Source organism: Escherichia sp. KTE114 (assembly GCF_000407765.1).
GTDB lineage: Bacteria > Pseudomonadota > Gammaproteobacteria > Enterobacterales > Enterobacteriaceae > Escherichia > Escherichia ruysiae.
Map to the genome: position 1 here is coordinate 1,077,750 of NZ_KE136626.1, position 167,032 is coordinate 1,244,781.

The 167,032-nt window shown below is 49.8% G+C and carries 159 protein-coding genes, 1 tRNA gene, 1 rRNA gene, 4 pseudogenes and 1 other annotated feature; of the genes and pseudogenes, 80 read left to right on the forward strand and 85 right to left on the reverse strand.

Going from position 1 to position 167,032, the window contains the following annotated elements:
* The 5 genes from WC5_RS15595 to trmL form a co-directional block, all read left to right on the forward strand.
* On the forward strand, positions 1 to 2,787 hold a 2,787-nt coding region (locus tag WC5_RS15595), incomplete at its 5' end, for a YadA family autotransporter adhesin (RefSeq protein WP_016231509.1).
* A 656-nt stretch (positions 2,788 to 3,443) separates the two neighbouring features.
* Complete coding sequence (gene lldP / locus WC5_RS15590; RefSeq protein WP_001055314.1) at positions 3,444 to 5,099, forward strand: L-lactate permease; 1,656 nt, start codon at positions 3,444 to 3,446, stop codon at positions 5,097 to 5,099.
* The gene (gene lldR, locus WC5_RS15585) at positions 5,099 to 5,875 is read left to right on the forward strand and encodes a transcriptional regulator LldR (RefSeq protein WP_010349909.1); all 777 of its coding nucleotides are present in this window, start codon (positions 5,099 to 5,101) and stop codon (positions 5,873 to 5,875) included. The genes lldP and lldR overlap by 1 nt, the downstream gene beginning before the upstream one ends.
* Positions 5,872 to 7,062 carry a quinone-dependent L-lactate dehydrogenase gene (lldD, locus tag WC5_RS15580; RefSeq protein ID WP_000586962.1) on the forward strand — a complete coding sequence of 397 codons (1,191 nt, stop codon included), beginning with the start codon at positions 5,872 to 5,874 and terminating at the stop codon, positions 7,060 to 7,062. Before lldR ends, lldD begins: the two co-directional genes overlap by 4 nt.
* Positions 7,063 to 7,109: 47 nt before the next feature.
* A complete protein-coding gene (gene trmL, locus WC5_RS15575) occupies positions 7,110 to 7,583 on the forward strand; it encodes a tRNA (uridine(34)/cytosine(34)/5-carboxymethylaminomethyluridine(34)-2'-O)-methyltransferase TrmL (protein ID WP_000932359.1) in 474 nt (157 codons plus the stop codon).
* Positions 7,584 to 7,638: 55 nt separating this feature from the next.
* Here the strand turns inward: trmL and cysE are convergent, their stop codons facing one another.
* The 5 genes from cysE to WC5_RS15550 form a co-directional block, all read right to left on the reverse strand.
* On the reverse strand, positions 7,639 to 8,460 hold the full coding sequence (gene cysE / locus WC5_RS15570; protein WP_001277564.1) for a serine O-acetyltransferase: 822 nt from the start codon (positions 8,458 to 8,460) through the stop codon (positions 7,639 to 7,641).
* Between the two features lie 79 nt (positions 8,461 to 8,539).
* Complete coding sequence (gpsA, locus tag WC5_RS15565; protein WP_001076199.1) at positions 8,540 to 9,559, reverse strand: NAD(P)H-dependent glycerol-3-phosphate dehydrogenase; 1,020 nt, start codon at positions 9,557 to 9,559, stop codon at positions 8,540 to 8,542.
* Entirely contained in the window at positions 9,559 to 10,026 is a 468-nt protein-coding gene (secB, locus tag WC5_RS15560; RefSeq protein WP_000003377.1) for a protein-export chaperone SecB, read from the reverse strand. The genes gpsA and secB overlap by 1 nt, the downstream gene beginning before the upstream one ends.
* Before the next feature lie 62 nt (positions 10,027 to 10,088).
* On the reverse strand, positions 10,089 to 10,340 hold the full coding sequence (gene grxC, locus WC5_RS15555) for a glutaredoxin 3 (RefSeq protein WP_000024392.1): 252 nt from the start codon (positions 10,338 to 10,340) through the stop codon (positions 10,089 to 10,091).
* A gap of 140 nt (positions 10,341 to 10,480) precedes the next feature.
* Entirely contained in the window at positions 10,481 to 10,912 is a 432-nt protein-coding gene (locus WC5_RS15550) for a rhodanese-like domain-containing protein (RefSeq protein ID WP_001156181.1), read from the reverse strand.
* Between the two features lie 242 nt (positions 10,913 to 11,154).
* On the opposite strand from WC5_RS15550, the gene gpmM reads away from it, so the two are divergent.
* From gpmM to WC5_RS15535, 3 genes are read left to right on the forward strand one after another with little or no spacing between them, the layout of a single operon-like run.
* On the forward strand, positions 11,155 to 12,699 hold the full coding sequence (gene gpmM / locus WC5_RS15545; RefSeq protein WP_010349900.1) for a 2,3-bisphosphoglycerate-independent phosphoglycerate mutase: 1,545 nt from the start codon (positions 11,155 to 11,157) through the stop codon (positions 12,697 to 12,699).
* Between the two features lie 33 nt (positions 12,700 to 12,732).
* Entirely contained in the window at positions 12,733 to 13,992 is a 1,260-nt protein-coding gene (gene envC, locus WC5_RS15540; RefSeq protein ID WP_016159958.1) for a murein hydrolase activator EnvC, read from the forward strand.
* A gap of 3 nt (positions 13,993 to 13,995) precedes the next feature.
* Positions 13,996 to 14,955 (forward strand): divergent polysaccharide deacetylase family protein, encoded by a 960-nt coding sequence (locus WC5_RS15535; RefSeq protein ID WP_000483821.1) that lies wholly within the window; start codon positions 13,996 to 13,998, stop codon positions 14,953 to 14,955.
* On the opposite strand, the gene waaH is transcribed toward WC5_RS15535, so the two are convergent.
* The 3 genes from waaH to kbl form a co-directional block, all read right to left on the reverse strand.
* Positions 14,942 to 15,976: a UDP-glucuronate:LPS(HepIII) glycosyltransferase gene (waaH, locus tag WC5_RS15530; RefSeq protein WP_000982120.1), complete on the reverse strand. Its 1,035-nt coding sequence runs from the start codon at positions 15,974 to 15,976 to the stop codon at positions 14,942 to 14,944. The two genes, WC5_RS15535 and waaH, sit on opposite strands and share 14 nt — an antisense overlap.
* A gap of 237 nt (positions 15,977 to 16,213) precedes the next feature.
* Complete coding sequence (gene tdh / locus WC5_RS15525) at positions 16,214 to 17,239, reverse strand: L-threonine 3-dehydrogenase (protein WP_000645983.1); 1,026 nt, start codon at positions 17,237 to 17,239, stop codon at positions 16,214 to 16,216.
* Between the two features lie 13 nt (positions 17,240 to 17,252).
* Positions 17,253 to 18,449 carry a glycine C-acetyltransferase gene (kbl, locus tag WC5_RS15520; RefSeq protein WP_001213853.1) on the reverse strand — a complete coding sequence of 399 codons (1,197 nt, stop codon included), beginning with the start codon at positions 18,447 to 18,449 and terminating at the stop codon, positions 17,253 to 17,255.
* A gap of 213 nt (positions 18,450 to 18,662) precedes the next feature.
* On the opposite strand from kbl, the gene rfaD reads away from it, so the two are divergent.
* The 4 genes and pseudogenes from rfaD to WC5_RS26110 form a co-directional block, all read left to right on the forward strand.
* Positions 18,663 to 19,595, forward strand: coding sequence for an ADP-glyceromanno-heptose 6-epimerase (rfaD, locus tag WC5_RS15515; RefSeq protein WP_000587764.1), 933 nt, complete (start codon positions 18,663 to 18,665; stop codon positions 19,593 to 19,595).
* Between the two features lie 2 nt (positions 19,596 to 19,597).
* Complete coding sequence (gene rfaF / locus WC5_RS15510; protein WP_000699257.1) at positions 19,598 to 20,644, forward strand: ADP-heptose--LPS heptosyltransferase RfaF; 1,047 nt, start codon at positions 19,598 to 19,600, stop codon at positions 20,642 to 20,644.
* A gap of 3 nt (positions 20,645 to 20,647) precedes the next feature.
* The gene (rfaC, locus tag WC5_RS15505) at positions 20,648 to 21,607 is read left to right on the forward strand and encodes a lipopolysaccharide heptosyltransferase RfaC (protein ID WP_001264600.1); all 960 of its coding nucleotides are present in this window, start codon (positions 20,648 to 20,650) and stop codon (positions 21,605 to 21,607) included.
* Positions 21,608 to 22,144: 537 nt separating this feature from the next.
* A pseudogene (locus WC5_RS26110) lies at positions 22,145 to 22,669 on the forward strand (O-antigen ligase family protein); the annotation flags it as partial.
* Between the two features lie 44 nt (positions 22,670 to 22,713).
* Here WC5_RS26110 and WC5_RS26115 read toward each other — a convergent pair.
* From WC5_RS26115 to rfaQ, 11 genes are all read right to left on the reverse strand, one after another.
* Positions 22,714 to 22,869, reverse strand: a complete 156-nt coding sequence (locus tag WC5_RS26115; RefSeq protein ID WP_434059435.1) for a hypothetical protein — start codon at positions 22,867 to 22,869, stop codon at positions 22,714 to 22,716.
* 39 nt (positions 22,870 to 22,908) lie between these two features.
* Positions 22,909 to 23,976: a glycosyltransferase family 9 protein gene (locus WC5_RS15495; RefSeq protein ID WP_016231511.1), complete on the reverse strand. Its 1,068-nt coding sequence runs from the start codon at positions 23,974 to 23,976 to the stop codon at positions 22,909 to 22,911.
* 32 nt (positions 23,977 to 24,008) lie between these two features.
* Positions 24,009 to 24,860, reverse strand: coding sequence for a 3-deoxy-D-manno-oct-2-ulosonate III transferase WaaZ (waaZ, locus tag WC5_RS15490; protein ID WP_016231512.1), 852 nt, complete (start codon positions 24,858 to 24,860; stop codon positions 24,009 to 24,011).
* A 73-nt stretch (positions 24,861 to 24,933) separates the two neighbouring features.
* Entirely contained in the window at positions 24,934 to 25,632 is a 699-nt protein-coding gene (gene rfaY / locus WC5_RS15485) for a lipopolysaccharide core heptose(II) kinase RfaY (RefSeq protein WP_000615156.1), read from the reverse strand.
* A gap of 17 nt (positions 25,633 to 25,649) precedes the next feature.
* Positions 25,650 to 26,666 (reverse strand): lipopolysaccharide 1,2-glucosyltransferase RfaJ, encoded by a 1,017-nt coding sequence (rfaJ, locus tag WC5_RS15480; RefSeq protein WP_000376849.1) that lies wholly within the window; start codon positions 26,664 to 26,666, stop codon positions 25,650 to 25,652.
* 38 nt (positions 26,667 to 26,704) lie between these two features.
* Positions 26,705 to 27,724 carry a lipopolysaccharide 3-alpha-galactosyltransferase gene (gene waaO, locus WC5_RS15475; protein WP_001188022.1) on the reverse strand — a complete coding sequence of 340 codons (1,020 nt, stop codon included), beginning with the start codon at positions 27,722 to 27,724 and terminating at the stop codon, positions 26,705 to 26,707.
* Positions 27,724 to 28,803, reverse strand: a complete 1,080-nt coding sequence (gene waaB / locus WC5_RS15470) for a lipopolysaccharide 1,6-galactosyltransferase (RefSeq protein ID WP_000683971.1) — start codon at positions 28,801 to 28,803, stop codon at positions 27,724 to 27,726. The genes waaO and waaB overlap by 1 nt, the downstream gene beginning before the upstream one ends.
* A 42-nt stretch (positions 28,804 to 28,845) precedes the next feature.
* Positions 28,846 to 29,781 (reverse strand): LPS core biosynthesis protein WaaS, encoded by a 936-nt coding sequence (gene waaS, locus WC5_RS15465; RefSeq protein ID WP_016231513.1) that lies wholly within the window; start codon positions 29,779 to 29,781, stop codon positions 28,846 to 28,848.
* A gap of 36 nt (positions 29,782 to 29,817) precedes the next feature.
* Positions 29,818 to 30,615: a lipopolysaccharide core heptose(I) kinase RfaP gene (rfaP, locus tag WC5_RS15460; protein WP_000229844.1), complete on the reverse strand. Its 798-nt coding sequence runs from the start codon at positions 30,613 to 30,615 to the stop codon at positions 29,818 to 29,820.
* Positions 30,608 to 31,732: a lipopolysaccharide glucosyltransferase I gene (gene rfaG, locus WC5_RS15455; protein ID WP_000634279.1), complete on the reverse strand. Its 1,125-nt coding sequence runs from the start codon at positions 31,730 to 31,732 to the stop codon at positions 30,608 to 30,610. The genes rfaP and rfaG overlap by 8 nt, the downstream gene beginning before the upstream one ends.
* Positions 31,733 to 31,734: 2 nt before the next feature.
* A complete protein-coding gene (rfaQ, locus tag WC5_RS15450; RefSeq protein ID WP_010351059.1) occupies positions 31,735 to 32,799 on the reverse strand; it encodes a lipopolysaccharide core heptosyltransferase RfaQ in 1,065 nt (354 codons plus the stop codon).
* A 412-nt stretch (positions 32,800 to 33,211) separates the two neighbouring features.
* Here rfaQ and waaA point away from each other — a divergent pair, with 412 nt between their 5' ends.
* Together waaA and coaD are read left to right on the forward strand one after the other, a co-directional pair.
* Positions 33,212 to 34,489 (forward strand): lipid IV(A) 3-deoxy-D-manno-octulosonic acid transferase, encoded by a 1,278-nt coding sequence (waaA, locus tag WC5_RS15445; protein WP_000891556.1) that lies wholly within the window; start codon positions 33,212 to 33,214, stop codon positions 34,487 to 34,489.
* A gap of 7 nt (positions 34,490 to 34,496) precedes the next feature.
* Entirely contained in the window at positions 34,497 to 34,976 is a 480-nt protein-coding gene (gene coaD, locus WC5_RS15440; RefSeq protein WP_001171866.1) for a pantetheine-phosphate adenylyltransferase, read from the forward strand.
* A gap of 38 nt (positions 34,977 to 35,014) precedes the next feature.
* On the opposite strand, the gene mutM is transcribed toward coaD, so the two are convergent.
* The 4 genes from mutM to radC all read right to left on the reverse strand — a co-directional run bounded on the left by mutM (position 35,015) and on the right by radC (position 37,231).
* A complete protein-coding gene (gene mutM, locus WC5_RS15435) occupies positions 35,015 to 35,824 on the reverse strand; it encodes a bifunctional DNA-formamidopyrimidine glycosylase/DNA-(apurinic or apyrimidinic site) lyase (RefSeq protein ID WP_001114526.1) in 810 nt (269 codons plus the stop codon).
* Between the two features lie 97 nt (positions 35,825 to 35,921).
* A complete protein-coding gene (gene rpmG / locus WC5_RS15430; protein WP_001051798.1) occupies positions 35,922 to 36,089 on the reverse strand; it encodes a 50S ribosomal protein L33 in 168 nt (55 codons plus the stop codon).
* 20 nt (positions 36,090 to 36,109) lie between these two features.
* A complete protein-coding gene (rpmB, locus tag WC5_RS15425) occupies positions 36,110 to 36,346 on the reverse strand; it encodes a 50S ribosomal protein L28 (RefSeq protein ID WP_000091955.1) in 237 nt (78 codons plus the stop codon).
* Positions 36,347 to 36,562: 216 nt separating this feature from the next.
* On the reverse strand, positions 36,563 to 37,231 hold the full coding sequence (radC, locus tag WC5_RS15420) for a RadC family protein (protein WP_010351060.1): 669 nt from the start codon (positions 37,229 to 37,231) through the stop codon (positions 36,563 to 36,565).
* 171 nt (positions 37,232 to 37,402) lie between these two features.
* On the opposite strand from radC, the gene coaBC reads away from it, so the two are divergent.
* The 3 genes from coaBC to slmA all read left to right on the forward strand — a co-directional run bounded on the left by coaBC (position 37,403) and on the right by slmA (position 39,762).
* Entirely contained in the window at positions 37,403 to 38,623 is a 1,221-nt protein-coding gene (gene coaBC, locus WC5_RS15415) for a bifunctional phosphopantothenoylcysteine decarboxylase/phosphopantothenate--cysteine ligase CoaBC (protein WP_000050164.1), read from the forward strand.
* The gene (dut, locus tag WC5_RS15410) at positions 38,601 to 39,059 is read left to right on the forward strand and encodes a dUTP diphosphatase (RefSeq protein WP_000976068.1); all 459 of its coding nucleotides are present in this window, start codon (positions 38,601 to 38,603) and stop codon (positions 39,057 to 39,059) included. Before coaBC ends, dut begins: the two co-directional genes overlap by 23 nt.
* A 106-nt stretch (positions 39,060 to 39,165) precedes the next feature.
* Positions 39,166 to 39,762, forward strand: a complete 597-nt coding sequence (slmA, locus tag WC5_RS15405) for a nucleoid occlusion factor SlmA (RefSeq protein ID WP_000818603.1) — start codon at positions 39,166 to 39,168, stop codon at positions 39,760 to 39,762.
* A 36-nt stretch (positions 39,763 to 39,798) separates the two neighbouring features.
* Here the strand turns inward: slmA and pyrE are convergent, their stop codons facing one another.
* Both pyrE and rph read right to left on the reverse strand, forming a co-directional pair.
* Positions 39,799 to 40,440, reverse strand: a complete 642-nt coding sequence (gene pyrE / locus WC5_RS15400) for an orotate phosphoribosyltransferase (RefSeq protein WP_000806175.1) — start codon at positions 40,438 to 40,440, stop codon at positions 39,799 to 39,801.
* A gap of 65 nt (positions 40,441 to 40,505) precedes the next feature.
* Positions 40,506 to 41,222, reverse strand: coding sequence for a ribonuclease PH (gene rph, locus WC5_RS15395; RefSeq protein ID WP_001247086.1), 717 nt, complete (start codon positions 41,220 to 41,222; stop codon positions 40,506 to 40,508).
* A 126-nt stretch (positions 41,223 to 41,348) separates the two neighbouring features.
* Here rph and WC5_RS15390 point away from each other — a divergent pair, with 126 nt between their 5' ends.
* The 21 genes from WC5_RS15390 (at position 41,349) to WC5_RS15290 (ending at position 58,930) form a co-directional block, all read left to right on the forward strand.
* Positions 41,349 to 42,212, forward strand: coding sequence for a YicC/YloC family endoribonuclease (locus WC5_RS15390; protein ID WP_000621334.1), 864 nt, complete (start codon positions 41,349 to 41,351; stop codon positions 42,210 to 42,212).
* A gap of 188 nt (positions 42,213 to 42,400) precedes the next feature.
* Complete coding sequence (locus WC5_RS15385) at positions 42,401 to 43,660, forward strand: tyrosine-type recombinase/integrase (RefSeq protein ID WP_010351062.1); 1,260 nt, start codon at positions 42,401 to 42,403, stop codon at positions 43,658 to 43,660.
* Positions 43,661 to 43,755: 95 nt separating this feature from the next.
* Complete coding sequence (locus tag WC5_RS15380) at positions 43,756 to 44,601, forward strand: hypothetical protein (protein ID WP_000735991.1); 846 nt, start codon at positions 43,756 to 43,758, stop codon at positions 44,599 to 44,601.
* A gap of 112 nt (positions 44,602 to 44,713) precedes the next feature.
* On the forward strand, positions 44,714 to 44,917 hold the full coding sequence (locus WC5_RS15375; RefSeq protein ID WP_001090781.1) for a helix-turn-helix transcriptional regulator: 204 nt from the start codon (positions 44,714 to 44,716) through the stop codon (positions 44,915 to 44,917).
* On the forward strand, positions 44,917 to 45,348 hold the full coding sequence (locus WC5_RS15370; protein WP_000412542.1) for a PM1773 family protein: 432 nt from the start codon (positions 44,917 to 44,919) through the stop codon (positions 45,346 to 45,348). The genes WC5_RS15375 and WC5_RS15370 overlap by 1 nt, the downstream gene beginning before the upstream one ends.
* Positions 45,349 to 45,360: 12 nt before the next feature.
* Complete coding sequence (locus WC5_RS15365) at positions 45,361 to 46,194, forward strand: antA/AntB antirepressor family protein (protein ID WP_001019367.1); 834 nt, start codon at positions 45,361 to 45,363, stop codon at positions 46,192 to 46,194.
* Positions 46,187 to 46,369, forward strand: a complete 183-nt coding sequence (locus WC5_RS15360) for a DUF4222 domain-containing protein (RefSeq protein ID WP_000476150.1) — start codon at positions 46,187 to 46,189, stop codon at positions 46,367 to 46,369. Before WC5_RS15365 ends, WC5_RS15360 begins: the two co-directional genes overlap by 8 nt.
* On the forward strand, positions 46,363 to 47,430 hold the full coding sequence (locus WC5_RS26120) for an ash family protein (RefSeq protein WP_000954401.1): 1,068 nt from the start codon (positions 46,363 to 46,365) through the stop codon (positions 47,428 to 47,430). The genes WC5_RS15360 and WC5_RS26120 overlap by 7 nt, the downstream gene beginning before the upstream one ends.
* Positions 47,423 to 47,617: a hypothetical protein gene (locus WC5_RS15355; RefSeq protein ID WP_001065660.1), complete on the forward strand. Its 195-nt coding sequence runs from the start codon at positions 47,423 to 47,425 to the stop codon at positions 47,615 to 47,617. Before WC5_RS26120 ends, WC5_RS15355 begins: the two co-directional genes overlap by 8 nt.
* Entirely contained in the window at positions 47,614 to 47,877 is a 264-nt protein-coding gene (locus tag WC5_RS15350) for a hypothetical protein (RefSeq protein ID WP_001024679.1), read from the forward strand. Before WC5_RS15355 ends, WC5_RS15350 begins: the two co-directional genes overlap by 4 nt.
* Positions 47,874 to 48,095, forward strand: coding sequence for a hypothetical protein (locus WC5_RS15345; protein ID WP_000181940.1), 222 nt, complete (start codon positions 47,874 to 47,876; stop codon positions 48,093 to 48,095). Before WC5_RS15350 ends, WC5_RS15345 begins: the two co-directional genes overlap by 4 nt.
* Entirely contained in the window at positions 48,088 to 48,690 is a 603-nt protein-coding gene (locus tag WC5_RS15340; RefSeq protein WP_001058743.1) for a hypothetical protein, read from the forward strand. Before WC5_RS15345 ends, WC5_RS15340 begins: the two co-directional genes overlap by 8 nt.
* 10 nt (positions 48,691 to 48,700) lie before the next feature.
* The gene (locus WC5_RS15335) at positions 48,701 to 49,042 is read left to right on the forward strand and encodes a hypothetical protein (protein ID WP_000628963.1); all 342 of its coding nucleotides are present in this window, start codon (positions 48,701 to 48,703) and stop codon (positions 49,040 to 49,042) included.
* Complete coding sequence (locus WC5_RS15330) at positions 49,035 to 49,406, forward strand: hypothetical protein (protein ID WP_001208879.1); 372 nt, start codon at positions 49,035 to 49,037, stop codon at positions 49,404 to 49,406. The genes WC5_RS15335 and WC5_RS15330 overlap by 8 nt, the downstream gene beginning before the upstream one ends.
* Complete coding sequence (locus WC5_RS15325) at positions 49,393 to 52,149, forward strand: TOPRIM and DUF927 domain-containing protein (protein ID WP_001244113.1); 2,757 nt, start codon at positions 49,393 to 49,395, stop codon at positions 52,147 to 52,149. The genes WC5_RS15330 and WC5_RS15325 overlap by 14 nt, the downstream gene beginning before the upstream one ends.
* A 585-nt stretch (positions 52,150 to 52,734) precedes the next feature.
* Complete coding sequence (locus tag WC5_RS25530) at positions 52,735 to 52,896, forward strand: hypothetical protein (protein WP_001018524.1); 162 nt, start codon at positions 52,735 to 52,737, stop codon at positions 52,894 to 52,896.
* A gap of 16 nt (positions 52,897 to 52,912) precedes the next feature.
* On the forward strand, positions 52,913 to 53,374 hold the full coding sequence (locus tag WC5_RS15310; RefSeq protein WP_000420673.1) for a DUF2824 family protein: 462 nt from the start codon (positions 52,913 to 52,915) through the stop codon (positions 53,372 to 53,374).
* On the forward strand, positions 53,368 to 54,045 hold the full coding sequence (locus WC5_RS15305) for a P22-gp17 family phage DNA ejection protein (protein ID WP_000909177.1): 678 nt from the start codon (positions 53,368 to 53,370) through the stop codon (positions 54,043 to 54,045). The genes WC5_RS15310 and WC5_RS15305 overlap by 7 nt, the downstream gene beginning before the upstream one ends.
* Entirely contained in the window at positions 54,045 to 55,364 is a 1,320-nt protein-coding gene (locus WC5_RS15300) for a phage DNA ejection protein (RefSeq protein WP_000246957.1), read from the forward strand. The genes WC5_RS15305 and WC5_RS15300 overlap by 1 nt, the downstream gene beginning before the upstream one ends.
* Entirely contained in the window at positions 55,361 to 58,081 is a 2,721-nt protein-coding gene (locus WC5_RS15295) for a lytic transglycosylase domain-containing protein (protein WP_000968282.1), read from the forward strand. The genes WC5_RS15300 and WC5_RS15295 overlap by 4 nt, the downstream gene beginning before the upstream one ends.
* A gap of 150 nt (positions 58,082 to 58,231) precedes the next feature.
* On the forward strand, positions 58,232 to 58,930 hold the full coding sequence (locus WC5_RS15290; RefSeq protein ID WP_000594596.1) for a hypothetical protein: 699 nt from the start codon (positions 58,232 to 58,234) through the stop codon (positions 58,928 to 58,930).
* A gap of 1,070 nt (positions 58,931 to 60,000) precedes the next feature.
* Here the strand turns inward: WC5_RS15290 and WC5_RS15285 are convergent.
* On the reverse strand, positions 60,001 to 60,186 hold the full coding sequence (locus WC5_RS15285) for a helix-turn-helix transcriptional regulator (RefSeq protein ID WP_001236873.1): 186 nt from the start codon (positions 60,184 to 60,186) through the stop codon (positions 60,001 to 60,003).
* A 162-nt stretch (positions 60,187 to 60,348) separates the two neighbouring features.
* Positions 60,349 to 60,486: a hypothetical protein gene (locus WC5_RS25535; RefSeq protein ID WP_168246606.1), complete on the reverse strand. Its 138-nt coding sequence runs from the start codon at positions 60,484 to 60,486 to the stop codon at positions 60,349 to 60,351.
* Between the two features lie 349 nt (positions 60,487 to 60,835).
* Here WC5_RS25535 and WC5_RS15275 point away from each other — a divergent pair, with 349 nt between their 5' ends.
* Positions 60,836 to 61,123, forward strand: coding sequence for a PerC family transcriptional regulator (locus WC5_RS15275; RefSeq protein ID WP_016231514.1), 288 nt, complete (start codon positions 60,836 to 60,838; stop codon positions 61,121 to 61,123).
* Positions 61,124 to 61,855: 732 nt separating this feature from the next.
* Positions 61,856 to 62,473 carry a trimeric intracellular cation channel family protein gene (locus tag WC5_RS15270; protein WP_000924289.1) on the forward strand — a complete coding sequence of 206 codons (618 nt, stop codon included), beginning with the start codon at positions 61,856 to 61,858 and terminating at the stop codon, positions 62,471 to 62,473.
* Here the strand turns inward: WC5_RS15270 and ligB are convergent.
* Positions 62,470 to 64,155: an NAD-dependent DNA ligase LigB gene (gene ligB / locus WC5_RS15265; RefSeq protein ID WP_010352589.1), complete on the reverse strand. Its 1,686-nt coding sequence runs from the start codon at positions 64,153 to 64,155 to the stop codon at positions 62,470 to 62,472. The two genes, WC5_RS15270 and ligB, sit on opposite strands and share 4 nt — an antisense overlap.
* A gap of 257 nt (positions 64,156 to 64,412) precedes the next feature.
* Here ligB and gmk point away from each other — a divergent pair, with 257 nt between their 5' ends.
* From gmk to recG, 5 genes are read left to right on the forward strand one after another with little or no spacing between them, the layout of a single operon-like run.
* A complete protein-coding gene (gene gmk, locus WC5_RS15260; RefSeq protein ID WP_010352591.1) occupies positions 64,413 to 65,036 on the forward strand; it encodes a guanylate kinase in 624 nt (207 codons plus the stop codon).
* A 54-nt stretch (positions 65,037 to 65,090) separates the two neighbouring features.
* Complete coding sequence (gene rpoZ / locus WC5_RS15255) at positions 65,091 to 65,366, forward strand: DNA-directed RNA polymerase subunit omega (protein WP_000135057.1); 276 nt, start codon at positions 65,091 to 65,093, stop codon at positions 65,364 to 65,366.
* Between the two features lie 18 nt (positions 65,367 to 65,384).
* Complete coding sequence (spoT, locus tag WC5_RS15250; protein WP_000280472.1) at positions 65,385 to 67,493, forward strand: bifunctional GTP diphosphokinase/guanosine-3',5'-bis pyrophosphate 3'-pyrophosphohydrolase; 2,109 nt, start codon at positions 65,385 to 65,387, stop codon at positions 67,491 to 67,493.
* 6 nt (positions 67,494 to 67,499) lie between these two features.
* Positions 67,500 to 68,189 (forward strand): tRNA (guanosine(18)-2'-O)-methyltransferase TrmH, encoded by a 690-nt coding sequence (gene trmH / locus WC5_RS15245; RefSeq protein WP_001070180.1) that lies wholly within the window; start codon positions 67,500 to 67,502, stop codon positions 68,187 to 68,189.
* Positions 68,190 to 68,194: 5 nt separating this feature from the next.
* On the forward strand, positions 68,195 to 70,276 hold the full coding sequence (gene recG, locus WC5_RS15240; protein WP_000678473.1) for an ATP-dependent DNA helicase RecG: 2,082 nt from the start codon (positions 68,195 to 68,197) through the stop codon (positions 70,274 to 70,276).
* A 188-nt stretch (positions 70,277 to 70,464) separates the two neighbouring features.
* On the opposite strand, the gene gltS is transcribed toward recG, so the two are convergent.
* Positions 70,465 to 71,670, reverse strand: a complete 1,206-nt coding sequence (gltS, locus tag WC5_RS15235; RefSeq protein WP_000468835.1) for a sodium/glutamate symporter — start codon at positions 71,668 to 71,670, stop codon at positions 70,465 to 70,467.
* A gap of 279 nt (positions 71,671 to 71,949) precedes the next feature.
* Between gltS and xanP the strand changes: the two genes are divergently transcribed.
* Together xanP and WC5_RS15225 are read left to right on the forward strand one after the other, a co-directional pair.
* A complete protein-coding gene (xanP, locus tag WC5_RS15230) occupies positions 71,950 to 73,341 on the forward strand; it encodes a xanthine/proton symporter XanP (protein WP_010352595.1) in 1,392 nt (463 codons plus the stop codon).
* Between the two features lie 120 nt (positions 73,342 to 73,461).
* A complete protein-coding gene (locus tag WC5_RS15225) occupies positions 73,462 to 75,171 on the forward strand; it encodes an AsmA family protein (RefSeq protein WP_016231518.1) in 1,710 nt (569 codons plus the stop codon).
* A gap of 52 nt (positions 75,172 to 75,223) precedes the next feature.
* Here WC5_RS15225 and yicI read toward each other — a convergent pair whose 3' ends face one another.
* The gene (yicI, locus tag WC5_RS15220) at positions 75,224 to 77,542 is read right to left on the reverse strand and encodes an alpha-xylosidase (protein WP_000702870.1); all 2,319 of its coding nucleotides are present in this window, start codon (positions 77,540 to 77,542) and stop codon (positions 75,224 to 75,226) included.
* Between the two features lie 305 nt (positions 77,543 to 77,847).
* Between yicI and WC5_RS15215 the strand changes: the two genes are divergently transcribed.
* A tRNA-Sec gene (locus WC5_RS15215) sits at positions 77,848 to 77,942 on the forward strand.
* A 162-nt stretch (positions 77,943 to 78,104) separates the two neighbouring features.
* On the opposite strand, the gene fliB is transcribed toward WC5_RS15215, so the two are convergent.
* Entirely contained in the window at positions 78,105 to 79,322 is a 1,218-nt protein-coding gene (gene fliB / locus WC5_RS15210; RefSeq protein ID WP_001165571.1) for a flagellin lysine-N-methylase, read from the reverse strand.
* Positions 79,323 to 79,805: 483 nt separating this feature from the next.
* Here fliB and WC5_RS15205 point away from each other — a divergent pair.
* Positions 79,806 to 80,730: pseudogene (locus tag WC5_RS15205) on the forward strand (carboxylate/amino acid/amine transporter).
* Positions 80,731 to 80,733: 3 nt separating this feature from the next.
* On the opposite strand, the gene nlpA reads toward WC5_RS15205, so the two are convergent.
* The gene (gene nlpA / locus WC5_RS15200) at positions 80,734 to 81,552 is read right to left on the reverse strand and encodes a lipoprotein NlpA (protein WP_000779442.1); all 819 of its coding nucleotides are present in this window, start codon (positions 81,550 to 81,552) and stop codon (positions 80,734 to 80,736) included.
* 219 nt (positions 81,553 to 81,771) lie between these two features.
* Between nlpA and yicS the strand changes: the two genes are divergently transcribed.
* Entirely contained in the window at positions 81,772 to 82,065 is a 294-nt protein-coding gene (gene yicS / locus WC5_RS15195; RefSeq protein ID WP_010350505.1) for a protein YicS, read from the forward strand.
* 41 nt (positions 82,066 to 82,106) lie between these two features.
* Here the strand turns inward: yicS and nepI are convergent, their stop codons facing one another.
* From nepI to adeQ, 3 genes are all read right to left on the reverse strand, one after another.
* The gene (gene nepI / locus WC5_RS15190) at positions 82,107 to 83,297 is read right to left on the reverse strand and encodes a purine ribonucleoside efflux pump NepI (RefSeq protein ID WP_001289203.1); all 1,191 of its coding nucleotides are present in this window, start codon (positions 83,295 to 83,297) and stop codon (positions 82,107 to 82,109) included.
* A 210-nt stretch (positions 83,298 to 83,507) separates the two neighbouring features.
* The gene (locus tag WC5_RS15185) at positions 83,508 to 83,960 is read right to left on the reverse strand and encodes a DUF1198 domain-containing protein (RefSeq protein WP_010350501.1); all 453 of its coding nucleotides are present in this window, start codon (positions 83,958 to 83,960) and stop codon (positions 83,508 to 83,510) included.
* Positions 83,961 to 84,012: 52 nt separating this feature from the next.
* On the reverse strand, positions 84,013 to 85,347 hold the full coding sequence (gene adeQ, locus WC5_RS15180; RefSeq protein WP_016231519.1) for an adenine permease AdeQ: 1,335 nt from the start codon (positions 85,345 to 85,347) through the stop codon (positions 84,013 to 84,015).
* Between the two features lie 174 nt (positions 85,348 to 85,521).
* On the opposite strand from adeQ, the gene adeD reads away from it, so the two are divergent.
* Positions 85,522 to 87,288, forward strand: coding sequence for an adenine deaminase (gene adeD / locus WC5_RS15175; protein ID WP_001065764.1), 1,767 nt, complete (start codon positions 85,522 to 85,524; stop codon positions 87,286 to 87,288).
* A gap of 43 nt (positions 87,289 to 87,331) precedes the next feature.
* Here the strand turns inward: adeD and uhpT are convergent, their stop codons facing one another.
* The 7 genes from uhpT to ivbL all read right to left on the reverse strand — a co-directional run bounded on the left by uhpT (position 87,332) and on the right by ivbL (position 94,612).
* Positions 87,332 to 88,723, reverse strand: a complete 1,392-nt coding sequence (gene uhpT, locus WC5_RS15170; RefSeq protein ID WP_000879190.1) for a hexose-6-phosphate:phosphate antiporter UhpT — start codon at positions 88,721 to 88,723, stop codon at positions 87,332 to 87,334.
* A 202-nt stretch (positions 88,724 to 88,925) separates the two neighbouring features.
* Positions 88,926 to 90,245, reverse strand: coding sequence for an MFS transporter family glucose-6-phosphate receptor UhpC (gene uhpC, locus WC5_RS15165; RefSeq protein ID WP_010350496.1), 1,320 nt, complete (start codon positions 90,243 to 90,245; stop codon positions 88,926 to 88,928).
* A gap of 9 nt (positions 90,246 to 90,254) precedes the next feature.
* Positions 90,255 to 91,763, reverse strand: coding sequence for a signal transduction histidine-protein kinase/phosphatase UhpB (gene uhpB / locus WC5_RS15160; protein ID WP_016231520.1), 1,509 nt, complete (start codon positions 91,761 to 91,763; stop codon positions 90,255 to 90,257).
* The gene (gene uhpA, locus WC5_RS15155; RefSeq protein WP_000633666.1) at positions 91,763 to 92,353 is read right to left on the reverse strand and encodes a response regulator transcription factor UhpA; all 591 of its coding nucleotides are present in this window, start codon (positions 92,351 to 92,353) and stop codon (positions 91,763 to 91,765) included. The genes uhpB and uhpA overlap by 1 nt, the downstream gene beginning before the upstream one ends.
* Before the next feature lie 73 nt (positions 92,354 to 92,426).
* Positions 92,427 to 92,717, reverse strand: a complete 291-nt coding sequence (ilvN, locus tag WC5_RS15150) for an acetolactate synthase small subunit (RefSeq protein ID WP_001181709.1) — start codon at positions 92,715 to 92,717, stop codon at positions 92,427 to 92,429.
* 3 nt (positions 92,718 to 92,720) lie between these two features.
* Positions 92,721 to 94,409: an acetolactate synthase large subunit gene (gene ilvB, locus WC5_RS15145; RefSeq protein WP_000168416.1), complete on the reverse strand. Its 1,689-nt coding sequence runs from the start codon at positions 94,407 to 94,409 to the stop codon at positions 92,721 to 92,723.
* 104 nt (positions 94,410 to 94,513) lie between these two features.
* Positions 94,514 to 94,612: an ilvB operon leader peptide IvbL gene (ivbL, locus tag WC5_RS15140; protein WP_016159932.1), complete on the reverse strand. Its 99-nt coding sequence runs from the start codon at positions 94,610 to 94,612 to the stop codon at positions 94,514 to 94,516.
* A gap of 563 nt (positions 94,613 to 95,175) precedes the next feature.
* Here ivbL and tisB point away from each other — a divergent pair.
* Both tisB and emrD read left to right on the forward strand, forming a co-directional pair.
* Positions 95,176 to 95,265: a type I toxin-antitoxin system toxin TisB gene (tisB, locus tag WC5_RS15135; RefSeq protein WP_000060506.1), complete on the forward strand. Its 90-nt coding sequence runs from the start codon at positions 95,176 to 95,178 to the stop codon at positions 95,263 to 95,265.
* A 282-nt stretch (positions 95,266 to 95,547) separates the two neighbouring features.
* Positions 95,548 to 96,732, forward strand: a complete 1,185-nt coding sequence (emrD, locus tag WC5_RS15130; RefSeq protein WP_016231521.1) for a multidrug efflux MFS transporter EmrD — start codon at positions 95,548 to 95,550, stop codon at positions 96,730 to 96,732.
* 6 nt (positions 96,733 to 96,738) lie between these two features.
* Here the strand turns inward: emrD and WC5_RS15125 are convergent, their stop codons facing one another.
* From WC5_RS15125 to WC5_RS15115, 3 genes are read right to left on the reverse strand one after another with little or no spacing between them, the layout of a single operon-like run.
* The gene (locus tag WC5_RS15125; protein WP_000148081.1) at positions 96,739 to 97,236 is read right to left on the reverse strand and encodes a radical SAM protein; all 498 of its coding nucleotides are present in this window, start codon (positions 97,234 to 97,236) and stop codon (positions 96,739 to 96,741) included.
* Positions 97,233 to 97,595, reverse strand: a complete 363-nt coding sequence (locus WC5_RS15120) for a DUF202 domain-containing protein (RefSeq protein WP_001113439.1) — start codon at positions 97,593 to 97,595, stop codon at positions 97,233 to 97,235. Before WC5_RS15120 ends, WC5_RS15125 begins: the two co-directional genes overlap by 4 nt.
* Positions 97,585 to 97,932, reverse strand: coding sequence for a YidH family protein (locus tag WC5_RS15115; protein ID WP_000703955.1), 348 nt, complete (start codon positions 97,930 to 97,932; stop codon positions 97,585 to 97,587). The genes WC5_RS15120 and WC5_RS15115 overlap by 11 nt, the downstream gene beginning before the upstream one ends.
* 107 nt (positions 97,933 to 98,039) lie before the next feature.
* Here WC5_RS15115 and yidI point away from each other — a divergent pair, with 107 nt between their 5' ends.
* Positions 98,040 to 98,489 (forward strand): inner membrane protein YidI, encoded by a 450-nt coding sequence (yidI, locus tag WC5_RS15110; protein ID WP_000352014.1) that lies wholly within the window; start codon positions 98,040 to 98,042, stop codon positions 98,487 to 98,489.
* Between the two features lie 66 nt (positions 98,490 to 98,555).
* On the opposite strand, the gene WC5_RS15105 is transcribed toward yidI, so the two are convergent.
* From WC5_RS15105 to ibpA, 3 genes are all read right to left on the reverse strand, one after another.
* Positions 98,556 to 100,217, reverse strand: coding sequence for a putative transporter (locus WC5_RS15105; RefSeq protein ID WP_016231522.1), 1,662 nt, complete (start codon positions 100,215 to 100,217; stop codon positions 98,556 to 98,558).
* A gap of 195 nt (positions 100,218 to 100,412) precedes the next feature.
* On the reverse strand, positions 100,413 to 100,841 hold the full coding sequence (ibpB, locus tag WC5_RS15100) for a small heat shock chaperone IbpB (RefSeq protein ID WP_001243431.1): 429 nt from the start codon (positions 100,839 to 100,841) through the stop codon (positions 100,413 to 100,415).
* A gap of 111 nt (positions 100,842 to 100,952) precedes the next feature.
* Complete coding sequence (ibpA, locus tag WC5_RS15095; RefSeq protein WP_001243437.1) at positions 100,953 to 101,366, reverse strand: small heat shock chaperone IbpA; 414 nt, start codon at positions 101,364 to 101,366, stop codon at positions 100,953 to 100,955.
* Positions 101,360 to 101,432 (reverse strand) — a sequence feature (ROSE (Repression Of Heat Shock gene Expression) occurs in the 5'-region of heat shock genes and acts as an RNA thermometer to modulate expression.). Its footprint overlaps the gene before it by 7 nt.
* 238 nt (positions 101,433 to 101,670) lie before the next feature.
* On the opposite strand from ibpA, the gene WC5_RS15090 reads away from it, so the two are divergent.
* Complete coding sequence (locus WC5_RS15090; protein ID WP_064732606.1) at positions 101,671 to 102,003, forward strand: YceK/YidQ family lipoprotein; 333 nt, start codon at positions 101,671 to 101,673, stop codon at positions 102,001 to 102,003.
* Here the strand turns inward: WC5_RS15090 and WC5_RS15085 are convergent, their stop codons facing one another.
* Complete coding sequence (locus tag WC5_RS15085; protein ID WP_010350484.1) at positions 102,004 to 103,218, reverse strand: YidR family protein; 1,215 nt, start codon at positions 103,216 to 103,218, stop codon at positions 102,004 to 102,006. It lies immediately after the preceding gene.
* A 100-nt stretch (positions 103,219 to 103,318) separates the two neighbouring features.
* On the opposite strand from WC5_RS15085, the gene cbrA reads away from it, so the two are divergent.
* Together cbrA and WC5_RS15075 are read left to right on the forward strand one after the other, a co-directional pair.
* Complete coding sequence (cbrA, locus tag WC5_RS15080; RefSeq protein WP_016231523.1) at positions 103,319 to 104,422, forward strand: colicin M resistance lipid reductase CbrA; 1,104 nt, start codon at positions 103,319 to 103,321, stop codon at positions 104,420 to 104,422.
* Between the two features lie 53 nt (positions 104,423 to 104,475).
* Positions 104,476 to 105,132, forward strand: a complete 657-nt coding sequence (locus WC5_RS15075; protein ID WP_000055723.1) for a YidX family protein — start codon at positions 104,476 to 104,478, stop codon at positions 105,130 to 105,132.
* A gap of 43 nt (positions 105,133 to 105,175) precedes the next feature.
* Here WC5_RS15075 and yidA read toward each other — a convergent pair whose 3' ends face one another.
* The 6 genes from yidA to dnaA all read right to left on the reverse strand — a co-directional run bounded on the left by yidA (position 105,176) and on the right by dnaA (position 112,762).
* Positions 105,176 to 105,988 (reverse strand): sugar-phosphatase, encoded by an 813-nt coding sequence (gene yidA, locus WC5_RS15070; RefSeq protein WP_000985554.1) that lies wholly within the window; start codon positions 105,986 to 105,988, stop codon positions 105,176 to 105,178.
* A 114-nt stretch (positions 105,989 to 106,102) separates the two neighbouring features.
* Complete coding sequence (locus WC5_RS15065) at positions 106,103 to 106,501, reverse strand: YidB family protein (protein WP_000522201.1); 399 nt, start codon at positions 106,499 to 106,501, stop codon at positions 106,103 to 106,105.
* Positions 106,502 to 106,740: 239 nt separating this feature from the next.
* Complete coding sequence (gyrB, locus tag WC5_RS15060) at positions 106,741 to 109,155, reverse strand: DNA topoisomerase (ATP-hydrolyzing) subunit B (RefSeq protein WP_000072052.1); 2,415 nt, start codon at positions 109,153 to 109,155, stop codon at positions 106,741 to 106,743.
* 28 nt (positions 109,156 to 109,183) lie between these two features.
* Entirely contained in the window at positions 109,184 to 110,257 is a 1,074-nt protein-coding gene (recF, locus tag WC5_RS15055) for a DNA replication/repair protein RecF (protein ID WP_000060089.1), read from the reverse strand.
* Positions 110,257 to 111,357: a DNA polymerase III subunit beta gene (dnaN, locus tag WC5_RS15050; protein WP_000673456.1), complete on the reverse strand. Its 1,101-nt coding sequence runs from the start codon at positions 111,355 to 111,357 to the stop codon at positions 110,257 to 110,259. Before dnaN ends, recF begins: the two co-directional genes overlap by 1 nt.
* Before the next feature lie 4 nt (positions 111,358 to 111,361).
* Positions 111,362 to 112,762 (reverse strand): chromosomal replication initiator protein DnaA, encoded by a 1,401-nt coding sequence (gene dnaA, locus WC5_RS15045; RefSeq protein ID WP_000059098.1) that lies wholly within the window; start codon positions 112,760 to 112,762, stop codon positions 111,362 to 111,364.
* 296 nt (positions 112,763 to 113,058) lie between these two features.
* Between dnaA and WC5_RS26125 the strand changes: the two genes are divergently transcribed.
* The 13 genes from WC5_RS26125 (at position 113,059) to yieF (ending at position 124,219) form a co-directional block, all read left to right on the forward strand.
* Positions 113,059 to 113,130 (forward strand): hypothetical protein, encoded by a 72-nt coding sequence (locus WC5_RS26125; protein ID WP_123056761.1) that lies wholly within the window; start codon positions 113,059 to 113,061, stop codon positions 113,128 to 113,130.
* A 238-nt stretch (positions 113,131 to 113,368) separates the two neighbouring features.
* Positions 113,369 to 113,509 carry a 50S ribosomal protein L34 gene (gene rpmH / locus WC5_RS15040; protein WP_000831330.1) on the forward strand — a complete coding sequence of 47 codons (141 nt, stop codon included), beginning with the start codon at positions 113,369 to 113,371 and terminating at the stop codon, positions 113,507 to 113,509.
* Between the two features lie 16 nt (positions 113,510 to 113,525).
* The gene (gene rnpA / locus WC5_RS15035) at positions 113,526 to 113,885 is read left to right on the forward strand and encodes a ribonuclease P protein component (protein ID WP_000239730.1); all 360 of its coding nucleotides are present in this window, start codon (positions 113,526 to 113,528) and stop codon (positions 113,883 to 113,885) included.
* Complete coding sequence (yidD, locus tag WC5_RS0122040; RefSeq protein ID WP_001307474.1) at positions 113,849 to 114,106, forward strand: membrane protein insertion efficiency factor YidD; 258 nt, start codon at positions 113,849 to 113,851, stop codon at positions 114,104 to 114,106. Before rnpA ends, yidD begins: the two co-directional genes overlap by 37 nt.
* Positions 114,107 to 114,108: 2 nt before the next feature.
* Positions 114,109 to 115,755 carry a membrane protein insertase YidC gene (yidC, locus tag WC5_RS15030; protein WP_000378258.1) on the forward strand — a complete coding sequence of 549 codons (1,647 nt, stop codon included), beginning with the start codon at positions 114,109 to 114,111 and terminating at the stop codon, positions 115,753 to 115,755.
* Between the two features lie 71 nt (positions 115,756 to 115,826).
* Complete coding sequence (mnmE, locus tag WC5_RS15025; RefSeq protein ID WP_000019085.1) at positions 115,827 to 117,191, forward strand: tRNA uridine-5-carboxymethylaminomethyl(34) synthesis GTPase MnmE; 1,365 nt, start codon at positions 115,827 to 115,829, stop codon at positions 117,189 to 117,191.
* A 241-nt stretch (positions 117,192 to 117,432) separates the two neighbouring features.
* A complete protein-coding gene (gene tnaC / locus WC5_RS0122045) occupies positions 117,433 to 117,507 on the forward strand; it encodes a tryptophanase leader peptide (RefSeq protein ID WP_032147965.1) in 75 nt (24 codons plus the stop codon).
* Between the two features lie 220 nt (positions 117,508 to 117,727).
* Positions 117,728 to 119,143, forward strand: a complete 1,416-nt coding sequence (gene tnaA, locus WC5_RS15020) for a tryptophanase (RefSeq protein WP_010347274.1) — start codon at positions 117,728 to 117,730, stop codon at positions 119,141 to 119,143.
* 90 nt (positions 119,144 to 119,233) lie between these two features.
* On the forward strand, positions 119,234 to 120,481 hold the full coding sequence (tnaB, locus tag WC5_RS15015; RefSeq protein WP_000138821.1) for a low affinity tryptophan permease TnaB: 1,248 nt from the start codon (positions 119,234 to 119,236) through the stop codon (positions 120,479 to 120,481).
* A 134-nt stretch (positions 120,482 to 120,615) separates the two neighbouring features.
* The gene (gene mdtL / locus WC5_RS15010; RefSeq protein WP_000085976.1) at positions 120,616 to 121,791 is read left to right on the forward strand and encodes a multidrug efflux MFS transporter MdtL; all 1,176 of its coding nucleotides are present in this window, start codon (positions 120,616 to 120,618) and stop codon (positions 121,789 to 121,791) included.
* Positions 121,766 to 122,725, forward strand: coding sequence for an HTH-type transcriptional regulator YidZ (yidZ, locus tag WC5_RS15005; RefSeq protein ID WP_000748494.1), 960 nt, complete (start codon positions 121,766 to 121,768; stop codon positions 122,723 to 122,725). The genes mdtL and yidZ overlap by 26 nt, the downstream gene beginning before the upstream one ends.
* A gap of 156 nt (positions 122,726 to 122,881) precedes the next feature.
* Positions 122,882 to 123,631 (forward strand): 4'-phosphopantetheinyl transferase family protein, encoded by a 750-nt coding sequence (locus WC5_RS15000; RefSeq protein WP_010347267.1) that lies wholly within the window; start codon positions 122,882 to 122,884, stop codon positions 123,629 to 123,631.
* A 21-nt stretch (positions 123,632 to 123,652) separates the two neighbouring features.
* Positions 123,653 to 124,219: a class I chromate reductase YieF gene (gene yieF / locus WC5_RS14995; protein ID WP_001291116.1), complete on the forward strand. Its 567-nt coding sequence runs from the start codon at positions 123,653 to 123,655 to the stop codon at positions 124,217 to 124,219.
* Positions 124,220 to 124,275: 56 nt separating this feature from the next.
* Here yieF and adeP read toward each other — a convergent pair whose 3' ends face one another.
* Positions 124,276 to 125,613 carry an adenine permease AdeP gene (adeP, locus tag WC5_RS14990; protein WP_010354153.1) on the reverse strand — a complete coding sequence of 446 codons (1,338 nt, stop codon included), beginning with the start codon at positions 125,611 to 125,613 and terminating at the stop codon, positions 124,276 to 124,278.
* Positions 125,614 to 125,779: 166 nt separating this feature from the next.
* Between adeP and yieH the strand changes: the two genes are divergently transcribed.
* Entirely contained in the window at positions 125,780 to 126,445 is a 666-nt protein-coding gene (yieH, locus tag WC5_RS14985) for a 6-phosphogluconate phosphatase (RefSeq protein ID WP_000078046.1), read from the forward strand.
* A gap of 69 nt (positions 126,446 to 126,514) precedes the next feature.
* Here the strand turns inward: yieH and phoU are convergent, their stop codons facing one another.
* From phoU to asnC, 24 genes are all read right to left on the reverse strand, one after another.
* A complete protein-coding gene (gene phoU / locus WC5_RS14980; RefSeq protein ID WP_000377802.1) occupies positions 126,515 to 127,246 on the reverse strand; it encodes a phosphate signaling complex protein PhoU in 732 nt (243 codons plus the stop codon).
* 14 nt (positions 127,247 to 127,260) lie between these two features.
* A complete protein-coding gene (gene pstB, locus WC5_RS14975) occupies positions 127,261 to 128,034 on the reverse strand; it encodes a phosphate ABC transporter ATP-binding protein PstB (RefSeq protein ID WP_000063120.1) in 774 nt (257 codons plus the stop codon).
* 90 nt (positions 128,035 to 128,124) lie between these two features.
* The gene (gene pstA / locus WC5_RS14970; RefSeq protein ID WP_001251991.1) at positions 128,125 to 129,015 is read right to left on the reverse strand and encodes a phosphate ABC transporter permease PstA; all 891 of its coding nucleotides are present in this window, start codon (positions 129,013 to 129,015) and stop codon (positions 128,125 to 128,127) included.
* A complete protein-coding gene (pstC, locus tag WC5_RS14965) occupies positions 129,015 to 129,974 on the reverse strand; it encodes a phosphate ABC transporter permease PstC (protein ID WP_000741617.1) in 960 nt (319 codons plus the stop codon). The genes pstA and pstC overlap by 1 nt, the downstream gene beginning before the upstream one ends.
* An 85-nt stretch (positions 129,975 to 130,059) precedes the next feature.
* Positions 130,060 to 131,100 (reverse strand): phosphate ABC transporter substrate-binding protein PstS, encoded by a 1,041-nt coding sequence (pstS, locus tag WC5_RS14960; RefSeq protein WP_000867164.1) that lies wholly within the window; start codon positions 131,098 to 131,100, stop codon positions 130,060 to 130,062.
* Positions 131,101 to 131,346: 246 nt separating this feature from the next.
* Positions 131,347 to 132,414 carry a fimbrial protein gene (locus tag WC5_RS14955; RefSeq protein ID WP_016231524.1) on the reverse strand — a complete coding sequence of 356 codons (1,068 nt, stop codon included), beginning with the start codon at positions 132,412 to 132,414 and terminating at the stop codon, positions 131,347 to 131,349.
* Between the two features lie 10 nt (positions 132,415 to 132,424).
* Positions 132,425 to 134,947 (reverse strand): long polar fimbrial usher protein LpfC-O113, encoded by a 2,523-nt coding sequence (gene lpfC-O113 / locus WC5_RS14950; RefSeq protein ID WP_016231525.1) that lies wholly within the window; start codon positions 134,945 to 134,947, stop codon positions 132,425 to 132,427.
* A 24-nt stretch (positions 134,948 to 134,971) separates the two neighbouring features.
* The gene (lpfB-O113, locus tag WC5_RS14945; RefSeq protein ID WP_000088107.1) at positions 134,972 to 135,703 is read right to left on the reverse strand and encodes a long polar fimbrial chaperone LpfB-O113; all 732 of its coding nucleotides are present in this window, start codon (positions 135,701 to 135,703) and stop codon (positions 134,972 to 134,974) included.
* A gap of 46 nt (positions 135,704 to 135,749) precedes the next feature.
* Positions 135,750 to 136,322 (reverse strand): long polar fimbria major subunit LpfA-O113, encoded by a 573-nt coding sequence (gene lpfA-O113, locus WC5_RS14940; protein WP_000827799.1) that lies wholly within the window; start codon positions 136,320 to 136,322, stop codon positions 135,750 to 135,752.
* A 305-nt stretch (positions 136,323 to 136,627) separates the two neighbouring features.
* Positions 136,628 to 138,457: a glutamine--fructose-6-phosphate transaminase (isomerizing) gene (gene glmS, locus WC5_RS14935; protein WP_000334113.1), complete on the reverse strand. Its 1,830-nt coding sequence runs from the start codon at positions 138,455 to 138,457 to the stop codon at positions 136,628 to 136,630.
* A 161-nt stretch (positions 138,458 to 138,618) separates the two neighbouring features.
* Positions 138,619 to 139,989: a bifunctional UDP-N-acetylglucosamine diphosphorylase/glucosamine-1-phosphate N-acetyltransferase GlmU gene (gene glmU / locus WC5_RS14930; protein ID WP_000933710.1), complete on the reverse strand. Its 1,371-nt coding sequence runs from the start codon at positions 139,987 to 139,989 to the stop codon at positions 138,619 to 138,621.
* 405 nt (positions 139,990 to 140,394) lie between these two features.
* Positions 140,395 to 140,814, reverse strand: coding sequence for a F0F1 ATP synthase subunit epsilon (locus WC5_RS14925; RefSeq protein ID WP_001251965.1), 420 nt, complete (start codon positions 140,812 to 140,814; stop codon positions 140,395 to 140,397).
* 20 nt (positions 140,815 to 140,834) lie between these two features.
* On the reverse strand, positions 140,835 to 142,217 hold the full coding sequence (gene atpD / locus WC5_RS14920) for a F0F1 ATP synthase subunit beta (RefSeq protein ID WP_000190506.1): 1,383 nt from the start codon (positions 142,215 to 142,217) through the stop codon (positions 140,835 to 140,837).
* A 26-nt stretch (positions 142,218 to 142,243) separates the two neighbouring features.
* Positions 142,244 to 143,107: a F0F1 ATP synthase subunit gamma gene (atpG, locus tag WC5_RS14915; RefSeq protein WP_000896498.1), complete on the reverse strand. Its 864-nt coding sequence runs from the start codon at positions 143,105 to 143,107 to the stop codon at positions 142,244 to 142,246.
* 50 nt (positions 143,108 to 143,157) lie between these two features.
* Positions 143,158 to 144,699, reverse strand: coding sequence for a F0F1 ATP synthase subunit alpha (atpA, locus tag WC5_RS14910; protein WP_001176745.1), 1,542 nt, complete (start codon positions 144,697 to 144,699; stop codon positions 143,158 to 143,160).
* Between the two features lie 12 nt (positions 144,700 to 144,711).
* Positions 144,712 to 145,245 (reverse strand): F0F1 ATP synthase subunit delta, encoded by a 534-nt coding sequence (gene atpH, locus WC5_RS14905; protein ID WP_001288587.1) that lies wholly within the window; start codon positions 145,243 to 145,245, stop codon positions 144,712 to 144,714.
* Between the two features lie 14 nt (positions 145,246 to 145,259).
* Complete coding sequence (atpF, locus tag WC5_RS14900; RefSeq protein ID WP_001052219.1) at positions 145,260 to 145,730, reverse strand: F0F1 ATP synthase subunit B; 471 nt, start codon at positions 145,728 to 145,730, stop codon at positions 145,260 to 145,262.
* Positions 145,731 to 145,791: 61 nt separating this feature from the next.
* Positions 145,792 to 146,031, reverse strand: coding sequence for a F0F1 ATP synthase subunit C (atpE, locus tag WC5_RS14895; RefSeq protein WP_000429386.1), 240 nt, complete (start codon positions 146,029 to 146,031; stop codon positions 145,792 to 145,794).
* A 46-nt stretch (positions 146,032 to 146,077) separates the two neighbouring features.
* A complete protein-coding gene (gene atpB / locus WC5_RS14890; RefSeq protein WP_000135622.1) occupies positions 146,078 to 146,893 on the reverse strand; it encodes a F0F1 ATP synthase subunit A in 816 nt (271 codons plus the stop codon).
* 8 nt (positions 146,894 to 146,901) lie between these two features.
* Positions 146,902 to 147,282, reverse strand: a complete 381-nt coding sequence (atpI, locus tag WC5_RS14885; RefSeq protein WP_000116663.1) for a F0F1 ATP synthase subunit I — start codon at positions 147,280 to 147,282, stop codon at positions 146,902 to 146,904.
* Positions 147,283 to 147,898: 616 nt separating this feature from the next.
* Positions 147,899 to 148,522: a 16S rRNA (guanine(527)-N(7))-methyltransferase RsmG gene (gene rsmG, locus WC5_RS14880; protein WP_000932852.1), complete on the reverse strand. Its 624-nt coding sequence runs from the start codon at positions 148,520 to 148,522 to the stop codon at positions 147,899 to 147,901.
* A 63-nt stretch (positions 148,523 to 148,585) separates the two neighbouring features.
* A complete protein-coding gene (mnmG, locus tag WC5_RS14875) occupies positions 148,586 to 150,475 on the reverse strand; it encodes a tRNA uridine-5-carboxymethylaminomethyl(34) synthesis enzyme MnmG (RefSeq protein WP_000499782.1) in 1,890 nt (629 codons plus the stop codon).
* 378 nt (positions 150,476 to 150,853) lie between these two features.
* Positions 150,854 to 151,297, reverse strand: a complete 444-nt coding sequence (gene mioC, locus WC5_RS14870; protein WP_000763740.1) for an FMN-binding protein MioC — start codon at positions 151,295 to 151,297, stop codon at positions 150,854 to 150,856.
* An 89-nt stretch (positions 151,298 to 151,386) separates the two neighbouring features.
* Positions 151,387 to 151,845 (reverse strand): transcriptional regulator AsnC, encoded by a 459-nt coding sequence (gene asnC / locus WC5_RS14865; RefSeq protein WP_000432970.1) that lies wholly within the window; start codon positions 151,843 to 151,845, stop codon positions 151,387 to 151,389.
* Between the two features lie 151 nt (positions 151,846 to 151,996).
* On the opposite strand from asnC, the gene asnA reads away from it, so the two are divergent.
* The gene (asnA, locus tag WC5_RS14860; RefSeq protein ID WP_000845136.1) at positions 151,997 to 152,989 is read left to right on the forward strand and encodes an aspartate--ammonia ligase; all 993 of its coding nucleotides are present in this window, start codon (positions 151,997 to 151,999) and stop codon (positions 152,987 to 152,989) included.
* 4 nt (positions 152,990 to 152,993) lie between these two features.
* On the opposite strand, the gene viaA is transcribed toward asnA, so the two are convergent.
* Both viaA and ravA read right to left on the reverse strand, forming a co-directional pair.
* On the reverse strand, positions 152,994 to 154,445 hold the full coding sequence (viaA, locus tag WC5_RS14855; protein WP_000956601.1) for an ATPase RavA stimulator ViaA: 1,452 nt from the start codon (positions 154,443 to 154,445) through the stop codon (positions 152,994 to 152,996).
* A complete protein-coding gene (gene ravA / locus WC5_RS14850; RefSeq protein WP_016231526.1) occupies positions 154,439 to 155,935 on the reverse strand; it encodes an ATPase RavA in 1,497 nt (498 codons plus the stop codon). The genes viaA and ravA overlap by 7 nt, the downstream gene beginning before the upstream one ends.
* A 222-nt stretch (positions 155,936 to 156,157) precedes the next feature.
* Between ravA and kup the strand changes: the two genes are divergently transcribed.
* The 7 genes from kup to rbsR all read left to right on the forward strand — a co-directional run bounded on the left by kup (position 156,158) and on the right by rbsR (position 164,061).
* On the forward strand, positions 156,158 to 158,026 hold the full coding sequence (gene kup / locus WC5_RS14845; RefSeq protein ID WP_000102310.1) for a low affinity potassium transporter Kup: 1,869 nt from the start codon (positions 156,158 to 156,160) through the stop codon (positions 158,024 to 158,026).
* 166 nt (positions 158,027 to 158,192) lie between these two features.
* Positions 158,193 to 158,612: a D-ribose pyranase gene (rbsD, locus tag WC5_RS14840; protein ID WP_010350993.1), complete on the forward strand. Its 420-nt coding sequence runs from the start codon at positions 158,193 to 158,195 to the stop codon at positions 158,610 to 158,612.
* Positions 158,613 to 158,619: 7 nt separating this feature from the next.
* Positions 158,620 to 160,125: a ribose ABC transporter ATP-binding protein RbsA gene (gene rbsA / locus WC5_RS14835; RefSeq protein WP_000387777.1), complete on the forward strand. Its 1,506-nt coding sequence runs from the start codon at positions 158,620 to 158,622 to the stop codon at positions 160,123 to 160,125.
* A gap of 4 nt (positions 160,126 to 160,129) precedes the next feature.
* Complete coding sequence (gene rbsC / locus WC5_RS14830; RefSeq protein WP_000211858.1) at positions 160,130 to 161,095, forward strand: ribose ABC transporter permease; 966 nt, start codon at positions 160,130 to 160,132, stop codon at positions 161,093 to 161,095.
* A 24-nt stretch (positions 161,096 to 161,119) separates the two neighbouring features.
* Positions 161,120 to 162,010, forward strand: coding sequence for a ribose ABC transporter substrate-binding protein RbsB (gene rbsB, locus WC5_RS14825; protein ID WP_001056273.1), 891 nt, complete (start codon positions 161,120 to 161,122; stop codon positions 162,008 to 162,010).
* 125 nt (positions 162,011 to 162,135) lie between these two features.
* On the forward strand, positions 162,136 to 163,065 hold the full coding sequence (gene rbsK, locus WC5_RS14820; RefSeq protein WP_016231527.1) for a ribokinase: 930 nt from the start codon (positions 162,136 to 162,138) through the stop codon (positions 163,063 to 163,065).
* A gap of 3 nt (positions 163,066 to 163,068) precedes the next feature.
* Positions 163,069 to 164,061, forward strand: coding sequence for a ribose operon transcriptional repressor RbsR (rbsR, locus tag WC5_RS14815; protein ID WP_000224459.1), 993 nt, complete (start codon positions 163,069 to 163,071; stop codon positions 164,059 to 164,061).
* Here the strand turns inward: rbsR and WC5_RS25860 are convergent.
* The 3 genes and pseudogenes from WC5_RS25860 to WC5_RS14810 form a co-directional block, all read right to left on the reverse strand.
* A pseudogene (locus tag WC5_RS25860) lies at positions 164,027 to 164,146 on the reverse strand (hypothetical protein); the annotation flags it as partial. The gene rbsR and the pseudogene WC5_RS25860 overlap by 35 nt on opposite strands.
* 4 nt (positions 164,147 to 164,150) lie before the next feature.
* Positions 164,151 to 164,279: pseudogene (locus tag WC5_RS25865) on the reverse strand (hypothetical protein); the annotation flags it as partial.
* 27 nt (positions 164,280 to 164,306) lie between these two features.
* Positions 164,307 to 164,999: a FadR/GntR family transcriptional regulator gene (locus WC5_RS14810; RefSeq protein ID WP_001131157.1), complete on the reverse strand. Its 693-nt coding sequence runs from the start codon at positions 164,997 to 164,999 to the stop codon at positions 164,307 to 164,309.
* Positions 165,000 to 165,476: 477 nt separating this feature from the next.
* On the opposite strand from WC5_RS14810, the gene WC5_RS14805 reads away from it, so the two are divergent.
* Positions 165,477 to 167,018, forward strand: a 16S ribosomal RNA gene (locus WC5_RS14805).
* Positions 167,019 to 167,032: the final 14 nt, after the last annotated feature.

Genomic DNA, 167,032 nt, shown 5'->3' on the forward strand with positions numbered 1-167,032 from the left:
ACTAATATCAGCAACCTGACCGGCGATGTTGCTAACAACACCACTAACATCACTAATCTGACGAATGATGTTGCCGCCAATACCACCAGTATCACTAACCTGGCGGATACGGTAACTAACCTTGGCGCGGATGCGCTGGCATGGGATGACGCCTCAGGTGCATTCACCGCCAAACACGGCACCGATGACACCAACAAAATTACCAACGTTAAAGACGGTGATTTGACTGTTGACAGTAAAGATGCCGTTAACGGCTCTCAGTTGAAAACCACTAACGACAACGTGGCAACCAACACCACTAACATCGCTACTAACACCACCAACATCAACAACCTGACTGATACGGTGAACAACCTCGGTGAAGATGCGCTGAAATGGGATGACACCACAGGCGCATTTACTGCCGCACACGGCACCGAAGCCACCAGCAAAATCACTAATGTCACCGCTGGAACAATATCGTCTACCAGTACTGACGCCGTTAACGGTGGGCAACTGTTTAGCCTAAGTGATTCACTGGCAGACTATTTTGGCGGTAACGCCTCGGTTGATGAAAACGGTGTATTTACTGGCCCGTCGTACACTATCGGTAGTAACAGCTACGATAACGTAGGTGATGCGCTGGCGGCGATTAACACCTCATTTAGCACTTCATTGGGCGACGCTCTGCTGTGGGATGAAACTGCAAGTGCATTCAGCGCCGGTCACGGTGGCAATGCCAGCAAAATTACCAATGTCGCAAGCGGTGCCGTTTCTGAAACCAGCACCGATGCCATCAATGGTGGACAACTCTACGGTGTGAGCAACTCTGTTGTTGATGCTCTGGGCGGTGGTGCCGCAGTAAATGCTGACGGTAGCATCAGTGCGCCGACGTACTCCATTGCTGATACCGATTACAATAACGTCGGTGATGCTCTGGACGCGATCGACTCAACCCTGGATGATGCGCTGCTCTGGGACGCAACCGCCGGTGAAAATGGTGCGTTCAGCGCCAGCCGCGATGGCAAAGCCAGCGTAATCACTAATGTTGCTAATGGTGATATTTCTGAAACCAGTACTGATGCAATTAATGGTTCACAGTTGTTCGCCACCAACACGTTGATCAATCAGCAAAATGAGATCATCAACCAGATTGCCGGTAATACCAGCATAGACTACATCGAAGAGAACGGTGCGGGTCTGAACTATGCGCGTACCAATGACGCTGGCTTAACCTTTATTGATGCGAGCGCATCAGGTACTGGCGCTACAGCGGTGGGCTATAACGCTGTCGCTTCCGGCGAAAGCAGTGTCGCAATTGGTCAGAATAGCCTCAGCGAGGTTGACACCGGTATCGCACTGGGTAGCAACTCCGTCTCCAAACGTGGCATTGCCCAAGGTTCTCTTAATACCAGCGTAACCGAAGAAGGCGTTGTGATTGGTTACGACACCACTGACGGCGAACTGCTTGGCGCATTGTCGATTGGTGATGATGGCAAATACCGTCAAATCATCAACGTCGCCGATGGTTCCGAAGCGCATGACGCCGTGACCGTTCGCCAGTTGCAAAATGCCATTGGTGCGGTCGCCACCACGCCGACCAAGTACTACCATGCCAACTCAACGGAAGAAGATTCACTGGCGGTAGGTACTGACTCGCTGGCGATGGGTGCGAAAACGACCGTTAATGCTGACGCGGGTATTGGTATCGGCCTGAACACTCTGGTTCTGTCAGATGCCATCAACGGTATTGCTATCGGTTCTAACGCACGCGCCAACCATGCAAACAGTATTGCAATGGGTAATGGTTCTCAGACTACCCGTGGCGCTCAGACTGGCTACACCGCCTACAACATGGACGCACCGCAGAACTCTGTGGGTGAGTTCTCTGTCGGCAGTGACGATGGTCAACGTCAGATCACCAACGTCGCAGCGGGTTCAGCGGATACCGATGCGGTTAACGTGGGTCAGTTGAAAGTGACAGACGCGCAGGTTTCCCAGAACACCCAGAGCATTACTAACCTGAACAATCAGGTAACTAATCTCGATTCGCGTGTGACTACCCTTGAAAATGGCGTTGCCGATATCGTAACTACCGGTAGCACCAAGTACTTCAAGACCAACACCGATGGCGTAGATGCTAACGCGCAGGGTAAAGATAGTGTCGCGATTGGCTCTGGCTCTATTGCTGCCGCTGATAACAGCGTCGCGCTGGGCACTGGCTCTGTGGCAAACGAAGAAAATACGATCTCCGTAGGTTCTTCCACTAACCAACGCCGTATCACCAACGTTGCCGCTGGTAAAAATGCTACCGACGCAGTTAACGTTGCGCAGTTGAAGTCTTCTGAAGCAGGCGGTGTGCGCTATAACACCAACGCTGACGGTTCTGTAGACTACAGCAACATCACTCTCGGTGGTGGCAAGGGCGGTACAACTCGCATCAGCAACGTTTCCGCTGGCGTGGAAAACAACGACGCGGTGAACTACGCGCAGTTGAAGCAAAGCGTGCAGGAAACGAAGCAATACACCGATCAGCGCATGGTTGAGATGGATAACAAACTGTCTAAAACCGAAAGTAAGTTGAGCGGTGGTATCGCTTCTGCAATGGCAATGACCGGTCTGCCGCAGGCTTACACGCCGGGTGCCAGCATGGCCTCCATTGGTGGCGGTACTTACAACGGTGAATCGGCAGTTGCTTTAGGTGTGTCGATGGTGAGCGCCAACGGTCGTTGGGTCTACAAATTACAAGGTAGTACCAATAGCCAGGGTGAATACTCCGCCGCACTCGGTGCCGGTATTCAGTGGTAATGACCCATTAAGTTAGTGTGACGAAGGGCAATTCTCTGAGGAGGGTTGCCCTTTTTTTGTTTGAAAATTGCACAAATTGTGACTTCGGCTTTTTGACATTAGCTTGAGGCTACATGCGCGCTGCCCCCCTCACCCCAACCCTCTCCCCAAAGGGGCGAGGGGGAAAACGTGCTGCATCTGATACCGTGCATAATGGTTTTCTTGCATCGCCGGGCTGGTGTGGGGCATCGTGCGCGCTGATCCCCTCACCCCGACCCTCTCCCCAAAGGGGCGAGGGGGAAAAACGTGCTGCATCTGATACCGTGCATAATGGTTTTCTTGCATTGCTGAAGGACGCGCTCCATCTAACACCGAGCACAATCAGTCCCCTCGCCCCTCTGGGGAGAGGGTTAGGGTGAGGGGCACAAGCCAGCTCCGCAGCAAATTTTTCTCCCCCACAATAATTGGCCCTACCAATTCTTCGCTTATCTGACCTCTGGTTCACAGTTCCCCAATTAAAACTCACATCAATGTTGCCAATGCATAACATTTAGTTAACCATTCATTGTCATTATCCCTACACAACAAAATTGGCAGTGCCACTTTTACACAACGTGTGACAAGCAGATGAGCAACAGACTCATCACACGATGTGCGTGGCCTCCAGGAGACCTGCAATGAATCTCTGGCAACAAAACTACGATCCCGCCGGGAATATCTGGCTTTCCAGCCTGATAGCATCGCTTCCCATCCTGTTTTTTTTCTTTGCGCTTATTAAGCTCAAACTAAAAGGCTATGTCGCCGCCACATGGACAGTCGTTATCGCTCTGACCGTCGCGCTATTGTTCTACAAAATGCCGGTCGCCAATGCGCTGGCCTCAGTGGTTTATGGCTTCTTCTACGGTTTGTGGCCCATCGCGTGGATCATTATTGCAGCGGTGTTCGTCTATAAGATCTCGGTGAAAACCGGACAGTTTGACATCATCCGCTCGTCTATTCTTTCAATAACCCCTGACCAGCGCCTGCAAATGCTGATCGTCGGTTTCTGTTTCGGCGCATTTCTCGAAGGTGCCGCAGGCTTTGGCGCACCGGTGGCAATTACCGCCGCATTGCTGGTCGGGCTGGGCTTTAAACCGCTGTACGCCGCCGGGCTGTGCCTGATTGTTAACACCGCGCCGGTGGCATTTGGCGCGATGGGCATTCCGATTCTGGTTGCCGGACAGGTGACAGGCATCGACAGCTTTGAGATTGGCCAGATGGTGGGTCGTCAGCTACCGTTTATGACCATTATCGTCCTGTTCTGGATCATGGCGATTATGGATGGCTGGCGCGGTATCAAAGAGACGTGGCCTGCGGTCGTGGTTGCGGGTGGCTCGTTTGCCATCGCACAGTACCTTAGCTCTAACTTTATTGGGCCAGAACTGCCGGACATTATCTCTTCGCTGGTATCGCTGCTCTGCCTGACACTGTTCCTGAAACGTTGGCAGCCGGTGCGCGTTTTCCGCTTCGGCGATCTGGGTGCATCGCAAGTTGATATGACGCTGGCTCATACCGGTTATACGGCGGGTCAGGTGTTGCGTGCCTGGACACCGTTCCTGTTCCTGACCGCCACCGTAACGCTGTGGAGTATTCCGCCGTTTAAAGCCCTGTTCGCTTCGGGTGGCGCGCTGTATGAGTGGGTCATCAACATTCCGGTGCCGTATCTCGACAAACTGGTTGCCCGTATGCCGCCGGTGGTCAGCGAAGCCACTGCCTACGCCGCCGTATTTAAGTTTGACTGGTTCTCTGCCACCGGTACTGCCATTCTGTTTGCTGCGCTGCTCTCTATCGTCTGGCTGAAGATGAAACCCTCTGACGCCATCAGCACCTTCGGCAGCACACTGAAAGAACTGGCGCTCCCCATCTACTCCATCGGCATGGTGCTGGCGTTCGCCTTTATCTCAAACTATTCCGGGCTGTCGTCAACGCTGGCGCTGGCACTGGCGCATACCGGTCATGCATTCACCTTCTTCTCGCCGTTCCTCGGCTGGCTGGGGGTATTCCTGACCGGATCGGATACGTCATCTAACGCCCTGTTTGCCGCGCTGCAAGCCACCGCAGCACAACAAATTGGCGTCTCTGATCTGTTGCTGGTTGCTGCCAACACCACCGGCGGCGTCACCGGCAAGATGATCTCTCCGCAGTCCATCGCCATTGCCTGTGCGGCGGTAGGCCTGGTGGGTAAAGAGTCAGATCTGTTCCGCTTTACCGTCAAACACAGCCTGATATTCACCTGTATGGTGGGCGTGATGACCACGCTTCAGGCCTACGTCTTAACGTGGATGATTCCGTAATGATGGTTATACCCAGACGCCTGTCAGACGAGGTTGCTTCCCGTGTGCGGGCGCTGATTGATGAACAAAATCTGGAACCGGGCATGAAGTTGCCCGCTGAACGCCAACTGGCGATGCAGCTCGGCGTGTCGCGTAATTCACTGCGCGAGGCGCTGGCGAAACTGGTGAGTGAAGGTGTGCTTCTTAGTCGTCGCGGTGGCGGGACGTTTATCCGCTGGCGCCATGACGCGTGGTCGGAGCAAAACATCGTCCAGCCGCTGAAAACGCTGATGGCTGATGATCCGGATTACAGCTTCGATATTCTGGAAGCCCGCTACGCCATTGAGGCCAGCACCGCCTGGCACGCAGCAATGCGCGCCACACAAGCCGATAAGGAAAAGATACAGCTCTGCTTTGAAGCGACGCTGAGTGAAGACCCGGATCTCGCCTCGCAAGCGGACGTTCGTTTTCATCTGGCAATTGCCGAAGCCTCACATAACATCGTGCTGCTGCAAACCATGCGCGGATTCTTTGATGTCCTGCAATCTTCAGTGATGCAAAGTCGTCAGCGGATGTATCTGGTGCCGCCCGTTTTTTCGCAACTGACTGAACAGCATCAGGCAGTCATTAACGCCATTTTTGCCGGTGATGCCGACGGTGCGCGTAAAGCAATGATGGCGCACCTCAGCTTTGTCCACACCACCATGAAACGATTCGATGAAGATCAGGCTCGCCGTGCACGCATTACCCGCCTGCCCGGTGAGCATAATGAGCATTCGAGGGAGAAAAACGCATGATTATTTCCGCAGCCAGCGATTATCGCGCCGCAGCGCAACGCATTCTGCCGCCGTTCCTGTTCCACTATATGGATGGTGGTGCATATTCTGAATACACGCTGCGCCGCAACGTGGAGGATTTGTCAGAAGTGGCGCTGCGCCAACGCATTCTGAAAAACATGTCCGACTTAAGCCTGGAAACGACGCTGTTTAATGAAAAGCTGTCGATGCCGGTGGCGCTGGCTCCGGTGGGTTTGTGCGGCATGTATGCGCGTCGCGGTGAAGTTCAGGCTGCCAAAGCGGCTGATGCTCACGGCATTCCGTTTACTCTCTCAACGGTTTCAGTTTGCCCGATTGAAGAAGTCGCTCCAGCTATCAAACGTCCGATGTGGTTCCAGCTTTATGTGCTGCGCGATCGCGGCTTTATGCGTAACGCGCTGGAACGGGCAAAAGCGGCGGGTTGCTCGACACTGGTTTTCACCGTGGATATGCCGACGCCGGGCGCACGTTATCGTGACGCACACTCTGGTATGAGCGGCCCGAATGCCGCAATGCGCCGCTACTTGCAGGCGGTGACGCATCCGCAATGGGCGTGGGATGTCGGCCTGAACGGTCGTCCACATGATTTAGGTAATATTTCGGCTTACCTCGGCAAACCGACCGGACTGGAAGATTACATCGGCTGGCTGGGGAATAACTTCGATCCGTCCATCTCATGGAAAGACCTTGAGTGGATCCGCGATTTCTGGGATGGCCCGATGGTGATCAAAGGGATCCTCGACCCGGAAGATGCGCGTGATGCAGTACGTTTTGGTGCTGACGGGATTGTGGTTTCTAACCACGGCGGCCGCCAGTTAGATGGCGTACTCTCTTCTGCCCGTGCGCTGCCTGCTATTGCGGATGCGGTGAAAGGCGATATCGCCATTCTGGCAGATAGCGGCATTCGTAACGGGCTTGATGTTGTGCGTATGATCGCGCTCGGTGCCGATACCGTACTGCTGGGTCGTGCTTTCCTGTATGCGCTGGCAACAGCGGGCCAGGCGGGCGTGGCGAACTTGCTGAACCTGATCGAGAAAGAGATGAAAGTGGCAATGACACTGACTGGCGCGAAATCGATCAGTGAAATTACGCAAGATTCGCTGGTGCAGGGGTTGGGCAAAGAGTTGCCGGCGGCGCTGGCTCCGATGGCGAAAGGGAATGCAGCTTAAGGGTTAGATGAATATCTGCTATCCTGCCCCCGCACTAAGGGGGCAGTATGCTAAACATCGTACTTTACGAACCAGAAATTCCGCCAAACACTGGCAACATCATCCGTCTTTGCGCCAACACCGGCTTTCGTCTGCATATCATTGAACCGATGGGATTTGCCTGGGACGATAAGCGCCTGCGCCGCGCGGGGCTGGACTATCACGAGTTTACTGCCGTTACGCGTCATCATGACTATAGCGCGTTCCTTAGAGCAGAAAATCCCCAGCGTCTGTTTGCCCTCACCACTAAAGGCACACCCGCCCATAGCGCCGTAAGCTATCAGGATGGCGACTATCTGATGTTCGGCCCGGAAACACGCGGCCTGCCAGCGAGCATTCTTGATGCTCTGCCCGCTGAACAAAAAATTCGTATTCCAATGGTGCCGGACAGCCGCAGCATGAACCTGTCCAATGCAGTGTCGGTCGTGGTGTATGAAGCCTGGCGGCAGTTGGGGTATCCGGGAGCTGTATTAAGAGATTAGTTTCGCCAGGCCGGATAAGATGCGTTAGCATCGCATCCGGCACGAGCACAGGACGTCAGATCCCATCACCATACTCAAACGTATGGTGAATGCCGTTAAAATGCTGATCCATATCCATTGACGGTTTATCGCTGTCTGGTTTACCGACGATACGCGCCGGAACGCCAGCAGCGGTGGTATGCGGCGGCACTGGTTGCAGCACTACAGAACCCGCGCCAATCTTCGCACCGCGCCCGACTTCAATATTGCCAAGGATTTTCGCGCCCGCGCCAATCATCACGCCTTCACGAATTTTTGGGTGACGGTCGCCGCTGGTTTTGCCCGTACCGCCAAGAGTGACGGATTGCAGAATCGACACGTCGTTTTCAATCACCGCTGTTTCACCAACGACGATGCCTGTCGCGTGGTCGAGCATGATACCGCGACCAATTTTTGCCGCTGGGTGAATATCGACCTGAAAAGTCACAGACACCTGGTTTTGCAGAAAGATTGCCAGTGCGCGGCGCCCCTGATTCCACAACCAGTGACCGATGCGATACGCCTGCAAGGCATGAAAACCTTTCAGGTATAACAAGGGGGTTGAGTATTTATCGACTGCCGGGTCGCGGGTGCGCACCGCCTGAATATCGCAGGCCGCAGAAGCGATCATTTCAGGGTCGGCGGCGTAGGCTTCTTCCACCACTTCACGGATAGCAATAGCAGGCATAATCGGCGATGACAGCTTGTTCGCCAGCATGTAGCTCAATGCACTGCCAAGGTTTTCATGCTTGAGTAGCGTTGCGTGGTAAAAACTGGCCAGCATTGGCTCACAGTCCGCCAGCGTTCTGGCTTCCGCTTTAATATTGTTCCAGACAATTTCCAGTTCTTCACACGACATTGCTTACTCCACACGATGAGATAATGACCGGCTCGTTCTGCGCGAGCCGGGTCATAGCGGTAACAAAGGTTCCCTGGGTTTAGTGGCTACTGCGCTCGTCCTTGCGTGCACGACCTAATAAAGTCAATGCTGCCTCGCGCGCGTTTTTTCCGCAATATAATACTTGATAAATTTCCTCGGTTATTGGCATTTCAACGCCGAAGCGATGTGCCAACTCGCGGACTTCTTTCGTATTGCGGTAGCCTTCAACCACCTGACCAATCTTCTCCTGCGCGCTTTGTACATCCATGCCCTGACCAAGCATCATGCCAAAACGGCGGTTACGCGACTGGTTGTCGGTACAGGTAAGCACCAGATCGCCCAGACCTGCCATGCCCATAAAGGTGGCAGGATCGGCGCCCAGCGCCGTGCCCAGACGCGACATTTCAGCCAGACCACGGGTGATCAGCGCCGTTCGCGCATTCGCCCCGAAGCCGATACCGTCGGACATGCCGGCACCAATCGCAATGACGTTTTTCACCGCGCCGCCAAGCTGGACACCAATGAAATCCGGGTTGCTGTAAACACGGAAACTTTTGCCACAGTGCAACAGTTGCTGGAGGTCATCAGCAAAGGTTTGATCGGTAGAAGCCAGCGAAATGGCCGTCGGTAAACCTGCCGCCAGTTCTTTCGCAAAAGTTGGGCCAGAGATAACCGCCAGTGGAATTTGATCGCCTAACGCCTCGCGCGCTACGTCCTGTAACAGACGTCCGGTTTCCGCTTCCAGTCCTTTTGTCGCCCACACCAGGCGCGCATCAGGACGCATCAGCGGTTTAATCTGGCGCAGCACTTCACCAAAGACATGGCTGGGTACGACGACGAGAATATTACGGCTGGCTGCCAGTGCGGTGGCGAGATCGCTTTCAAGATGGAGCGTATCGGGAAAAGGCACATCGGGGAGAAACGCGGCGTTACAGCGGTCGCGTTCAAGCGTTGCGATATGTTCAGGGTCATGGCCCCAGAGGACAACCTCGTGGCCATTTCTTGCCAGGGTAATGGCAAGAGCGGTGCCGTACGAGCCGGCACCGATCACAGTCATTGAAGCATTACGTTGGTTCATCAGGCATCCTGATGTTCTTCAGTACCTTCGCCAGCCTGCTGCTGTAAATAGTTCATGAACAGCGCATCGAAGTTAACCGGCGCAAGGTTCAGTTGCGGGAACGTACCGCGAGATACCATGCTGGTGATGCACTCACGAGCATACGGGAACAGAATGTTCGGGCAGTATGCGCCCAGGCAATGTGCCATCTGGGTGCCTTCGATACCCGCGATGGAGAAAATACCGCCCTGCTGAACTTCGCACAGGAACGCGGTTTCTTCACCCAGGGATGCCGTTACGGTAACACGCAGTACCACTTCGTAAACGTCATCTGCCAGTTGAGAAGATGCCGTATCCAGATCAAGTTTAACTTCTGGCTGCCAATCTTTCTGGAAAACGTGCGGCGCGTTCGGCGCTTCGAAAGAAATATCCTTGGTATAAATACGCTGGATCTGGAAGGTCATTTCGGTGTTGTTTTGTTCTGACATGTGTAGAAAACCCTTAAGTGTTGTCCTTAAATACTGCGCAGTGTAATGCCAACGTTAATACGTTATTTCAGCAGGGGATCCAGTCCACCACGTGCATCCAATGCATACAAGTCGTCACAGCCGCCAATGTGCTGTGCGTCAATAAAAATCTGCGGAACCGTGGTGCGACCACTGCGTTTGATCATCTCTTCACGCTTAGCGGCGTTGCCATCAATCGGTAGCTCCTGAAAACTCACGCCCTTGCTGCTCAGCAGTGCTTTCGCACGATGGCAATACGGGCAGGTTTCTTTGGTATAGATTTCAACATTGGCCATAACTTAGCTCCTGTTTTTTTACCTGTAGTTTTATGTTGCAGGGTAGCGACAAAATAGAGTGTCCCCAGAAGCTTATATCAATAAGTCGCTGGGGGTCTAATTACAGCTAACTGCCTGCGACATGAAAGATGACAGGTAAATTATTTGCCGCGCACCAGAGGCAAGTTTTCACCAGCCCAACCAGCGACGCCCTCTTTCAGCACGAATACTTGCGCAAACCCTGCTTTCGTCAGCGCGTTTGCAGGCTCCTGGCACTGCATACCAGAACCGTCTACCACGATAACCGGTTTGTCTTTGTGCTTCTCAAGTTCACCAACATTGTTGGCTTTGATTTCGCTCGGCAACAGATTGATAGAACCTGCGATATGGCCTTTACGGAAGTCATCACGCTGACGTAAATCCACAACCACTGCGTCTTCTTTGTTGATCAGACGCGTAGCTTCACCACGAGTAATTACCTTCACTTTCGAGGTCAGGCTCTTAAACGTAGTAACAAGAACCGCCACCAGTAACGCGATCCAGGCGATACTCAGTATGGGATGACGGCCAACAAATTGCATAATTTCTTGCATGGGGGGTAATAACTCCCGACGTAGTGATTAAAAACCAGGGAAGGAGTATACCTGCGCGTTGCGGCAAATACAGCCAGCGCGTGCACTGGAATGCAATTTTGCGGCACGCTACGAAAAAAAATCGCAAATCTGGCATCAGCTTGCCGCGAGCGGTCGTATATTTTGATCTTCAGAGGCTATTTTATCGATTCAGCTGTAGTAAAATTACGCAAATTTTGACTCTTGAGTATGAGGTTGTCGCAATGTCGGTTTCTAAAAAACCTATGGTACTGGTGATTCTGGATGGCTATGGCTATCGCGAAGAACAGCAGGATAACGCCATTTTTAGTGCTAAAACCCCGGTAATGGATGCACTGTGGGCCAATCGTCCGCATACCCTGATCGACGCTTCCGGTCTGGAAGTCGGTCTGCCTGACCGTCAGATGGGTAACTCCGAAGTCGGTCACGTTAACCTGGGTGCCGGCCGCATCGTGTATCAGGACCTGACTCGTCTGGACGTTGAAATCAAAGATCGCGCTTTCTTCGCCAACCCGACGCTGACTGGCGCGGTAGATAAAGCGAAGAACGCGGGCAAAGCGGTACACATCATGGGTCTGCTCTCCGCAGGCGGTGTACACAGCCACGAAGATCACATCATGGCAATGGTAGAGCTGGCAGCTGAACGTGGCGCAGAGAAAATCTACCTGCACGCATTCCTTGACGGTCGTGACACCCCACCGCGCAGTGCTGAATCCTCGCTGAAAAAATTCGAAGAGAAATTTGCCGCGCTGGGTAAAGGCCGTGTAGCGTCCATCATTGGTCGTTACTACGCGATGGATCGCGATAACCGTTGGGATCGCGTTGAAAAAGCTTATGACCTGCTGACTCTGGCGCAGGGTGAGTTTCAGGCTGATACCGCCGTTGCTGGTTTGCAGGCCGCTTATGCTCGCGACGAAAACGACGAGTTCGTGAAAGCGACCGTTATTCGTGCTGAAGGCCAGCCAGATGCAGCGATGGAAGACGGCGATGCGCTGATTTTCATGAACTTCCGCGCTGACCGCGCGCGTGAAATCACTCGTGCATTTGTAAACGCTGATTTCGACGGCTTCGCGCGTAAGAAAGTGGTTAACATCGATTTCGTGATGCTGACCGAATACGCCGCCGACATCAAAACCGCCGTTGCTTACCCACCAGCCTCTCTGGTTAACACCTTCGGCGAGTGGATGGCGAAAAACGACAAAACTCAGCTGCGTATTTCCGAAACCGAAAAATATGCCCACGTCACTTTCTTCTTCAACGGTGGCGTAGAAGAGTCGTTCAAAGGCGAAGATCGCATTCTGATCAACTCACCGAAAGTGGCTACTTACGATTTGCAGCCGGAAATGAGCTCCGCAGAGCTGACCGAAAAACTGGTTGCGGCAATTAAGAGCGGCAAATACGACACCATCATCTGTAACTATCCGAACGGCGACATGGTAGGTCACACCGGGGTGATGGAAGCTGCGGTTAAAGCGGTTGAAGCACTGGATCACTGCGTGGAAGAAGTGACCAAAGCTGTTGAGTCCGTGGGTGGACAACTGCTGATCACCGCTGACCACGGTAACGCTGAACAGATGCGCGATCCGGCTACTGGTCAGGCTCACACGGCGCATACCAACCTGCCTGTTCCGCTGATTTACGTTGGCGATAAGAACGTGAAAGCAGTTGAAGGTGGCAAACTTTCTGACATCGCGCCGACCATGCTCTCTTTAATGGGTATGGAAATCCCGCAAGAGATGACTGGTAAGCCGCTGTTCATCGTGGAATAATCCCTCCCCATGAGGGGAAAGGCGATTAATACCATGACACGGGCCACGAAACCGCGCAGGTTTGCAGTCAGGCCCATCATTTACGCCAGCGTTCTTTGCGCTGGCGTATTGTTGTGCACTTTTTCTGCCCACGCGGATGACCGTGACCAACTCAAGTCTATTCAGGCTGATATCGCTGCCAAAGAGCGTGCGGTACGCCAACAACAGCAACAACGCTCAAGCCTGCTGGCACAATTGAAAAAGCAGGAAGAGGCGATCTCCGAAGCCACTCGTAAGCTGCGCGAAACGCAAAATACGCTCAATCAACTGAATAAACAGATTGATGAGATGAACGCCTCGATTGCCAAACTGGAACAGCAAAAAGCGGCTCAGGAACGCAGTCTCGCTGCGCAACTGGACGCCGCATTTCGCCAGGGTGAGCATACGGGTATACAGCTCATTCTCAGCGGTGAAGAAAGCCAGCGCGGTCAGCGTTTACAGGCTTATTTCGGCTATCTCAACCAGGCGCGACAAGAAACCATCGCCGAACTGAAGCAAACACGCGCAGAAGTCGCCATGCAGCGCGCCGAGCTGGAAGAGAAACAGAGCGAGCAACAAACGCTGTTATACGAACAACGCGCTCAGCAGGCGAAGCTGACCCAGGCGCTGAACGAGCGTAAGAAGACGCTGGCAGGGCTGGAGTCTTCCATTCAACAAGGTCAGCAGCAGCTAAGTGAACTGCGCGCCAACGAATCTCGTCTGCGCAATAGCATTGCTCGTGCAGAAGCGGCAGCGAAAGCGCGTGCTGAACGAGAAGCGCGTGAGGCTCAGGCTGTTCGCGACAGGCAAAAAGAAGCGACGCGCAAAGGCACCACCTACAAACCGACTGAAAGCGAAAAATCACTGATGTCCCGAACCGGTGGTCTGGGTGCGCCGCGTGGTCAGGCATTCTGGCCTGTTCGCGGGCCGACGCTGCACCGCTATGGCGAACAGCTACAGGGTGAGCTGCGCTGGAAAGGGATGGTGATTGGTGCCTCTGAAGGTACTGAAGTTAAAGCGATTGCCGACGGTCGGGTGATTCTGGCTGACTGGCTGCAAGGCTACGGCCTGGTGGTGGTGGTTGAGCACGGTAAAGGCGATATGAGCCTTTATGGCTATAATCAGAGCGCACTGGTGAGCGTTGGTTCGCAGGTTCGCGCGGGTCAGCCAATTGCACTGGTGGGCAGCAGTGGCGGTCAGGGTCGGCCTTCACTCTATTTCGAAATTCGCCGCCAGGGTCAGGCGGTCAATCCACAGCCGTGGTTGGGAAGATAAGTTTTGTTTCCATTTCGTCGTAACGTTCTTGCATTTGCCGCTCTGTTGGCTCTCTCCTCCCCTGTATTTGCTGGCAAACTTGCCATCGTCATTGATGATTTTGGTTATCGCCCGCACAACGAAAACCAGGTGCTGGCGATGCCCTCCGCTATCTCTGTCGCCGTGTTACCCGACTCGCCACACGCCAGAGAGATGGCGACTAAAGCGCATAACAGCGGTCACGAAGTATTGATTCATCTACCGATGGCACCGCTGAGTAAGCAGCCGCTGGAGAAAAATACGCTGCGCCCGGAGATGAGCAGCGACGAGATTGAGCGCATTATTCGCAGCGCGGTCAATAACGTGCCCTATGCCGTGGGGATCAACAACCACATGGGCAGCAAGATGACCTCTAACCTTTTTGGTATGCAGAAAGTGATGCAGGCGCTGGAGCGTTACAATCTTTACTTCCTCGACAGTGTGACTATCGGTAATACCCAGGCGATGCGCGCCGCACAAGGTACTGGCGTAAAAGTCATCAAACGGAAAGTGTTTCTCGATGATTCCCAGAACGAAGCGGACATCCGTATGCAGTTCAATCGCGCAATTGACCTGGCGCGTCGCAACGGTTCAACCATCGCCATTGGTCATCCTCACCCTTCAACAGTTCGCGTATTGCAACAGATGGTTTATAACCTGCCGCCAGACATTACGCTGGTGAAAGCCAGCAGCTTGCTGAATGAACCGCAGGTCGATACGTCTACACCGCCGAAGAACACTGTGCCCGACGCACCGCGTAATCCGTTCCGTGGCGTGAAGCTGTGCAAACCGAAGAAACCGATAGAACCTGTTTATGCTAATCGCTTCTTTGAAGTATTAAGCGAAAGCATCAGCCAGAGCACGCTGATCGTTTACTTCCAGCATCAGTGGCAGGGCTGGGGCAAACAGCCCGAAGCGGCGAAGTTTAACGCTAGCGCAAATTAAAGGCGCTGCGCGTAATGCGATGGTGCGACCGTGTTTTGTCGCGCCATTGCCATAAGCGGAAAGACCACAGTAATGCCTGATAACCTACCTTTACGCTGCGGACATTAGTAATCAGACGTTTATACATGCCGGAAGTAAATATCTCGGCAATCATCCGCTGGCGGGTAATAATATCCGGCTCTTTGCGCACTGCATGGCAAACGCGCAATGCTTCGTAAGTTATTTGCTGATGAAATTCCGGATAAATCGTAATTTTGTCGGCATAATTTCTATTTAATTTCTCCAGCAGGCGGGTAATTTTAATATAGTGCCGTTGATAATTAAGATTTTTATTCCCTTGTCGATTCAACCGACTCACTGACGTATTATGCAGATAATATTTATATAACGATTGTTCGGTATATCGCGCACGCAGCGCGTTAAACATAAATTCTGTTGTCCATACAATATCCTGATGATGTAATCCAACAATAAATTTAATGTTATTTTTTACAATAACGTCGCGGCGATAAATACCCATCCAGACAACGTGAGTCCAGCGGCGAGAAGAAAGTCCCATCCGCAGCCAGTCCGGGCCGGTTAATACGCCGGTTGAGCGAAGGCGATCGATGGGGATAGATTGCCAGGTTTCTCCCGTTTCACGAAAACACCAGTCAGCATTGCACTGCGCCACATCGAGATCGTCCTCTAACGCCATTGTCATCAGCGTTTCGTACATGGTGGGATAGACTTCATCATCAGCATCGACAAAAGCAACATATTTGCCCGTCGCTGCCTCGATCCCGCGATTACGCGCCACCGATGCGCCAGCATTCGCCTGATGCAACAAACGAACGTGCGGATAGTTTTCTGCGTAATACTTTGCTATTTCAACAGAATTATCCGTTGAACCATCGTTAATAATAATGATTTCCAGAGCAGTCCAGGTTTGCGCGATTAAAGATTCCATACAAGTGCGGAAATCACCGCCCGCATTATATAACGGAATAATAACACTAAGTTTATTGGTGCTGTTCATCATAAATTACCGACGACCTCTGAAGTTACCCTAACGTTGTACAGGCTTTGTATTAAGAAACTATTAAGCCTGTGAGATATTATTTTTACAGGTGAGAGAGTCACTTCAGGCTAGAGAGTTGATGAGAGCAGCAATATAAGATAACAGCGCAATTACCTATTCTTTATGGTACTGACAAGGTTTTACATATTTAACGGATTATTCTCAGGAAAAGGGCTGGAATACCAGCCCTTATTCGTGTTAATCCCAGCTCAGGATAACTTTCCCGGACTGACCTGAACGCATAGCGTCGAAGCCCTTCTGGAAATCATCGATGGAGAAACGATGGGTAATGATTGGTGCTAGATCCAGACCAGACTGAATCAACGCCGCCATCTTGTACCAGGTTTCGAACATCTCACGACCGTAAATGCCTTTAATGAACAAGCCTTTAAAGATCACTTTTGTCCAGTCGATCGACATGTCAGAAGGTGGAATACCCAGCATCGCAATACGGCCACCGTGGTTCATGGTGTCGAGCATGGTACGAAACGCTGGCGGCGCACCGGACATTTCCAGACCGACATCAAAGCCTTCGGTCATGCCTAGCTCCGCCATCACGTCATTGAGATTTTCTTTCGCGACGTTAACCGCGCGCGTGATACCCATTTTGCGCGCCAGTTCGAGACGATATTCATTAACGTCGGTGATAACCACATTACGCGCGCCAACATGTTTCGCCACCGCCGCCGCCATAATACCAATCGGGCCTGCACCAGAAACCAGAACATCTTCGCCCACTAAATCAAACGACAGCGCGGTATGCACGGCGTTACCGAAGGGATCAAAAATGGAAGCCAGGTCGTCGGAGATATTGTCCGGGATTTTGAAGGCGTTGAAGGCTGGAATCACCAGATATTCGGCGAAGCAGCCCGGACGGTTAACGCCGACTCCGATCGTGTTGCGGCACAGATGGGTACGACCGCCACGGCAGTTTCGACAGTGACCACAAGTGATATGACCTTCGCCAGACACGCGATCGCCAATCTGGAAGCCTTTCACTTCCTGACCAATACCTACCACTTCACCGACATATTCATGGCCTACGACCATCGGCACCGGGATGGTTTTTTGCGACCACTCATCCCAGTTATAGATGTGAACGTCAGTCCCGCAAATGGCTGTTTTACGGATTTTAATCAGCAGATCGTTATGCCCGAGTTCCGGTTCAGGAACGTCGGTCATCCAGATGCCCTCTTCCGCTTTCAGTTTGGATAACGCTTTCATCTCACATCCTCACTCAGGCGATTACGCCCAGTTGTTTACCAATACGCGTGAACGCTTCTACCGCACGCGTAATTTGCTCAGGGGTATGCGCCGCAGACATCTGGGTTCGAATACGCGCCTGACCTTTCGGTACGACCGGATAGAAGAAACCGGTGACGTAAATGCCCTCTTTTTGCAGCTCGCGGGCAAATTTTTGCGCCACTACCGCATCGCCAAGCATGACCGGAATAATGGCGTGATCGGCTCCCGCCAGGGTAAAGCCCGCCGCCGACATTTGCTCACGGAACTGACGCGCGTTAGCCCACAGGCGGTCACGCAGTTCGCTGCCCGCTTCGACCATCTCCAGCACTTTAATGGAAGCGGCGACAATGGCTGGTGCCAGTGAGTTGGAGAACAGGTACGGACGAGAACGCTGGCGCAGCCACTCAACCACTTCTTTGCGCGCCGCAGTGTAACCGCCGGAAGCACCACCTAAGGCTTTACCCAGCGTGCCGGTGATAATATCGACACGACCCATCACATCGCAGTATTCATGGGAACCACGACCGTTTTCACCGACAAAACCAACCGCGTGGGAGTCATCCACCATCACCAGCGCATCGTAAATATCTGCCAAATCGCAAACGCCTTTCAGGTTGGCAATCACGCCGTCCATCGAGAACACGCCGTCGGTGGCGATCAGCACATGACGCGCCCCGGCTTCACGCGCTTCTTTTAAACGCGCTTCCAGCTCCTGCATATTGTTGTTGGCATAGCGATAACGTTTGGCTTTGCACAGACGCACACCATCAATAATAGACGCGTGGTTCAGTGCGTCGGAGATAATGGCGTCTTCCGCGCCCAGCAGCGTTTCAAACAGGCCGCCGTTGGCATCAAAACAGGAAGAGTAGAGAATCGCATCTTCCATACCCAGGAATGCCGCCAGTTTCTGCTCAAGCTCTTTATGGCTATCCTGAGTGCCGCAGATAAAACGTACTGAAGCCATGCCGAAACCATGAGAATCCATTCCCGCTTTTGCCGCCGCAATCAGCTCTGGGTGGTTCGCCAACCCAAGATAGTTATTGGCACAAAAGTTGATGACGTGGCTTCCATCAGCCACAGTGATGTCTGCTTGCTGCGCAGACGTGATAATGCGCTCTTCTTTAAACAACCCTTCCGCCCGTGCGGTTTCCAGGTCGTTGGTTAACTGCTGATAAAATTCTCCACGCATTGCGATTCTCCAGACAGGGCAAATTCCAGCACATATTACCCAAACTTATAGGTCGCGACGAGATGACGCGTTAACACTTCTGTAAAATTTAGAATAAATAACGCCCATCACTCTCACTTTCGGCGAATGGCTGAAGCCAACGTCGTGTAGTGATATGATAGAAGTATTCGTGTCTGAGATTGTCTCTGACTCCATAATTCGAAGGTTACAGTTATGATCATCGTTACCGGCGGCGCGGGCTTTATCGGCAGCAACATCGTTAAGGCCCTGAATGATAAAGGCATCACCGATATTCTGGTGGTGGACAACCTGAAAGACGGCACCAAGTTTGTGAACCTGGTGGATCTGAATATCGCGGACTATATGGATAAGGAAGACTTCCTGATCCAGATTATGGCTGGCGAAGAGTTCGGCGATGTCGAAGCGATTTTCCACGAAGGCGCGTGCTCATCCACCACCGAGTGGGATGGCAAGTATATGATGGATAACAACTATCAATACTCCAAAGAGCTGCTGCACTACTGTCTGGAGCGCGAAATTCCGTTCCTGTATGCATCTTCCGCAGCAACCTATGGCGGACGCACCTCCGACTTTATTGAATCCCGCGAATACGAAAAACCACTGAACGTCTACGGTTACTCAAAATTCCTGTTTGATGAATATGTTCGTCAAATTCTGCCAGAAGCGAACTCGCAGATTGTTGGCTTCCGTTATTTCAACGTTTATGGGCCGCGTGAAGGTCATAAAGGCAGCATGGCGAGCGTCGCTTTCCATCTCAACACCCAGCTTAACAACGGTGAATCACCGAAACTGTTCGAAGGTAGCGAGAACTTTAAACGCGACTTCGTCTACGTGGGCGACGTGGCAGATGTGAATCTGTGGTTCCTGGAAAATGGCGTTTCCGGCATCTTCAACCTCGGTACTGGTCGTGCAGAATCCTTCCAGGCCGTAGCAGATGCTACGCTTGCTTATCACAAGAAAGGTCAGATCGAATACATTCCGTTCCCGGATAAACTGAAAGGCCGCTATCAGGCGTTTACTCAGGCGGATCTGACTAATCTGCGCGCGGCGGGTTACGACAAACCGTTCAAAACCGTTGCTGAAGGTGTAACGGAATATATGGCCTGGCTGAATCGCGACGCGTAACTATGAAGATTTTGGTGATAGGCCCGTCTTGGGTTGGCGACATGATGATGTCGCAAAGTCTCTATCGCACGCTCCAGGCGCGCTATCCCCAGGCAATAATCGACGTGATGGCACCGGCGTGGTGCCGTCCGTTATTGTCGCGGATGCCGGAAGTTAACGAAGCTATCCCTATGCCCCTCGGTCACGGGGCGCTGGAGATCAGCGAACGCCGTAAGCTGGGACATAGCCTGCGCGAAAAACGTTACGACCGCGCCTACGTTTTACCCAACTCCTTTAAATCCGCATTAGTGCCTTTCTTCGCAGGGATTCCACATCGCACCGGCTGGCGCGGTGAAATGCGCTACGGTTTACTCAACGACGTGCGCGTGCTTGATAAAGAAGACTGGCCGCTAATGGTGGAACGCTATGTCGCGCTGGCCTATGACAAAGGCGTAATGCGTACCGCACAAGATCTACCAAAACCGTTGTTATGGCCGCAATTGCAGGTGAGCGAAGGTGAAAAATCGTATACCTGTAACCAATTTTCCCTCTCATCAGAACGTCCGATGATTGGCTTTTGCCCGGGCGCGGAGTTTGGCCCGGCAAAACGCTGGCCGCACTACCATTACGCAGAACTGGCAAAACAGCTAATTGATGAAGGTTATCAGGTGGTTCTGTTTGGTTCGGCGAAAGATCATGAGGCGGGCAATGAGATACTCGCTGCACTGAATACCGAGCAGCAGGCATGGTGTCGTAATCTGGCGGGAGAAACACAGCTTGATCAAGCCGTTATTCTGATTGCGGCCTGTAAAGCCATTGTCACCAACGATTCCGGCCTGATGCACGTCGCAGCAGCACTGAATCGTCCGCTGGTCGCACTGTATGGGCCAAGCAGCCCGGACTTTACGCCGCCGCTTTCTCATAAAGCGCGAGTAATTCGTCTGATTACTGGCTACCACAAAGTGCGTAAAGGCGATGCCGCAGAAGGGTATCACCAGAGTCTGATCGACATTACGCCACAGCGCGTGCTGGAAGAACTCAACGCACTGTTGTTACAAGAGGAAGCCTGACGGATGCGGGTTCTTATCGTCAAAACATCGTCGATGGGCGATGTCCTCCATACGCTGCCCGCGCTAACCGATGCACAGCAGGCAATCCCTGGAATAAAGTTTGATTGGGTGGTGGAAGAAGGCTTTGCACAGATCCCTTCCTGGCACGCCGCCGTTGAACGGGTTATTCCGGTAGCGATACGTCGCTGGCGTAAAGCGTGGTTTTCCGCCCCTATTAAAGCGGAGCGGAAAGCGTTTCGTGAAACGCTACAGGCAGAAAACTATGACGCGATTATTGATGCGCAAGGGCTGGTAAAAAGTGCCGCGCTGGTGACACGTCTGGCGCATGGCATTAAGCATGGAATGGACTGGCAAACCGCTCGCGAACCACTGGCAAGCCTGTTTTACAATCGCAAGCATCATATTGCAAAACAGCAGCACGCCGTAGAGCGCACCCGTGAGCTGTTCGCCAAAAGCCTGGGTTACAGCAAACCACAGACTCAGGGCGACTATGCCATTGCGCAGCATTTCCTGGCTAACCTGCCGACGGATGCTGGCGAATATGCCGTATTTCTTCATGCGACGACCCGTGATGATAAACACTGGCCGGAAGAACACTGGCGAGAATTAATTGGTTTACTGGCAGGTTCAGGGATTCGCATTAAACTTCCCTGGGGCGCGCCACATGAAGAAGCGCGGGCGAAAAGGCTGGCAGAAGGATTTGATTATGTCGACGTATTGCCGAAGATGAGTCTGGAAGGTGTTGCCAGCGTGCTGGCCGGGGCGAAATTCGTGGTCTCGGTGGATACGGGATTAAGCCATTTAACTGCGGCTCTGGATAAACCCAATATTACTGTATATGGACCGACCGATCCGGGATTAATTGGCGGATATGGGAAGAATCAGGTGGTTTGTAGGGCGCCGGGGAAAAATTTAATTAATCTCAACGGTCAAGCAGTTTTGGAAAAATTATCATCATTATAAAGGTAAAACATGCCAACCTTCATTAAACTCCAATCATGGAAACCTTACGCTCTAAAATCATCTATAATTTTAGAGATTATGACTTATGTTTTATGTTTTGTCTTATTAATTATCGCCCTCGTCAATAACACTCTTAGTATAAAATTATTTAACGTTGCGGCTGTGGTAGGTTTATTGGCCCTAATTCTTAGAGGTAAGCAACTAAGTATTGACCGAAACACCCTTATTCTCCCATCATCTATATTCATCATAGGATTAGTTGATTTAGTTTGGTATTCACTATTTAAAGTTGATAATTCACCTTTTCGAGCAACTTATCATAATTATTTAAACACAGCAAAAATATTTCTATTTGGTACGATTTTTGTTTTCTTATCCTTGAATACCAGAATAAAATTGAAAAAAGATAGCATATTCTATATGCTTTATACTTTATCATTTATTATAGCAAGTTATGCAGCTTATATAAAGATGAAAACAAACTGGGAGAGAATATATTTTGAGATCGGGACTCCTACAGGTGCATCGTATTCTATAATGTTTATTGGAATACTAAGTTCAGTATCGGTATTATATACAAGAAATAAACATCCTTATTTATTCATATTAAATAGCTTGGCTATTTTCTATGCCCTTTTGTTAACACAGACAAGAGTAACGTTAATAGTTTATCCACTTATTTGTGTAATAATATTTGTTTTGTTTTATATTAAATATCCAAAAAAGATATTAACATCTGCTATAGTATTCATTGTACTTCTAACAGGCCTTATATATTCATTTTCTCAAACATTACAAAATAGATACGAAGAAGGAGTGAATGATTTAGTACATTATTCTAATAATAGTAATTCATCACTCGGTGCCAGAATAGCAATGTATGAAATGGGTATAGACATTTTCAAAGAATCTGCATTTACATTGAGATCAGCAGAAGCGCGTGCGCAAAAGATGCATTTATTTGTCTCTGAGCAAAGTCGCTTAGCTGGAGCATTAGAATTTACTAATATACATTTACACAATGAAATAATCGAAGCCGCGTCGTTAAAAGGGATCTTAGGAATAATATCTGTATTATTCTTTTATATTGCATTGTGCTTCACCGCTTATACTGAGAGAAATATAGGTCTTTTCGCATTAACTTTAGGTATTATTGGTATCGGTGTTAGTGATGTAATCATTTGGGCTAGAAGTATCCCAATTATAATAATTTCAGCACTGACGCTATTAATTATGATTAGAAAAGTAAAAGCCAACCGCATTAGATAATAGAATAAATAAAAAGTGGGAATCCCCACTTTTTATTTATCGGTGATTAACTTATTCAAGGATGAGAATAATATCTTTGAATCGATATCTTGTACCGTAAAAGTTGGAGAAATTATTTGTATCGCATTAGGATTATTTGGTCCCCAAATTAAGTGTGAGGGATAACTTTGACGACGCGCATTTGGATAAAGAGCAAGTGTAGGACGTTTATACGCTGATGCTATATGTACAAGAGCAGTATCAACAGATATAACATAATTACTAAACTTAGTAAGCGCCACTGTATAAATAAAATCTTTATATGGCAAAATTTCAATATCAGGTATAGATATTGTTTTTAGATCTTGATGTAAACCGGTAAATATAACTCTATAGTTCGGTAATTTACTTTTGATCAGTTGATATATAAAACATATCTGCTCTGATGTTAATCTACATATTTTCTTTGCCCCCAATGGATTTATAATTACGATTTTAGAGTCGCCAATAATATTTTTTATTTTATTTTCAACATCTACAGGTAAATGCAAGTCGTAGTCGGTGGAAAATTCACCCTCACCATAAATATGCTTCAGTATTTCTATTGCTCGTGTACTCATGTGTTCTTTTAAACATTCATCGTGGGGATGATAAAATGAATAGTAACGCTTATACCATTGATCGAAACCCAGAATGTAAGAATCTTTAAAACTTGATAATATTAAACTATGCTTAAATGAAGGCATAGTCTCAAAGGGGTCTAATACAATATCGAACTGTAAATTCCGCAGATGCTTACATAGACTAAGCATTTTAAAGGAACCCATTGATTCTTTAATACAGAACTCAAATATATTTTTATTATTAGAGAGAAACTCCCCACCCTTTCTATTTGTAAGAATGGTTATTTTAACCCCTTTACTGTAAAGTTCACGATAAATCGAACTTAATACAATTAAATCACCGAGTTTATTATTATCATGAATGATAAGGCATGATTTAACTTGCGCTGGTTCTGTAACTTGATGATTGATTTTCTTACGAAATAAAAAAGCAAGAAAATTAATCTTGATTTTGTTTATATAAAACCTTTTCTTTTTATGAAAAGTACCTAAACGCATTTTTATACCATATTATTTTAGTTTCAGGATGATTAATTAGCATAAGAATCAGTTGAAGCTTTATATTGTATTTTTTTTCTTGTCCTATCCTTTGATTCTTCTGTACTGATATCTTGAAGTTTAATAAATGGAATTACATCGTAAGAAATAGCCGTATCATCAGACAAATTATAAATATTAATATCTTTTACATTATCATGCATAAAACGGAAAAATGGCAAGATTTTAAATAAATCCCTACTCAATTCCGAGGGCATAGGATTCTTATTTTCATCATAGAAACGCGAACAGCTACCCGTCAAATCCAGACCTGAACAAATAATCCGCGCATACTTTAGTGAATATGCTATCTGGATTGCAGCAAAGGCAATAGTATGGCATGAACAATAACCAAGACTAATGTCCTTGCAAAATCCAACCAGACGACCTTTTTTAGACAACGGTACAGAGATCAGCAGTTCTTTGTGAATTTGGCTCAAAATATTAAATTTAATCTTCTTTATAAAACCACCTTTTTCCCGGCGATAAAAAGACCGTAATATAAGACAGTTCTGGAGGATATAAAGTTTATCTTCTTCGGAGGCGTGTTCATAAACGTCAACGTTTACGATAGTATAACGGCTTCTTTGGCTAAAATTGTAAAAATCATCACGACGTTGATGTAAAAAGCGAACATCTGTAAGTACATAAATAAAGGGAATAATATTATGACTTAACAGATATTGTGCTGAACCATTGACAGCAATAATATCCTTTGCCCGTAATACCGACAAAGGTGTCTTTTGCGATGTGGGGCCAGATAGAAAAATAATAACATCATTAGATGTTTTATTTTCAATCAGGTTTTCAACATCTTTTTTGTCAATGTATCGAATATTCTTCATGATAAACCTGTGAAATAAATAACTCCGTATAAAAATGCCTAACGAAGACGCGTAATTGTGGGATATTTCTGCTTTAGCGTGCTGGTTTTCCTTTCAAACGCCGCATAATATTGCGCATTTTTTTACGATAAACTAAAAGATAATAACCAAGATCCTTAATCTCATTTTTAATACCGTAATGACGCTCTAAATCAAGACGGTCTTTCGCTTTCCGCTGCGCTGAAGCACGTTTCCCGGAGAGATCAATAATTCGAACTTCACCATTTTTTATAATGAAGTTACCACGATGAGGATCACCAGAAACCATGCCATGTTGATGCAAGGCATTAATTGATTGCTGAATTTTATTTTTTAGCACATCATCAATATCGGGCATATCACACAACTCTATGCCATCAATATACTCGATAAGCATGATATATGTATGGACAAATCGTAAGGTTTTTCGCTCTGCTAATAAATAAAAATCGTTGAGAGTATGTAAGCCTTCATTTCGCACTTTTTGGGTTTGTTCAAAAAGGCGTTCGTAATAATCACCTTTTAATAGAGATTTAAAAAACCGCTCGTTGCGTTTAATTTTTGGAGAAAATACCTTAAGCACAAACTTACCGTAATCGGTGTCAATAAGCATGACTTTTGTATCATCAATAGAACGAAACACTTTGATGATCTTAATATTATAAGATAAAAAGTCATTTAATACATTGAGGTACTTTGAATTGTTGTCATCAGTAAAAACAACAAAATCTTTAATCTTATTTTTCTGAATCATGATAAGCCAATTAAAGGTTATTTACTGTAATATTTTCGGTAAAGATAACGGACCCCTGCTATAACACCGGTTACGTAATGATGCTGGACTAACAAATGCTTATATCTTTTCTTAAATTCGATAACTGATTTTGCATCTCTGGGAGAATCATTTTTCCATGGCGAATTATCTAACGCTATTTTAAAATATTTTACCGATGGATAAATTGCCCATTTATGCCACGGTTTAGTTGCTCCTGTATAATGGATGAGAAGCGTGTTTTCTGTAATCAACTTTTTATAGTTTTGATGTGTTTTATCTTTTAATTCGCTTTTAATGGTATAAATAGTATTGAATTCACGAGGCAAAAATATTGTCATCCCTTTCAATAGAACATTCATAACATCTTGATCAGGATATTTATAAACATTATCTTTACTCATAAGAATAGATAATGCTTTCTCTGTTAGTTTTGCATTAGCCCATTTCTTTAAGTCTAAATAAACTACTCCTGAATTAAAGTAGTGTCCCCGTAGTTCAGGATCAGACAACCTGGATACCGCTTTTTCCTGCATTGGCTCAACATCTTTAACAACAGCAGCCACCGCTCCGTTTAAATCCAGATGCAGTAGTTGGCTAATATCACCCTTACAAACAACATCCGCATCAAGATAAAGTAAACGATCAAGCGTCAGGCCCAATAATTGAAACGCAAACAAACGAAAGTACATTGCTCTTGACCAGACCTGTGTACAAGGTAAGCACTGAAGCTTATCAGTATTAATTCTATAAAGCGTGATTCTTAATTGGTACTGCCTTGCAAGTTTTTCGACCTTTTGAAAAAAATCATCATTATAAACATCAGCAACAATATAAAAATCAAGATTAATATGTCGATTATTTAGGACAATTGATGTGATAGAAACACCTACACCATCAAGATAATTAGCATCGACACCATAGGCAACATTTAAACATTCAGAAGTATTTTTATTAGTTAGCCTAAAATCCCAGGCTTTAACTTTATCTATCTCTATGGCAGGAAATGAGTCCACAAGGCTACCCTTATATCATTACTTTATAGATTCCCAGTTTAATGCTTTATCTTTTTAATAAAATACAAAAGATAATTGCTAAATCCTTTTAGATATCTATGCTTTTTCAGCATATGTTTTGCGCTATACCTTAATTGATTGCTATTGTTTGGTTTCAGCAACGCCGTATTCTTCCATGGCGAAGCATTTTTTGCCTCCATAAAGGCTTGTGATACAGGATAATCCCAGGCCCAATCATGCCAGGGCTTGGTCGGACCAATATAATGGATAAAAATAGTATCGCTGGTTACTGGATTTTTAAAACTTTCTTTGAGCTGATAATTTAAGCTAAACTGTGTATTGTATTTTATATCAGCAAAAATAAGTTTATCTGCCAGTAGCATATTTAATACATCCTGATCAGGATGTGTTATTTTTTTTACTATTTCCGGATCATTTAACATTGCAATGGCTCGTGCAGAAACCTGCTCAACTGCCCATTGGTTAGTATTGATCAATAAAAAACCAGAGTTAAAATAACCTTTAGCAATCCCCACAACACTTAACGAATGTGCACGTTTTTCCCACCAGTCATTTTTTCCTTCGGTAACAACCATTGCGACTGTATGATCAGGAAACGTGAAATTAATAAGTGGTTCTATAGTTCCCTGACAAACGATATCTGCATCCAGATATAGAACTTTAGGTGTTTTATTGATAAAGTAATCTGCAATAACAAAACGAAAATAAATTGCATGAGTCCAGTTCTTGGTACTTGGCAATGAACGGAGCCGATCGCCATTAATTAAATATACCTTAATCCTGGTTTTATATTGCTGAGCCAGAGCATCAAAATATTTTCGTTCATCTTCACAAAAATGATCAGTGAAAATATGGAAACATAAGCGATTTCCTTCATTATATTTTAATATTGAAGCAATCGAAATTCCGCAACCAAAAAGAAAATTTTTGTCAGTTCCATAAGCAATATCCAGACAAAGATTTTCTGTTTCCACTTTATAATTGTAATCAATAACTGAATTGAGAAATTCAGTCTCCTGGAAAAAAACCTGCTGCATCATTTCCTCCGGGAAATAACAGAAATAATTATCTTTTGTAATCTATCGTAATATTTCTGCTGGTAAAACTTATCAATCGATGCCGGAATTTTTTCATGTGCGATGTGAATTTCGCCGGCTATGTATTTATTGAGAAGAGCGACAAAACCGGTTATATCCCCCGGTTGATACAAATGACCATTAATATCAGGCTGGATGATGTCAGCAGGCCCGGAGATACAATCTGCACTGATACAAGGAATCCCCCACGATAAGGCTTCAAGTAGAGTCATAGGGAAACCTTCAAAAGATGACGTGAGTAATAACGCACTCACTTTTTTAATATCTTGCTGAACTAATTCCCAGGGATGTTGTTGCCAACCATACCAGACAATTCGATCATCAATATTTAATTCCCTACCATAAGCCTGGCATTTTTCGAAATCGGAACCATCTCCCAATACATGAAGTTTCCAGTCACCTTGCACTTGTGATAAGCCATCAAGCAGATCTTTTACGCGCTTTTGACCTTCGAATTTCATGCGCCCAACATAAATAAATGTTGCCGTTTCACCTTCCTCGGGTACGGGAATGACGGAATCTTTCGCTTCGACAGGGTTAAAAATAACGTTTATCGTCGATTCTGGTACACCCCGGTTAATCATTTGTTGTTTAATACCGGAGCTGATTGCTAAATGATAGTCGGCACAGGTGATATATTCAGCATGTTTTTTATGATCTAAAGAAAAATGCGGCCATGAAAATACAGGTACATCAACTCCAGATTTTTTACGAGCTTTTGCCGCATACAAACATGAGATGACATCAATACAAATAACAACATCTGGCTGATAATCCTGAAGCCATTTGCTTAAAGCATGAATATGCTTCGCCCGACGTAAAAAACCTAAGCGAATGTTGGAAAATGAACACGAGTACTTAATACCTTCCAGCCATCCCTTATCCATTTTGTCGTTACGGCAAAAGAAAAACATTTCACTTTGGATATTTTGTTGTCTGAAGGTGGTAATAACATTTCGAATGACTGTTTCCATACCGCCAAATCCTGAAACAGCTTCGCCGATAAACGCTATTTTCATAGAAATTCTCATTAATTGAGTAAAACTCACTGTTTTAATGTTTTATTTGTCTATAAAATCAGAAACAATTATTGACATCATTTTATCAGGACTGAATTTATATAAACTATCATAATCCATTGGTTTAACAGATGAGTTAATAAAATACTCTAACGTATCCCAATCATCATGACCTATTATAAAGAAGCGAGACTCACTATAGATTTCTGAACCAAGTATATTTATATTATTAGTAATTAATTTTTTATTGAAAAATAATGCTTCGAGTATCCGAAGAGTCCAGCCAGATTGGTTTTCTTTAGTTATATCAACAATTATATTAGAACTTAATGTTCTTCTAATATTTTCTTCATAGGGTATTTGTTTTTCAATCAAATACTTTGAAGTCGGAGAGGATGTCTTATCTTTCACAACATTAAAATCAAGCTTACATCCTAGCTTTATTAATCTATCGGCTAATTCATTAATTATTTGAAGGCGCCCTTTATCACGGCCAAGGAAAAAACATATTGGCTGGTTGTTATTTTTGTCAGATAAACTATATCTTGTAATTTCCTCCATCCCTATAGGAAAAAATTGTTCTATTGCTTTGGTCTTTTCATTTCCTATAAATCTATGCTCAAAATCATAGATAATATCGAAATAATTAGAATTATCAAGAATAAAATCTTCGCTAACAGTATTTCTTAGCAGCAAAACCTTATGGCAATTAATATTTTTTAATATTTGTTTGTTAATGCCTTTATCAATCACGCTGTCATTAAAAATAATTATATCATCCTTTTTTACAGCATTAAGGTTATGTTTGATAAATAATCGCCCCAACCATGCATTATCCATCCCTAACTTCGAAATTTTCTTATTAAGCCAGTTGTATTTTTTTGGAGTTGTTATGTTTTTTATCTTATACTTTCTTTTCAAGTACTGGATCATTTTTAATTCATAATCTGCAACCCAGTTTATAAAATAAATAGTCATAATGAAGTTAGTTCCAGTACATACTGATAAATATTTTTATAAACCTTTGCGTTGAGTTCGCTCTTTAATGCGCTCGGCCTTAACACTTGCCATGTTCAATAAATTACATTCAAGAGATAATATTTTGCGTAAAGGCATCCCAAAATAAACCTTCATAAATCGCCATATATCTCTTTGCGTCAGGCCAATATTCATCGATGAAAAATATAGACCAATCAAATCCTTATCCCGCCAACGACGTGGTACTTTTTCCCGTATCTGCGCACGATGCAGGTCTATTACCGAAATTTTTAATTCTTCTTCCCGGCCAGTGAACGGTAAATGAAGCAAAAAGTGGCAGATATAACAATCACGGTGATTTATTCCTGCTGCGTGCATTTTACGCACCATGGTTGCCACTCGTGTAATCAGCATACGCTTAACACGTATATCAGGAGGATTAATTGCCCAATCTGCACAATAATCTTCAAGGCTAATCGTAGGAGTGAGATCTTCGGTAATAATAAATGATGTGCGGGTTAATGGATTTAACCCTTTTTCACCAAACCCTATGCCGTGCATCGTATCAACACCGACATCATGCAGTCGATGAATAGCGTGCCACTCTCTGTCTGCGCCTAAAACTGGCATACGCAATGAGAGCAGGTTTTTTATAATTTCTTTTAAGGTCGTACCTTTGTGCCATTTAAGGAAATAGCTTTTCCCAGCCAGTTCAAAACGTAATGTTCGACGTGTCTCGAGTTCGCGAAAGACTTCGCCATTCAGTTTTTTAACTTCTGTAAAAGCATCTTTACCACGCCAAAGTGTGGCAAGCGGCTCTTTTAATTCAACCATCTAAACCACCTGTAATAATATCTGCGGCTTTCTCTGGCAGGCTGTACAAATCCTGAGTATCGGCATAATGGCGAGCATTCTCCGCCCAGGCCATTCGTAGCGAATACTGTGTTAACGCTTTGCGTAAGATCGCATTTAATTCTTCCTGACGGAATGGTTCCGCGATAACTGCTCCACAATTAGCATCTGCAATATAATGCGCGTATCCACATACTGCGGTTGTCAAAACAGGTAATCCAGCGGTGATCGCTTCAAGGAGAACAATACCTGCAGCTTCCTGGTAAGCGGGATGTAGTAAGAGATCTGCCGCTGCCATTAATTCAGACACGTCATTCCTCCCGGAAAAGAAATGCACGTTGCTACGTACCCCAAGTTTTTCTGCCAGCACTTCAAATTTGCGTGGTTTATCCTGACCAACGACAAACAAAAGCGTATTGTGGCGTAATGATTCCGGTAACGATGCCAAAGCCTTAATTGAGCGATCCACACCTTTACGACCGAAATCTGACCCAACCTGTAGCAATAAGTTTTGTTGTTCGGTTATGCCATTTTTCTGACGATATATTTCACGACTGTTTGGGATTTGCTCGCTGTATTTCCTGTCCGGATAGATGCCCGGCGGAAGAATTTGAAAACGTTCTGGTTCAGTCTGGTAATGCTTCTGGAAATCAGCGATTTGCTTATCGGTCAGCATCATGAGTTTCGTCGATTTACCATGTTCGAAAGTCGCTCGCTCAAATGCAGCATAATGGCGATAACGTGATGTTAAACGATATAAAAATCCCTTTTCTTGCGCCACTTTCTCGGCATAACAGACATCGGCGGCAAAATAGACATCCAGCCCAGGCATCTTATTAAACCCAACGACACGATCAGCAGGATGCGCTTTGAGATGATTTTGTACCCAGGCATAATATTCTGCATTACGTCCATGGTTAGTATGGGATTTAACCGGTACGCGAATAAGCTCAAATGCTTCCGGGCAATCGCCTTCCCACGACTGTGTATATACCCGAACATGGTGGCCCCGTGCGGCAACTGTTGACGCAATACGCATAAAGTCACGCTGTAGACCACCAAATGGAAAATATTTATATAAACAAAACGCCACGATCATAATTATGCATTCCTGTTAGCTGAAGGAGCATCTTCTGGCAACAGCTTTTCCGTAGCGGCAATGACATCTTCCGCTGGAATAACAGAAAGATATTTTTTGTTGCGGTCAAGTTCGTGCCGGGTAGGCATTTGTTGATAATTACCCGCCCAGAATTGAATAATATTATCGGTCCATGGACGCCAGAATACATGATCAGTGGCTCCAAACAGGCTAATAACTGGCGTCTTCACCGCCGCCGCAATATGCCCTGGCGCAGAATCCACACCAATAAAGAGTACGGCATGATCAATTAACGCACCCAGTTCAGGAAACCGTGTTTTACCTGCAAGGCCAGTGATAGGTTTTGTTTGGCAGCCTTGCGCTATTTCATCTACACAGGCGAGATCATCTGCCGAAGGCCCACAGGTCAGCACAACCTGATAACCGCGCCGTTGCAAAGCATCGATAACCATAGAAAACTTATCGTTATCCCAGCACTTAAATATCTGACGAGCTGTCGGTTGGATGACGACATAATGATCTTTCACGCCCAGAGCATCTAATTCCTGCCGCATTTTCTTCCAGCAATCCTCGGCGTAACTCATTGTTGTGTCGGTGTAGAAATCGGTAATACCTAATGGCTCAAGGACCGATAAATTACGCTCAACAATATGTGTACCGTGTATTGGCGCTAAGTGTGTAAAGCTTTTTTTCCAAATACTATGCTGCCGATGACCATAAAGTTGCGATATTTTCATACGTGCAGGTAAACAACGTACCAGCAGTGCTACCATCCATTGATCCGTAAGATTAATGACCAGGTCATAATTATTCGCACGCAGAGTTTTTATCAACGAAAGCACATTTTTAATTTTATCGAATGTTCCCGCACCTTTATTGCTTATACCGTAGAGTGCATTAATTTCTGGGTTTTCAGATAAAATCGGAATTGTATCCTGGTAAAGCAGCATATCGATTTTTGCAGCGGGATAATTCTGCTTGAGTGTACTGATTACAGGAGTAGTTAATAACATATCTCCGTGATATCGCATCTTTATGACCAGGATATTTCGAAATGGCTTTTCCACTAGCGACTCTTTTGTATGATTGTCTGGTTAAGTTAAGCAGAAAAAAAGCACGCTACCGCCCCAGGCTCAACAGCTACCTGAATACTGATAACGCACTTACTTTGGCGTGCTAGTGTATCATTTCTTTCGCAGCAATCCGACCCGAATGTTTTTTATACACAAAATAGTTTTTAATCATAAAAATCATACAGATAAAAAACAATATACAGATAATTCTGGTACGAACGATGCCTATATAGAGTTGCAAATTGGGTCGGGTTTCAATGAATCGCATAAAAATACAAAAAAACTGAAGATGTCGCGGCAGATCAGACCAAACAGAAGCTATTTAAGTCAAAAACGGGAAAAGTAATGGTAAAGCCCCAGCTAAATACATAGAATCCCCAGCACATCCATAAGTCAGCTATTTATTATGCTCGAATTGCTTTACACCGCCCTTCTCTACCTTATTCAGCCGTTGATCTGGATACGGCTCTGGGTGCGCGGACGTAAGGCTCCGGCCTATCGAAAACGCTGGGGTGAACGTTACGGTTTTTACCGCCATCCACTGAAACCAGGCGGCATTATGCTGCACTCCGTCTCCGTCGGTGAAACCCTGGCGGCGATCCCGTTGGTGCGCGCGCTGCGTCATCGCTACCCTGATTTGCCGATTACTGTTACAACCATGACGCCAACCGGTTCGGAGCGCGTACAATCGGCGTTTGGGAAGGATGTTCAACACGTTTATCTGCCTTACGATCTGCCCGATGCGCTTAACCGTTTCCTTAATAAAGTCGACCCTAAACTGGTGTTGATTATGGAAACCGAGCTATGGCCTAACCTGATTGCGGCGCTACATAAACGTAAAATTCCGCTGGTTATCGCCAACGCGCGACTTTCTGCGCGCTCTGCGGCAGGTTACGCAAAACTAGGCAAATTCGTTCGTCGCTTACTGCGTCGTATTACGCTGATTGCCGCCCAAAATGAAGAAGATGGCGCGCGTTTTGTGGCGCTGGGCGCAAAAAACAATCAGGTTACCGTTACCGGTAGCCTGAAATTCGATATCTCTGTAACGCCACAACTGGCTGCTAAAGCAGTAACGCTGCGCCGCCAGTGGGCACCGCATCGCCCGGTATGGATTGCCACCAGTACTCATGATGGTGAAGAAAGCGTGGTGATTGCCGCGCATCAGGCGCTGTTAAAGCAGTTCCCGAATTTATTGCTCATTCTTGTTCCACGCCATCCGGAACGCTTCCCGGATGCGATTAACCTGGTCCGCCAGGCTGGACTAAGCTATATCACACGCTCTTCCGGAGAAATCCCTTCCGCCAGTACACAAGTGGTAGTTGGCGATACGATGGGCGAGTTGATGTTGCTGTATGGCATTGCCGATCTCGCTTTTGTTGGCGGTTCATTGGTCGAACGCGGTGGGCATAATCCGCTGGAAGCCGCTGCACACGCCATTCCGGTACTGATGGGGCCGCATACCTTTAACTTTAAAGACATTTGCGCACGGCTGGAGCAGGCAAGCGGGCTGATTACCGTCACTGATGCCGCTACGCTTGCAAAAGAGATTTCCTCTTTACTCACCGACGCCGATTACCGTAGTTTTTATGGCCGTCATGCCGTTGAAGTGCTGTATCAAAACCAGGGCGCGCTGCAGCGTCTGCTTCAACTGCTGGAACCTTACCTGCCACCGAAAACGCATTGAGGTTGTTATGCAAAAACGGGCGATTTATCCGGGTACTTTCGATCCCATTACTAATGGTCATATCGATATCGTGACGCGCGCCACGCAGATGTTCGATCACGTTATTCTGGCGATTGCCGCCAGCCCCAGTAAAAAACCGATGTTTACCCTGGAAGAGCGCGTGGCGCTGGCACAGCAGGCAACCGCGCATTTGGGAAACGTTGAAGTGGTCGGGTTTAGTGATTTGATGGCCAACTTCGCGCGTAATCAACACGCTACGGTGCTAATTCGTGGCCTGCGCGCAGTTGCAGATTTTGAATATGAAATGCAGCTGGCGCATATGAATCGCCACTTAATGCCAGAACTAGAAAGTGTCTTTTTGATGCCTTCAAAAGAGTGGTCGTTTATCTCTTCATCGCTGGTTAAAGAGGTGGCGCGCCATCAGGGCGATGTCACCCATTTCCTGCCGGAGAATGTCCATCAGGCATTGATGGCAAAATTAGCGTAACTTTTATGCCGGATGGTATACCATCCGGCTCGCATGAATTACTTCTGGCACTGCCGGCAATAAAACGTCGCCCGCTGCGCATGTTTAGTCGCCACAATCGGCGTACCACACACCCGACACGCCTCGCCTTTACGCCCGTAAACCTGCAATTCCTGAGCGAAATAACCCGGTTTACCGTCACTTTGTAGAAAATCTTTCAGAGTTGTACCACCCTGCTCAATCGAACGCAGCAACACCGCTTTAATCACCCGAGCTAACAATTCGCACTCCGCCAACGACAGTGATGACGCCAGCCGATCCGGATGGATCCCCGCCGCAAACAGTGATTCGCTGGCATAGATATTCCCCACGCCCACCACCAGCTTGTTATCCATCAGCCAGGGCTTAATCGCCGTTTTTTTCTTCGCGCACTTCTGATGCAGGTACTCACCGTTGAAATCGTCGCTAAGCGGCTCAGGCCCAAGATGAACCAGCACATTGTGCCCCTCCAGCTCTTTGGTCCACAGCCAGGCACCAAAGCGGCGCGGATCGGTATAGCGCAGCACTTTGCCGTTGCTCATCACCAAATCCACATGGTCATGCTTTTCAGGGGGAAGTTCTTCTGGAAGGATTCGCAGGCTGCCAGACATACCCAGATGAATGATAATCCAGCCCTCTGGCAGCTCCAGCAGCAGATATTTAGCCCGGCGCTTCACGCTAAGCACTGGTTGGTCGCTTAAACGGTAGATTTCTTCCGAAACCGGCCAGCGCAAGCGTCCGTTGCGCACCACCGCATGAAGAATAGTCGCACCAACGAGATGCGGTTCTATTCCGCGACGGCTGGTTTCAACTTCTGGTAATTCAGGCATAGCATCTCCGGGAATGAACAGATGCAGTCAATATGGGGGCAAACAGATAACAAAAAACCCCGCCGAAGCGAGGTTTTTCGTTACATTAAAGCGAGAATTATTTAATTTTCGCTTCTTTGTAGATCACGTGCTGGCGAACAACTGGATCGAATTTCTTCAGTTCCAGTTTTTCCGGCTTAGTACGTTTGTTCTTCGTAGTGGTATAGAAGTGACCAGTACCAGCAGAAGAAACCAGCTTGATTTTCTCACGAATACCTTTAGCCATGATTTATTTCCTCTAAGTACTTAGTACTTTTCGCCACGGGCACGCAGTTCAGCCAGAACTGTATCGATGCCTTTTTTATCGATTACACGCATACCTTTAGCAGATACGCGCAGGGTGACAAAACGCTTCTCGCTCTCAACCCAGAAACGGTGAGAGTGCAGGTTCGGCAGGAAACGGCGTTTAGTCGCGTTCAGTGCGTGGGAACGGTTGTTACCGGTCACCGGACGCTTGCCAGTAACTTGGCAGACTCGGGACATGTCTATTCTCCAAAAATCAAATTAGCTCGAGCTTCGTATGGGGTATTGGCGCCTCGTCAGGCTTTACAGCCCGGTCATCGCAGTTCTATGTGAACTCTCGATTGCCAGGCCCAAATGCCAAACCCGAGATTCTCAAAGGTGGCGTAGTATACGCTGACTCGGCGATGTGCTCAAGTCCCGAACAGACAAAGATCCCGAAGGATCGCGCATAGCGGGTTAAATCCAGCCGCGTTCGGCAAAAGAAACATATTCTCCACGCCCAATCACGATATGGTCGAGCACGCGTAATTCCATGAACTGACAACTTTTTATTATCCGTTCGGTGATGAGTTTATCCGCTTTACTGGGTTCAGCACAACCCGAAGGGTGATTATGGGCAAGGATCAGTGCCGACGCGTTTATTTTTATCGCTTCGCGAACAATCTCACGCGGATGGACTTCTACATGGTTTAGTGTGCCGGAGAACAATCTGCTGTGGGTAAGTACCCTGTGTTGTGAGTCGAGAAAGATCACCATAAAGATCTCACGCTCCTCGCCCGTAAGCTGGCTTTGTAAAAATTCCCTCGTCATCTCTGGGCTGAGTAACGAGCTTTCTTCGCGCATCCTCACGTTGTAGTAACGTCGCGCCAGTTCGGCAATTCCCTTTAACTGGGCGAATTTCGCCACACCGATTCCATGAACGCCACTAAATTGTTCGTATTCGGAGGATAACAATCCGTAAAGAGAACCGAAATTCTCCAGCATCTCTTTCGCCAGGGTTAACACATCTTTACCGCGCGTTCCTGTACGCAGAAATAGCGCCAGCAGTTCAACATCCGTTAACGAGCCAATGCCCAACTTCAGCATTTTTTCGCGTGGCATCAACAATTCTGCATTGCTTTTCACCTTCACCTCCTTTGTGGAGAGCGCATCCTGTCATGGTCGACCGGTTAAATCGACGGTCAGTTTTCAGTACTGGAAAGCGCCTCGCAAAGTGATTCTCAGGTGAAAGCACGACAACAAAAGTATTGTGATAAAATCGCCAACTTCTGGTGTCACCCAACAGGAAAAATCATCATGAGTCTGGCCGGTAAAAAAATCGTTCTCGGCGTCAGCGGCGGTATTGCTGCCTATAAAACCCCTGAACTGGTGCGTCGTTTGCGCGATCGCGGGGCCGACGTCCGTGTGGTAATGACCGAAGCGGCAAAAGCCTTTATCACTCCACTTAGTTTGCAGGCGGTTTCTGGGTATCCCGTTTCCGACAGTCTGTTGGATCCGGCAGCCGAAGCGGCAATGGGCCACATTGAGTTGGGTAAATGGGCTGATTTAGTGATTCTTGCCCCAGCCACGGCAGATTTGATTGCCCGTGTTGCTGCTGGTATGGCGAATGATTTGGTATCGACGATTTGCCTTGCGACTCCTGCGCCTGTTGCCGTGCTGCCAGCGATGAACCAGCAGATGTATCGTGCTGCTGCCACCCAGCATAATTTAGAGGTGCTTGCCTCGCGCGGTTTGCTGATCTGGGGGCCAGATAGCGGCAGCCAGGCCTGTGGTGATGTAGGCCCAGGGCGAATGCTCGATCCGTTAACCATTGTTGATATGGCGGTCGCCCATTTTTCACCCATCAACGACCTGAAACATCTGAACATTATGATTACCGCAGGTCCGACGCGTGAACCGCTCGATCCGGTGCGTTACATCTCCAATCACAGCTCCGGCAAGATGGGGTTCGCCATTGCCGCAGCCGCTGCACGTCGTGGAGCAAACGTCACGCTGATTTCTGGCCCAGTTTCGCTACCGACTCCACCGTTTGTTAAACGTGTTGATGTGGTAACCGCACTGGAGATGGAAGCCGCAGTAAAGGCATCCGTGCAACAGCAAAATATATTTATCGGTTGTGCTGCCGTCGCAGATTACCGCACAGCCACCGTTGCCAGCGAAAAAATCAAAAAGCAGGCTACGCCGGGTGATGAATTAACAATAAAAATGGTTAAAAACCCCGATATTGTCGCCGGTGTTGCCGCATTAAAAGACCATAGGCCTTATGTTGTTGGATTTGCCGCCGAAACAAATAATGTGGAAGAATACGCCCGGCAAAAACGTATCCGCAAAAACCTTGATCTGATCTGCGCTAACGATGTTTCCAGAAAAAATCAGGGATTTAATAGCGACAAAAACGCATTACACCTTTTCTGGCAGGATGGCGATAAAATCTTACCGCTTGAGCGAAAAGAGCTCCTTGGCCAATTATTACTCGACGAGATTGTGACCCGTTATGATGAAGAAAATCGACGTTAAGATTCTGGACCCGCGCGTTGGGAAGGAATTTCCACTCCCGACTTATGCCACTTCTGGTTCTGCCGGACTTGACCTGCGCGCCTGTCTCGACGACGCCGTAGAACTGGCACCGGGCGACACTACACTAGTGCCGACCGGACTGGCGATTCATATTGCCGACCCTTCACTGGCGGCGATGATGCTGCCGCGCTCCGGGCTGGGCCATAAGCACGGTATCGTGCTCGGTAACCTGGTGGGATTGATCGATTCCGACTATCAGGGTCAGCTGATGATCTCCGTGTGGAACCGTGGTCAGGACAGTTTCACCATTCAACCTGGCGAACGTATCGCGCAGATGATTTTTGTTCCGGTGGTACAGGCCGATTTTAATCTGGTGGAAGATTTTGACGCCACCGACCGGGGTGAAGGCGGTTTTGGTCACTCTGGTCGTCAGTAACGCATACGCATCCAAATAACGTCATAACATCGCCGCAAACATTTCGTTTGCGGTCATAGCGTGGGTGCCGCCTGGCAAGTGCTTATTTTCAGGGGTATTTTGTAACATGGCAGAAAAACAAACTGCGAAAAGGAACCGTCGCGAAGAAATACTTCAGTCTCTGGCGTTGATGTTAGAATCCAGCGATGGAAGCCAGCGTATCACGACGGCGAAACTGGCCGCCTCTGTCGGCGTTTCCGAAGCGGCTCTGTATCGCCACTTCCCCAGTAAAACCCGCATGTTCGATAGCCTGATTGAGTTTATCGAAGATAGCCTGATTACTCGTATTAACCTGATTCTCAAAGATGAAAAGGACACTACCGCGCGCCTGCGCCTGATTGTGTTGCTGCTTCTCGGTTTCGGCGAACGTAATCCAGGCCTGACCCGTATCCTCACTGGCCATGCGCTAATGTTCGAACAGGATCGTCTGCAAGGACGCATCAACCAACTGTTCGAGCGTATTGAAGCACAGCTGCGTCAGGTATTGCGTGAAAAGAGAATGCGTGAGGGTGAAGGTTACACCACCGATGAAACGTTGCTGGCAAGCCAACTTCTGGCGTTCTGCGAAGGTATGCTGTCTCGTTTTGTCCGCAGCGAGTTTAAATACCGCCCGACGGATGACTTTGACGCCCGCTGGCCGCTGATTGCCGCGCAGTTGCAGTAATATGACGCCGGATGACCTACCATCCGGCGTTTCTTATCAAACCCCGTACTCTTCGCGATAAGCCTTAACCGCCGCCAGATGTTCCGCCATTTCCGCCTTCTCTTCGAGGTAAGCAATAAGATCTTTCAGAGTGATGATAGAAATCACTTTGCAGTTGTAATCACGCTCAACTTCCTGAATCGCGGAAATCTCACCGCGACCACGTTCCTGACGATCGAGTGAAATCAACACGCCAGCAAGCGTCGCGCCATTGGCCTGAATAATTTCCATCGACTCACGAATCGCCGTCCCGGCGGTGATCACATCATCTACCAGCATTACGCGTCCTTGTAACGCGCTACCGACCAGATTGCCGCCCTCGCCGTGGTCTTTTGCTTCTTTGCGGTTAAAGCAGTATGGCAGGTCAAGGTCATGATGCTCCGCCAGCGCCACAGCGGTAGTGGTGGCAATCGGAATCCCTTTGTAAGCAGGGCCAAACAGCAGATCGAACTCAATGCCAGAATCCACCAACGCTTCAGCGTAAAAACGGCCTAACAGTGCCAGGTCGCGCCCGGTATTAAACAGCCCGGCGTTGAAGAAATAGGGGCTTTTGCGCCCGGATTTCAGCGTAAACTCGCCAAACTTTAATACCTGCTTGCTAAGCGCAAATTCAATAAACTGGCGCTGATATGGTTTCATGCCTTCGCTCCTCATCTTACTTTTCTACAGACAAAAAAAAGGCGACTCATCAGTCGCCTTAAAAATCAGTTTGCCAGCGCCGCCTTCTGCGTCGCTACAATGGATTCGATTCCCCCTCGGGCCAGCGCCAACAAAGTGAGGAGTTCTTCGTGAGTGAACGGCTCGCCTTCCGCCGTGCCCTGAACCTCAATGATGCGCCCATCTTCGGTCATCACCACGTTCATATCCGTTTCTGCGGCAGAGTCTTCGACGTATTCCAGATCGCAAATCGCTTCGCCGTTAACGATACCCACCGAAACCGCTGCCACCATGCCTTTCATCGGGTTGGTTTTCAGTTTGCCATTCTCAACCAGCTTATTCAGTGCATCTGCCAGCGCCACGCAGGCACCAGTGATTGAAGCAGTGCGCGTGCCGCCATCGGCCTGAAGTACGTCGCAATCCAGCGTAATGGTGAACTCACCCAACGCTTTCAAATCAACCGCCGCACGCAATGCACGGGCAATCAGGCGCTGGATTTCCATCGTGCGTCCGCCCTGCTTACCTTTCGCCGCTTCACGGGCGTTACGAGTGTGGGTAGAGCGCGGCAGCATACCGTATTCTGCGGTGATCCAGCCTTGCCCCTGTCCTTTCAGGAAGCGCGGCACACCTTCTTCAATAGAGGCGGTACACAACACTTTGGTATCGCCAAATTCGACCAGCACCGAGCCTTCTGCATGTTTTGTATAGTTACGAGTCAGGGTAACGGGACGCACCTGATTATTGCTACGGCCTGCTGGACGCATATTGAAATCTCCGGCTTGAAACAAATGTGGCTGCGCATTATACGGACTTCCGGCGGTTATTCCTATCCTGACAAGGCATCGATGGCTATAATCCTTCCACCTCTCCTTTTATAAACAGGAACGTCTATGATCCGCAGCATGACCGCCTACGCCCGGCGTGAAATCAAGGGTGAATGGGGGAGCGCAACCTGGGAAATGCGCTCGGTAAACCAGCGTTATCTGGAAACTTACTTTCGTCTGCCGGAGCAGTTCCGTAGCCTGGAACCTGTCGTTCGCGAGCGTATTCGTTCTCGCCTGACGCGCGGTAAAGTGGAATGTACCCTGCGCTATGAGCCAGATGTCAGCGCGCAAGGTGAGCTGATCCTCAACGAAAAACTGGCTAAACAGCTGGTAACTGCTGCGAATTGGGTAAAGATGCAGAGCGACGAAGGGGAAATCAACCCCGTTGATATCCTGCGCTGGCCGGGCGTAATGGCAGCCCAGGAACAGGATCTCGACGCTATTGCCGCTGAAATTCTTGCTGCTCTTGATGGTACGCTGGACGACTTTATCGTCGCGCGCGAAACCGAAGGTCAGGCGCTGAAAGCGTTGATCGAGCAGCGTCTGGAAGGCGTCACCGCCGAAGTGGCTAAAGTGCGCGCCCATATGCCGGAAATCCTGCAATGGCAGCGTGAACGTCTGGTCGCGAAGCTGGAAGATGCTCAGGTTCAGCTGGAGAACAATCGTCTGGAGCAAGAGCTGGTGCTGCTGGCGCAACGAATTGATGTTGCTGAAGAGCTGGATCGCCTCGAAGCGCATGTCAAAGAGACCTACAACATTCTCAAGAAAAAAGAAGCCGTTGGTCGTCGTCTGGACTTTATGATGCAAGAGTTCAACCGAGAATCGAACACTCTTGCTTCGAAATCTATCAATGCCGAAGTGACGAACTCCGCGATTGAGTTGAAGGTGTTGATTGAGCAGATGCGCGAACAGATTCAGAATATCGAATAAGCTATTAGTAAAAATCACCAAGCAGCAAAAAACCACAAAGCCCGCTAAATGTCGGGCTTTTTTGTTATCATGAGCTATCATAACGACGCAACAAAGCGCACAATATGCGTGTACATAGAGGTGTACATAATGACTTTCATGTACATTGCTTTATGTACACCCCCATATTCGATATTCAGGTATTCGCAATGCCAAAACTCACAGATATGCAGATCCGCGCATGGATAAAGGCGGGAGACAGATTTGATGGCAAGGCAGACGGCAACGGCCTTTATATTTGCTACCCCAAAAACTACACAGTCCCGTTCTGGCGATTCCGCTATAAGCTCGCAGGAAAGCAGCGGGCTATGGTTATAGGCTCTTACTCCGAACTGTCACTATCAAAAGCCAGAGAAACAGCAAAAGAGCTGTCAGCCAGAGTTGCTCTTGGCTATGACGTAGCAGCAGAGAAACAGGTACGAAAAGCTGAAGCACTGGCAAAAATGGAGGCTGAGAAAAACGCTATACGCGTTTCAGATCTGGCCGCCGAATACTTCGAGCGCCAGATACTTCCGAGATGGAAACATCCCGATATCCTTCGCCGGAGAATTGATAAGGATATTAACCCCTGCATTGGGCATATGAAGGTAGAGGACGTTAAGCCACGCCACATTGACGACATGTTGAAAGGTATCGTTGACCGAGGAGCACCAACGATAGCAACAGATGTATTACGCTGGACACGCCGTATCTTTGACTATGGAATAAAACGCCACGCTCTGGAGATAAACCCTTGTTCAGCGTTTGAAGTATCTGATGCTGGTGGTAAAGAGGTTTCCCGCGACCGTTGGCTAACTCGCGATGAGCTTATCAGGCTATTCGAGGCTATGCGCACCGCAAAAGGATTCAGCCGCCAGAACGAACTGACATTTAAGCTATTGCTGGCACTATGCGTTCGTAAGATGGAGTTATGTGCCGCACGATGGGAAGAGTTTGATTTAGATGGTGCGGTATGGCATTTGCCGGAAGAACGCAGCAAAAACGGAGACCCTATTGATATACCTCTACCTTCCCCAGCCGTTGAATGGTTGAGAGAGCTACACACCTTTTCATGTAATAGCGCATGGGTGCTTCCGGCCAGGAAGATGCAAAACAGAATGATCCCACATATTCAGGAAAGCACTTTACCCGTAGCACTGGCTAAGGTTCGCGCCGAAATGCCGGATGTGCCTAATTTCACGATTCACGACTTCCGACGCACCGCACGTACTCATTTAGCAGCGTTGGGTGTTGATCCTGTTGTGGCGGAACGATGCCTCAATCATCGCATTAAGGGCGTAGAGGGGATTTATAACCGCCATCAGTATTTTGATGAGCGTAAAGCAGCACTGGCACAGTGGGCTGATCTGCTTGTGGCACTGGAAAGCGGAAAAGACTACAACGTAACGCCTCTCAGAAGGGCGAACTAACTGAATAGATTGAGCCTAGCTCGACGGGGCGAAAAGCGGGAAGCCTTACCGCCTGGCTCAATCACAAAATAAGGCGCAGCGTAAAAGGTGACGCAATGAAAAAACTACCACCAAATCTTTTTTTCCGACTTAATAGAGCAGCAAATTTATTAGAAATAGAAGTCGATGATCTTCTACTTATGGGAGTATCAGGCTCTATATTTTTGAGCACAATAATTCACCAGTATGAAGGCGTACTCTATCAAGCGGGAAACTTGCCACCAGACCACGGCAGCAAAGACATAGAAAACTTATTATTTGGTTCTATTATTTCTACTAGAGAAGATACCGAAAGATATCTAAATGAAGGTGTTTTCGATGGTATGAAGTGCTTAGCAAGTGGATTATGGCACGTTCCTAGTGATTTCATTGCTTCCCTTGCAGGGGTTAAGAGAGCCCCTGACATTCCACTCATATTCTCACCAGCATATATAAAAAAAGAACTAGACATCACATCAGGACGTTACTTTTTCTACGATTTTCGCGAACATGATACCACCGTATCGTCTGTGGAAGATTTGTATATATCAAGACCGTGGGTTGAATATATAGCTGAAAGCATGGATAAAAATCAGCCAATACCCAGCATACTCCATTTGGGTTCACACGATCTTTATGAAAAGGAATTTAAAAACATAGAGCATGGAAATAGAGCACGACATAGCCTAAACCGTGAGAATAGCATTATGGCGTTGATTTATGTGAAACGGCACTATCCTGAAGAGTGCAAAGGGAAAAACGGGAAAGAAACCAACGAAGCGTGGGCAAACGCTACGATAGACCACTGGCCACATGTGGGTGGCGATTATGATGAACCATCTACAGATTATTTAAAGAAGATCATATCTGACATGGACAGATTGCCGGAAAAACGTACCACGGCAGGAAAGAAGAAATCATGATAATAAAATTTAGTATCGTGACAATAAAATTTACTGTAATTCACTTTTGAGCATGCACACCATTAAATACCCGTAACGAAGCAACAACTATCGCTAAGAGGTTACGGGAAGCATGAACACCGACACGATTCCTACAAAAGGCTATATCAGACGCTTTCGCCTGGCTGAATTGCTGGGCGTTAGTGTATCCACCATCGACCGTAAAGTAAGAAACGGTTCACTACCACGTCCGGTAAAGCTGGGAGAAAAAATAACTGCGTTTGATGCGGTTGAGATTCACAACTGGCTGGCAGAACGCCGCGGGAAGGTGGCCTGATGGAAAAGAAAAACCGCCCATTACAGGCGGCTAATTCAGATATTCGCGTATCTGATGTTACGCCCCTTACAAAATCCCTTCAAGAACCAAAGCGCACACCGAAAAAGCATCGTGCCAGAGTCTATATGCTGCGTACTGGTATAGAGGGATGGACAGAAAATGACATTCTTCGCTACTGCCGTCTGTCTTCTGGTCGTAACTATGCAACAGAGTTAGAACGCCAGCTTGGAATCACTCTGGAGCGTATCGACGAAAAGAATCCTGATGGTATCGGAACACACCTTCGCTACCGTTTCTCCTGCCGTGGTGATGTTCTGAAAGTGATCACTCATATTAACCATCTTGCGAACATAAATGATCACAACGGACTTTCTCAGCAGGAAATTGCCGACATTCTGAAACTCTACCCGGACGCGTTTAACGCCGCCTAACGGAGACTGAAAATGAACATCGAAAAAAGCAGATTAATTTCTGAGGCCGCCCCTCATCTGAACGCCTCTCTGGGCACAATTAACGGTAATGAATTTGCCGCAATTGTCCCGGTTATTCCTGGTCATATCGGTGGGCGTGAAACCAATATTGTTAGCGCAAAAGCGTTACACAAAGCGTTGGGCGTGGGAAAAGACTTCTCTACATGGATCACTGATCGCATCTCTGAATATGACTTCACCATTGGGCACGATTACTCAGTCCATAAAACAATTTCCCCAAATTTGGGGAAAAGCCCGAATGGCGCGGCTTACAGCAAGATTAAGCAGTCTGGCAGACCCGGCAAAGACTATCTGTTAAGTGTCGGAATGGCGAAAGAACTGGCAATGATCGAACGCAATGATCAGGGTCGCGCTATCCGTCGTTATTTCATCCAGTGCGAGGAAGAATTACAGCGTAGCGTGCCTGAAATCGCCGCCCGCTATCGTCGCCAGCTAAAAGCCCGTATCAGTGCCGCAAACAACTTTAAGCCAATGTGCGATGCGCTGAATATGGCCCGTGCCGAGATGGGTAAAACGACGCAGCAACACCACTACACAAACGAGAGCAATATGATTTCTCGTATCGTTTTTGGTGGGCTAACTGCTAAGCAGTGGGCGCGGATAAATGGCTATTCTGGCGAACCTCGCGACCATATGAACGCAGAACAGCTTGAGCACCTCTCATATCTCGAAAGCACCAATATCACGTTAATTGATATGGGCATGGAATATGAGCAGCGCAAAGGAGAACTCACCCGCCTGTCGCAACGCTGGCTCGCCAAGCGTCTGGAGGCGGTCCATGTTTAAGCCGACAGGAACACCCCAACCTCAAAAACGCTACAAAGATGCCCACGGAGCACTCGTTACTGTCGAAAGCGTGTCTCACAACCGAGTGACGTTTTATCGCGACGGGTATCAATCGCCATGCGTACAACCGCTGGCACGTTTCATGAAGGAGTTTGCGGAGGTTAACAAATGCTAACCGCCCAGAAGAAGATATTTTCACTGGCTGGTATGTCGCCAAAATCCAGCAATATGACAGCAAAGTCTGGCATTAATACAGCAGACACAAGCAAAGTTTATCATTTTCTGGTGGTAGGAGCGGATGCCTTAACTATGTCAGAAATTACGGTCGATGGTGTTAGCGTTGAGAAGGTCAGCGGCTGCGCCAGAGAATTTCTGGTCGTAGATGGCTTTCTCTGCTCGCGTAGTGACTCCACAAAAACCTTCGTCCACACGCGCGACGTTAACGAAATGAGCGCGATGTATTGTGCATCTGGTGCTTCCAATTCTGAGTTTTCGGAGTCCATAAAAAAGAGCTTGCCGTTATGCGGCAACACGGTTTATGGTTATAAGGCACCTCATAAAACGGGTGCCGGGATTGGCGTCCTGGTAAATCGAATGGCGACATATGACGCGCCGAGCGTCTTTTTTTATGTCGTAGGTCTGACTCACCCATTTTTTGGGCGTTGGTGTATAATCCAGCGCCTTTGTCAATCAATGGTGGCTCAGGCAGGGGCTTCTTCGGAAGCGCCGGTATCCATTCGAGCCGGTTACGCCAACCCTGTCTGGGCTACCACCAGCGAAATTGGCGTTTCCGGTGGTAGCGTTACATGCTATCGAATGGAGGCTGCCACATGCTGGCTACTACCCCTACCCAAAAACCGCAATTTATCTGGATTATCGCCGCAGTTCGCCGCGATTGCCCGACAATTACCGCCAAAATTCATCATATTGCTGCCGAGTCTGAACGCGATGCTCGCCGTTCTCTGGTGCGCGATCACGTCTGCTTTTTTGCTGGTCGTATCCGCATGGAGGTGGCACATGATTAAAACCTACGATGTGCATATGGATCCCCTCGAACGCACAAGCCAGATCATCACACTGACAGAAGTGATTAACGACATTCTGGTGAGCAACTCTCCCTCACGAGACGAAAGACTGAAGGCGTTACTCGCGATATTGGATCTCGCCGTTCGTGACGTTCATTTCCTGCTGGAAGGTGGCGAAATGCCAGGAAAAACGGGGGCAACCAATGAATAACTCAATTAATGCCCATCGACTTACGTCCGCACTTCAATTAATCGAGCAAGCAGCGGCTGTCCTGGTTGCTGTCAGTCTTTCGGCTGAAGAAATGGACGCTGTTGATGTCGTGGATGCGATTAAAGCGTGCTCATCTTTGGTTAACGATGCCCGTGCAGAGCTGGTAATTCTTGGGGGTGAAAAATGAATATCAACTTAATTTATCGTCATCCGTGTGAGCTGGAAATTGAATCATTGCTGAGCCGTGAAGAGCCATATCCAGACACATTCACTCTTGCAGATCGCACGACTGAACGGCTTACCAGAGCGCGCACAGGTCTGGTTCATGTGATGAATGAGATTCTTCCATCGGTGGGAGGGGAACAGGCGACAGTAATCACTAGCTGGCTACAAAAAGTTACCTCTCTGATAGATATCAGTTTAATCGATGCGGAGAGTGCGAAATGACTAACATCCAGCTCATTGAAGCGCAATGTCGCATCGAACAGGTTCAGACTGTTTTAGGGTTCTGGCTTGAAGGGGCCAGCCCCAGCAACAGAGACAAGTTAATGATTGGCGCGGTTATGTCACTGCTCAATGGCGTACCAGAAGCTATTCAGGAAGCGGACGAATTGTTGGGCAAATATGAGTTACAGAATCATTCAGGCGAGGCGAAACATGAATAATTTCTTAACGTTCCATGCAGAAGCAACGCCTGACGGCGTAAACATCATGTACCGCAGCAACGATGGCATGACAGAACGCGTTGAGGCCGTCTCATATATTGATGCCGTAAATCGTCTGGATGCCGGGGATTATGACGATAAACCAGATGAAGGTATGTCAATACATCTCGCTATTGCCGATGGCGGCAACCAGGGATATTTCGATTACACATCACAGCATAACGTCATTATGTGGAGATGGCTGATCGCAACAGTATTCATGCTGGAAATGAGAGAGGAAAACGGCACTGTCAGCATCATTGATGATACTGGCAATCCTTCCGAAGTGGCTGTTTATTCCAACGGCATCGTCGCCATGCCGCTGTATCCAGTAGCAGAGCGTCTCGCTATGGCAAACAACATTGAGGGCGCGATGATAGAACGTTTTGGCATCGAGTCTGGCACAGAACGCGCCATCATTTTCTACAGAGCCATGATGGATGTGGAACAAGGAGCACTGACTCCATTTGGTCGTGAAACGCTTGCTGAACTTCACAACAGCTTTATAGCTGAACTGAATGAAAACGGCATGCCAGCGGAACCAGTGACGCACTGAGGATGGAGCCATGATTACTAAAAATTTCCGACTGAATGCGCTGGCAAATAAGTATGCGTCGGCACTGTATAACCACATTACCTCCACCAGCGACGGGGACTATTTCATGGTTGATGCGGACGGCGAGGCCGTACGTGTGGAAATCGTCAATGGAGTAAAAGGCGTTCGCAGCCTGATCGATAGCTACACACTGGCAGCCATGAAAGTGTTCTACCCGCAGTGGGAAACCGTGGGGATCGAGCTTCTTGAGCGTTGCGTCAATAAGGACGGATTGACTGACGTCGGGCGTGAGATATGGCAAAGCATGGTTAATGACATGGGCGCAACTGTAGCGGGAGGTTCTCATGCGTGAAAATGCAGAAATGGCGCTTAGCTCCGCAATCGGAGAGCAGGTGGCAAAGATTGCTGGTGCTGTGTGGATTCATAACCTTCATTCTACTGGTGAAGAGAAAATGGCAATTCAGACGCCAGAGGGACGCACCATTACTACATCTCTGAAGCCGTCAGATGTTTGTGATCTGATTTGCGCATTCATGTACCCAGCAATGAGGACTGTCCACGGCGATCAGTGGAAACTTGCGACAACCGCTGAATTTGATATGTGGCTAAACAATGATGGCATGCTGACTGATTACGGAATAACCAAGTGGCAGATGCTGGTTAGCCATATCGCAAACGCTATAGACCACGTGGGGTACGGTGATGCGAAACATTGATCTTATCCGTCAGGTTATCAGTGCGTCTGAAAACAACTGGCCTCATGTGCTGGGCTGCCTGAACATAAATGTCCCTGACTCTCCGCGCCGTCATGCTCCCTGCCCTGCATGTGGGGGCAAAGATCGATTCCGGTTCGATGACAACGGGCGCGGTAGCTTCATCTGTAATCAGTGCGGCGCTGGTGATGGGCTGGATTTAATTAAACGCGTAAATAACTGCGACACAACAGAGGCGGCGCTTCTTGCCGCTGATGTTCTGGGTATTGATTACCGGACAACGGAAACACCAGAAGCCACCAGCCAGAAACGGGAACAACTGGAAACCAAGCGCCAGCGACGCGAACAGGAGCGCCTGAAAAGGGCAGAGAAGGACGAACAACAAAGACGGGATACGTTTTCCCGTCAGTTTGATGACATGCGCAGAAAGGCTGTAAACGGCAAATCTGATTATCTGGTTGCGAAAGGGGTAGGTGATTTTACATTCCCCGTGTTGCCCGATGGATCTCTGTTGCTGGCGCTGGTGGATAAATCCGGCGCAGTCACAGCAGCACAGACTATTACCTCACATGGTGAAAAAAGACTCCTGACAGGTTCAGCAAAGCGGGGGGCATATCACGCCATAAACGCACCAGAAACAACACAGAGCATCTTAATCGCAGAAGGGCTGGCAACGGCATTATCTGCCCATTTAATTCGCCCAGAGGCGCTTACAGTGGCGGCGATTGATGCCGGGAACCTGTTATATGTCGCCCAGGTACTGCGGGATAAATTTCCTTCAGCACAAATCATCATTGCTGCGGATAACGACCACAGCGAAGGAAGACAAAACACGGGGAGAAGAGCAGCAGAAAAAGCAGCTTTATCTGTTTCTGGATGGGTGGCATTACCCCCGACAGATCACAAAGCAGACTGGAATGATTACCACCAAAAACACGGCATTAAATGCGCCACAGAAGCGTTCAATAAGTCAATGTACCAACCACAGGGTAATGGCGTGAAACAGGAGCCACAGACCATTGAGGGAAGCGATTTTAAGGTTATGGATACCGACCCACTGAAACCAAGAATAGAAAGCCGCGAGGATGGTATTTATTGGGTATCTCCGAGAGCTGACAGCCAGAGTGGAGAAATCATCAATAACGAAAGCTGGTTATGTTCTCCGTTAAGCGTTATCGGTACTGGCAGAGACGATAAAGACCAGTATCTCATTCTTCGCTGGCTGTCGTTTGGTTCTGAAACGCCGACAACCGCTGCCATTCCACTGGCTGATATTGGTGAACGTGAAGGATGGCGCACACTTAAAGCTGGTGGGGTAACTGTCACGACCAAAAGCAGCCTCAGAGCAATACTGGCAGACTGGCTACAACGCAGTGGCTCTCGTGAATTGTGGCGTGTTGCTCATGCCACTGGCTGGCAATGCGGAGCGTACATCATGCCTGATGGGGAAATCATCGGAACACCTGAAAATCCTGTGCTGTTCAGCGGGAGAAGCTCAGCCGCAGCCGGATATACCGTCTCAGGGAGCGCGAAAAGCTGGCGTGATAACGTGGCGCGTCTGGCCTTTGGTAACTATTCAATGATGACCGGGATCGGCGCAGCACTGGCAGCGCCATTGATTGGGCTGGTGGGCGCTGACGGGTTCGGCATTCATTTCTATGAGCAGTCGAGCGCAGGTAAGACCACCACGGCAAACGTGGCGAGCAGCTTATACGGCAACCCTGATTTACTGCGGCTGACGTGGTACGGAACCGCGCTGGGGCTGGCAAATGAAGCTGCCGCCCACAATGACGGACTAATGCCGCTTGATGAAGTTGGTCAGGGCGCTGATCCTGTCAGTGTTTCACAGTCTGCCTATGCGTTATTTAACGGTGTAGGGAAACTGCAAGGCGCTAAAGATGGTGGAAACCGGGATCTAAAACGCTGGCGTACAGTGGCAATCAGCACCGGAGAAATGGATTTAGAAACATTTATCGCTACTTCCGGGCGAAAAACCAAAGCCGGGCAACTGGTGCGACTGCTGAATATTCCGTTGAGTAAAGCAGTACGCTTTCACGATTACCAGAACGGAAAACAGCACGCAGACGCACTGAAAGACGCTTACCAGCATCACCACGGCGCAGCCGGGCGTGAGTGGATTAAATGGCTGGCAGACCACCAGCAACAGGCAATTAAAACTGTTCGTGACCGCGAAAGCAGATGGAGAAGTCTGATCCCATCCGATTATGGTGAGCAGGTTCACCGTGTAGCCGCGCGATTTGCCATTCTGGAGGCCGCATTGCTGTTAGGCGAGGTTGTAACAGGCTGGGATGCTCAGACATGCCGTGATGCGATACAGCACAGCTATAACGCATGGTTGCGCGAGTTCGGCACAGGTAACAAAGAACATCAGCAGATTATTGAACAAACGGAGGCATTTCTTAATGCCTATGGGCTTAGCCGTTTTGCACCATTTCCATACAGCCCGGCAGATTTGCCCATCAAAGATTTAGCCGGATACCGTCAGCGTGGAGAACATGACGAAAGCCCAATGATTTTCTACACATTCCCGGCCACATTTGAAAAGGAGATCGCATGTGGTTTCAACGCAAAACAGTTTGCTGAAGTGTTGAAAAAAGCCGGGATGCTAACCCCACCAAACAGCGGTCGTGGATACCAAAGAAAATCACCACGTATTCAGGGACGACAAATAAACGTTTATGTACTCAATTACCAGCCAGGAGATTACAACTCATCTGAAGAATGAGCTTCTTCATGTGCGTAGAAAAGGTGTTGGTTCAGTTGGTTCAGTTGGTTCAATTTATAAATGGTATTGTTTTATAAGGATTTTATTCTTTTTATTGAACCAACACTGAACCAACAACACGGTATTTTGAACCAACACAATGTGACTGAATTGATGCGCACAACACCTGGCTGGCATCAGAGAGTGTTTTACGAGACTTTCGTAAAATCCTGTGTACAAGGGCGTGACGTTTTTGAAAGTGAGCACTACGAAATTTTCGTAGTTCAGAAAACAGCCCTTGAGAAGTTGTTATGCCTGTTCAGCAAACCATCCGCATAGCTGATCGCGAATCAAATTACCAATGGAGCCAGAAGCAAGGGCAGAACTGAAAAGCGCCTGCCGTGAAGAGTAATGCGACACCATAAATATAGTTTTTAGAGTCCATAAAAAACCTGTCAAAACCTGACACACAGAACGATGCCACCAGCTACTGAGCGGTGGCATTTTTTTTGTGCTATATGTTTCATATTTTGCAATTACGATGATGAATGTTGCGATTTGTGAAACTATAATAACTGTTGTTTTATACAGTTCTAAGGGGGCGTTATGGCTATTTCAGTAAAGCCGGTATTGATAAGTGAGAAGCAAATGGAAGCGATAAAGAAAATTCAGGAAGAGCAGCGTAAAAAATCAGGAATTGGAGTAGCGCCAACTCTGCATGAAATTGCACGAGGGTTAATAGATAAGGCGCTGGCAGGCTGTATGTGAAAATGGATGGCATCGCATGGAACTAAAATTTATTGATAACCCTGTGCGATTACAGGCCTTTCTTAACGAGCCTGGCAATACCGAAAATATTGTTGAGCCGGGGCACACGTACTACATCAAGCCTGATGCGGTATATCTCGGTATCTACGAAGGATTGGTGCTGGCTGGCGTTCATGAAGTGCGTAACTTCTGGCATAACATTGTTGAATGCCATGCGGTGTACGACCCCGGATTCCGTGGTGAATATGCACTGCAAGGGCATCGATTATTCTGCAAATGGCTTCTCAAAAACTCACCATTCCTTAACAGCATTACCATGGTTCCTGACACCACCAAATACGGACGGGCAATTATCCGTTTGCTTGGCGCTACCCGTGTTGGTCACCTTGATGATGCTTATATCAGATGTGGTAAACCCGTCGGCGTAACGCTTTATCAGTTAACTCGGCAACAATATAAGGAATTCAGCGAATGTTAATTACCCATATAGCTCATAAATATCTCAATCGTGCCGTATACGAAAAAGGCGGTGATGGTGGTGCCTCTAAAGCTCAGGCGAAGGCCCAGCAGCAGGCAATTGATTTGCAGCGCGAGCAGTGGAATACGGTGATGAATAATCTCAAGCCGTATGCAGAAGTCGGATTGCCTGCTTTACAACAACTACAAGGACTGATGACTCTGGAAGGGCAGAATAAAGCCGCGAATGATTTCTTTGGTTCTGGTTTATATAAAACACAGGCAGATCAGGCCCGTTATCAGAACCTTGTCTCAGCAGAAGCTACCGGGGGGCTTGGCTCAACAGCTACCAGTAACCAGTTATCTTCCATTGCGCCCATGCTTTATAACAATTGGCTCAGTGGGCAAATGCAAAATTATGGAAACCTGCTAAATGTCGGGATGAATGCGGCATCAGGGCAGGCAACAGCAGGGCAAAACTACGCCAATAATACCGGACAACTCTTGCAGGGGCTTGGCGCTATTCGTGCAGGTCAGGCGCAGCAGCCATCCAGTCTTGCGCGTGGTATTGGTGGGGCGGCATCAGGCGCTTTAGCGGGTGCGCAACTTGGTTCCGTTGTTCCGGGTATAGGTAATGTCGCCGGGGCTATTGGTGGTGGGCTTATTGGTCTTGTTGGGGGGCTTGGATTCTAATGGCGACATGGCAACTTGGCGGGCTGCCTAGCATGGCACCGCAAAATGATAATGCTCCTCGTTCTTCCGTTCCTCAGCCTGTGCAGTATCAGCAGCAGCCAAACGTAGGTTTAATGGCGCTACAGGGGCTAAGAGGCGTTGCTGAGATTAATCAGCAGGCGCAAATTTCCCAGCAGCTAAAAGAATATCAGGCACGGTTGGGTAGTGCGGTAGCTAATAATGATCGTGTTGGAGTGCAGAAGTTAATGGCCCAGTATCCCCAGTTTATGGCTGATTCTCAAAAACAGATGGGATTCATTGATGCTGAGCAAAATCGACAGACCGCTGACGCTGCCATGAATCTGCGTCTTGCGTCACAAACTGGAGATCCACTGACCATGCAGAAGGCCATTCAGCAGGCAAATCCAGTATTACAGCGATTTGGTCTTCCTGCTGAAGAGGTTTATCAGTCTTGGCAGAATGACCCACAGGAATTCAACAGAATCACTGACCTCATCCACCTCCATGCTGATCCAAATAGTTACTTTAGTGTTCAAGAGAAGCAGCAAGGGCAGAGCATTGCACAGCAGAACGCAGATACATCTGCATATAATGCTCAGGTTAATGCGGAACAGGGTAATCGGCGTCTCGATATGGAGCAGTTCAAAGTCCTATCCGATAACCAACTACGCACGAGAGAAATGGTTCTGAAAGCACGACTTGGACGTGCTCAAAATGACATCGAGAGAGACAAGCTCAATGCTGAACTGAGCAAAGTACAGCAGGCGAAAGTGGAGAAGATGAACGATAAAATTAATACTGTTGCAGGTAACATCGACTCCTTGAACTCTGCGCTTGAAGTGGGTCATGAACTGGCGGGAATTGTAGGGAAACATCCTTCGGCCGTTACCCGCTCGCAGAACTATAACCCCCTGACGCTGGGGTTTGGATTCCTTCCTGATGTAGCAGAAGACACACGAAGCCTACGCGCCAAAGCTGATGAATACAACCTAAAGGTTATTCTGCCTAGCCTCAAAGGGACTTTTGGCTCTAACCCAACCGAAGGGGAAAGGGCTGCCCTTATGCAATCTCAAAATGGCATTAAGTCAGCAACCAGCAATGAGGCATTTTTGCGAGAGTTGAATAAAGCGCAGGACGTAATTATTCGAATGCAGAAACGACAGATTGCCGGGCTCGGTATTCCTGTAACCAAATCAAAGGACGAAGAAACTGATACCAAAATGCTGTTGCAGGATCCTTCACTGATTAAGGATTATGTGACCGCACATGGCTATCTGCCGGAAAGTTACTATCAGGCAAAACTTAAGGGATGGCAATGATGGCACAACTGACAGAAAAACAGAAAGCCTATTCCCGTCATCTCGATGAAAAATATGGTTTCCCATCAGGGACGATGGAAACATTAGTTGGCAATGAATCTAGTGGTAACGGAAGTGCCGAGTCACCGAAAGGAGCTAGAGGATTTGCTCAACTGATGCCCTCAGTAATGAGTGATGCTGGTTATCGTGGAACTGATCCGCGCTCACTGCCATTTGAAAAGCAAATGGATATCGCAGCAAACCATCTCAATAAAGGAATGAAGCGATTTGGTGATATTGGTATGGCATTGGCTGGGTATAATTCTGGCTATGCTCGTATTAATGCCGTCAGAAACGGTAAATCTACACTGCCAGATGAAACGGCTAATTACGTAAGTAAATTTGCAGATGCCGGAATAATCCCTGATGACAGTGAAATCTTGCAGTTTGCACAAACCAGTCAACATCGCAATCTTCAGCAGCCTGACTACTCAGAGCTTGATAAAGAAATCTCTCAGGTGGGAGATATTTCTGCATGGGAAGCAAAACGTCAGCAATTTAAGAACATAGAAGCAGGACTACCAACAGCCAGTTCATGGGAGCAGAAAAGAGCTCAGTTTCTCGCCGATGAAAATGCCGGGGAACCGCAGCAGCAAGTAGCCAAGTCTAACCTTAATCCTGAGATGGAATATCTTTCGCCAGGACTGAAAGCTGCGCCAGAGCAGATGGCCAGAGGGATTGCTAATATACCGTTTGATGTAATGGACGCAGGCGTGGGGGTAGTCAATGCGGCGCAATCAGCCGGAGCATGGGCAGCTCAGAAGCTTGGTGTGGGTGATGGCACATACACGCCCATATCACCTGTCTTTCGCCCAGTAGACCAACCTACAGATCCATACGCGCAGGCTGGTGAGCAGCTAGCACCTTACCTTATTACAGGATTAGGTGCAGGAAAGGCAGCTACCGCAGCTTCTTCCGTTGCCAACGCTCCACGTGCTGAACGTGCGGCCACAAAGGTGGCTAGTATGTTGGCAGAAAACCTGCCAGGTACATTGGTGAACGCCCAAAAGAACGGGCAGATCAGCCCAGAAGACCTAGCAAAAGAGACAGGTATTGGCCTAGCAGGATCGCTAGGAGCACGCGCTTTAATAAAGAGCGGACAGACAGCCAGTGACGTAATGCGAGATGTATTGCGGAGTAATACAAATCAATCAGGCCATGTGTTAGGGGCAGCAAATACTCTGGAAACCGCCAATGATGTATCGAAAGCAGCGCGTTCTGCCGTAGGCCGAGAGCATATCGCATCGCAGGCATCAAACGTCAGAGATGATGTCGCTAAGGCGGCGAAAATCACTGGTATTAATATCAACACCCTGACGCCCGGAATGCGCTCAGGTAGTCGTGGAATTGCCCAAGCAGAAGGTGTTCTGGCATCAACTCCTGGGAATGTTCAGGATGCTCACCTTACGGCCTTCAATGAAATATCCTCAAAGTTGAATAAGCAGTTGTCTGATTTCGGTGCTGAGTCTGGAAGCGCATCAGAAAAAAGCGCAGCAATTAAAGAGCGCATCATCGCGAGCCTCAGTGATATGAAAACAGCAGAGAATATGGCATGGGCAGAACTGCGAAGCACGATGCCACGCGAAAGGATGAAAATGAGTAATGGGATGGCTGTCGTCCAAGCAGAAAAAGCAGCCAATGTTCCACTCAGCCCGGAGATGAAACAGTTTCAGGCTGCCAACAACCAAGGTGGCGGCATAACCTTCGACGGGATGAAGGCATGGCGTGCTAAGTTTGCTGATGCTGAACAAGCAAACACCCGGGCAGGTAAGGCCAATGCCGCCCGGATTGCCGGAGAAATGCGCAGAGCTATCACTGATGACATGCGCATCATGGCTGAAAAAGGAAACTTCCTCACAGAATGGCAGAAAGCTAACGATCTCTCTAAAAGTTACATTATCGCCAAACAAAATGCCGAATCTGTTTTTGGTCGAGATCTCGCATCAGACGCTATGGTAAGAAAAGGTGCCGATACGCTTAAGGCATCCGCAAACACTGGAACGGGAGCTTTTCACCGCCTTATCTCCGCGCTGCCGGAAGCAGAACGCCAACCAGCAATAGCATCTATTCTTCAGCATGCTGTGGCGCAGGGAGAGAAGGGAGGAATCGGTGAAGAGTCTGGTATCCAGTATTTTGCCAAGCTCATGACCCAGCAGAATGTAAACGCCATCAGTCGTCATGCGCCAGATCTCGGTAGAATGATGAAAGAGTTCGGTGTACTCGCTAAAGCCAGCACCAGACCGCAGCGATACGTAGAGCGCACGGGAAGAACAACTGAGGCTCTCAAAACGCTCGATTCAGGCCTTCCAAAGATCGTCGGTGTGATCATGAACGGAGTTCAACAGTCAGGTGCGATCGCTGGAGGCTTTGGCGGTGGTGTAATTGGTTCGATTAGTGGTTTGGTTGCTGGTGGCGCACTGAGAAATACTGTGGCTAAGATTGGGGCGACAAGAAGTGGTCGATATGCGATAGAGAAAGCCGTTCAGGAAGCTACAAAAGCAGTGCGCGCAGGGGCATCACCAGCAGCGATCGCCGCAGCAGAGAAACGATTTTCGACCAATAAAATTGCCATGAAAGCAATTCGTGATGCCGTTGGGGCTGAAGAATTCGTGAAACTGACAAGGGCCGGGATTGTAGCTACCCTCAGTGGCATGAAAGATGTTAGCGAATGGGAATAGACGCTCTAACTAACAAAACCATAATAGCCAAGGACGGCATACTGATATTGAGCCAACTATAAAAATTCCATATCACATTACGAGCCTGTGGCTTACATTCGCTTACAGTGATGATAATTTATAACCACGCAATTCTTAGGTGAGATTATCATGATTAAAAATCTTCTTTTAATATTATCCCTGTCATTATTGGCTGGATGCGTACAAAAACCGTTAGTAACGGTCAATGCTTTATCCTCCGGGCAATCTGTCGGTAAGAAGTTCTTGATCATCCCCGCAAGCCAAGAACTTTGGAACACCAAACAGATTGAATACACTCAAATAGCTACGGTAGTAGCCGCCAGTTTATCAAGCCAAGGATATACACAAGTTAAAGATGAAAAATTGGCTGACCAGGTAATTCTCTTGAACTTTTTGAGAAGCGGGGCCATTTCAAATACTCGTAATGTAACCATCCCAATATACGGGCAAACTGGTGTGAGCTCAGCAACAACGTACGGAAACTCGAACACCACGTTCAATAGTTATGGTGGTGGCTACGGTACGGCTAATACCACTGGAACGGCAACAACAGTTTATACGCCTACTTATGGAATTACTGGCGCGTATAACACAACTGTGACGGACACGTTCTACGGCGCAGGGGTGATACTCCAGTCGTTTGATGCCAAGGCTTATCTCAATAATAGGCAGATTAATATGTTATGGAAAGTTGGTAGCTCAGTCGTCTCGCAACAGTCTGATGGAATTGCTGATTACAAAGGGTTGGCGAGAATAGCCGCTAGCTATGCCGGGAAAAATACAGAAGGTGATATAACTTTTAATGTTGACCCTAAAGCACCAAATTAACTAATAAGCCCGGTACGCCGGGCATTCATGCCCCTATTATTCATGAATCGCTTTTTCTGGAAGGTATGCGACAAACGTTAAGTGACATTGCCTACACATTCGGGGCGGGATTTCAAATCCGCTCCCAGTTGATGGGGCCGTTACAGTACGCGCATATCCGCTTTATGTGAAACAGGAAGATTTTTCTGATATCACTGCCACAGCAAAACACCAATGTCGAGACAAGTACGCGCGCGAGGGTTATCAGTTGCAAAAAGTTTTGCAACTGCGTCCGACCAGTACGCACACAATGGAGGGGAGTACCATAAAACTGTTCTCTACATAAGACAGAGTGATGGTGATGTGTTGATTATCGGCTTATATGCGCACAGGACGCGCTATGACGATGTTTTATGCGGGTACACCAATCACATATATCTGGTGTGATAAATCGCGTTACATGACCTCTCATGTTGTGCTGGTGGTTATCACGACGTTCTGAATCTGGCCTTTGCCTGGTATTTTGCGACAAGTACGCGCGCGTAGCATCGAAATAATCGGATGGCGTATGCTGCTGGTAATATGAAGACCGATAGCATTAACCGAAAGGAGAAAGACTTCTCGATAACGGCAAGATCGCGGCAAGGGGGCTGAATTGCGAGGCGAGATTAAGCAACTGTCTTGAACGTAAAAATCATGGAGCAACATGATGGTACGATTCATTCCATTCTTCGTTCTTTCTGAGCATTGCGTTCAGGCTTAGTCAAAATTAGTGTTGCGAGCGGACCTATTAGTAATTGTTAGTGCGATGCGCCTGTTATGGATTGTTATGGTTGTGGCAGGCCTGATTAATATCCAGTATGACCACCAGCTATGAGAAGCCACCTCAGTGGTTCGCAGTTGCAGGTTTGCACTCAGGTTCGCAGGGTTTTGGCTACTTTCACGTGCGAACCTGCAGAATTGCAAAGGACAACTAAGTCCTCTGGCCAACTCCCGGTTTATGAGCGACACAGTCCGCCTGGCGCATCGTTTTCGTCGAGTGCGCCCATCAGCTTGTCCATGGACTATCCACCACTCGATATTAAAGCTAATCATTGGTTGCCAGCCCGCGAATCAAGTTTATTCTGGATCCAAGCTTCAACCTCCTCAAGCGACCATCTAGCTGATCTACCAATTTTAACTGGCTGTGGAAACGTGCCCGTCTTAACCCATGAGTAGATTGCCGTTTTCTTGAAGCCCGTTCTGAGCATGACTTCGCTTAATTTGATAAGGCGCATAGAGGCTCCTCTGCTTTAGATTAAGCATAGTGACAATCTGGCTTTGGGCGGTATCCAAAAGCGAGGTATCCATGTTGGTATCCACCAAAACGCTGTTTACCAAAAAAGTTACCACCGGAACAGGACATTTTGAGCTGTAACTTAACACATAGCATATGGAGTTCACGTATAGACTTCACGCACAACGGCTCCGGCCAGTGAAGAATCACCCTGGCTGGCAATATAATGCCGATCACCATCAGAGGGGAATCCATGACACCACGAGAAATCGAGCTGCTGACCATTGCCAAGCTGGAGCATGACGGCCACCAGCTCAGCCCGGCAGAACTGCGGGAATTAAGGCGCCAGCTGGCAGAGGGCCCTGTAATAGCCAGGCGGTACCGCGAAATGATGACCAGCGCCGCTCCGTGCGCGGTGAGCAGCACCTAACCAGCACTAGACAAGCCCTGTGCTGGTGGATGTCCCTCATAATTAGCGGTTTTTAAACGGCGTGTTGGTTCACGGCCTCTTTTTGTTGGTTCAAAAATGGGGGGTGTTGGTTCACTTTTTGCGAATAATCCTTTTAAAAACAATACTCTTTACAAATTGAACCAACTGAACCAACTGAACCAACACCTTTTTGCTTATCTATATAGTCTGAGAGGCAGAAATGATGAGGGACAGGAAAGCTGAAGAGCTGGAGTCAAAAGGGCTATGCCGGAGAGCTGCCGCACGATGGGCAGAAGTCATGACGCTGGCAGATGGCGATAAAGAACGTGAACATGCAGCAAACAGACGCTCTGAATGTATCCGTAGGGCGGCACGCCCACCAGCAACTACAGACAGATTCGGAGATTTAAGACAGGCAGTTAAGCGAACTCATTCGGCTCTTGGTATGGATGAGGAAGCGAGAGGGTACTTCAGGCGTTATCGCGATAAAGATTGCCAGAGACAGTAATGCTCTCTCTGTTTTGGCAAATTACCCCTCACTTTGAAGGGATCGGAGCTATAAAAATGGTGTTATCCGGCTTCCTGCATTGCAGGTTTTCGAAAAAATCAATGGGTTAGGTCATCGTGCAAATTTGCACTCTGCCAGCCAACGCAATTTCTCGTTGGCGAAAATATCAGGTATTTACTGAACGAACGGTCTACCAGTCTATTCAGTTACCAGTTGCACATGGCTGTTTCATGTGAGAACGGAGGTTTTTTCGGACATCACTATTGGGTACAGCAATTTCACGAGCAATACGCGCGCGCAGGACAACAAGCCTGAACATGATTACACACCTCGATCGTGAGGGATGTAGACAATGGCTTCTGACCAAAGCACCCAAAAAAACCGTGTACATAAGGGTGTACATAATCAAAAACCGCATTATAAAGAAACCAGCCACAATGAGGCATTAAAGCCAACACTCTACAAACAGATTCAATCGAGTAAGCGGCATCGCATTGTAGGCCATTGTTAATTTCAGCGGCTCTACGTACATCTACCCAAAAAACGTCAAAAACCCCATACTTTTTCTAATGCATTTTTCTTAACACAACATCAGAAAAATGCATTAGCTTTGCAGAAAGTACCAATTTCACATAACTATAAATTATCAATCCAAACTCACCTTAAAAAATCTCAATCGTGACAATGTGCACAAATCGCTACCCTGCCAGACAGATTTTTAGGGAGAGAACCATGCTTTTACACATTTTGTATTTGGTTGGTATTACCGCCGAAGCCATGACGGGGGCGCTGGCGGCTGGGCGACGCCGAATGGATACATTTGGCGTAATTATCATTGCGACCGCCACCGCAATCGGTGGTGGCTCAGTGCGGGATATTCTTTTGGGCCACTATCCGCTCGGTTGGGTCAAGCATCCGGAATATGTGATTATTGTCGCCACAGCCGCCGTACTGACCACTATTGTTGCCCCGGTGATGCCTTATCTGCGCAAAGTCTTTCTGGTGCTTGATGCGCTCGGGCTGGTAGTTTTTTCTATTATTGGTGCACAAGTCGCGCTGGATATGGGGCACGGTCCGATCATTGCCGTTGTCGCGGCGGTGACGACCGGTGTGTTTGGCGGCGTTTTGCGCGATATGTTCTGTAAACGCATCCCGCTGGTCTTTCAGAAAGAGCTGTATGCTGGGGTTTCATTTGCCTCCGCCGTACTCTATATCGCGTTGCAACACTACGTCTCTAACCATGATGTGGTGATTATTTCCACTCTGGTGTTTGGCTTTTTCGCTCGCTTGCTGGCGCTGCGTCTTAAGCTGGGTTTACCCGTCTTTTACTACAGCCACGAAGGTCACTAAGGTACAAAACCTGTGATCTGCTGGGCAGCCAGCCAGTTGCCCAGCATCTTGATTTGCCCATTATCTTTCCATTCAATAAGTTGGCCGGCACGACGAGATCCTGTCTCTGGCAGTTGCCGCCAATGCTGTTCGCTTCTCTGCAAAACTTGCTCCCAGGTGCTGGAATCGCTGGCGTTAAGCGCCGCCTGGGTTAAGGGTATTCCCATTGCCATCACCCAGCGGGTAAAAGGCTGCTTACGTGCCAGATTAAACTGATGCCATAACTGCTCGCTTTTGCTTTTCGCTATCCCCGGCGTGTTCTGTAATTGCTCTGGCGTTAACTGAAGCCATGAAAAGATATGCTCAAAACGATGAGTCTGATGCAGCGCACGCCAGCCAGCTTCACCAATGCCGTCCAGACCCAAAACCTGTTTTGACCCCAGCCAGACTAGCCGTGAAACGAATTGCTCCTGACAAACATCAGAAGCAAAGTAGCAGGTCAACGAATTAAAGCGGTTTTCTGGCGGCATTGGTTTAGTACGTTCCGTTCCGCGCCAGACCACATCATCAATGCGTGGAATACCCTGACCGGCGAGACTGACGAGAATTTGATCGCCAGGCGCAATATCCCATTCCTGCCAGCGCCTGACGGAACCAATATTCACCCGCTGAACTTTTTTATCATCCAGCATGACAGGCGCGAGTGACGCCACCACCGATATTTTGCCGCTCTTACCCACCGCAAACTGAATCGCATTCACTTCGGCAACCTGTGCCACGGGTTGATATTTCCACGCCACCAACCAGTTCGCCTGACCCGGTAGCCAATGGATGGATTCGGGTTCTTTCGCCGCTCGCACAACGACACCATCGGTAACAAAGGGTAACGCTGTTTTCCACCACTCATTACGTATCCGCTCAACCTCATCAGCATTTTTTACTGCGCGAGTGTACATCTGCGTCAGACTAAACCCTGCGGCTGCAAGCTGTTGCAATCGCTCGGTCATTAACTGCGGTCCATCCGGCCACGCCCAGATAAACACGCCAAGTGAATTTTGCGCGTCAGTATTGTTCTGCCGCATCATCATGCCCGCGACTTTCGAGCACGCATTCATTCCCCCCATTTGTTGTTGGATATGCCCCTCACGCTGGAGAAATATTTCGCCCTGCAGCGTACTGTTGGCTAAAGGCCCGCTAACGGTTTGCGGCACAGAGGAAATTAAGCTAACTTTCTGCGTCCAGTCCTCGCCTTTCAGGCCATTGCCGCGACTGATTGCTTTGTTCAGTTTCCCGTCCCGATAAACCAGGGTTACCGCAACGCCATCAACTTTTGGCTGCACCCAAAGATCGCTGCGTTCACGCATCCACAGGCTTAACGCATTTTTATCCGCCATTTTACGTACGCCCGTATGTGCAACCGGATGGATAACCGTGCCGTTTAAAAGCGGCATCATGGCGTCACGATGCGTCTCTTCACCAAAACAACGTTGCCACTGCGTAAGACGGGCACTTATCTGATCGTAAACACTGTCTTCCACGTCGCTTTTCCCTAATTTCCAGTAATCATCGTCCCACTGTTTTATTTGTTGTTGCAGGCGGGAAATTTCTTCATGCGCTCTGGCGGGCGACCAGGCTGGGCAGACCGCCTGCGCCGATGATTGCCAGCACAAAATCCCCATTAACACCGCTATCCATACTTTCATCATCACCTCCGCTGTAGTCAGGCGGGCAGGTATACAACGTGGTGAATGTAAATCCGAGTGGCAAAAACGAAGTGTGCGAGGACGCTTCCAGAGAATCGTTCTGATTGCAGCAAATGACAGGGAATTGCGGAAACAGCTACGCAAAACGCAACAACTTTGCGCAAAAAGTATGAGCAAGGGCTACGTCACGTGACCGCGCCGTGTATAATAAGCTCGTATGTAGGCTTTATTTCGCTAATCACATACGAAAGATACTCATGGCTCAAGGCACGCTTTATATTGTTTCTGCCCCCAGTGGCGCGGGTAAATCCAGCCTGATTCAGGCTTTATTAAAAACCCAACCGTTGTATGACACCCAGGTTTCTGTTTCACACACCACGCGCGCACCGCGTCCAGGTGAAGTACACGGTGAGCATTACTTCTTTGTTAATCATGATGAATTTAAAGAGATGATTAGCAAAGATGCATTCCTTGAGCACGCGGAAGTGTTCGGTAATTACTATGGCACTTCGCGCGAAGCCATTGAGCAAGTACTGGCAAGTGGCGTAGATGTTTTTCTGGATATCGACTGGCAGGGCGCGCAACAAATTCGCCAGAAGATGCCACATGCGCGTAGTATCTTTATTTTACCGCCGTCCAAAATCGAGCTGGATCGCCGTCTACGCGGTCGCGGTCAGGACAGCGAAGAGGTCATTGCAAAGCGTATGGCGCAAGCAGTTGCAGAAATGAGCCATTACGCCGAATATGATTATTTGATTGTGAATGATGATTTTGACACCGCACTGGGTGATCTGAAGACCATTATTCGCGCCGAACGCTTGCGCATGAGTCGCCAAAAGCAACGTCATGACGCTTTAATCAGCAAATTGTTGGCAGACTGAACCTTCTTTCAGTATCATGCCCAGTCATTTCTTCACCTGTGGAGCTTTTTAAGTATGGCACGCGTAACTGTTCAGGACGCTGTAGAGAAAATTGGTAACCGTTTTGACCTGGTACTGGTCGCCGCGCGTCGCGCTCGTCAGATGCAGGTAGGCGGAAAGGATCCGCTAGTACCGGAAGAAAACGATAAAACCACAGTAATCGCGCTGCGCGAAATCGAAGAAGGTCTGATCAACAACCAGATCCTTGATGTTCGCGAACGCCAGGAACAGCAAGAGCAGGAAGCCGCTGAAATTCAAGCCGTTACCGCTATTGCTGAAGGTCGTCGTTAATCACAAAGCGGGTCGCCCTTGTATCTGTTTGAAAGCCTGAATCAACTGATTCAAAACTACCTGCCAGAAGACCAAATTAAGCGTCTGCGGCAGGCGTATCTCGTTGCACGTGATGCTCACGAGGGGCAAACACGTTCAAGCGGTGAACCCTATATCACGCACCCGGTAGCGGTTGCCTGCATTCTGGCCGAGATGAAACTCGACTATGAAACGCTGATGGCTGCCCTGCTGCATGACGTGATTGAAGATACTCCCGCCACCTACCAGGACATGGAACAGCTTTTTGGCAAAAGCGTCGCCGAGCTGGTAGAGGGGGTGTCGAAACTTGATAAACTCAAGTTTCGCGATAAGAAAGAGGCGCAGGCCGAAAACTTTCGCAAGATGATTATGGCGATGGTGCAGGATATCCGCGTCATCCTCATCAAACTCGCAGACCGTACCCACAACATGCGCACGCTGGGCTCACTTCGCCCAGACAAACGTCGCCGCATCGCCCGCGAAACTCTCGAAATTTACAGCCCGCTGGCACACCGTTTAGGTATCCACCACATTAAAACCGAACTCGAAGAGTTGGGTTTTGAGGCGCTGTATCCCAACCGTTACCGCGTAATTAAAGAAGTGGTGAAAGCCGCGCGCGGCAACCGTAAAGAGATGATCCAAAAAATCCTCTCTGAAATCGAAGGACGTTTGCAGGAAGCGGGAATACCGTGTCGCGTCAGTGGTCGCGAGAAACATCTTTATTCGATTTACTGCAAAATGGTGCTCAAAGAGCAGCGTTTTCACTCAATCATGGATATCTACGCCTTCCGCGTGATCGTCAATGATTCCGACACCTGTTATCGCGTGCTCGGTCAGATGCACAGCCTGTATAAGCCGCGTCCAGGTCGCGTGAAAGACTACATCGCCATTCCAAAAGCGAACGGTTATCAGTCTTTGCACACCTCAATGATTGGCCCCCACGGCGTTCCGGTTGAAGTCCAGATCCGTACCGAAGATATGGATCAAATGGCGGAGATGGGTGTTGCCGCACACTGGGCTTATAAAGAGCACGGCGAGACCAGCACCACTGCGCAAATCCGCGCCCAGCGTTGGATGCAGAGCCTGCTGGAGCTTCAGCAGAGCGCCGGTAGCTCATTTGAATTTATCGAGAGCGTTAAATCCGATCTCTTCCCGGATGAGATTTACGTTTTCACACCGGAAGGACGCATTGTCGAACTGCCTGCCGGTGCCACGCCTGTTGACTTCGCGTACGCGGTGCATACCGATATCGGTCATGCCTGCGTGGGTGCGCGAGTTGATCGTCAGCCTTACCCGCTGTCGCAGCCACTCTCCAGCGGACAAACCGTTGAAATCATTACCGCACCGGGCGCTCGCCCGAATGCCGCCTGGCTGAACTTTGTCGTCAGCTCGAAAGCACGCGCCAAAATTCGCCAGTTGCTGAAAAACCTCAAGCGTGATGATTCCGTCAGTCTGGGTCGTCGCCTGCTCAACCACGCGTTGGGTGGCAGCCGTAAGCTGAATGAAATCCCGCAGGAAAATATTCAGCGCGAACTGGATCGCATGAAACTGGCGACGCTTGACGATTTGCTGGCAGAAATCGGTCTTGGCAATGCAATGAGCGTAGTGGTAGCGAAGAATCTCCAGCAGGGAGACGGTTCCATTCCACCAGCAACCCAAAGCCACGGGCATCTGCCGATTAAAGGCGCTGATGGCGTGTTGATCACTTTTGCGAAATGCTGCCGCCCTATTCCCGGCGACCCGATCATCGCCCATGTTAGCCCCGGTAAAGGTCTGGTGATCCACCATGAGTCCTGCCGTAATATCCGTGGCTATCAGAAAGAGCCAGAGAAGTTTATGGCTGTGGAATGGGATAAAGAGACGGCGCAGGAGTTCATTACTGAAATCAAGGTGGAAATGTTCAATCATCAGGGTGCGCTGGCAAACCTGACAGCGGCGATCAACACCACCAATTCCAATATTCAAAGTTTGAATACGGAAGAGAAAGATGGTCGCGTCTACAGTGCCTTTATTCGCCTGACCGCCCGGGATCGCGTACATCTGGCAAATATCATGCGCAAAATCCGTGTGATGCCAGACGTGATTAAAGTCACCCGAAACAGAAATTAATGTTTTATGAACCCAACACGTTATGCACGCATCTGTGAAATGCTCGCCAGGCGGCAGCCTGATCTGACCGTCTGCATGGAACAGGTTCACAAACCCCATAACGTTTCTGCGATCATTCGTACCGCAGATGCCGTTGGCGTACATGAAGTTCATGCCGTCTGGCCTGGCAGCCGGATGCGCACTATGGCCTCGGCTGCGGCTGGCAGCAACAGTTGGGTACAGGTGAAAACGCACCGCACCATTGGCGATGCTGTCGCCCATCTGAAAGGCCAGGGAATGCAGATTCTGGCTACACATCTTTCTGATAACGCCGTCGATTTCCGCGAAATTGATTACACCCGCCCGACCTGTATTTTGATGGGTCAGGAGAAAACGGGCATCACGCAGGAAGCGTTAGCACTGGCGGATCAGGACATCATCATTCCGATGATCGGCATGGTGCAGTCGCTGAACGTCTCCGTCGCATCAGCACTCATTCTTTACGAAGCCCAGCGTCAGCGGCAAAACGCTGGCATGTATCTGCGTGAAAACAGCATGTTACCGGAAGCAGAACAACAACGCCTGCTGTTTGAAGGCGGCTATCCGGTATTGGCGAAAGTCGCAAAACGCAAAGGTCTGCCCTACCCCCACGTCAATCAGCAAGGTGAAATTGAAGCCGATGCTAACTGGTGGGCCACCATGCAGGCTGCAGGGTAAGCGCCATGAAAGGTCGCCTGTTAGATGCTGTCCCGCTCAGTTCCCTAACGGGCGTTGGCGCGGCGCAAAGTAACAAGCTGGCGAAAATCAACCTGCATACCGTGCAGGACTTACTGTTACACCTTCCTCTGCGCTACGAAGATCGCACCCATCTCTACCCCATCGGTGAGCTACTGCCGGGCGTTTATGCCACGGTGGAAGGCGAAGTGCTGAACTGTAATATCTCCTTCGGCGGTCGGCGGATGATGACCTGCCAGATTAGCGACGGTTCCGGCATTCTCACCATGCGCTTTTTCAATTTCAGCGCGGCGATGAAAAATAGCCTGGCGACGGGCCGCCGCGTGCTGGCCTACGGCGAAGCAAAGCGCGGCAAATATGGCGCGGAGATGATCCATCCGGAATATCGCGTACAGGGTGATCTCAGTACCCCGGAGCTACAGGAAACGCTTACGCCGGTTTACCCAACGACTGAAGGCGTTAAACAGGCAACGCTGCGTAAATTAACCGACCAGGCGCTGGATCTGCTCGACACCTGCGCTATTGAAGAACTGTTGCCGCCGGAACTGTCACAAGGGATGATGACGCTGCCGGAAGCCTTGAGAACGCTGCATCGCCCGCCGCCGACACTGCAACTTAGCGATCTGGAAAGCGGGCAGCATCCGGCACAACGTCGTCTGATTCTGGAAGAACTACTGGCGCACAACCTCAGTATGCTGGCGTTACGCGCTGGAGCACAACGTTTTCATGCCCAACCGCTTAGCGCCAATGACGCGCTGAAAAATAAACTCCTTGCCGCCTTACCGTTCAAACCAACGGGCGCTCAGGCACGTGTGGTGGCGGAGATCGAGCGCGATATGGCGCTGGATGTTCCCATGATGCGTCTGGTACAAGGCGATGTAGGTTCCGGTAAAACGCTGGTTGCTGCCCTCGCCGCGCTGCGTGCAATTGCTCACGGTAAACAGGTGGCGCTGATGGCACCAACCGAGTTGCTCGCCGAACAGCACGCCAATAACTTTCGCAACTGGTTTGAGCCACTGGGTATTGAAGTGGGCTGGCTGGCTGGCAAGCAGAAAGGTAAAGCGCGACTGGCGCAGCAGGAAGCCATCGCCAACGGTCAGGTGCAGATGATTGTCGGCACTCACGCCATCTTCCAGGAACAGGTACAGTTTAACGGCCTGGCGCTGGTGATCATCGACGAACAGCATCGTTTCGGTGTGCATCAGCGTCTGGCATTGTGGGAAAAAGGCCAGCAGCAAGGCTTCCATCCTCATCAGTTGATCATGACCGCCACGCCGATCCCCCGCACGCTGGCAATGACCGCCTATGCCGATCTCGATACCTCGGTCATTGATGAACTGCCGCCAGGGCGTACACCAGTGACGACAGTGGCAATCCCGGATACGCGTCGTAACGACATCATTGACCGCGTGCGTCACGCCTGCATGACTGAAGGACGTCAGGCTTACTGGGTTTGTACGTTGATTGAAGAGTCAGAGTTACTGGAAGCGCAGGCAGCGGAAGCTACCTGGGAAGAGTTGAAATTGGCGTTGCCGGAACTGAACGTTGGCCTGGTACATGGGCGTATGAAACCTGCCGAGAAACAGGCGGTGATGGCGTCGTTTAAACAAGGCGAGTTACACCTGTTGGTTGCCACTACCGTCATTGAAGTCGGCGTTGATGTGCCTAACGCCAGCCTGATGATTATCGAAAACCCGGAGCGCCTGGGTCTGGCGCAGTTACACCAGCTTCGCGGGCGCGTGGGGCGTGGCGCGGTGGCTTCTCACTGCGTGCTGCTCTACAAAACGCCGCTCTCCAAAACGGCGCAAATTCGCCTGCAAGTGCTGCGTGACAGCAGCGACGGGTTTGTGATTGCACAAAAAGATTTGGAGATTCGCGGCCCTGGTGAATTGTTAGGTACGCGTCAGACGGGTAATGCCGAATTTAAAGTGGCAGATTTATTGCGCGATCAGGCCATGATCCCAGAAGTTCAGCGCCTGGCACGACATATTCACGAACGTTATCCGCAGCAGGCAAAAGCCCTGATAGAACGCTGGATGCCGGAGACGGAACGCTACTCGAACGCATAAAGACGGCGGAGAGAAGACCGCCGTTTCAGATTGATTACCTTCCTGCCGGATGCGGCGTGAACGCCTTATCCGGCCCACAAAAAAACTCACAAAATCAATAAATTGAGAATCATTACGCAGGCCAGATAAGCGAAGAGTATCAGGCAGTTGTCTTTGTTGCGGCGGCACACATACCGCCGCTTCATCGGTTACCCCGCAAAAATCGGCAACATCAAATACAGCTTAATCACCAGGGCGTTAACGATATCGATAAAGAACGCACCGACCATCGGCACCACCAGGAAGGCCATGTGCGACGGGCCAAAACGTTCGGTGATCGCCTGCATGTTGGCGATTGCCGTTGGCGTTGCACCAAGGCCAAAACCACAGTGACCCGCAGCCAGCACCGCCGCATCGTAGTTTTTGCCCATCATGCGCCAGGTGACGAAGATAGCGTACAACGCCATGAAGATAGTCTGTGCGACCAGAATCGCCAGCATCGGCAGCGCCAGCGAAGCCAGCTCCCACAGCTTCAGCCCCATCAACGCCATCGCCAGGAACAACGACAGGCTTACGTTACCCAGAACCGATACCGCACGCTCAAAGACACGGTAAAAGCCCATCATGGACAAACCGTTGCTCAGAATCACGCCCACAAAAAGCACGCAAACGAAGGTTGGCAATTCAAAAGCGGTGCCAGCCAAAAGTTGCGCAACAATTTTCCCCACCGTCAGACAGATAGCAATCAGCGCGATGGTTTCAATTAGTACCAGCGAAGTGATCATGCGCCCCACGTCCGGCTTTTCAAATGCGGTGGGGACTTCCTGGTCATCCGGAATACCGTTCGGCGTGGTGGAGTGCTTCACCAGATACCGCGCCACCGGCCCCCCAATCAAGCCGCCCAGCACCAGACCAAAAGTTGCACAGGCCATCGCCACTTCCGTCGCGTTGGTGAAGCCATAACGTTCAATGAACAATTTACTCCACGCAGCTCCCGTACCGTGTCCGCCAGAAAGCGTAATAGAACCAGCCAGCAGCCCCATCAGCGGATCAAGCCCTAACAGGCTTGCCATCCCAATGCCGATAGCATTTTGCATCACCAACAGGCCAACAACCACGATGAGGAAAATCCCCACCACACGCCCACCGGCACGCAGGCTGGCAATATTGGCATTCAGACCAATGGTTGCGAAGAATGCCAGCATCAACGGATCGCGCAGGGACATATCAAAATTGACTTCCCAGCCCATACTTTTTTTCAGCACCAGCAGCGCCAGTGCCACCAGCAACCCTCCGGCAACTGGTTCAGGTATGGTGTATTTCTTCAGAAAGGAGACGGAATGGACCAACTTGCGCCCGAGCAGCAACGTCAGCGTTGCAGCAACAAGCGTTGCTAAAGTATCGAGATGAAACATAGTTACTCCTTTGTGTCCGCACCACTCTTTCACACTCGTCATACTTCATCGCGCATGTGCATTAGGGCGAAATATGACGAGTATCGAGTCATGCTATCCCGGTTCGAATTCTCAGCTGAAAATAAAAAAATGGCATGGATTTTAAGCAGAAAACAACCAAAAGTTATATAAAAAAGTGCATTTATCGCATTTAAATATTTAGAAGAATGCATGGCAAACGTTTGCTTTTACCTTTCGGTCAGCTAAAATGCCCGCTTTGCCACCACGGGATTGTTTTCGATGTCTGTTTCCACCCTAGAGTCAGAAAATGCGCAACCGGTTGCGCAGACTCAAAACAGCGAACTGATTTATCGTCTTGAAGATCGTCCGCCGCTTGCTCAAACTCTGTTTGCCGCCTGTCAGCATCTGCTGGCGATGTTTGTCGCGGTAATCACGCCAGCACTGTTAATTTGCCAGGCGCTGGGTTTACCAGCACAGGACACGCAACACATTATTAGTATGTCGCTGTTTGCCTCCGGTGTGGCGTCGATTATTCAGATTAAAGCCTGGGGGCCGGTTGGTTCCGGGTTGTTGTCTATTCAGGGCACCAGCTTTAACTTCGTTGCCCCGCTGATTATGGGTGGAACGGCACTGAAGACTGGTGGCGCCGATGTTCCAACCATGATGGCGGCGCTCTTCGGCACACTGATGCTGGCAAGCTGCACCGAAATGGTAATCTCCCGCGTTTTGCACCTGGCGCGCCGCATTATTACGCCGCTGGTTTCTGGCGTAGTGGTGATGATTATCGGCCTGTCGCTAATACAGGTTGGGTTAACGTCCATTGGCGGCGGTTATGCGGCCATGAACGATAACACCTTTGGCGCACCGAAAAATCTGCTGCTGGCGGGTGTGGTCTTAGCTTTAATCATTCTGCTTAACCGTCAACGTAACCCTTACTTACGCGTGGCCTCGCTGGTGATTGCGATGGCAGCCGGATATGCGCTGGCGTGGTTTATGGGCATGTTGCCAGAAAGCAACGAGCCGATGACGCAAGAACTGATTATGGTGCCAACACCGCTCTATTACGGGCTTGGTATTGAATGGAGTCTGCTGTTGCCGCTGATGCTGGTCTTTATGATCACCTCTCTGGAAACTATTGGCGATATCACCGCCACCTCCGACGTTTCCGAACAACCGGTTTCTGGTCCGCTGTACATGAAACGTCTGAAAGGCGGCGTGCTGGCGAATGGCCTGAACTCGTTTGTGTCGGCGGTGTTTAACACCTTCCCGAACTCCTGCTTCGGGCAGAACAACGGGGTGATCCAGTTGACCGGTGTTGCCAGCCGGTATGTCGGTTTTGTCGTTGCGCTGATGCTGATTGTGCTCGGCCTGTTCCCGGCTGTGAGCGGTTTTGTGCAGCATATTCCGGAGCCGGTACTTGGCGGCGCTACGCTGGTGATGTTTGGTACTATCGCCGCATCCGGTGTGCGTATCGTTTCTCGTGAGCCACTGAACCGTCGAGCCATTCTGATTATTGCTCTGTCACTGGCGGTCGGTCTGGGCGTGTCTCAGCAACCGCTGATTTTACAGTTTGCCCCTGACTGGCTGAAAAACCTGCTCTCCTCCGGGATCGCCGCTGGCGGTATCACTGCCATTGTGCTGAACCTGATTTTCCCGCCAGAAAAACAGTAATCCACTCGCGGCGGTAAAATTCTTTACCGCCGTAGCAACTCGCTTTCTCCATTCCCGCCTTGAGGAATGCGCGTAAATCGTGCATAACTCCCTTATGTGCATTTCACGGGATGGAAGACCATGAAATTTATTGGGAAGCTGCTTCTCTACATTTTCATCGCGCTATTCGTGGCGATCGCTGGCCTCTATTTCCTGCTGCAAACCCGCTGGGGAGCAGAGCATATCAGCGCATGGATATCCAGGAATAGCGACTATCATTTGACCTTCGGGGCGATGGATCACCGCTTTTCCGCGCCATCTCATATCGTGCTGGAGAACATCACATTCGGTCGCGATGGTCAACCCGCCACTCTGGTGGCGAAAAGTGTCGATATTGCGCTAAGTAGTCGACAACTGAGCGAACCACGCCATGTTGATACTATCCTGCTGGAAAACGGGACGCTGAATCTCACCGACCAGACCGCGCCGCTACCGTTCAAAGCGGATCGTCTGCAACTGCGTGATATGGCGTTTAACAGCCCCAATAGCGAGTGGAATCTCAGCGCACAGCGAGTAAATGGCGGCGTCGTTCCGTGGTCGCCGGAAGCCGGTAAAGTTCTGGGCACGAAGGCTCAAATTCAGTTCAGTGCCGGCTCTCTGTCGCTCAACGATGTTGCTGCTACCAATGTACTGATTGAAGGCACTATTGATAACGATCGCGTCACGCTTACGAATCTGGGCGCCGATATCGCCCGTGGTTCATTAACCGGTAATGCGCAGCGTAATGCCGATGGTAGCTGGCAGGTGGAAAATCTGCGCCTGGCTGATATCCGTCTGCAAAGCGAAAAATCTCTGACCGATTTCTTTGCACCTTTGCGCTCTGTCCCGTCGTTGCAGATTGGTCGCCTTGAAGTGATCGACGCTCGCCTGCAAGGTCCGGACTGGGCGGTGACCGACCTCGATCTCAGCTTGCGCAACATGACCTTCATTAAAGATGACTGGCAGACGCAGGAAGGCAAGCTGTCAATGAACGCCAGCGAGTTTATTTATGGTTCGCTGCATTTATTTGACCCGATTATGAACGCGGAGTTTTCCCCACAGGGCGTGGCGCTTCGCCAGTTCACCAGCCGCTGGGAAGGCGGAATGGTCCGAACGTCAGGGAACTGGCAACGCGACGGGAAAACGCTGATCCTCGACGATGCAGCGATTGTCGGGCTGGAATATACCTTGCCGAAAAACTGGCAACAGTTGTGGATGGAAACGACCCCAGGCTGGTTAAACCGCCTGCTACTGAAGAGATTCAGCGCCAGCCGCAACCTGATCATTGATATCGATCCGAACTTCCCGTGGCAGCTCACTGCGCTGGATGGTTATGGCGCGAATCTGACGCTGGTTGCCGATCATAAGTGGGGCGTCTGGAGTGGCACGGCGAACCTGAATGCCGCCGCCGCAACGTTCAATCGTGTCGACGTTCGTCGCCCGTCGCTGGCGCTAACCGCCAATAGCAGCACGGTGAATATCAGCGAACTTAGCGCGTTTACCGAGAAAGGCATTCTTGAAGCTACTGCCAGCGTCTCACAAACGCCGCAGCGCCAGACCCATATCAGCCTGAACGGACGCGGTGTGCCGATGAACATTTTGCAACAGTGGGGATGGCCAGAGTTACCGATTACGGGCGATGGCAATATTCAGCTCACCGCCAGCGGCGATATTCAGACCGATGTACCGCTAAAACCTACGGTTAACGGACAACTCCATGCTGTGAACGCAGAAAAGCAGCAGGTAACCCAAACCATGAATGCTGGCGTCGTTTCCAGTGGCGAAGTCACGTCAACGGAGCCAGTGCAGTAAAAATCAATCTCGCCGGGCACGACATAGCCGTACCCGGCATTTTTTCAACAAATTACAGCATAATTGTCAGTGAGTTACCCACTGGCGACACCACCACACCCAACTCAGTTTCGGTCTGCGAACCGCCTTGCAAACCATTTACTTTCGCAATATTACGCAAGCATAGTGTCCAGTTCTTCGCCTCGCCCGCGCCTGTCACGATAATCGTATTTTCAGTACGCGCCGCTTTCAGGGTGAAGATCACCGAACCGTCGGCGGCGGGCACTTCACAGACAGCTTCACGCCCGTCTTGCAGATTAAAAAGCTGGAAAGCCGTGCCTTCATGCCACGCGTAGTCGGGGCGTTGATCATTGTTCCCCAGCGCCAGTAAGGTGTTGTCACGCACGTAAACCGGCAAACTAAGAAAATCATGCTGCTGTTTATGCCAACGGCTGCCTTCTGTTTCATCGTTATGCCACAGATGCGTCCAGCGACCTTCTGGCAGGTAAAACTGTACATCGCCCGCTTCAGAGAACACTGGCGCAACCATCACGCTGTCGCCCAACATATATTGACGGTCAAGATAATCACAGGCTGGATCGTCCGGGAACTCCATCACCATTGCGCGCATCATCGGCGTACCCAGCGCGTTAGCACGAGCGGCTTCGCGGTACAGATACGGCATCATGCGGCATTTAAGCTGTGTGAAATGGCGCACGACATCGCAGGATTCATCATCATAGGCCCACGGCACACGATAAGATTTGCTGCCATGCAAACGGCTATGGCTGGAGAGCAAACCAAATGCGCACCAGCGTTTGTAAACGTGTGCCGGAGCGGTATTCTCAAAGCCACCGATATCGTGGCTCCAGAAACCAAAACCGGAAAGGCCAATAGATAACCCGCCGCGCAGGCTTTCCGCCATCGATTCGTAATTGGCGTAGCAGTCTCCGCCCCAGTGCACGGGAAATTGCTGTGCGCCCACAGAAGCGGAACGGGCAAACAGGACGGCCTCTTCCTCACCGACAGTGTCTTTCAGGACGTTCCATACCAGTTCGTTGTAGATGTACGCATAATGATTATGCATTTTCTGCGGATCGGAACCGTCAAACCACTGAACGTCTGTTGGAATACGTTCGCCAAAGTCGGTCTTAAAGCAATCGACGCCCATCGCTACCAGGCCTTTCAGTTTATCGGCGTACCATTTGCAGGCATCTGGGTTGGTAAAATCATAAATCGCCAGGCCTGGCTGCCATTTATCCCATTGCCATAACGAGCCGTCCGGGCGTTTGAGTAAATATCCTTTCTCTTGCAACTCTTTAAATACCGGCGATTTTTGCCCTATATAAGGGTTAATCCAGACGCAGATTTTCAGCCCTTTCGCTTTCAGGCGGCGAATCATCCCTTCCGGGTCAGGGAAAGTGACCGGATCCCACTCAAAATCGCACCACTGGAAGGCTTTCATCCAGAAACAGTCGAAGTGGAAAACATGTAGCGGCAGATTACGTTCCGCCATGCCGTCGATAAAGCTGTTTACCGTAGCTTCGTCATAATTAGTGGTAAATGAAGTCGTTAACCACAAACCAAAGGACCATGCTGGCGGCAGTGCCGGACGCCCGGTAAAACGGGTATAACGATCGAGCACCGCTTTCGGCGTCGGGCCATCGATAACAAAGTATTCGAGATATTCACCCTCGACGCTGAACTGCACTTTGGAGACTTTCTCCGCTCCCACTTCAAACGAGACGCACTGCGGATGATTGACCAGTACGCCGTAGCCACGATTAGTCATGTAGAACGGAATATTTTTGTACGCCTGTTCGGTGCTGGTGCCGCCGTCACGGTTCCAGGTTTCCACCGTCTGACCGTTACGCACCAGCGCGGTGAAGCGTTCCCCCAGACCGTAAACGGTTTCACCAACACCGAGATCCAGGCGCTCAAACATGTAGTTACGATGGGTATTGGTATCCTGCACATAGCCGTTATTTTTCAACTGGCTACCGGTAATACGCACGCCATTACGCAGAAAATCGAGCGACCAGAATTCTCCTTTGGTAACGCGAACACTCAAATTACCGCTCTTCAGCTCGGCATATTCAACCGTGTTTTGCATCTCCACGGGAACATCATGCAACACATTAAGCGGGTAGTGCGGACCGTTATCCCGCGCCCCTTGAAAATGCTCAATCCGCACGCCAACCACACCTTCCTGAGGTGAAAAAAAGCGCAGCGTAAACAGTGGCGTATCCAACTGCCAGGTACGCTCCCGCACATCACGCGGCGCGGCATAAACCACCATCTCCTTTCCCCGCTGCTCAACATCAAAAACCTGGATGGGGTGAATCAAATTAAGACCAGGTTGAATAAGCCAGTTTCCATCGCTGATTTTCATAATCCGTTCCTTTCGTTCTGAAATTTTTGTTACCGCAAGCATGACAAGTGAAGAAGGCGCCAGTCAGACAGCCCGAAAGTAAACCATCCTTAAGAGTGCGGATATTGCTATTTTTTGTTATCAACTTACGTTTCTTGTTTTCTGTGATCGCGGTAGCGCCAAAATGTAACTTATGGATTTGCTGAAGGTTTCTGTGAAAGGGATCATGGCAAGACGAAACGATACGGAAAAAAGTGTGATGGGGGATGTGATAAGGCGAGGAAGTAGCTATAATGCGCCCCGCCTCCATGTAGCAATCGAGGCGCGGAAGATCGTCGTCTCCGGTGAGGCGGCTGGACTTCAAATCCAGTTGGGGCCGCCAGCGGTCCCGGGCAGGTTCGACTCCTGTGATCTTCCGCCAAAATGCCTCTACTGACGTTCACCAATCCCTTGTAATACGATTAAAACCAGACATTTTCTTCTGTTCATGATTCAATCGGCTTAACCGAGTTCTTTCTTAACATTTATTGCAATGGCGGCGACATGTCAGACAAAGACTTAACCCAGTCTCCGGCAGGCGAATTTAACAAATCAACAGCAGGCAGGAGAGATCGTCCCCGGCATTGATCATGTCAATCGCTTTATCCATCCGCTGATTGATAATTGGCGAATGCAAGGTTTTCTCGGCAAGGCTCGCCACAATCTTTAACACCGTTGCCTCATCAGGAGTTACTTCCAGCGATGTCACACTCAACAAATGCTTAATATAGAAATAATCGAGGATTAAACGGTAAACCTGGCGCATGATCGTTGAGAAATCAGCATCCGGAAAATGACAGTGGTAAATTTTGTAGGTCAGTAAATTGCGCAATACATGCGGGGCGCTAAGGATAGAATCCTGGCAAAGTTGCTGCCATTGCTTATCCAGAACTGCAAACTTGTCGACCAGATCCTGCTTATCCGTGCTGGCTGTAATGTTTAAATACGCCGCCATCTTCCGATGCACCCCAGCGATAATGTTATCCCTGGCGCCTTCATTCGCGATAAGTGAACCCAATGCCGACAGCGCGCGCACCTTCAATCCAACCGACTCCGTTGACGTTGAACGATGAATCAAACTTATACCTGCCGCCAGCTCGCTTAATAGTTCCTGATGATACTGTTCGGCCTGCGCAAAATGGCGATGCAGATCGAACTCAATGTGCTGCAGGTAAACCATAAACTGTGCCAGCGCCATCAGGTTCTCTTCAACGTTCAACGATGGCGCCTGTAGAAGGTGCCAGGCAAAGAGATGCACAATCTGTTGGATCTGATTAACCGGCTGCTGCCGGGCGATGATATTGTTTTTCGCCTTCGCCAGCAGCTCATCTTGTTCATGCACTAACATGCTGTCGGCATCGAACAATACCAGCCGGGCTACTTCTGGACATGAAAGCGTCATCGAATAACGAGTTGTATCCGCGTAGTGCTTTTTACAACGTGGATAAGTAGAACAGGTAACTGAAAGCGCGTTGCCTCCCAGCTCGCGATGAACCAGGCAGAGTTTATTTTCGTCGAGAAACGGACACTGCCCCTGCGCGTCCAGCTTAATTCTCGAATATCTTTGTTTACCTTTTCGCACCAGCATCAAATTCTCTTTCGCCAGGCTGGAGATTTCCGGATGGTGTGCGTTGAGGTAATCATGATGAGTTTTCTTGTCGATATCTATTTGCCATCCCTGACAACAGGAAATCAGGCAGTCAGGACCGACACAGGAAAACTTCTTCACAAACTCGGGTTTGATCACTTTATGGATTTGCATAACATTCTTCGCGTTTAAAAAGCGAACAGTAGCATGTTGTCAGAAAAAAATGATAACGCCATAACATGACGGTTTAATAAGCATTTCACGCGTTTCATAAAGATAAAGAATAATGCTCGACCTCATCAAATTACCCACGCTATTTGTCAGCGACGCTAATGCAAAATATTTCATTGCGACGTGATAAGAAATTTCGATGCTTTTGAATAACGACCTACGCAAACCATGAAGAATACTTATGAGAAGAATATTCATGGTTCCGACGAGAATAATATAAAAGCCTCACGGTCGATTTTATTTTTAGACTGCTTCTGGCTGGCGATAATAATGTCAGACGTATCAACGACCTGCCTGTTATTGATAAAGATGCGTAACTATTGCTGAAAGGCAACATAAATATGCTTTATATGAACAGAGCCATCCTTGCCATTTTTGCTATCATGCCTGCATACATAAACAACAAAACCGTATGCAGAGGGAAAAATGGGTTCCACCAGAAAGGGGATGCTGAACGTTCTAATTGCCGCCGTATTGTGGGGAAGTTCAGGTGTCTGCGCACAATACATCATGGAGCAAAGCCAGATGTCATCGCAGTTTCTTACCATGACGCGACTGATATTTGCCGGTTTTATTCTGCTAACGCTCTCCTTTGTCCACGGCGATAAAGTCTTCTCAATCATTAAAAATCATAAAGATGCCATCAGCCTGCTGATTTTTTCCGTTGTTGGCGCACTGACCGTCCAGCTGACTTTCTTACTGACAATTGAAAAATCCAATGCCGCTACAGCAACGGTGCTGCAATTTTTATCACCAACGATTATCGTGGCATGGTTCTCACTGGTACGTAAATCACGCCCCGGCATCCTGGTTTTTTGCGCCATTCTGACATCGCTGATTGGTACGTTTTTATTGGTGACACACGGTAATCCGACGTCATTATCGATCTCTCCTGCTGCGTTATTCTGGGGTATCGCCTCGGCATTTGCTGCCGCATTCTATACGACATACCCCTCAACGCTCATTGCCCGTTACGGCACGCTGCCCGTGGTCGGCTGGAGTATGCTCATTGGTGGTCTGATCCTGCTGCCCTTTTATGCCGGACAAGGAACAAATTTCGTGGTTAATGGCAGCCTGATTCTGGCGTTTTTCTATCTGGTGGTAATCGGAACTTCGCTGACTTTTAGTCTGTATCTGAAAGGCGCACAGTTAATTGGCGGGCCAAAAGCCAGCATTTTGAGCTGTGCAGAACCATTAAGTAGCGCGCTGCTCTCTTTACTGCTGCTGGGGATCACTTTCACATTACCTGACTGGCTGGGAACGCTGCTGATTCTGTCATCGGTGATTTTGATTTCAATGGATTCCCGCCGCCGCGCCAGAAAAATGTAATCGTCCGGCGCGGCGCGGTTGATAATTACCAGCCCGGCACCGCGCCACCGTTAAAGATAGTTTCTGCCGCTTTAGCAACTTCCGGTGATTGATAAGATTGCAAAAATTCCTTCACGTTTTCTGCATCCTTGTTATCTTCCCGCGCTACCAGAATGTTCACATACGGCGAATTTTTATCTTCAATAAATACGCTGTCATGCACCGGGGAAAGCCCGGTTTGCTGAATATAAGTCGTGCTGATAATCGCCACATCCACTTTCGGGTCGTCCAGTACGCGCGGCAACTGTGCCCCTTCCAGTTCCATAATCTGTAAATGACGCGGGTTATCGGTAATATCCAACGCCGTTGGCAGTAAACCTTTCCCCTCTTGCAACGTAATCAGTTTCTCTTTTTGCAACAGTAACAGCGCCCGCCCAAGGTTGGTCGGATCATTCGGAATCGCCACTGTCGCCCCATCTTCTAGCTGATCTACCGTTTTGATTTTTTTCGAATAGCCCGCCATGGGGAAGACAAAGGTATTCCCCACCGCCACCAGTTTATAACCGTGCGCCTGATTATCCTGTTCAAGGAAAGGGCGATGCTGGAATACATTGGCATCCAGTTCACCATGATTTGTTGCATCGTTCGGCAGCAATGAACCACTAAATCCAATCAGTTCAACCTCAAGGCCATACTTCTCTTTAGCCACTTTTTTAGCGACTTCCGCCACATCCTGTTCGGCACCGTTTATGACCCCAACTTTAATGTGTTTTGTATCGCTACTTTGCTGGTCGCAGCCTGCCAGTAGTATTCCTGCCAGTAATAACGCTACTCCTGTTCGTAGATGATGTGTTGTCAGTTTCATTTTTTATCCTTTTATTAATGATTACCTGACTATAGCGGTAAGGTCGCTGCGGTTAAAAAACGAAATGCTATCGATAAGAAGAAAAAGGAATAAAAGAGGAATATAAGGTCTGGCACTTCTTACTGAATACAAAAACGCGTTTCGTACAGCATGATTAGAGCGATGAAAACAAACTACACTTATGCTTCATTCGATGCCATTTGTAAAAAGGTAGAACTCATGAAACCAACGACGCTGCTTCTTATTTTCGCTGTTTTCGCGATGCCGGGTATCGTGTATGCCGAGTCGCCTTTTAGCTCGTTACAATCGGCGAAAGAGAAAAATACGGTATTACAGGATTTGCGAAAAATTTGTACCCCGCAGGCATCGTTATCAGATGAAGCGTGGGAAAAGTTAATGTTGTCTGATGAAAGCAATAAACAACACATACGCGAAGCCATCGTGGCGATGGAGCGTAATAATCAGAGTAACTACTGGGAAGCGTTGGGCAGGGTAGAATGCCCGGATATGTAAGAGCGGCAACAGCCACTGACCAACACTTCTTTAACCTGATATCAGGATTTCTTCATTTTCACCTTTGCAGTAACCAACAGCGCGGTAAGCAACATCAACGTGCCGGACAATATTAACGGCGAAGTCAGGCCAATGTTATCCAGTGCATAACCGCCAATTGCCGCGCCGCAGGTATTGGCAAGCTGAATAACAGCCACCTGAATAGATCCCGCCTTTTCTGCCTGGTCGGCTAATGAGCGGGTGATCCACGTTGACCAGCCCACGGGAATTAAAGCAAAGGTCAGCCCCCAGATAATCGCCACACCGGTAGCAACAATTTTATCGCTTCCCCACAACGTCAGTACCAGCGCACTAAGAGCAAGCACTAACGGTGCTCCCGCTAAGGCCAGTTTTACTGAACGTTTAAGAATGATCGACGAAAGCGACGTACCGACAAAACTGGCGATACCAAAACTCAGCAGTACCAGTGTTAAGCCATCCACGCCGAATCCCGCCAGATTCATATACACAGGACGAATATACGTGAAGAAAGCGAACTGCCCCGCAAAGGACATAAAGATAGCAATCATCCCGGCCATCACCCCCGGACGCTGCAACAGGCGGAAGGTATTTTGCTTCTGATGTGACGGTTCGCCAGGTAGCGAAGGCAATGATTTGATAATCCAGATAATACACAGCACGCCCATCACCGCTGCCGCATTAAAGACATTGCGCCAGCCGATAAGCTCGCCTAAAAAGCTGCCTAACGGCGCGGCAATCACCAGCGCAATAGAAACCGCGCCGAAGATCACCGACAGCGCCTTCGGCACCGTACGAGGCGGCACCAGACGCATGGTCAGCGACGCTGACATCGCCCAGAATCCGCCCAGCGCCAGCCCGAGACAGGCTCGACCGATTAATAACATTCTGAACGAGCTGGCAAAGGAAACCAGCAAGCAAGAGAGCGTCAGCAAGACGGCGAACAGAATGACAACGTAGCGGCGGTCGGTGGACTGAATTGTCTGGGTAATAAACAAACTGGCAAACATCGCCACAATGGCGGTCACAGTCACCGATTGCCCGGCAAGCCCTTCCGAAATCCCTAAATCCTGCGCCATCGGCGTCAGCAAACTAACAGGCAAAAACTCAACGATAATCAGGCAGGCGACGCAAAACGCCACCGAGAAAACGGCTGACCAGTTCGGTCGGGTGATGGCATCCGCGCCACAGTTTTCTTCGATATGTTCACTCATGGTGTTACCCGTGGCATGTTTCAGGGGAAAAGCCGGTCAGTTTAGCATTGAAATGTGTGACGCATTTAACGTTTTTGCAACTTTTACGGTGTTGCTTGAGCTGGAGTTAAGATCGAAACGGAACAGGGCAAAGATTACCGAATGCGGCATGAACGCCTTATCCCCCCTACAGGTCAGGCGCGGTCTGTAGGCTGATAAGACGAAGCGGTTTTAATGCAGCCAGTGAACGCCCTCGGCAGGCTGAAAGAATGCGTTATAGCGCATCTGAAAAGCATTAATATCCTGCATTTCAGGTTCGGTTTCGTGCAGAAAACCCAGCGCCAGCCTGACCTGAGCGTCGGTAATGGGAGCTGCGAGGCGGGCTTTTTGTAAAATCCGATGCCATTGCAACAGATTCTGTTCGCTGCCATCGACAATGACAATTTGCCAGATGAGCAACACCTGCGCAGCATTTTGCAGGTGCGACTCATCCGGGCGATGCAGATAACGTAAAAATTCGTCACCCGCTGACTTTCCCATCTGATCGACCATCGATTCGATGGGTACGACATCAATATTCAGCCGATCGCTCAGGCGGCGAATCGCCTTTCTGGCTCCGGATGTCAGCACCCGAAAACCAACCACAAACACCACCGCCAGCGTAGCGAGCATTATCCAGATCATGAGTTCTCCTGCGTAACTGACACTCATGATATCTGGAAACACTTATCAGATACTAATCCACCAGGATGATTTTCAGCGCAAACAGCGCCGCTACAACCACCACACACAGGTTCAGATCACGCCAGCGCCCGGTACAGACTTTCATAATGCAGTACGACATAAAGCCCAGCGCGATACCTTCGGTGATCGAGAAAGTAAAGGGCATCATCACAGTAGTAATAAATGCGGGCACCGATTCGGTAAAATCATCCCAGTTAACGCGCGCCAGACTTGAGGTCATTAACACGCCCACGAAGATGAGCGCCCCGGCAGTCGCATAGGGGGGAACCATTGCCACCAGCGGTGAGAAGAACATAACCAACAGGAACATAACGCCGACCACAACCGCAGTCAGCCCCGTGCGGCCACCGACCGCCACACCTGAAGTACTTTCAATATAGGCGGTAACAGACGAGGTGCCGATAAACGCACCCGCCACCGAACTGACGCTATCGACATACAGCGCCTTATTCATATTGGGGAATTTACCGTTACTATCTATTAAGCCAGCTTTATCAGTTACACCAATTAATGTTCCTGATGAATCAAATAAGTTGATCAGCATAAAGGAGAAAATGATACTGGCAAGTTCAAGCGACAACGCGCCGCTCAAATCGACTTCACCAATGACACCGCTAATATCGGGTGGAATGGAATAGATGCCGCTAAAATGAACATCACCGAAAAATAATCCACAGCAGGAAGTAACAACTATAGAAACCAACACCGCCGCATGAAAATTACGTGATGACAACACGGTTATAATAAAAAAACCTAAAATACCTAACAACACGCCGTGAGAACTTAAATCGCCAATCATAACCAGCGTATCTTTATTGGCGACAATAACACCGGTATTTTTTAATCCCATCAAGGCAATAAATAACCCGATCCCACTGGTGATACCAATACGTAAACTTAACGGAATGTTGGAAATCATCCAGTAACGGATACGAAAAAGCGTGAGCAAAAACAGTCCGATTGCGCCCCAAAATATGGCTCCCATCCCGGTCTGCCAGGAGATCCCCATCGCCCCCACGACCACGAATGCGAAGAAGGCGTTCAGCCCCATTGCCGGTGCCAGCGCCACGGGTAAGTTAGCAAATATCCCCATCGCAATGCTGCCAATACCGGCAATTAAACAGGTGGTGACAAATACCACTTTCGGATCCATTTGTGCCGCGCCAAGGATTTGCGGGTTAACAAAAACGATGTACACCATGGTTAAAAAAGTGGTCATCCCCGCAATCAATTCTGTGCGGACGGTGGTTCCATGTTGAGGAAGTTTAAATAATCGCGAAAGCGTCCCTGATTCATTACTCACGTAATCGGTATTGTCATTATTCATTTTTTTGTCCATTGAAGGAATTTTAAATCCTTGCTTTTGTAAAACAAATGACAACACTGGTTCAGTGATAATTATCACATTTCAATTGCACATTAATGGATATTCTTTAATAATCTCGCGACGTTTCTTTATGATAAATAATAATCAATTTGATAAAATCAAAATGAGAAAAACATGAATAATTCTATTAGCCATAAATTTCATTACATTAGTCGGAGCGAATACCAGGAATTGTTAGCCGTTTCCCGTGGCGAAGCCGTTGCCGATTATATTATTGATAATGTCTCTATTCTGGATCTGATCAATGGCGGAGAAATTTCCGGCCCGATTGTGATTAAAGGACGTTACATTGCTGGTGTTGGCGCAGAATACGTCAACGCTCCGGCTTTACACCGAATTGATGCTAACGGCGCAACGGCAGTACCAGGATTTATTGATGCTCACCTGCATATTGAATCCAGCATGATGACGCCGGTCACCTTTGAAACAGCCACCCTGCCACGCGGCCTGACAACTGTTATTTGCGATCCCCATGAAATCGTCAATGTCATGGGCGAAGCCGGATTCGCCTGGTTTGCCCGCTGCGCTGAACAGGCAAAGCAGAATCAGTATTTGCAAGTCAGCTCTTGCGTACCCGCACTGGAAGGCTGCGATGTAAACGGCGCCAGTTTTACCCTCGAACAGATGCTCGCCTGGCGAGATCACCCGCAGGTTACTGGCCTCGCGGAGATGATGGACTACCCAGGCGTAATTAGCGGGCAGGATGCGCTGCTCGATAAACTGGACGCATTTCGTCATCTGACGCTGGACGGTCACTGCCCCGGTTTAGGCGGTAAAGAGCTTAACGCCTATATTGCTGCCGGTATTGAAAACTGCCATGAGAGCTATTTGCTGGAAGAAGGCCGTCGGAAATTACAACTCGGCATGTCGTTGATGATCCGTGAAGGGTCCGCTGCCCGCAACCTCAACGCGCTGGCTCCGTTAATCAACGAATTTAATAGCCCACAATGTATGCTCTGTACCGATGACCGTAACCCGTGGGAAATCGCCCATGAAGGGCATATCGATGCCTTAATCCGCCGCCTGATCGAACAGCACAATGTGCCGCTGCATGTGGCATATCGCGTAGCCAGTTGGTCAACAGCACGCCATTTTGGTCTTAATCATCTCGGTTTACTGGCGCCCGGCAAGCAGGCCGATATCGTCCTGTTAAGTGATGCGCGAAAGGTCACGGTGCAGCAGGTACTGGTGAAAGGCGAACCGATTGACGCGCAAACCTTGCAAGCACAAGAGTCGGCGAGACTGGCGCAATCCGCCCCACCGTATGGCAATACTATTGCTCGCCAGCCGGTTTCCGCCAGCGACTTTGCCCTGCAATTTACCCCTGGAAAACGCTATCGGGTCATTGACGTTATCCATAATGAGCTGATTACGCACTCCCGCTCCAGTGTTTACAGTGAAAACGGTTTTGATCGCGATGATGTGTGCTTTATTGCCGTACTTGAGCGTTACGGGCAACGGCTGGCTCCGGCCTGTGGCTTGCTCGGCGGCTTTGGTTTGAATGAAGGCGCGCTGGCTGCGACGGTCAGCCATGACAGCCATAATATTGTGGTGATCGGTCGCAGCGCAGAAGAGATGGCGCTGGCGGTAAATCAGGTGATTCAGGATGGCGGCGGGCTGTGTGTTGTTCGTGACGGTCAGGTGCAGAGCCATCTACCGTTGCCTATTGCCGGGCTGATGAGCACCGACACGGCGCAGTCTCTGGCGGAACAAATTGACGCCCTGAAAGTCGCCGCCCGCGAATGTGGTCCGTTACCGGATGAACCGTTTATTCAGATGGCGTTTCTTTCCCTGCCAGTGATCCCCGCGTTGAAACTGACCAGCCAGGGCTTGTTTGATGGCGAGAAGTTTGCCTTCACTACGCTGGAAATTGCAGAATAAAAAAATGCCCGGCGTCATGCCGGGCAAAAGTCACCAGTTACGTTTATGCCACTGTCAACTGCTGAATTTTTTTCTCGCGGCGGATTTTGCGTTCTTCCATTACCGCGACTATCGCCATCAGGCAGATACAGCCAATTGCGGCGATATCCAGCGCGGCGAAGGTTCCAGCCCAGCCGGTGAGGCCGAATACCGGAGTACCATCGGCAATCATCCCCAGACCTAGCTTGGCAAAGCTGTCACCAATCAGGTAGGCGAAGGTGCCTTTAATCCCGTCGGCTGCGCCGATCGCTTTTTTCGGTACAAAGCCAACAGCCGCCACGCCAATCAACAGTTGCGGACCAAATACCAGGAAACCTAATGCAAAGAGAGAAGCCAGGTAGATATATTGATTGCTGGCGTGCTGATACACACCGAGTGTCGCGATAATCAGCGCCAGCGCGATGCAGGCGACCAGGCCACGGCGGCCGTTCGCCAGGTCAGAGAGCCAGCCCCACAGCAACGTACCGACCAGTGCGCCTGCTTCAAACAGCGTAAAGCCCTGAATCGCCACCGCTTTAGAGAGTTTCAGTTCCTGGAACGCGTACACGGTTGACCACTGGTCGATACCAATACGTACCACGTACAGGAAGATGTTGGCGAAGCACAGCAGCCAGATCACTTTGTTTTTCAGCACATACTCAACAAAGATCTGCCACTTGGTCATATCCGTGGACTCAGTCTCTTTGTCCTCTTCGCTGATCTCTTCACCAAACAGTTCTTCGGCTTTACCGAGGCCATAAGCTTCAGGGGAGTCACTGCCGTAACGCAGGCCGATAAAACCGACAATCAGCGCGATAATCGACGGAAAGATAAACATGCCGATCACATGACCGTCGAACAGGTAATTTGCACCGAACAGCGCCACACCCGCCGCGCCCGCGCCACCGAGGTTGTGGGAAATGTTCCAGAAACCGAGGAACGTCCCGCGCTTACGACGTGGCGTCCATTTGGTGATGGTGGAGTAACTGCATGAGCCGCCGGTACTCTGGAAAAAGCCGCTTAAGGCGTAGAAGGCAATCATCAGGAACAGGCTAACCGAGCCGCTGCCCATGCTGGCGCTGAAGCCCAGCATACAAATGGCGGAGAGGATCAGCATAAACGGCAGGAACTGTTTGGTGTTTTTGCCGTCGGCGTAGTAGGAAACCAGTGTTTTACCCACGCCGTAAGTGATGGAGAAGCCCAGGCCAATCATCCCCAGCTGCGTCATGCTCAACCCGTAAGTGGAGATCATGTCGTTCTGTGCAATGTTAAAGTTCTTGCGAATCAGATACATCGTCAGGTAGCCAATAAAGACCACCAGGTAGGATTGCATGAACGGTTTGAACCACATTTTGCGCCGCACTTCGAGCGGAAGATCCAGAGTCGGCTTGCGAACCTGGTTGAGGAAAGCCAGCATGGGTTACTCCTGATTTCCCATCATTCTTCAAGCCGCAGGTGCTTTAGCTGCATGTATTCCTGCAACTTGAATTAATTGGGGAAAGAATTAATGAATGATGGCATTGTAAAAATCAGCAGCCAATCAGGCCTGAGATAGTGTCCAGGCAAAACCTGGAAAATTTCTTAGTTTTGCCGGATATGAGGTAAAAAGGTGAGATGTATCACGCTTCGCGGGGTGCCTGAGCATTCAAAAAGGGCAGTAATAGCAAGGCCGAAATCCCGGCGGCAATAGAGATAACCACAAAAAAACCACTCCAGTGCCAGGTATCGAGCACTTTCGCCAGTGGCCAACCAGCAAGCGACGCTCCCAGGTAAGCAAACAAGCCGACAAACCCCGTCGCCGCCCCTGCCGCTTCTTTGTGGGAACACTCTGCCGCCGCCATACCGATTAACATCTGTGGGCCAAAAACAAAAAAACCAATGGTGAAGAAGCAAGTCGCCTGCATCACGTAGCTGGCAAAAGGCATCAGCCACAGCGAGCCGACTGAAAGCAAAATCCCGGCGGCGAAAATCAAATTCATCGGCCCACGATTACCATTAAATAGTTTGTCCGAACCCCAACCGGCAACCAGCGCACCGATAAATCCGCCCAGTTCAAACATCGTCACTGCTGTATTCGCCGTGACCAGATCGACGCCAAGCGTCTCGGACATGTACAAGTTGCCCCAGTCGTTGATCGCTGCGCGAACCACGTAGACCAGCACGTAGCAGAACGAAAGCAACCAGATATACGGATTCAGCAACACATATTTGGTGAGGATCTCTTTACGCGTCAGCCCTGCTCCTTCCTGCTGCTGGGCAACCTCCAGCGCGTCGTGCCGCCATTCGCCGACCGCCGGTAAACCTAATGCCTGCGGGCGATCGCGCAATCGCCAGCAGAGAAAAATCCCCACAACTATCGCCATACAGCCGGCAACCATCATCCCGATACGCCAACTGTAATGCAGCGCGACTGCCGCCATCACAATAGGGATTAACGCGCCGCCAACGTTGTGCGCCGTGTTCCATAACGCCCACCAACCGCCGCGCTCGGTACGTGAATACCAGGCGGTTAACAGCCGCGCACAAACTGGCGAACCCCAGCCCTGGAAAAAAGCGTTCAACACCCAGAGCACGGCAAACGCCCATAGCGAAGTGGAAAATCCAAACAGAATGTTGATGATGCCAGTCGCAATAAGCCCCATCCCCATAAAATAACGCGCATTTGAGCGGTCGCTGACAATGCCGGAAACAAACTTCGACAAGCCGTAGGTGATGTAAAACAGGGTTGCTAACAGGCCGATATCGCTACGACTTAGCACGCCAGTGGCGAGGATTTCCGGCATCGCGGCGTTAAAACTCTTACGCGTGAAATAAAACAGCGCATAGCCCAACCAGATTGTCAGCAAAATATGCCGACGCCAGTAGCGATAGCGGGCATCAATTTCACGTTTATCGCTTATCAGCGGCGCGTCGGCAGGCGCTTTCAGGAACTGCAACATCATCAAGCCTTACACATAACGTTGGGGTAGAGAGACACTGACGCGCGTGCCGTGCAGACAAGATATGGTCAAGGTGCCGCCCAACGCCGTTACGCGCTCGCGCATTCCAGTGAGACCAAAACCGTGTTGACCTGAATCTGGCGGCAAACCGCTACCATCGTCGTCAATCACCAGCATCAATCGCTCATCCTGCTGCCAGCCTTGCAGCGTGACCGCACTGGCATCGGCATGTTTCACAATATTGTTCAGCCCTTCCTGGCAGACTCGAAACAGCGTCACACGCTGGTTTTCACTTAATGCTGATTCATCTATCCGCCATTCGAGATGACTGACAATGCCGCGACCTTCCAGCTCCATTTCTCGCATCAGTGAACGGATAGCCTGCTCCAGGGTGAGATCATCCAACTGGCGCGGACGTAACCGCCCTAACAAGCGGCGCACCGCGTCGTAAACTCCCAGCGACAGTTGTTCGATTAACTGCCCGCTCTGCTTCACGCTGGCGTTATCTGCCGCCAGCCGCTGAACAATTCCCGCCTGAGTACGAATGGCAGTGATGGTCTGACCGATATCGTCGTGCAGTTCACGCGCCACATCGCGGCGCACGCTCTCTTCGGTTTCCAGCAAACGTTCGGCAAGATGCTGATTGCGTGCCAGCTCCTTTTGTAGCGACTGGTTAAGCTCACGCAGTCGCTGAATACCTGCGCCAAGTAACAGCCCCGTCAAACTTTGCACCAGAAGCGAGAGCAATAAATCTACCGGATGATCGCGCCATGTCTGGCTGGCAATCAGCGCAATGGCATTCATCAACGTCGCAATCAGCGCCCCTTGCCAACCATAGTGCCAGGCCAGAGCGATAATCGGCAGCGCCAGGCAGAATGGCGTAAAACGCGACAGTTCGTTCGGCAACCCCAGTTGCAGCCAGAGGCTGATAACAAACAGCAGCAAGTACCAAATCAGATGCCGCCCGCGCCAGTTTATCGGCTGAGAAACCAGCGACGGCCCCAGCGGCAGCCAGGTGTTATTCGCCAGGTAGTGCCAGAACACAAGGCAAACAGGAGCCAGCGTCAGACCACCAGTTAAGGTTAATAACAGCGCGTTCCACGATTCGTTACCATACCCGTGCCAAAGCCAGGGCAGCGACTGTAACAACGCTGCCGCCGTAAACGCAGCCCCCTGTAACAACAATGTGCGCCAGTCGCGCTGATGGCGAAAGCGGGAAATCAACGCCACGGGCAGTAACGTCAATAAACTACCGATCATCAATAACGGAAAATGCGTTAACCCGACAGCCTGCGTCAGCCAGTAAATCAGCAGCCATTCCGCGCCCAGCAACACGGGCCAGTATCCGCGCGGGCATTGCAACATCAGCCCCAGTCGCAGACCAAACGGAAACAGCAATACCGCCAGATCCGGTCGTTCAACCAGATGCAGGCTAATACTCCACAGGCAAAACCATGCGGCAGAGAAGATAAAAAAGCAGGAAATTACAGTATTTAAGCGGGAGAAAAATGTCTTCATCACCAGCCATCAAACATGCGGCGAGCCAGTTCAACATCGTTACTGACGCCCAGTTTGTCCATCAGATTAGCGCGATGTACGTGCACAGTTTTCGGCGACAAGCCCAGTTCAGCGGCAATCTCTTTCACCGCCATCCCTTGCGCCAGCTTTTCCGCCACCTGACGTTCGCGTTTGGTCAGCGGATCCTGGCGACCGGATGCCAGTTTAATGGCGATATCTGGCGTCAGATAACAGCCGCCCGTGGCAACGGTATGCACCGCAGCGATCAGTTCGTCCGGGCTACAGCGTTTGGAGAGAAAGCCGCGTGCGCCCGCATTGAGCGCCTGTTCAACCAGCGCCGGACTGTCATGAACGGAGAGCATAATCGTCGCCATACCTTTTGGAAGCTGGCTTAATAACTCCAGTCCGGAAATATCCGGCATGGAGATGTCGCAAATACACACCTGCACACCGCGCCCTGGCAACCCGGCCAGCGCCTCGCGCCCCGAACCAAACTCGGCAACTACCTGCAAATCAGGTTCCAGCCCCAGCAACTGCGCAAAGCCGGAGCGGACGATAAGGTGATCGTCTATAAGGGCAACGGTTATCATGGTCTTGTCCTGACGGGTAAAAAAAACGCGCTTACCTTAACGATAAGCGCGCCGCTGTTCAAGCCTTGAGCGGTTACTGAAAGAACACAGCAATCTTGTTAAACATGGTCGGGTCGGACTGATTACGCTGCACTTTTACCACATCTTCCAGTTTGTCGATCTGGCTTATCATCTGCTCCAGCCGCTGATCATCATTCACCAGTAGCCAGATATGGCTTTTGTCGCTGTCCTGAACAGGCAGACAGAGAATGCCTTCAACGTTAAAGGCGCGGCGGGCAAAAAGCCCACAAACATGCGTCATTACACCAGGATGGTTGCGAACGGTGAGTTCCAGAATCACGTTGTCATGAGTTGTATTTTGCATGGTTTATTCCCCCACCATTTCAGTATTCGCCGCACCTGGCGGCACCATCGGGTAAACTTTTTCTTCCGCATCAATCCGTACATGAATCAGTGCCGGACCAGGGCGATTAATAATTTCTTGCAACGCGGCCTGCGGATCGGCTTCATTATTCAAATCACACGTTTCGAGGCCGAATCCGGCGGCAATCTGCATAAAATTGATTTTGCCCGGATAGGTAGCGGCAAAAACACCCTGCTTGTAGAACAGACTTTGTTGCTGATGCACCAGCCCCAGAGCTTCGTTGTTCATCAGAATGATTTTGACATCAAGCTGGTTTTCGCTGGCGGTGGCCATCTCCTGAATATTCATCATCAGACTGCCGTCACCGGAAAAACACAACACTTTGCGATCAGGGTTCGCCAGCGCCGCGCCAATCGCCGCAGGCAGACCAAAGCCCATCGTTCCCAGCCCGCCAGAGGTCAGCCACTGACGTGGACGATTGAGCGGATAAGCCTGCGCCGTCCACATCTGATGTTGACCAACATCGGTGGTAATAATCGCGTTGTCATCCACGCAGGCGGCAACGGCATTAATCAGGCCGTAATGTGTTAACGGATCGCTCGCTTTTGGAATTGGACACGGGTATTCGCGCTGTAAATCAGCCACCAGTTGATGCCACTCTGCTCGCGGCTGGGCTTCCACCTGCGGGATCAGTTGCGCCAGCACGTCATCGACATCCGCCTGAATCGCTACATGCGGTTGCTTCACTTTACCCAGCTCTGCGCGGTCGATATCCACATGGATGATTTTGGCGTTCGGACAGAACTCCTCGGTTTTGCCAATCGCCCGGTCATCAAAACGTGCTCCGAGAACAATCAGCAGATCCGCCTCCTGCAAGATATAGTTGGTGCTGCGCACGCCGTGCATCCCCAGCATACCCAGCGACAGTGGATGCGCTTTTGGCAACATGCCCAGCGCCATTAAGGTCATAGTGGTGGGCAATTGCGCTTTCTCTGCCAGTTCACGCACCCGCTCAGGTGCGTTGATCACACCGCCGCCCAGATAAAGTATCGGACGTTTGGCAGCGTTAATCATCGCTGCCGCATCACAAATACTCTCTTCGCTAAAGGCGGGTGCGGCGGCTTTTTCTGCCATAGCCGGCTGTTCTTCAATCTCAAAAACCGCTGTTTGCACATCCTTAGGAATGTCTATCCACACCGGGCCAGGACGGCCTGATTGCGCAATGCGGAAGGCATCGCTCATGACCTGCGGGAGTTCTTCGATATGCCTGACCAGATAGTTATGTTTGGTGATGGGGATAGAGATGCCGTAGGTATCAACTTCCTGAAAGGCGTCGGTGCCAATCATCGAGGCCGGAACCTGACCGGTGATGCAAATCAGCGGGATGGAGTCCAGCCGCGCATCGGCAATGGCGGTCACCAGGTTAGTCGCCCCCGGCCCACTACAGGCCATGCAAACCGCTGGTTTGCCGTCGGTACGCGCCATCCCCTGGGCGATAAATCCCGCGCCCTGTTCGTGACGAGCCAGAATATGGCGGATTTGCGTGCTTTGGCTTAAGGCGTCATAGACAGGGAGAATCGAGCCGCCCGGTATCCCCGTCACAATCTTAATGCCCTGCTGCTCCAGAAAATGAACGATAAATTCTACGCCGGTAAAACGCTTGCGTGTCGATGTTATGCCCGAACTTGCCATGCTCCAGTCCTTTTCTTTTGAGCCGACTTTCCGGGGGTGCTTAAACGAAAAACCCCGCCCGGTTTGCGCCGGCGGGGTTTTGGAATCGTGTGTTGTTCCAGTCCCTACGGCGCATTGCCGACGACCACCACCACACGCACGACGACCACTGCGGCGGATGGCGCAGTTGGTAGTAGTTTTGCGTTGAGCATGGAAATAGTCATTGGGGACCTTGTTGGTTTTGTGTTTAACAATATTTATACAAGCACAGGTTTACAGGGGAGACAATGGAAAATTTTTCATCAAGGGAAAATTGAGGGATTGATCACGTTTTGTACTGAAATCGCAGGTAACAAAAAACCCCGCCGGAGCGAGGTTTCGTCAGCCGCTTGCAGCTGGTAACCGCAAAGCACACTGTATTATGTCAACACTGAAAGTATACGCATTCTATGAAGAACGCGCAATTTCGGCACGAATTTTGACTTATTTAGCGCATAGTTGAGTATCGATCACAGTTTGCGTTTTGTCTAAAAATTACTGTTTATTTATACAGTGCAATTCTATAATATCACTGTACGCAATGTGTTATGCGGGGCCGCATCGTTACCCGGCGCACTAAGTCCTGGCTGAAACGGGTGGTGCCGTCAGCGCCTTAACCCCGCGTGAGCACACTGTGTTATGTCAACAGCACAACGTTTCTCCTTGAGATACCGCGTGCACAACAGCCGACCACAGGCAGCGGAAAGGTACGTCGGCTGGTAGTGCTCCTGAACCACAGGAGACGCGTATGAGCCTGGTGGATATCGCCATTCTTATCCTCAAACTCATTGTTGCAGCACTGCAACTGCTTGATGCTGTTCTGAAATATCTTAAGTAATTCAGATTCAAGTCGCACTAAAGGGGAGCGGGAAACCGCTCCCCTTTCATATTCTGCTTGCGAATGAGTGTCAGATGCGATGCTGGCGGATGTGGCGTTAAGGTTTTATCCCTATTCCGGCAACATTTATTGCCGCTTTTGTTTATATATTCTGCCGTTTTTCTTATTACTATTCCTCATATATATCTGGCTAACATTTATCAATGTGATAGATTTCTCTCCCGCATTTATTCGAATGCGTAGTAACTTATTCTAAATATATTTTTATAAGCGTCTGTGATAATGAAAAGGCATAGAAACGTCAATTTATTATTGATGTTGGTATTACTCGTGGCCGTCGGTCAGATGGCGCAAACTATTTATATTCCTGCTATTGCCGATATGGCACGCGATCTCAACGTCCGTGAAGGGGCGGTGCAGAGCGTAATGGGCGCTTATCTGCTGACCTACGGTGTCTCACAACTATTTTATGGCCCAATTTCCGACAGGGTTGGTCGTCGGCCGGTGATCCTCGTCGGAATGTCCATTTTTATGTTAGCGACGCTGGTTGCGGTCACCACCTCCAGCCTGACGGTATTGATTACTGCCAGCGCAATGCAGGGGATGGGAACCGGTGTCGGTGGTGTGATGGCGCGTACATTGCCGCGTGATTTGTATGAACGGACACAGCTACGCCACGCTAATAGCATGTTAAATATGGGTATTCTGGTCAGCCCTTTGCTCGCACCATTAATTGGCGGCCTACTGGATACCATGTGGAACTGGCGAGCCTGCTACCTGTTTTTACTGGTGCTTTGTGCTGGTGTGACCTTCAGTATGGCGCGCTGGATGCCAGAAACGCGCCCTGTCGATGCACCGCGTACGCGTCTGCTCACCAGCTACAAAACGCTCTTTGGAAATGGCGGTTTTAACTGCTATTTACTGATGCTGATTGGCGGTCTGGCAGGGATTGCCGCCTTCGAAGCCTGTTCTGGGGTGCTGATGGGCGCAGTATTAGGACTGAGCAGTATGACGGTCAGTATTTTGTTTATTCTGCCAATTCCGGCGGCATTTTTCGGTGCATGGTTTGCCGGACGCCCAAATAAGCGGTTCTCTTCGTTGATGTGGCAGTCCGTTATCTGTTGCCTGCTGGCAGGACTGATGATGTGGCTCCCCAGCTGGTTTGGCGTGATGAATGTCTGGACGCTGCTCGTTCCCGCAGCATTGTTCTTTTTCGGTGCCGGGATGCTATTTCCGCTGGCAACCAGCGGCGCGATGGAGCCTTTCCCCTTCCTGGCGGGCACGGCTGGCGCACTGGTCGGTGGTCTGCAAAACATTGGTTCCGGCGTGCTGGCGTCGCTCTCCGCGATGTTGCCGCAAACCGGTCAGGGCAGCCTGGGGTTATTGATGACCTTAATGGGATTGTTGATCGTGCTGTGTTGGCTGCCGCTGGCGACGCGGATGTCGCACCAGGGACAGCCCGTTTAACTCACGTCACCACAGCATCGTCATCAACTCCACTGGAGAACGATGCTGCTTTATCAAGTCGCGCATTACCCGCATGTGCGGCGCGGAGTGGGAATAAAAAGCCTGATAGCCAGCACAAAGTACCTTGCCCGACTGACCATCCCTGGCATGAGGGCACAGGAGATACCAGTCACACTCCTGACAGCCCCGCCGTGGTTGTTGGCTGTCGTTCCCGCACCATTTTTGCAGCGTGACATCAAAAAGCTCGATTGATATACGACTGATATCTGTCCGCACCCAACACTCGAACAGGGCGATTAAAAATTGTCCCCATAACTCGGTTGTCACCGACGCTGCCGTCAGCTCGCCCCGGTCATCAAATTCTATATGGGGAATGAGTTGCACGGCGCGGATGCCCCTCTGTTTGAAATTCTGATAAAAATCACCTGGTTGTAATGCATCTTTATACTCTACAACCAGTTTATGCCTGTCCTCTTTAGCATTTATAACCTGACTTCCTGTCATGTGATTCTCTCAATTAATACGATAAGTTGGTGTATATGCGTAACAGCAAACAGTATTGCGAGAGATAACACCGCGAGGGAGATCATAAATTTGTCACGGATTACGCAAATTTGGGAAAAATCGCTATTAGCCACATCCATTAAATTACGATTTCGTGTATAGCGCCAGAGGATTAGTGCCACAAAGGCGAGGATGCCAATAGAAATCCAGAACAATATGCCTGACTGATGCCAATTGTGTTTGATGGCCAGCGCCATCAACGCGCCATAGCCCAGCATGGTGCGAAACCATGCCAGCGATGTGCGTTCCGGCTGAAGACCTGGATCGGCAATCCTTCTGGCTTTGCGGCTATCCGGCATACAAAACCAGTCCCATAACGATCACCGCCACGATCATCAATATTAAGCTGATGATTAATAAGCTGTTAGTGTAGGGTAAATCTTCTTTCAGACGCATCGCTTTTTCATTGCGTAACCAGCGCAAGTAACCATACATTGCCAGTCCGCCAGAAAATAAGCATAGCAATAACGCCAGCAGCTCGCGAATGACTGGCGTGGCGAAATCCGGCGCAAGCTGATCCAGCCCCACACCTGCTGCCAGAAACCCTAATGCAGTACGGATCCACGCCAAAAATGTACGCTCATTAGCCAACGAGAAGCGGTAATCGGGTGCTTCACCGAGGCGGGATATTTTCATTGTGGCTCCTTTGCAATTTCACAATAGCGGTGTTTTATCCGTCTATTTTTAGGAATTTCGGTCGATGTTTTCTTGATATGCTTTGCCATCCGCTACAAGGAGGTCAGATGGATATCTTAGCGCAAAATAAAATCAGTTCACTGGGTATGCTGTTCGGTGCCATCGCTTTAATGATGGGCATTATCCACTTTTCCTTCGGCCCTTTTTCCGCACCGCCGCCAACGCTTGAAAGCATCGTGGCGGACAAAACGGCTGAAATTAAAAGAGGTCTTCTCGCTGGAATAAAAGGTGAAAAAATTACGACAGTGGAGAAAAAAGAGACGCCTGATATCGATAAAATCCTCGATCAAGGCGGCATCGCACTGGCCATTGCCGCGCTACTTTGCGCATTTGTTGGCGGTATGCGTAAGGAAAATCGCTGGGGCATTCGCGGCGCTCTGGTTTTTGGCGGCGGGACGCTGGCTTTCCATACCTTGCTTTTTGGTATCGGCATCATCTGCGGTCTTCTGCTGATATTCCTGATCTTTTCCTTCCTGACCGGCGGTTCACTGGTTTAAGCGGCTCGGTGGTGTTCTTAAATACCAGGTGGAGTGCCGTTTACGGCAACTCCACCCGGAAAAGAATTAACCGATACTCCAGAAAAGCACCGCAAGTAACTGTGGTGTGATAATGCGCAGGAACATGACTAACGGATACACCGTAGCGTAAGAGAGTGCCGCCGCACCGCTGGTAGGATGAAGATTATTGGCAAACGCCAGCGCCGGAGGATCGGTCATAGAGCCAGCCAACATCCCGCACATGGTCAGGTAATTCATTTTGGCTAACATCCGCGCCAGAATGCCGACTGTAATCAGCGGAATTGCGGTGATCAGGGCACCATAACCAATCCAGCTTAGCCCCTCGCCATTGACCAGGGTATCGACAAAATTCCCACCGGATTTCAGACCCACTACCGAGAGGAACAGTACGATCCCCAGCTCCCGCAGCGCAAGGTTGGCGCTTGGTGGCATAAACCAGTAAAGCTTGCCGATACTGCCGATACGCCCAAGGATCAGCGCCATAATCAGCGGCCCCCCCGCCAGCCCCAGCTTCAATGCCGCCGGGAATCCAGGCACAAACACGGGAATGGAGCCTAACAACACGCCAAGACCGATGCCAATAAACACCGGTAACATTTGAACCTGTTGCAGTTTTTGCTGCGCATTACCTAATACATTGGCAACGGCATCAATAGCAGAAGGCCGCCCCACAAGGTTGAGGATATCGCCAAATTGCAGGCTAATATCGCCACTGGCGACCAGTTCAACCCCGGCACGGTTCAGGCGCGAGATAACTACGTCATAGCGTTCTTTAAAGTGCAGATCGCGAATACGTTTACCGAGCACATTTTCATTGGTGACCACCACGCGTTCAACGCGCAAATCGGTGCCTTTCGTTGATAGCGAAGTATCCACTTCCTGCCCAATCACCAGTTGTGCATTATGCAAATCCGCAGGCTGTCCCACCAGATGCAGCAAATCGCCAAGTTGAATAACGGTCTCTGGCGAAGGCACTTTTAGGGTTTCTTCTCGTTTCAATCGTGAGCAGATAACTTTATCGCCATTAAGAATCGGCACATCTTTAATGGCTAAATTATGCAAATTAGGGTTCTCAACACGGATGTTAATCGTCCTGATTAGCGCACCGCCGTTGGTTCGCGTGGACTCGTGCTGCTGGGCCTCAGTCTCAACATTGACGCGGAAAATAACTCGCAGCATCCACATGGTGAACAAAATCCCACAAATGCCGAATGGATACGCCATCGCGTAACTCATCCCCATCTGATCGACCATCTCCATCGGTGTACCGAGATCGCGTAAGATTTGCTGACCTGCCCCCAATGCTGGCGTATTGGTGACCGCGCCAGAGAAAATCCCCAGCACCACAGGCAGTGGAATATCGAAAAGTTTATGCAGGATAGCGGTAACCAGACCGCCGATAATGACTATCAGAACAGCAAACAAGTTGAGGCGTAACCCGGAGACGCGCAATGAGGCAAAGAAGCCCGGCCCCACCTGAATCCCGATGGTATAAACAAACAGGATCAGGCCAAATTCCTGGATAACATGCAGCATATCGCTACTTAATGTCATCCCAGCCTGAGAAACGAAATGGCCGACGATGATCCCACCAAACAGCACGCCGCCAATGCCTAATCCTATGCCGCGAAACTTGACGTTGCCGATAAACAAACCGACAACCGCCACCAAAGCCAGAATACTGACTGTTAATGCTATATCACTCATCGTCCATTTCTCTTGAAATAACATTTTAATTACCAGGGATTATGGCTGAATCGGTGAAGCAGATTTGCCTTATGGCGCACATTATCACGGGAAAGAGAGTGCCGGAACATCTTAACCTGGCGAAAATTAATACAGAGTTGGAGATGGTAGATAAAAAAAGCCCCACCAGACTGGCGGGGCAAAAAGAATAGCTAATTAGCTATTTAACGCGGGACGTTCGCTGATAGCGATACGCTGCGCTGCGATGGGTTCAGGCTCATTACGAATTAAATCAATATGCAGCAAACCATTAACGAAGGTTGCGCCAGAGACTTCCATATTTTCAGCCAGCGTAAAACTCAGACTAAATGGCTGATTCATAAGCCCTTGATGCAACCATTTTTTCTCTTCTTTTGGCTGCTCAGGCGTGCCTTTTACGCTCAGGCGCGTACCTTCCAGTTGAATCTCTAAATCTTCCTGACGGAAACCAGCCAACGCCAGAGTAATGCGGTAGTGGTTATCGTCGCTTTTCTCAATGTTGTACGGCGGGAAGCTCTGGCTTTCACCGGCGTTTTGCAATGCGTTGGCCAGTTTGTCAAAACCGATCCATTGACGCATCAGTGGGGATAAATCGAAGTTACGCATAGTCATTTCTCCTTCTAAGAAGCGAGTAAGTACCTGCAAATCCGAAGATTCGCATATGCTCCCTGACGGCGAGCATGGAAATGTCAGGCCGCGCCTGGCGGCCTTAGGGAATTAGTTGATTTCGATACGGCGCGGTTTTTTCGCTTCCGGGATCACTCGTTCGAGATCGATATACAGCAGACCATTTACCAGGTTAGCACCACGAACATGAATGTTCTCGGCTAACTGGAATTTGCGTTCAAAGTTGCGTTCAGCGATGCCCTGGTACAGATAGGTGCGCTCTTTTTGTTCGTCAGCATGAGCACCTTTCACCACCAGCAGATTGTCCTGGGCGGTAATTTCCAGTTCACTCTCAGCAAAACCCGCGACTGCGATAGCAATGCGGTAATGGTTTTCGTCTACCAGTTCAACGTTATACGGAGGGTAGCCACCATTACTCTGGCTCTGGTTGTTTTCTAAGTGGTTAAACAAACGGTCAAATCCAATAGCAGAACGGTAAAGCGGGGATAAATCAAAGTTACGCATAATCAATAGCTCCTGAAATCAGCGAGAATATAAGACCTTCCACAATGGACAGGTCGGGTAGCCAGAACACCCATCAGGCGCGTTCTCATCAGCTACGGTATAAAAATGGGTCTGGATATGCACTTTTCAAGCCTTTCCAACGGACTTTTTTTTGCAGTTTGTGGTCTATTGCATAGACTGGAGGACAGCACGAAACGTTAAAGTGCGATAGCCGTCACAGTGCGACATGATGATGATGTTATTTTCGGCAAGGGATCGCTATAACACATCATGCCAACACCCACGATTAACAGATGAATTTATTATGATAAGAAATGTGTTGTTAGCGTCCATGATATGCAGCGGAATGACATTACTCGGAGGATGCTCCAGCGTAATGTCCCATACCGGAGGTAAGGAGGGAACGTATCCCGGCACCCGCGCTAGTGTCACCATGATTGGCGATGACACGACAAACTGGGGAACCAAATCGCTGGCGATTCTCGATATGCCATTTACCGCAGTCATGGACACACTTTTGCTGCCGTGGGATGCGTTCCGCAAAGACAGTTCGGTGCGCTCGCGCGTGGAAAAAAGCGAAGCCGATGCGCAAGCCATCAATGCCGTCATTCCACCAGCCAGAATGCCAGCGAACTGACTAGCGACCCGTTTCGGTGATCCACAGCTGACCTGCTTCCATCCACGCCAGCCATTTACCGTCCGGCGAGAAGACCACGGCGTCTGCCGAAGGTGGGTTGGCGTGATTATCAGTTAAATACTCAACCTCGCCGCTTTGCGCATGGGCACAAGCAATCCGATTATCCAGCACAAAGCCCAACCATTCTCCTGACGGATGCCAGTTAAATGCAGACTGAATATCCGTTTTGTTATGAGTTAACTGGCGCGGCTCACCGCCCTTTGGCGAGATAAGCCACAGTTGCACAATGCCGTAATCATCGCGCATTAAAAACGCGATTTGCGTTCCCTGCGGGTTACAGCGTACCCAGTGGCGCGGGACGTTGACTAACCCCGGATAAGTCCGATGGTGTGTAAAGGTTAAACGTCGCTGCACGACGCCGCGCGGTGGCGCAGGCAGGGTTGTTTCCGTTCCGCTTAACGGCGCATCACTTGTTGCTTTCCAGCCTGTTTCATCTTGCGGCAGCTCAACAATAAACAGCTCCGGCACTTTCTCGCCCTTTTGCGAAAGCGTGTCGCCAATAAACGCCAGTGCGTGGTTTCCTACCCATCCTTCTTCATAAGCGCGATTGATTTCATCACTGCCAGGCTGCGGCGTAGGCGTAGTTTTACTCACCAGCACGCACCAGTGGCTACCGCTGTATTCACGCGGATGCTGCTTTTGTACGTTGACCGGGCCAAACGGTGACGCCACCCCGACGTTTCGCAAATCCAGCGCCGAATCAAGTTCATGCATTACATGGTCGTTATAAGTAAAACTCACCATTTCACCGTTCGGGCTAAAAACATGCACATGGCTGCCGCCGCGTAGCGCCCCTGGAGTGTACGGAACGGTAATATCCATTGCATCGAGATTACTCACTTTGCCGCCTTCAGCAATCACACCTCGACGGTGATGGAAATCGTAATGCCATGTTTCATCAGGATTTTCAGGACCGTGGATGAAGACATATTTCTCTGACTTCGGATGAACGGTCACCACGCCGACGTGTGCGCCCTGTGATGCCCGGTAGATAACCTCGACCTCGCCGGTATGGATATTCACGCGCTCAATGGTCTCGCCGGTAAACGACGCGCCAGAAGGGCGCACATCAAACACCAGCCACTGGCTGTCGGGTGTCCAGGTATTGGTATTGGTGAGCAAGTGATTTCGTGAAGCGTTGGTGAGTTGTTTCATGGCGTGATCCTGATACAAAACGGTTCCCGCCATCATACTTCACAAGGACTTCACTTTCAGACAATAGTCTTTTGCCATCGTGATGAATGTGAGTAAAAAGATGGAACATTTCGACGTGGCGATTATTGGCCTCGGCCCGGCAGGTTCGGCGCTGGCGCGGCAGTTAGCAGGCAAAATGCAGGTCATCGCGCTGGATAAAAAGCACCAGTGCGGTACTGAAGGTTTCAGCAAGCCTTGTGGCGGTCTGTTGGCACCGGACGCACAGCGTTCTTTTATTCGCGATGGACTGACGCTTCCTGTCGATGTGATCGCCAATCCGCAGATTTTCAGCGTCAAAACCGTCGACGTCGCCGCATCGCTCACGCGTAACTACCAGCGAAGCTATATCAATATTAATCGCCATGCTTTCGACTTGTGGATGAAGTCACTGATCCCCGCCAGCGTTGAGGTTTACCACGACAGCCTGTGTCGAAAAATCTGGCGTGAGGATGATAAATGGCATGTCATTTTTCGCGCAGACGGCTGGGAGCAGCATATTACCGCCCGCTATCTGATCGGTGCCGATGGTGCCAACTCGATGGTGCGGCGACATCTCTACCCGGATCATCAGATTCGTAAATATGTCGCTATCCAGCAGTGGTTCGCAGAGAAACATCCGGTGCCGTTCTACTCCTGTATCTTTGATAATGCGATAACGGACTGTTATTCATGGAGTATTAGCAAAGACGGTTATTTTATCTTTGGCGGAGCCTATCCGATGAAAGACGGTCAGGCGCGTTTCGCGGCGCTGAAAGAAAAAATGAACGCCTTTCAGTTCCAGTTTGGCAAAGCGGTGAAAAGCGAAAAATGCACGGTGTTATTTCCCTCACGCTGGCAGGATTTTGTCTGCGGTAAGGACAACGCCTTTCTTATTGGTGAAGCGGCGGGATTCATCAGCGCCAGCTCGCTGGAGGGGATTAGCTATGCGCTCGATAGCGCAGACATTCTTCGTTCGGTATTACTGAAGCAGCCAGAGAAGATCAATACCGCCTACTGGCGCGCCACCCGCAAATTGCGTTTAAAACTCTACGGCAAGATATTAAAAAGCCGATGCCTGACTGCACCTGCCTTAAGAAAGTGGATTATGCGCAGTGGTGTGGCGCATATTCCGCAGATGAATTGCGCCGGGCACTATTCTGAAAGCAGGATGCTTTATCCTAAATAAGTGAAAAGAAAGGTATGCTTTCAGCTGTTTCATTGTTGTTTAAAGGATTAATCATGAGTTTGAATTTTAAGGGATTTTTTAAGACTGCCAGTGTATGTTCTTTGGCATTCGTGTTGACCGGATGTATCACCTGGGGGTTGGTTTCCAATACCGCAAGCCGTCCACATGCCCAGCAATGGCGGTCGGACACGATTAAGGGGTTATCGCTGGCTGAAGACAGTAACGGAACGAAAGGCTATGTTTTTGTTGGCGAATCGCTGGACTACCTGTTGACCACCGGCGGCGGTGAGGTGGTTAAAATGCTGAACGATCCGGCAATTCATGGCGAAAGAATCACCGTTTCCGATAATGCGAAATTTATTTTAAGCAGCAGTGATACGAATTTTTCTGGTGCAATAACGCTCTATTACGACTGGGATAACGAGGAAGATAAAGCACTGGCGACACAATATGGCTTTGTGTGTGATTATCAGCGTTGTACATGGATGCTGGACGGCCTGAAAGGCTCTATCCACCAGAAAAATAAAAAAGCGGATTACTCAAACGTGATGGTTTTCCATCAGCCCTTTACGGTGGGATTTTATGAGTACAAAACAACAAATGGCGTCCCGCGCGGACTCGCTAATGTGCTGCTGCCAGTCACCATTACGCTGGATATTGTGACTTCACCACTCCAGTTCCTGATTTTATGCACGACCAGAAATTGTTAATCGCTGCGGGCAAACACATTTATGCTGTTTGCCCGCCCATTGATTAATTCAGCACATACTTTTCGATTGCAAACGCCACTCCATCTTCCAGGTTGGATTTGGTGACAAAGTTCGCCGCTTCTTTCACCGAAGGAATAGCGTTATCCATCGCCACACCGATGCCTGCATATTCAATCATCGCGATGTCGTTTTCCTGATCGCCAATCGCCATAATTTCTTCCGGCTTAATGCCCAACACATCAGCCAGCGATTTCACGCCGGTGCCTTTATTGACGCGTTTATCGAGGATTTCGAGGAAGTACGGTGCACTTTTCAGCACGGTGTATTTCTCTTTTACTTCCTGCGGAATGCGCGCGATGGCCTGGTCGAGGATGGCGGGTTCATCAATCATCATCACTTTCAGGAACTGGGTGTCAGGGTTCATTTTCTCCGCTTCGCAGAATACCAGCGGAATGGTGGCCACAAACGACTCATGCACCGTGTAGTAACTGATATCGCGGTTGGCGGTGTACAGCGTGGTGCGATCCAGCGCGTGGAAGTGAGAACCGACTTCACGAGAGAGTTTTTCCAGGAAACGGTAGTCGTCATAGCTGAGAGCGGTTTGCGCTACGGTGCTACCATCAGCGGCCTTCTGCACCAGCGCGCCATTGTAAGTAATGCAGTAGTCGCCCGGCTGTTCCATATGCAGTTCTTTCAGGTAGTTGTGAACGCCTGCATAAGGACGCCCTGTTGTCAGCACAACATTCACGCCACGGGCGCGAGCGGCGGCAATCGCGTTTTTAACAGCGGGAGAAATGGTGTGATCGGGCAGCAGAAGGGTGCCATCCATATCGATAGCAATGAGTTTGATAGCCATGAGTTCCCCAGGTAGATTGGTTCCTGACCCATGCTAACGCGATTCCGCTCAAAAATCAGTACAACACCCGAGGGAAAAGGGGGATGCAACGCGCGTTGCGTGCTCCCCTTTTGCTTAGCGGAAGAGTTTCCCTTTCAGTAACTCCATACCTGCGGAAAGCAGATCGTTATTGGCTTGTGGTGACACTTCACCCTGCGGCGAGAGGGCATCAATAATCTTCGGCAATTGTTCCGCCAGCATGTTGGAAGCAACACTGGTATCTACGCCGAGTTTTTGCCCGAGATCGGACACCGCGTTTGTGCCGAGCGCCGACTCCAGTTGCTCGCCGCTCACCGGCTGATTGCCCTGTTGATTACTCAACCAAGTTGAGAGAATGGCACCTAAGCCGCCACTTTGCAGTTTTTCCAGCAGCACCTGGATGCCTCCCTGTTCCTCAACCCAACTTAAAATCGCCTGATATTTTCCCGCATCGCCTTTCAGAAAGGCACCGACAACTTCATCAAAAAGCCCCATGATATTCACCTGTAAAGCGTTACGTGTTGACTCAAAAAGTATAGTTCTGCGGGATGATAATTGCGGATTGCAGAAATAAAAAGGGCGGAGATGATCTCCGCCCTTTTTTTATAGCTTCTTGCCGGATGCGGCGTTAACGCCTTATCCGGCCTACAAAATCATGCAAATTCAATACATTGCAGGAGTCTCGTAGGACTGATAAGCGTAGCGCATCAGGCACGCTCGCATGGTTAACGCCATTAAATATCGATATTCGCCGCTTTCAGGGCGTTCTCTTCGATAAACGCACGACGCGGTTCTACGGCGTCGCCCATCAGCGTGGTGAACAGCTGGTCAGCGGCAATCGCATCCTTAACGGTAACGCGCAGCATACGACGGCTTTCCGGATCCATAGTGGTTTCCCACAGCTGTTCCGGGTTCATCTCGCCCAGACCTTTATAACGCTGGATGGAGAGGCCGCGACGGGACTCTTTCACCAGCCAGTCCAGCGCCTGCTCGAAGCTGGCTACCGGCTGACGACGTTCACCACGTTCAATAAACGCATCTTCTTCCAGCAAGCCACGCAGTTTCTCGCCCAGCGTGCAGATACGACGATATTCGCCGCCGGTGATAAACTCGTGATCCAGCGGATAGTCAGTATCCACGCCGTGGGTACGCACGCGAACAATCGGCTCGAACAGGTTTTTCTCGGCATTGGTGTGGACATCAAACTTCCACTGGCTGCCGTGCTGTTCTTTGTCGTTCAGTTCGCTGACCAGCGCGTTCACCCAGCGGGTCACAATCTGCTCGTCAGAGAGATCCGCTTCCGTCAGCGTCGGCTGATAGATAAGCTCTTTCAGCATTGCTTTCGGATAGCGACGTTCCATGCGAACGATCATTTTCTGCGCCGCATTGTACTCCGACACCAGTTTTTCTAACGCTTCACCAGCTAAAGCTGGTGCACTGGCGTTGGTATGCAAAGATGCACCATCCAGAGCGATAGAAATTTGGTACTGATCCATCGCTTCATCGTCTTTAATGTACTGCTCTTGCTTGCCTTTCTTCACTTTGTACAGCGGCGGTTGAGCAATGTAGACATGACCGCGTTCGATGATTTCCGGCATCTGACGATAGAAGAAGGTCAACAGCAATGTACGAATGTGCGAGCCGTCGACGTCCGCATCGGTCATGATGATGATGCTGTGATAACGCAGTTTGTCCGGATTGTATTCGTCACGACCGATACCACAACCAAGCGCGGTGATAAGCGTCGCCACTTCCTGGGAAGCAAGCATCTTATCGAAACGGGCTTTCTCAACGTTGAGGATTTTACCCTTCAGCGGCAGAATCGCCTGGTTCTTGCGGTTACGCCCCTGTTTTGCAGAGCCGCCCGCAGAGTCCCCTTCCACAAGGTACAGTTCAGAAAGCGCCGGGTCGCGCTCCTGGCAGTCCGCCAGTTTGCCCGGCAGGCCAGCTAAGTCCAGCGCGCCTTTACGACGAGTCATTTCACGGGCGCGACGCGCAGCTTCACGCGCACGGGCAGCATCAATGATTTTGCCGACCACGATTTTCGCGTCAGTTGGGTTTTCCAGCAGGTATTCTGCCAGCAGTTCGTTCATCTGCTGTTCTACCGCCGATTTCACCTCAGAAGAAACCAGTTTGTCTTTGGTCTGGGAGGAGAATTTCGGGTCTGGTACTTTCACAGACACAACCGCAATCAGCCCTTCACGCGCATCGTCGCCGGTGGCGCTGACTTTGGCTTTTTTGCTGTAGCCTTCTTTGTCCATGTAGGCGTTCAGGGTACGGGTCATCGCCGCACGGAAACCTGCCAGGTGAGTACCACCGTCACGCTGCGGAATGTTGTTAGTAAAGCAGTAGATGTTTTCCTGGAAGCCATCGTTCCACTGCAATGCCACTTCGACGCCGATACCGTCTTTTTCGGTGGAGAAGTAGAAGATATTCGGGTGGATTGGCGTTTTGTTCTTGTTCAGATACTCGACAAACGCCTTGATACCACCTTCATAGTGGAAGTGGTCTTCTTTACCATCACGCTTGTCTTTCAGGCGAATGGAAACGCCGGAGTTGAGGAACGACAACTCACGCAGACGTTTCGCCAGGATTTCATATTCGAACTCGGTCACATTGGTGAAGGTTTCGAGGCTTGGCCAGAAACGTACCATAGTGCCGGTTTTATCGGTATCGCCGGTAACCGCCAGCGGTGCCTGCGGTACACCGTGCTCGTAGATCTGACGGTGAATTTTACCTTCACGCTGGATAACCAGCTCCAGTTTTTGCGACAGGGCGTTTACTACCGAAACACCAACGCCGTGCAGACCGCCGGACACTTTATAGGAGTTATCGTCAAATTTACCGCCTGCGTGCAGGACGGTCATGATCACTTCCGCCGCCGATACGCCCTCTTCCGGGTGAATACCGGTCGGAATACCGCGCCCGTCATCCTGTACGGAGACAGAGTTATCGGCGTGAATGGTGACGATAATTTCTTTACAGTGACCCGCGAGCGCTTCGTCGATAGCGTTATCTACCACCTCGAATACCATGTGGTGCAGACCGGTGCCGTCATCCGTGTCGCCGATATACATACCAGGGCGCTTACGCACCGCATCCAGCCCTTTCAGGACTTTGATACTGGAGGAGTCATAAGAATTCGACATCAACGTTTCTCGCTCATTTATACTTGGGTTAATCCGTTATTTTACCCTTTTCCACGGTAAACATCTTCGAATTTTCGTCCGACATGTCTATAACGTGTTCAGCACTGATCGCACTGACAAAGACCTGTGATTGCGTCGCTTTTAAGCGGCTGGCAAGCAGTCCGCGACGCTCATCATCAAGCTCAGAGGCAAAATCATCTATCAGGTAGAGACACCGCCGCCCGCTTTCACGGGTGAGGAACTCTCCTTGCGCCAGACGTAAGGCGCACATCAGCAGCTTTAGCTGCCCACGCGATAAGGTATCTTCCACCGGCGCACCGTCGGCGCGAATGCGTAAGTCCGCTTTGTGCGGGCCGTGCGCGGTGTAGGTTAGCTGGCGATCGCGTTCAAAATTACGTTCCAGCACCTCAGCGTACTCTGTCTCTTTCTCCCAGCCGCGCTGGAAAGAGAAAGTCAGAGAAAACTCAGGAAGAAATTGCTTACAGGTATCAGCCATATCGGCAGCGATACCGGCGCTATACTCCGCGCGCCAGGTGCTGATTTGCTCCGCCAGCGGGATCAGTTCTTTATCCCACGGGCGTAGCTGTTCGTAACGTGTCACCTGGCGCAGCGCCGCATTGCGCTGCTTGAGCAAACGCTTGAGATTGCTCCAGGCGGTGAAAAACCCGGGTTCGTTGTGAAAGCATCCCCAGTCGAGGAATGCTCTTCTGTATTTGGGGCCGCCGTTAAGTAAAGTAAACCCTTCTGGCGTTATCAGTTGCATCGGCATCAGGTGCGCCAGCTCCGCAACTTTATGCCCGTCAGTACCATCGATGCGGACTTTGCTGTCGCCCTGTTTATCTTTGGTTAAACCAATTGCCGTCTCGCGCTCTTCACCCTGTAATCGCCCGTGGAGAATAAACGCCTCCTGCTCATGGCGAATGACGCGACCAATCTGCAAACTACGAAACGCCCGACCGTGACCGAGCGTATAGATGGCTTCCAGCACGCTGGTTTTGCCACTGCCGTTGGCACCCACCAGAAAGTTAAAGCCAGGAGATAAAGCGAGATCCGCGTTTTCGATATTGCGGAAATCGCGGATCAACAAGCGGGTGAGGGACATTACAGTCTCATTGGCATGACAACATAGGCAGCCGACTGTGATGCGGCATCTTCAATCTGCACACTGGAAACCGAATCAGTCAGCATCATGCGCACGTTTTCGCATTTCAGCGCGTTCAGAACATCCAGCACATAGCTGACATTAAAGCCGATTTCCATCTCTGCGCCGCTGTAGGTGACGTCGAGGATCTCTTCCGCTTCTTCCTGTTCTGGGTTATTAGCGGTGATTTTCAGCTGATTTTCACTGACATACAGACGCACGCCACGGAATTTCTCGTTAGAGAGAATCGCCGCACGAGCAAAAGCCTGCTTGAGGAGATCGCAGCCTGCTTCCAGATGTTTGTCCGGGTTCTTCGGCAGAACGCGACGGTAATCCGGGAAGCGACCATCCACCAGTTTGGAGGTGAAAATAAAGTCGCCAACGTGAGCGCGAATGTTGTTGCTGCCAATTTGCACGCGCAGCGGATTGTCGCCGCCGTCGAGCATACGCATCAGTTCAATCACACCTTTACGCGGCACAATCACCGAATGACTCGGCAAAGACTGACCAATCGGCATTGAGCAGACCGCCAGACGGTGACCGTCGGTCGCCACGGTGCGCAGCTCTTCGCCTTCGGTTTCGAACAGCATACCGTTTAAATAATAGCGAACGTCCTGATGGGCCATGGAAAACTGGGTCGCTTCAATCAGACGCTTCATCGTCGCCTGCGGCAGGGTAAATTCAACTTCGCTCTGCCAGTCATCAAGGTTCGGGAAATCCGCCGCTGGCAGGGTAGAGAGTGAAAAGCGGCTACGCCCGGAGCGTACCAGCATCCGCTCACCTTCCAGTTGCACGGCGATTTCCGCGCCTTCAGGCAGACCACGGCAGATATCAAAGAATTTGCGCGCCGGAACGGTCGTCGCCCCTGGTTCGTGCGGCTGAATCAGCGCAACACGTGCCACCATTTCCATCTCGAGATCAGTACCGGTCAGCGACAACGTACCGTCAGCAACCTGTAACAGCAGATTACCGAGAATCGGCAGCGTAGGACGACCACCTAACGGACCGCTCACCTGTTGTAGCGGTTTTAATAAATGCTCACGTTCTACGGTAAATTTCATAGGATTAAGATGACAATGTTCTGATTAAATTTGAAAAATCTTCTTTGATATCATGGCTCTCTTCACGCAACTGCTCGATCTTACGGCAGGCATGAAGCACCGTCGTGTGGTCACGACCGCCAAACGCATCGCCGATCTCTGGCAGACTGTGGTTAGTCAGCTCTTTCGCCAGCGCCATCGCCATCTGGCGCGGACGCGCCACCGAGCGAGATCGACGCTTGGAAAGGAGATCTGCGACTTTGATCTTGTAGTACTCTGCCACCGTCTTCTGAATATTGTCGATGGTGACCAGTTTTTCCTGCAATGCCAGCAAGTCGCGCAGCGCCTCACGCACGAAGTCGATGGTGATCGCCCGTCCGGTAAAGTTAGCGTTAGCAATGACGCGGTTCAGCGCCCCTTCCAGCTCACGCACGTTAGATCGTAGACGCTTGGCGATAAAGAACGCCACTTCGCCCGGCAAACGAATGTCGTTTTCGTCAGCCTTTTTCATCAGGATCGCCACGCGAGTTTCCAGCTCTGGCGGTTCGATCGCCACAGTCAGTCCCCAGCCAAAGCGGGATTTCAAACGATCCTCAACGCCGTTGATCTCTTTCGGATAGCGATCCGAGGTGAGAATGATCTGCTGATTACCTTCAAGCAGGGCGTTGAAGGTGTGGAAAAACTCTTCCTGAGATCGTTCTTTATTAGCAAAAAACTGAATATCGTCGATCAGCAGCGCATCAACAGAACGGTAGTAGCGTTTAAACTCTTCAATCGCGTTGTTTTGCAGGGCTTTTACCATATCCTGCACAAAACGTTCGGAGTGCATATAAACCACTTTGGCATTGGGCTTGCGCGCCATAATGCCATTACCCACCGCATGGAGCAGGTGAGTTTTACCCAACCCCGTGCCGCCATAAAGGAACAGCGGGTTATAGGCACCGCCAGGATTGTCTGCCACCTGGCGAGCCGCCGCGCGCGCCAGTTGGTTAGATTTACCTTCGACGAAGTTATCAAATGTATGTTTAACGTTAACGTTGGAACGATAGGTCGGTTCTGCCGGAGCCGGAACGTTATCCCAACCCGAGCGCGCCGCAGGTGCAGCACGTTGCGGTTGCACCTGAGCGGCCTGAGCTGGTGCAACGGTGTTACTGGCAGGGACTTTCAGCGTTTGTGTCACGGGCTTTGTGCCCACTTCAAAACGCAGCTGTGGGGCATCCGCTCCGCAGAAACTGGTTAGCAGTCCATTGATATTATTGAGGTACTTGTCCCGTACCCAGTCGAGGACAAAACGGTTTGGCGCGTACAAGGCCAGCGTGTTATCGCTCAGTTCCGCCTGCAATGGGCGTATCCACATGCTAAATTCTGTGGCTGGTAACTCATCCTGCAATCGGGCAAGACACTGCTGCCAAAGCGAAAGTGACACGGCGGACTCCACTCGAACAAAAGTCGATTATGACTAAGGCTGAAACATTCATGATTGTTGACGCACGTCGAAAAGACCCTGCATGAGGGTGACGCACGAACCGCTGTCTGCGGTTATATGCCCGATCAAGATCCTGCAAAACGATCGGGACCGAGGATCATAGCCTAAACTGCGCAAGAGATCTTCTGTTTCTCACAGATTTTCCCGATTTATCCACAGGGCTTTCCAGAACCCGTTAAGTGTAAACGATCCAGGCACAAGGCGGGCACGATTTAGGCCGCATATTGGAAAATTTAATGACCATAAACAAAATTAGTCTTAATCGATCTAATAAAGATCCTGAGCGATCCTTGCGCTTTACCTGGTAGCCCGTATAATCCTCCACCCGGCGCGCAATGCTGGTTTTCACCGGTATACAGTTGCACTTTTTCCCTGTGAAAAGGTGCGGAAAAGCGCGGTAAATAAGGAAAGAGAATTGACTCCGGAGTGTACAATTATTACAATCCGGCCTCTTTAATCACCCATGGCTTCGGTGTCCATCGTTCGATTTTCGGACGGATATCCAATAAAGCCATTGAATTTATTCAAGTTTAGGTAGAAATCGCCATGAAACGCACTTTTCAACCGTCTGTACTGAAGCGCAACCGTTCTCACGGCTTCCGTGCTCGTATGGCTACTAAAAATGGTCGTCAGGTACTGGCACGTCGTCGTGCTAAAGGCCGTGCTCGTCTGACCGTTTCTAAGTAATAAAGCTAACCCCTGAGTGGTTAAGCTCGCATTTCCCAGGGAGTTACGCTTGTTAACTCCCAGTCAATTCACATTCGTCTTCCAGCAGCCACAACGGGCTGGCACGCCGCAAATCACCATCCTCGGCCGCCTGAATTCGCTGGGGCATCCCCGTATCGGTCTTACAGTCGCCAAGAAAAACGTTCGACGAGCGCATGAACGCAATCGGATTAAACGTCTGACGCGTGAAAGCTTCCGTCTACGCCAACATGAACTCCCGGCTATGGATTTCGTGGTGGTGGCGAAAAAAGGGGTTGCCGACCTCGATAACCGTGCTCTCTCGGAAGCGTTGGAAAAATTATGGCGCCGCCACTGTCGCCTGGCTCGCGGGTCCTGATAGCCCTCATTCGGGTCTACCAACGCCTGATTAGTCCGCTACTCGGGCCGCATTGTCGTTTCACTCCAACCTGTTCAAGCTACGGAATTGAGGCATTGCGCAGGTTTGGAGTGATAAAAGGCAGTTGGTTGACGGTGAAACGCGTATTAAAATGCCACCCTTTACACCCTGGTGGTGACGATCCCGTCCCGCCCGGACCATTTGATACCAGAGAACACTAACGATGGATTCGCAACGCAATCTTTTAGTCATCGCTTTGCTGTTCGTGTCTTTCATGATCTGGCAAGCCTGGGAGCAGGATAAAAACCCGCAACCTCAGGCTCAACAGACCACGCAGACAACGACCACCGCAGCGGGTAGCGCCGCCGACCAGGGCGTACCGGCCAGTGGCCAGGGGAAACTGATTTCGGTTAAAACCGACGTGCTTGATCTGACCATCAACACCCGTGGTGGTGATGTTGAGCAGGCCCTGCTGCCGGCTTACCCGAAAGAACTGAACTCTACCCAGCCGTTCCAGCTGCTGGAAACCTCACCGCAGTTTATTTATCAGGCACAGAGCGGTCTGACCGGTCGTGATGGCCCGGATAACCCGGCTAATGGCCCGCGTCCGCTGTATAACGTCGAAAAAGACGCTTATGTGCTGGCGGAAGGCCAAAACGAACTGCAGGTGCCGATGACGTATACCGACGCGGCAGGCAACACGTTTACCAAAACGTTTGTCCTGAAACGTGGTGATTACGCTGTCAACGTCAACTACAACGTGCAGAACGCTGGCGAAAAACCGCTGGAGATCTCCACTTTTGGTCAGTTGAAGCAATCCATCACTCTGCCACCGCATCTCGATACCGGAAGCAGCAACTTTGCGCTGCATACCTTCCGTGGCGCGGCGTACTCCACGCCTGACGAGAAGTACGAGAAATACAAGTTCGATACTATTGCTGACAACGAAAACCTGAACATCTCTTCGAAAGGTGGTTGGGTTGCGATGCTGCAACAGTATTTCGCAACTGCATGGATCCCGCATAACGACGGCACCAACAACTTCTATACCGCTAATCTGGGTAACGGCATTGCCGCTATCGGCTATAAGTCTCAGCCGGTACTGGTTCAGCCAGGTCAAACTGGCGCGATGAACAGCACCCTGTGGGTTGGCCCGGAAATCCAGGACAAAATGGCGGCCGTTGCTCCGCACCTGGATCTGACCGTTGATTACGGTTGGTTGTGGTTCATCTCTCAGCCGCTGTTCAAACTGCTGAAATGGATCCATAGCTTTGTGGGTAACTGGGGCTTCTCCATTATCATCATCACCTTTATCGTTCGTGGCATCATGTACCCGCTGACCAAAGCGCAGTACACCTCCATGGCGAAGATGCGTATGCTGCAGCCGAAGATTCAGGCAATGCGTGAGCGTCTGGGCGATGACAAACAGCGTATCAGCCAGGAAATGATGGCGCTGTATAAAGCTGAGAAGGTTAACCCGCTGGGCGGCTGCTTCCCGCTGCTGATCCAGATGCCAATCTTCCTGGCGTTGTACTACATGCTGATGGGTTCCGTTGAGCTGCGCCAGGCGCCGTTTGCACTGTGGATCCACGACCTGTCTGCACAGGACCCGTACTACATCCTGCCGATCCTGATGGGCGTAACGATGTTCTTCATTCAGAAGATGTCGCCGACCACCGTGACCGACCCGATGCAGCAGAAGATCATGACCTTCATGCCGGTCATCTTCACCGTGTTCTTCCTGTGGTTCCCGTCAGGTCTGGTGCTGTACTATATCGTCAGCAACCTGGTAACCATTATTCAGCAGCAGCTGATTTACCGTGGTCTGGAAAAACGTGGTCTGCATAGCCGCGAGAAGAAAAAATCCTGATTCGGTGAGTTTTCGCTAAAATAAGGGCGGTCAGTTGACCGCCTTTTTTATTTGTATTGATGAGATAAACCATGAGCCATAACGACACTATCGTCGCCCAGGCAACCCCACCGGGACGCGGTGGTGTGGGCATCCTGCGCATCTCCGGCCTCAAAGCCCGTGAAGTTGCCGAAACCGTGCTGGGTAAATTGCCTAAGCCGCGCTACGCCGATTATCTTCCGTTCAAAGACGCCGACGGCAGCGTGCTGGATCAGGGCATCGCGCTATGGTTCCCTGGCCCGAACTCGTTCACCGGTGAAGATGTGCTGGAACTGCAAGGTCATGGCGGTCCGGTCATCCTCGACCTGCTGTTAAAACGTATTCTGACCATTCCTGGACTGCGGATTGCTCGCCCTGGTGAGTTTTCAGAACGCGCGTTTCTTAACGATAAACTCGATTTAGCCCAGGCCGAAGCGATTGCGGATCTTATCGACGCCAGCTCAGAACAGGCGGCTCGTTCGGCGCTTAACTCACTGCAAGGCGCGTTCTCCGCACGGGTCAATCATCTGGTTGAAGCCCTCACCCACTTGCGCATTTACGTCGAAGCGGCGATTGATTTCCCCGATGAAGAGATCGATTTCCTCTCCGACGGTAAAATTGAAGCCCAGCTCAATGACGTGATTGCCGATCTCGATGCAGTACGTGCAGAAGCACGTCAGGGCAGTCTGCTGCGCGAAGGGATGAAGGTGGTGATTGCCGGGCGTCCTAACGCCGGTAAATCGAGCCTGTTAAACGCGCTGGCAGGGCGTGAAGCGGCGATAGTGACTGATATCGCCGGAACCACGCGTGACGTGCTGCGTGAGCATATCCACATTGACGGAATGCCACTGCATATCATCGATACCGCCGGGCTACGTGAAGCCAGCGATGAAGTTGAACGTATTGGTATCGAGCGAGCGTGGCAGGAAATTGAACAGGCCGACCGCGTGCTGTTTATGGTTGATGGCACGACGACAGACGCCGTTGATCCGGCAGAAATCTGGCCGGAATTTATCGCCCGTCTGCCTGCGAAACTACCGATCACCGTGGTACGCAATAAAGCTGATATCACCGGCGAAACGCTGGGAATGAGCGAAGTGAACGGTCACGCGTTGATTCGTCTCTCTGCAAGGACTGGCGAAGGCGTGGATGTGTTGCGTAACCATCTCAAACAGAGCATGGGTTTCGACACTAATATGGAAGGCGGTTTCCTGGCGCGCCGTCGTCACCTGCAGTCGCTGGAACAAGCGGCGGAGCATCTGCAACAGGGCAAAGCGCAACTGTTAGGTGCATGGGCGGGTGAATTACTTGCGGAAGAACTACGCCTGGCACAGCAAAACTTAAGCGAAATCACCGGGGAATTTACTTCTGACGATCTGCTGGGGCGAATTTTCTCCAGCTTCTGTATCGGTAAGTAACCCATACCTACAAAGCCGCATCCAGATTGCCTGATGCGGCTTTGCTTTCTTGTTAGCACTCTTATTATTACTCAACCCTTTTTATAAACCTTAGCCTTCTTACGTAACTTATTTTCTTAAAAAAGCATTTAATATTGTTTCGCAACCGTTTGTGATTCGATTCACATTTAAACAATTTCAGAATAGACAAAAATCTTGAGTATTATACTGTAACGTTGTGTCTTTCGAGGATAAGTACATTATGAATACCTTACATATATGTGTGACCTCAAAGTGGTTTAATATTGACAACAGAATTGTCGATCACCGCCCTTAATTTGCCCTTCTGTAGCCATCATCAGAGTCAAACCGAATTAGATTCAATGTGATCTATGAGTTTGCTACGTCTTTATTTTCTTTTTTTATATACGCTATTACTGATTTAATTGCTTTCTTAAAGCAGTAACGGTTCTTGTATATATGTGGAAAATTAATAGATATTGCAAATGTAATATTCACAGGGATCACTGCAATTAAAATAAATGAAGGATTATGCAATGGAAAACTTTAAACACCTCCCTGAACCGTTCCGCATTCGTGTTATTGAACCAGTAAAACGTACCACTCGTGCTTACCGTGAAGAAGCGATTATTAAATCCGGTATGAACCCATTTCTGCTGGATAGCGAAGATGTGTTTATCGACTTACTGACCGACAGTGGCACCGGAGCGGTAACTCAAAGTATGCAGGCAGCGATGATGCGCGGCGACGAAGCCTACAGCGGCAGCCGCAGCTACTACGCATTAGCCGAGTCAGTGAAGAATATCTTTGGTTATCAATACACTATTCCAACTCACCAGGGTCGTGGTGCAGAGCAAATCTACATTCCGGTACTGATTAAAAAACGCGAGCAGGAAAAAGGTCTGGATCGCAGCAAAATGGTGGCGTTCTCTAACTATTTCTTCGACACCACTCAGGGCCATAGCCAGATTAACGGCTGTACCGTGCGTAACGTCTATATCAAAGAAGCCTTCGATACTGGCGTGCGTTACGACTTTAAAGGTAACTTTGACCTCGAAGGTTTAGAACGCGGTATTGAAGAAGTTGGCCCGAATAACGTGCCGTATATCGTTGCTACCATCACCAGTAACTCCGCAGGCGGTCAGCCGGTATCTCTGGCAAATATGAAAGCGATGTACAGCATTGCGAAGAAATATGACATTCCTGTAGTGATGGACTCCGCGCGCTTTGCTGAAAACGCCTATTTCATCAAGCAACGTGAAGCTGAATACAAAGACTGGACTATCGAGCAGATTACCCGCGAAACCTACAAATATGCCGATATGCTGGCAATGTCCGCCAAGAAAGATGCGATGGTGCCGATGGGCGGCCTGCTGTGCGTGAAAGACGACAGCTTCTTCGATGTCTATACCGAGTGCAGAACCCTTTGCGTGGTGCAGGAAGGCTTCCCGACTTATGGTGGGCTGGAAGGCGGCGCGATGGAGCGTCTGGCGGTAGGTCTGTATGACGGCATGAATCATGACTGGCTGGCTTATCGTATTGCGCAGGTGCAGTATCTGGTCGATGGTCTGGAAGAGATTGGCGTTGTCTGCCAGCAAGCGGGCGGTCACGCGGCATTCGTTGATGCCGGTAAACTGTTGCCGCATATTCCGGCAGATCAGTTCCCGGCACAGGCGCTGGCGTGCGAGCTGTATAAAGTCGCCGGTATCCGTGCGGTAGAAATTGGGTCTTTCCTGTTAGGCCGCGATCCGAAAACCGGTAAACAACTGCCGTGCCCGGCAGAATTGCTGCGTTTAACCATTCCACGCGCAACCTATACTCAAACACATATGGACTTTATTATTGAAGCCTTCAAACATGTGAAAGAAAATGCAGCCAATATTAAAGGATTGACCTTTACCTACGAACCGAAAGTATTGCGTCACTTCACCGCAAAACTGAAAGAAGTTTAATTAATACACTCAGAGTGGCTATAAGGATGTTAGCCACTCCATTCCCTACATCCTCAATAACAAAAATAGCCTTCCTCTAAAGGTGGCATCATGACTGAACAAGCAGAAAAAAAACACTCTGCATTTTGGGGTGTTATGGTTATAGCAGGTACAGTAATCGGTGGAGGTATGTTTGCTTTACCTGTTGATCTTGCCGGCGCCTGGTTTTTCTGGGGTGCCTTTATCCTTATCATTGCCTGGTTTTCAATGCTACATTCTGGGTTACTATTATTAGAAGCAAATTTAAATTATCCCGTCGGCTCCAGTTTTAATACCATCACTAAAGATTTAATCGGTAACACCTGGAACATTATCAGCGGCATTACCGTTGCCTTCGTTCTCTATATTCTCACTTACGCCTATATCTCTGCTAACGGCGCGATCATTAGCGAAACGATATCAATGAATTTGGGCTACCATGCCAATCCTCGCATTGTCGGGATCTGCACGGCCATTTTCGTCGCCAGCATATTATGGATAAGTTCGTTAGCCGCCAGCCGTATTACCTCATTGTTCCTCGGTCTGAAGATTATCTCCTTTGTCATTGTGTTTGGCTCTTTCTTCTTCCAGGTCGATTATTCCGTTCTACGTGATGCCACCAGCACGACTGCGGGGACGTCTTACTTCCCGTACATTTTTATGGCTCTGCCAGTGTGCCTTGCGTCATTTGGTTTCCACGGCAATATTCCCAGCCTGATTATTTGCTATGGCAAACGCAAAGATAAGCTAATCAAAAGCGTGGTTTTCGGTTCGCTGCTGGCACTGGTGATTTATCTCTTCTGGCTGTATTGCACGATGGGGAATATTCCGCGTGAAAGTTTTAAAGCGATTATCTCCTCCGGCGGCAACGTCGATTCACTGGTGAAATCGTTCCTCGGCACCAAACAACATGGCATTATCGAGTTTTGCCTGCTGGTGTTCTCTAACTTGGCTGTCGCCAGTTCGTTCTTTGGCGTCACGCTGGGATTGTTCGATTATCTGGCGGATCTGTTTAAGATTGATAACTCCCACGCCGGTCGTTTCAAAACCGTGCTGTTAACCTTCCTGCCACCAGCGTTGTTGTATCTGGTCTTCCCGAACGGCTTTATTTACGGGATCGGCGGTGCCGGGCTGTGCGCCACCATCTGGGCGGTCATTATCCCTGCGGTACTGGCAATCAAAGCCCGCAAGAAGTTTCCCAACCAGATGTTCACGGTTTGGGGCGGCAATCTCATTCCAGCGATTGTTATCCTCTTTGGCATAGCCGTGATTTTGTGCTGGTTCGGTAACGTCTTTAACGTGTTACCTAAATTTGGCTAAGCTCTTCAAGAAGTCAGCGAACATTCGCTGGCTTCTTGCCTGCCAGGAAATCACTCATGTCCAAATGGCAACTCGCCTGATTTTCCTTCACCACGTATGCTTTGCGTCACCTTTCCGTCAGGACGCTTTAGCTCATGTCCCGTTTCTTAATTTGTAGTTTTGCCCTGGTTTTACTTTATCCCGCAGGGATTGATATGTACCTCGTTGGTTTACCGCGCATCGCCGCCGACCTCAATGCCAGCGAAGCGCAGTTGCATATTGCGTTCTCCGTTTATCTGGCGGGGATGGCGGCAGCGATGTTATTTGCCGGTAAAGTGGCCGATCGTTCAGGGAGAAAACCGGTCGCCATACCCGGCGCGGCGCTATTTATTATCGCCTCGGTGTTCTGTTCACTGGCTGAAACCAGCACGTTATTTCTTGCCGGGCGATTTCTGCAGGGGCTGGGCGCGGGTTGTTGTTACGTGGTGGCGTTCGCCATTTTACGTGACACACTGGACGATCGACGCCGGGCAAAAGTGCTGTCGTTACTCAACGGCATTACCTGCATCATTCCGGTGTTAGCGCCAGTGCTCGGACATCTGATTATGCTTAAATTCCCGTGGCAGAGTCTGTTCTGGGCGATGGCAATGATGGGCATCGCGGTACTGATATTGTCTTTGTTTATCTTAAAAGAAACGTGCCCTGCCGCCCCCGCAGCTTCTGACAAACCACGAGAAAATAGCGAGTCGCTGCTTAATCGGTTTTTCCTCAGCCGTGTTGTTATCACCACCCTCAGCGTTTCGGTGATCCTCACCTTCGTGAATACGTCGCCTGTATTGATGATGGAAATCATGGGTTTTGAGCGCGGGGAATACGCCACCATTATGGCGCTGACCGCAGGCGTCAGCATGACCGTATCGTTCTCCACGCCGTTTGCATTGGGAATTTTTAAGCCGCGAACGCTGATGATCACGTCACAAGTATTATTCCTGGCAGCCGGTATCACCCTTGCATTTTCGCCTTCCCATGCGGTTTCTCTGTTTGGCATCACGCTGATTTGCGCCGGTTTTTCGGTGGGCTTCGGCGTGGCAATGAGTCAGGCATTAGGCCCGTTTTCGTTGCGCGCAGGCGTGGCCAGCTCGACCTTAGGCATCGCGCAGGTTTGCGGTTCATCACTGTGGATTTGGCTGGCGGCGGTGGTCGGTGTCGGTACATGGAATATGCTGATCGGGATTCTGATTGCCTGTAGCATAGTGAGCCTGTTGCTGATTATGTTCGTCACTCCTGGACGCCCCGTTACCGCTCATGAAGAAATCCATCACCACTCTTGACCTTAATTTGCTGCTCTGCCTGCAACTACTGATGCAGGAGCGCAGCGTAACCAAAGCGGCGAAGCGGATGAACGTAACGCCTTCGGCGGTGAGTAAGTCGCTGGCAAAGTTAAGAGCGTGGTTTGACGACCCGCTCTTTGTGAACTCACCGCTGGGGCTATCGCCCACACCGCTAATGGTCAGCATGGAGCAAAATCTGGCGGAATGGATGCAAATGAGTAATCTGCTGCTGGATAAACCACACCACGAAACGCCGCGCGGTCTTAAGTTTGAACTGGCGGCAGAATCACCGCTGATGATGATCATGCTTAATGCGCTGTCGAAACGGATCTACCAACGTTACCCGCAGGCGACTATTAAATTACGCAACTGGGATTACGATTCGCTGGATGCGATTACCCGTGGCGAAGTGGATATCGGCTTTTCCGGTCGTGAAAGCCATCCCCGTTCGCGGGAGCTACTAAGTTCACTGCCGTTATCCATTGATTATGAAGTGCTGTTTAGTGATGTACCCTGCGTCTGGCTACGCAAAGATCATCCGGCACTACGTGAAGCGTGGGATCTGGATACCTTTTTACGTTATCCGCATATCAGCATTTGCTGGGAACAGAGCGATACCTGGGCGCTGGACAATGTGTTACAGGAGCTAGGCCGAGAACGTACGATTGCCATGAGTCTGCCAGAATTTGAGCAGGCGCTATTTATGGCGGCGCAGCCCGACAATATGCTACTGGCAACCGCGCCGCGCTACTGTCAGTACTACAATCAGCTCCACCAACTGCCGTTGGTTGCTCTTCCTCTCCCGTTTGACGAAAGCCAGCAAAAAAAGCTGGAAGTACCGTTTACTCTGCTGTGGCACAAACGGAATAGCCATAACCCAAAGATCGTCTGGTTACGGGAAACCATAAAAAATATTTACGCCTCGATAGCATAATAAAATCGTATAAAACGCGACCATATTTCACGATGGAATGTAAAAAACATGTAATAAACTTATCCAAATCGAACTTTTCGCCTCTTTAGTCTGTCCATAGTTCCAGCAAATGATTACTCTTGTATTCATAATGGACCATTAAGCATGGAGCGAAAAATGGCGACTCACTTTGCCCGAGGGATTTTAACGGAAGGACATCTGATATCTGTTCGTCTCCCCTCCCGGTGTCATCAAGAAGCCCGAAATCTACCCCCTCATCGTCAAAGTCGTTTTCTGGCGTCCAGAGGTTTACTCGCAGAACTGATGTCTATGCTGTATGGCATAAGCGAATTACCAGAGATCGTCACCCAGGCTAAAGGAAAGCCGGTTTTCCTCGATAAAAATTTGCCATCATTTTCAATATCCTATGCCGGAAATATGGTCGGCGTGGCGTTAACAACCGAAGGTGAGTGTGGTCTCGATATGGAGCTACAGCGCGCGACACGCGGGTTTCATAGTCCCCATGCCCCCGATAACCCTATTTTTTCCAGCAATGAATCGTTATGGATCAGTAAGCAGAACGATCCTAATGAAGCACGAGCACAACTCATTACTTTGCGCCGAAGCGTGCTAAAACTTACCGGTGATGTACTGAATGACGACCCGCGCGATCTGCAATTGCTGCCCATTGCCGGACGCCTGAAATGTGCCCATGTAAATCATGTAGAAGCGTTATGCGACGCAGAGGACGTGCTGGTGTGGTCCGTGGCGGTCACTCCAGCGATTGAGAAGCTCAGTGTCTGGGAGTTAGATGGTAAGCAAGGCTGGAAAAGTCTGCCGGATATTCACAGTCGCGCCAACAACCCCACCAGCCGGATGATGCGTTTTGCCCAGCTCTCTACCGTGAAGTCTTTTTCGCCAAATTGATAGACAACCACAGGAGTCATCATGTCTGAAAAATTGAAGGTGGTTACGTTACTGGGGAGCCTGCGCAAAGGCTCATTTAATGGCATGGTTGCACGTACACTGCCGAAAATTGCCCCTGCGGGTATGGAAGTCAATGCGTTACCTTCCATTGCCGACATTCCCCTGTATGACGCTGACGTACAGCAGGAAGAAGGTTTTCCAGCGACAGTTGAAGCTCTGGCGGAACAGATCCGTCAGGCTGACGGCGTAGTGATCGTCACGCCGGAATATAACTACTCCGTGCCGGGCGGACTGAAAAATGCCATCGACTGGCTATCTCGCCTGCCGGATCAACCGCTGGCCGGTAAACCGGTGTTGATTCAGACCAGCTCAATGGGCGTGATTGGCGGCGCGCGCTGTCAGTATCACCTGCGCCAGATTCTGGTTTTTCTCGACGCGATGGTAATGAACAAACCAGAGTTTATGGGCGGTGTGATTCAGAACAAAGTCGATCCGCAAACCGGAGAAGTGATTGATCAAGGAACACTGGATCACCTGACCGGGCAATTGACCGCATTTGGCGAGTTTATTCAGCGGGTGAAACTCTAAATAAAAAAACCCGCCAGCGGTAACTCATGGCGGGTTTTTTTAACGAGTTATCGATTTTAGTGGGCGTCGATAAACACAATCTTCAGGATAAACAGCAGCGCAACGATGATTACGCACGGACTTAGATCACGCAGACGTCCGGTGCCGATTTTCATTACGCAGTAGGAAATGAAGCCCAGCGCGATACCTTCGGTAATAGAAAAGCTGAACGGCATCATCACGGCGGTAATAAACGCCGGAACAGATTCAGTAAGATCCTGCCATTTCACGCGAGCAAGACTTGAAGTCATTAGTACGCCCACGTAGATCAGCGCGCCAGCAGCGGCATAGCCAGGCACCATTCCCGCCAACGGTGACAGGAAGATAACCAGCAGGAATAGCAGGCCGACAACCACTGCCGTCAGACCGGTACGACCGCCAACGGAAACGCCGGAAGAAGACTCAATGTACGCCGTGACGGAAGATGTACCGATAAATGAACCGGTAACAGAAGAGATACTGTCGACATACAGCGCCTGCTTCATGCGCGGAAATTTACCTTTCTCATCCGCCAGACCCGCTTTATCGGTCACGCCAATCAACGTACCGGAAGAGTCAAACAGGTTGACCAGCATGAAAGAGAAAATCACCCCTGCCAGTCCGAGGTTAAACGACCCGGCCAAATCCACATGACCCACTACCGTCATCACGCTCGGCGGTGCGGAGACAATGCCGTTGTAGTGCACATCACCCAGCATCCAGCCCAGAAGCGTCGTCACCACGATGGAAACCAGTACCGCCGCGTGAATGTTGCGCGAGGCCAGAATAGCAATGATGAAGAAGCCGAGGATACCTAGCAGCACGCTGTGAGAAGTCAGGTTACCGATGCTAACCAACGTTTCCGGGTTAGCGACAATAACACCTGCGTTTTTCAGCCCCATCATACCAATGAACAGGCCGATACCGCTGGTGATCCCCACACGCAGACTCACCGGAATGTTGGCAATCATCCAGTAGCGAACGCGGAAAATCGTCAGTAACAGCAGACCAATCGCGCCCCAGAAGATTGCGCCCATCCCGACCTGCCATGGCAAGCCCATCGCCTGCACAACGACAAAAGCGAAGAACGCATTCAGACCCATAGCGGGAGCCAGCGCGACTGGCAGGTTAGCAAACAGCCCCATCAGAATACTGCCGAACGCAGCAATCAGACAGGTGGTGACGAAGACGGCGCTGGTATCCATGCCAGCGACGCCGAGAATTTGCGGGTTAACAAAAACGATGTAAACCATCGTCAGGAAGGTGGTAAAACCAGCGATCACTTCGGTCCGTGCCGTCGTGCCATGTTCGCGCAGTTTAAACACGCGTTCCAGCATCCCCTGGCCAGAAGCCTGGGTTGTGTGTTGTTGACTCATTATCTATTTCCGAACAAGGAGGGAAAATCCGTCGCTATCGTATACCAAAATGAGACAATATGGACGGCTGAAGATAACTTTTTTTCATTGTATTTGCTTATACGGCAACGATTGCGTCACGCCAATCTGCATGACGAAAACGTTAAACTAACGATAAAGGAAAGACATGTCCCAGATAGAAGCGGTATTTTTCGACTGTGACGGTACGCTGGTCGATAGCGAGGTCATTTGCTCTCGCGCCTATGTCACAATGTTCAGGGAATTTGGCATTCACGTTGACCTGGAAGAAATTTTTACCCGTTTTAAAGGCGTAAAACTCTACGAAATCATCGACATCATTAGCAAAGAACAGGGCGTAGAAATAGTTCGTGCCGATGCCGAGCACGTTTACCGTGCGGAAGTGGCGCGTCTGTTTGATAGCGAACTGGAGGTGATTGCTGGTGCTAACGAATTGCTGGCGAGCGTTAATGTGCCGATGTGCGTCGTCTCTAACGGCCCGGTCAGCAAAATGCAACATTCGCTTGGCAAACTCAATATGCTGCACTATTTCCCGGAAAAACTGTTCAGCGGTTACGACATCCAACGCTGGAAGCCCGATCCGGCGTTAATGTTCCATGCTGCAAAAGCGATGAATGTGAACGTTGAAAACTGCATTCTGGTTGATGACTCCAGCGCCGGTGCGCAGTCAGGAATCGATGCCGGTATGGAAGTGTTTTACTTCTGCGCTGACCCGCACAATAAGCCGATCGTTCATCCGAAAGTCACTACCTTTACCCATCTTTCGCAGTTACCGGAACTGTGGAAGGCGCGTGGCTGGGATATCACTCAGTAAATAAAGAGACCGGTGATATATCTCACCGGTCAGATTACGTACTCGCAGATTGCCGGATGCGGCATACGCTTAGCGTGACGCTTTCGGATCTTTTTCTGCCAGCAGTTTATCCAGCTCATCACCGCCGACGTGACGGAAATCCTGACCCTTCACGTAGTAGAAAATGTATTCACAGATATTCTGACAGCGGTCGCCGATACGTTCGATAGAACGCGCGCAGAACAGCGCGGTAAGTACGCTCGGAATGGTACGCGAATCTTCCATCATGTAGGTCATCAGTTGACGAACAATACCTTCGTACTCCTGATCGACTTTTTTATCTTCACGATAAATTCGTACCGCTTCGTCAATATCCATGCGCGCGAACGCGTCCAGCACGTCGTGCAGCATCTGGATGGTATGACGGCCCAGCGACTCCAGACTTACCAGCAACGGCTGATGCTGCTGGGAGAATTTCTCCAGCGCAGTACGGCAGATTTTGTCCGCCACGTCGCCAATACGCTCTAGCTCGGCAATGGTTTTACTGATCACCATAACCAGTCGCAGGTCGCTCGCCGTCGGCTGACGTTTGGCAATAATGCGTACGCAGGCTTCATCGATCGCCACTTCCATCATGTTGACGTTTTTGTCACCTTCGATCACACGCTTCGCCAGATCGCTGTCCTGGTTGTGCATGGCGGTGATGGCATCAGTAAGCTGTTGCTCCACCATGCCGCCCATGGTCATCACCTGCGTGCGGATGCTTTCCAGTTCGGCATTGAACTGGCCAGAAATATGTTTATTAAGATTGAGACTGTCCATAACGCACTCCTGAATCAACCGTAACGACCGGTGATGTAGTCTTCTGTTTGTTTCTTCGCTGGCTTGGTGAACAGATCGTCCGTGTTGCTGAACTCAATCAATTCGCCCATATACATAAATGCCGTGTGGTCGGAACAACGCGCAGCCTGCTGCATGTTGTGGGTGACGATCACCACGGTGTAATCCTGCTTCAGTTCGGTGATCAGCTCTTCAATACGCCCGGTGGAGATAGGGTCGAGTGCCGAACACGGTTCGTCGAGCAGCAGCACTTCCGGGCGAATGGCGATACCACGTGCAATGCACAGACGCTGTTGCTGACCACCAGAGAGAGAGTAACCGCTCTGGTGCAATTTATCTTTGGTTTCGTTCCACAATGCCGCCTTGGTCAGTGCCCACTGTACGCGCTCGTCCATGTCGGCACGAGAGAGCTTCTCAAACAGACGGACACCAAAAGCGATGTTGTCGTAGATGGACATCGGGAACGGCGTCGGTTTCTGGAACACCATGCCCACTTTCGCACGCAGCAGGGCGATATCCTGAGTGTTAGTCAGGATGTTGTCGCCATCGAGCAAAATTTCACCTTCCGCACGCTGATCCGGGTACAGTTCAAACATTTTATTGAAGGTACGCAGCAGCGTCGATTTACCGCAGCCGGACGGCCCGATAAACGCCGTAACCTGGTTTTTAGCGATATCCAGGTTGATGTTTTTCAGGGCATGGAATTTGCCGTAGTAGAAGTTCAAATTACGAACCTGAATTTTACTCGGGGCAGTTTCAACCATACTCATTGCAATCTTTTCCTCATCGTGCCTGATGCACTTCGCTAATCAGGCTTACCGTAGGCCGGATAAGGCGCTCACGCCGCATCCGGCAAAGTGTTAACCGTGTTTATTCTTCGCAAAAACAACGCGCGCCAGAATGTTCAGCAGCAGGACGCACAGGGTGATGATCAATACCCCGGCCCAGGCCAGTTGCTGCCATTCCGCAAATGGGCTCATCGCAAACTTAAAGATCGTCACCGGCAGGTTGGCAATCGGCTGCATCATGTCGGTGCTCCAGAACTGGTTGGAGAGCGCGGTAAACAGCAGCGGCGCAGTTTCACCAGCAATACGGGCAATCGCCAACAGGATACCGGTCATGATCCCGGATACCGACGCTTTCAGCGTAATCGCGGAGATCATCTTCCACTTCGGCGTACCCAGCGCATAAGCCGCTTCACGCAGGCTGTCCGGCACCAGTTTCAGCATGTTCTCGGTGGTACGGATAACAATCGGCACCTGCAACAGCGCCAGGGCAATCACGCCCGCCCAGCCGGAGAAGTGCTCCATCTGCGCCACCACGATGGTGTAAACAAACAGACCAACCACAATCGACGGTGCGGAGAGCAGAATGTCGTTAATGAAGCGAATCACTTCTGCCAGCCAGGATTTACGACCATATTCCGCCAGATAAATCCCCGCCATAATGCCCAGCGGCGTACCGAATACCGTGGCCCACAAAATTAACAGCCCGCTACCTGCCAGGGCGTTCGCCAGACCACCGCCTTCCGTATTTGGCGGTGGCGTCATTTCAGTGAACAGCGCCAGCGACATACCGTCGATACCGCGAGTGATGGTGGACATTAAAATCCAGATCAGCCAGAACAGGCCGAAGGCCATCGTCGCCATCGAGAGCGTCAGCGCAATACGGTTTTTTAGGCGGCGACGCGCCTGCATTTTACGGCGGGATTCAGCCAGCGCCGCAGTGGTTTGCATTTCAACCATAGCCATTAGCGTGCCCCCTCATTCTTAGCCAGGCGCATAATCATAAACTTCGATGCGGCGAGGACGATGAAGGTAATCACAAACAGGATCAGGCCCAGTTCCATCAGTGCGGCAACGTGCAGACCGGATTCCGCTTCCGCAAATTCGTTCGCCAGTGCAGAGGTGATACTGTTGCCCGGCATGTACAGCGAGGCGCTGTCGAGCTGGTAGGTGTTACCGATAATAAAGGTCACCGCCATGGTTTCACCGAGCGCACGCCCCAGCCCCAGCATGATGCCGCCGATAACCCCATTTTTGGTGAACGGAAGAACGATACGCCAGATAACTTCCCAGGTGGTGCAGCCAATACCGTAGGCCGACTCTTTCATCATCACCGGAGTTTGCTCGAACACATCGCGCATTACCGCCGCAATGTACGGAATAATCATGATGGCGAGGATCACGCCTGCCGCGAGGATACCGATACCAAATGCCGGGCCAGAGAACAGCGCGCCAACAATCGGGATATTCGACAAAATATTGCCGACCGGCTCCTGGAAGTAAACGGCGAACAGCGGCGCAAAGATAAACAGGCCCCACATGCCGTAAACGATACTTGGAATGGCTGCCAGCAGCTCAATGGCGATACCCAGCGGGCGCTTCAGCCAGCCTGGCGCAAGCTCGGTCAGGAACAGGGCGATACCGAAACTCACCGGAACGGCGATCAGCAGCGCGATAAACGAGGTCACCAGCGTACCGTAGATCGGCACCAGCGCCCCGTAAATATCGTTCGGTGCATCCCACTCTTTGGTCCACAGGAAAGCCAGACCAAATTTCTGAATGCTCGGCCAGGAGGAGATGATCAGAGAGACAATAATGCCACCCAACATCAATAGCACAATCAGCGCCGCCAGTTTTACCAGCACGCTGAAAATTATGTCGCCCTTTTTACCCGGTGGGTTAAAAGCAGGCTTGGTTGCAGCCATAAGTTACTCTTCAGTTAAACGCGTTTACAAAGTCATTTTGTAATGCCGGATACGACGTAAAGACCTTATCCGGCATGGTGTTTTATTAGTACAGCGGCTTACCGCTACTGTCTTTAATATTGGTCTTCCACGCAGCGCGAACCTGTTCTACAACGCTCTCCGGCAGGCTGGCGTAATCCAGGTCATTAGCCTGTTTAGCCCCGGTTTTGTATGCCCAGTCGAAGAACTTCAGCACTTCTACACCCTGCTCAGGTTTCTTCTGATCTTTGTGGATCAGTATGAACGTGGTAGAGGTGATCGGCCATGCATCTTCGCCTTTCTGGTTGGTCAGATCCTGAGCGAAGGTTTTGCTCCAGTCTGCGCCTTTTGCTGCATTGGCAAAATTTTCTTCGGTCGGACTAACCGGTTTGCCATCAGCGGAGATCAGTTTGGTGTACGCCAGGTTGTTCTGCTTCGCGTAAGCATATTCAACGTAACCAATGGCACCCGGCAGACGCTGAACGAACGCGGCGATACCGTCGTTACCTTTACCGCCCAGACCGATCGGCCATTTTACGGTAGAGCCAGTGCCAACGTTGTTTTTCCACTCTTCGTTCACTTTCGCCAGGTAGCTGGTGAAGACGAAGGAAGTACCGGAGCCATCTGCGCGGCGCACTACGGCAATGTTCTGTGAAGGCAGTTTCAGACCCGGATTCAGTTTGGCGATGGCTTCGTCATCCCACTTTTTGATTTTGCCCAGGTAGATGTCACCGAGAGTTTTACCATCCAGCACCAGTTCACCAGATTTCAGACCCGGCAGGTTAACCGCCAGTACCACGCCGCCAATCACGGTCGGGAACTGGAAAAGACCTTCCTGAGCCAGTTTTTCGTCAGACAACGGCGCATCAGAAGCACCGAAATCAACGGTGTTAGCGATAATCTGTTTTACGCCACCGGAAGAACCGATACCCTGGTAGTTAACTTTATTACCGGTTTCTTTCTGGTAAGTGTCAGCCCATTTGGCATACACCGGCGCAGGGAAGGTTGCACCTGCACCTGTCAGGCTTGCTTCTGCAAACACAGAGAAAGCACTCATCGATAAGGTCGCGGCGACAACAGTTGCGACGGTGGTACGCATAACTTTCATAATGTCTCCTGGGAGGATTCATAAAGCATTGTTTGTTGGCTACGAGAAGCAAAATAGGACAAACAGGTGACAGTTATATGTAAGGTTTATGACAGTTTTATGACAAATCAGAATTATTATTTAAACATTTGATTTATTTGAATAAAAAAAGAAAAGCGATGTCATCGTTTTGTCATGTCGAATGAAAATATGCAGGCAAAAATACGTAAAATGACAACGGTGTGAGGAGCACCGCTGTCAGTTCGGTTAGCGAACAATCTCAATTGTTATGGTTGCAGTCGCGGTAAATGTTCCTGGCGCAGGGCGAGCTCCAGTGAGGCTTGCAGGTGCGGCAGAAAAAGTGACGTTACCAGCTTTCTCGCCATAGACGGTTGTTTTGCCCATATCTGTCGACAATTCGCCTCCGTTTACTTTGATTTCCTTATTATTTTTATCGTAGATTTTTACCCCCACGTTGGGGTTTGACGTTACAACCATTGAGTTATCGGTACTGGATTCTGTAGCATAAAATGATGTGGTGATATCGTCTGTATTCAGTAATCCTAAGTTTTCACACTCAATAGTGACGGTTTTAGTGATTTTATGCGTTGTTACCGCATTCCCGGCAACAGATGAAAAATCTGCGGCGGGTATTTCTTTAAAATCAAAATAAATCGGCTGTAAATTATTAATTTCGCAGGTTTGTGCCGCAGTTATATCGCCACGAATGTAAACGTCTGCCAGCGGTTGAGAATAATCAACCGGAGTATCACGACTTATAGTTCCATACAACGTAGATATATGTGTTTCAGGAATAATTAACTTTCCTGCAAATGTTTTTTTAATGTAAAAATAAATTTGAGCTTTAGCACCACTGGAAATATTTAAAGGAGCTGCGCGACCACAATCATAATAAGAAGATGGTTTATTAGCTTTATATTCAAATGGCGCATTAACCATTCCTACACCGAGAATATCTATCGCAATCCCCACATCGAGATTGGGATTAAGATTATAATAATTCAAATTTGAATGAACACCAGAGAAACTTAACGCATTATTAATTATGGCAGTATAGTAAATATAGGAAAACCGACCTATAGATCCTGTATCACAATGACAGCGCCCCGGGTAAGAAGCCCCATTAGTCACTGTGGTATTGAATAACGTCCCAACCTTATTCTGGTTTGCTGTAATAAGGTAGCCTGAAAAATCAAGCGTACTATGAAAAGCACCATTATCTGGGGTGCAGATACCTTTAGGAGCAGCTAGAGTTGTGCCACTAAAAGAGATAATAAGAACAGCTAGCCACCATCGTATAATATTCTTGTTCATAAAAATCCTTTTAATGACATGTCACGTCTTGCTCAATTAATCCACTTTCACTTGCAGGTAATGAGAGTGTGTAATCGAAGGTACATTTTGTGGTCGCATTTTCGCCCCAGGATAATGTTACTTGCCCCTTTTCAGGAAGTCCCGAGAGATAAAGCTCGCCATGCTCCCCCACAATCCCTGAGTTTGCAGAGGACGTACTTTGTACTGAAGCCATCGCACCAAATGGTGCTGGCTTACCGTTTACATTCATGACTCTGAATAAAACACGGTAACCCACATGCGTAACAAACTCTGCTTTAACCACCGCGCCACGCGTCGGAATCATCGTCACGACGGTATTATCAAGCTCGATATTTGCTTTCGAGAAATAGTTATCACTGATTGCCACTCGGTTTTCATCATACGGATTTAGTTGTGTCTTGACCGTGTAGCCACGCCAGTCCGTTGCGGCACCGCGCATATTATCAATTTCCAGCCCGGCTGCGCCTGGTGCTTTAACCAGAGCGATGGTTTCACCTAACTCCTGACTTAACGTTACCCCTTCGCTGTGCGCCAGAATACCGCCCTTAATGCCGTAATTGAGTCGCTGGGAATTTTGGCTGTAATTATAACTGCCGTTCAGTGAACCGTAGGTGCCGTCATAAGACAGCGACATATTACCGCCAACTTCATCATCGTGGCTGTTATAAGTCTGCATTAAATTCCAGGACAGATTATTTTTTTCCAGGGCTGTTCCGCTTATCCCTACTTGATGTGAACTACCGGAATTATCATTTTGTGAAACGGAATACGTGGCGTAGCTATTTCCCCACCAGCCAGATAAAGGCACAGATAAAGAGAGCATGTAGATCTGCTCACTGCTGTTATCACTGGCATAATTATTACTCGTCCCCTGACGAGCGGTATTGGAATAACTCCAGGATATATTCCACGAGAGACGCTTCCAGCTACTGCTGTAGCCAAATTGCATTAATCGTTCAACATCATCGGTATGCCAGTACTGCTGACGACTTAGTGTCAGGTATACGTTGCCGTAATCTCTTCCCAGCGACTGCGTTAGCGTTCCTTCCACACGACTGCGGCGGTTACCTGTTTGCCAGAAATCGTCAGGACTGTTGCTCCGTGACGCCCATTCGTTGAGGGTATAGTAGCCTTCGGTGGAATAACGATAGCCAACCAGACGTAAACTGGTGTCCGTATCATCAAAACGTTTCGAATACAGAAAGCGATAGGACTGTCCGGTTTCCGTATCATCATGACTAAATTTTGCACGCGCATGAGTCACATCGAACGAGATAGCGCCCAAAGAACCAAGATCTTTACCCATCCCCAACGCTGCTGAACCATAATTCTCGGCAGCCTGTAAACCACCATATAACGTAAACCCGTGCAGCAGGCCATGAAGGATCTGCGCCTGGATGACATCTGGCGCAAATCCATCTTCATCACGTAATTCACCCATACTGATATCGACATCCGTTTGACCTTCACGCTTAAGGATTGCCAAAGTGGCGTAAGGTTGGGTGAATCGTTGTTCGCTACCATCTTCTTCCTTGATAGTTACGTCCAAATCTCCCCCCGAACTGGCAGTGTTCAGGTCGGTAATTTCAAAGGCACCTTGTGGAACGGCAGACTGGTAAATCACATAACCACTTTGACGAATGATGACCGTGGCGTTGGACTTGGCAATGCCACGTACCACAGGGGCAAACCCATTCTGGCTGGCAGGCAACATATCGTTATCGGTATAAAGACGTGCGCCACGGATTTGCGTACTGTCGAAAATATCGCTCGCCGTCCAGGTATCGCCGATCATAATCTGGCTTCGTAACGCGGCAATATTACGTTGTATCCAGGTGCTTATAGAGTTGTAATCCGCACGACCATCGGTTGTGTTTAAGGTACTGTAATTGCGTAATCGCCACGGCCCAATATTCAGTCCGTTGCGCAGGTTGAGATAACTGGTATTCGTCTCCTGAGAACCATAATCCGAACGCAGGGTATGTGAACCGGAAAAATCGTAGTTGATGGTGAGTGCATTAATTCCCTCATCCCAACGCGTAGGGCTTATGTAATCGTAGGCCATCGCGTCCATGTAGATTTGGGGAATGGAGATATTCAGTTGCAGTTTATCGCTGTCCAGTTGCCAGGATGAGCCTTCAATGCGTGGCTCAGGATCAATACAGACCGTTTCATCCACATCATTGAGCGATTTCAGTGCATCAACTTTTACGCCAAAGGAGGTCAGCGTTTTTTTAATAGCGACAAAGCAGGCGTGTAAATCAGCATCGGGATTATCCTGAACAAATGTCACATCCTGACGTTCAAACATTTTACCGTTGATAAAAATATCAACGCTATAAACGCCGGGAGGCATCATATTTGCCCGGTTAAACTGACGAATGTCGACCCCGGATTGATGGTCGATTTCCAGTAGCGCCGGATTAAATACGCTGACCTGGGCCATCAGACTATGTGAGAATATCAGACACGTCCCTGCCATCAGGCCAACCGCTATTCTGGTCGTAACCATAATACGCCTATCCTTATGCCATGCTTACAGCGCGTTTTTTAGCGGTTCGCTTATCGCGCCATAATCATTTATGAATCGCCAGGTCATTTGGTTACCCGCAGAATTGGCAGGCAACGGTAAAGAGAGCGTTTCGAAAGGACGGATCATGTTGAGAGGCACATCATGGCCATCAACAATGACATCCATCACACTGATATGAATCGGGTTTGGATTTTCAGCAATCAGATTTTTTCCTTCACGACGCCACTTAACCTTAGGCGCTGCATCTTCAGGAATAAGGCTAATAGTTGCTGGTCGCCAGAACAGCTTGATACGCGTTTTAACAGCAATTTCCAATGAGTTCGCTGCTTTATTGGTTGCTGCAGGCGGAATATTTTTGATATTCAGCCAGAAGACGGATTCACGGTCGTCGGGTAATGACATTCCCTTCATGTGAAGAATACGTAATACTTTTTCTTGTCCGGGTTCAAGTCGGGATACAGGAGGTATAACAGTAAAGGGCGCTTTACTTTTATCATCTTTATTAAACGGATCCACCCATGACTGGATGAGATAAGGGATCTTTTCTTCCTTGCTGAATACAGAAATAGATTTATCTGCATTATTACTTATGTAAACAACCCGCGTACCGCCAATGACAACGCCTGCATAGGTTAATGCTGGCTGGCCTAAAAAAAGGCTTAATATAATCGCGATAAATAATTTGTACCAAAGGGTTGTTTTAAAGAGCCTGATTAAACAACTTTTTCTGGACATAATAACTCCCTGGCCAAAGCCAACTGAATAAAAAGGCTCTGATAAATTATTTCTTATATTCGATAGTAAATTGTGAATCGGCGTTCGCTGTACCCGCCGTTACGACTGCATTTGTTGCAACATAGCGTGCAATAAATTTCATTTCCGCAGCGCCGTTACCATCGATTGTGGTATAAGCTGAGTCGTTATAAAGTTTGACCTGAGAGTTGTCAGCCTGGTTAAAGATACGGATACCAACACCAGTGGCCACAATCGCTGCCCCGGTGCCGGTATAATCACCCGGATCGGCAGCTGTAGTCGGAGTACCCACTTTCAGATCGCCATCGCCGCCAGGTGCTTCTGTACCATCAAAACGAACCGCAGCCTGCGTGTACGTTGCCGGACATTTCTCCAGTTTAATACTAAACTGCTGTGGCGATGCCATGCTGCCTACACCCGAAAATGCATTTTTACTGACTTTTCCAAGAGGAACGGTTTGATCCGCTGTATCGGAGGTAACTTCACAACTACTGTCAACAATTTCACCAACAAAGTGAACAACACCATCCTCTGCGAGCGCATGTCCGGCCAGCATTAAAGATGCCAGCGTGAATGCACCACCAATAATATTACGTTTCATAAAAACTCCATTGATATAATATATCCTTCAACCCGAACCATACACTTATATTAATAAGTGTATTTATGATTCGCACACATATTACATCAATGACACAGGTTTAGCTAAATTAATATTTATAAATCAATCTGAGAATATAAATTTATTATATAAATATTATTAAAATAATAGTAAATCAAGTTCGTAAGCGGACATTGGTAAAAATTCGGAATATATTTATTTAGTTATCTAAATGGAAAGTTTATTGAAAATAAATATGAAAAAGGGCCACCCACTGGCAGCCCTTGCTTACTTAACAGTTAGTATTACTCAACCGTAACCGATTTCGCCAGGTTACGCGGCTGGTCAACATCAGTGCCTTTGATCAGTGCGACATGGTACGCCAGCAGTTGCAGCGGAACGGTGTAGAAGATTGGTGCAATCACCTCTTCCACATGCGGCATCTCGATGATGTGCATGTTGTCGCTGCTCACAAAACCAGCGTCCTGATCGGCAAAGACGTACAACTGACCGCCACGCGCGCGAACTTCTTCAATGTTGGATTTCAGTTTTTCCAACAGTTCGTTGTTCGGCGCAACGACGATAACCGGCATATCTGCATCAATCAGCGCCAGCGGACCGTGTTTCAGTTCACCCGCAGCGTAGGCTTCAGCATGAATATAGGAGATCTCTTTCAGCTTCAATGCGCCTTCCAGCGCGATGGGGTACTGATCGCCACGGCCCAGGAACAGCGCGTGATGTTTGTCAGAGAAATCTTCTGCCAGGGCTTCAATGCGTTTGTCCTGAGACAGCATCTGCTCAATACGGCTCGGCAGCGCCTGCAGACCATGCACGATGTCATGTTCAATGGAAGCATCCAGACCTTTCAGGCGAGACAGTTTGGCCACCAGCATCAACAGCACAGTTAACTGAGTGGTAAATGCTTTGGTAGATGCCACGCCAATTTCAGTACCGGCATTGGTCATCAGCGCCAGATCGGATTCACGCACCAGAGAAGAGCCAGGAACGTTACAGATCGCCAGCGAACCAAGGTAACCCAGCTCTTTTGACAGACGCAGGCCAGCCAGAGTATCTGCCGTTTCACCAGACTGCGACAGAGTGATCATCAGACTGTTACGACGCACGGCTGATTTGCGATAGCGGAATTCAGAGGCGATTTCGACGTCGCACGGAATGCCTGCCAACGATTCAAACCAGTAGCGGGAAACCATACCAGAGTTGTAAGAAGTGCCACAGGCGAGGATCTGAATATGCTCAACCTTCGACAGCAGTTCATCGGCATTCGGGCCCAGCTCGCTTAGATCAACCTGACCGTGGCTGATACGTCCGGCGAGAGTGTTTTTGATGGCGTTTGGCTGTTCGTAGATCTCTTTCTGCATGTAGTGGCGGTAAATACCTTTATCGCCTGCGTCATATTGCAGATTGGATTCGATATCCTGACGTTTTACTTCCGCGCCAGATTTATCGAAGATGTTTACCGAACGGCGAGTGATTTCCGCAATATCGCCCTCTTCAAGGAAGATAAAACGGCGGGTCACCGGCAACAGCGCCAGCTGGTCAGAAGCGATAAAGTTTTCGCCCATACCGAGGCCAATCACCAGCGGGCTACCAGAACGTGCCGCCAGCAGGGTATCCGGGTTACGGGTGTCCATGATCACCGTACCGTATGCGCCACGCAGTTGCGGGATAGCACGCAGAACGGCCTCACGCAGAGTGCCGCCCTGTTTCAGTTCCCAGTTCACCAGGTGAGCAATAACTTCGGTGTCAGTTTCAGAAACAAAGGTATAGCCACGCGCTTTTAACGCTTCGCGCAGCGGCTCATGGTTTTCGATGATGCCGTTATGCACCACCACAATGTGTTCAGAAACATGCGGATGCGCATTCGCTTCAGAAGGTTCGCCGTGGGTTGCCCAGCGAGTGTGAGCAATACCGGTGCCGCCATGCAGAGGATGTTCTTCCGCTGCCTGAGCCAGCATCTGGACTTTACCGAGACGACGTAAGCGGGTCATATTTCCGTTTGCGTCGACAACAGCCAGACCGGCAGAGTCATAACCACGGTATTCCAGACGACGTAAACCTTCGAGAAGGATTTCAGCTACATCACGTTGCGCGATCGCGCCAACAATTCCACACATAGTTTTTAATTCCGATTGATATCGTTGTCGGTCAACCTGTATGCCCGATTTTTCGGGCGCCCCGAGCCTTGTAGAGAGTGGGGTTATTTTTATAGTTACTGCTTGTGGGCGGGAGATTATGTTATCTCCTCATCCCCGATGGCCGGATTACCCAGCCAGAATTACTTTTTCTTAACCGGACGACGCCAGCCTTCTTTTTGTGCCTGCGGCACACGGCTGATTGCCAGAGCATTTTCACCAACATTGCGCGTTACGGTAGTACCCGCAGCAATGGTCGCGCCTTTACCAACCGTTACCGGTGCAACAAGTTGGGTGTCAGAACCGACAAATACATCGTCGCCAATAATGGTTTTAAATTTATTCGCACCGTCGTAGTTGCAGGTAATGGTTCCCGCGCCGATGTTAACGTTATCGCCGATTTCCGCATCGCCCAGGTAAGTCAGATGACCGGCTTTCGAGCCTTTACCCAAACGCGCTTTTTTCATCTCAACGAAGTTACCGACGTGTGCGCCTTCCAGCAGCTCTGCACCGGGGCGCAGACGGGCAAACGGGCCAATGGTACAGGCCGCAGCCAGATTCGCGTCTTCCACCACGGTATATGGGCTGATTTCGCAATCATCACCAATCACGCTGTTTTTAATCACGCAACCAGTGCCAATTTTCACGCGATTGCCGAGAGTAACATTACCCTCGATGATAACGTTAGTATCAATTTCAACATCGCGCCCGTGAGTAAGCGTACCGCGCAGATCAAAACGCGCCGGATCGCGCAGCATAACTCCCGCCAGCAGCAGTTTTTCTGCCTGTTCGGACTGATAAACGCGCTCCAGACGGGAGAGTTGCAGACGGTTATTTACACCTTCAACTTCGCTTAAACGCTGCGGATGTACAGCGACAATTTCACGCCCTTCCTGATACGCCAGCGCAATAATATCGGTAATGTAGTACTCGCCCTGTGCATTATTATTGGTCAGCTTCGCCAGCCAGCGTTTCATATCTGCACCGTTGGCGATCAGAATACCGGTGTTGATCTCCTGGATTTGACGCTGCTCGTCGGTAGCATCTTTATGCTCAACAATGCCGGTAACTTTGCCATTCTCACGGGTAATGCGGCCATAACCGGTCGGGTCATCCAGTTTCACTGTCAGCAGACCAATGCCACCCTGCGGTTTTGCATCACGCAGGCGCTGGAGTGTTTCGACCGAGATCAGCGGTACATCGCCGTAGAGCATTAAAATGTCTTCATCATCGGCAAAGAAAGGTGCGGCCTGCTGCATTGCATGACCAGTACCCAACTGCTCAGCCTGAAGCACCCAGTTCAGATTGTCATCTTTCAACGACTGTTTAAGCAGATCGCCGCCGTGACCGTAAACCAGGTGAACGTGCGCTGCGCCTAATTCATTCGCAGCATCAATGACATGCTGAACCATCGCTTTCCCGGCAAGGGTATGCAGCACTTTTGGAATATCGGAATACATGCGAGTGCCTTTGCCTGCTGCAAGGATCACTACGCTCATAGCATTATTCAACATACGCGTCCTGACTGTGATTTGAGAACGAATTTAAACCGCTTCACCTTGAAAAAACTACATTTTTTTCATCGTGAAATGGACAGAGGATAAATTGTGCAATAAAGGATTATCCCTACTGACGAAAACACCATTTTCGACCATTGGCGCGCCTTTTGTCTGCATAAAAGTAAGGTAGCACCTTCATTTAAGTGTCTACATGATGTTTTTGCTCTTATTTCGATCAATGAATAAACGAGAAAACCAGCAAAGAATTTCGCTGGTTTATATAAAAAGTGTTAATCGCGGAACATGAATGATCACAGCACAAATCCTGCTGTACTACTATCCAGATGAAAATATGCGCGGCGCACGCAATAAAAAAGCCAGCCTGTTTCCAGACTGGCTTTCGTGCTTTTCAAGCCGGTGTTACATCGCTTTTTTGGTCAACTCGATAACGCGCAGCTGCGCGATCGCTTTGGCCAGTTCCGCAGACGCCTGAGCGTAATCTACGTCGCCGTGAGAGCTGCTAATGTGCTCTTCAGCCTTACGTTTCGCTTCCATGGCTCGCGCTTCGTCGAGATCCTGGCCGCGAATTGCGGTGTCGGCCAGAACGGTCACGTTGCCAGGCTGCACTTCAAGAATGCCGCCAGACAGATAGATAAACTCTTCGTGACCGTGCTGTTTCACGATGCGAATCATACCAGGCTTAATGGCGGTGAGCAGCGGTGCGTGCCCTGGGTAGATCCCCAGTTCACCTTCGCTACCCGTTACCTGGATTTTCTCGACCAGACCAGAGAACATTTGTTGCTCTGCGCTGACGACATCCAGGTGGTAAGTCATTGCCATATCACCCTCCGATTAAGGCGTTAAAGTTTTTTGGCTTTTTCCACTGCTTCTTCGATGGAACCGACCATGTAGAACGCCTGCTCCGGCAGGTGATCGTATTCGCCTTCCATGATGCCTTTAAAGCCACGGATGGTGTCTTTCAGGGAGACGTATTTACCCGGAGAACCGGTGAATACTTCTGCCACGAAGAACGGCTGGGACAGGAAACGCTGGATCTTACGAGCGCGCGCTACCACCAGTTTGTCTTCTTCAGACAGTTCATCCATACCCAGGATGGCGATGATGTCTTTCAGTTCCTGATAACGTTGCAGGATGGACTGAACGCCACGAGCGGTGTCGTAGTGTTCCTGACCAACCACCAGCGGGTCCAGCTGACGGCTGGTGGAGTCCAGCGGGTCAACTGCCGGGTAGATACCCAGAGACGCGATCTGACGGCTCAGTACCACGGTTGCGTCAAGGTGCGCAAAGGTGGTTGCCGGAGAAGGGTCAGTCAAGTCATCCGCAGGTACGTATACCGCCTGTACAGAGGTGATAGAACCGGTTTTGGTGGAGGTGATACGTTCCTGCAGAACGCCCATCTCTTCCGCCAGAGTTGGCTGATAACCTACCGCTGAAGGCATACGACCCAGCAGTGCGGATACTTCCGTACCGGCCAGGGTGTAACGATAGATGTTGTCAACGAACAGCAGTACGTCACGACCTTCGTCACGGAATTTCTCAGCCATGGTCAGACCGGTCAGAGCAACGCGCAGACGGTTTCCCGGCGGCTCGTTCATCTGGCCATACACCAGGGATACTTTGTCGATAACGTTGGAGTCGGTCATTTCGTGGTAGAAGTCGTTACCCTCACGAGTACGTTCACCTACGCCCGCAAACACAGAGTAACCGGAGTGCTCGATCGCGATGTTACGAATCAGCTCCATCATGTTTACGGTTTTACCTACACCCGCACCACCGAACAGACCAACTTTACCGCCCTTAGCGAACGGACACATCAGGTCGATAACTTTGATACCGGTTTCCAGCAGTTCCTGAGAGTTTGACAGCTCTTCGTAGGAAGGTGCTGCACGGTGAATCGCCCAACGCTCTTCTTCACCGATCTCGCCTTTCATGTCGACCGGTTCGCCCAGTACGTTCATGATACGGCCCAGAGTCGCTTTACCTACCGGGACTTCGATCGGGTGTTCGAGGTCTTTTACATCCAGACCGCGACGCAGACCGTCGGAAGAACCCATTGCGATGGTACGCACGATACCGCCGCCGAGCTGCTGCTGAACTTCCAGCACCAGACGCTCATTACCATTTTGCACCTCAAGAGCATCGTACACGCGCGGTACGGCATCCTGAGGGAATTCGACGTCAACTACGGCGCCGATTACCTGGACAATCTTTCCAGTAGCCATCTTAAATCCTCTACGAAATAACCTGTTTAAACCGCGGCGGCCCCCGAGACGATCTCGGTGAGTTCCTGAGTAATGCTGGCCTGACGAGCTTTGTTGTATACCAACTGCAGCTCTTTAATCAGGCTGCCGCCATTGTCGGTCGCGGCTTTCATCGCCACCATACGGGCGGCCTGCTCGCTGGCCAGGTTTTCAACCACGCCCTGATAAACCTGAGATTCGACATAACGACGCAGCAGGGTATCCAGCAACGCCTTCGGATCGGGTTCGTACAGGTAATCCCAGGATTTATGTTTCAGATCATCATCATCTGATGCCGGTAACGGCAGCAGCTGGCTGATGGTCGGAACCTGAGACATGGTGTTAATAAATTTGTTGCTGACAATGTAAAGCTTGTCCAGACGGCCTTCGTCGTAGGCCTGCAACATCACTTTTACCGGACCGATCAGTTCGGACAGGGAAGGGTTATCCCCCATGCCGGTGACCTGGGCAACAACATTGCCGCCCACGGAGTTGAAGAACGAAACACCTTTCGAGCCGATCATTGCGAGGTCGCATTGAACGCCTTTGTCGGTCCAGGTCTTCATTTCCGCCAGCAGTTTTTTGAACAGGTTAATGTTCAAACCACCGCACAAACCACGGTCGGTCGACACCACCAGGTAGCCCACGCGTTTAACGTCGCGGTCTTCCAGGTATGGGTGCTTATATTCCAGATTACCGTGTGCAAGGTGACCAATCACTTTGCGCATGGTTTCTGCATAAGGACGGCTGGCCGCCATGCGATCCTGCGATTTACGCATTTTGGAAGCGGCGACCATCTCCATCGCTTTAGTGATCTTTTGCGTGTTCTGGACGCTTGCGATCTTACTACGTATCTCTTTTGCGCCGGCCATGAGCTTCTCCTCAATGCCTTGCGGCCTGCCCTAAGGCAAGCCGCCAGACGTTACCAGGATTGGGTTGCTTTGAAGGAATCGAGGATGCCTTTCAGCTTGCCTTCGATTTCGTCGTTGTAGCCACCGGTCTGGTTGATCTCTTGCATCAACGGAGCGTGATCACGGTCGACGTAAGCCAGCAGCGCGGCTTCGAAGCTGCCGATTTTCGACAGTTCAACATCCGCCAGGTAACCACGTTCTGCTGCAAACAGAACCAGAGACTGCTGCGCAACAGACATCGGCGCATACTGTTTCTGTTTCAGCAGTTCGGTCACTTTCTGACCGTGGTCAAGCTGCTTACGGGTTGCATCGTCAAGGTCGGATGCAAACTGAGAGAACGCTGCCAGTTCACGATACTGTGCCAGAGCGGTACGGATACCACCGGACAGTTTTTTCATGATCTTGGTCTGTGCTGCACCACCAACACGGGATACGGAAATACCCGGGTTAACCGCAGGACGAATACCGGCGTTGAACAGGTTGGTTTCCAGGAAGATCTGACCATCGGTAATGGAGATTACGTTGGTCGGAACGAACGCAGAAACGTCACCTGCCTGAGTTTCGATAATCGGCAGTGCGGTCAGAGAACCGGTTTTCCCTTTCACTTCACCTTTGGTGAAGGCTTCAACGTATTCGGCGTTAACACGCGCAGCACGCTCCAGCAGACGAGAGTGGAGGTAGAATACGTCGCCCGGGAATGCTTCACGTCCTGGCGGACGACGGAGCAGCAGGGAGATCTGACGGTAAGCAACAGCCTGTTTAGACAGGTCATCGTAAATGATCAGCGCATCTTCGCCACGGTCACGGAAGTATTCGCCCATTGCGCAACCGGCATACGGTGCCAGGTATTGCAGTGCTGCGGATTCAGACGCGGTTGCTACCACAACGATGGTGTTAGCCAGTGCGCCGTGCTCTTCCAGTTTACGTACCACGTTAGAAATGGTGGACGCTTTCTGACCGATAGCGACATAGATACATTTGATACCGGAATCGCGCTGGTTGATGATGGCATCGATAGCCAGTGCGGTTTTACCGGTCTGACGGTCACCGATGATCAATTCACGCTGACCACGACCGATTGGGATCATGGAGTCAACGGCTTTATAACCGGTCTGTACCGGCTGATCTACGGACTGACGTTCGATAACGCCCGGAGCGATTGCTTCTACAGCAGAGAAGCCGTCGTGATCCAGCGGACCTTTACCGTCGATTGGCGCACCCAGAGTGTTAACCACACGCCCCAGCAGGCCACGGCCAACCGGAACTTCCAGGATACGACCAGTACACTTAACTTTCATGCCTTCGGCAAGGTCAGCGTACGGACCCATAACTACCGCACCTACAGAGTCGCGCTCGAGGTTCAGTGCGATAGCGTAACGGTTACCCGGCAGGGAGATCATTTCACCCTGCATACAATCGGCCAGGCCGTGGATGCGGATAACACCGTCACTTACAGAAACAATAGTACCTTCGTTGTGAGCTTCACTCACAACATTGAACTGAGCAATGCGCTGCTTGATCAGTTCGCTGATTTCGGTGGAATTCAGTTGCATGCTCCAGTCCCCTTAAGACTGCAAGACGTCTGCAAGGCGCTCAAGACGACCGCGTACGCTGCCATCAATGACCATATCACCCGCTCGGATGATAACGCCTGCCATTACAGACTTATCGATTTTGCAATTCAGCTTAACTTTGCGTGACAGACGTTTTTCCATCGCAGCAGAAATTTTCGCGAGCTGTTGTTCACTCAATGCAGCAGCGGAAATGACGTCTACCTCAGCGGTAGCCTCACTCACGGCACGCAGGTGAATAAACTGCTCCAGAACATCCGGGAGCGCGTTAAGACGACCATTTTCAGCCATTACCCGAATCAGGTTCTGACCATTTTCGTCCAGTTGCTCACCACAAACTGCGATAAACGACTCGGCGAGCGTTTCTGGCGCTAGCGCGCCAGAGAGAAGCTCTGCCATCTGTTCGTTTTTGGTTACCTCGGCGGCAAACGCCAGCATGTCCTGCCAGCGTTCTACACTTTGGTGTTCGACGGCAAAGTCAAAAGCTGCTTTGGCGTAGGGGCGAGCTACCGTAATAAATTCAGACATCAGCCCCTCCCTCCTTACAGTTCAGCGACAAGTTTATCCACGATGTCGCTGTTAGCAGCTTCATCCACGGAACGTTCGATGATCTTCTCGGCGCCAGCAACAGCCAGGATAGCAACTTGCTTACGCAGCTCTTCACGGGCACGTTTACGCTCGGCTTCAATTTCCGCCTGCGCCTGAGCCACGATTTTAGTACGTTCCTGTTCTGCCTCAGCTTTCGCTTCGTCCAGAATCTGCGAGCGGCGTTTGTTCGCCTGCTCGATGATTACCTGGGCTTCCGCTTTCGCTTTTTTCAGCTGGTCGGTCGCGCTGGCCTTTGCAAGGTCAAGGTCCTTATGTGCTCGTTCTGCGGAAGCAAGGCCGTCAGCAATTTCTTTTTGACGTTTTTCGATGGCTGCCATTAATGGCGGCCATACGTACTTCATGCAGAACAGAACGAACAGGACAAACGCGATGGCCTGGCCGAGGATTGTTGCGTTAAGATTCACAGCACAATGCCTCTATTTAGTTAACGTTCTGATATTGCTCTTTAAATAAAAGCAACGCTTACTACGCGACAGCGAACATCACGTACAGACCCAGACCTACAGCGATCATCGGGATAGCATCCACCAGACCCATAACGATAAAGAACTGAGTACGCAGCAGAGGAATCAGATCAGGTTGACGCGCTGCGCCTTCCAGGAATTTACCCCCGAGGATGCCGATACCGATCGCAGCACCGATTGCCGCCAGACCCATCATCACAGCGGCAGCCATGTACAGCAGATCCATATTCAGGTTTTCCATGACAGTCTCCAGTTTGTTTCAGTTAAAACGTAGTAGTGTTGGTAAATTAATGTTCTTCAGACGCCATCGACAGATAGACGATCGTCAGAACCATGAAGATGAAGGCTTGCAGCGTAATGATCAGGATGTGGAAAATGGCCCACGGCACATTCAGGATCCACTGTGACCACCACGGCAACAGACCAGCAATCAGAATGAAAATCAGCTCACCTGCGTACATGTTACCGAACAGTCGCAAACCGAGTGAAACTGGTTTGGACAGCAGGCTTACCCCTTCAAGGATTAAGTTGACAGGGATGAACGCCCAGTGATTGAACGGCTGCAGCGTCAACTCTTTCGTGAAGCCGCCGATGCCTTTCATTTTGATGCTGTAGAACAGAATCAGGATAAATACGCCCAGTGCCATCGACAGCGTCACGTTCACGTCAGCAGACGGAACCACACGCAGTGCCGGCAAACCGATCCAGTGTTCTGCGATATACGGCAGCAGATCGATAGGCAGTAAGTCCATCAGGTTCATCAGGAATACCCAAACGAAGATCGTCAGGGCCAGCGGTGCAATCAGCTTGCTTTTGCCATGGTACATGTCTTTCACGCTACCATTAACAAAGCCGATTACCAGCTCAATCGCGGTCTGAAACTTACCTGGTACGCCGCTGGTCGCCTTTTTGGCTACGCTACGGAACATAAGCAGGAACAACAGACCCAGCACCACCGAGAAGAACATGGAGTCAATATTGATTGTCCAGAAGGTGGCTGGGGGGTTTTGTGGATCCACCAGCGAGAATGTACGCAGGTCCAGCTGAAGGTTATTCAGGTGGTGTCCTATGTAATCCTGCGGCGTCATATTTTCTGAAGCCATGATGCCTTTTACCCTTTGTTGTTAATTACAGCCGGTGCCAGTATCTGAACCACCAGCACCAAAACCCACGTAACGATCAGCGGCAAGAATACCGCCTTTAAAACCGCCAACGCCACCACCAGTAACACCAACATCGCCAGAACTTTGAAAGCTTCGCCAAATGCGAATGTCCAGGCCACCCGGCCTTTCGCTGGTGTATGCGCCTGGTGACGCCAGGCAAATATCATAAACAAAACGTTAGGCAGAAAGACTGCCAGGCCCCCGCTTAATGCAGAGACGCCCCAGAAGGGGTCTTTGAGGCTGAACAGCAATCCACTTGCTATCACCGCCAGTAACTGAACGAGCAGAAGCTTCCGAGCAACGTTTCGACTCAAGAGCGACACAGACATCACGTTTTTCACTCCTGCTCCCTTCGAGGTATGCCGCGTGTCGTATAAAACTTTCTTTAAGGCTTAGAGTCAAGCATCAAAAAGCGGTCAAATTATACGGTGCGCCCCCGTGATTTCAAACAATAAGTAGCCAAAAGGTGAATAAATGTTTAAATATTTTTCCAGTGCATACAATTGCGACTTTTCTGCTAACCATGCCAGATCATGAAAAACTGTAAATAACGCGTAAACACTGGTGGTAAAGAGTGCTTCAGATCACAGATTGAGCATGTTCGCGCACAGCATATTTATTTACTTGGCAAATGATGCCATTGCAAGTTTCTGATATTTCAGTCTAAAAACAGATACTGTTTTCATAAATGGCATTTACATAACAAAAACCAGACATTGACATTCTTAATAATATTTTAACAGCGAATTATGGTTCTTAGCGCCGATTTTTAGCAGACTGATATTTTCACCGATGACCTATTTCCTGCTTACCCAAAAAAGCCACGTTAGTTCATTGATGCAAAATGGTAAACATGGCGTTAAATGTAACCAGTTATATCAGTAGAAAACCTGGTTGTTGTTAACAGTCAAACCGATAAATTTTTTATGATTTTTTTGATAAAAATTAAATTTTATTTGCTTTAATCACAACCAAATGGCGTTCGCCATCCAGAGCCGGAACCTGAAGTTTAACCACTGATTCAACCTGATATTCTGCAGGCAATAGGGCTATTTCATCTTCCGGCATTTGTCCTTTCAGCGCATAGAAGCGGCCTTGCTCACCTGGAAGATGGTGGCACCAGCTCACCATATCGTTCAGAGAGGCAAAAGCACGGCTAATTACACCATCAAACGGTGGCTCTGACGGAAACTCTTCTACCCTACTCTGTACCGGCTCAATGTTCTCAAGTTTCAATTCATGTTGAACCTGACGCAGGAAACGCACGCGTTTACCGAGGCTATCCAGTAGTGTGAAGTGAGCGTCAGGGCGTACGATAGAGAGAGGAATGCCGGGCAGACCCGGGCCGGTGCCGACATCAATAAAACGTTCACCTTGCAGATAAGGTGCAACGACAATGCTGTCGAGAATATGGCGTACCAGCATCTCATTAGGATCGCGTACCGAAGTCAGGTTGTACGCTTTGTTCCATTTGTGCAGCATATTTACGTAGGCAATAAGCTGATTTTTCTGGTGATCGGTAAGCGAAATTCCTGCGTCTTTCAGCAGTGAAGAGAGTTTATTGAGCACGGTGATTACCTGTTCTTGATGCGTTGCCAGGTAAGCGGGTGCTTACCTGGCATTTTTAATGCGTTATGCGCTACGACGCAGCATACCCTGTTTTTTCAGCCATACCAGCAGAATGGAGATAGCCGCAGGCGTGACGCCAGAAATACGCGAAGCCTGACCGATAGAGGCCGGTTTGTGATCGTTGAGTTTGGCGATCACTTCGTTAGAAAGACCGGATACCTGGCGGTAATCCAGCGTCGCAGGCAGCAAGGTATTCTCGTTACGCAGCTGCTTTTCGATCTCATCCTGCTGACGCGCAATATAACCTTCGTATTTAACCTGAATCTCAACCTGTTCCGCCGCCTGTTCGTCTGTCAACGCAGGAGCAAACGGCGTCAGTGTAGTTAATTTGTCATAGGTCATTTCCGGACGACGCAGCAGATCTTCACCACTGGCTTCACGGGAAAGCGGTGCAGTCAGGTGAGCATTCACTTCGGCTGCAGCTTCCGCAGACGGCGTTACCCAGGTCGATTTCAGACGCTGACGCTCACGCTCGATGTTCTCAAGCTTTTCGTTAAAGCGCGCCCAACGTTCATCATCAACCAGCCCCAGCTCACGACCAATTTCAGTCAGACGCAGGTCTGCGTTATCTTCACGCAGCATCAGTCGATATTCTGCGCGCGAGGTAAACATACGGTACGGTTCTTTGGTTCCTAAAGTGCACAGGTCATCGACCAGTACACCAAGGTAAGCCTGGGATCGCGCAGGCGCCCAGCCTTCTTTGTCAGCAGACAGGCGAGCGGCGTTAAGACCGGCCAGCAAACCTTGCGCTGCAGCTTCTTCGTAACCGGTAGTGCCGTTAATCTGACCAGCAAAGAACAGCCCCTGAATAAACTTGCTTTCCAGCGTCGGTTTCAGGTCGCGCGGATCGAAGAAGTCATACTCAATGGCATAACCCGGACGCACGATTTTCGCGTTTTCCATCCCCTGCATGGAGCGGACGATTTGCATCTGCACATCGAACGGCAGGCTGGTGGATATGCCGTTCGGATAAATTTCGTTCGAGGTTAGCCCTTCCGGCTCAAGGAAGATCTGATGCTGATTTCTGTCAGCGAAGCGCATGACCTTGTCTTCGATCGACGGACAGTAGCGTGGGCCGACACCTTCGATCACTCCGGCATACATCGGACTACGATCGAGGTTACTGCGGATCACGTCATGCGTTTTCTCGTTGGTATGGGTGATATAGCACGGCACCTGCTGGGGATGCTGGGACGCATTGCCCATAAACGAGAACACCGGCATTGGGTTATCGCCATGCTGTTGCGCCAGCACACTGAAATCGATGGTGCGCGCGTCAATACGCGGCGGCGTACCGGTTTTCAGACGACCAACGCGCAGTGGAAGTTCACGCAAACGGCGTGAGAGCGGAATGGAAGGCGGATCTCCAGCACGACCACCACTGTAATTATCCAGGCCGATATGAATCTTACCGTCAAGAAAAGTGCCGACAGTAAGCACGACTGCTTTAGCACGGAATTTCAGCCCCATTTGGGTGACAGCACCGACCACACGATCGTTTTCGACAATAAGATCCTCAACCGCCTGCTGGAAGATCATCAGGTTCGGTTGATTCTCAAGAGCAGTGCGTACCGCCTGACGGTAGAGCACACGATCCGCCTGTGCTCGGGTTGCTCGAACCGCCGGCCCTTTGCTGGCGTTTAGTATCCTAAACTGAATACCTGCCTGGTCGATCGCTTTTGCCATCAGACCGCCGAGTGCATCCACTTCTTTTACCAGATGTCCCTTCCCAATACCGCCGATTGCCGGGTTGCAGCTCATCTGCCCCAGGGTGTCGATATTGTGTGTCAAAAGCAGAGTCTGTTGACCCATACGCGCCGCAGCCATCGCGGCCTCGGTGCCTGCATGACCCCCGCCAATGATGATGACGTCAAAAGGATCCGGATAAAACATGGTGATTGCCTCGCATAACGCGGTATGAAAATGGATTGAAGCCCGGGCCGTGGATTCTACTCAACTTTGACGGCTTGAGAAAGACCTGGGATCCTGGGTATTAAAAAGAAGATCTTTTTATTTAGAGATCTGTTCTATTGTGATCTCTTATTAGGATCGACCTTGTCTGTGGATAACGCAGATCTATCTTTTAGGATCAACAACCTGCTGAGGATCATTAGCTGTGAATGATCGGTGATCCTGCTCCGTATAAGCTGGGATCAGAATGAGGGGTTATACACAACTCAAAAACTGAACAACAGTTGTTCTTTGGATAACTACCGGTTGATCCAAGCTTCCTGACAGAGTTATCCACAGTAGATCGCACGATCTGTATACTTATTTGAGTAAATTAATCCAGGATCCCAGCCATTCTTCTGCCGGATCTTCAGGAATGTCGTGATCAAGGATGTTGATCTTCAGTGTTTCGCCCATCTGTTTCGCACCGGAATTTTTGAGTTCTGCCTCGAGTTTATCGATCGCACCACAAAAAGTGTCGTATTCACGACTACCAATACCGATTGCGCCAAAGCGTACCGCAGAAAGATCGGGTTTTTGTTCCTGCAATGCTTCATAGAAAGGAGAAAGGTTGTCCGGAATGTCTCCGGCGCCGTGGGTAGAACTGATAACCAGCCAGATCCCAGAGGCAGATAAATCTTCTAACAACGGACCGTGCAGCGTTTCGGTGGTAAAACCCGCCTCTTCCAGCTTTTCAGCCAGGTGTTCTGCTACATATTCGGCACCGCCGAGGGTGCTGCCGCTGATAAGAGTGATATCTGCCATAAACCGCCACCTTTATTAAGAGTGGCGTATTGTACGCTGTGAACGCGCTGGGATCTACCTGTGGAAAAGTATGGGATTAAAAAAGCCGATCATGGCTTGATAGTACGCATGATCGGGTTCTGCAGGACGATCAGTGTTTCAGTGGACTGAATTTCATCAATTGTTTGGATCTTGTTGATAAGTACATGCTGGAGGGCATCGATCGAACGGCACATCACTTTGATAAAGATGCTGTAGTGCCCGGTGGTGTAGTAGGCTTCGGTGACTTCGTCGAGGCTTTCCAGTTTTGCCAGAGCGGAAGGATAGTCTTTGGCACTCTTCAATATAATGCCGATAAAGCAACCTACATCATAACCGAGCTGTTTCGGGCTAACGTCGATACGCGCACCGGTAATGATCCCCGCCTGCTTCATTTTCTCTACACGAACGTGAATCGTCCCCGGGCTGACGCCAAATTGTTTCGCCAGTTCAGCGTAAGCGGTGCGCGCATTGCCCATTAATGCTTCCAGGATGCCACGGTCCAGATTGTCGATTAGATAATTTTCCATAGGATTTTCTTATTCATATTGATGATTCATTCTATTTTAGCCTTATTTTTTAATGAATCAAAAGTGAGTAAGGCTTTTTATTGAATGATTATTGCATGTGTGCTGGTTTTTGTTGCTTAATCATAAGCAACAGGACGCAGGAGTATAAAAAATGAAAACCGCTTACATTGCCAAACAACGTCAAATTAGCTTCGTGAAATCTCACTTTTCTCGTCAACTGGAAGAACGCTTAGGACTGATTGAAGTCCAGGCGCCAATCCTTAGTCGTGTGGGGGATGGCACGCAGGATAACTTGTCGGGCTGTGAAAAAGCGGTGCAGGTAAAAGTGAAAGCTCTGCCTGATGCCCAGTTCGAAGTGGTTCATTCACTGGCGAAGTGGAAACGTCAGACGTTAGGGCAACACGACTTCAGCGTGGGCGAAGGGCTGTACACGCACATGAAAGCCCTTCGCCCCGATGAAGACCGTCTTTCCCCGCTGCACTCGGTTTATGTTGACCAGTGGGACTGGGAACGCGTAATGGGCGACGGCGAGCGTCAATTCTCGACTCTGAAAAGTACCGTAGAGGCGATCTGGGCGGGAATTAAAGCAACCGAAGCTGCTGTTAGCGAGGAGTTTGGCCTGGCACCGTTCCTGCCGGATCAGATCCACTTCGTACACAGCCAGGAATTACTGTCTCGTTATCCGGATCTTGATGCCAAAGGGCGTGAGCGGGCGATTGCGAAAGATCTTGGCGCGGTATTCCTCGTCGGGATTGGCGGCAAGCTGAGTGATGGTCATCGCCACGACGTGCGTGCACCGGATTATGATGACTGGAGCACTCCGTCAGAACTGGGCCATGCAGGTCTGAACGGCGATATTCTGGTGTGGAACCCGGTGCTGGAAGATGCGTTTGAACTTTCTTCTATGGGGATCCGCGTGGATGCCGATACGCTGAAGCACCAACTGGCGCTAACCGGTGACGAAGATCGCCTGCAACTGGAGTGGCATCAGGCGCTGCTGCGCGGTGAAATGCCGCAGACCATCGGCGGCGGTATCGGTCAGTCTCGTTTGACCATGCTACTGCTGCAACTGCCGCATATCGGCCAGGTTCAGTGTGGCGTTTGGCCTGCGGCAGTTCGTGAGAGCGTCCCTTCTCTGCTGTAATAATTTATCGCCGCCAGCGTCTGAGCAGGCGGCTACGCATCCCGGTATCAAAGCGCCAGATATGATCGAAAATGCGCATGATACCGGGTTTGCCGTGTGCCGACATCGCCACGGCATGAAAGCGATGCTGATGTACCCGCTGCAACTCTTTCACTTTACTCGTCACGTCGTCAGGCAACCGCTGGGCGATAAAATCAGAAATCACCACCGCATCGGCGTCAAACCATTCCCGGCTTTGCAAGCGTTCCATAATGGCGCGAAAACAACTGGCAAGATCGGTGCCGCCACGAAACTGCTGGCTTAAAAAGCGAATCGCTTGTTCGATGCCTTGTGAGCCTGAAAGCTCATAACGGACAATCTCGGTGGAAAATAACATAATAAAGCAGCGCCGGTTTTCAGCGAGGGCAATGCGCATTAATGCCAGGCAGAACGCTTTCGCACACTGTTCATTAAAGCCGCCCATTGAGCCAGAAGTATCCACGCAGACAATAAACGGTCCGCGCGGCTGTTCGTCGTAATCTTTATGTACCACCGGGCGTTCGATAACTTTTTCACGCCACGACTCACCGTGCAGGCGATAGGTGAGTAACTGCTTTTCCACCAGCCGACGGTAAAATTCATACTCCAGTTCAGTTATCCCAAGCGTCGCCAGTTCTGGCGGTAGAAGGCGTAAAATATCATCGCTTTGTTGCAGACCATCAACCTGCTCAGGAACGGTCGCCGGTTCGCGCACCATGGTGCGGAAGGTTTCCATCTGCGCATCGTTGCGGGGTATTGATTTGGCTTCCCGCGAACGCCCCAGCTGTTCCGCCAGGCGCTTCAGTTCCGGCTGTTCGTTAAGAAATTCACCATATTTTACAATCAACTGATAGTCGCCGCGCTTAAGCTGACCGGCGCTCATATCCCACAGACGACCGGCTGCGGTGTTGTTTTCTGCCAGAATCGGTTCAAGCTGCCCACTTAGCGTCATGCGTTCCTGAACTTCACTCAACAGTTGTTCGCGTTCTTCTTCTAATAACTGTTGATTTAACGTCGTCGCTTGCACGATCAGACTTAAGCGCCAACGCTGGAGAAAAAGCGTGTGTAATGCCGGAGTGATCGTGCCGTTGGCATCAACCAACTGCTGGGCTTGTTCGGCCCACGGGGAATTCAGTCGATGCAGTAAATCCAGTATCTGCGGTAGTTGCACAATAAATTGCGGCGTGGAAAGAAGCTGGCTTTGCTGATAGCACATGACCTCTTCCGTGAGCTCCTGCGGAACTCTGGCATCTTTCAGCCGACTGCGCAGCGCCTCACGCCAGCGGGGAATATCATCAGTGATTGCCGCCTTCAGTCGTGGGAATTTTTCAAAGAAGACCGCCAACTGCGGCGAGGCCAACAGAGCGATGATCATCTCTTCGATCAATCCCTCTTCGCTGACGGCCAGCATCACATTGAGCGTATCCAGTGTTAGCATTGTTGCGCCTGGCGAATCTGGGTGCCGACATCCTGTAGGCTGGCTTCAATGCGACCTAACCAGTCGCTATGGATAAACAGACATTTTTGCTGTTCGCTGAATAAGGCGTGTTGCTTGCGCCAGTCGCTTTCAAGATCTTCTAGTTGTTGTTTTATTTCGCTGGGTAGCCCCTCTGCCGATGCGCCGGGCAGCGCCAGAGTCGCCTCCTGCAAACTCACATCGCGTACCACCAGATGTTGGGCGCTATCAACTTCCATATTTAGCTTCTGGGCAAAACCGATACCATTTAATTTGCCGCGAATCTCGCCGCCTTTGTTCAGCCACAGTTCCAGCGCGCTACGCTCAAAAGCGATATGAACAACTTCCATATCATGCAATTTTAATGGTTTTTGCAGCAACAGGGTCAGTGTGGAGGCGGTTATGTTGGCTGGAAGTTGATACTGCGGGCGACGGCTGAACATGCCACCCTGACGAATCACCGTAAAGGCTGTTTTATCGCTTTGTTGTTGCTGAAGTTGCAGGCGACGCTGCACAATTGCACTCAGTCGCGTCAGCATTTCCTGTTGCTGCCACGCATGACTGGTCATCAATACGTCAATTTGTTGTTGAATTAAATTCAGACTTTGGGCGTCATACCACAGGCAATCTTTCAGCAAGATGAGATCAATCGGGGCAACCGCGCTGCGACCGCTAAAAAAGGCGCTGGCCTGCAATAAGCGGATCGCTTTTTTCCAGCGACGGTCGGAGACATAAGGCGCATCCGGTAATTTATCCAGTTGCTGACGCAGCATAAAAATCAGCTCAAATACATGATCGGGCAGCGTAATTTCACCAATCTCTTTCTGCCAGCGTTCGTATTCTTCATCCGTGACCTGCAAGGATGGCGGAACGGGATTGTCGTTTTCATCCTGTTGGCTGGTCAGCATGGAGCGAAAATTCGTTTTATCCTGCACTTTATCTAACCACAGACGAATCAGCATACGGTCATATAACGCTTCCAGGCTGCTGTCTGCTTCTGGCAGTTCGTTGGATGCTGCCACCAGCAGACGCATAGGGATTTTTTCAACATGTGCGCCGTTGCGGAAGTGGCGTTCATTAATAGCGGTTAGTAGGGTATTAAGAATCGCTGGCCCGGCTTTCCAGATCTCATCAAGAAAGACGATTTCCGCTTCCGGCAGGTAGCCGCTGGTTAAACGCTCATAACGGCCTTCATCTTTTAACGCCTGAATAGAAAGGGGGCCAAAAACTTCTTCCGGTGTGGAGAAGCGGGTCATCAGATATTCAAACGCGCGCGCATTCTGGAAAGCGAATTTTAAGCGCCGGGCGATTAAACTTTTAGCAATACCTGGCGGGCCAAGCAGGAATACGCTTTCACCACTTAATGCCGCTAACAAACACTGGCGGATGGCGTGGCTACGTTCATAAAGCCCTTTTTCCAGCGAACTGCTCAGACGGGAAATTCTTTCCGCTAATAAATGAGGGTGAGCCATAATGAAGTGGCGTCCTTTCGTCAAAAGTTCTGCGTAAACTGCGAGTATAGACGTTTCTTGCTGGTGGCAAAAATAGTCTCAAAGGAGGGCTATTTTTCTTTGAGCCAGGTTAATGTGGCCGCATTTAGGAGTACGATTTTGCCGTTAATCGTGCATACTGTGCGCTTTTTTGTGGGCCAAGGGACTACGCACACATTTCATATTTCAACGAAAGACTAGTCTATGAGCACTGATAATAAGCAATCGTTGCCCGCGATAACCCTCGCGGCGATTGGAGTTGTCTACGGCGATATTGGTACCAGCCCGTTATATACACTTCGTGAATGTTTGTCCGGCCAGTTTGGTTTTGGCGTTGAACGCGATGCCGTGTTTGGTTTTTTATCGCTGATCTTCTGGCTGCTAATCTTTGTGGTTTCCATAAAATATCTCACCTTCGTCATGCGTGCAGATAACGCCGGTGAAGGGGGGATCCTGACGTTGATGTCGCTTGCCGGGCGCAATACGTCGGCACGAACGACATCAATGCTGGTGATTATGGGGCTAATCGGCGGCAGTTTCTTCTATGGTGAAGTTGTCATAACGCCTGCCATTTCGGTGATGTCCGCTATAGAAGGTCTGGAAATCGTCGCTCCGCAGCTGGACACCTGGATAGTTCCCCTCTCAATCATCGTTCTCACTTTACTGTTTATGATTCAAAAACATGGCACTGCTATGGTCGGTAAGCTGTTTGCGCCGATTATGCTGACCTGGTTTTTGATTCTGGCGGGGCTGGGGTTACGTAGCATTATTGCCAACCCGGAAGTGTTACATGCGCTGAATCCGATGTGGGCGGTGCATTTCTTCCTTGAATATAAAACCGTTTCCTTTATTGCGTTAGGCGCGGTGGTACTGTCGATTACCGGTGTCGAGGCGCTGTATGCCGATATGGGGCACTTTGGTAAGTTCCCTATTCGCCTGGCGTGGTTCACCGTCGTATTGCCGTCTTTGACCCTTAACTACTTTGGGCAGGGGGCGCTGCTGTTAAAACACCCGGAAGCGATTAAGAACCCGTTCTTCCTGTTGGCTCCGGACTGGGCACTGATCCCGCTACTGATAATTGCAGCACTGGCAACGGTGATTGCCTCGCAGGCGGTTATCTCTGGTGTCTTCTCATTGACGCGTCAGGCAGTACGTCTGGGATACTTGTCGCCGATGCGCATTATTCACACCTCTGAAATGGAGTCAGGGCAAATCTACATTCCGTTTGTGAACTGGATGCTTTATGTCGCAGTCGTGATTGTCATTGTCAGCTTTGAGCACTCCAGCAACCTGGCGGCGGCGTATGGGATTGCGGTGACCGGAACGATGGTGCTGACGTCTATTCTTTCAACTACCGTGGCGCGTCAGAACTGGCACTGGAATAAGTATTTTGTTGCGCTGATCCTGATTGCTTTCTTGTGTGTCGATATCCCTCTGTTTACCGCTAACCTCGATAAACTGCTTTCCGGTGGCTGGTTGCCTCTGAGCCTCGGCACGGTGATGTTTATCGTGATGACGACCTGGAAGAGCGAGCGTTTCCGCCTACTGCGTCGGATGCACGAACATGGTAACTCTCTGGAAGCGATGATTGCTTCACTGGAGAAATCACCGCCTGTTCGCGTTCCCGGAACCGCTGTGTATATGTCGCGTGCAATTAATGTCATTCCCTTTGCGTTGATGCATAACCTTAAACATAACAAGGTGTTGCATGAGCGGGTTATTCTGTTAACTCTGCGTACTGAAGACGCTCCATATGTCCATAACGTCCGTCGGGTACAGATTGAACAATTGTCGCCCACTTTCTGGCGCGTGGTGGCAAGTTATGGTTGGCGAGAAACGCCAAACGTGGAAGAAGTTTTCCACCGTTGCGGTCTGGAAGGGTTAAGTTGCCGGATGATGGAAACCTCTTTCTTTATGTCGCATGAGTCGTTAATCCTCGGCAAACGCCCGTGGTACTTGCGTCTGCGTGGCAAGCTATACTTGCTGTTGCAACGTAATGCGCTGCGCGCGCCAGATCAGTTTGAAATTCCACCAAACAGGGTTATCGAACTGGGTACTCAGGTCGAAATCTAACTCCAGACGCCTCCTTTCTCCATAAGGGGGCGTTTTTGTTTTCATGGTTACTCACGATGTAAAACGTTTCGATGTTGATCACATTTCCGTAACGTCGTGATGGTTTTCCTTAATCAGTCGGGATTAAACTGCGGGTCAGCGAAACGTTTCGCTGATGGAGAAAAAAATGAAAAAAGGCGCCGTTCTTAATTCTGATATTTCGTCGGTGATCTCCCGCCTGGGGCATACCGATACGCTGGTGGTGTGTGATGCTGGTTTACCCATCCCTAAAACGACAACGCGTATCGATATGGCATTAACCCAGGGTGTACCTTCTTTTATGCAGGTGCTGGGCGTCGTCACAAGTGAAATGCAGGTCGAGGCAGCCATTATCGCGGAAGAGATCAAACAACATAATCCGCAACTCCACGAAACGTTGCTCACTCACCTTGAGCAGCTGCAACAACACCAGGGAAACACCATTGAAATTCGTTACACCACGCATGAAAAATTCAAACAACAAACCGCAGAAAGTCAGGCGGTAATTCGCAGCGGAGAATGTTCTCCGTATGCGAATATCATTCTCTGTGCTGGCGTGACGTTCTGAGGCCGCCATGGAAGCATTACTACAGCTTAAAGGCATCGATAAAGCGTTCCCGGGCGTAAAAGCTCTCTCGGGAGCCGCGTTAAATGTCTATCCCGGTCGAGTGATGGCACTGGTGGGTGAAAACGGCGCGGGTAAATCCACCATGATGAAAGTGCTGACCGGTATCTATACCCGTGATGCCGGTACGCTTTTATGGTTGGGTAAAGAGACTACTTTTACCGGGCCGAAATCCTCCCAGGAAGCCGGGATTGGGATTATCCACCAGGAACTGAACCTGATCCCGCAGTTGACCATCGCAGAAAACATTTTCCTCGGTCGTGAGTTTGTTAATCGCTTTGGCAAAATTGACTGGAAAACCATGTATGCCGAAGCGGATAAACTATTAGCCAAACTTAACCTGCGCTTTAAAAGCGACAAGCTGGTGGGCGATCTTTCTATTGGCGACCAGCAGATGGTGGAAATTGCCAAAGTGCTGAGCTTTGAGTCAAAAGTCATCATTATGGATGAACCGACCGATGCGCTGACCGATACCGAAACTGAATCCCTGTTCCGCGTTATCCGCGAACTGAAATCGCAGGGGCGCGGCATTGTCTATATTTCCCACCGCATGAAAGAAATCTTCGAGATTTGTGATGACGTTACGGTTTTTCGTGACGGGCAATTTATTGCCGAGCGCGAAGTAGCATCACTGACTGAAGATTCACTGATTGAGATGATGGTGGGGCGTAAGCTGGAAGATCAGTATCCACACCTGGACAAAGCGCCGGGGGACGTCTTACTGAAAGTCGATAATCTCTGCGGACCCGGCGTTAACGATGTCTCTTTTACTTTACGCAAAGGCGAAATTCTTGGCGTCTCTGGTTTGATGGGCGCAGGCCGTACCGAACTGATGAAAGTGCTCTACGGCGCCCTGCCGCGCACCAGCGGTTACGTCACCCTGGATGGGCATGAGGTCGTTACCCGCTCGCCGCAGGATGGCCTGGCGAATGGCATTGTGTATATCTCTGAAGACCGTAAACGCGACGGTTTAGTGCTGGGGATGTCAGTAAAAGAGAACATGTCACTGACCGCGCTACGCTACTTCAGTCGCACTGGTGGTAGCCTGAAACATGCGGATGAGCAGCAGGCGGTCAGTGATTTTATCCGTCTGTTCAACGTGAAGACGCCGTCGATGGAACAGGCAATTGGTTTGCTCTCCGGTGGCAATCAGCAAAAAGTGGCGATTGCTCGTGGCCTGATGACTCGCCCTAAAGTGTTGATCCTTGATGAGCCTACCCGTGGCGTAGATGTCGGCGCGAAAAAAGAGATCTATCAACTGATTAACCAGTTCAAAGCCGATGGCTTGAGCATCATTCTGGTGTCATCGGAGATGCCAGAAGTATTAGGCATGAGTGATCGCATCATCGTCATGCATGAAGGGCATCTCAGCGGGGAATTTACTCGTGAGCAGGCCACCCAGGAAGTGTTAATGGCTGCCGCTGTGGGCAAGCTTAATCGCGTGAATCAGGAGTAAAAAAATGACAACCCAGACTGTCTCTGGTCGCCGTTATTTCACGAAAGCGTGGCTGATGGAGCAGAAATCGCTTATCGCTCTGCTGGTGCTGATCGCGATTGTCTCGACGTTAAGCCCGAACTTTTTCACCATCAATAATTTATTCAATATTCTCCAGCAAACCTCGGTGAACGCCATTATGGCGGTTGGGATGACGCTGGTTATCCTGACGTCGGGCATCGACCTTTCCGTCGGTTCTCTGTTGGCGCTGACCGGCGCAGTTGCTGCATCTATCGTCGGCATTGAAGTCAATGCGCTGGTGGCTGTCGCAGCCGCTCTCGCCTTAGGTGCCGCAATTGGTGCGGTAACCGGGGTAATTGTGGCGAAAGGTCGCGTCCAGGCGTTCATCGCTACGCTGGTTATGATGCTTTTACTGCGCGGCGTGACCATGGTTTACACCAACGGTAGCCCGGTGAATACCGGATTTACTGAGAACGCAGATCTGTTCGGCTGGTTTGGTATTGGTCGTCCGCTGGGTGTTCCGACGCCTGTCTGGATCATGGGGATTGTCTTCCTCGCGGCCTGGTACATGCTGCATCACACGCGTCTGGGACGTTACATCTACGCGCTGGGTGGTAACGAAGCGGCAACGCGCCTTTCTGGTATCAACGTCAATAAAATCAAAATCATCGTCTATTCTCTTTGTGGTCTGCTGGCATCGCTGGCCGGGATCATTGAAGTGGCGCGCCTCTCATCCGCACAACCCACGGCGGGTACTGGCTATGAGCTGGATGCTATTGCTGCGGTGGTTCTGGGCGGTACGAGCCTGGCGGGCGGAAAAGGTCGCATTGTTGGGACGTTGATCGGCGCATTAATTCTTGGCTTCCTTAATAATGGGTTGAATTTGTTAGGTGTTTCCTCCTATTACCAGATGATCGTCAAAGCGGTGGTGATTTTGCTGGCGGTGCTGGTAGACAACAAAAAGCAGTAATAACGACTACAGGACATCTTGAATATGAACATGAAAAAACTGGCTACCCTGGTTTCTGCTGTTGCGTTAAGCGCCACCGTCAGTGCGAATGCGATGGCAAAAGACACCATTGCGCTGGTGGTTTCCACGCTCAATAACCCGTTCTTTGTTTCGCTGAAAGATGGTGCGCAGAAAGAGGCGGATAAACTCGGTTATAACCTGGTGGTGCTGGACTCCCAGAACAACCCGGCGAAAGAGCTGGCGAACGTGCAGGACTTAACCGTTCGCGGCACCAAAATTCTGCTGATTAACCCGACGGACTCCGACGCAGTAGGTAATGCCGTGAAGATGGCTAACCAGGCGAACATTCCGGTTATCACTCTTGACCGCCAGGCAACGAAAGGTGAAGTGGTGAGCCACATTGCTTCAGATAACGTACTGGGAGGCAAAATTGCGGGTGATTACATCGCGAAGAAAGCTGGCGAAGGTGCAAAAGTTATCGAACTGCAAGGCATTGCCGGTACATCCGCTGCTCGTGAACGTGGTGAAGGTTTCCAGCAGGCCGTTGCAGCTCACAAGTTTAACGTTCTCGCCAGCCAGCCGGCAGACTTCGATCGCACCAAAGGTTTGAACGTCATGCAGAACCTGCTGACCGCTCACCCGGATGTGCAGGCTGTGTTCGCGCAGAATGATGAAATGGCGCTGGGCGCGCTGCGCGCACTGCAAACTGCCGGTAAATCGGATGTGATGGTCGTCGGATTTGACGGTACACCGGATGGCGAAAAAGCGGTGAATGATGGCAAACTAGCAGCGACTATCGCTCAGCTACCCGATCAGATTGGCGCTAAAGGCGTCGAAACCGCCGATAAAGTGCTGAAAGGCGAGAAAGTTCAGGCTAAGTATCCGGTTGATCTGAAACTGGTTGTTAAGCAGTAGTTTTAATCAGGTTGTATGACCTGATGGTGACATAAATACGTCATCGACAGATGAACGTGTAATATAAAGAAAAGCAGGGCACGCGCCACCCTAACACGGTGGCGCATTTTATGGACATCCCGAATATGCAAAACGCAGGCAGCCTCGTTGTTCTTGGCAGCATTAATGCTGACCACATTCTTAATCTTCAATCTTTTCCTACTCCAGGCGAAACCGTAACCGGTAACCACTATCAAGTCGCATTCGGCGGTAAAGGCGCGAATCAGGCGGTGGCTGCTGGGCGTAGCGGTGCGAATATCGCGTTTATTGCCTGCACGGGGGATGACAGTATTGGTGAGAGTGTTCGCCAGCAGCTCGCCACTGATAACATCGATATTTCTCCGGTCAGCGTGATCAACGGCGAATCAACAGGCGTGGCGCTGATTTTTGTTAATGGCGAAGGTGAGAATGTCATTGGTATTCATGCCGGCGCTAACGCTGCCCTTTCCCCGGCGCTGGTGGAAGCGCAACGTGAGCGTATTGCCAACGCGTCAGCATTATTAATGCAGTTGGAATCACCACTCGAAAGTGTGATGGCAGCGGCGAAAATCGCCCATCAAAATAAGACTATCGTTGCGCTTAACCCGGCTCCGGCTCGCGAACTTCCTGACGAACTGCTGGCGCTGGTGGACATTATTACGCCAAACGAAACGGAAGCAGAAAAGCTCACCGGTATTCGTGTTGCAAATGATGAAGATGCGGCGAAAGCTGCGCAGGTACTGCATGAGAAAGGTATCCGTACCGTGCTGATTACCTTAGGGAGTCGTGGCGTGTGGGCTAGCGTGAATGGTGAAGGTCAGCGCGTTCCTGGATTCCGGGTTCAGGCTGTCGATACCATTGCTGCCGGAGATACTTTTAACGGCGCGTTAATCACGGCGTTGCTGGAAGAAAAACCATTGCCTGAGGCGATTCGTTTTGCCCATGCTGCCGCTGCGATTGCCGTAACGCGCAAAGGCGCACAACCGTCAGTACCGTGGCGTGAAGAGATCGAAGCATTTTTAGACAGGCAGAGGTGACGCTTGGCCACAATGAAAGATGTTGCCCGCCTGGCGGGCGTTTCTACCTCAACAGTTTCTCACGTTATCAATAAAGATCGCTTCGTCAGTGAAGCGATTACCGCCAAAGTTGAAGCGGCGATTAAAGAACTCAATTACGCGCCATCAGCCCTGGCGCGTAGCCTCAAGCTCAATCAAACACATACCATTGGCATGTTGATCACTGCCAGTACCAATCCTTTCTATTCTGAACTGGTGCGTGGCGTTGAACGTAGTTGTTTCGAGCGCGGTTATAGTCTTGTTCTGTGTAATACCGAAGGCGATGAGCAGCGAATGAATCGCAATCTGGAAACGCTGATGCAAAAGCGTGTCGATGGTTTGCTATTACTCTGTACTGAAACACACCAGCCTTCGCGTGAAATAATGCAACGTTATCCAACAATCCCTACAGTGATGATGGACTGGGCGCCGTTCGATGGCGACAGCGATCTTATTCAGGATAACTCGTTGCTGGGCGGTGATTTAGCGACGCAATATCTAATCGACAAAGGTTATACCCGAATTGCCTGTATTACCGGCCCGTTGGATAAAACGCCTGCACGTTTGCGGCTGGAAGGTTATCGGGCGGCAATGAAGCGTGCTGGCCTTGACGTTCCTGATGGTTATGAAGTCACTGGCGATTTTGAATTTAACGGCGGGTTTGACGCGATGCAGCAGTTGTTATCGCATCCGCTACGCCCACAGGCAGTGTTTACTGGAAATGACGCTATGGCAGTCGGCGTTTATCAGGCGCTATATCAGGCTGGGTTATATGTCCCGCAGGATATCGCGGTGATTGGCTATGACGATATTGAACTGGCAAGCTTTATGACGCCACCGCTTACTACAATTCATCAACCAAAAGATGAACTGGGGGAGCTGGCGATTGATGTACTCATCCACCGGATGGCACAGCCAAATCTACAGCAACAACGACTACAACTTACGCCGATTCTGATGGAGCGCGGCTCGGCTTAGATTTGCGCTTTCTTTTAATCAAATTATTACCATCAGTTGCTTTCAGAAGCATGAACACTGCTACTGAAGCAACAGTAATAATTCCCCTGAATAAGCATTGCCACCGTCAGCGTATGACTGATGATGGCAGTAGTTGCGGATAAGGTGGTATTCAGGATGGTGAGATTTAGTGTCTGTATAAAGATGACCCTTGCCGCAATGCACGGCAAACCCGCCATACTGTATTCAGCGCCCCGTTTGTTATGTTACTTATCAGGGGAGCGTAGCAGCGCCTGACAAGCTTTAAATGCAGCGTCGCCATCGCTTTGGATTATTGCATCGACAATAGCCTGGTGTAGATCCAGCTTTATCACGGTGTCGCTGGTTATTGACGTAAAGTAAGTGTGATAAACCGAATGAAATAGAGAAGCGAAAGATGTCAAAAATGGATTGGCGCTCATTTCATAAATATGTTCATGCCAGGCCATATCGACCTCAATCCAACGCTCCCGGCGGAAATGCTCTTTTAACGCCACCATTTCGGCCATTAATGTATTGAGATGCGCCTTCTGTTCTGCGGTGCCTACCGTTGCTGCCAATAAGCAGGCTTGCGGCTCCAGACAGATACGCATAACCAGAAAATGATCAATAACTTGATGAAAGTTCTCTTCAGTCATCCACCAGGTGAGCAACTCTTGATCAAGAAAATTCCAGTTGGATTGTGGCATGACACGCGTACCAATTCGTGGTCGTGGCAAAACCATTCCTTTTGCCGTTAGCGTCTTGACCGCTTCGCGTACCGCAGTACGGCTCACTCCAAATTGCTCACCCAGCTCAATTTCACCAGGCAGAATGGTGCCAGGTGCGTATTCACCTTTTAAGATCCGTTGCGCCAGCTTCTCAGCCAGGACATACGAAAGGTTTTTCTGTGCAGCTAACTGTTGTGCGCTTAATGGCATACTCATCTTCCTTATTCTTTTTTTCCTCCTTAGTATGCCACCTGGAAGTGTGATTGCGGTTGCAAAAACGGCAAATTGCTTGTTTTATGGCACACCAACAGGTGTTTTGATGAAAAAACGCGCATTCGGAAAATTATTTTAAATTTCCTCTTGTCAGCTCAGAATAACTCCCTATAATGCGCCACCACTGACACGGAACAACGGCAGACAAGCCGCCGGGTCAGCGGGATTCTCCTGAGAATTCCGGCAGAGAAAAGCAAAAAAATGCTTGACTCTGTAGCGGGAAAGCGTATTATGCACACCCCGCGCCGCTGAGAAAAAGCGAAGCGGCACTGCTCTTTAACAATTTATCAGACAATCTGTGTGGGCACTCGAAGATACGGATTCTTAACGTCCTCGGACGATAAATGAATACCAAGTCTCAAGAGTGAACACGTAATTCATTACGAAGTTTAATTCTTTGAGCATCAAACTTTTAAATTGAAGAGTTTGATCATGGCTCAGATTGAACGCTGGCGGCAGGCCTAACACATGCAAGTCGAACGGTAACAGGGATCAGCTTGCTGATTCGCTGACGAGTGGCGGACGGGTGAGTAATGTCTGGGAAACTGCCCGATGGAGGGGGATAACTATTGGAAACGGTAGCTAATACCGCATAACGTCGCAAGACCAAAGAGGGGGACCTTCGGGCCTCTTGCCATCGGATGTGCCCAGATGGGATTAGCTAGTAGGTGGGGTAACGGCTCACCTAGGCGACGATCCCTAGCTGGTCTGAGAGGATGACCAGCCACACTGGAACTGAGACACGGTCCAGACTCCTACGGGAGGCAGCAGTGGGGAATATTGCACAATGGGCGCAAGCCTGATGCAGCCATGCCGCGTGTATGAAGAAGGCCTTCGGGTTGTAAAGTACTTTCAGCGGGGAGGAAGGGAGTAAAGTTAATACCTTTGCTCATTGACGTTACCCGCAGAAGAAGCACCGGCTAACTCCGTGCCAGCAGCCGCGGTAATACGGAGGGTGCAAGCGTTAATCGGAATTACTGGGCGTAAAGCGCACGCAGGCGGTCTGTTAAGTCAGATGTGAAATCCCCGGGCTCAACCTGGGAACTGCATCTGATACTGGCAGGCTTGAGTCTCGTAGAGGGGGGTAGAATTCCAGGTGTAGCGGTGAAATGCGTAGAGATCTGGAGGAATACCGGTGGCGAAGGCGGCCCCCTGGACGAAGACTGACGCTCAGGTGCGAAAGCGTGGGGAGCAAACAGGATTAGATACCCTGGTAGTCCACGCCGTAAACGATGTCGACTTGGAGGTTGTGCCCTTGAGGCGTGGCTTCCGGAGCTAACGCGTTAAGTCGACCGCCTGGGGAGTACGGCCGCAAGGTTAAAACTCAAATGAATTGACGGGGGCCCGCACAAGCGGTGGAGCATGTGGTTTAATTCGATGCAACGCGAAGAACCTTACCTGGTCTTGACATCCACGGAACTTTTCAGAGATGAGAATGTGCCTTCGGGAACCGTGAGACAGGTGCTGCATGGCTGTCGTCAGCTCGTGTTGTGAAATGTTGGGTTAAGTCCCGCAACGAGCGCAACCCTTATCCTTTGTTGCCAGCGGTCCGGCCGGGAACTCAAAGGAGACTGCCAGTGATAAACTGGAGGAAGGTGGGGATGACGTCAAGTCATCATGGCCCTTACGACCAGGGCTACACACGTGCTACAATGGCGCATACAAAGAGAAGCGACCTCGCGAGAGCAAGCGGACCTCATAAAGTGCGTCGTAGTCCGGATTGGAGTCTGCAACTCGACTCCATGAAGTCGGAATCGCTAGTAATCGTGGATCAGAATGCCACGGTGAATACGTTCCCGGGCCTTGTACACACCGCCCGTCACACCATGGGAGTGGGTTGCAAAAGAAGTAGGTAGCTTAACCTTCGGGAGGGCGCTTACCACTTTGTGATTCATGACTGGGGTGAAGTCGTAACAAGGTAACCGTAGGGGAACCTGCGGTTGGATCACCTCCTTACCTTAAAGAAGCGT

Excerpts from the sequence above, each read along its gene's own strand:
- WC5_RS15295 (WP_000968282.1), top strand. The coding sequence starts at position 55,361 with ATGATGGCACAACTGACAGAAAAACAGAAAGCCTATTCCCGTCATCTC.
- WC5_RS15355 (WP_001065660.1), top strand. The coding sequence starts at position 47,423 with ATGAATAACTCAATTAATGCCCATCGACTTACGTCCGCACTTCAATTA.
- ilvN (WP_001181709.1), bottom strand. The coding sequence starts at position 92,717 with ATGCAAAATACAACTCATGACAACGTGATTCTGGAACTCACCGTTCGC.
- lldP (WP_001055314.1), top strand. The coding sequence starts at position 3,444 with ATGAATCTCTGGCAACAAAACTACGATCCCGCCGGGAATATCTGGCTT.
- rfaY (WP_000615156.1), bottom strand. The coding sequence starts at position 25,632 with ATGATTCAGAAAAATAAGATTAAAGATTTTGTTGTTTTTACTGATGAC.
- waaS (WP_016231513.1), bottom strand. The coding sequence starts at position 29,781 with ATGACTATTTATTTTATAAACTGGGTTGCAGATTATGAATTAAAAATG.
- mutM (WP_001114526.1), bottom strand. The coding sequence starts at position 35,824 with ATGCCTGAATTACCAGAAGTTGAAACCAGCCGTCGCGGAATAGAACCG.
- atpD (WP_000190506.1), bottom strand. The coding sequence starts at position 142,217 with ATGGCTACTGGAAAGATTGTCCAGGTAATCGGCGCCGTAGTTGACGTC.
- dnaN (WP_000673456.1), bottom strand. The coding sequence starts at position 111,357 with ATGAAATTTACCGTAGAACGTGAGCATTTATTAAAACCGCTACAACAG.
- mnmE (WP_000019085.1), top strand. The coding sequence starts at position 115,827 with ATGAGCCATAACGACACTATCGTCGCCCAGGCAACCCCACCGGGACGC.
- gmk (WP_010352591.1), top strand. The coding sequence starts at position 64,413 with ATGGCTCAAGGCACGCTTTATATTGTTTCTGCCCCCAGTGGCGCGGGT.
- rbsK (WP_016231527.1), top strand. The coding sequence starts at position 162,136 with ATGCAAAACGCAGGCAGCCTCGTTGTTCTTGGCAGCATTAATGCTGAC.
- pstB (WP_000063120.1), bottom strand. The coding sequence starts at position 128,034 with ATGAGTATGGTTGAAACTGCCCCGAGTAAAATTCAGGTTCGTAATTTG.
- ilvB (WP_000168416.1), bottom strand. The coding sequence starts at position 94,409 with ATGGCAAGTTCGGGCATAACATCGACACGCAAGCGTTTTACCGGCGTA.
- lpfA-O113 (WP_000827799.1), bottom strand. The coding sequence starts at position 136,322 with ATGAAACGTAATATTATTGGTGGTGCATTCACGCTGGCATCTTTAATG.
- asnC (WP_000432970.1), bottom strand. The coding sequence starts at position 151,845 with ATGGAAAATTATCTAATCGACAATCTGGACCGTGGCATCCTGGAAGCA.
- WC5_RS25535 (WP_168246606.1), bottom strand. The coding sequence starts at position 60,486 with ATGCTCCAGCTTGGCAATGGTCAGCAGCTCGATTTCTCGTGGTGTCAT.
- tnaA (WP_010347274.1), top strand. The coding sequence starts at position 117,728 with ATGGAAAACTTTAAACACCTCCCTGAACCGTTCCGCATTCGTGTTATT.
- yidZ (WP_000748494.1), top strand. The coding sequence starts at position 121,766 with ATGAAGAAATCCATCACCACTCTTGACCTTAATTTGCTGCTCTGCCTG.
- waaO (WP_001188022.1), bottom strand. The coding sequence starts at position 27,724 with ATGCAGCAGGTTTTTTTCCAGGAGACTGAATTTCTCAATTCAGTTATT.
- WC5_RS15065 (WP_000522201.1), bottom strand. The coding sequence starts at position 106,501 with ATGGGGCTTTTTGATGAAGTTGTCGGTGCCTTTCTGAAAGGCGATGCG.
- slmA (WP_000818603.1), top strand. The coding sequence starts at position 39,166 with ATGGCAGAAAAACAAACTGCGAAAAGGAACCGTCGCGAAGAAATACTT.
- WC5_RS26115 (WP_434059435.1), bottom strand. The coding sequence starts at position 22,869 with ATGCGGTTGGCTTTTACTTTTCTAATCATAATTAATAGCGTCAGTGCT.
- ligB (WP_010352589.1), bottom strand. The coding sequence starts at position 64,155 with ATGAAAGTATGGATAGCGGTGTTAATGGGGATTTTGTGCTGGCAATCA.
- rfaP (WP_000229844.1), bottom strand. The coding sequence starts at position 30,615 with ATGGTTGAATTAAAAGAGCCGCTTGCCACACTTTGGCGTGGTAAAGAT.
- WC5_RS15345 (WP_000181940.1), top strand. The coding sequence starts at position 47,874 with ATGACTAACATCCAGCTCATTGAAGCGCAATGTCGCATCGAACAGGTT.
- uhpC (WP_010350496.1), bottom strand. The coding sequence starts at position 90,245 with ATGTTGCAGTTCCTGAAAGCGCCTGCCGACGCGCCGCTGATAAGCGAT.
- atpH (WP_001288587.1), bottom strand. The coding sequence starts at position 145,245 with ATGTCTGAATTTATTACGGTAGCTCGCCCCTACGCCAAAGCAGCTTTT.
- glmS (WP_000334113.1), bottom strand. The coding sequence starts at position 138,457 with ATGTGTGGAATTGTTGGCGCGATCGCGCAACGTGATGTAGCTGAAATC.
- WC5_RS15365 (WP_001019367.1), top strand. The coding sequence starts at position 45,361 with ATGAACATCGAAAAAAGCAGATTAATTTCTGAGGCCGCCCCTCATCTG.
- kbl (WP_001213853.1), bottom strand. The coding sequence starts at position 18,449 with ATGCGTGGAGAATTTTATCAGCAGTTAACCAACGACCTGGAAACCGCA.
- pstA (WP_001251991.1), bottom strand. The coding sequence starts at position 129,015 with ATGGCTATGGTTGAAATGCAAACCACTGCGGCGCTGGCTGAATCCCGC.
- pyrE (WP_000806175.1), bottom strand. The coding sequence starts at position 40,440 with ATGAAACCATATCAGCGCCAGTTTATTGAATTTGCGCTTAGCAAGCAG.
- uhpA (WP_000633666.1), bottom strand. The coding sequence starts at position 92,353 with ATGATAACCGTTGCCCTTATAGACGATCACCTTATCGTCCGCTCCGGC.
- adeP (WP_010354153.1), bottom strand. The coding sequence starts at position 125,613 with ATGAGTCAACAACACACAACCCAGGCTTCTGGCCAGGGGATGCTGGAA.
- dut (WP_000976068.1), top strand. The coding sequence starts at position 38,601 with ATGATGAAGAAAATCGACGTTAAGATTCTGGACCCGCGCGTTGGGAAG.
- WC5_RS15340 (WP_001058743.1), top strand. The coding sequence starts at position 48,088 with ATGAATAATTTCTTAACGTTCCATGCAGAAGCAACGCCTGACGGCGTA.
- WC5_RS15350 (WP_001024679.1), top strand. The coding sequence starts at position 47,614 with ATGAATATCAACTTAATTTATCGTCATCCGTGTGAGCTGGAAATTGAA.
- mioC (WP_000763740.1), bottom strand. The coding sequence starts at position 151,297 with ATGGCAGATATCACTCTTATCAGCGGCAGCACCCTCGGCGGTGCCGAA.
- tdh (WP_000645983.1), bottom strand. The coding sequence starts at position 17,239 with ATGAAAGCGTTATCCAAACTGAAAGCGGAAGAGGGCATCTGGATGACC.
- rbsA (WP_000387777.1), top strand. The coding sequence starts at position 158,620 with ATGGAAGCATTACTACAGCTTAAAGGCATCGATAAAGCGTTCCCGGGC.
- cbrA (WP_016231523.1), top strand. The coding sequence starts at position 103,319 with ATGGAACATTTCGACGTGGCGATTATTGGCCTCGGCCCGGCAGGTTCG.
- waaB (WP_000683971.1), bottom strand. The coding sequence starts at position 28,803 with ATGAAAATAGCGTTTATCGGCGAAGCTGTTTCAGGATTTGGCGGTATG.
- atpG (WP_000896498.1), bottom strand. The coding sequence starts at position 143,107 with ATGGCCGGCGCAAAAGAGATACGTAGTAAGATCGCAAGCGTCCAGAAC.
- WC5_RS15185 (WP_010350501.1), bottom strand. The coding sequence starts at position 83,960 with ATGATCTGGATAATGCTCGCTACGCTGGCGGTGGTGTTTGTGGTTGGT.
- WC5_RS15275 (WP_016231514.1), top strand. The coding sequence starts at position 60,836 with ATGATGAGGGACAGGAAAGCTGAAGAGCTGGAGTCAAAAGGGCTATGC.
- rfaC (WP_001264600.1), top strand. The coding sequence starts at position 20,648 with ATGCGGGTTCTTATCGTCAAAACATCGTCGATGGGCGATGTCCTCCAT.
- WC5_RS14955 (WP_016231524.1), bottom strand. The coding sequence starts at position 132,414 with ATGAACAAGAATATTATACGATGGTGGCTAGCTGTTCTTATTATCTCT.
- WC5_RS15120 (WP_001113439.1), bottom strand. The coding sequence starts at position 97,595 with ATGCCGGATAGCCGCAAAGCCAGAAGGATTGCCGATCCAGGTCTTCAG.
- coaBC (WP_000050164.1), top strand. The coding sequence starts at position 37,403 with ATGAGTCTGGCCGGTAAAAAAATCGTTCTCGGCGTCAGCGGCGGTATT.
- WC5_RS15330 (WP_001208879.1), top strand. The coding sequence starts at position 49,035 with ATGCGTGAAAATGCAGAAATGGCGCTTAGCTCCGCAATCGGAGAGCAG.
- ibpB (WP_001243431.1), bottom strand. The coding sequence starts at position 100,841 with ATGCGTAACTTCGATTTATCCCCACTGATGCGTCAATGGATCGGTTTT.
- waaZ (WP_016231512.1), bottom strand. The coding sequence starts at position 24,860 with ATGAAGAATATTCGATACATTGACAAAAAAGATGTTGAAAACCTGATT.
- gyrB (WP_000072052.1), bottom strand. The coding sequence starts at position 109,155 with ATGTCGAATTCTTATGACTCCTCCAGTATCAAAGTCCTGAAAGGGCTG.
- WC5_RS15375 (WP_001090781.1), top strand. The coding sequence starts at position 44,714 with ATGAACACCGACACGATTCCTACAAAAGGCTATATCAGACGCTTTCGC.
- WC5_RS15300 (WP_000246957.1), top strand. The coding sequence starts at position 54,045 with ATGGCGACATGGCAACTTGGCGGGCTGCCTAGCATGGCACCGCAAAAT.
- rfaD (WP_000587764.1), top strand. The coding sequence starts at position 18,663 with ATGATCATCGTTACCGGCGGCGCGGGCTTTATCGGCAGCAACATCGTT.
- recF (WP_000060089.1), bottom strand. The coding sequence starts at position 110,257 with ATGTCCCTCACCCGCTTGTTGATCCGCGATTTCCGCAATATCGAAAAC.
- WC5_RS15105 (WP_016231522.1), bottom strand. The coding sequence starts at position 100,217 with ATGAGTGATATAGCATTAACAGTCAGTATTCTGGCTTTGGTGGCGGTT.
- pstS (WP_000867164.1), bottom strand. The coding sequence starts at position 131,100 with ATGAAAGTTATGCGTACCACCGTCGCAACTGTTGTCGCCGCGACCTTA.
- yieF (WP_001291116.1), top strand. The coding sequence starts at position 123,653 with ATGTCTGAAAAATTGAAGGTGGTTACGTTACTGGGGAGCCTGCGCAAA.
- WC5_RS15115 (WP_000703955.1), bottom strand. The coding sequence starts at position 97,932 with ATGAAAATATCCCGCCTCGGTGAAGCACCCGATTACCGCTTCTCGTTG.
- ivbL (WP_016159932.1), bottom strand. The coding sequence starts at position 94,612 with ATGACTATTTCCATGCTCAACGCAAAACTACTACCAACTGCGCCATCC.
- yidI (WP_000352014.1), top strand. The coding sequence starts at position 98,040 with ATGGATATCTTAGCGCAAAATAAAATCAGTTCACTGGGTATGCTGTTC.
- WC5_RS15370 (WP_000412542.1), top strand. The coding sequence starts at position 44,917 with ATGGAAAAGAAAAACCGCCCATTACAGGCGGCTAATTCAGATATTCGC.
- gltS (WP_000468835.1), bottom strand. The coding sequence starts at position 71,670 with ATGTTTCATCTCGATACTTTAGCAACGCTTGTTGCTGCAACGCTGACG.
- yidC (WP_000378258.1), top strand. The coding sequence starts at position 114,109 with ATGGATTCGCAACGCAATCTTTTAGTCATCGCTTTGCTGTTCGTGTCT.
- WC5_RS15290 (WP_000594596.1), top strand. The coding sequence starts at position 58,232 with ATGATTAAAAATCTTCTTTTAATATTATCCCTGTCATTATTGGCTGGA.
- atpA (WP_001176745.1), bottom strand. The coding sequence starts at position 144,699 with ATGCAACTGAATTCCACCGAAATCAGCGAACTGATCAAGCAGCGCATT.
- phoU (WP_000377802.1), bottom strand. The coding sequence starts at position 127,246 with ATGGACAGTCTCAATCTTAATAAACATATTTCTGGCCAGTTCAATGCC.
- atpB (WP_000135622.1), bottom strand. The coding sequence starts at position 146,893 with ATGGCTTCAGAAAATATGACGCCGCAGGATTACATAGGACACCACCTG.
- envC (WP_016159958.1), top strand. The coding sequence starts at position 12,733 with ATGACACGGGCCACGAAACCGCGCAGGTTTGCAGTCAGGCCCATCATT.
- WC5_RS15125 (WP_000148081.1), bottom strand. The coding sequence starts at position 97,236 with ATGACAGGAAGTCAGGTTATAAATGCTAAAGAGGACAGGCATAAACTG.
- WC5_RS26120 (WP_000954401.1), top strand. The coding sequence starts at position 46,363 with ATGCTAACCGCCCAGAAGAAGATATTTTCACTGGCTGGTATGTCGCCA.
- waaH (WP_000982120.1), bottom strand. The coding sequence starts at position 15,976 with ATGATGAACAGCACCAATAAACTTAGTGTTATTATTCCGTTATATAAT.
- cysE (WP_001277564.1), bottom strand. The coding sequence starts at position 8,460 with ATGTCGTGTGAAGAACTGGAAATTGTCTGGAACAATATTAAAGCGGAA.
- tnaB (WP_000138821.1), top strand. The coding sequence starts at position 119,234 with ATGACTGAACAAGCAGAAAAAAAACACTCTGCATTTTGGGGTGTTATG.
- ibpA (WP_001243437.1), bottom strand. The coding sequence starts at position 101,366 with ATGCGTAACTTTGATTTATCCCCGCTTTACCGTTCTGCTATTGGATTT.
- WC5_RS25530 (WP_001018524.1), top strand. The coding sequence starts at position 52,735 with ATGGCTATTTCAGTAAAGCCGGTATTGATAAGTGAGAAGCAAATGGAA.
- atpE (WP_000429386.1), bottom strand. The coding sequence starts at position 146,031 with ATGGAAAACCTGAATATGGATCTGCTGTACATGGCTGCCGCTGTGATG.
- rfaF (WP_000699257.1), top strand. The coding sequence starts at position 19,598 with ATGAAGATTTTGGTGATAGGCCCGTCTTGGGTTGGCGACATGATGATG.
- mdtL (WP_000085976.1), top strand. The coding sequence starts at position 120,616 with ATGTCCCGTTTCTTAATTTGTAGTTTTGCCCTGGTTTTACTTTATCCC.
- uhpB (WP_016231520.1), bottom strand. The coding sequence starts at position 91,763 with ATGAAGACATTTTTCTCCCGCTTAAATACTGTAATTTCCTGCTTTTTT.
- gpmM (WP_010349900.1), top strand. The coding sequence starts at position 11,155 with ATGTCGGTTTCTAAAAAACCTATGGTACTGGTGATTCTGGATGGCTAT.
- WC5_RS15325 (WP_001244113.1), top strand. The coding sequence starts at position 49,393 with ATGCGAAACATTGATCTTATCCGTCAGGTTATCAGTGCGTCTGAAAAC.
- secB (WP_000003377.1), bottom strand. The coding sequence starts at position 10,026 with ATGTCAGAACAAAACAACACCGAAATGACCTTCCAGATCCAGCGTATT.
- uhpT (WP_000879190.1), bottom strand. The coding sequence starts at position 88,723 with ATGCTGGCTTTCCTCAACCAGGTTCGCAAGCCGACTCTGGATCTTCCG.
- coaD (WP_001171866.1), top strand. The coding sequence starts at position 34,497 with ATGCAAAAACGGGCGATTTATCCGGGTACTTTCGATCCCATTACTAAT.
- pstC (WP_000741617.1), bottom strand. The coding sequence starts at position 129,974 with ATGGCTGCAACCAAGCCTGCTTTTAACCCACCGGGTAAAAAGGGCGAC.
- yieH (WP_000078046.1), top strand. The coding sequence starts at position 125,780 with ATGTCCCAGATAGAAGCGGTATTTTTCGACTGTGACGGTACGCTGGTC.
- rpoZ (WP_000135057.1), top strand. The coding sequence starts at position 65,091 with ATGGCACGCGTAACTGTTCAGGACGCTGTAGAGAAAATTGGTAACCGT.
- viaA (WP_000956601.1), bottom strand. The coding sequence starts at position 154,445 with ATGCTAACACTGGATACGCTCAATGTGATGCTGGCCGTCAGCGAAGAG.
- WC5_RS15305 (WP_000909177.1), top strand. The coding sequence starts at position 53,368 with ATGTTAATTACCCATATAGCTCATAAATATCTCAATCGTGCCGTATAC.
- yidD (WP_001307474.1), top strand. The coding sequence starts at position 113,849 with ATGGCGCCGCCACTGTCGCCTGGCTCGCGGGTCCTGATAGCCCTCATT.
- xanP (WP_010352595.1), top strand. The coding sequence starts at position 71,950 with ATGTCTGTTTCCACCCTAGAGTCAGAAAATGCGCAACCGGTTGCGCAG.
- glmU (WP_000933710.1), bottom strand. The coding sequence starts at position 139,989 with ATGTTGAATAATGCTATGAGCGTAGTGATCCTTGCAGCAGGCAAAGGC.
- trmL (WP_000932359.1), top strand. The coding sequence starts at position 7,110 with ATGCTAAACATCGTACTTTACGAACCAGAAATTCCGCCAAACACTGGC.
- rpmG (WP_001051798.1), bottom strand. The coding sequence starts at position 36,089 with ATGGCTAAAGGTATTCGTGAGAAAATCAAGCTGGTTTCTTCTGCTGGT.
- lpfC-O113 (WP_016231525.1), bottom strand. The coding sequence starts at position 134,947 with ATGGTTACGACCAGAATAGCGGTTGGCCTGATGGCAGGGACGTGTCTG.
- rbsC (WP_000211858.1), top strand. The coding sequence starts at position 160,130 with ATGACAACCCAGACTGTCTCTGGTCGCCGTTATTTCACGAAAGCGTGG.
- gpsA (WP_001076199.1), bottom strand. The coding sequence starts at position 9,559 with ATGAACCAACGTAATGCTTCAATGACTGTGATCGGTGCCGGCTCGTAC.
- rfaG (WP_000634279.1), bottom strand. The coding sequence starts at position 31,732 with ATGATCGTGGCGTTTTGTTTATATAAATATTTTCCATTTGGTGGTCTA.
- fliB (WP_001165571.1), bottom strand. The coding sequence starts at position 79,322 with ATGCAAATCCATAAAGTGATCAAACCCGAGTTTGTGAAGAAGTTTTCC.
- recG (WP_000678473.1), top strand. The coding sequence starts at position 68,195 with ATGAAAGGTCGCCTGTTAGATGCTGTCCCGCTCAGTTCCCTAACGGGC.
- adeD (WP_001065764.1), top strand. The coding sequence starts at position 85,522 with ATGAATAATTCTATTAGCCATAAATTTCATTACATTAGTCGGAGCGAA.
- WC5_RS15495 (WP_016231511.1), bottom strand. The coding sequence starts at position 23,976 with ATGCGTTTAGGTACTTTTCATAAAAAGAAAAGGTTTTATATAAACAAA.
- lldR (WP_010349909.1), top strand. The coding sequence starts at position 5,099 with ATGATGGTTATACCCAGACGCCTGTCAGACGAGGTTGCTTCCCGTGTG.
- WC5_RS15360 (WP_000476150.1), top strand. The coding sequence starts at position 46,187 with ATGTTTAAGCCGACAGGAACACCCCAACCTCAAAAACGCTACAAAGAT.
- yidA (WP_000985554.1), bottom strand. The coding sequence starts at position 105,988 with ATGGCTATCAAACTCATTGCTATCGATATGGATGGCACCCTTCTGCTG.
- lpfB-O113 (WP_000088107.1), bottom strand. The coding sequence starts at position 135,703 with ATGTCCAGAAAAAGTTGTTTAATCAGGCTCTTTAAAACAACCCTTTGG.
- WC5_RS15085 (WP_010350484.1), bottom strand. The coding sequence starts at position 103,218 with ATGAAACAACTCACCAACGCTTCACGAAATCACTTGCTCACCAATACC.
- WC5_RS15075 (WP_000055723.1), top strand. The coding sequence starts at position 104,476 with ATGAGTTTGAATTTTAAGGGATTTTTTAAGACTGCCAGTGTATGTTCT.
- WC5_RS14810 (WP_001131157.1), bottom strand. The coding sequence starts at position 164,999 with ATGCCATTAAGCGCACAACAGTTAGCTGCACAGAAAAACCTTTCGTAT.
- ravA (WP_016231526.1), bottom strand. The coding sequence starts at position 155,935 with ATGGCTCACCCTCATTTATTAGCGGAAAGAATTTCCCGTCTGAGCAGT.
- WC5_RS15270 (WP_000924289.1), top strand. The coding sequence starts at position 61,856 with ATGCTTTTACACATTTTGTATTTGGTTGGTATTACCGCCGAAGCCATG.
- grxC (WP_000024392.1), bottom strand. The coding sequence starts at position 10,340 with ATGGCCAATGTTGAAATCTATACCAAAGAAACCTGCCCGTATTGCCAT.
- tisB (WP_000060506.1), top strand. The coding sequence starts at position 95,176 with ATGAGCCTGGTGGATATCGCCATTCTTATCCTCAAACTCATTGTTGCA.
- nepI (WP_001289203.1), bottom strand. The coding sequence starts at position 83,297 with ATGAGTGAACATATCGAAGAAAACTGTGGCGCGGATGCCATCACCCGA.
- yicI (WP_000702870.1), bottom strand. The coding sequence starts at position 77,542 with ATGAAAATCAGCGATGGAAACTGGCTTATTCAACCTGGTCTTAATTTG.
- rbsD (WP_010350993.1), top strand. The coding sequence starts at position 158,193 with ATGAAAAAAGGCGCCGTTCTTAATTCTGATATTTCGTCGGTGATCTCC.
- lldD (WP_000586962.1), top strand. The coding sequence starts at position 5,872 with ATGATTATTTCCGCAGCCAGCGATTATCGCGCCGCAGCGCAACGCATT.
- WC5_RS15380 (WP_000735991.1), top strand. The coding sequence starts at position 43,756 with ATGAAAAAACTACCACCAAATCTTTTTTTCCGACTTAATAGAGCAGCA.
- mnmG (WP_000499782.1), bottom strand. The coding sequence starts at position 150,475 with ATGTTTTATCCGGATCCTTTTGACGTCATCATCATTGGCGGGGGTCAT.
- rpmB (WP_000091955.1), bottom strand. The coding sequence starts at position 36,346 with ATGTCCCGAGTCTGCCAAGTTACTGGCAAGCGTCCGGTGACCGGTAAC.
- WC5_RS15385 (WP_010351062.1), top strand. The coding sequence starts at position 42,401 with ATGCCAAAACTCACAGATATGCAGATCCGCGCATGGATAAAGGCGGGA.
- rpmH (WP_000831330.1), top strand. The coding sequence starts at position 113,369 with ATGAAACGCACTTTTCAACCGTCTGTACTGAAGCGCAACCGTTCTCAC.
- yicS (WP_010350505.1), top strand. The coding sequence starts at position 81,772 with ATGAAACCAACGACGCTGCTTCTTATTTTCGCTGTTTTCGCGATGCCG.
- emrD (WP_016231521.1), top strand. The coding sequence starts at position 95,548 with ATGAAAAGGCATAGAAACGTCAATTTATTATTGATGTTGGTATTACTC.
- WC5_RS14925 (WP_001251965.1), bottom strand. The coding sequence starts at position 140,814 with ATGGCAATGACTTACCACCTGGATGTCGTCAGCGCAGAGCAACAAATG.
- adeQ (WP_016231519.1), bottom strand. The coding sequence starts at position 85,347 with ATGAATAATGACAATACCGATTACGTGAGTAATGAATCAGGGACGCTT.
- WC5_RS15000 (WP_010347267.1), top strand. The coding sequence starts at position 122,882 with ATGGCGACTCACTTTGCCCGAGGGATTTTAACGGAAGGACATCTGATA.
- WC5_RS15225 (WP_016231518.1), top strand. The coding sequence starts at position 73,462 with ATGAAATTTATTGGGAAGCTGCTTCTCTACATTTTCATCGCGCTATTC.
- rph (WP_001247086.1), bottom strand. The coding sequence starts at position 41,222 with ATGCGTCCAGCAGGCCGTAGCAATAATCAGGTGCGTCCCGTTACCCTG.
- WC5_RS15090 (WP_064732606.1), top strand. The coding sequence starts at position 101,671 with ATGATAAGAAATGTGTTGTTAGCGTCCATGATATGCAGCGGAATGACA.
- kup (WP_000102310.1), top strand. The coding sequence starts at position 156,158 with ATGAGCACTGATAATAAGCAATCGTTGCCCGCGATAACCCTCGCGGCG.
- trmH (WP_001070180.1), top strand. The coding sequence starts at position 67,500 with ATGAACCCAACACGTTATGCACGCATCTGTGAAATGCTCGCCAGGCGG.
- waaA (WP_000891556.1), top strand. The coding sequence starts at position 33,212 with ATGCTCGAATTGCTTTACACCGCCCTTCTCTACCTTATTCAGCCGTTG.
- nlpA (WP_000779442.1), bottom strand. The coding sequence starts at position 81,552 with ATGAAACTGACAACACATCATCTACGAACAGGAGTAGCGTTATTACTG.
- WC5_RS15390 (WP_000621334.1), top strand. The coding sequence starts at position 41,349 with ATGATCCGCAGCATGACCGCCTACGCCCGGCGTGAAATCAAGGGTGAA.
- atpI (WP_000116663.1), bottom strand. The coding sequence starts at position 147,282 with ATGTCTGTGTCGCTCTTGAGTCGAAACGTTGCTCGGAAGCTTCTGCTC.
- rbsB (WP_001056273.1), top strand. The coding sequence starts at position 161,120 with ATGAACATGAAAAAACTGGCTACCCTGGTTTCTGCTGTTGCGTTAAGC.
- WC5_RS15285 (WP_001236873.1), bottom strand. The coding sequence starts at position 60,186 with ATGCGCCTTATCAAATTAAGCGAAGTCATGCTCAGAACGGGCTTCAAG.
- WC5_RS15335 (WP_000628963.1), top strand. The coding sequence starts at position 48,701 with ATGATTACTAAAAATTTCCGACTGAATGCGCTGGCAAATAAGTATGCG.
- asnA (WP_000845136.1), top strand. The coding sequence starts at position 151,997 with ATGAAAACCGCTTACATTGCCAAACAACGTCAAATTAGCTTCGTGAAA.
- WC5_RS15310 (WP_000420673.1), top strand. The coding sequence starts at position 52,913 with ATGGAACTAAAATTTATTGATAACCCTGTGCGATTACAGGCCTTTCTT.
- WC5_RS15550 (WP_001156181.1), bottom strand. The coding sequence starts at position 10,912 with ATGCAAGAAATTATGCAATTTGTTGGCCGTCATCCCATACTGAGTATC.